Origin of the sequence: Azorhizobium sp. AG788 (genome assembly GCF_004364705.1) — a bacterium.
Taxonomy (GTDB): domain Bacteria; phylum Pseudomonadota; class Alphaproteobacteria; order Rhizobiales; family Xanthobacteraceae; genus Azorhizobium; species Azorhizobium caulinodans.
Map to the genome: position 1 here is coordinate 1 of NZ_SOBM01000002.1, position 227,578 is coordinate 227,578.

Sequence of the window (227,578 nt, forward strand, 5' to 3'; positions counted from 1 at the left end):
CCATCACCACAACGGTGGACACCGGCGCGAGCATCCGGGTGGACGGTACGGCGGGTGCAGGCGGACGTGCCGTGGTCTGGTCGGACGGGACGACCAGTTTTGCAGGCGCCATCAGCGCCACGGGCGCGGGGTACGCTTCGGGTGGCGATGCGGAAGTCTCGGGCAAGGTGCGGCTCGCCTTTGACGGTACGGCGGACCTCAGGAGCGAGAGCGGAGCTTTCGGCACGCTGCTGCTGGACCCTTACAACCTGACGATTTCGGCGGCGTCCGGCAGCGGCATGTCCGGCTTCAATGCGAATGCCAGTGACAGCGTGCTGAACGTCACGACCCTGACCAATGCCCTCGCCACAGCGAACGTGACCGTGACGACGGGTTCCGCCGGGGCGCAGGCCGGTAACATCACAGTAGCGACGCCCATCAACTGGAGCAGCGGATCAGCCCTGACGCTCTCGGCCTATGGCTCCATTGCTGTGAATGCGAGCATCACCGGCGGCACGGGCTCGTCCATCCTGCTGCGCGCGGACAACACCGGCACCGGAACCGGTACCGTGACGTTCGGGACCGGCGCGACGCTGAGCGCGGGAGGCGGCGTCTCGATTTTCTATAATCCGAGCAGCTTTGCGGCACCGACCGACTATTCCGCCCGCGTCGCCTCGGGAACGCTCACCGCCTACATGCTGGTGAACACGGTCCAGGATCTCCAGGACATGAACACCAACCTCAACGGCATCTACGCGCTGGGCCGGGACATTGACGCCAGCGCTACCACGGGTTGGAACGGCGGCGCGGGCTTTGCGCCGATCGGGAGCACCTCCAGCTATTTCTACGGGACCCTCGACGGACAGAACCACATCATTTCCGGACTGTTCATCAATCGCGGCGGCCAGATTGGCGTCGGCTTGTTCAGTGACCTCGGTCCCGGCGCAAAAGTCTTTAATCTGGGCCTGGTCGGCGGCAGCGTGACTGGCAATATCGCTGTGGGTAGCCTTGCCGGGGTCAATCACGGCACCCTGACGAATGTTTATGCGTCCACCACGGTGAGTGGCAGCGATCAGGTCGGTGGGCTTATTGGCGCCAATACCGCCACGATCACCGGTGCCTACGCCACCGGTGCAGTCAGCGGCGATACCAATGTCGGCGGGCTGGTCGGCATGAATGCACACGGAGCCGGCAACTGGACGATCTCGGATGCCTACGCCACAGGCGCCGTCAGCGGCAGCGCCTATGTGGGGGGGCTCGTGGGCAGCAACCAGGGCGTTCTCATCAGGGTCTATGCCACCGGTTCCGTCACCGCCAGCACAAGCACCAGCGTCGGCGGGCTGATCGGCGACAACCAATATGCCGATTCTGTCACCGCATCGTTCTACAACACGCAGACGACGGGGCGGGCCAATGGCGTCGGCAATGGTTCCGCCAGTGGCGTGACCGGCTTGACCACGGCACAGATGCGTGACGGCTCAACGGCATCCGGCGGCTTCTACGCCCTCGCCAGCGCCGCCGGCTGGGATTTCACGACGGTCTGGGCGCGTCCCAACGCCGTGACCAACCAGTCGAGCGATGGACAGCTTCACTACGCCGAACTCTATGCAGTCTCCGCCGTTGTCGGGGCCAATGCCACGGGGACCATGGTCTATGGCGATTCCAGCCCGACCTTGACCTACGCTTATTATGGCACCGGCAGCGGCTACGGCAATGCGGTCACGAGCAATCCCGTCTATGCTGGCGGCGTGACCTCTGCCAGCGATGTAGGGACCTATGCCGTTGCACTGTCCGGCGGCAGCGGCACGTCGTGGGGAGGACGCTCGACCCGCTTCGTCAGTTCGGGATCCGTGACCGTCACACCCGCCACGCTGACGGTGACGGCGGATGGCGGCAGCATGGTCTATGGCGACGCTGCGCCTGCGCTCGGCTACACGGCCTCCGGCTGGAAGAACGGGCAGGGCGACAGCCTGCTGTCTGGCGTCTCGGTAACGACCAACGCCACGTCTACGTCCAATGTGGGCACTTCCTACACCAGCAGTGCCAGCGGCGGCGCGCTGTCGGGCGCCGCATCGGGCAATTACACGCTGAGCTATGTGGACGGCAGCGTCTCCGTCACGCCTCGCGCCCTCACCGTCACCGCGAATGCCCAGTCCATGATCTATGGCGACAGCGTGCCCGGCCTGACCTATGCGTTGGGCGGGGCAGGTCTGGTGAATGGCGATACGCTCACCGGCGCGCTCGTTACATCCGCTTCGTCGACGGCCAGCGTGGGCAGCTACGCCATCACGCAGGGCACGCTGGCCGCGTCATCCAATTATTCAGTGGCCTATACGGGCGCCAACGTCTCCGTCACCGCCCGGCCTCTCACCATTACCGCCGACGCGCAGTCGATGGTCTATGGCGATGCCATACCTGGGCTCACCTATGCGCTGGGAGGCGCCGGCCTTGTGAATGGCGACACCCTCAGCGGAGCGGCGGCGACGGGTGCCTCTTCCGCCTCTGGCGTCGGCTCCTATGCCATCACGCAAGGCACCTTGGCCGCTTCGTCCAACTATGCCCTCAGTTATGTGGGGGCGAACCTCTCCGTCACCCCCCGGCCGCTCACCATCACGGCGGACCCCAAGTCCATGACCTATGGCGACAGCCTGCCGGGGCTCACTTATGGGATCGGCGGGGCAGGTCTCGTGAACGGTGACACTCTGAGCGGAGCCCTCGCCACATCCGCTTCGTCCTCGGCCAACGTGGGCACCTACGCCGTCACGCAAGGCACCCTGGCCGCGTCGTCCAATTATGCCGTCACCTATGCGGGCGCCAATCTCTCCATCACCCCGCGGGTGCTCACGATTGCCGCCGACGCCCAGTCCATGATCTATGGCGACAGCGTGCCGGTCCTGACCTATACGCTGGGTGGAGCAGGTCTGGTGAATGGCGACACGCTCACCGGCGTGCAGGCCACGTCCGCGTCGTCCATGACCGGCGTCGGCACCTATGCCATCACGCAAGGCACCCTGGCCGCTTCGTCCAACTATGCCGTGACCTATACGGGCGCCAATCTGGCCGTCACGCAGCGCGCGCTCACCATCGCGGCTGACGCCCAGTCCATGATCTACGGCGACAGCGTGCCGGTCCTGACCTATACGCTCGGCGGAGCAGGTCTGGTGAATGGCGACACGCTCTCGGGTGCGCAGGCCACGTCCGCTTCGTCCATGACCGGCGTCGGCACCTATGCCATCACGCAGGGCACCTTGGCCGCTTCGTCCAACTATGCCGTGACCTATATGGGCGCCAATCTGGCCGTCACGCCGCGCACGCTCACCCTGACCGCCGCCGCCCAGTCCATGGTCTATGGCGATGGCGCCCCGACGCTCACCTATACGCTCGGCGGGGCAGGGCTGGTGAATGGCGATACGCTCACCGGCGTGCAGGCCACTTCGGCCACGTCCACGTCCGGCGTCGGCACCTACGCCATCACGCAAGGCACCCTGGCGGCCTCGTCCAATTACGCGGTCACCTATTCCGGGGCCGGCCTTTCGGTGACGCCGCGCCCGCTCACGGTTACGGCCGACGCGACGTCCATGACCTATGGCGATGGCCTGCCGCTCCTCACCTATGCGATCGGCGGCGCAGGCCTCGTGAATGGCGACACGCTCTCCGGGGGGCTCGCCACCTCCGCCACGTCGTCTTCCATCGTGGGCACCTATGCCATCGGGCGGGGAACGCTCTCGGCGTCTCCCAATTATGCGCTCACTTATGTGGGCGGCGCCCTGTTGGTCATTCCACGGCCCCTTACCATAACGGCCGATGACCAGACGCGCGCGACGGGCACGCCCAATCCCGCTCTCACCTACCGGGTCGGGGGGCGTGGGCTGGTGAACGGGGACATGCTCTCCGGGACGCTCGCAACCTCCGCTGGCCCTCTGTCGATGGTGGGCAGTTACCCGATCACCCAGGGCAGCCTGTCCGCCGGCGCGAACTATGCCTTGACCTACAGTCCGGGGACGCTAACCGTGGTGGGATCGACGCAGACTCCCGCCTTCGTCGAGACGCGGGCCTCGGACGAGGTGGTCGTGACAGAGGCAACGGAAGGGCTTGTGACAGCCGTGGACCAGACGCCCCAGATCGTGCCTCCACCCACTGTCGTCTCGTGCGACGGCGGGGCCGGCGGCCCCTGCAGCCTGTTCCCGGTGCCGGAGAATCGACCCTCCGCCTCCTTTCTCAGCTTCCGGGGTCAGTGAGGGATGAGCGCTCCCCGTTCCCCGATCATGCGTACCGGCGCGCTGGCGCTGGGCGTTGTCCTTCTTCCCGCCACGACCGCCTTGGCGCAGGTGATCGCGCCGGTGGAACGCAACCTGCCGCCGGTGATCTCGGGGCAGGGGCGGCTCATCATCGGGCCGCAGGATCTGGCCGGCAGCCCGGACGACACGCCGCTCGGCGTGGCCCTGTCCGGCATCAGCCTCATCGGGCCGAAGGAGAGCGTGGCGAAACGGGCAGGGCGGGGCATCCGCATCGGCGCCGTGGGCGAGATCGACCGCGCGGCCCTCACGCAGGCGCTGACGCCCTTCCTCGGACAGCCGCTCTCGCGCAAGCGCATCGCCGACATCCAGGCGGCCATCGCCAAGGTCTATCGCTCCGCCGGCTATCCGTTCGTCTCCGTCACCTTGCCGCCGCAGGAAGTCACCGGCGGCGTCCTCACCTTGCGCGTGGTCGAGTTCCGCACCGGATCGGTGAAGATCTCGGGCGCGGAACCCGGCACCGAGGCTGCGCTCTCCGGCCGCGTGCGCGCCGTGCCCGGCCAGCGCATCGCCTCCGACGCGCTGGAGGAGGATCTGGCCTGGCTCAACCGCTCGCCCTATCACACGATCAACGGCGTTTTCGCGCCGGGGGATGAACTGGGGCTGAGCACTCTCACCCTGGAAGTGACGCCACAGAAGCCCTGGCAGGTGTTTGGCGGCTGGTCCAACACCGGCACCCACTCCACGGGCTTCGACCGCTACTTCGCGGGCTTCGGCGCCGCGCTGCCCGGTCTGCCGGAGAGCTATCTCTCCTATCAGATCACCGGCAGCCCGAATTTCTGGAGCGATCCGGCTGCGGTCGGCACCGGACCGGACCAGCCGAGCTATTACAGCCAGGCCGGGCGCCTCGTGATCTCCACCGGCGCCCGCCAGAGCCTCGAATTCGTGCCGAACTATGTGGCGACCCGCCAGAATGCGCAGGGCGCCACCTTCGCCTATGACAACCAGACGCTGGAAATCCCAGTGTACTACCGCACGGCGCTCTCCAATCTGGTGCCGGGCCTCTATGCGGGCGACCTCATCCTCGGCGCCACGGGCAAGACGGTCTCGCGCACGAGTTATTTCAGCGGGTCGGACATCGGCGGGGCGAATGCGGACCTGTTCGAACTGATCGCCGGCTGGTCGGTCTCGCGCTCGGATCCCTTCGGCACCACGAGCCTGGATCTCAAGCTCATCGGCAATCCGGGCGGGGTGATCGGCGGCAACAGCGCCGCGCAGTGGAGCCGCTACAGCGGCGGGCGGGTCACGGACGTGACCTATGTCTATGGCACCGGCGATCTCAACCGGGTGACGCGCCTGCCCGCGGGCTTCAACTGGGTCAGCGACCTGTCGGGCACGGCGGCGGGCCAGCCCCTGCCGGACACCGAACAACTGAGCCTCGGCGGTCTTTACGCCACGCGCGGCTACACGCTGGACGACGGCACGGTGGACACGGGCCTCGTGTGGCGCAACGAACTGCGCACGCCCACCTTCGCGCTGCTCTCGAGCCTCGGAGTTGCGGGTGTGACCGATCAGGTGTCTCCCTACGCCTTCCTCGACCTCGCCTGGGGCCGGGCCTATGGCTATCAGGGCGTGCTGGGGGCGGTGCCGCACAACGACACGTCGCTGGCCGGCCTCGGCCTCGGCCTCGACTACACCCTCAACCGCAACCTCACCGCAACGCTCGTCGGCGGGGTCGCCCTCACGGACGCCACCTACACCAAGGCCGGCGACTTCACCCTCCAGGCGCGGGTGTATGTGAGCTATTGAGGGCTGGCGAGGTGCTGGCGGCTGAGATCGGCCGGTTCACCTGCCGAGAGGTGATGTGAACTGGCGGACGATCGTCCCATAAGCGCTGATTGGTTCCGGATGGCTTCCCAGCAGCATCCGGCCGCTTCATCCATATCATTCGCTAGTCAGCGCAAGACTGGTAGCATGCCTGCGGGCCGTCGCAGGAGAAACGCGTGCATCCCATCGCTCGCCGTTGCCCAACGCGATCCCATACCCGGCCAGACGATGAAAAAGGAAGTGCAGTGGCGCGCCCTAGGGGAAACGGCGGCCGGACGGCCAAGTCTCTGATATGATTGGCTTATAGCAAGCTGCAACGTAGCATGAATGTAGCAGTTTGGCGTGCCAACGCCAACACATCACGTACGCGACGCTCTTCGCTTCACATACTCTGATTTGGTGTTTGCTCTGGAACGAGCATTGCCTCTTGCGGTGTAGGGGGCAGCCCTCAGCGTTTGAAGGGTCGCGTTGTCTCCTAGACGAGAGCTTTTGCGAAGGCGGCGATGGCGCGTTCAATGGCGGCATCGTCGATCTCGCGATGCGTGACGCAACGTAATTTTTGTTTTCCCCACGGCCGGGTGAGGAGGCCGATGCCTTCCAGACGCTGGACCCACGCCCCGCTGTCGCGGCCGGATCGCGACACGTCGATCTGGATGATGTTCGTCTGTGGGTTGCTCGCCGAAATCGCGCCGGCCAGCGCATTGACGCCCTCGCTGAGGCGCCGGGCCCGGCGATGGTCCTCGGCGAGGCGCGGTCCCATGGTGCGCACGGCTTCAAGCCCGGCCGCGGCCATGATGCCAATCTGCCGCTGTGCGCCGCCGAGCATCCGCCGCAGGGGCCGGCACTTCGCGATGGTGTCCTTCGGGCCGGCGAGGACGGCCCCCACCGGTGCAGACAGGCCCTTGGACAGGCACAGCGACACGGTGTCGGCGAACTGCGCGATCTCCGCCGGGCGCACATCCAGCGCCACGGCGGCGTTGAACAGACGCGCGCCGTCGAGGTGCACGCGCGCGCCACGGGCATGGGCGAGGTCGTGGACGGTGCGCATGTGCGCGAGCGGGAGCACGGCGCCGCCGGCATTGTTGTGGGAGGTTTCCATGCCCACAAGCGCGGTGCGCAGGCGATGGCCGGTGGCGGTGAGCGCGTCTTCAAGCGCGTTGACATCCATCGCGCCGGCCGTGCCGGGAACCGGGAGATAGAACAGCCCGGTCAAGGTGCCCGATCCCCGTTCAGAGGTGTAGATGTGGGCGGAGCTTTCCAGCACCACCTGCTCGCCACGCTCCGCCTGCGCGAGAATTGCAAGGAGATTGGCCATGGTGCAGCTCGGCACGAACAGGCCCGCCTCCTTGCCCAAGGTCTGGGCCGTATAGGCCTCCAGCTCGCGGGCCGTGGGGTCGCCGTCGAGGCCATCATCACCCACTTCGGCAGCCATCATCCGCTCATACATGGCGGCGGTGGGACGGGTCACGGTGTCGCTGCGCAGATCCACGGGCGCCTGATCTGCGGACGGCCGCGCCAGCGTTCCCGCGACATTCTCTTGGACCGACATCGTGGCACCCTACTGCTTGAGAATCTTGGAAAGGAACAGTCGGGTCCGCTCGTGCCGCGCCTCGACATGGTCGAAGAATTCGCTCTTGGGGCAGTCCTCAATGATCCGGCCGGCATCCATGAAGATGACACGGTCGGCGACGTGCCGGGCAAAGCCCATCTCGTGCGTCACCACCATCATGGTCATGCCCTCGCGGGCGAGGTCGGTCATGACCTCGAGCACTTCCGTCACCATTTCCGGATCGAGCGCCGAGGTGGGCTCATCGAACAGCATGGCGAGCGGATCCATCGACAGGGCGCGGGCGATCGCCACGCGCTGCTGCTGTCCGCCCGAGAGCGTGCCGGGAAACGCGCTCGCGTGGGCGACGAGGCCGACCCGTTCGAGCAGCGCAAGGCCACGCGCCCGCGCATCCGTCCGGCTGCGCTTGAGCACCTGCATCTGGCCGAGACAGAGATTGTCGATGACGCTGAGGTGCGGAAAGAGTTCGAAGTGCTGAAACACCATGCCGGTGGTGGCCCGCAGGCGCGGCAGGTTCGTGCGACGGTCGCCCACCGATATCCCGTTGACGATGATCTCGCCCTGCTGGAAATCCTCCAGCGCGTTGACCGTCTTAATGAGGGTCGATTTCCCCGATCCCGACGGGCCGCACACCACCACAACTTCGCCCTTGGCGACCTGCGTGGAGCACGCGTTCAGCACCTGATGCGGGCCGTACCACTTGCTGACATTCCTGATTTCGATCATCGGGCTGCTTTCAGGAGCGGAGATCATCGAGCCACCTTCCAGCGCAGTTCCAGGCGCTTCACCAGTCGAGAGGCGGCGAAACAGATGACGAGATAGACGACGGCCACGAAGACGTAGAACTCTGTCAGGCGGCCGTCCCGCGCGCCAACTTTCGACGCCGCGCCGAGAAAGTCGGTGAGACCGACGACGTAAACGAGGGATGTGTCCTGGAAGAGCACGATGAGCCGCGTCAGGAGCGACGGCGTCATGTTGCGGATGGCCTGCGGCAGGACGACCTTGAGGAAGGTCTGCCGGCGGGTCAGCCCAAGCGCCAAGCCGGCGGAGATCTGGCCGCGCCGGATGGACTGGATGCCGCCACGTATGATCTCGCAGAAATAGGCCGCCTCGAACAAAGTGAAGCTGACCAAGGCGGAGCGGAAGGCACCCACCTGGATGGGCCGGCTCGACCCCACGAGCCATGCGCCGATGTAAGGCACGAGGAAGTAGAACCAGAAGATGATCAGCACCAGCGGCACCGACCGCACGAGATTGACATACAGCGTCGCCGGTACGGACAGCAGCCTGAGCGGCGAGAGGCGCAGAACGGCGAGCAGGATGCCGAGACCGAATCCCATGGCGCCCGCAAGCACCGTGAGGCCGAAGGTGAGACCGAGCCCGTCGCCGAGCAGGTAGGGCAGGGCGGCCGCGATGGCGCCGAAGTCGAAGTACCCGTTCATGACTGCGCCACCCGCGCCGGACTGCTGGCCGCAGCACCGATGAGGCCGGGCACGGCGAGGCGGCGTTCGAGCCAGCGCATGGCCAGCACGATGCAGCCGTTGATCACCAGATAACCCACGGTCGCGGCGCTGAAGGCCTCGAAGATATGGAAGCTCGCTTCCTGCATCGCGCGCGCCTGGCCGGTCAGCTCCAGCAGGCCGATGGTCATGGCGACGGAGGAATATTTCACGATCGCCATGAACTCGGAGGTGAGCGGCGGGATCATGAGGCGGAAGGCTTCGGGCAGGACCACATGCCGATAGGCCTTTACCGGCGTCAGCCCCAGCGCCAGCGCCGCCTGAAGCTGGCCGCGCGGCAACGACTGGATCCCTGAGCGCATTTGTTCCCCGATCCGGGCCGACCCGTAGAAGGTGAGGCACAGCAAGGCGGGGACGAAGGCGTTCCAGGGAGCCGGCATCCCTTTGATGGCCTGACCGATCGCCTTGGGCAGCACCTCGGGCAGCACGAAGTACCAAAGGAACATCTGCACCAGCAGCGGGATGTTGCGGAAGATCTCCACATAGGTGGCGCCGATGGCATTCAGCACCGGCGCCCGGGTGGTGCGGAAGACGCCCAGAATGGAGCCGAACACAAGGGCCCCCGCCGCCGTCGCGCCGGTGAGGCCCAGTGTCCACAACACACCAAGGCCGAGGTTATAGAGATAGCTGTGAACGCCATCCGACGAGAGGTCGAGAAAGACGCTCCAGCTCCAGTCATACTTCATCGCCCGGATCCGCCAGATGCCGCTCGGGGTGTGGAGCGCGGACCGCGCTCACTGATAGTCGGCCGGATCTCCGGAATCCGTCGGCTTGGCAAGGGCCCGCTTCAGGGCATCGCTCATGGGATACTTCAGGTTGATGCCGCGCGGCGGGATGGGCGCGTTGAAGTACTTGTCATAAAGCGCGGCGACCGTTCCGTCCTTGATCAGCTTCAGGACCGCATCGTCCACCAGCTTCTTGAACTCCGGATCATCCTTCGGCTCCATGATGCCGTAAGGCGCGATCTCAAGGCTCTTCGTGCCGATGATGAAGGCGTCGGGTGTCTTGGAAGAGGCGACCTGGCCATAAGCCAGCCCGTCGTCATTGGCGGTGCCGGCGGCGCGGCCGGTCTCCACCATCAGGAAGGCCTCGCCCGTGTCCTTGGCGCCAGCGACGGTGATGCCGTAATTGCCCTTCGCATTGATCTGGGAAATGACCTTGAAGGTCTGTCCGCCGGCCTGCGCGGCAATGGTTTTGCCCCGGAAGGACGCCGGGTTATTCACGTCGACGCCACCGTCCTTGCGCGCCATCAGAACCACCTGCGCCACGAAGGTCGTGGGCGCGAAGGCGACCAGCTTGTGCCGCTCCACATTATTGGTGGTGTTGCCGCATTCCAGATCGATCGTGCCGTTGGCCAGCAGCGGAATGCGCGTGGCGGAGGTGGTCGGGTTGTAGCGGATGTCGAGCTTGGGGAGATTGAGCGCGGATTTGATCTCGCCGGCGATCTTCTCGCAGATCTCCACCGTGTAGCCGACGGGCTTCTGGTTGCCGTCGAGATAAGCGAACGGCACCGACGTCTCGGGATGGCCGAGCGTGATGGTGCCCGTCTGGCGGATCGCGTCGACCCGGCTATCGGCAAGAACAGGTCCCGCAAGTGCGACCCACGACACGGCGACGGCGATACCGGCAAGCGCTTTCATAAGTGTCCCCACTGGCATGGCGGTGTTACCGCTCGTTCTTCATGGCAAGGAATATGACAAGCCTCCATCATGAGGCATAATTCTAATTGATAGGCATTCCATACGGATCTGATATGGCACGACGGCGCATGGGGCTGCAGCATATCGAGGCGTTTCGCGCGGTGATCCAGACCGGATCCATGACCGAGGCGGCGCGCCGGATGCACACCTCCCAACCGCAGATCAGTCGCCTGGTGGCTCAACTGGAGCAGATCGCCCAGTTTGCGCTGTTCGACCGGAGCGGGAGCCGCGTCTTTCCAACCGCCGAGGGCACGCGCTTCTTTCAGGAGGTGGAGAAGGCCTTCACGGGCCTGACCACCTTGGAGGCGGCCGCGCAAGGCATCCGTTCGTTCCGGGCCGATCGCCTGCGGGTCACGGCGATGCCGCGGCTTGCCAGCGGGCTTCTCACCCGCATCGCCGCCAACTTCATGATGGACTATCCCGAAGCTATGGTTTCCATCCGCTCGGGAACCGCGACCACCGTCCATGAATGGGTTTCGTCAGGATTGTGCGACGTCGGGCTGGCGATGCTCTATCAGGAGACATCGGGTGTCGAAGTGGAGCCGCTCTTCACCGGCCAGTGCGTCGCCGTCCTGCCGACGGGCCACCCGCTTGCCGCGCGTGATGTCCTGACGCCGACGGATCTGGCCGAACAGCCCTTCATCGCCTCGCCCAGCGGCGGGCAATTGGCGGAGCGGATCGATCAGGTCTTCAATGCGGCCAACGCGCGCCGCCGCATCGTCGCGGAGACGGATCTCGGCGCCTCCGTCTGCACGTTGGTGGGCGCGGGCCTCGGGGTCAGTGTCATCAATCCGCTCGCCGCGCATGAGGAGCGGGAAAACGCGGGCTTGCTGATCCGTCCCTTCCAGCCGGCGATCGCGACCACCGTCGCGCTCATCTACCCGCCCTATGTCGCCCGCAGCCGGTTGGTCAGCGTGTTCAGCGATTATGCGCGCAGGCGGGTTCAGCAAGAGTTGACCTTGATGGCTTAAGGGCAGCCGTCGGGCAGGGAGACGCCCTTCGGTAAAGGCGAGCACCCCCAGAACATTTGCATAAGCCGCTTATCTTACTGGCGGAGTTCGCTGCGACCGATTCCCAGTGGGGCCGTCGTGTCGGACGCGCTCGCATTTTGCCGAACACCCGTTTTCGGAGCGCGGCCGCGTTTCAAAAGACGTGGAGTTTCAGTGGCTTGTTGACAAGTGTGTGGTATTATGATATTGCTACGGCGGCGCTAGGCGCCTCTTCACACACAGCGAGATCATCATGAGCCGCAAGCCTGCAAAGCTGGCGACGACGACGCACGTCGCCCTCTTCACCACCACGGAGCCCTTCGGCGCTGCCATCGCCACGGGCGTCGATGCCGAGACGGCGTACGCTCTGGCGCACTCCTTCGCCTGCGTCGCCGTCGCCCTCGACGACCGTCTGCCCGAGGGCATGCTCGGGCGCCTCAAGAGCGTGGCCCTTTCGCCGGATGCCGAGGCCTTGTCCCTGCCAGAGATCGAGGTCGACGTGATCGAGGCGCTGACAGAGCTGGCCGTCGAACAGGGCCATATCAAGCGGCCGCCGGAGACGGCCGTGGGCGGCGATCAGGCCGTCGCGGCATCTGATCTGGCCGAAAGCGAGAACGCCGCTGGGGCGACTCGTGAAGCCAAGGAAACGGCATCTGCCGCGCTTGAGGCTGATGGCACGGCCATATTGTCTGATGCGGCGGCGGGGGACTTATGGGCCCGCATCGCGGTCGGCCATGTGGTGCTGGCCCCGGATTATGACGATGGCGCCTTCTGCGGCTTCTGGCTGGCACAGGTCAGGGCGATGCGAGGAGACATGCTCACCCTGGAATGGACGGGCGAGTATGCCGATCAGCCCTCTTTCGAGCGCCATGTGAGCGCGCTTGGATTGATGCATCCGGGGTGTGGCGTGCAGCAATGAGAGAACAAAACAGGAACTGAGTGTTGGAGGGCGGCCTTGGCTGCCCTCCTCGTTTCCATCGGGCAGACAGGGCGCCTTGGCGTGTCGCCGGCCTGCCCCAGCCTCTTAGGGCTCATCATGCAAGATCATCGTTTCAAGGGCTGCGTGCAGCGTGCGCGCAGAAGGATGGCCTGCGTCTTTTTCTTGGCCGTCATGGCTTATGGACCGGCATCGGGCGTCGATGCCGCAGAGCGGAACTATCCGGACCGGATCTTCCGGCAGACCTATGTGCTGCCGGAGGGCCTCAAGGCCGACGACCTGTCTGGCCTTCAGATGACCTTGGGCCTGACGCTCTCGGCCCAGGCGCCGGGTCTCCAGCCTTTCAATGCCGAACTGACACAGGCGATGGGAGGCCAGTGCGCCGCCGTCTTTGCGGGGCGCACCGGGCGTTATGTGCCGGCAACGCCAGCGCAGTTCGCCATTGCCGAGAAAGCGGCGGCAATGCCGGCTTCGCCGCCGACACCGGCGGACAGCGTCGCCTTTGCCTGTGCGGCACAGTCGATGCTGTTCCAGCTGGCACAGATCGACGCCAGGGTCTCGGACGCGCAACTGGCCGATCTCGCACGCGAGATCCAGCGCCGGTTTGCGGCCGATTGGCTGTCGCTCGATCTGTTGCGGCAGCCCGGCCTCGCCGAGGCGGCCCAGCGCTATGTGGCCCTGTTCCGGCGGGTGAGCCTGCTACGGCGGGTCGGCGGCGCGGTGCCGGCCGATCTGCCGGCCTGGCTGCTGGAGGGGCAGGTGCGGCAGGGCCTGCTCGCCCTTCAAGATGCGAAGACCTTCGGGGCGCTCGACCAGACGGTCACGGCCAGCGAAAGCCATTGGCTCGCGGCCCAGCCGCGGAGGGCGAAATGACCGTTCGGCTGATCGATCCCCGCACTGGCGCTTTCATGGATATCAAGGTCGGCTTCAGCTGGAGCCTGCTGCTCTTTGCAAGCTGCCTCGGCATTCCGTTGTGGCTGCGGCGCCTCACCCCGTGGGCAGGGCTGACCTGTGGCATGCTGCTGATGAACTGGTTCATCCTCAGCCAGGGCGGCCGTGCGCCTTCCAACACGCAGGCCTATGCGCTCATGTCCATTCAGGTGTCGCTGGCCATCCTCAATGGGGTCATGGCGGTGCGGGGCAATGAACTGACCGCGAAGGGGCTCCTGGAGCGGGGATGGGTGTTTGCGCACCCTGCCTCGCCCGAGGCCACCGTTGCCCGGCACAGATGGCGCATCGCCGATATCGCCCTGACGCAGGAAGGGGAGATCGAGCGCGAGATTCGCTCGGCCGTCAGCCAGCAGTTCCGAGGCTGATGACGCGGCCGGGCCGGCCTCAACTCACCCGGCGCGGCCGTCCCCCACGCAAGGGAGCCGGAGGCGTTTCGCCTTCGGCCGGCAACGCCAGCAAGGCCGCCAGATCGACGTGCAGCGTCGTTGCCAGCCGATCGAGCAGGTCGATGGTCGGGTTCTCCGTCTGGCGCTCGATGCCGCCCACATAGGCGCGGTCAATCCCGGCATCGGCGGCCAGCCGCTCCTGGGAGAGGCCTTGGGCCACCCGGAGGGCTCTGAGGTTCCAGGCGAGGCGTTCACGGGCGTTCATGGGCATAGGGGAGCATTATGGCGTCCATAAACCCACTGGCAATAGACATCATATTTGATATGTTCACATGACGAAGTTCACGGCCAGAGGCGAGGCGATGACGGGGCAGGTGGATCGGCAACCATCGGAAGAGAATAGACAGGCAGTCGCCGAACGCACAGACAGTGACCTCGTCGAGGCCTGCGTGGCCCTGGCGCAGGCGCTTGCGGCCTTCAAGGGCGGCTTTGATGCTGATCCCGACGATGACAGCGCATACGCCTTCGCCCTCGGCGCACCGTTTCAGGTGCAGGCGAAAGAGCTACTGGCGCGCCTGACCGTGCGGCCCGCGACGCAGGCCATCGAACTGGCTGCCAAGGCGCGCCTCGTGCCGCTCGTGCTCACGGGCAACGGCACGATATCCGACGAGGTCCAGGCCTTCGTGCTGCGCTTTGCCGACGATGTACTGGCGCTGGCTGAAGGACCGTCGGAACGGATCGATGCCGTCAAGCGGTCAACGTGAGCGGCCGCCAACCATCGATCAGAAACTCAAGCGCTCATGAGGATAGACATGCCCGCACTGCAGATCGACGGAATCAAAATAGCGACGATCTCCACCGAACTCGCCGTGCGCCTTCGGGAAGCACTCGATGTGCCTTACGTTCAGGCCGTCAGGTTCGACCTCGGTGAAGCGCAGGTGATGAGCAAGCCGATACCTGCAGTCCAGGGCACGGTAATGACCGCATCATCAGTGCGTATGACTGTGACGCTGACCATCGAGGCATTCTCCGGGATCTCGGTCGCTCAAGCGGCAAAGTAAGTTAGGGCAAGTTGGCCTGCTGCCGGTTCTGTGGACACGAGGTTAAGCTAATTTAGCTCGCTCCTCGAACTCGACGGGGCTGAGATAGCCCAGTGTCGAGTGCCTGCGTCGGCGATTATAGAAGCGTTCGATGTAGTCGAACACGTCCGCTCTCGCGTCATCCCTCGTCCTGTAGACCTTGCGGGCTGTCCGCTCGGTTTTGAGCGACGAGAAGAAGCTCTCCATCGCGGCATTGTCCCAGACGTTGCCCGACCGGCTCATCGAACAGGTGATGCCATGGTCGGCCATCAGTCGCTGGAACTGCTCGCTGGTATATTGACTGCCCTGGTCGCTGTGATGCAGCAGGCTGTCCGCCTTGCCGCGGCGCCAGATCGCCATGATGAGAGCGTCGGTAACGAGTTGTGCCGTCATCTCCGCCTTCATTGCCCAGCCGACGACGCGTCGTGAGAAAAGGTCGACGACGGCCGCAACGTAGAGCCAGCCCTCCGCGGTCCAAATGTAGGTGAAGTCCGCCACCCATTTCTGATTTGGGGCCGAGGCCTCGAAGACGCGATCCAGCAGATTGTCCGACGCGGCGGCCCGCACGCCGACATCCTTCGGCAACCCACGACGGCGCGGCCGGGCTCGCAATCCATGCTCCCGCATTATCCGTTCGACCCGATGCAGCCCGCAGGAGAGCCCTTCCGCCAGCACATCGTGCCAGACGCGTCGTGCGCCGTAGGTTCGATCGCTGCTCTTGAAGCTCCTGTCGATCGCCGTCGCGAGCACGTCATCCTGCCGGGCATGCTCACTGGGGCTGCGGTTGAGCCAGGCATAAAAGCCCGACCGTGAGACATCCAGAGCGTCGCATAGCCATGCCACCGGCCAGATGCTCCGGTGCTTCGCGATGAAGGCGAACCTCATGTCGCTTCCCTCGCGAAGAAGGCTGCGGCCTTTTTTAGGATATCGCGCTCCGCCTTCAGCTTGGCCACTTCCCTGCGCAGCCGGTCAATCTCGAGCTGCTCGGGCTTCATCTGACCCTGCCCGGGAAAAGCATGCTGAGGATCCGCCTTTGCCTCCCGGACCCATTTACGCAGCACGTTCTCGTGGACATCAAGGTCGCGGGCAGCCTGCGCAACGGCAACGCCCCGATCCCTCACCAACCTCACAGCCTCAAGCTTGAACTCGCGGCTAAACCTCCGTCGTTGCATTCCCGCCCTCCAGTCCCGTTGAACACCTTATCTCGGTGTCCACGAAACCGGCAGCAGGCCAAGTTTACGATCCTTACGCCATCCTAGGCTGATCATACGCCAGAGCGAGCTTGCAATGGGCTACTTTCCGGCCTCAAAGGGAGCGCATCGCCACAGTGTAATGCGTCCTAGATTTAGCACTTATGGCCACATCCTTGTGCAGCTCACATGCGAGATGTCATAAAGAACGACGCTGGGAATACGCAAGTCTTTGGCTTTGGTGGACCCGCGTCCGATCTTCATAAGCGCGGGCGTCGCGATAACCGTAACGAAAGGGGCGCCGACGGTCGTGGACGCGCTGCACAGTGGTCCGCATTTATCGAGCCGGCACCTAGGATAATCAAATTAGCTTGACGTAGGGGATTAAAATTGGAGAGCGCTCATATGAGTGCGCCAAGTTGTCGCCTAACTATAGGTAATGTTACCCAACGAGAGTTGCAAACTAATGCCGCCGCACATCTGGAGCGACATTAAATCTGAGTTGCATGGCACGCTGTTAATGCATTTATTTGGTGCCGCGGCAGTTATTTACACGATAATGTGTAGTTCGTGGAACTTCCCCCTCCTTCCTTGCGCCTGCATAACCTGACTCGGGGTGGGGGAATGGGAATGGACGCTGAGTCTGATGTAGGGGATACGTCGGGGCTGGCCTGCCTCGTTCTTATGCTGCGGCTTCAGGGGATCGCAGTTGAGCTTGATCAGGTGCGCCACCAAATGGGCGGTACCAAGGTCGGCATCACCCAGATCCTTCGTGCGGCGAAGTCCTTCGGCCTGAAGGCCCGCTCAATTGAGTCTTCCTGGCGCCATCTGGCGCGCACGCCGCTTCCTGGCATCGTCGAGCGGCAGGACGGGTCCTTCGTTATCCTCGCTAAGGTGGCGGATGAAACGGTACTCGTTCACGATCCCGTATCTGGCAGGCCCTCCGAGGTAGTTCGCGCCGAATTCGAGGCCGACTGGACCGGCCGGTTGGTCCTGATGGTCCGCCGCGCAGCTCTCACAGATCTTACCCGCCGCTTCGATATTGGCTGGTTTCTCCAGGCCATGGCGAAGTATCGCGGCGTCCTCACCGAGGTGCTGGTCGCATCGTTCTTCCTTCAGGTGTTCGCTCTAATTACGCCTCTGTTCTTCCAGGTCGTGGTGGACAAGGTGCTAGTGCATCGCGGCCTCACCACGCTCGATGTGCTGGTAATTGGTCTCGTCACCGTCTCGCTTTTCGAAAGCGTACTCTCCTCGCTCAGAACTCATGTGTTCGCGCACACCACCAACCGTATCGACGTAGAGCTGGGCGCACGGCTCTATCGCCACCTCCTCTGCCTGCCGGTCGCGTATTTCGAGGCGCGCCGCGCTGGGGATAGCGTCGCGCGGGTGCGCGAACTCGAGAATATCCGCAATTTCCTGACAAGTTCCTCGCTCACTCTGGTAGTCGACCTCGTATTCACCGCGGTTTTCCTGGCGGTGATGTTCGCCTATGCCCCACTTCTGACTTGGATCGTGATCGGCTCCTTCCCATTCTATATCGGACTGTCCATCAGCGTGACGCCGCTGTTCCGCCGCCGCCTGGATGAAAAGTTCAACCGTGGAGCTGAGAACCAGGCTTTCCTGGTGGAGAGCGTCACCGGAGTCGAGACGCTGAAAGCCATGGCGGTGGAGCCGCAGATGCAGCGTCGGTGGGAAGATCAGCTGGCTGGCTATGTGCGGGCCAGTTTCTCGGTGACGAGCCTCGGCAATTGGGCGAGCCAGAGTGTCCAGCTCATCAGCAAGGTGGTGACGGCCGCGACGCTCTATTTCGGTGCCCGCATGGTGATCGACGGCAGCCTCACCGTGGGCGAGCTTGTGGCCTTCAACATGCTGGCGGGGCGGGTTGCCCAGCCGGTGCTCCGTCTCGCCCAGGTCTGGCAGGATTTCCACCAGGCGCGGATCTCCATCGACCGCCTCGGCGACATCCTCAACACGACGCCGGAGCCGGCCTATGTGCCTGGCCGCGCCGCGTTGCCGCCAATCCGCGGCGCGGTCACCTTCGAGCATGTAACGTTCCGCTACCGCCTGGACGGCGCCACCGTCCTGAACGACGTCAGCCTGGAAATCCCGGCCGGCCAGATGGTGGGCATTGTGGGGCCGTCAGGTTCGGGCAAATCCACGCTGACCAAGCTGGTCCAGAGGCTCTATGTGCCGGAGAGCGGCCGGGTGTTGGTGGACGGCGTCGACCTCGCAATGGTCGATGTGGCCTGGCTGCGCCGGCAGGTGGGCGTGGTGCTCCAGGAGAATGTCCTCTTCAACCGCACCGTGCGCGAGAACATTGCGCTGGCCGATCCCGGCCTGCCCATGGACAAGGTCATCGCGGCGGCGCAACTGGCGGGCGCCCACGATTTCATCCTGGAGCTGCCCCACGGCTACGATACCATGGTGGGAGAACGCGGCAGCAGCCTCTCCGGTGGACAACGTCAGCGCATCGCCATCGCCCGGGCGCTGATCGGCGACCCCCGCGTCCTGATCCTGGATGAGGCGACGAGCGCGCTCGACTATGAGAGCGAGCGGGCGATCCAGCAGAACATGCGCCGGATCGCGGAAGGACGAACGGTGATCGTGATCGCCCACCGTCTCTCTACCGTGCGCCACGCGGACCGGCTGCTCACGCTGGAGCGCGGCCGCTTGGTGGAAGACGGCAGCCACGACGAACTGATCAACACTGGCGGGCGCTATGCCAGCCTCCACCGCTTGCAGGCAGGGCTCCATGAAGTCGGCTGATGCGGCATCCGGCACCCTCCTCCCGCTGCCGCGGCGCGTGGACCGGCCGGGCCCGACCGAGCGGGAATTCCTGCCGGCGGCGTTGGAGATCATCGAGACGCCGGCCTCCCCCGTCGGGCGCGCCATCGGGGCGACCATCATCGCCTTCTTCGTCGTCGCTATCGCCTGGAGTACCTTCGGCAAGATCGACATCATCGCCACGGCGCCAGGCCGCATCGTGCCCACGGGGCGGACCAAGAGCATCCAGCCGTTCGAGACCGGCGTGGTGCGGGAGATCAAGGTTGCGGACGGATCGGTCGTGAAGGCTGGCGACGTCCTGGTGGAGATCGACCCCACGGCGAACGCCGCCGATGAGCGCCGCCTGATACGCGACCTCGCCCAGGACAAGCTCGACATCGCGCGCCTCACGGCCTTGCTCTCCGGCGACACCGCCGCCTTCGTGCCGCCTGCGGGCGTGGAGGTGAGCCTCGTGGCGCTGGAGCGGCGCGAGATGGAGGAGCAGTCGACAGAGCACGCGGCCAAGCTCACCGCGCTCGACCGGCAGATCGCCCAGAAGGAGGCCGAGGCCGAGGAGGCCAAGGCCACCATCGAGAAGGGCGAGGCGGCATTGCCCATGCTCAAGGGGCAGTTCGAAATCCGCGATGAACTGGTGCAGAAGGGCTTCGGCACCAAGCTACAATATTTCCAGGCGCAGCAGCAGATGGTGGAGCAGGAGCACCAGATCCTGGTGGACACCCATCGCCGCGACGAGGCCGAGCACGCACTCGCCGCGCTCAAGCACCAGCGCGCCGAGACCGAAGCGGAATACCGCAAGGGCCTCCTGTCTGACTTGGCCAAGGCGCAGACCCAGGCGAGCGAGCACGAGCAGGATGCGGTCAAGGCGGCCCAGCGGCGCACCTTGCAGACCCTCACGGCACCGGTGGACGGTACGGTGCAGCAGCTCTCCATCCACACCGTCGGCGGGGTGGTGACGCCGGCGCAGACGCTGATGATGCTGGTGCCCAAGGACAGCCGGCTGGAGATCGAGGCGAACCTCGCCAACCGGGACGTGGGCTTCGTGCATGCGGGGCAGGATGTGGAGATCAAGGTGGAGACCTTCACCTTCACCCGCTATGGCCTGCTCCACGGCACGGTGGAGAGCGTGAGCCGTGACGCGGTGGCGCCCGACAACCCGGCGCCCAATGCCCGGCAGCGGGAGGCGGACGCCCCCGCCGACGAGACCGCTCGCCAGGCGCAGCAGCCGGCTTACGTGGCGCATATCGCGATCAGGGAAACCGGTCTCGACACGGAAGAGGGCTTCGCCCAGCTTGAGCCGGGCATGGCGGTGACGGCAGAGATCAAGACCGGTCAGCGACGGGTGATCGAGTTCCTGCTCTCGCCGCTCTTGCGCTACAGGCATGACTTCGGAGGGGAGAGATGAAAGAAGAATACAGAAGCAAATACATGATTGTGGGGTCGGTCACAGCCACGGTAATTGCGATAATTACAACACTTACAATGTCAGATGCGGCGCGCCAACATCTGAATTCCATAGTTGGACTTGGATTAATTATTATTGTCATAATTCCAGCCGTGATATACAGCAACAGAAGAATGTAAAAATATACACACCTATAGCGAAATAAATACAGTGGAGTATATAAAATGTCCGGAGCCGATGCCCTCATTAATCTTTCAAGTGTCGCCATCAGTTCTGCGACAAAATTTGCGGAGACCAACGGCCAAACGTCAGTGGCGAATATGTTGCAAAGCATCGGATGGGCTGCCGACGGCATGTCAAAAGCTGCACAAGATCATCCCGAATATGCCGTGGCAGGAGTCGTTGTAGGTATCGGGGTAGCAATGGCTGCGCTTCCGCTTACTACAAGTACGATCGCTGCCGCGACAGCTTACTTCAGTTTATCTGGTGCGGAATTAGCTGCATTCGAGTTTGGCGCGTCAATGTCATTTGATTACTATATACAGAATGGAATATCTTCAATTACAAAGAACGCACTTACTCTTATCGAAGACATACTTGGTACCACGGATATCTCAGGTTATTTCTCGGCATACGGCGATTCCGAACTGGAAAGCGCGCAAATTCAGCTACAGCAAACCAATGCGTTGACTTCTTCGGCTGGCTCGGCATTGAACAATGTGGGAGAAAGTCTATACAATTACATGATTTCAATTGGATCAACATTATCTGGCATTTACACAACTCAAAATTCGGACGGAACCGAGAGTATAAATATAGATGGAGTTAATTCCGGAAAATTCAATAATATATCGACAACCATTGATGGACAAGGTCGAGTTACTATCGGAAGACTTGAACAAATCGATGGAACTTCTGCAACTGAGGACTCCGCCTCGGGCTTGAATCAGATAAATAATTGGACAGGCCCGGACGGTACAGGCTCTCTCTCATCGGTCACTGCGTTTACTGGTGCCACCGTTAGCGCCAATAATGCTGTTATATATATCGCAAACGGATCTGCCGTCACCGTTCTCGGCTCCGGTAACACCATTTATACCTCCGGCGGCGACGACGTCTACGTGAGCGGCGGCGGCAATACGATCAATGCCAACGGGGCTGGCGACAAGATCGCGGTCGGCAACACCTTTGGTAACATGGACACGATCAACGCATCCGGCGACACCTCCGGAAGCTGGGCTGCGGACGGCCAGCAGGCCGGCATCTACATCTCGGACGGCACGCAGGCTAATATTACGGGCTGGAACGATTTCGTTGTCGCGGGCAATGCCGTCAACGTGAACCTCATCGGCGGCGATAACAGCATGTCGATTGGTTCCAATGCCCTCGCTGGCATCAGCGGCACGGCTGGCAGCCCGGATAGCATCTACTCCAATGGAAACGGTGCCGGCGGCTTGACCGCCATGGGCAATGCCGCCGGCCTTTGGCTATCGGACGGAGCCCAGGCCAACCTGTCCGGGGGCGACAACCGGGTCTGGGTGAACAATTACGCCACCCTGAATGCCGATGGGGCGAACAACGCCATCGTCATGGGAACCAATGCATTGGTTGGTATCAGTGGCACCCAGGGGTTCGCGGACACTGTCACGTCGAACTGGAATACGACGGGTGGCTTCACTGCTCTCAATCAGGCTGCGGGCATCTGGGTCGGGGATGGCGCCCAGGCCAATCTGGAGGGCGGCAATAATCAACTCTGGGCGGGCAATTACGCCACTCTTAACGCCAACGGACCCAGCAATATCGTCTCCATGGGGATGAATGATCTATTTGGCGCCAACGGTACCAATGGTGGATATGACACCGTTTATGCCAATTGGGATACGTCCGGCGGTTTCACGGCTCTCGGGCAGTCTGCTGGCGTCTGGGTCGGATCCGGCGCCCAGGTGAATCTCAACGGTAGCAATGATCAACTATGGCAGAACAGCTTCGCCAACCTAAATGCCGCTGGCGCTAATAATGTGATCTCAATGGGGAATAATGCTCTGCTCGGTCTGAGCGGCACCGCGGGCGGCTATGACACTGTCCAGGCCAACTGGGACACGGTCGGCGGGATGACCTCTATGGGCAATCCCGCAGGGATCTGGCTGGCTCCAAGCGCGCAGGCAAATATCAATGGCGAGCATAATCAGGTTTGGGCAAACGGTTCGGATTCGGCGAATGTCTTCGGCGCTGCCAACAGGATCAACGCAACCGCTGGAGATCGCATTTGGCTGAGCCAAACCGGTAGCAACGCCGATGCGGTATTCTCCAATTCAGCCAACTTCCAATCTTCAACTGGTGATGGGCTTCCATCTGGAATCTATCTGGATGGAGCAACTTATGCGGTCCTCAACGGGAACTCGAATGGGCTCAGGCTGAGTAATAATGATTACCTTGCAATTTTTGGCAGTGGCAACAACGTGGTTGGTGGTATTGCAAACGCCCTTTCGGTTTATGGAAATTATAACACATCTAGTCTGAGTAGCAGTATTGAGAATATCTACGATGGTTCTTATAACAATTTTACCGGATCTACCGTGCAGTTTGGAAATGACGGTGGATATAATTATTATAACGGAACGCTATATGGAAACAGGGTTGATAATTATGACGACGGGGATGACCCCTCGCAGCTGTTTGAGTGGGCTCAATATGCTGATGAGCCCTGGGAGGACGGTGAAGGTGATGGTACTTTTACGCTAGACGCCGTGGAGCGGGAAAATCTTGCCGGATTGGCATCTGGAGAAGATAGGCTTGAGAAGCTCGCGCTGGGCAATGGTCAAAGGTCGGAGGCCGATGCGTCAGCTATGCAACCTATCGCTTCCGTGCCGCCGCAACCGTTAGCGTCGGATACCCAGAGCGCGCGCCTGATCGAGGCTATGGCTGCCTTCTCGCCTTCCTCCACTTCGTCTGCCACATTTCCCGTCAGTACAGATGATGTGGCGCATCCCGTCCAGCTCGCTGCCGCGCACCCTTAGACCTCTATATGAACGTAGCCGGCCTTCCTTGGGTTGCCGGCCACACGTCTTTTACTCCCCCTCTCTCGCCCCTCGCGGGCAGGTCAATCGCATTTGGCTGTTTGCGGATTTGAGGGCCGGGGATTCGATTGGTGGGCCACGCGAAGAAGGCGCCGCCGATGGCCTGTTCGCTCTCTATTTTAGAGGACATCACCGACCCACGGGCCGGTGATGCGCATCACCGTCTGGCGGACATCCTCCTCCTGGCAGCGGCCTCGGCGCTGTGAGGCGGGAGACCTGCGTGGACTTCGCGCAGTTCGCGCGATCCAAGCCCGCGGTGATGGTGCAACTGATCGGCGCCTATCATCCGCCAAGCCGCGACACTATTGGCCGTGTCCTTCCGCTGCTGGATCCGCCGCCCCCCCCTTTTTTTTCTCAGAGTGGGTTCGCGCGGTCGAGGACACGCTCAGGTCCCGCCGCGACCTTGTCCCGGCCTATCTTCCCCTCGCCAATCGCCGGGCCTTCAACGTCGCCGACCAGATGGACTGCCCCAAGCCCCCCCCCCCAATCCGCGGGCGTTTCAAGCGATGCGCTTGGGAAGACGACCGCTCATCCGAGCCCTCGCCCAAATGCGATAGCCTTGCCCGCAGGGGGGGGGGGCTTTTAATGACGGTCTAGCTCATCGATGTCTGTACCCACTGCGTCTGCCTCCGCCAACGAGGCCGCGCGGCAGGCTCAGCAGCCGGCGGATAATCTGTTTCGCGACGCTGGAGCGGCCAGGTGACCTCTTCTCCAAAAGGGACTTCGGTCGCGAGGCGCACCAATCACGATTCATAAAGAAAGGGAGCAGATAAACGCTCTCTTCCAATAGATCTCTTAAATTAAAATATTTGAGACACGCATGCGCGCCTTATAAATCAGCGACTTGCATGTCTCACATAATAGTCTCATAATCTCATCGCTATGATGATTGGCTATGCACGTGTTTCGACTGACGGTCAGACTTTAGATAGTCAGATTGAAATCCTCAGAACTGCAGGCTGCGAGAGGATATTCTCCGAGACGGCCAGTGGTGCCAAAACCGAGCGCCGTGAACTTCGAAAATGCATCGCGGCTCTGAAGCCTTCAGACGTGCTGGTAGTGGCTCGGCTCGACAGGCTGGCACGCTCGACCCGAGACCTGCTCAACGTGCTGGCCGAAGTGAGTGAGCGTGGTGCGGCATTTCGGTCTCTCGCCGACGCTTGGGCAGATACCACCACGGCTCACGGTCGGCTGATGCTGACCATTCTCGGCGGCTTGGCAGAGTTCGAGCGGGATCTCATACGCACACGCACCAGCGAGGGCCGAACGCGAGCCAAGACGCGCGGGGTGAAATTCGGCCGCAAGCCGAAGCTGACCGTCGAGCAGCAGGCATACATTGCCAAGCTGCGCGCCGATGGCGAAGGGGTGCGGCAGATCGCCCGCATCATGGGTGTGAGCAGCGCCACGATCGGGCGGATTCCGGCGGCTGAGTAAGGGCGACATGCGCCAGCACCGGACCATTCCCTATGGACATCCGAAGGTCCAGTATGGGGCCGGTGGCAGACTGTCCGCTATTAGGGGTTTCAAAGGAGAAGCGGACATATCGCGCCGATGAATTGCCGAGACCAAACCTGACCAAAGGCGACCGTCGAAATCTCCGCTTCGAAATCCGTGTCGAATTGCTGGGTGCCTACTGTCAGCCGAGGATGCGATCCAACTCCGTTCGCAGGCCTGGGAATTACACGTCTGACCCGTCCGTGATCCCCGCATCGATCCAGGCGCGTGTCTGCTCCAGGATCTCGTCCGAAAGAGCGGGGTCATCAATGGCGCGGGCGAGGATGACGGCGCCCACCATCGCCGCCCAGCTTCCGATCGCGGTGCGGCGCCGGTCTTCCGGAGGCACCTCCGGGAGCGCGGTCTCGATACGGGCGATCTGCGAGCGAAGCCCTTCCGTCATCGCCGCGCGCGCCGCCGGGGTCTGGTGGCGTATGGCGGCGGCGAGGCCCGCCGTGGGGCAACCCGCGGCCGGATTGTCGCGATGGCGCGGCGATAGATAGGCGCTCAGATAATGACTGAGATCGCCATTTCCGCCTGAGTCCGCCGCGAGGGCATGGGCCAATGTCTGCGCGACCAGATCATCCTTTGAACTGAAATGCCCATAGAAGCCGCCATGGGTGAGCCCGGCGGCCTTCATCACCTCGGCCACGCTGACCGCGTCGAATCCCCGGTCGCGAAACAGCAAGCTGGCGGCGTCGAGGATGCGGCGGCGGTTCTCCGCCATCTGCTCGCGGCTGACCTTCATTTCAGATTCCTCCGCCCCCGTCATTGACAGTTACATGATGGTCATCATATTTAGGATCAAACATGATGACCATCATGTATATGACTACGAATTGAAGAGAGAGCAACCCATGGCCGCACACCCCTCCGTTCTCGTCACCGGCGCCTCGACCGGTATCGGCGCGGCTTATGCCGAGCGGTTCGCCCGCCGTGGGCATGATCTGGTGCTGGTTGCCCGCAACACGGCGCGCATGGAGGCGCTGGCGGCTCGCCTGCGTGAAGAGACCGGCGTGGCGATCGAGATCGTCACGGCCGATCTGACCCAACCCGCCGACCTCGCGGCCGTCGAGGCCCGCCTGCGCGAAGACGTCCGTATCGGCATCCTCGTCAACAATGCCGGAACGGCCATTGGCGGCAGCTTCATCGAGCAGAGCACCGAGGACGTCGCGCGTCTGCTCGCCCTCAACACCACCGCCGTCCTGCGGCTGGCCAGTGCCATCGCGCCGCGTCTGGCACAGGCCGGCGAAGGTGCGATCGTGAATATCGGCTCGGTGGTCGGGATCGCGCCGGAATTCGGCATGACCGTCTATGGGGCGACGAAGGCCTTCGTGCTGTTCCTGTCGCAGGGGCTCAGCCTCGAGCTCGGCCCGAAGGGCGTCTATGTTCAGGCCGTGCTCCCCGCCGCCACGCGTACCGAGATTTGGGGTCACGTCGGCGCGGACGTCGACGCCATGGCCGGGGTGATGGACGTCAATGAGCTGGTCGACGCGGCCATGATCGGGTTCGACCGCCGCGAGGCCGTCACGATCCCGCCGCTGCCCGATGTGGAGCAGTGGAACGCCTTCCAGGCCGCACGTCAGGCCATGCTGCCGAACACCCGCCAGGAACACGCCGCCGCGCGCTACCGGACGGCCGACTGAGCCTTTGCCCGCCACGGTCCGGCGCGCCGGCACCAGTCCCGTCCTTCCGACCGGCGGCGGGCAATCCGCAGGAAACCAGAGAGCACACCATCATGAAGGCCTTCATCCTCGACAGGTACAAGAAGAGCGGCATCCTGCGCTTTGGCGAAAGGCCGGAGCCCTCATTGGGTGATGAGGATGTCCTGGTCGAGATTCACGCCGCCGGGCTCAACCCTCTGGATTCCAAGATCCGGGATGGCGCCTTCAAGCCCCTTCTTCCGTATCGCCCGCCTTTCGTGCTGGGACACGACATGGCGGGACGGGTCGCGCGGGTTGGCGCGAAGGTCAGCCGCTTCAAGGCGGGGGACGAGGTCTATGCCCGCCCGCGCGATAGCCGGATCGGAACCTTCGCGGAGCGGATTTCCATCCATGAGGATGATCTCGCGCTGAAGCCGAAGAATCTGACCATGGAGGAGGCGGCGTCCATCCCCCTGGTCGGGCTGACGGCCTGGCAGGCCCTGGTCGACCGCGCCGATTTGCGCAAGGGACAGAAGGTCCTCATCCACGCGGGTTCGGGCGGCGTTGGGACATTCGCCATTCAACTGGCCAAGCATCTCGGCGCGACGGTCGCGACGACCACCAGCACCGCCAATGTCGATCTGGTTCGAAGCCTCGGCGCCGATGTCGTGATCGACTATAAGACGCAGAACTTCGAGAAAGTCCTGACAGGCTACGATGTCGTCCTGAACAGCCTGGACGGCGACACGCTCATGAAGTCCCTGAGCGTGCTGAAGCCCGGCGGGAAGCTGATTTCGATCTCCGGCCCACCGGACGCCGAATTCGCGCGGCAGCAGGGGCTGAACTGGATGCTGAGTCAGCTCATGCGCCTTCTGAGCTTCGGCATCCGCAGGAAGGCCAAAGCCCGTGGTGTCCGCTACTCCTTCCTGTTCATGCGGGCGGATGGCGGGCAACTGAGCCAGGTCACGGCTCTGATCGAGGCGGGGATCATCCACCCGATCATGGACCGGGTTTTCCCGTTCGAAGCGACCAACGAAGCCTTGGCCTATCTCGACACCGGACGGTCCAAAGGCAAGGTTGTCCTTAGGCTGAAGTGACGGCTGCATCGCCTCACCCTGACGCATGGCCGGCCCTACGACGCCGGCCGGCGGTGACTAATTGGGCCGCGATGGCGGACCCGTTCCCTCGTCCGCAAACCGGATCAGCAGCTATGTCCTCACTCTCTCCGAAAACCGCTCTTGTGACGGGAGCGTCGTCCGGCATCGGCCGGGCGAGCGCCGAAGCCCTGGCGCGGGCCGGCTTCACCGTCTTCGGCACCAGCCGCAAACCGGGCGGAACCGCCCCGAGCCAAGTCACGATGCTGGCCTGCGACGTGACGGATGACGATTCCGTGGCCGCCCTGGTGTCGGAGGTGCTTGCGCGCACCGGGCGCATTGATGTTCTCGTCAATAATGCCGGCGTCGGAATGTTCGGAGGCGCCGAGGAATCCTCGGCCGCGCAGGTTCAGCGCCTTTACGACGTCAATCTGTTCGGCGTTGTCCGGGTCATCAACGCTGTCCTGCCGTCGATGCGGGCGCGCGGGCAGGGCCGCATCATCAATCTCAGCAGCGCACTCGGGTTCATCCCTGCGCCATATTCGGCCCATTATGCCGGAAGCAAGTTCGCTGTTGAGGGCTATTCAGAGTCGCTCGATCACGAAGTCCGCGCCTTCAATGTCCGTGTCTCCCTGATCGAGCCCGGAACGGTGACCGGCAATTTCGACCAGAGCGCGCTGGAGCCCGACGCCAAGAAGGCGGAGTATGATGGCGGTCGTGCCTGGGTGCATGACTTCATCAGGAAGTCGTTGCCGCAGGCGGTCACGCCGGAAGAAGTGGCGCAGGCGGTGCTTCGGGCCGCCACGGCTTCGCGCCACAGGCTGCGTTACCCGGTCGGCAAGGTGGCGAAACAAATCAGCTTGCTACGTCGCCTCATGCCCGCGCGGTTGTTCGACAAGGTGCTGCGCCAGCAATTCGGCCTGCCAAATTGAGGACGCTACACCCTCGCGCTTGCTTCGTAATTACTTGCCACGTCTCGCTCATGTCCGCTTTTGGACCGCGACCGTTCCCAGATCAGTGACCACAATGGGGGCGCAAAGCGGACATCGCTGAAAGGGCAGTCGAAACAGCTATGGGGCAGCTCACGCCTCCGGCGGCGTTGCTCTCTGCGACAATCAGCGCTGCCCAGTTGACGCGATGTGCCGCCCGTGGTGCACAGGCAGTGCCGTGGAAGGAGAATCGCCTTGTCCGAGCTGAAGAATGCGCTTTTCGTCGAACTGACCGCGCAGGTCGTCGCCGACTACGTTGGCAACAACTCTGTTGCGGCGGCCGATTTGCCGCAGCTCATTCAAAACGTCTACAGCACGTTCAACGGATTGAATGGCCAGCCGGCACTGGAAATCGTCACTGAGCTAACGCCGGCCGTGCCAGTGAAAAAGTCGGTCACGCCGGACTTCATCGTCTGCCTCGAAGACGGCAAAAAGTTCAAATCGCTGCGGCGCCATCTGAAGGCGTCCTACGATCTCACACCCGAGGCCTACAGGGCGAAGTGGGGCCTGCCGCCCACGTATCCGATGGTCGCGCAGAACTACGCGAATGCGCGCTCCGCATTGGCGAAGCAGCTAGGCCTCGGCCGCAAGCCTGCACCTGATCCGGAACCCCTGCCTCGGCCGAAACAGGCGACGCGCCGAAAGAAGGCTCCCGCGTAGGTCTGACGTTTCCAGCTGAGAAATTTGCTCGGGCGTTAGCACTTCAGCGGTCAAGTGCTAACGCCAAGCAAGGAATGAGTCTGCGCCGACATCGCAGTGCCGCTCCGCTGCAGCCGTGTTTAAAACGGCGCTCCGACAAAACCTGCATATGAGACAGCAACAAACGCACGCCCGTTAGCACTTGTTCCGGGATATAGAAGTGCTAACGAGGGTGGCAGTTTGCGTAGCAAATTCACGAACGTCTCTGCCGTTTGATATTTTGCAGTTTTACGGCATTTTTCTCTCAAAAAGGCCTGTTCTAGGCTCTACGGGGCTCTTAGAAGCATATTTTGCGAATTTTAACTCAATTCGTGATACAAACTGCGCCTCGGCCAAGTCTCGGCCGCAGGCCATGCAATGGCACATGCGCGTAGGTATCTTTTATTGATCAGTCGTTTCCTCTGCTTTAGCGCCTAGATCGAGGGGAAGCCCCCTCGATCGTGTCTCTGGGGCGAAGAATTATGGGCTTCTAGCCCCTTTTGTTAGAGGGTTTCGCCAGAGGCTTCCTTTTTTGGCTTCGCCTTAGGCTCGATTACTGTCTTTTCCTTCTTCGGCGCTGTCTCTGGGCGGATGCCTGTGGCAGACGGCTCAAGGGCAGCACGTAGAAGCACCCCCGTGGATTGCGGAAGCCTCCCACTTGGATCTGGGTAACGTTCCTTCCGTCGTGGCCAAGAACGAGCGTCCCCTCTGCTGCCAGGAGTTCAACGACCGCCTTTGCGTGACGCTTAGGCTCAACGAGCTGCTCGATCCTTGCCGGGCAGATCGCCAAGCTCATCTCGCCGTTCATGTCACGTCGAAAGCCATAAGCCTTGTCTTTGAGGTCTTCCCGGAGAGATTCGCCCTTCTTGATCCTCGGGAAGCGGGTGCTTCGAGCCTTCTTCGCCAGCGTTTTAAGGAAGGCGACCTTGGCCTGTTCAGCCGTTCGCGCTTCTGTACGTGCTTTGCGGTACAGGCGGCGGATGCGCTCCTTGGCGTGCGTGGCTGTGAAGGGAAAGACGCCGAACTCTATGCCCAGGGCCGCTGCTGCGTACACAACGGCGAATTTCCCAGCCAGACGCTGCTGCCAGCTGTTGCCGTGTGGGCAGAAGGACGCCAAGAAGCCGTCGAAGTACGCCTTGGCCTTTGCGGTGTTACCTGCGTGATCAGCCACGAACTGCTCGAGGAAGGCCTCTGTGGCGACGCCGTAATTAGCCTGGATGCAGGCTTCGGCCGCTTGCATGATAGCCTTCGGGTCATCCTCCTCCTCATCGAGGCGGTCCAACACGCCGTGGGCATACGGGTCGGGCACGGGGATGTCGATGAAGCGCGGGATTTCGCCCATCTCACGCTCGCCATATGAAGCCAGTGGCAGCTCGCCGGTCGACAAGCCCACGATCCGGAAGTGGACGTTGTCGAGGGTATCGCTGACGCTCTTGCTTCGCACGCGCCCTTTGCCGGACGCCAGCGCGTAAGGAAGGTGGGAAATATGCTCGCGCTTCTTGGCTTGGGAGCCATGAACGCGCTGCGTCTCGTCGATCACGAGCAGGCCATCGTTGGCAGCCGACGCCCGCTCTTCGAGCGCTCGCCCCGTGACGTCGTGCGTGAGCAGCGTGTCCAGTGTCGCTCGCCCGGCTGCGGATTGAGCGACCAACGCCGCTGTGGTTTTGCCGGTGGAGCTTTTGCCGGTGAACTGGAAGATGACACCCTCCTGCATTTCGAGCGGCTTGAGCAACGCCGCAGCGCACGACAAGGCGGTCGCGAAGGTGATGTAGCTCGACGCGCCGCAACCAGCTTTCAGCCCTGATTTCCAGGCTTCCAGGGTTCCGGCCCGCAAGTGAGCTGCTGGGGCCGGCCGAAAGAAGCGGGGGCCGCTTGAGCCTCCCAGCGTCCGATGTAGGAGGACAAAGCTCTCGCCGTGCCAGCCGGCGCGTGTACTGACATCCAGGACCGTGGAAGTTACGGCGGTCACGGCATCACCGATACATTTCAGGTCAGCGCCTTTGCCGCTTTGCGTCTGATAACCTTCGCGAAGCAGCGCACGGAGAACTGCCCGATGGTCGGCGCAGACCTGGCTAGGAAGCACAATATTTCCGCGTCCAGTTCCGACGGTTTCAAAGTCCATTTCTACAAAATGTTCGCCGGTGTTCACGTCCTTAAGGGTATTGAGCAGGCGCACGGGGGCGATCGGATCCGATGCCATTTGGCAACTCCGTTGTTCAATTGCGTATTACTGGTGACAAATGTGCACGCGGGCGCAACCCGCGTACGGTGGCAGCCTCCCGCGAGGGGGTGCTAAGTCGTTACGAGATAGTGGCCGTTACGCTTGAAGCCGACGAGCGCCACAAAGTCCTTGGGGCGGTATTCTGCAGTCCAACTGGCGAATTCCGCTTGCAAATGAGAACGTAGACGCTGCTTGCGCCGCTGCTTGCGACCGTTTTTTGCTGTGTATTCTGGCCTGAGAATATCTCCTCTCTTTGTGCAATAGCCGATTGTCCGAGCGACCTCTCCTAAGGTTATCGGTTGGACCATGGTGGGTCGATACACCTCGCTGTGGGCGAAAGCATCGCGCATGCTGTCACGCAGCTCTGCTGCGTTGATGCCGGCCACCACACAATGCACGTGGGGCGCCCAGAATTTGTTGTCATCGGCGCCTAAGTCAAAACAGGCTTCGACGCCGCAGATCGCACGTGCGTTTTGACTCGTTTGGCGAAGGCAATCCTTTATGCGCCGGAGAATCCTTGCTGGTGAAACGGTATGCAGCTTACCCACCGGTCTTCGCATCGTGGAATCGATGGCCGTCAGAAGGTGCGCCTGTCCCGCTGCCTCGATCAGCGGCGTCGCGCTGAGGATGCACTCTGCCCGGTAGAGGCGTTTCGCGAGATGGGAGGCGCCTGAATCGAATGGAAGAGCGTCAAAGTCCTCGCATTCTTCGCGACGTAGCGCGTGCAGCAGCTGACTTGGAATCGAACCGGCAGCCTCCATGAGGGCGTTGTCCCGGATCTGGCGCTTGCGGCAATCCTCGACAGTCTCAAAATGAGGTAAGCCAGCGCGAGCGAGTTCCTTGTGGAGCTTCTGATCATTCAGATTGGCGACATTCCGGATGAGAGTTGCCGCTTGACCGGCTTTGGCTTCAGGGACGTGGCGGCTGTCCTCTCCTTCAGTGCGGACATGAGGCTCAGGACAAAAGACGTGTGTAACATTCACCGTCGTCCGGGAGGGCGATGATGGGGGGTTGGCGCGTGATGAACGGTTGCGTAATGTAGGCATAAGAGGCCTCGCGATTGCGGAGGCCCAATACTTACGACGGCAGAGGCCGGGCTTGGGGGAGGTGGAAATGCGAGCCCAAGGTGCGCATTTCCCTCTCTAGGATTTGTTATTTCGTATCAGGAACTTGGAGCGACTAACCGCTGCGTCGAGGATTGATTTGACGGTTTTCTTGTCAATATGAACGTAGTGGTCTCTGGCCGTATCTATAATCTTCTGTACAGCTGGTGTCCTTGCGCCCTGCGTATATTCGTGAGGAATGACGCAGAATGCAAGTATTAATTTAAGTAATGAGTCTAAATGTTTGGCATTGTCTATCTGACTTTTCCGTAAACGACGATATTTTCGTTCGAAGCGAGCCTTTCGGCGCTCATTCAATCGTATATTGCTTCTTATTTCTTTGCTAAATTCGAATCCGAACTGCTTTAAGTGATAAATTATATCTGGGGGAAATGGTGTGTTTCCTCCGTCGACGAAACGCCGCACCGCCCGCTCGACGTCCCGAAAAATGGCCTTCTCTTCGTCCGAGCAGCGGTCGATAAGTTTGGCGTCATCGGGGTCGAAGCCAATCGCGAGGAAAGCAGCCTCTTCGGCGGACCACACTTCCAGTTTGCACCAATACTCAATGCGAATATCTCGCTTTGAGCCGATTTTATAATCTTTTGCATTGTTCAATATATATTCAAATTTACGATTTAGATCGTCATTTAATGATTCTACGCACGCTCTGATTAACGCAGTTTCACTGATCCCCGGTTCTGATTTTTCTGCATCCGAACGATATTCCGATATCGCAAGTGATATGATCTGGTTTTCATCCATTTTGGGGCTCGTCGTTGGCGGATTGTGATTTCTGTGCAGCGATGAAAATGTCGAATTTGACCTTGCTGAGTTCCACATGGAGCCTGGCCATGGAGATGCCCCTGTCTAGGCTGCCGTCCTCCCGCCGCTCTCGGCCATAGCTGCGGCCAACGCCGCCGCCGGAATGACCGGTCAGGGCGTGGTGGACCTCTTCGCTCAGGCCGGCCTCGCGGCAGGCGCGTTTGAAGGTGTGCCGGAACGAATGGAATGTCTTGGCAGGATCATCGACGACATGAATGCCGAGATAGCGGCCGAACCATTTGGACCAGGCCTTGGCGCGCGTCGCGATCGGAGGGATGAAGGCGCTCCAGAGTGGCGCATCGGCTGGATGCCGTGTGAGGCGGGCGGCGTGATGCGCCAGCAGGCCGAGCCGTACCAATTCGGGGTGCACGGGGACTGAGCGCATGGACGAGCTGTTCTTCAGGCTCTGGCCTTCGCCCTGGTCGTTGAAGTCGAAGAACCAGAGACCCTCGGAGCTTTGGCGAAGGTCGCAGAGGCGCAATTGGGCGATTTCCGTGCGGCGGGCCCCGGAATAGAGGGCGACGACGGGAAACCAATAGGCAGCCTCGGCGCTGCCGCCGCGCGGGCGCTGCCCTCGGGCGAAGACGGGCGAGTTGAACAGCTTGGCCAATTCGACTGTGCTGAACGGCTCGTACGGTTCCTTGTCCTTGGTGGCGATCTCGAAGGCGACGTGAAAGGGGTTCGTCCATCCACCGAGAGCATCGAAATGACCGTCGCGCTCTGCGCGCGTCAGGATGCCGCCCAGCAGGGCTAGCGTCTTGTTCACCGTCTGGGCGCTGCGCGCCGGATATTTCGAGAGATCCCTCTTCAGGAGTTCCGGCAGAGGGAGCTGAATGAGCTTGTGGGGGAGGGATTTGGGCAAGGCCGCCAGCGCGTCGCGGAAGGCGCGGCCTTGGGCTTTGCTGATATCGGCGATCGGCATGTCCCCGTGCATCTCGACGAAGCGCTGGACGGCCCGGCTGGCCTCGAAAACAGAGTCTTCACGAGGCTTCTTGGCGCCACGTCCTCCGCCGCCCTTCCAGTGTTCGAGAGCCGCGTTGATCGTGAGGCCTTTGGTCGTCACTGCCTCGGGTGTTGCGGGTGGAGGAGGGGGAGACGGCACGTCTTCGCCGTTCAGCCGGGCTTTGATCCCATCGAAGGCGCGGCGCTGGGCTCGCAGGAAGGCCAACTCAAGCTGGCGCCATGCGGGATCATCGGGATGCAGGACGAGGCCGGCCTCGCGGATGGCCTTGTTGACCTGCATCGAGATGTCCTCGCCGGGCCGCATACGCGCGAGTTCCCCGCGGCGCTCCTGGTCGAGGAATTTGATCGCGAAGGCATAGAGGTCGAGATCGACATCACTCATGCCGCCATCGTGCTGAGGGCGGCGGTGGAAGGTCGGGTCGAAGCCGAGACCTTTCTCGCGAAACGCTTCGTCTCCCCGCAGGATGCGGCTCTCGTGGGCGATCGCCAACGCCTCGATCTGTGTGGGGGCGATCGAGGCGGCAGGCCCTTCCTTCACGAAGGCACGCGCGGCGTCGACCAAGGCGTGGGTGGCAGCGATCTCGGCCAGCGCCTTGCGCTCGGCCATGGCGGCCTCGTTCGTCTTCAGCGAGCGGACGAGTTCTCGCTTGAAGCACTTCGTGGCCGTGTTGATGAGGGGCTGCAGCGAAGCGGGGGCGCCGAAGGGCGCGGCTTTTCCCGCGAGATCATCCGGCAATGGGAAGCGAAATTCATAGCGGCCGGCACGCCGCTGAACGTACTTCATTCTGCGCATCCGAAAAGGCCATTCGTAGCATGCAAGTGTAGCACTCGCAGCCCGTCAAACCGTTATCAGATCAAGAAACTTTGCCGCACAAGGCCTCGCGAAGCGAGTGGCGCGCCCTAGGGGAGTCGAACCCCTCTCTCCACCGTGAAAGGGTGGCGTCCTAACCGATAGACGAAGGGCGCAGCGCGCGAGGGCCCTTATAGGGGGGGGATCGGTGCGCCGCAAGTGCCTGTCGCACCGCTATCCCTCTCCTGTGGGTATGTTCAGAGAAAATCCTTGGCTGGCAACGTATCGCGGTCGTTTCCTGCCGCAATCGGCCGGCAGGCAGGACCATCACGGGGTGCCCGTCGGCGAACGGCAGGGGAAGGTCACGCTCTCGAGGATATCTGGGCTTGAGGAGGCGCGTTCGCCAGACGGGAGCGGCCGGTCTCCGGGACGGCGCTGCCGGTGCGCACTGCGACAACTCGCAGACAGCCGCAACGGATGTGCCGATTGCGAGCATGCCGGCTGCGAGGATGCCGGCCGGTAGCCACCACCCAACAGCCTCACAGGCGCGACAGATGGAGTGACGGGCTCCGGCGGCCGAGGCCTGCCGGAGCCCGTCCCGTTCAGTGGTGAATGCTCACCACTTGCCGGTGTTCGGCAGGGAGGCCCAGGGCTCCTCGGGGGCACGGGCGCCGCCCTTCTGGAGCAGTTCGACGGAGATGTTGTCGGGCGAGCGCACGAAGGCCATGTAGCCGTCGCGGGGCGGGCGGTTGATGGTCACGCCCGCTGCCTGCAGCCTGGCGCAGGTGGCGTAGATGTCGTCCACCTCGAAGGCGAGATGGCCGAAGTTGCGGCCCTCGCCATAGGCTTCCGGGTCCCAATTGTAGGTGAGCTCCACCTCGGCGACGCCCGCCTGTCCGGGGGCGGCGAGGAAGACCAGCGTGTAGCGCCCGGCTGGCACCTCCTTGCGGCGGACTTCGACGAGCCCCAGCTTGTTGCAGTAGAAATCCAGCGAGGCGTCGAGATCCGTGACGCGGACCATGGTGTGGAGATAGCGCATGGCTGATCCTTGGCGGGGAGGGAAAACCTGGCGGGGCGCCGGCGGGGCAAAGGTATGATTTTCGAAGCCGATCTCAAGACCGCCCAGCGTGAACTGGCGGACTTTCTCACCGCCGCCGACCGGGCGGTCGCCTTTACCGGGGCTGGGCTCTTCACCGAATGCGGCATTCCCGATTTCCGGTCCCCCGGGGGCCTGTGGAGCCGGAACAAGCCCATCGCCTTCGGCGACTTCCGCGCCCATCCGGCGGCCCGAAACGAGGCCTGGCGGCGCAAGTTCGTGATGGACGCATCCTTTGCGGGCGCGCAGCCGGGGCGGGGGCACAGGGCGCTTGCGAACCTGCTGGCGCAGGGGCGGCTCTCGGGGATCATCACCCAGAACATCGATGGGCTGCACCAGGCCTCTGGCGTGCCGGACATGGATCTGGTCGAACTGCACGGCAACGGCACCTATGCCACCTGCCTCGACTGCGGGCAGCGTTATGAGCTGGGATGGGTGAAGACCCGCTTCGAGGCGGCGGGTGGCATCGCGCCCGATTGCGAGGCTTGCGGCGGGCCGATCAAGTCGGCCACCATTTCGTTCGGCCAGGCCATGCCGGAGCGGGAGATGGCCCGCGCGGCGGCGCTCACCGATACGTGCGACCTCTTCATCGTGCTGGGATCGTCGCTGGTGGTCTATCCTGCTGCCGGGTTTCCGCTCATGGCCCGGCGCAACGGCGCGCGGCTCGTCATCGTCAACCGCCAGCCCACCGACTTCGACGAGATGGCGGATCTGGTGGTGCGGGACGATATCGGGGATGTGCTGGAGCCCTTCCTCTAGCGCGCCGGCGGTCCCGCAGGTGCCGCAGCGGACGCGCGAGGGGAAGGGGCGGGGGGCCGAAAATGTCGCGTCGCGCTGCAACGAAAGGGTGTGCGTCGCTGCGGTAACTTGCTATCCTTGAGGTTCCTCTCGGTTCGCGCATGCGCGGTTGTCGGGGTTGTCATGGGGTCTGACGCACTGGGTCTCGGGCCGCAGTTCACCAGTCCTTCGGAAGATCCGGCGGAACGGCCCGTCGATCTCTTGGAGGTGTCAGGGGCCGTCAAGTGGTTCGATGCCGCCAAGGGCTACGGCTTCATCGTGCCCGATGACGGAGGGCCGGATGTGCTCGTGCACGTCACCTGTCTGCGCCGGGACGGCTTCACCACCGCCATGGAAGGGGCCCGCATCGTCTGCGAGGCCGTGCGCCGCTCCAAGGGTCTTCAGGCCTTTCGCGTGCTGTCGCTGGACCTGTCCACCGCCGTCCAGCCCGTGCCCCAGCCCACCCGCAGCCGTGTCCATGTCGCCCCGTCCGGCGGGTTCGAGCGGGCCACGGTGAAATGGTTCAACCGCATGCGCGGCTTCGGCTTCCTTTCGAAGGGCGAGGGAACGCCGGACATCTTCGTGCATATGGAAACGCTCCGGCAGCAGGGCCTGACCGAACTGCGGCCGGGCCAGAGCGTGCTGGTGCGCTATGGCGACGGCCCGAAGGGCCTCATGGCCACCGAGGTGAAGGCGGAGGACGCGCCCGCCGGCGCCCATTGACGCTGCGGCGCCCCGAATGGCCGGGCTCGGAGGACTTGCCAAGCCGCGCCCTTCGGCCCACACCAGCGCCAGCACTCCTCTCCAAGGGATCCCGATGATCGGTCCGGCTTTCCTGTCCCGCATGCCCTCCGGGCGTTCGGCGTGCCACCTTCTGAGCCGTCTGGCGGCGGCCTGCGTTGCGCTCTGCCTGCTGGCGTTTGGCGCCGGTTCTGCCGTCCACGCCGCGAGCCTTGAGCCGGTGGAGATCGTCACCCGCAAAGGCGTGGTCATGATCGAGGTGGAGGTGGCGCGTACGCAGGAACAGCGGGCCACCGGCCTCATGTACCGCAAGAGCCTGCCCGAGCGCCAAGGCATGCTGTTCGATTTCAAGAGCGACCAGCCGGTCTATATGTGGATGAAGAACACCTTCATTCCGCTCGACATGCTCTTCATCCGCGCGGATGGCTCCATCGCCCGCATTGCGGAGAATACGACGCCCTTTTCCGAGGCCACCATCTCCTCCGGCGAGCCGGTGCGGGCGGTGATCGAGATCGGCGGCGGGGAAGCCCGCAAGCTGGGCATCGCCACCGGTGACAAGGTGGGCACCCAGCTCTTCAGCGGGAACTGATCCCGGCCTTCACGTCCGTCGGCATCACCGCAGGCGGCGTGGAGAGGCGGAAGGTCAGGCCCTCGGGCGCATAGTCGGCGGCCGCCGTGCCATTGAACGCACCCGCCAGCGCCTGAAGCAGGAACGTACCGAACCCGGTACGGTTCGGCGGCTGCACCGGTGGGCCGCCGCGCTCCATCCAGTTCAAGGCGAACCCGTCGAGCGCTGGCGGATGATCGGCGCTCCATTGCACGCTGACGTGTCCGTCCGGCGTGGACAGGGCGCCGTGCTTCAGGGCATTGGCAGCCAGTTCGTTGATGGCGAGGGAGAGTGTCAGGCCCTTCTGGGGCGGGATGTCGAGCGCCGGACCTTCCAGCGTGATCTGGTTGCCGGCCGACTGATAGGGCGACAGGCTCTTGCGCAGCAAAAGTTCGATCGGCGTGCTCGCCCAGTTGGACTGCGTCAGCGCTGAATGGGCATTGCCGAGCGCCGCGAGGCGCGCATTGAACATGTCGCGCGCCTCCGTCAGCGAACCCGCGAAGCGGAAAGTCTGGTGGGCAATGCCGCCGACGATGGCCAGCGTGTTGCGGATGCGGTGCTCCAGCTCGCCATTGATGAGCTTGACGTCCCGCAGTGCAGCCATCTTGCCTGTGGTCTCGATGACCGTATCCAGCATGCCGGCGACGTTGCCGTCGTCATCGAGAAGCGGGCTGTAGCAGAAGGTGAAATAGGCGTGCTCGGGTTGCCCGTTACGCTCGATCACGAGCGGGAAATCCTCGATGAAGGTGGCTTCTCCCGCGAAGGCCTTCCGCTGGATGGCCTCCACCTGCGGCCACACCTCGCTCCAGATCTCGTTGAACGGGCGGCCGAGCGGCGCCGGCTTGCTGCCGAGGATGGGCAGGAACGCGTCGTTATAGAGGGTCGTCAGCGACGGGCCCCAGATTACCGCCTTGGGAAAGTGCGAGGCCAGCATGAGGCCGACGGCACTGCGCAAGGAGACGGGCCAGCTTGAGATCGGGCCGAGCGGGGTCGTGGACCAGTCGAAAGCGCGGATCGCCCCCGGCATCTGTCCCGGTGCTCTGAGAAAAGCATACTCGACGTCGCTACCGGCAGAGGCCCGCATCGTTTCTTCAATCCGGCGTGCGCGAGAAGACCCCGGACACTGTGAAGACAGCTATGGCACCGCTGGGGCCGGAGGCGCAAGGGCGAAGCCGGCAGGCACACGTGGCGAGGCTTCGCTCACCACAGGGTGGCGGCTGCCGCTCCCACCATCTGGATGCATGTTCCCGCCGCAAGGCAACAGAAGCCGATGGTGGCGGCATGGGTCTGGTTCATCAGGGCATGAACCATGGTCATTTCCGGAGACTCCCCGTTTTCGCGGACCGTGCCGTCGGCATTGCGGGCTTTCGCCGGATAATCGAAGCCCATGAAGGCGGATTTTCCGACGATGAGTGCACCGAAACAGGCAATGAAGAGCCCGACCACGACGATAGCGGCAGGAATATCCAGCACGATACAGCTCCGCGCCCGTTTTATGACCGGTATCATCATCCCATTGCTAGCTGTCGTGAAGCTGGCTTTCCTCTAGACCGGTTCAGCTTAGTCGCCCGACCGGCTCCTTTTTTGGTCGGAAGCTTTCGGCGCGCCCGTCGTAATCGGGAACAACACAAAGGCGGCTTTAGCGGTCAGGCCACTGATGACAAGATGCTCATTTTCTGGCGTTCGCCCGGTTTGCCGTCTGCCCGAACGGCGATCGTCTGCATACGGACGAGGGCATCACCTGTGCATGACGTGTGTGTTCGTGGCCGGGTGGGGCTCGCGCCGGTCGCCTTCGTTGCCACCGGATCGCCGGGTGCTCTAGAGTGCCGCAGCTTCAGGCTGGCGTGAGATGCGGCTCCTTCTTGTCGAAGATAATCTTGAACTCGCCGACTGGCTGGCGAAGATCCTGCGGCGGGACAATTTCGTCGTGGACGTGCTGCATGACGGCGAGGCGGCCGATCACGCGCTGAGCCTCGAAACCTATGATCTCGTCATCCTCGATCTGACGTTGCCGGGCATGAACGGCATTCAGCTCCTGCGGCGGCTGCGCGGGCGCGACGATACTGTGCCGGTCATCATCCTCACCGCCAATGCCAGCCTCGACGGGCGCGTCGCCGGGCTCGACGAGGGCGCCGACGATTACCTGGCTAAGCCCTTCGACATGGCCGAGCTCGAGGCCCGTATCCGGGTGCAACTGCGCCGCTCTGCCCGGCGGGCCGATCCGATCATAACCTGCGGTGGGCTGGCCTTCGACACCAAGACCCGCCAGTTCCGCCTGGGGGAGGCGCCGCTCAGCCTCACACCGCGCGAGCATGCGGTGCTGGAGGCGCTGCTGGTGAAGACCGGCCAGACGGTGAGCAAGGCGCAGCTGTCCCAGACCATCTTCGGGCTCGATGATCTCGCCGATCCCAGCGCCATCGAAATCTATGTGCACCGGCTGCGCCGCAAGCTGGAGGGCAGTGACGTCTCCATCGTCACCTTGCGTGGCCTCGGCTACCTGCTGCGCCATGCGCATTAAGAGCCTGCGCCTCCAGCTTCTGTGCTGGCTCCTGCTGCCGCTCGCGGGGCTCATGGCGCTCAATGTCTGGACGAGCTTCCGGCAGGCGCGGAGCACCGCCGATCTCGTCACCGACCGCACGCTGGACGCTGCCGCGCGCGCCATCGCCGAGGATGTGCGGGTGGACCGCGGTGTCATCGACGCGGTGGTGCCGCCGGTGGCGCTGGAGATGTTCGACACGGGCCATCGGGACCGCGTCTATTACCGGGTGGATACCGACGCCGGGCGTCTTCTCGTGGGCTATCCGGATCTGCCCGTCACGTCCGAACGCCTGAAGGACGGCATCCCCGCGCATTTTGCCGACACCTATCGCGGCGAGCCGCTGCGCCTCGCGGCCCTGCGCTACCCCGTGGTGGGCGCCGGCGACGGCGAGCGCATCGTGGTGGTGGTGGGCGTCACGCTTGCCGGCCACGGCGCCATGGTGCGGGAACTGTGGGTGGGCGGCATGGTTCGGCAACTGCTGCTGCTGGTGGCGGCGGCGTTTCTCGTTCTGCTTGGCCTGCGGCGGGGCCTCGCCCCTCTGATGCGCCTGCGCGACGCGGTGCGCGACCGTGACCGGAACGACCTCACGCCCATCTCGGACACTGCCGTGCAGAGCGAGCTGCGTCCGCTGGTCGAAGCCCTCAACGCCTATATGGGCCGCGTGGAGGGGCAGATGGCGGCCCAGCGGCGTTTCGTGGCCAATGCGGCGCATCAGTTGCGCACGCCGTTGGCCCTGCTGGCGACGCAGGCCACCTTCGCCCGCCGCTCCGGCAATGGCGTGGAACGGGACCAGGCGCTGGCGGGCGTCGAGGAATCCACCCGTCGCCTCGCCCGCCTCGCGGCGCAACTCCTCACCTTGTCGCGGGCCGAGCCCGGCGGCCGGCGGCCGCGGGACGAGGTGATCGACCTCGCCGATTCCACCCGGCGGGTGATGGAAGGCCTCGCGGATTTTGCCATCGAGCGCGGCATTGATCTCGGGCTCGACGTGCTCTCAGAAGCAACGGCCGCAGGGGACGGCGCCATGCTGCGCGAGGCGATCGTGAACCTCGTGGACAATGCACTGCGCTACACGCCGACGGGAGGCACCGTGACAGTCACCGTCTCGGGCGGCGCCGACGGTGCGGTGCTGGTGGTGGAGGATTCGGGGCCAGGCATCCCGCCGGAAGAGCGGGAGCGGGTATTCGAGCGCTTCTATCGCCTCCCGGGCACGCCCGGGGATGGGTCCGGCATCGGTCTTTCCATCGTGCGAGAGGTGGTGGAGGGGGCAGGCGGCCACCTTGTGCTCGGCACCTCGGTGGCGGGCGGCCTGAGGGTGGAGATGCATCTGCCGGAAGCCGCGCCCCATTGAGCGTGCGGTCTCGCAGACGAAAATGGCCGGGGAGGCCCCCGGCCATGGATGACGCGATACGGGAGAGGGCTTGCCTCAGTTCTGCTCGTGGAACGGAACGGGACGCCACTTCACGAGGCGGTTCTCCACCAGCGTGATGAGGAATTCCATCACCAGCGCCAGCACGGCGAGGATGATCATGGCCGCGAACACGCCATTGGCGTTGAAGGCGCCCTGCGCTGTGGCGATGAGGAGACCGACGCCCTGCTTGGCGCCGAGGAATTCGCCCACCACCGCGCCCACCAAAGCGAAGCCGAAGGAGACGTGCAGAGAGGCGAGGATCCAGCTCATGGCCGAGGGAATGATGACCGTCGTCGTGATCTGGAGCGGCGACGCGCCGAGGATCTGCGCGTTGGCGATCATCGCCCGGTCCGCCTCGCGCACGCCCTGGAAGGCGTTGGCGAAGACCACGAAGAACACCATCACCACGGCGAGTGCCACCTTGGAGGGCATGCCGAGGCCGAGCGCGATGATGAAGATGGAGCCGAGCACCACGCGCGGAATGGAATTGGCGATCTTGATGTAGATGGAGAAGACGTCCGCCAGCAGCTTGTTGCGGCCGAGCAGGATGCCGCACACGACGCCGCCCACGGCGCCGATGATGAAGCCGAGGACGGTTTCCTCCAGCGTCACCACGATCTGCGTCCACAGCGGGCCCTGCGAGGTGCCCTCGGTGATCCAGATCCAGATCTGGTCGGCAATGCCCGAGGGGCTGGCGAAGAAGAAGGGATCGATGAAGCCGGTCTCGGCGCCGATCTCCCAGAAGCCGAGCACGGCCACGAGAATGGCGATGCGCAGGGTGATGACGAGCGTGCGCCGGGCCTTGATGCGGGCGCGGGCCTTGGCCTCGATCTCCGCCTCGGAGGGAATGGCGCGGGGCGCGGGCGCGGCGGTAGCCACGGGCTGGGCGGTCATGGTCATGGAGGGCTCCCGTTCGCTCAGTGGCCGGTCTTGAGGGTGCGCTGCTGGCCGATCTGCACTTCCTCGCGCAGGTCGTTCCAAATGATGCGGCACTTCTCGACGAAGGCGGCGTCGTAGCGGATCTCCTCCATCACGCGCGGCCGGGGCAGGTCGATGTGATAGACGCTCTTCACCGTGGCGGGGCCGGCGGTCAGCACATAGACCTTGTCGGCCAGCGCCACCGCCTCCTCCAGATCGTGGGTCACGAACACCACCGAGGCGCCAGAGCCCGACCACAGGCTCAGAAGTTCGTCCTGCATCAGCGTGCGGGTCTGCACGTCGAGGGCCGAGAAGGGCTCGTCCATGAGCAGGATCTTCGGCTCGTTGATGAAGGTCTGGGCGAGGGCGACGCGCTTGCGCATGCCGCCCGAGAGCTGGTGCGGATAGTGCTTCTCGAAGCGCGCGAGGCCGACGCGGGCGATCCAGTCGCGCGCCTTCTCATAGGCCTGTGCCTTCGGCATGCCGCGATAGATGGGGCCGGCGGCCACATTGTCGAGCACCGAGCGCCAGGGAAAGAGCGCGTCCGCCTGGAAGACGAAGCCGACGTCCTTGTGGATGCCGGTGACCGGGCCGCCCATGACGCGGACTTCGCCCGCGCTCGGCTTGGCAAGGCCGGTGACGAGATTGAGCGTCGTGGACTTGCCGCAGCCGGTGGGCCCGACCACGCAGGCGAACTCGCCGCGATCCACCGTCATGGTGAAATCGTGCAGCGCCGTCATGGACTTGCCGTCCGGCGTCAGGAACCGGCGGGTGACATTCTCAAGCTCTATGGCCGGGCTCAATGCGGCAGCCGGCACGATCGGCGGGCGGGTCGCCTCAAGGGTCTGAAGAGACATGCGTTTCCTCCCCTCGCCGGCGTGACGCACGGCGAGCCTCTGGTTTGGAATTTTCTGGCTGGACGGCGCCGGCGGTCTCTGGCGGAGCGGCCGGCGCCGAGGAGGGCTTAAGGCCTCAGTTGCCGAGGGCCTTGGCCGCGTTGTCCACGAAGCTCGTGGTGTAGGTCTTGGACAGGTCGATCTGCTTGCCCTGCACATTCTTGGCAAAGGCCTGCAGCACCTTCAGCACCGTCTCCGGGCCGTCCTTCGGCATGCGGCCGTCGGGGGTGAACTGCGCCTTCCCCGCGGCGAGACCCTGAATGTAGAGGTCCTTGTCGCCGACGTAATAATCCTTGGGCATCTTGTCGGCGATCTCCGCCGCCGAATGGCTGGCGATGAAGCGCATGGTCTTCACGAAGGCATTGGCGAGTTTTTGCGCCTCGTCCGGATGGGCGTCGAGCCAGGACTGCTGCACGTAGAAGGAGGCCGCCGGATAAGGCCCGCCGAGCGCCGCCGCCGTCATTTCCGGCGTCCGCATGTCGACGAGGATCTTCGCCTGCCCGGTCTTGAGCAACTGACCGATGGTCGGTTCCGTCGTCATGCCGGACTGGATCTGGTCCTGCTTCATGGCGGCAATGAAGGTGTTGCCGGCACCCACCGGCAGCAGCGTGTAATCGCCGGCTTTCAGCCCGCCGCGCGAGGCGAGATAGCGGGTGAGGAAGTCGGTGGAGGAGCCGAGGCCGGTCACGCCCAGCGTCCGGCCCTTGAAGTCCGCCGGAGACTTGATCTCATCGGCATACTTCGTGGAGACGAGCTGCACCTCGCCGGGCGCCTGGCTGAACTGTACGATGGATTTCAGGAACTTGCCCTTGGCCTGAAGGTCGATGGTGTGGTCATAGAAGCCCACCACGCCATGCACGGCGCCCGCGAGCAGCTCATTCTCCGCTTCGACGCCGGCGCGGGAATTGATCAGCTCGACATCGAGCCCTTCATCCTTGAAATAGCCAAGCTCGCGGGTGAGGGCGGCGGGCAGGTAGATCTGCTTCTCCATGCCGCCGACGATGATGGTGAGCTTTTCGGCGAAGGCGCCGGACGAGGCCATAAGGCCCGTGGCGAGAGCGAGGGTGCCGACAAACGCCTTGAGGCGCGATCCCGCCTTGCGGGATGCACGGAATGTGGACATGGCTGGGCCTTCCCTTGGGGGGCGATATTCGCCCGCGTTTCCTCAAATGATCGTGCCTTGCGGCATTCTTCTCTTGGTTCGGCTTTCTGCCGTATGAACCTTTTACGCCAAGGAAGCTTTCAGTCGGCTTTCAGTCGCGGGCCGCAGGTGGAATGAGCAGGGAGTACGGGAGAATGCCGATGGACCTCGATCTGTTGCTGCGCAATGCCCGCCTGTCGGATGGGCGGCGCGTCGTCATCGGCATCGCCGATGGGCGCATCGCGTTGTTCGAGGAAGAGGGCGCTCCCGTCCCTCCGGCGCGGGAGAGCCTCGATCTTGCGAACGCGGTGGTGCTGCCGGGATTCACCGATGGCCATCTGCATCTCGACAAGACGCTGCTCGGCCTGCCCTGGCGGCCCCATGACGCCGCGCCGTCCGTCCGGGCCCGGATCGAGGCGGAGAAGGCGTTCCGGCGCGGCGAGACCTCCACGCTGGCTGAACGCGGCGCCGAGAAGCTGCTGGAACTGGCGCTGCGCCACGGCACTACCTGCCTGCGCACCCATGTGGACATCGACGACGTGACGCGGCTCGATTATCTGGCACAGGTCCTGGAGATCAGGGAGCGCTGGCGCGGGAGGGTGGACATCCAGATCGTCGCCTTTCCCCAGAGCGGCATCCTCTCCTGCCCGCCGGTGGCTGATCTGCTGGAGGAGGCGCTGCGCATGGGCACCGATCTTGTGGGCGGCCTCGACCCGCTGGGCCATGACGGCGATCTCCACGCGCCGCTCGATGTGGTCTTCGGGCTCGCCGAGCGCCACGGACGGGGCATCGACATCCATCTGCATGATGGGGGCGAAGCCGGCCTGTCCGAGATCATGGAGATTGCCCATCGCACGAAGGCGACGGGCCTCGGAGGCACCGTCACCATCAGCCATGCCTTCTCGCTGGCGGATGCCGATGCACGCGCCTTCGACGCGGTGGCGAGCCTGCTGCGGGAGGCGGGCGTTGCCATCCTCTCCAGCATTCCCGGCGGGGACCGCTGTCCGCCGCTCCTGCGGCTGCGGGAGGCTGGCGTCAGCGTCTTCTTCGGCTCGGACAATGTGCGCGACTGCTGGAATCCGGCGAGCGTCATCGGCATGGCCGACCGCATGATGCTTGCCACCTACCGCTTTGGCCTGCGGACGGACGCGGACATCGCCGGCCTCATCGATCACGTCACCCGCATTCCCCATGCCGTGACGGGCCTTGGGCCGGGGACGCTGGCTCCCGGCGCGCCGGCGGACTTGCTCGCCTTCGACGTGGAGACCGTGCCCCAGTTCGTGGTGGAGCGCCGCCTGCCTACGCTGGTGATGAAGGGCGGTGTCCGGCAGGTGTGAGGCCCGCTCACGCCATGGCCACGCACTCGATCTCGATGTCGAAGGGCTGGGACCATGGCTTGATGGCGGCCGAGGTGCGCGCGGGAAAGCCGGAAGCGAAGCGGGCCGCATAGATCCGGTTGACCGGGCCCATCAGAGCCGGGTCGGTGACGAAGACGGTGGCCTTCACCACGCGGTTCAGCGAGGAGCCAGCGTGGGCGAGGGCAAAGGCGAGCGCGTCCAGCGAACATTCCGCCTGAACCTCGATGGGACCGCTTACGATGGCGCCGGTGGCGAGGTCGAGGGGCGGCATGCCGCAGGTGAAGAGGAGGCCGCCCGCGCGCACCAGCGCGGACGTCGGGGCGCCGAGGCGACGGATCGCCTCGGACACCACGGGCACCTCGATGATTTCGGGGGTGGACATGGTTCGTCTCACGCGGCGCGCGCGAGCACGGCCTGAAGCAGCACGTTCACACCAGGCTCAATATCGGCGAGGGTCACATTCTCCAGTTCGTTATGGGAGAGGCCGCCCTCGCAGGGGGTGAAGATCATCGCCGTGGGCAGGTGGTTGGCCACGTGCATGGCGTCGTGACCGGCCTCTGTCAGCATGTCCATGTGCGTATAGCCCAGGGCTTCGGCCGCGCCGCGCACGAGGCCGACGCGGTCCTTGTCGAAGGCCATGCCGCCATAGGACCAGCCCTCATGGATGCGGATCTTGCAGCGGGACTTCGCCTCAAGCTCGGGGAGCCGCGCGATGAAACGCTCCAGCGCCTGCGAGACCACCGCATTGTCCGGATGGCGCATGTCGCAGGTCATCTCCACCCGGTCGGGCAGGATGCCGAGCAGGTTCGGTTCGGCTACGAGCCGCATGGTGGTGGACTTGCCGCCTGTGGGATGAAGCTCCCAGCCGATCTCCTCGATGGCAAGCGTCACATGGGCTGCGCCCACCAGCGCGTTGTGCCGGTCAGGCATGGGCGTGGGGCCGACGTGGCCGGTCTCGCCGATCACCTCCACCACGAAGCCGCGCACCGCGAAGGCGCCGGTGACGACGCCGAGCTGGATCTTCGCCGCATCCAGACGCGGTCCCTGCTCGATATGCAGCTCGAACAGGCTGTCGCATTGGTCCGGCCGCAGGCCGCCGGTGCCGCGGAAGGAGATAGCATCGAGGGCGGCCCCGAGGGTGATGCCGTCCTTGTCGGTGCGCGAGAGCGCGAAATCGAGGCTCTTGTCGCCAGTGAAGATGGCCGAGCCGATCATGGGCGGCTCGAAACGGGCGCCTTCCTCATTGGTCCAGTTCACCACCGCCACGGGCAGGCGGGTCTCGATGCCGTGGTCGTTCAGGGTGCGGATCACTTCGAGGCCGGCCAGAACGCCGAGGATGCCGTCGAAGCGGCCGCCCTTGATCTGGGTGTCGAGATGACTGCCCACCAGCACCACCTTGCCGTCAGCTTCCTGCCCCGGCCGCACCGCGAACATGTTGCCGATGCCATCGACGGTGAGCTGGCAGCCCGCTTCCTCGCACCAGCGCTGAAAGACGCGGCGCACCTCGCCATCCTCGGCCGTGAGTGCGAGGCGGCGCAGCCCGCCGCGCGCTGTCGTGCCGATCTCGGCCGAGCGCGCGAGCGTGGACCAGAGCCGATCCATGTTGGGACGCAGGTTGGCGTGGCGGTGCATCTGTCGGACCTTGCTGCCTGTGAGGGAACGGCGGTGCCGGCCGGCCACGCCGCGATGACATCTGTTCTAGAGCGGCTCTGCGACTGCGGAAAATAGAAACCGGCAATGCAGACCATATCGAATATCGATTGGCGTGCCGCGGCGACTTCAACGACAGTACCCCGCAGGGCCGGCACAACGACCGGCCAAGGTTCCGGTCACATCCGAAGATGCTGGCCACGGCGCGCGCCGTGGTCTCGATGGATGCTGCCCGGTCGGACCCAACAATCACCAGAGGCGGACCCGATGAACGACCATGTCCCCGTGCGCGCCACCGCGGCCCGCGCGCCCCAGCCGCGCAGCATGCGCAAGATTGCCTTCGCAAGCGTCATCGGCACCACCGTCGAGTGGTACGATCTGTTCGTCTTCGGCACGGCATCGGCGCTCGTGTTCAACAAGGTATTCTTTCCGAGCTTCGATCCGCTCGCCGGCACGCTGCTGGCGTTCGGCACCTTCGCTTCGGCCTATCTCGCGCGCATCGTCGGTGCGGCGCTCTTCGGCCACTTCGGCGACAGGCTCGGCCGCAAGTCCATGCTGCTGACCTCATTGCTCATCATGGGTCTCGCCACCTTCGCCATCGGCCTCCTACCGAACTATTCGGTCATCGGCATCTGGGCTCCGATCCTCCTTCTGACGCTCCGGCTCATTCAGGGTCTTGCGCTGGGCGGCGAATGGGGCGGCGCGGTGCTCATGGCGGTGGAACATGCGCCGGACAACCGCCGGGGCCTCTATGGCTCCTGGGTGCAGATCGGCGTGCCCGCCGGCACGCTGCTCGCCAATTTCGCCTTCCTCATCGCCAATGCGCTCATGTCCACGGAGGCGCTCGTCTCCTGGGGCTGGCGCATTCCATTCCTGGTCAGCATCCTGCTGGTGGCGGTCGGGCTTTACGTGCGGCTCAACACGGCCGAGACGCCGTCCTTCCAGAAGGTGAAGACGGCGGGCGCGCAGGCGAGCGTTCCCTTCGTCGCGCTGATGGCGAAGAACTGGAAGCGGGTGGTTCTGGGCGGTGTCGCCACCATGTCCACCGGCACCTCCTTCAATCTCATCGTCGCCTTTGGCCTCACCTATGGCACGCAGACGCTGGGTTTCTCGCGCAATGAGATGCTCTCCATCGCGCTCCTGTCCTGCGGCGCCTGCCTGCTGCTGCTTCCGGCCTTCGGCCTCCTCTCCGACGTGATCGGCCGCAAGCCGGTGATCGTCGGCGGCATCATCGCGGAGGCCATCGTTGCCTTCCCGCTGTTCTGGCTCATGGACACCCAGGTCTTCGGCCTCGCGCTGGTCGGCTATCTGCTGATGATGACGGCGTTCGCCGCCAATTACGGGCCGATCGCCACCTTCCTCGCGGAGCTGTTCGGCACCAAGGTGCGTTATTCGGGCCTGTCCATCAGCTACATGCTCTCCGGCGTGCTGGGCAGCGCGGCGACGCCCATCGTCACCACGGCACTGCTTCAGGCGACCGGCACGGGATCGTCGGTCGCCTGGTACATGATCGGCTCGGCTGCCATCTCGACCATCGCGCTGCTGATGCTGGTGGAGACGCTGAAGGCCGATCTCGCCGAAGCGCACTGACGTGCGGGCGGGAGCGGCCGGCTCCCGCGATCACTCACGGCCCGACCGGTGCCTCTATGTCGGCGTTCGCATCCTTGAACGCCGACATTTCCTCCATGAAGGCCTGCTCCGCGGGACTGTAGCGGAGCGCCGGATTGGACAGGAAATAGACGTCCGCGCCCAGCGCATCGAGGCCGGGGAGGGGGAGGGGCCACAGTGCGCCTTCCGCCACATCCCGCGCCGCCGCTTCCAGCGGTAGCGTGCCGATGCCGACGCCGGCGGTGACGAAGCGCCGGACCTCGAACAGGTCGGGGCTCGTCGCCACCACCCGGCGGGCGATATCGGCGCCGAGGCGCAGGGTCAGCATCGGCTCCAGCGAGTTGGACACCTCGGCGCAGGCGAACGAGACCCAGGGTTCGTTGCGGATGGCGTCGAAGTCGATGGCTTCCACGCCGAACAGGCGATGGCCGCGCCCACAGAAGACGCCGAACCGCTCGCGGAACAGGAACTGGCAAGAGAGCGTGGGAAGGGGTTTGGCCAGAAGGCAGATGCCGAAGGGCGTGAGCTGCTGCGAGACGGCCCGCACGATGCCGTAGCTGCTGGACACTTCCACATTGTAGGAAATGCCGGGGTGCTTGGCGTTGAGCCGCCGCACAACCGCATCAAGCCCGCCATTCACCAGATGGGTCACGATCTCGATCCGCACCAGCCCGGTCAGGCTGCTGGAAGAGGGGGCGATGCCGGGATCGAGAGTGAGGATGGCGCGATAGAGTTCGCGGCACTGCTGGTAGAGCGCCTCGCCCTGCGGCGTGAGACGCATGGGCCGGCAGCCCCGCTCGAAGAGCCGGCACTCGCAGGTCTCTTCCAACCGCTTCAAAGCGGCGCTGACGCTCGGCTGCTGGAGCAGCAGGCGCTCGGCGGCGCGCGTTACGCTCCGCTCTTCGGCGATCACGAGGAACGTGCGCAGCAGGTTCCAGTCGAGCCCGTGCGTCCAGTGGCGGGATGGCGGCATTTTCGGCCCTTGTGATGCCTGTCCACCCTACCCCTGCCGGATGCGTGAGGGCCAGCCCGGTGGCTGGCCCGATCCACTGCGGAAGGGCACCGGTCCTCCGGTGCCCTTTGCCGGTCAGCTGCCCTTGCGGCTGGCAAGCTGGGGAATGAACAGATCGCTCCAGGCCTTCGGCTTGACCTTGATGGAGCCGGCAGCGTGCATGAAGTCTGCGAACTGCATGATGCCGTCCGGCGTCGTGGAGAAGCGCGTATCCTTGTCGTTCAGCATTTCAAGGATCTCCTCCACGGAGGTCTTCACCTTGGCGTTCCGCACGTAGATCTCGGCCGCGGCCTGCTTGTTGCCGGCGATGAAGGCGTCCGCCTCATCCAGCGCGTCGAGGAAGGCCTGCGTGACCTTCGGATTGGCATCCACGAACTTCTTCGGCGCAAACGTCACGTCGAGGGTGATGGGGCCGATGACATCGACGGAATTTGCCACCCGATGCACCTTTGGGTCCTTCAGCTCCAGATAGGAGAAGGGCGGCGAAGTGAAGTGGGCGTTGATCTCGGTCTTGCCGCCGACGAGGGCCGCGAGCGCCTCGGGGTGGGGCAGGCTCACCGTGAGCGGGTCGAGCTTGGCATAGTTCTCGCGGCCGAATTCGTGCGCCGCCATCATCTGTAGCACCACGGCCGAGAGCGAGGTCTTGATGCCGGGAAGGGCGATCTTGTCGCCCGCCTTGAAGTCCTTGAGCGAATTGATGTTCGGGCTGTTGGTGTTCATCCACAGCGCGGTGGCGCTGAGGCCGCTGATGCCGACGACCTCGACGTTGGGGATGCCCTTCGCCTTGGCCCAGAGCGTGATGAAGCCGGGCGCGCCGGTGCCGGCGAAATCGAGCGAGCCGGCCATCATGGCGTCATTGATGACATTGCCGCCATCGAGCATCAGCCACGTGACCTTGAGCGGGCCGAGGCCGGCCTTCTCGGCCTGCTTCTCCAACAGCTTCTGGTCTTCCATGACGATGAGCGGCAGATAGAGGATGCCGTAGCCCTTGGAGATGCGGACTTCCTTCACCTCGGCCCACGCTGCGGGGACGGCGGCAACGAGAGCGGCCGCGGCGAGCGTGAGCGCCCGCAGGGTTTTCAGAATGGTCATGTGGTCTCCTCCCATGTGCCTTGTCGGCTGTTGTTCGCGGCTATGGATCGGGCTCGTGCCTGGCTGTCACGGGCGGCCGGCCGGCACGCCGGCCGCCCACCCGCATTCAGTGCTGCATGCCCCAGCGGCGCACGGTCTTGCGCTCGATGGTGGCGAAGCCGACGTTCTCCACGACGAGGCCGATCAGGATCACCGTCAGGAGGCCGGCGAAGACGTTGGAGGTCTCGAGCTGGTTGCGGTTCTCGAAGATGAACCAGCCGAGGCCCCCGGAGCCGGAGGATACGCCGAACACCAGCTCTGCGGCGATCAGCGTGCGCCAGGCGAAGGCCCAACCCACCTTGAGGCCGGTGAGGATGGCCGGGAAGGCGGCGGGGATCAGGATGAGGCGCACCAGCTTGAGGCCCCGCAACCCGTAATTCATGCCGACCATCCGCATGGTGTTGGAGACCGAGCGGAAGCCGGAATGCGTGTTGAGCGCAATGGCCCACAGCACGGAATGGACGAGCACGAAGATGACGCTGCCCTGACCGAGGCCAAACCAGATGAGCGCCAGCGGGAGCAGCGCGATGGCGGGCAGCGGGTTGAACATGGAGGTCAGCGCCTCCAGAAGGTCGGCACCGAGGCGGGAGCCGATGGCCAGCGTCGTCAGGATGGCGGCGAGCACGATGCCGATGCCGTAGCCGATGAGCAACGTCTGCAACGACACCATCACGCGCTGGGGGATCACCCCGTTGGCGATGTTGTCGATGAGGGCGGTCAGCGTCTCGGTGAAGGTGGGGAACAGCAGGGGATTGCCGAGCCAGCGGCCATAGGCTTCCCAGAGCCCCGCCAGCACCAGCAGGATGAAGGCCTTGCGCACGGCACCGATGCCGTAGATGCGCTCGAACCAGGAGAGGCTCGCCTCCACCTGCACGTCGCCGGCGGTGGTGTCGGGCTTGATGATCTCGGGGCGCAGGAGAAGGGTCTCGCTCATGATCGTCTCCTCAGTGCCCGAACAGCATGTCGTTGATGCGGGTTTCTAGCTGCACCGCCGCCGGCGTGCCCATGGCCTCGGCCGGCACGCTGTTCAGCTCCGCGCGCACACGGCCGGGATGGGGCGACAGCAGGAGGATGCGGGTGCCGATCTTGATGGCCTCCTCGATGGAGTGCGTCACGAACAGCACGGTGAAGCGCGTGTCCTCCCAGAGCTGGAGCAACTCATCCTGCATCTTGCGCCGGGTGAGCGCATCGAGCGCCGCGAACGGCTCGTCCATGAGCAGCACGTCCGGCTCCATGGCCATGCCGCGCGCAATGGCGACACGCTGCTTCATGCCGCCCGAGAGCATGTGCGGATAGCTGTCGATGAACTTGGTGAGGCCCACCTTATCGATATAAGCGGCGGCCCGTTCCTGTGCCTCCGCACCCTTGAGGCGGCCGCTGGCGGTGAGGGCGAAGACCACATTCTCCCGAACGGTCTTCCAGGGCAGGAGCTGGTCGAACTCCTGGAACACCATCATGCGGTCGGGGCCGGGCTCCTTCACCTCGTGGCCCTTGAGGCGGATCTTGCCTTCGGTCGGCCGGATATAGCCGCCAATAGCCTTTAGCAGGGTGGACTTGCCGCAGCCCGACGGCCCGAGCAGCACGAAGCGATCGCTGTCATAGACGTCGAAATCGACACGATAGGTGGCCGTAACCAGCGAGCCCGGCGTCTTGTACTGGAGCGTGACACCTTCGACCGAAAGCAAAGGCGCGCCGATAGATTGCGGCTGATGCGCGTTCATCCGTCCTCCCTGCCGCCACCGGGCTCTGCGCCGTGGCGAATTTTGTTTGGTGCACTCTGGCAGCCTTGGTAAGAACGATACGGGCATTCACTGACACGAAACTGACTCCAGCCGACGAAGAGCCATGCGCATCCTGCTGGTCGAGGACACCGAAGAGATCGGCCGCGCCATCGCGAAGCGGTTCGAGCGCATTGGTTATGCGGTGGACTGGGAGCGCGACGGGCGCACCGCGGCCGAGCTTCTGGAAGTGCAAAGCTATGATCTCGTAGTGCTGGACGTGATGCTGCCTCGGCAGGATGGGTTTAGCGTTCTCAAGGGGTTGCGCGGGCGTGGGGTGCGCACGCCGGTGCTGGTGCTCACCGCCCGGTCCGCCGTCGACGACCGCATCAGCGCCCTCGATCTCGGCGCCGATGACTATCTGATCAAGCCCTTCGATTATCGCGAGCTGGAAGCACGCGCCCGGGCGCTGCTGCGCCGGGCGGCGGGCCAGTCGGACAATCTGTTGCGGCTTGGCCCGTTGACCATCGACCGGGCCGGCCGCACCGCAAGCGTCGAGGGCAAGGCGCTCGACCTGACCCGGCGCGAGCTGACCGTTCTGGAAATCCTCGCGTCCCGCCCCGGCCGGTTCGTGCCGAAGGAAGAATTGGTGGAGCAGCTCTTCAGCTTCGATCAGGACCCGAGCCCCAATGCCGTGGAGCAGTTCGTGGCGCGCCTGCGCCGCAAGCTTGCCGCGACGCCAGTCGAGATCCGGACAGAGCGCGGCCTTGGCTATCAGCTCGCGACTTGAAAGTCTGCGCACCTCGCTGCGCGCGCGCATCCTCGCCCTCGTCGGCATCATGCTGGCGCTGGGCGCGCTGCTGCTGAGCTTCGCGGCGTGGGAATATGCCAAGGTCGCGGCGCGCGATGCCTATGACAAGCTGCTTATCGGCGGCGCGGTGCAGATTGCGGAAAACGTCTACGTGCAGGGTGGCGTTGTGGCGCTGGACCCCCCGGCCGCCGCCTTCTCCACGCTCTCGGCCTATGACCTCGTCTTCTATCGCGTCACCGACCCGCGCGGGGTCGTGGTGGCGGGCTATGACGATCTGGCGAAGGGGGTCGGCGGTGCCGCGCTCCACCGCGGCGTCGTCCTGCGCGACGGCACCTATCAGGGGCAGCCGGTGCGTATCGCGGCCCTCGGCAAGCAACTGGAGGACGCGGGCGGCGGCTGGGCGGAGATCGTGCTTGCCCAGACCATGCGGGCCCGGGAAGCCCTGGCCTGGGATCTGACCACCAAGGCCGTGGCGCTCATCGCCGTGATGAGCCTGCTCGGCCTTCTGGCGACGGCCCTCTCCCTGGGCCTCGCGTTTTCGCCTCTGACGCGGCTTGAGGGCGAGATCGCCGGCCGACGGCCCGATGACCTGCGTCCCATCCAGGTCTCGCCCCCACGGGAGGTGCGGGCGCTGGTGGGCGCCATCGACGGTTTCATGCGCCGGCTGGAGGAGCGGATCGTCATGATGCAGCGCTTCATTGCCGATGCTGCCCACCAGATCCGCACGCCGCTCGCTGCCATCGATGCCGAAGCGGAACTCTTGAGCGACGAACTGGACGATCCGGCACGGATGGACCCGCTGCGGAACCGCATTGCGGATGTGGGGCGCCTCGCCAGCCAGTTGCTCGATCACGCCATGGTGCTGCACCGGATGGAGACGGCGCGGCTGCAGCCGGTGGAACTCAATGCGCTGGCCAAGTCGGTTCTGGCGCAGACGGTGCCCCTGAGCCTTGAGCGGGAGGTGAGCATCACCTTCGTGCCGGCGCCCGGCGAGGTGACGATTGCCGGAGACCCCATCAGCCTGCGGGAGGCCATCGCCAACCTCATCCACAATGCGGTCGTCCACGGGGCGAGAGCTCGGCTCGCAGTCGAGGTTGGCGGAGACGAAGCCCATGCGGTGGTCACGGTAGGTGACGATGGCCCGGGCATTCCCGATGGCGAGCGCGAGCGCCTCTGCGCGCCGTTCCAGCGCGGTGAGGGTTCCCATGGATCGGGTCTCGGGCTCGCCATCGCGGCCGAGGTGGCGCGGGCGCATGGCGGGGGCATCCGCTTTGAGACGCGCGAAGGCCTGTTTCGCGTGAGCCTGGTGCTTGCCGTGGCGCCAGCCCGCGAGGCCTGAGCCAACCGGCCGGGCCGGGTGGCACTGCGGCGCGATCAGGCAGTGAAGGTGACTTCCGCTGCGCCGAGGCTGGAGAAGGATGCGACGCAGGTGTCGCCGGGCTTCAGAAACAGCATGCCCGACCAGCTTCCGGTCGCGACCGACTGACCAGCCTTCACGCCGCCGGCGCTGCGCATCATGTTGACCAGCGCCACCGTGATGCCCAGCGGGTCGTCGGTAGGATGGCCGCCGGTGCGCTGAAGCACCGTCTCGCCATTGATCGTGAGCGTCACGTCGAGGCGGGGCAGGTCCAGGTGCGACCAGTTCTTTGTTTCTGCGCCGAGCACAAGCCCGCCGTTGATCATGCAATCGGCAAGCTGCTCCAGTTCCGGCCGTGTGCGCGGCGAGCGGAAACGGCTGGACAGCACCTCGATGGCGGGCAGAACGGACGTGGCCGCTGCCACCTCTTCGCGCGTATAGGGCGTCTCGCGCGGCGGCAGGTCGCGCAGGAAGCGGAAGGCTACCTCAGCCTCCACGCCGCAGTGCGGAACCTCGACGGCGGGCATGGCCGCCGGGCTTTGGCGCACCATGCCCGCCGGGATCAGGCCGCGCTTCTCCGGCGCGCCCACGGGCGTGGACGCCTTGTAGGCGCCGATTTCGAGTCCGAGCCGCGCGAAAACGGCGTCCTGGATCGCATGGGCCTCGTCCGTGGAGGCGGGCGCCCGCGCCAGGCCGTCGATCTGCGTGTTCGAGCGACGGGCTTCGGCCAGCGCATTCACGCTGGCTTCCAGATGAGACGCGACCATCAGCATTCCTCGGGGGCTATGTGGGCTCTGCTCACGCCGCCCCGGCGAAATGCGGGACGGCGGCGAGCAGGGTGCGGGTGTAATCGCTTTCCGGCGCCTCGAACAGTCGCCGGCTCTCGCCCTGTTCCACCACCCGCCCGTTCTGCAACACAATGGTGCGCGCGCACATCATGCGCACCACGTTGAGATCGTGGCTGACGAACAGGAATGCGAGATCATCCTCCCGCCGCAGCCGCTCCAGCAATTGAAGCGTGACCGCCTGCACCGACACGTCGAGCGCGGCGGTGGGTTCGTCCAGCACCAGCAGGCGCGGGCGCACCGAGATGGCGCGGGCGATGCCGACGCGCGCCTTCTGGCCGCCGGAGAGCTGGTGCGGGAACCGCTCCAGCAGATGCGCCGGCAGCCCTACCTTCTCCGCGCAGTCCAGCACCCGGTCGCGCAGCGCCTTGCCGGATATGTTGTCGAGCCGGCGCAGGGGATGGGCGATGGCGTCAAAAGCGGAGAAGCGCGGGTTGAGGCTGTCGTGCGGATCCTGAAACACGATCTGGATCTGCCGCCGGAATTCCGAGCGGTGGAACTCCCGTGCCGGAATGCCGCCGATGGAACGGCCATCAAAGACGATCTCGCCTTCGGTCTGGTCGATGAGGCGGCAGATCATGCGCGAGATGGTGCTCTTGCCCGAGCCGCTCTCACCCACGAGGCCGACGCTTTCACCCGCCCCGAGGCTGAAGGATACGCCACCCACGGCGGTGATGCCGCCGTCATAACGCTTCACGAGGTTCTGCACCTCCAGCAGCGGCGGGGTGCCGGCCGCCGGCTTCACGCGCACGGGTTCGGCCGGCAGGGGCACATGGTGCTCCGGATCCGCCACCAGATCCTCCACGCGGGAGGTAGGCGTGGGCGAGGCGGCGACGAGGCGGCGGGTGTAGGCGTGCTGCGGCGCGCGGAACAGCATCTCGGGTGGGGCGCGCTCCACGATGCGACCCTGCTCCATCACCACCACGTCCTGGCAATATTGCGCGGCAAGGCCGAGGTCGTGGGTGATCAGGATCACCGCCATCTGCCGCTCGCGGGTGATGCGGGCGATGAGGTCCATCACCGTCTTCTGCGTGGTGACATCAAGGCCAGTGGTGGGCTCGTCGGCGATCAGCAAGGCGGGCTCGCAGGCGATGGCCATGGCGATCATCACCCGCTGGCACATGCCGCCGGAGAGTTCATGCGGATAGGCGTCGAGCCGCTTTTCCGGCTCGCGGATGAGCACGGTCTTCAGCAGCTCCAGCGCCTTTTCTCGGGCCTCCTTGTCCGAGAGGGTGCGATGGGCGCGCAATGCATCGGCGAGCTGGAGACCCACGGTGCGGATGGGATTCAGCGCCGCGCGCGGGTTCTGGAAGATCATCGAAATGGCGGCGCCGTGGATGGCCTGCAGCGTCTTGTGCGAGGCACGGCTGATGTCCTCGCCCCGGAACACCACGCGGCCACGGGTGATGCGGCCGGCGGCGTCCAGTAGCCGCGTCACGGCAAAGGCCGTCACCGACTTGCCCGAGCCGCTCTCGCCCACGATGCCGAGCGTCTGGCCGGGGGCAAGGTCAAGGTCGATACCCTTCACCGCCTCCACTGGCCCGCGCCGGGTGGAGAAGGTGACGGCGAGATCCTCAATGCGCAGGAGGGATTGGGTCATGTGCGCATCCTCGGGTCCAGAATGTCGCGCAGGCCGTCGCCCAGCAGGTTGAAGCACAGCACGCACAGCATCAGCGCGAGGCCGGGAAAGGCGACCAGCCACCACTTGCCGGTGGAGATGAAGCGTGCTCCTTCGGCCACCATGATCCCCCATTCCGGCGTCGGCGGCTTCACGCCGAGGCCGATGAAGGAGAGGCCGGCGGCATTGAGGATCGCCCAGCCGAGGTTGAGCGAGATCTGCACCGCCATGGCCGGCAGGATGTTGGGCAGGAGGAAGCGCAGCACCACGGAGAGATGGCTGTCGCCGCAGGCGCGCGCGGCCTCCACCCAGCCGGCGGTGCGGCGCACATTCACCTCGGCCCGCGCAAAGCGGATGTAGAAGGGCAGGTTGATGATCGCCGTGGCGATGACGATGTTCTCCACCCGGTTGCCCAGCGCGGCTACCATGGCCATGGCGAGCACGAACAGCGGGAAGGCCATCAGCACGTCCACGAAGCGGCCGACGGCTCGGTCGAGCCGCCCGCCCGCATAACCGCAGATGCTGCCGATCACGGCACCGAGCGCGAAGGAGAGCACCACCGCCGAAGCGGCGATGGCGAGATCCAGCCGCGCCGCCACGACGAGGCGGCTGAAGACGTCGCGACCCAATTGGTCCGTGCCCGCCCAGTGGGTGGCGCTCGGCGCCTCAAGCGCATGGGCAACGTCCGAGGCGACGGGATCATAAGGCACCAGCATCGGGCCGAAGAGGGCGACGAGCACGAGCAGGCCCGTCGCGAAGGCGGCGATGGCGGTGAGCGGATTGCCGCGCAGCACGAAGGCGGCATGGCGCAAGGTTGCGGTGCTCATTCGACCGAAATCCGGGGGTCGGCGATGCCGTAGAGAATGTCGATCACCAGGTTCACGAGGACGAAGATGAAGGCCATCAGCAGCACGAAGCCCTGCACCGGCGCATAGTCCGAAGCGAGCAGCGCATCGAGCGCGTAAGAGGCCACGCCCGGCCAGGAGAAGACCTTCTCCACCAGCACATTGGCCCCGAGCATGGTGGAGAAGACGATGCCGGTGATGGTGAGCACGGGCAGGATGGCATTGCGCAGTGCATAGACCACGATGATCCGCCAGCGCGACAGGCCGATGGAGCGGGCCGTGCGCACGAAATCGCTGCCGAGCGAGGAGAGCATGGCGGCACGGGTGATGCGGGCCAGCGGCGCCACCACGAAGAGCGCCATGGTGAAGGCGGGCAGGATGAGCTGGCTCGCGGCGGCCCGCCAGCCCTCGAAATCACCGGCAAGGGCGAAATCGATCAGCAGGAAGCCGGTGGCGCGGGGCGGCAGGCTGGTGAAGATGTCCACCCGTCCGGTCGGGTCCGGTGCATAGCCAAGCAGATAATAGAAGACATAGATCAGCAGCAGGCCCGAGACGAAGGTGGGCACGCAGACGCCGAGCGCGCAGAGCAGGCGCACGCCGTGATCGACCACCGAACCGGGTCGCAGCGCCGCTGCGATGCCGAGCGGCACCGCCGAGAGCAGGGCGATGAAGAGAGCGGCAAACGTCAGTTCCAGCGAGGCCGGCAGACGCTCCTTAAGGTCTGCCGACACTGGCTGGCCGGTTGTGAGCGAACGCCCGAGATTGCCCTGCGCCACATCCACGAGATAGCGCCCGAGCTGCTCCGGCATGGGCTTGTCAAGGCCCATCTGCTTGCGGATGGTCTCGATCTCCTCCTTGCCGGCGGTGGGGCCGGAGGCGAAGAACACCGCCGGATCGCCGGGCAGAACGCGCATCAGAAGGAAGGTGAAGACGAGCACGCCGAGGAGGGCCGGTAGGGACGACAGAAACCGTCGTCCCGCCCGCCGCGCCGTGAGGGCGACCTGGCTCATTTGCGGCTCAGGTCGCGATAGTCCACCTGCCGGTGGAACTGGTAGGTGTACCCCTCGATGGAGGGGGCCATTACCGCATCCTGAGAGGCCTGCCAGATCGGGATCTGCGGCATGATCTCGAAGTTGAGGGTATTGAGCTCGCGGCCCATGGCCTCATACTTCGCCTTGTCCTGCTCGAAGCGCGCGGCCTGCGCGATCTCGGTGATCTGCGGATTGTCCAGAGAGGAGTAATTCCAGCGGATATTGCCGATGTAGAAGTTGCGGTAGAAATAATCCATCGACGGCAGCCAGGCGACGATGTTCTCGGTGAAGAAGGGCAGCTTCTTCTCGTTGATCAGCGTGGACATCTGGGCGTCGGGGAGCTTCTGGATCTCCACCTTGATGCCGATCTTGGCCAGCGACTCCTTCAGCAGCGCCGCCATGGGCTCGGCCACGTTCGCCTGCCCCACATTGAAGGAGAAGGTGGTGGAGAAACCGTCCGGCATTCCGGCGGCGGCGAGATATTCCTTGGCCTTGGCAAGGTCCAGCTTCACCGGCTGGGGAATGGGGAAGCCGCCCGAGGGCGCCTTGCCGTCCGTCCAGGTGGCGCCATAGAGCGGGAAGCCGCGTCCGAACAGGGCGGCCTTGAACATGTCGTCATAGGGCAGCGCATAAGCGATGGCCTTGCGCACGTTCACATTGTCGAACGGCGGGATCTTGTTGTTGAACGAGATGAAGGAGATCGCATTGTACTGCGGGGTGGAGATCACCTTCAGCTTGCCCTTGGCTTCCAGCGCGGCGGCATCCGTGGGCTGAAGGTCGATGACGATGTCGGCGTCGCCGCGCTCCACCAGATTGGCGCGGGTAGAGGCTTCCGGCACGGTCTGCACGATGAGGCGCTTGAACGCGGCCTGGCTGTTGGCGGGGCCGCGGTTCCACGCATCGTTGCGCTTGAGGATCACCTGCTCGGCGGGCTTGAAGGTCTCGATGACGAAGGCGCCGGAGCCGGCGGTATTCTCCTTCAGCCAGTTCTGCGCCCACGGGTCGTCCGCCGTGGCATGGGCTTTGGCGACCTTGGAATTGAAGATCACCGGATAGACGGTGGCAAGGTTCGGCAGCGCCAGCTTGTCAGGCTTGGGCAGCGTCACCTCGAAGGTGTAGGGATCGATCACCTTGAACTGGTCGGGGCTGGTGAGCGAGCCGGTGAGCAACTGCGCCTTGGCGAGCGAATTGGCCGTCACCGCGCGGTCCAGCGACCACTTCACGTCCTCCGCCGTCACCGGCGTGCCGTCCTGGAACTTGGCGTCCTTGCGCAGGTGGAAGGTGATCTTCAGCCCGTCCGGGCTCACGTCATAGCTCTCGGCCAGCTCTCCACGCACGGTGTCGAGATCGAACACCCATTTGCCGTTGAGCTGCTTGCGGCCGAAGGAGACCAGCCGGTCGTAGGTGCTGAGACTCACCGCGAATGCTTCGCGCGTGGAGCCGGGCATGGTTGGGTCGAGCGTGTTCACCACCGCGCCCGTGACATAGCGCAGGGTCTCCGCGCGGCTCTGGGCGTGGGCGGCGGGCGCCGTCAGGCTCACTGCAACGAGGGCCGTTGCGCCCATGAGCCACTGGCGGCGTGTGGGTTTCAGGAACACGTCGATCATCGGCAAGCTCTCCTCGAAGGGGAACACGGGCGGTGCGGCGCTGGAGTACGCCGCCACCGATGTATGCAATTGGTATGCCGTTGGCGTTCAGGCCTCCAGCTGGCGCACCACGGCCTGCGGAACGTCGTAGGCCTGGAAGTCGGCCCAGAACTGGTCGAGGTCGTCCTGGAACAGGTCGCGGGTGATGCCGTGGACCAGCTTCGGAATGGCCGTCGTCATGGCGTTGATGGACGATCCGGAGGCACCAAAGCTCATGGTGGAGGCAATGGAGAAGAGGTGGATGTCGCTCACCCACGGCGTCTCGCCGGCCGTCTTCTCCTCGAAGGCATAATCCTCCGCGAGATATGGGAATTTCGAGAGGCGGGCTTCCTTCTCATGGTCCGGTGGCGTGTAGCGATCGCCCCAGGTGGCGATATTATGGGCAAAGCGCTTCAACTCGGGGCGCGCACCGAAATCCATGCCGATGCCGGTGCAGGCGATCACATAATCCGCCGTGAAAGTCCCGGCCTGCGTGGAGACCACGGCGCGACCGTCCTGCTCGTAAGCGTCGATGAGGCCGGCGCCGGTGGTCAGGTGGAAATTGGCGTGGCGGGCGCAGCGGTCGTAAGTGGCTTGGGGGAAGGCTTCCCGCAGGCGCAGGGCGCGGCTCATGAAGCGCCAGCGCCATTCGTCGGTGAGTTCGCTCAGGTGGCGCATGAAGCCACGGAAGGTGAACCACAGATAGGGCTGCACCAGCTGCGGCTCGAAGCGGCGGCAGAGCTGCATCACCTCGCCGACGCCGGCCTCCAGCGCGGTCGCTGCATTGTCGAAGGCCGAGGCGCCGGCGCCGATCACGATGACCGTCTTGCCCTTCAGCGCCAAGAAGTCGATGATGTCGGAGGAGCGGGCCCGCAGATGCTCCGGCAGGCGCTCCAGCTCGGCGGGGAGAGTCCAGTTGCCCATGCCTTCCTGGCCGGTGGCGAGCACCACCTTGCGGGCGTAGATGGTCTCGACGCCGTCCGGCGTGTTCACGGTGAGGGCCAGCAGGCCATCGGAGGGGCCGATGTCCGTCACCTGGCAGAGATTGCGCACCGGCAGGTCCAGCACGTCGCGGTACCACAGCAGATAATCGGCCCACAGGTCCTTGGGGATGAGCTTCAGCTCAGCCCAGGACTCCTTGCCGTACCGCGCCTCGTGCCAGGCCTGATAGGTCAGGCTGGGAATGTCCATGTCCGGGCCGGTGAAGTCCTTGGGGCTGCGCAGGGTGAGCATGCGCGAATAGGTCCGCCACGGGCCTTCCAGATCGCGCGGCGCCTGATCCAGCACGAGGATGTTGTCCACCTTGGAGCGCTGCAGGCAGAAGGCGGTCCCAAGGCCGCACTGGCCGCCGCCGACGATCACCACGTCATAGGCAGGCTTGCCGCCGGGCCCGCTCCGAGGCTTGACCCAGGGAGCCTTGGGGTGGGCGATCCGCGCCAGATCATCCCGAACCTGCTGTTCCAGCGCCCGCAGGCCAGCCGTGCTTCCGATTGTCGTCGTCATGATGCAAGCCATCCGCCGTCGACCGCGAGGGTCGTACCTGTGATGAAGGAAGAGGCATCGCTCGCCAGATAGAGCGCGGCCTGTGCAATCTCGTCCGCGGTCCCGAACCGGCCGAGCGCGTGGCGTTGGCGGGAGGCCTCGCGCGCGGCGTCTGGGTCCGCCTGCCGGCCGAAGCCACGGGCGAGCATGGGGGTCTCCACCGCGCCGGGCGCGATGGCGTTGACGCGGATGTTGTCCGCGGCGAAATCAAGGGCCATGGTGCGCGTGAGGCTGAGGATGGCACCCTTGGCGGCCACATAGGCGCTGTTGCCGCGCCCGCCGGCCAGCGCCAACTGGGACGAGAAGGTGACGATGGCGCCGCCGCCCCGCTCGCGCATGGACGGGATGACCGCCCGCGCCCAGAGCCACGTGCCGCCCACATTGGCGCGGAACACCGCGTCCCAATCTTCGGGCCTCGTGGTGAGCACCGTGCCGCCCACCGACATGCCGGCCGCCGCGACGAGGATGTCGATGCCGCCATAGGTCCCGCGCACCTGAGCGGCGGCGGCCTCCACCGCCTCCGGAGCGCCCACGTCGCCGGGCAGCACCAGCGCCTGTCCGCCCGCCTGCGTGATCGCGTCGGCGGTGGCGGCAAGCCCCTCCGCGTCCCGGTCCACCAGCGCCACGGCGGCTCCCGCGTCAGCAAGGTGGGCAGCGGTGGCGCGGCCGATCCCGGAAGCGGCGCCGGTGATGACGGCGATGCGGCCTTGAAGCGTCATGCGATGGCCTCGTTCTGGAGCGTGCGCGCCCAATGGGCGAGATGGCTGGCGCTGTCGGCGCAGCCGAAGCGCGCGTTCCAGCCGATGTCGGCGGCAAGGCGATGGACCGCCAGCGGCGGCCGGTCGGTGGCGGAGTGCAGGTCGATTGTCGGCGTCTCGCCCGCCTCCGCGAGACGGCAAGTGAAGCCGGGCATGTGAGCGGCGAGCGCGCGGCCCCAGTCCAGGGCGCTCCAGCGTGTGCCGGTCGAGATGTTGTAGACGGGCGCGGTCCAATGCGGCGCGGTGGCGAGCGCCAGCACTGCCTCCGCAACGTCGGGCGCATAGATCCAGTCTCGCAGGCCGGGGCGGGCGAGCAAGGCGGGCTGCCCGTTGCGTGCCGCATCCAGCATCTGCGCCTGCGGGCTCAGCGTGTCCCGCACGCCCGTCGCCCGCTCCCAGGGGCCGAAGACGGCACTGAGGCGGACGCTGACCGCTTCCAGCCCCCAGAGTTCCGCGAGCCGCGCCGTCACCCGCTCGGAGGCAAACTTAGTGATGCTGTAGAGCCCATTCGGATCGCAGGCGAGGGCCTCATCCATAACGTCCGCCACCGATGCGGCGGCCCCGTAGGCGGCGGCGGAGCTGAGATTGATGATGCGTCGGGCGCCGGCTGCACGCGCGGCGTCCATAAGGCCCGGCAGGGCGCCGAGATTGACGGAGAGAATGGTGTCCGGCTCGCGCGCCTCGCGCTCCACCCCGGCGGTGATGGCGGCGCCAAGGATCAGCAGATCCGTGCCGGCGGGCATGGCGCGGGCCGCCGCCTGCGGGTCGCGCACATCGCCCTGCTCAAAGCGGATGGGGAGGGTGAACAGCGGCGGCGGCGCCGAACGGTCGAACAGAACGACCTCATGGCCGGCGCCATGGAAGGCGGCCGCGATGTTCAAGCCGACGAAGCCGGTTCCGCCCGCCACCACAACCCGCACTGTCTACCCCCCGAGGTCAGCCCGCCCGAAAGGCAAGTCTTCGAGAGGGAGGGTCGGTCAGCGGGACTACTGGGTCAATGACAGGCGATTAATATAATTATTCGCTGCGTTATTATAATCGATATGGATGAAGACGCAGGCACTATTATGGGTCGCAAGCTCGGCTTTGGAGCCTTTTGGAGCAGTTCGTGCTGTCCGGTGCCTGAGATTGATGCAGGATGGGCAGGGCCGATCACCGGTCTTTGAACGGAAACGGCCCTCCCTCAGACGCGAGGGAGGGCCGCTCGAGATTCCGGGATGAGACGTGTCAGACAGCCGTCTGACGCGCAAACGCGATGTAGAGTTCGCGCAGGCGCTTGGTGAGGGGGCCGGGCGTTCCGGTTCCGATGGGCTTGTCGTCAATGGCCACCACGGCCTGCACGAAGCTGGAGGCGGAGGCTATGAAGGCCTCCTTGGCGGCGAGCGCCTCGTCCAGCGTGAACAGGCGCTCTTCCACCGTGATAGTGCCCTCGGCGGCCAGCGCCAGCAGGGCGCGGCGGGTGCATCCGGGCAGGACGGCGGTGGAGTTCGGGCGCGTTACCACCACGTCATTGGCGGTGATGATGAAGGCGGACGAAGAACCACCCTCGGTGATGAAGCCGTCCTCGATCATCCAGGCTTCCTGGCAGCCCGCCTCGGCGGCGGCCTGCTTTGCGAGCACCTGGGCCAGCAGGGCCACGCTCTTGATGTCACGGCGCGCCCAACGCAGGTCCGGCACCGACTTCACGCGGATGCCCGTCTCCGCCGTCTTCGAGGCGAGGATAGTCTTCTCCTGCGTGAACATGAAAAGGGTGGGCTTGGCATCCTTCGGGAAGGTGAAGTCCCGGTCGGCCACGCCGCGCGTCACCTGCATGTAGACGACGCCCTCGGTGAGGGTGTTGCGGCGGACCAGCTCGCGCTCCAGTTCCACCAGTTCCTCAAGGGTCACGGGCAAATCGAGGGCGATCTCGCCCACGGAGCGCTTCAGGCGGGCGAGGTGGCTGTCATTGTCCACCAGCTTGCCGTCGAGCACCGCCGAGACCTCATAGATGCCGTCGGCGAAGAGGAAGCCGCGATCGAGGGGGGAGATGCGGGCCTCGGCGAGGGGCACGAAGTCCCCGTTGACATAGGCGATACGGTCCATGACAGAACTCCAGGGGTAGCGCGCGGCGGGCACAACCCGTCTCGCGAGAGATAAAGCCGAGCTTGTGCCGGCCATGAACGAAGCGGGCGCGCGCGTCAACCCGAAGGCGGCGCGCGGAACTGTCGCCGCAATTCCTCGATGAAGCTATGCACGAGGCGCGAGCGCGGCACGCCCTTGCGCAGCAGCAGCACCACGGAAATCTCACAGGGCGGGCTGAACGGACGCTGGACCAGCTCCGGCGAATGGTGAAATTCCGCCGTATAGGGATCGACGACGGCAATCCCGAGCCCGGCCTGCGCCAGCACGGCGGCCGTTGAGCAGTAACGCACCTCCACCCGTGGATCGTAGGTGGCGTGGTCGCGGTCGAAGGCCGAGCGCAGGATCTGGCCGAGGCGCGATGCCGCTTCCAGCCCCACGAAGCGATGCCCCGCCACGTCGCTGGCGGTGACTTCGGACCGGTTTGCCAGAGCTGAGCCTGCCGGAACAAGCGCCACCATGTGGGTGCGGTGGAGCACCTCCACATTCACGTCGAGGTCCTGGTCGATGGCGAGCGCAATGCCCACATCGGCCGAACCTTCCTTGAGCGCGGCGAGAATGTCCGAGAGGCGGCGCACGTCATAGGAAACGGAGACCTCCGGCCGCTCCTCCAGCAAGGCCCGCAGCGCCCTCGGCGCGGCGGTGTGGCCGATGGGCGGGGTGGCGACGATGCGGATGCGTCCGGATTTGCCCTGCCGGATGTCCCGTGCCCTTAGCGAAAAGCTGCGCAGGACGCCGAACAGGGGCCTGATTTCCTCGTAGAGCGAGAGCGCCTCGGCGGTGGGCTCCAGCCGCCGGTGCGCCCGCTCGAACAGGGTAATGCCCAGTTCCCGCTCCAGCTGGCGCAGGCCGTTGGAGACTGCCGGCTGGGAGATGCCCAACTGCTCGGCCGCCTCCACCGTGGTCTGGCAACGCATCATCGCGCCGAAGATCTCCAGCAGGGACAAGGAGACCTGTGGTTCATCGCCCTCGCGCATCAGCCGCCCACGAGCACCCGGCCGAGGGCCTGCGCCACGGCGGCCTGCGTGGCGTCCACCACTGGAATGCCCAGTGCCTCTTCCAGAATGCCGCGCTGGGGCGACATGCCGGCGCAGCCGAGGATGATGGCGCCAGCGCCCATTTGCTTGAGCTTCGTGCCCGCCTCCCGCAGCAGATCGAAGCTCGCAGCCGGATCGCCGCTTTCGGCCACCGTCAGCGCGCGCGCGGGGGCGACCTCGCCGGCCAGCCGGCTCATGACGCCCATGCGTGCGAGATTGGCAAGGTGGCGCGGAATGGAGCCTTCCGCCACCGCGATGACGCCGAAGCGATCGGCAAGGCCCATGGCCGCCAGGACGCCGGCATCCTGCATGCCGACCACCGGGCGACGGGTCTCCGTGCGCAGCAGGTCGAGGCCGGGCTGCGAGTAGCAGGCAATCACGATGGCAGAGGCATCCAGGCGCGCCTTGGCGAGATCGGCCGTGCGCAGCGCGGCTTCATAGACGTCGCGCTGGGTCATGATGCCCAGCGGGCTCTCGGCGATGGTGAGGCATTCAATGGCCGGCCCGCCGCCGAGCCGGAAGGGCTCGACCGCACGGGACAGGGCCTCGGTGACGGCGACATCGCTGTTGGGATTGATGACGAGGATGGGGCCTTTGGTGGTCATGGCGCGATCCTCCGGCTCAGGGGGCGATGTCCGCGCCGAAATTGCGCGCGGGATCGAGTTCGGGGGCGCGATAGCCGGGACGGCCGGTGAGGTCCACCGTCGCGCGGGCGACGAAGCGGCCGCGACCGCGCGTGGCGACGAGTTCGCGCTCTTCCACCACCACTTCGCCCCGGTTCAGCACCGTGCGCGGCCAGCCGGTGACGGTGAGACCCTCGAAGGGGGTGTAGTCCATATTGTCGTGCTGGTCGTCCAGCGACACCACGCGGGTCTCGTTCGGATCCCAGATGGCGATGTCGGCGTCGAAGCCGGGCGCGATCGAGCCCTTGCGCGTCATGCCGAACACCTTGGCCGCGTTGGTGGACGTGAGCGCGACGAACTGGTTGGCGCTGATGCGGCCCTTCACGACGCCTTCCGAGAACAGCCAGGGCAGCCGCATGGCGATGCCGGGCATGCCGTTGGCGATCTTGGGGTAGGGCACGTCCGCGCCGTTGAAGAGCTTGCCGCTCTCGTCATAGCGATAGGGCGCGTGGTCGGACGACACGCTCATGAAGGTGCCGGCCTGAATGTGCCGCCACAGGGCCTCCTGCGTCCGCGCATCACGCACGGGGGGCGAGCACATGAACTTCGCGCCCTCCATGCCGGGACGGTCGAGATCCTCGCGGGTGAGGGCGAGATACTGCGGGCAGGTCTCGGCGAACAGCTTCACGCCCGCCTGCGTCTCGCGCCGGATGATGGCCGCGCCCGCTTCCGTTGACACGTGCACCACGAACAGCGGCGCATCGACCAGCTTGGCCAGTGTCACGGCGCGGTTGATGGCCTCCTCCTCGGCCAGCTCGGGTCGCGAGATGGCATGATACTTCGGCGCCGTCAGCCCCTTGGCGGCGAGGCGCTTGTTCATCCACTTCACCATGTCGTTGTTCTCGGCATGGACCATGGTGAGCGCGCCATGGGTCTTGGCGACGGTGAGCACGTCCAGCATGCCGCCATCGCCGAGGTTCAGCAGGTCGTAGGTCATGAAGACCTTGAAGGAGGTGATGCCCCGCGCAAAGGCGCGTGGCAGCTGCTCCTCCAGCACCTCCGGCGAGGGGTCTGAGACGATGAGATGGTAGGAATAATCGATGACGGAATTTGGCGCCGCCCGCTCGTCATAGATCGCGACCACATCATCCAGAGACTGGCCGCGATGCTGGGCGGCGAACGGGATGAAGGAGGAATTGCCGCCGAAGGCCGCCGAGACCGAGCCGGTGTAATAATCGTCGGCGGTCATGATCTTGGTGGAGCTTTCCTGTGCGATATGGGCATGGCCCTCAATGCCGCCCGGCATCACCAGCCGGCCCGTGGCATCGATCCGCTTGGTGCCGCCCGCAAGGCTTTCCGCGACGGCGGCGATGCGTCCGTCGCGGATGCCAATGTCCGCCTTGTAGGTGTCGGTGGCGGTGACGATGGTGCCGCCGTGGATGACCGTATCGAACGCGAAATCAGACATGGGAGAAACCTTGGGCAGGGGCGTTGCCGCGAGGGGCGGGACGGAAGGGGCGGTGCGAACTGGACGGTGGGCCGTTCAGCCCGGGCGCGCCTGATGCCAGCCGACCGGGAGGTCCGACGACGGCGGGCTTCCGGCTAGGGGACAGGTCGGCAGCGCTGGAGAGGGTAAGCGGCACGGCGGCAGGGTTCCGAACGCGGTGGCACATCGTAGCCGGCTTTGAACGATCATCCTCATAATGATACGACTTGTATTATAATTTCCGATTATACATTTCCCCGCTCGGGCAAAGGCCTCGCCATTGATCCCAGCCGGCGCCGTCCCGCCGCGCGGACTTCGCTGCTTTCGATCCGGGCGGCGGCGCAATAATCGGCGAAGAGGCCGCCGGTGCGGGCCACGTGGCGGGCCATGAGCATGCGTGTCATCTCCCCGTCGCGCCGGCGGAGCGCGGCGAGGATCTGCCGATGTTCCTCGATGGATTCTTCGACCCGCCCGAGCGACGACAGGCCGATGTTGCGCGCCCGCTGGAGGCGTCCGATGAGCCGGGCGTGCACCTCGGAGAGCGCCGGATTGCCGGAGCCCGCGACGATGAGCAGGTGGATCTTCCGATTGATGCGGATATAGGACACCCGGTCGCCAGCTGCGTGCCGCTCCTCCATCTCGCTCTGGTAGCGGGCGAGGCGGTCGAAATCGGCCTCGGCCATGCGGGTCGCGGCGAGGCTCGCGGCAAAGCTCTCCAATGCCACTTCCACCTCGAACAGGTGCCGCAGTTCGTCCGGATCGAGCGGCGCCACCATGGCGGGGCGGTTGGGCCGGAGCAGGACGAGCCCTTCGGCGGAGAGCTGCTTCAGGGCCTCGCGGATGGGCGTGCGCGAGGCGCCGAGCGCCTCCACCAGACGCCGCTCGCTGAGCACGGCACCGGGCGCGAGATCCAGGAAGACGATCATGTCCCGCAGCCTGTCTACCGCCTGATCGGCCAGCGAGGCGGGTGTGTCGCGGCGGGTAGGTGGCCGGGGGCTCATGACAATCCCTCGCCGGCAGGGCGGCCCGAAGACGCGGGGGACGCGATGACCGAAGGGAATGAAACCGCTACCATGGGGTCTCTTCCTTTACGGTGATGCGGGGTCAAAGGCATGGCGCAAGCGGGCGGAATCTCCATCCATGGGGTCGATATCGCGCAGGGCGTCGCCGCGCGGGGCCTGCATGTGAAGGTCTATGCCCTTGATCCGGAGCGGCGGCTGATCACCGAAGGCGTTCTCGGCGCCAATGGCGTGTTCGACGATCCCATCATCACCGGTGCCGGCATCACGGCGGGCACCTATGAGGTGGAGTTTGCGCTGGGCGCCTGGCTCAAGGCGAATGGCTATGGCGCGCGGGAAGCCGCCTTCCTCGACATCGTGCCGTTCCGCTTCGTCGTCACGCGGGTGGAGGAGCATTACCATCTGCCGTTCAAGTTCACGCCCTGGGGCATCCAGCTGTTTCGCGGCGTCTGATCAGGCAAGGCGCCGCGACAGGCCGGTGAAGCGCTCCATCACCATGATGAGGGCGACGGTGAAGACGATGAGCACGCCGGAGAGGGCGGCGATGGTCACGTCGAGCTTGCCTTCCAGATCCTGCCACATGCGGATGGGCAGCATGTCGGTGGCGGCATCGCGCAGGAACAGCGACACCGGCACATTGTCGAAGGACGACATGAAGGCGATGAACCCGCCGGCGAGGATGCCCGGCCGGATCAGCGGCAGGGTGATGCGGCGGAAGGTATAGACCTTTCCCGCCCCGAGGCTGGAGGAGCATTCCAGCAGTGTCGGATCAAGCTGGGAGAGCGCCGCCACCGTATTGCGCACCACATAGGGCACGCACACCACCGTGTGGCCGATGATGAGGGTGAAGGGCGAGACGGGAAGCCCGAGCGCCGAGAAGAACATCAGCGACGACAGGCCGAAGGCGAGCGCCGGCAGGATGAGGGGCGACATGAACAGCCCGTCCATCAGCTTGGCGGACAGGCGCGTCGAGCGCGAGATGCCAAGCCCCGCAGCAGTGCCGAAGAGGATGGAGAGCCCCGTCGCCCAGGCGGCCACCTTCAGGCTGTTCATGGCGGCGAACTGGAGCTGCCAGGCGTCCCACAGCGCCGCATACCAGCGCAGCGAATAGCCCGGCGGAGGAAAGCGCAGGGAGAAGCCGCTGGTGAAGGAGACGATGAGCACGATCGCCGTCGGGGCCACCAGCAGGATCAGCGCCAGCACCGCGATGAGGCCGATGACGAGGTGGAAGGAGAAGGTTTCCCAGTCGCGCCGCATGGCTGGTCTCCTCAGGCGCTGGCATAGCCGCGCGACAGGCGGCCGAGCAGGTTGAACACCATCACCACCGCCAGAACGGCGACGAGGAAGATGATGGAAATAGCGGCCGCGAACGGCCAGTTCTGGAGCGTGGAGGCCTGCTGATAGATGTACATGGGCATGAACAGCATCTGCCCGCCGCCCACGAGGCTTTGGGTGATGAAGGCGGTGATGGCCGCCGCATAGGTGAGCATGGAGCCGGCGATGATGCCCGGCAGCGAGAGGGGCAGCGTCACCCGCAGGAAGGTGCGCCAGGCGCCGGAGCCCAGCGAGAGCGAGGCGTCCGTGAGGTTCGGGTCGATACGCCCGATGGCCGTGATGAGCGGCAGCACCATGAGCGGCATCTGCACTTGCGCCAGTGCCACCACGAGGCCGAGGTCCGTGTAGATGAGGCGCAGCGGCGTCGAGATGATTCCCATGGACATGAGGGCGGAATTGACGATGCCCTGCCGCCCCAGAATGACGATCCAGGCAAAGGTACGCACCACCACGGAGGTGAGGAGCGGCATCAGCACGATGAGGATGATGAGGCTCTTCAGTCGCGGCCCGACGCGCGTATAGGCATAGGCCACGGGATAGCCCATGAGTAGGCACAGCGCCGTGACCTTGAGGCCCAGCAGCAGCGTGTTGCCCAACACGCCGAGGCTGAAGGCATCGCCGAGGAACTGGCCATACTGGTGGAGGCCATAGGCCGTTCCCTTGGGGTCCGCCTGAAAGCTCAGCACCAGCAGCACCGCCAGCGGCGCGAGGAAGAAGACGGCGAGAAACGCGCCTAAAGGGAAGGCGAGTTTCACGTCATAGGCGGTGGGCGCGGTGGTCGCCATGGCAAGGGGCCTTGGTTGGGCATTGGTCTGGATGTGCCCGCCGGCCAAAGCCGGCGGAGAAAAAGGTGTGCTTATCGTCAGACGGTGCTGATCGTTCGCGCACCCTCTCAGTTCGTCATGGCCGGGTTTGATCCGGCCATCCAAGGCGCTGTGGCGGGCGCGCCGCGGAGATGTGGGCGGACAACACCTGACGTCTCAGGAGCGCGCGGGCGGCGCGGCGTGGATGCCCAGGACGAGCCGGGGCATCACGTGGCACAGGCTCAGATCTTGATTTCGCGGTTGAACCGCTCGATCCAGGCGGAGCGCTGGGTGTTGATGGTCTTCCAGTCCTGGAAGACGAACTTCTTCTTCATCTCGTCCGCATCCTTCGCGAGCACCTTCGCGATCTCGCCGGTCATGGGCACCTTGCTGTTGGTGGGCACCACCAGATAGGGCGCGGCCATGAGCTTGGCCTGCACCTCGGGCGAGAGCGCCGCTTCGATGAGCTTGAAGGCCAGCTCCTGATTGGGCGAGTTCTTCACGATGTGCATGGTGGTCTTGAAGGCGATGGCGCCTTCCTTTGGCGCCACGAATTCCACCGGCACGCCCTGCGCCTTCAGGATCTGGATGGCGTTGAAATTGCCGGGGGAGATGTCCACCTGCCCCTGCTGGAAGAGGCTCGCCAGCGCGCCCGGATTGGCCGCCACCGCCGCCAGATTGGGCTTCAGCTTTTCAAGCGCCGCGAACCCCGGGTCCACATTGGCCTCGGAGCCGCCGTGCATCTTGGCGATTTCCACCAGGAAGCCCGTCCCGAGGGTGGAGTTGAGGTTGGTGATACCGACCCGGCCCTTGAACTCCGGCTTCCAGAGGTCCGCCCAGGAGGTGGGCGGGGTCTTCACCGTCTCGGGATTGTAGGTGAGGCCCACCACCTGGAAGAAGGGGGCGGGGCCGGTGTCCACCTGCGCCTCGGAGATGAGGTCCTTGTAATAGGCGCTCTTGGCCACCGGATAGGGCTCCACCAGCCCCTCGCCGATGGCGATCAGCGCCGGGCCGGGATCGTGCAGCATCACGTCGATGGGCGGGTTGGCGGCGGCCGCCTTCACCTTGGCGATCTGATCCACCGAGAGCATCGGATCGAGCACAATGGGGGCGTTGTCCGTCATCTTGCGGAAGGCGGGCACGAGGACCGCCTTGTGCGCCTCCTCCCAACTGCCGGTGAAGGTCGCGAAGACAAGCGGGCGCGCCTGTGCGTAAGAGATGCCGGGGAAGACCTGCATGGCGCCGAGGGCCAGCGCGGTCTTGAACAGGGAGCGGCGGTTGAGGTCCATCAGGGTCTTCTCCTCGAAAGGCTCAGGCGGCGGGATAAGCGGTGGCAAGGTCGGCGGAGAGGGGGCGCACGCGCACGGGCGTGCCGGTGGCCAGCAGCGCCGTTCCGGCGCGGCGGGGCTCGGACACCTTGATGCCGGCGCCATCCGCACCGCGCACCTCGTGAACAACCGTGGGGCCGAGCGGCAGGCCCATTTCCACCACGGCGGCAAAGCCCGACGGGTCGTCGGCGATTTCCAGATGCTCGGGCCGCAGGCACACGGTGCAGCGCTGTCCGGCGACCAGGGGACTGGAGGGGGTGCGGGCATGGAGTTCCGCGCCCGCATCGAGGCGGATGATGGCGCCGCCCGTCTCGGCGGAGAGAACCTGACCGGCGAGTTGGTTGGCGCTGCCGACGAAGGTGTTCACGAACAGGCTTTCCGGCCGGTCATAGATGTCGGTGGGCGAGGCGAACTGTTCGAGGCGTCCCTGGCTCAGAACCGCCACGCGGTCGGCCATGGAGAGAGCTTCTTCCTGATCGTGCGTAACCATCACCGTGGTGATGCCGGAGAGGCGCTGGAGGCGCTTGATCTCGATCTGCATGTCGAGGCGCAAATTCTTGTCGAGCGCCGCGAAGGGCTCGTCCAGCAGCAGGATACGCGGCTTGATGGCGAGCGCGCGGGCGAGTGCCACGCGCTGCTGCTGCCCGCCGGAGAGCTGGCGCGGCAGGCGGTCGGCGAGATGCCCGAGCTTCACCAGATCGAGCAGGCGTTTCGTCTCCGCCTCGCGCTCGGCCTTGGATACGCCCTGCGCGGCCGGGCCATAGGCGACATTCTCGGCGATCGAGAAGTGGGGAAAGAGGGCATAGTTCTGGAACACGATGCCGATGCGGCGGCGGTTCGGCCCCAGATCATCCACCACCTCGTCGCCGAGGATGATGCGGCCTTCCGTCTGGCGGATGAAGCCGGCGATGATGCGCAGCAAGGTGGTCTTGCCGCAGCCGGAGGGGCCGAGCAGAGCCACCAGCTCGCCGGAGCGGATGTCGAGATTGATGTTCTCCACCGCGGTGCTCGACCCGTAGCGATGGGTGACGCCATCCACCACCAGCGCGCGGCCGCCCTCGGATTGGGTCCCTGTCTGCATCATTCCATCCGGCATCCATCTTGCGTGCTCTCCTCTCAGCAAGTGGTATGCCAAAAGCTGAAAATGTATTTTCAGTCAGGACTTTGTGAATTTCGCTTTGATGCTGACGATGGGGCATGCGCCTTGTGAACAGGCAGATCTGGAGAAGGATGGCGTGAAAAGTATCACTGCGGCCGGACAGAGCCTTCCGACATGGGCGAGCGCCGCGGACCTCGCACGCCGCATCGCGACCCGTGCCTGCACGGCCAGCGCGGCGGTGGAAGAGCATCTGGCGCGGATCGCGGCGCTCGAACCGCACCTGAAGGCCTTCATCACGGTCGATGCGGATGGCGCGCGGCGACGCGCGCGCGAACTTGATGCCAGCCCGCAACGGCAGGGGCCGCTGCATGGCCTGCCGGTCGCCATCAAGGACCTCACGCGTACGAGGGGCCTGCGCACCACGCTCGGCTCGCGCGCCTTTGCCGGCGAGGTGCCCGAGGCCGACGATCCCGTGGTGGCGCGGCTACGGCGGTCAGGCGCCGTCATTATCGGCAAGACGAATACGCCGGAATTCGGCTTCGGCGCCGTCTGCGTCAATGATCTGCAAGGGCCGACCGCAAATCCCTATGACCCCGTGCTCACCTCCGGCGGATCGTCGGGCGGCTCCGCGGTGGCGGTGGCAACGGGTATGTCGGCGCTCGCGCATGGCACGGACTTCGGCGGATCGGTGCGCACGCCCGCGAGCTTCTGCGGCGTGGTGTCGATCCGCCCTGCTATCGGCGTCATCGCCGATCCAGACCGTGAACTGGGCTGGACCGGCCTTGCCACCCATGGCGCCATGGGCCGTTCGGTCGAGGATGCGGCGCTGCTGCTTCAGGCTATGGCCGCGCCCAACGCCTATGATCCGCTCTCGACCGCTCTGGCCGCCGGTCCGGATGCCCCGCCCAGACGGGTCGCCGTGACGCCGGATTTCGCCGTCGCGCCCGTCTGCAAAGCGGTGCGCCGGCGCTTTGCACGTGCGGTGGACGAGATGCGTGCCGTTGTGGGCGAGGTCGTAGAGGCAACGCCCGATTGCGCGGGTGCACCGCTGGCGTTCCGCACCTTGCGGGCGGCGCAGATCGCGCGAACCTATGGTGCATTCGTTGACGGAAACGTGCCGGTGTCACCCACCGTGCGCTGGAATGTGGAGGCGGCCCGCAGCCTCACGGCGCAGGACTATCTGGCGGCGGAAGCCGCGCGGACAGTGCTCTGGCGCCGTTTCACCCGCTTCTTCGAGCAATATGATGTGCTGGTGACGCCGGCCGCCTCTGTCCTGCCCTGGCCGAATGCCGAGGGAGAACGCATGGAGATGGACGGGCGACCGCTGGCCGACATCCTTGATTATCTGACGATCACTTTCATCGTCTCGCTGGTGGGCTTTCCGGTCGTCACGCTTCCGGCGCCCTGCGGGCCCGGAGAGGTTCCCTTCGGCCTCCAGCTCATCGGGCGACCCGGCGCGGAGGCCGGACTCATTGCGTTCGCGGCACGTCTGGAAGGCGAGGCGGGGTTTTGTTGGTCACCCCCGCCATCTGTCAGCATGTTGTAAGTCCTGCGCGGCTGTCCAGGGGGGCGTCACAGGGCGAGGTCGAGCACCTTGCCCTCGAACAGGCGGTCGTAGGAGCCTTGGATGTGGCGCCTCATGGCGTCGCGCGCCTCTTCCGCCTTGTGGTCTCGAATGGCGGCGAAGATGGAGGCGTGCTCCTCGAGGACGGCGGCGAGATCGCCGGACGGGCCGAGCAGGGAGAGGCCATGCAGTTTCATCCCCACCGTGATGTGCTCCTTGAGCGCCTGCATGGAGGAGAGGAAGAAATAATTGTTCGACGCCTCCGCGATGGAGATGTGGAAGGCGTAGTCCGCATCCTCCCGATGGCGGTGGGCATAGGTGGTGTCCCGCAGCAGATCGAGCGCACGCTCGATGGTGTCGAGGGCTGCGCGATTGTTGCGCTGTGCCGCATAGAAGGCGTTCGCCGGTTCGACCTCGAGGCGGAATTCGTAGCAGCGCTGCACATCCGCGATGGTTCCGACGGGCGCATAGGCGAGGGCCTTGCCGCTCTCCGGTTCCGGACCCCGCACGAATGTGCCGGCGCCCTGCCGGGAGAAGACCAGCCCGTCTTCCCGCAGGCGGCGCAGGGCCTCGCGCACCACAGGCCGCGACACGCCGAACAGGGCCGAGAGGTCGTGCTCCCCCGGCAGCCGTGAGTGCGGCGGATATTCGCCGGACGTGATGCGCGCCCGCAATTGGTGATGCACCCGCTGCACCAGCGGGGAAGGGGGCTGAGGTAACGGTTGGGAAGCTGATCCGGCCATGAACTATCCATTACAACTCATGACATGTTCGTCAAGGTGCCTTGTCTTCCTGCTCAACCTGGGTTTGGCGGCTTCGTGTTGTGTCTGGGTTATTACAACATGTTGACATGATCTGTGTCCTGCTGTTCACTTTCCGGAAAGGCCCGACAGAGGCCGTGGGCAGGAGACGTTGAGAGGGTGCCGCAGAATGCGGCGCGTCCGCCGATGTCTCTCGCCCGCCGAGCAACAGACATGGGTGGACAATGCACAAGGTTTGGCTTGACGCTTTGCGTCCCGTGGCCGGGCGCGTGCCCGCACATGGACGGGTCCGATGAGCGGCCCGGTCCTGCGCCTGCGGGCCGATGATCCGGGCGCCGGCGTCCCGCCGTCTCCCGTCTCCCGCGCAAGCCTCGCGACGCCGCTTGCGCTGCAGCGCCCACGGGTGGTCGAGTTCGGTGCCGGAACGGCGCCCATCGCCGGCCGCTGGGCCGCCGCGCAAGGCTTCTCGCGCATACTGGTCGTGGCCGACGCCTTCAACGCCGCCCGCATCTATGTGCTGGAACTGAATGGCGCAGTGACCGTCTTCGGCACGGTGAAGCCGGAACCGGATGTTCCCAATCTTGAAGCCGCCCTTGCCCTCGCCGAGGCGACCAAGCCGGATCTCGTGATCGGCTTCGGCGGCGGCAGTGCCATGGATCTCGCCAAGCTGGTGGCGGTGCTGCCGGGAAGCGGGCAGACGCTGGCCGAGGTCGTGGGTCCGGAGAAGGTGAGAGCCAAGGGCCCGGCGCTCATGCAGGTGCCGACCACCTCCGGCACAGGCAGCGAGGCGGGAACGCGCGCGCTGATCACCGATCCGCAGACGCAGAACAAGCTCGCGGTTCAGAGCCTCCATATGCTGGCGGACATCGCCATCATCGATCCGGCGCTGACCCTGACCGTGCCGCCCGCTGTGACGGCGGCGACGGGTGTGGATGCCCTCGCCCATTGCGTCGAGGCCTACACCAGCCGCAAAGCCAATCCGCTCATCGACATGTATGCGCTCGAGGGCGTGCGGCTTGTTGGCGCCTTTCTCGCTCGCGCCGTGGCGGATGGCAGCGATGTCGAGGCGCGGGCGGGTCTATCTCTCGCCTCGCTCTATGGCGGTTTCTGCCTCGGGCCGGTGAACACGACGGCGGGCCACGCTGTGGCCTATCCGCTGGGCACCCGTCATCACATCGCCCATGGCGCCGCCAATGCGCTGATCTTTCCGCACACGCTGGCCTTCAACGCCCCGGCCATGCCGGAGAAGACTGCCGCCGTCATCGCGGCGCTGGGCCTCGGCGCGGCGTCGCGGCAGGCGGACGTGTTCGAGGCCGCCCATCGCTATTGCGCCGGCCTCGGCTGCGAGATGCGTCTGTCCGCGCTTGATGTGCCACGCGACGACCTGCCTGTCATGGCGAGCGAGGCCCATGCCATTCGCCGCCTGCTCGACAACAACCCGCGCGACATGAGTCGCGAGGACATTCTTGCGATCTATGAGAAGGCTTATTGAGATGGGCAGCCATCCCACCGCCATCGAGCCCGCTGGCCTGACGGAGCGCACCGGAATCCTCCATCCGCGCGAGGGGGATCCGGCGCGCACCGAGGCTTATCTGCCCTCGCCCTGTGTCCAGAACCATGCCGCGAACATCGCTGTGCTCGGCAATGGTGATCTGGCGACCGTCTGGTTTGGCGGGACACAGGAAGGCATTCCCGACATATCGGTCTATTTCTCGCGCCTCGCGAAGGGCTCGGACCGCTGGACGGTGCCGCAGAAGCTCTCGGACGACGGCACGCGTTCCGAGCAGAACCCGATCCTGTTCCCGACGCCAAGCGGCGATCTCTGGCTCATCTGGACGGCGCAGATTTCCGGCAACCAGGACACCTCCATGGTGCGCAAGCGCGTCTCGCGCGACCATGGCGTGACCTGGGGACCCATCGAGACGCTGTTCGAGGCGCCGGAGGGCTTCGGCCTTTTCGTGCGCCAGCCGCCCGTGTTGCTGGATGACGGCGCCTGGGTCATCCCAGTGTTCCATTGCGTGAGCGTGCCGGGCGCCAAGTGGGTGGGTGATCGCGACATCAGCGCCGTGCGGGTCTCTGCGGATCAGGGGCGGACATGGAGCGAGCATGTGGTGCCCCATTCCCTCGGCTGCGTGCATATGAACGTGCTGAAGACGAAGGAGGGCCTCGTGGCGCTCTACCGCAGCCGCTGGGCCGATTTCATCTATCTCAGCCGCTCTGCGGACGGCCGCATCTGGTCCGCGCCCGAGCCGACGGTTCTGCCCAACAACAATTCCTCCATTCAGGCGACCGTGCTGGCGGACGGGCGCATCGCGCTGGTGTTCAACAATTCCAGCCACAAGGACGCCACCGACCGCCGCACCGGGCTTTATGACGACATCGAGGATGACAGCGCGCCGACAGCTTTCGCAGCGTCTTCCGCACCGCCCGAGCCGGCCGGCCGCACCGCCTTCTGGGGGGCGCCGCGGGCGCCGTTGACGCTGGCTCTCTCCGCCGATGGCGGCAGCTCCTGGCCGGTCCTGCGCAACCTTGAGGTTGGCGACGGCTACTGCATGACCAACAATTCCAAGGACGGCCTCAACCGCGAATTCTCCTATCCGTCCATCACGCAGACGCCGGATGGCATGCTGCAGATCGCCTTCACCTACTATCGCCGCGCCATCAAGCACGTCCGCGTTGCGCCCGACTGGGCGCAGGCGGACTGATCGCCGCCAGAACAGAGAAAGGGAGACGCCCATGGCTGCCATCGCGCAAGCCCATCCGATGGATCCCGCCGCCGGCTCGGCGCGCGATCTCATCCGCATCCGCAATCTTGAGAAGACCTATTCGGACGGCGCGGTGCACGCGCTGTCCAATATCAATCTCGATATCAGGGAAGGCGAGTTCGTCTGCGTGGTCGGCCCCTCCGGCTGCGGAAAGTCCACACTGCTGCGCATTCTTGCGGGTCTCGATGATTATGACACCGGCACCGCGGCCCTCGACGGCAAGGCGATCACCGGCCCCTCCCGCGACGTGGGCGTGGTGTTCCAGGCTGCGAACCTGCTGCCGTGGCTGACGGTGCGCGAGAATGTGGCTCTGCCGCTGCGCGTCGGCGGCAGGCAGACCGGCGAGGTGGAGAACATCGACCGCCTGCTCGACGTGGCGGGCCTCAAGGATTTCGGCCACCGCTATCCCTATGAGCTGTCCGGCGGCATGCAGCAGCGGGCCGGCATCTGCCGGGCACTGGTGCGCAGCCCCCGCGTGCTGCTCATGGACGAGCCCTTCGGCGCCCTCGATGCCTTGACGCGCGAGCGCATGAACCTCGAACTCCAGCGCATCTGGCAGGCGAGCCGGAAGACGGTGATGCTCATCACCCACTCCATCTCGGAAGCCATTTTCCTCGCCGACCGTGTGGTGGTCATGTCCGCGCGTCCCGGCCGGGTGATCCGCGAGCTGGAGGTGCCGATCCAGCGTCCGCGCAGCAACGACAGCATCATAAGCCATCCGGCCTATCCGGCTCTCGCCAAGGAGATCCGCGGCCTGCTCAACGCCCAGGGAGACGAGTGATGAGCGAGGCAAAGAGCACCATCGTGCCCACCTCCGTCGGCATCGAGACGGTACAGAGCAATCCGGTCGTGCATCCGGGCGGGCGCAAGAAGAAGGCGAGCCGGGGCGTCAACGGCACCGCCATCATGCTGGTGGGCCTCGTCCTGCTGTTCACCGGCTGGGCGCTGGCGGTGAAATATATGGAGATTCCGTCTTACATCCTGCCCTCGCCGGCGGCGGTGTGGAACGCGCTCTGGTCGGGCCTCGCCGTGAGCCCCGCGAGCCCGCTCGGCTATTATCTGCCGCTCTGGGGCACGCTGAAGAATGCGGCCATCGGCCTCGCCATCGGCTCCGGTCTCGGCCTCCTGCTCGGCTCGCTCATGGCCGAGAGCCGGGTGATCGAAAAGCTGCTCATGCCCTATGCCTTCGCGCTGCAGAGCCTGCCCAAGGTCGCCATCGCCCCTCTGGTGGTGATCTGGTTCGGCTTCGGCGATGGCTCCAAGATTGCCATCTCCGCGCTGCTGGCCTTCTTTCCCATGCTCATCAACAGCTTCACCGGCCTGCGCGCGGTGGAGCCGGAGCGCATCGACCTCATGCGTTCGCTCTCCGCCTCGCGCTTCGAGACCTATCGCATCGTGAAGCTGCCGAATGCGGCGCCCTACATCTTCGCCGGGCTCGACATGGCGGTGGTCTATGCACTGCTCGGCACCATTGTCGCGGAGTTCCTCGGGGCTCAGCAGGGGATGGGCGTGGTCATCACGCAGGCGCAGGCCGTCACCGACGTGGCCGGCGTCTTCGCGGCCCTCGTCATTCTCGGCGCCATGGGCATCCTGCTCCACGGCATCGTGCGCGGCCTCGAGGCGCGCGTGGTGCACTGGGCGGATCGCGGCCGCAAATAACGACAAAAGAAACGATAAATTCCGGGAGAGACGAACATGATCACACGCAGACAGTGGCTCCAGGCGAGCGGGGCGTTTGCCGCGGCGCTGGCGCTCGGCCCGCGCGCCCTCGTGGCGCAGCCGATGAAGACGGTTAAGGTCGGCGTCGGCCTCAAGTCCATCAACGCCAGCGTCATCAACCTGCTGATCGGCGAGGCGCTCGGCTACAATGCCGAGGAGGGCTTCAAGGTTCAGGGCATGGCGCTTGGCGGCAATGCCAACGTGCAGGTGGCCACCAACAAGGGCGACGTCGACGTGGGCATCGGCGTGCCGTCCTATGCCCTGCCTATCCTGGCGAAGGGCGAATGGGGCAACGCGCTCTGGTTCTACCAGTACACCTATCCCTACAAGTGGGACGTGGCGGTGAAGCCGGGCTCGACCATCAAGAGCTACACCGACCTCAAGGGCAAGAATATCGGCGTCTCCGACTTCGGCGGTACGGAATATCCGGTCACCCGCAACGTGCTGAAGCAGCTCGGCATCGATCCGGACAAGGATGTGAAATGGACGGCGGTGGGCGCGGGCGTGCCTGCCGGTGTCGCGCTCCAGAGGGGCGCCATCGACGCGCTGGCTTATTATGACACGGGCTTCGGCATCATCGACGGTGCCGGCATTCCCATGGAGCTGGTGCAGCGGCCGAACAATCTGCCGATGATCGGCGGCCAGTTCCTTATGGGCCTGCGCGAGCGCATCAAGGCCGAGCGCGAACTCTTCGTCGGCTTCGGTCGCTCCACGGCCAAGGCATCCTACTTCATTCTGGAGAATCCGGCGGCAGGGGCGAAGGCCTTCCTGAAGCTCTATCCCGAAACCGCGCCGCGCGGCTCCAGTGAGGAGCAGGCCGTGAAGTCGGTGCTGGAGGCCATCAGCCGCCGCATCAAGCTGTATCTCCCGCCCTATCCGGGAGCCAAGATGGGAAGCATCCGGGAGGATGAGTTCGTCACCGAGGCCAAGATGAACGACCTCGCTATCTCCGACTTCTCGAAGATCTATACCAACGATCTCATCAACGACATCAACAACTTCGACGTGGAGAAGATCCGCGCGCAGGCGCGATCCTACGGCCAATGAGTGCTGTCTCGTCTGAAGGTGGCGGGCGCGTGCCACACGCGCTCGTCACCGGCGTGAGCTCCGGCATCGGCGCGGAGATCGCGAGCCAACTGCTGGCGCTTGGATGGCGTGTGACCGGCTTCAGCCGCGGACAGCCCGGGCAGGAACATCCGGCGCTCACGCATGTCCCGGTGGACATCTCCGAGCGCGGCGCGCTGGCGGAGGCCCTGCTGGATCTGGCGCCGCTCGACGCCCTCATCCATGCCGCCGGCATATTGCGCGTTGGGACGCTGGGAGCGTTGGACCCGGAGAACGGCAAGGCCATGTGGCGCCTCCATGTGGATGCGGCCGAGCAGATGATCGAAGGCACGGTGGCCGCGATGCCCGAGGGCGCGCGCATCGTCCTGATCGGTAGCCGCACGGCGGCCGGCTCGGCCGGGCGGGCTCAGTATGCGGCGACCAAGGCGGCGCTGGTCGGCATGGCTCGCTCGTTCGCCATCGAACTCGCCCCGCGTCGGATCACCGTGAACGTGATCGCGCCCGGTGCCACCGACACGCCCATGCTTCAGGACCCCAGCCGCGCGTCCGTGACGCCGAAGATGCCGCCGATGGGCCGTCTCGTGCAGCCGAAGGAAGTGGCCTCATTGGCAGCCTTCCTGCTTTCGGACGGAGCCGCGAGCATCACCGGCCAGCAGATCGTCGTCTGCGGCGGCGCATCACTCTAAGGACAGGGCGCGAGATTCCGCGTCCTGTCTCTCGGTCGCTGCCGGCTGCCATCGGCGATTGCCTGTCCTTCTGCCGCAGGCACCGCGGGGAGTTGCCGACGCTGGGCTCTCCCGCCGCTCATGTGCAAAGCCTTCGCCGGTGGCAAGGCGCGCGGTCGCACACCCTCCCTCCAGCGCCCGTCGCATCGTCCGTCCGTGCATCAGCGGCCCGGACTTTGTGCGCGATGCGAGGCAGAGATAGTGACCAATAGAATAATAAGGCGCCTCGACATGTCAGTAATAATGCGCTTCGGCTTCGCATTGTCCGATAAATGACGGTATCATAAAACCTCATGAATTGGACTATATTAAAGCCGCATGGCATCCGCGCGGCTGCGTATCGGTGGGGGAGGGCGCAAAACTTGGCCGCATAAAATCATGCGCAATGCGGGTTGAATTAGCCGCAATCCGCAGCCTGGGGCGGAAGATGTCCGCCCCTGATTTATTCTTACCACTTTAGCGAAAAGTGCCGTATTAAGGGGCTGTTCCGGAATCACGCCGCTTGCGGGGCATACGGGGGAGCGCGGCGTCAGACAATCAAACCGACAACGGGAGAGCCTGTTGAGCCTAGACCCCCAGAATAGCGCCACGCTTGAGCTGGTTGCTGATATCGTCACCGCCTATGTGGGCAACAACACTGTCGCACAGAGCGATCTGTCCGACCTGATCGTAAAAGTCCACGCCGCGCTGCGCGGGCTGAGCGGAAATACTGCGGAAGCCGCGCCCGTCGAAGAGCTGAAGCCCGCCGTGCCCGTGAAGAAGTCCGTAACCCCGGACTATATCATCTGTCTGGAAGACGGTCGTCAGTTCAAGTCGCTGAAGCGTCACCTTCAGTCTGCTTACGGCCTCACGCCGGATGCGTATCGCGCCAAGTGGAACCTTCCGCGCGACTATCCGATGGTGGCTCCCAATTATGCGGCGGCTCGCTCCGAACTCGCCCGGAGCCTCGGACTTGGCCGCAAGCCGGCGCCCGAGCCGGCCAAGAAGGCCGCTCCCGCCCGTCGCAAGAAGGCCTGAGTTCGCGCGACGCCGGCGTGCCTCACTTGGAGGCGCGCTCGGCCCGAGCAGCTCTCATGGAATCACCCGGCAGGTCCGCCGACCTGTCGGGTGTTCGCGTTTTGGCGGACAATGGACGCCGCTGATTCGGCTGGCGTGTCCTCTTCGTGTTCAGCCGATGGGGAGGGGCATCGCCTCGCGCTCCGCAACCACATGGCAGGCGACGAGGCTTGCCCCTGCGGGAAGCGCACGCGGCACCTCCGCACGGCAGCGCGCCTCCACCAGCGGACAGCGCGGATGGAACGTGCAGCCCGAGGGGGGCGACATGGGGTTGGGGATTTCGCCCGTCACCGCCTGTCGCGGCCGCCCGAAGGCGGAGAGGTCCGGGATCGCCTCCAGCAACATCCGGCTATAGGGATGGCGGGGCCGGGCAAACAGCTCCCGCGCTGGTGCCGTTTCTCCGAGCCGGCCGAGATAGAGCACGCCCACGTCGTCGGCCATATGCTTCACCACCGCGAGATTGTGGGTGATGAGCAGATAGGTGAGGCCGAACTGATCCTGAAGGTCCCGCATCAGGTTCAGCACCTGCGCCTGCACGGAGACATCGAGTGCCGATGTCGGCTCGTCGCAGATGATGAAGTCGGGATTGGCCGCCAACGCGCGCGCAATGGCGATGCGCTGGCGCTGGCCGCCGGAGAATTCGTGCGGGAATTTCCGGCCCACCGACGGGTCCAGCTTCACCAGCCGCAGCAGCTCAGCAACCCGCCCCTCCACCGTGGCGCGGTCGGTGGCGAGGCCGAAGGCGGTGAGCGGCTCGGCGATGATGGCATCCACGCGGAAGCGCGGGTTGAGGCTCGCATAAGGATCCTGGAACACCATCTGGAAGCGCCGGCGCAGACGCTTCACTTCGGCGGCGTTGGCCGGGTTCGAGATGTCCGTGCCGTCGAACAGGATCTGCCCCCGGCTCGGCGGAATGAGGCCGGCGATCATCCGGGCGATGGTGGACTTGCCCGAACCGCTCTCGCCCACCAGCGCGAAGGTCTCGCCCTTGCGGATGGAGAAGGAGACACCGTCCACCGCCCGCACCAGCCGGCGCGGCTCGCGCTCGATCACCCGGTTGAGCCAGGGTTTGGACACATCGAACACGCGATAGAGATCGCGCACCTCCACCAGTGGAGGAGAGGATGTGGGGGCTCTCATCGCGCCGCCTCCAGCGCTTCGGGCCGGTGTGCCGGGTCGAGCAGGAAGCAGGCAGCGGAGGTCCCGTCGGCGGCATAAAGAGGCGGTCGTTCCGCCGCGCAGCGGGCGAAGGCGTGCGCGCAGCGCGGATGGAAGGCGCAGCCGCCGGGAATGGCAGAAAGCTGCGGCATGGAGCCGGGGATCTGCACGAGGCGCTCCTCCTCCGCGTCGAGCCGGGGAATGGCGCCCATGAGGCCGCGCGTATAGGGATGGCGGGGCGCTGCGATGACATCGCGCACCGGGCCGATCTCGGCGAGTCGCCCGGCATACATCACCGCCACACGGTCGGCGGTCTCGGCGATGACGCCCATGTCGTGGGTGATGAGGATCACCGCCGTGCCCTTCTCGCGGCACAGCCGCTTGATGACGCCGATGATCTGGGCCTGCACGGAGACATCGAGGGCGGTCGTCGGCTCGTCGGCGATGACGATCTCCGGATCGCAGGCGAGCGCGAGTGCGATCACTACGCGCTGGCGCATGCCGCCGGAGAACTGGTGCGGGTAATGGTCGATGCGCTGGCGCGCCGCGGGAATGCCCACCTCTTCGAGAAGGCCGATGGCCCGTTCCCGTGCGCCCTTGGCGTCGAGCGGCAGGTGGGTGCGGATGGTCTCGGTGAGCTGGTCACCAATGCGCAGCAGCGGGTTCAGCGAGGTGAGGGGGTCCTGGAAGATCATGCCGATGCGGCGCCCGCGGATGTGACGCAGGCCCTCCGGCGGCAGGTTATCGATGCGCTCGCCCTTGAGGCGCACCTCGCCGGCCGCGATCCGGCCCGGCGGCGTCAGGAGGCCGATGAGCGCCGAGCCGGTGAGCGACTTGCCGGCGCCGCTCTCGCCCACGAGGCCGAGCACCTCGCCGGGGGCGAGATCGAAGGAGACGTCGTCCACGGCCGTGAGCGTGCCGCGCCGGGTGCGGAACTCGACCCGCAGGTCCTTGACGGAGAGAAGGGGCGTCTCGCTCATCCGCGCAGCCTCGGGTTCAGCGCATCGCGCAGCCAGTCGCCCAGCAGGTTCACCGAGAGGGCGATGGCGAGCAGCGTGATCGCCGGAAAGAACAGGATCCACCATTCACCGGAGGCGATATATTCCTGCCCGATCCGGATCAGCGTGCCGAGCGAGGGCTGGGTCGGCGGCGCGCCGACGCCGAGAAAGGAGAGCGTCGCCTCGGTGATGATGGCGAGCGACAGGCCGAGCGTGGCGATGACCAACACGGGGCCGATGACGTTGGGCAGGATATGCCTGCGCATGATGGTGGCCTGCGGCAGGCCCACCACGCGGGCGGCCGCCACATAGTCCTTGCCACGCTCCACCAGCGTCAGGCCGCGCACGGTGCGGGCATATTGCGGCCATTTCGACACGCCGATGGAGAGGATGAGCACCGGAATGGCGATGCTCTCCTGCGCCGTAACCGGCACTGCTCCGCGCGCCACGCCGAAGATCAGCATGGCGACGAGGATGTCCGGAAAGGTGAGCTGGATGTCCGCCACGCGCATGATGAGGCTGTCCAGCCAGCCGCCGCGATAGCCAGCCAGCAGGCCGAGGCCGACGCCCAGCCCGATGGACACCGCCACCGAGGCGAGCCCCACCAGCAGCGACATCCGCGCGCCATAGAGGATGGCGGAGAAGACATCGCGCCCCTGGTCATCGGTGCCCAGCAAAAATTCGTTGCCAGTGAAGGCGCTGGGCGTCAGCGGCGGGGTCTTGCCGTCCATCAGGTTCAGGGAAGCGGGATCGAACGGGTCCGTGGGCGCGATCCAGGGTGCGAACAGGGCGGCAAGCGCGATCACCAGCACCACGAAAGCAGCCAGCATGGTGACGGGCGAGGTGCGGAAGGAATGACCGATGTCCGAATCCCAGGCGCGGGCGAACCAGTTAGGCGTGCGCTCGGGCGAAGCGGTGGTGAGCGCCATGTCAGTGCCCTCCCGAGCCGCGCAGGCGCGGATCGACGGCGAAATACAGGAGATCGACGATGAGGTTCACCGCCACGAAGAAGCCGGCGACGAACAGCAGATAGGTGGCCATCACCGGAATATCGACCGCCTGCACGGACGAGATGAAGAGCGAGCCGATGCCCGGCCACTGGAACACCGTTTCCGTGATGATGGAGAAGGCGACAATGGAGCCGAGCTGGAGGCCCATCACCGTGATGACCGGCACCAGCGTGTTCTTCAGCGCATGGCGGAAATGGACCGCTCGGTCGGTGAGTCCACGGGCGCGGGCGAAGCGGATGTAATCCTGCCGCAGCACCTCCAGCATCTCTGCGCGCACCAGGCGCATGATGAGCGTCATCTGGAACAGGCCCAGCGTGATGGCCGGAAGGACGAGGGAGGCAAGGCCCGAGCGGGTGAGGAAGCCGGTGGTCCAGCCGCCGATGCGCACCACATCGCCGCGCCCGAAGCTCGGCAGCCACCGCAATTCCACCGCGAAGAGATAGATGAGGCCGATGCCGATCAGGAAGGTCGGCAGCGACACGCCGATGAGCGAGATGGCCATGATGGCGCGTGAGACGAGGCCGGAACGCCGCAGTGCCGTGTAGACGCCGAAGCCGAGACCGAAGGCGAGGGCAAAGAGGCCGGAGACGAAGGCGAGTTCCAGGGTTGCGGGCAGCCGTTCGCCAATGAGGTCGATCACCGGACGGCCGACGCGGAAGGAGACGCCGAAATTGCCCTGCGAGATGTCCTCGATGAAATGGCCGAACTGGATGGGGAAGGGCCGGTCGAGACCGAGGCGTTCGCGCATGGCCTGACGGTCGGCCATGGTGGCATCGGGGCCCATCATATTGGCGACCGGGTCGCCCATGAAGCGGAACATCGAGAAGGCGATGAAGGCGACGACGACCATCACCACCACGGCCTCGAAGATCCGCCGCAGAAGAAACGCGAGCATGCTGTCACGGCTCTGTACGGGAGAGCGGGCCGGCCGCCCTGAGAGCGGCCGGAAGGCAGGCAGGCCGGATCCCACGCGGGCCCGGCATTCGGCGCGGCCGATCAGGAGGTCCTGATCAGCCGCGTTTCCGGTCAGTCGATCTTGACGTACTTCACGAACAGCTGGTTCTCGGGCTGCACCTTCACGTCGATGTTCTTCTTCATGCCCCAGGCCAGAAGCTGGTTGTGGATGGGGATGAAGTAGGCCTCGTCCTTCACCTGCGCGAGAACCTCCGCCAGCAGCGCGTTGCGCTTGGCGGTGTCCACTTCGGTGGCGAGGGCCTCGATCTTCTTGTCGAGCTCTGGATTGACGACGCGGGTGGCGTTATAGGCGCCATAGACCTTGTCGCGGCTGTGGTAGATGCTGTCGAGCGTATAAGCGGCGTCGAACGAGGCAACGCCCCAGCCCAGCATGTAGAAGTCCGTCTCGTCCTTCAGGATGGTGGGCGTGTGCTGGGCCATGGGGCGGGCATCCAGCGTCGCCTTGATGCCGATCTGGCCGAGGAAGCCGACAGTGGCCTGGCAGATCTTCTCGTCATTGATGTAGCGGTTGTTCGGGCAGTTCATCTTCACGGTGAAGCCGTTCGGATAACCCGCTTCCGCCATCAGCGCCTTGGCCTTGGCGATGTCCCACTTCGGATAGGCGTCGAGCGCCTTGGAATAGCCGTTCACGCCGGGCGGGATGAGGGTGCCGGAGGGGGCGGACTGGCCGCCCATCACCACCTTCTGGATCGCCTCGCGGTTGATGGCGATCTCGATGGCCTGGCGCACGCGCTTGTCGGCCAGCGGGTTCTTGCCCTTCACGTCGGAGGAGGGCAGTTCCGGCGAACCGCCGTTGAGGCCGAAGAAGATGGAGCGGACTTCGGCGCCCGTATTCACCTTGAGGCCCGGCGTCTGGGCCACGCGGTCAATGTCCTGCACCGGCATGTCCTGCACGAAGTCCACCTCGCCCGAGAGCAAGGCGGCGACGCGGGTGGGGCCGGAGGCGATGACGCTATAGACGACGTCCGTGGCCTGGAGCGGGAACTGGCCCTTGCCCCAATAGGCGTCGTTCAGCTTCATCACCGTGCGGGAGTCCGGCTCGCGGCTGGTGACGATATAGGGACCGGTGCCGTTCTCGTTGCGGACGGCGAAGGTCTCTTCCTTGTTCTTGAAGTCCTGCGGGCGGGCGACGTTGTTCGCCTCGGCCCACTTCTTGTCCATCATGAAGACATTGGTGATCTGGTTCACCAGCAGCGGCATGGGGGCCGCCGTCTTCACCTCGATGGTGAGGTCGTCCACCTTGGTCACGTCGGTGACGCCGGCGAGCGTGGTGCGCAGGCCCGCCAGCGGGTCCATGGCGCGCTTCAGGGAGAAGACGGCGTCGTCGGCGGTGAACTTGTCGCCATTGTGGAAGGTGACGTTGGGCCGCAGCTTGAACACCCAGACGGTCGGGTCGCTCGGCTTCAGTTCCCAGCTGAGCGCGAGGCACGGCACGAGCTGGCCGGTCTCGTCGCGCTGCACGAGGGGTTCGTAGAACTGGTGCAGCAGGCCGAAGACCTGGTTCGAATTCTCGGTGTGAGGATCGAGGGTGGGTGCGTCCTGGCCGCGCGCCCAGCGGAAGGTCTTGGCATCGGCGGCGGCGCCGAGGCACAGGCCCACCATCACGGTGGCGAGAAGGGTCGAAAAGTGCCGACGCATTCAGCTATTCTCCAGCGGAAGGTTCTGGTTTTATCGTTGGCGCAGGATGCTAGACCGGCTTTCCCTCGGGCTACAATTCCTCCAAGGGTGGTTTTGCGCAATTTTTATTCAGTTGCCCGCCGTGCCCAAGTGTGCGGCAGGATGGCTTGACGGCGCGCGCCCGCTTGGCTTTGGTTGGGCTCTTCCGGCGCTCGTGCGCGCCCCGCGGAGTTCTCCTTCATGCCCGTCGTCAACCGGATCGCCGACCTCGCCGATGAAATCACGGCCTGGCGGCGGGATCTGCATGCCCATCCCGAGCTGCTCTACGATCTGCCCCGCACCTCGGCGCTGGTGGCTGAACGGCTGACGGCGTTCGGCTGCGATGAGGTGGTGCGCGGCATGGGCGGCAGCGGTGTCGTTGGCCTCATCCGGGGCAAGGGGCCCGGTCGCACCATCGCGCTGCGGGCCGACATGGACGCGCTGCCGCTGACCGAGATCACCGGCGCGCCCTATGCCTCTACGACCCCCGGCAAGATGCACGCCTGCGGCCATGACGGACACACCGCCATGCTGCTCGGGGCCGCCAAGATCCTCGCCGAGACGCGCAATTTCTCCGGCACTGTCGCCCTCGTGTTCCAGCCCGCCGAAGAGGGTGGGGCGGGTGCCAAGGCGATGATCGATGATGGCCTTTTCGAGCGCTTCGGCATCGAGGAGATCTACGGCATGCACAACATGCCCGGCATCGCGCTCGGCGCCTTCGGCATGTGCCACGGGCCGATCATGGCCGCCGCCGACGTGATCCATATCGACATCGAGGGGCGCGGTGCCCACGCCGCCCAGCCCCATGACGGCGTGGATCCGGTGCTGGTCGGCAGCCACATCGTGCTCGCCGCCCAGTCGCTGGTTTCCCGCACCATCGATCCGTTGAAGTCGGCGGTGGTGTCCATCACCCAGTTCAATGCCGGCACCACGGACAACATCATTCCGCAGACGGCCTATCTGTGCGGCACCGTGCGCACCTACGATCCGGAGGTGCGCGACCTGATCGAAAGCCGGCTCGCCCAGATCGCGGAGACCACCGCCGCCGTCTTCGGCGCCAAGGCGACGCTGCGCTACGTGCGCGGCTATCCGGCCACCCGCAACCACCCCGCCCAGACGGATTTCGCCGCGCGGGTGGCGTGCGACGTGGCGGGGCCGGCGGCGGTGGACACGGCCATGACGCCGCGTATGGGGGCGGAGGATTTCTCCTTCTTCCTGGAGCAGCGCCCCGGCGCCTTCGTCTTCATCGGCAATGGCGACACGGCCGGCCTGCACAATCCCGCCTATGACTTCGATGACCGGGCCATCGCCAATGGCACCAGCTATTGGGTGCGGCTGGTGGAGATGGGCCTGCCGGCCTGAGGCTCGCCCGGATCGGGCGGTCCCTCACGCGGCATCCGCCCCCAGCGCCCGCCGCAGGATGTCGTCCCGCCCGATGGACGACAGCCAGTGGCGGGCAATGGCATCGCGACGGGCGAACCACACGCCCGGCTTTGACGCCACATGGGCGAGGAAGCGCTCCAGCCCGCCGATGCGCCCCGGCCGGCCGATGATGCGCAGGTGCAGGCCCACCGACATCATGCGCGGCGCGTGGGCGCCTTCCTCATAGAGCCGGTCGAAGGCCTCGATGCAGTAGCGGGCGAAGTCGTCCGCGAAGATGAAGCCGCCGCCCGGCTGGAAACGCATGTCGTTGGTGTCGAAGGCATAAGGCAGGATCAGGCAATCCTCGCCTGCCTCGCGCACCAGATAGGGCACGTCGTCATTGTAGGCGTTGGAATCATAGAGAAAGCCGCCATGCTCCAAGAGCAGCCGGCGGGTGTTGACCGAGGTGGCCGAGCGGGTATGCCAGCCGCGCGGCGGGCTGCCGGCGGTGGCGGTGATGGCGGCAACCGTGCGGGCGATGGCCTCGCGCTCGCGGGCCTCGTCCATCAGCGCATGCCGCTCCCAGCGCCAGCCATGGGCTGCCACCTCATGGCCGTCGGCGACGCCCTCGCGGGCGATCCAGGGAGAGAGTGCCAGCGCCCGGCCGTTGGCATTGAGGGTGGCGGCGACCCCATAGCGGGCGAGCAAAGTGCGGATGCGCGGCCATCCGGCCCGCGGGCCATATTCGAAATGGCTTTCCATGCACAGGTCGCGGGCACCGACGATCTCGTCGATGGTCTCGTAGACGCTTTCGTTGCGCTCGTCGCCGGCGCCGATGGAGAGCTCGGCGCCTTCCTCGACATTCACCACGATGGACAGGGCGAGGCGCGCGCCATTTGGCCAGCGCACCTGCGGCGGGCGGCCGGCATAGCCGCGAAAGTCGCGGTCGCTCGTCACGTTCGCCGGCATCACAGGTCCGCCATCCGGCGCAGGCCCACCATCCGGTCCCCGGCGACGAGGACGAGCATGGCGAGCAGGATGAGGAGGGTGGAGATGGCCGCGATCATCGGATCGGGGCTCTCTTCCACATATTGCAGCATCTGGATGGGCAAGGTCTTGGTCCAGGCGTTCGTGAAGAAGATGGAGATGGGGTAATTGTCCATGGAGGCGAGGAAGGCGAACATGCCGGAGGTGACGAAGGCGGGCGCGAGGCCCGGCACCAGCACCTTGGAGATGGCCTTCGGATAGGACAGGCCGAGGGTTCGCGCGGCGTCGATGAGCGTGAAATCGAACAGGCTCAAGGCGCCATAGACGGTGCGCACCACATAGGGCAGCGTGATCACCACATGAGCGACGAGAAGGCTCGGCCACACCGCCCGCAGGCCGGCAGCGCGAAAACCCTCCAGCATGGCGATGCCGAGCACGAGCCCCGGCAGCATCAGCGGCGAAACGAGGAAGGTGACGACGCTTTCGCGCCCGGGAAAGCGTCCGCGCAGCAGGCCGATGGCCGCCAGCGTGCCGAGCACCAGCGCAATGAGCGTCGAGAGCGCGGCGAGCTGTAGCGAGGTGGCAACCGCGCCCCAGAGATCCCGCGAGCGACCCATGGCCTCGTACCAGCGCAGCGAAAAGGCGGGCGCCGGCAGGGTGAAGACGGCACTGGAGCCGAAGGAGACGGCCACCGTCACCACCAGCGGCGTCAGCAGGAAGATGACGGTGAAGGCCGCGATGACCCAGACGAGGACGGAGGCGATGCGCTCGGTGAGGGTCACGACGCGCCTCCGAACCGGCGGGAGAGCGCCGCGCTCGCCACCACTACGGCGACGGAGAGGATGAGCAGCACGACGGCGGTGGTGGAACCCAGTTGCTCGTTGCGCATGAAGAGGAAGGAGCGGCCGGTCAGGGTTGCCAGCGTCTGAAAGCGGTCGCCGATGAGCAGGCTCGGCACCACATACATGGAGGTCGCCATGGAGAAGACGAAGGCGATGCCCGTGACGATGCCCGGCAGGGAGAGCGGCAGGGCCACGTGGAAGAAGCGATAGAGCGGCGATGCGCCGAGCGTCGCGGCGGCCTCGGTGAGGCGCGGGTCCACCAGCTTCAGCACCGAATAGATGGGCAGGATCATGAAGGGCACGAACACGTTCGCCGCGCCCACCACCAGCCCGGTCTCGGTGAACAGCAGGCGCTGCGGCGCGTCCCACAGTCCAAGGCCAACGAGAAGCTGCGAGATCACCCCGTCCCGCCGCAGCACGATCTGCCACGCGAAGGCCTTCACCACCACACCCACGGAGAGGGGAAGGATGATGGCCACCAGAATGAGCGCCTGCGCCGCCCCTTTGGCGCGGGCGAGCGCCAGCGCGGTCGGGTAGCCGATGAAGAGGCACAGCAGGGTCACGCCGGCCGCCACCCGCAGCGTGTTGCCGATCACCGTCCAACTGAAGGGATCGGACAGGAAGCGGGTGTAGGAGGCGAGGGAGAGCGTGCCCTCCACCATCAGCGAACGGGCCAGCAGGCCGACCAGCGGCAGGCCATAGACGAGGCCGAGATAGGCCACGGCGGGCAGCGCCAGAAGCGTCACGGGATCGAGTTTGCCAAGGCGCGTCATGCCGCCTCCTCGACCGCGTGGTCCAGTTCCGGCGCGGGATAGACCAGCGTGTCCTCCACCGCGAAGGAGAGGGCGCAGGGCACGCCCGGCTCGGCGCCTTCGGGGAGATGTGCGGCTTCCACGAGCACCTGCGACCCGCGGGGAGCCGCGAAATGCAGTTGCACCCGTGCGCCCTGGAACACCGCATCAAGCAGAGGCGCCGCGATCTGGTTCGCGCCGCCCGATCCCAGGCGGATGCGTTCCGGCCGGACGCCCACGAGCACCGGGCTGCCGGGCAGGAAATTGGCCTTGGCCCGCACCGGCCCCAGCGCCGTGTCGACCACCACATGTCCGTCGCCCGCGGAGGCGACACGCCCCTGAAGGCGGGTGGAGAGGCCAACGAAGCCAAAGGCAAAGGCGGTGGCCGGGCGGTGGTAGATCTCCTCGGGCGTGCCCAGTTGCTCGATGCGACCGCCGGACATGACAGCGATGCGGTCGGACATGGCGAGCGCCTCGTCCTGGTCGTGGGTCACGAAGATGGCGGTGGTGCCCACCTCCCGCAGGATGCGCTTGAGATCGATCTGCATCGCCTCGCGCAGCTTGCGGTCGAGCGCGGAGAAGGGCTCGTCCAGCAGGAGGAGCTTCGGCTCCACCACCAGCGCGCGGGCCACCGCCACGCGCTGCTGCTGGCCGCCGGAGAGCGCCTTCACGGAGCGATCGGCAAAGGCGCCCATGCGCACGAGATCGAGCAGCCGCGTGACGGCGGGCGCGATGCCCGCCGCCGGCGCTCCCCGCGCCTTGAGGCCGAAGGCGACGTTCGCCTTCACGTCGAGGTGCGGAAACAGAGCGTAGTTCTGGAACACCACGCCCACGTCCCGCTTGTGCGGCGGGCGCCGGGTGATGTCCTCGCCGTCCAGCACCACCTTGCCGCGATCCGGCGTCATGAGGCCCGCCACGATGCGCAGCAGCGTGGTCTTGCCGCAGCCGGAAGGGCCGAGCAGCGAGATGAACTCGCCGCGCGCGACGGAGAGGTCCACCCCGTCGAGCACGCGCGCCGGGCCGAAGGTCTTCTCCGCCGCCGCAATGTCGAGAAAGCCGGGTGCGCCGGCGGAGAATTCAGCCATGGTTCAGAGCGCCATGTCCCGGTCCCAGCGGGACACCCAGTTGTTGCGCTCGGCGGCGACGTTCGCCCAGTCGATCTGGATCACCTTGAGGTCGGCGGGCAGGCCGGCCGGCTTGGGCGTGAGCTTGTTGGCGCCAAGCGAGGCGGTGGGGCCGACGAGCTTCTCCTGAAGCGGCGCGCTCAGCAGTTCGTTCACATAAGCGAAGGCGAGGTCCTGTTGGGGGGCGCCCTTCACCACCGCGATGCCGGAGGGCATGGCGAACACGCCTTCCTTGGGCGCGATGAGGTCGATGGGGGCGCCGGCCGCCTTGCGCTCGCTCACATAGGAGGACATGGCCGGGCCGATCATCAGCGCCTCGCCCTGTTCCAGCAGGTTAAAGGCCTGCGGCATCTGGGTGTAGATGGTGAGCAGGTTGGGCTTGAGACTGGCGAGCTTCTTGAAGCCGGCATCGGCCTCCTTCTGCGCCGCTTCCAGCGAGGATCCGGTGGCAAGGCTCGCTGCGGCGAAGATGAGCGGCAGGCCTTCCGTATTCTGCGGCGAGGGGATGATGATCCGGCCCTTGTACTTGGGGTCGAACAGGTCGGCCCAGGAGGTGGGCGGGGTCTTCACGGCATTGGTGTTGATGGCGATGCCGAGCCAGGGCTGGAGATAGTTCGCCCACATGCCGTCCATGTGCACGGCGCCCGATACGAGGTCGGCGAGGTTCGGCACCTTGGCGGCGGTCAGTGGATCGAGCAGGCCTTCCTTGACCGCGAGGATCATCACCGGATCGTCCATCTGGACCACGGAGAGATACTGCGAGCCCTTGTTTTTCTGCATCTTCTCCAGGTTCACCAGCGACTTGGTGCCCTCGAAGATGACCTTGCAGTTGTACTTCTTCTCGAAGGCCGGAATGACGATGCCTTCCACCCACGGCTTGTGGCTGGCGGCGCCGCCCACCACCAGTTCCTTGGTCTGCGCCCGCAGCACCGAAGGGGCGGCGACGAGGCCGGCGAGGGCGGCGCCGGCTTGCAGCACGGCGCGGCGGGTGGGGGCGCTCTTGGTCGGGATGGACATGAGGAAGACCTCTCGGGCGACACAGGTGGGCAGGGTTTCCGCATCCCCATCTCGCAACCATCGTGCCAACCGCCTCTGTCCTCCTGTCCAGAGGTGAAGATAGTTTCGTTGTAAGCCTTTCCTCGTTTTCATCCGGCAGGTCAATTGTGGAAAATCGTGCCCGATGGGCTCAAAATTGTGCACAATTGGCGTCATTTTATGCACCGCTTGCTCGTCCGCGCTCTGGACGGCGGCGCCCGCGATCGCCGATGCTGAGGGTGGAAGCGCGCGACGCCGCGCCGGTCATGTTGCGTGTCATGGACGAAGAGACGATCCACGCCATCCTGTCCCGTGTTCTGCTCGCCGGCCGGCTGCCGGGCGGCACGAAGCTCGGCGAGCACCGGCTCGCGGAAATCTTCGATGTGAGCCGCGAGCGCATCCGCAAGGTGCTGCATCGGCTCGGGCATGAACGCCTGATCGAGGTGGTGAAGAATCGCGGCGCCTTCACGCTGGCACCCGATCCCAACGAGATCCGCGTGATCTTCGAGGCCCGGCGCATTCTGGAGGGCGGCATCGTCGCCCATCTCGCTGATACGCTCTCGCCCGATCAGGTGGAGGCGCTGCGCGACCATGTGGAGCGGGAGACCGAGGCGCTGAAGACCGGCGACCGGCAGACGTGGCTCAAGCTCTCCGCCGAGTTCCATTTCCTGCTGGCGTCCATGACCGGCAATCCGCTCATCATCCAGCAGGCACGCGAACTCGTGGGGCGCACCACCATGCTGGTCGCCTTCTATGAGAATTCCGCCGCCGCCCAGTGCGGCTGCGCCGAGCATCGCACCATCTTCCGGGCGCTCGCTTCCGGGGAACGGGCCAAGGCGAGCCGGATGATGACCACCCACCTCGCCATGATCGAGACGCGATTGCGCCCGATGGCCTGCGTGGACGCCGGTCCGACGCTCGAAAGCGTCATCGCGGAATTCATGGGCGATGTGATGGGCGGCGCGACCTTGCGTGCCGCCGCGCCGCAGGTGGCCTGATCAGGCGCGCGCCGGCTTTCCGCGCTTCAGGAGGTGCCAGCCGAGGACGAGCAGCACCGCCAGCAGGGGGATCATGGCGACGGTCAGCGTGCCGTCCGGATAATCGAAGGCCATCAGCACCAGCACGCCGGCGAGGAAGGCCAGCGACAGCCATGTGGTGAAGGGCGCGCCCGGCATGCGGAAGGAGACGGGCTGCGCCTCGCCGCGCTTCACGGCCTGCCGGAGCTTGAGTTGGCACACGAGGATGAAGGCCCAGGTGCTGAGGATGCCGAGCGAGGCCACGTTCAACACGATCTCGAACACGCGCGTCGGCACGAGATAATTCAGCACGACGCCCACCGCATAGAAGCTCACGGTAATCATGATGCCCGCGAAGGGCACCGAATGGCGGTTGAGGCGCGCCAGCAGGGGCGGCGCCGAGCCGCCCATGGAGAGCGAGCGAAGCACGCGCCCGGTGGAATAGAGACCGGAATTGAGGCTCGACAGGGCAGCGGTCAGCACCACGACATTCATGATCGAGCCGTTGCCGGGCGAGCCGATGGCGGTGAAGAAGGTGACGAAGGGGCTCTCCCCGGCGCTGTACACGTTCCATGGGAGCAGGCAGACCAGCAGCACCACCGAGCCCACATAGAAGAGGGCGATGCGCCAGATGACGCCGTTGATCGCCGCCGGCAGCACCTTGCGCGCATCCTTGCACTCGCCCGAGGTGATGCCGACGAGTTCGATGCCCGCATATGCGAAGACGACACCCTGCACCAGCACCAGCGCCGGCAGGACGCCATGGGGGAAGAAGCCGCCGTTCTCGGTGATGAGGTGGAGGCCCGTGGTATGGCCGGCCACCGGATAGCCCATCACCAGCACCACGACGCCGACGACGAGGAAGATCACCAGCGCCGCCACCTTCACCAGCGCGAACCAGAACTCCATCTCGCCGAACCATTTGACGTTGATGAGGTTCAGCGAGGTGACCACGCACAGGGCGCCGAGGGCGAACACCCATTGCGGCACATCCTGGAAGACCATCCAGAACTTGAAGTAGAGCGCGACCGCCGTGATATCAACGATGCCCGTCATCGCCCAGTTGAGGAAATAGAGCCAGCCCGCGACGAAGGAGGCCTTCTCGCCGAGGAATTCGCGCGCATAAGAGACGAAGCTGCCGCTGCTCGGCCGGTGCAGCACCAGTTCCCCGAGCGCCCGCAGGATCAGGAAGGCGAAGACGCCGCACACCAGATAGACGAGGGCGAGCGACGGCCCGGCCGCCTGGAGGCGGGAGCCGGCCCCGAGGAAAAGGCCGGTCCCGATGGCGCCGCCGATGGCGATCATCTGGATGTGGCGGTTGCCGAGGCCCTGATGGTAGCCCTCCTCGTGCGAGGCGAGCCAGGCGGCCTTGTCCTGTGGGGACGGCGCCTCAGTCTGGTTTTCTGAAGTCGCCATCGTCATGCCCGCCACCCAAACGCTGATGCCCTGCGCGGCAACCTAGCCGTAGTCGGTATCAGTGTGCGGGTAACGGGGTATGGGGTGTACTTTTTATCGGCTTCATCACCCTGTCATCGCTGCAGGATCGCCCTCAACGCAGCAGCACCGCCGCCTTCTGGAGGGTGACCCACATGCCCCAGGCAAGCGGTAGACCGACCGCGAGCCACGTGAGCAGGACGAGCCCGCCCGGCCGCGCCGCGCTTGCCTGCACCGTCCGGGCGGGCGGGGGGGCCGCTGCATCCGACTGGGGCGTCAGCGTCACGGCGCGCATATAGAGTCGCTCCGCCACGGGGCGGACCAGCAGGTTGCACAGGAGCCCCAGCGCCAGAAGGCCGGCAAGGATGTACATGGTCTGGTCATAGGCGGCGGACTGAGGGATGCCGGCGGCGATCTGATATTCCCGCAGATAGTTGATGAGCACCGGCCCCAGGATGCCGGCCGCCGCCCAGGCAGTGAGCAGCCGGCCGTGGATCGCCCCCACCATGCGGGTGCCGAAGATGTCCGCGAGATAGGCCGGAATGGTGGCAAAGCCGCCGCCATACATGGACAGGATCACGCAGAAGATCAGCACGAACAGCACGCTCGATCCCTGATGGGCCGACCACGGCACGGCCGCATACAGCACGATGCCGAGCAGGAAGAAGATGGCGAAGGTCATCTTGCGGCCCAGCCGGTCGGAGGCGGACGCCCAGAAGAAGCGGCCGAGGATGTTGCAGAGGCTGAGGAGGCCGGTGAAGCCCGCCGCAATGGCGGCGATCTGGCCCTTCTGCGCGGCGGAGAGATCGGCGAAGCTGACATCGATGCCGATCAGCCGCCCGCCGAACACCTCCTGCAGCATGGGCGAGGCCATGCCGAGGACGCCGATCCCCGCCGAGACATTGAGGCACAGCACCGCCCACAGCAGCCAGAACTGCGGGGTCTTCCAGGCGATGTCGAGATGCACGTCATGGGGGGTGACCATGCGGTTGCGGCTCACCGTCGGGCCGCGCCAGCCGGCCGGTTTCCAGCCCTCGGCGGGCACGCGATAGCCGAGCGCACCGCAGACCATGAAGACGAAATAGATGCCCGCCATGGCCAGAAACGTCTGCCACACGCCCACCGAGCCGGGGCCGGCGAAGGTGCGCATGAGGATGTCCGCCAGCGGCGCGCCGATCATGGCGCCGCCGCCAAAGCCCATGATGGCCATGCCGGTCGCCATGCCGCGCCGGTCCGGGAACCATTTGATGAGGGTGGAGACCGGCGAGATATAGCCGAGCCCGAGGCCGATGCCTCCGACGACGCCTGAGCCCAGCCACAGCATCCAGATCTGGTGCAGATAGACGCCGAGCGCCGAGATCACGAGCCCGCCGCACCAGCAGGCGGCGGAGACGAGCCCGGCCTTGCGCGGACCCGCATGCTCCAGCCAGCCGCCGAAGAGCGCCGCCGAACAGCCCAGCAGCACGAAAAAGAGCGTGTACATCCAGCCGAGCAGGCTGATGGGCCAGTCGCACTGGGTGGCGACGAGGCGGGCCGCAAAGCCCATGTCCGCCGGGCAGGCGAGGGGCTGCGTGATGCCCACGGCGCGCGAGAGCGGCAGCCAGAAGACACTGAAGCCGTAGGCCATGCCGATGCACAGATGGATCGCCAGCGCCGCCGGCGGCACCAGCCAGCGGTTGAAGTCGGGACCGGCGATGGTCCGCTCCCGGCTGAGGAACGGGGCGGCGGCGGGAGTGGCGGTGGCGACGGACATGATGTCTTGGCCTATCGAAGAATGCGGCAGGAACGGCGGAGAGCCCGCTGAGCGGGGGACCCGGTGACCGGGGCCAGCATCCGTCTGGGCCACCGCGTCACGCATTCGTGAGCCCCGCCGGACGATGCGGCCTCTAGCCGCTCCCGCCCGCATCGCCAAGCGCGCCCCACGCAATGCTGCCATTCGCTCGCACGGAGCCGGCGAATGGCCGATTGACGCTCGCGATTTCCGCCCTAGCGTCGGCGCCTAACAACAGCGCGGCCCCGACAACGGCAACGGCCGCGACGCAAGGGAGACGATGATGAGGATCTGCCCGCCGGCGGCCCACCCGCATGTTGAACGCAAGGCCCGTCTGGATCTGGCGCAGGGAGCGGTCTGACATGGCCTTCCCCGCAGATGTGCGCATTGTCGAGGTTGGCCCGCGCGACGGGCTGCAGAATGAAGCCACGCTGGTTCCCGAGGCGGTGAAGGTCGACCTCATCGCCCGCCTTGCGGCGGCGGGCCTCAGGACCATCGAGGCCGGCAGCTTCGTGGCGCCCAAATGGGTGCCGCAGATGGCCGGAAGCGCCGAGGTCCTGAAAGCCGCGCCGCGGCGGCCGGGCGTCTCCTATCCAGTGCTGGTGCCGAACATGAAGGGATTCGAGGCGGCGCTGGCGGCGGGCGCGCAGGAGGTGGCGGTTTTCGCCGCGGCCTCCGAGGCCTTCTCGCAGAAGAACATCAACTGCTCCATCACCGAGAGCCTGGCGCGCTTTGCGCCGGTGATGGAGGCCGCGCGCGCCGCCGGAGTGCGGGTGCGGGGCTATGTGTCCTGCGTGCTCGGATGCCCCTATCAGGGGGAGGTGCCGCTGGCCGCGGTGGTGGACGTGGCGGAGCGCCTCTCTCAGATGGGCTGCTACGAAATCTCGCTTGGCGACACCATCGGCGTCGGCACGCCGCGGAAGGCCGTCGCGATGCTCGATGCGGTGCTGGGAGCGCTGCCGGTGGAGCAGGTGGCCCTACATTTCCACGACACCTACGGGCAGGCGCTCGCCAACATCTATGCCTGCCTCGATCGTGGGGTGGCCGTGCTCGATGCCTCCGTGGGCGGGCTCGGCGGGTGCCCCTATGCGGCGGGAGCGAGCGGCAATGTGGCCACGGAGGATCTCGTCTACATGCTGGAAGGCATGGGCATCCGTACCGGGGTCGATCTCGAGGCGCTGGTGGAAACCGCCGCCTTCATCTCGGCGGCCATCGGCCGCGCGCCCGCCTCCCATCTCGCCAAGGCTCGCGGCTATTAGCCGGCGGGGCCTGACGTTGCTGTGCACCGGGAGGATTGTTTATAAAGAGGATCAAGTCTGGCGTGATCGGCGGTAATAATTTCCCGTCAGAAACAATCCGCCGGACGCCCTCCTCGGAGCCTCTGCATGGATCAGCTTGCCGCGATGCGGTGCTTCATCGGCGTGGTGGAGGCCGGCACCTTCAGCCGCGCGTCCACCGTGCTTCGGGTGCCTAAGGCGACCCTCACCAAGAATGTGCAGGCGCTCGAAGCCCATCTGCGCACCAAGCTCCTGCACCGCACCACCCGCCGCGTGACCGTAACGCCGGATGGCGAGGCCTATTACGAGCGCGCGGTGCGTCTGCTGGCGGACCTAGAAGACCTGGACAGCACGATGGCGGTGTCGCAGGCCAATCCGCAGGGGCGCCTGCGCGTCGATATCTCCGCCGCCCTTGCCACAATGCTGTTGATCCCCGCGCTGCCGGAGTTTCACGCCCGCTATCCCGATATCCAGATCGACCTCGGGGTGACGGACGATGTCGTGGACCTGCTGGGCGAGAATGTGGACTGCGTGATCCGGGCCGGCCAGCTCGCCGATCAGTCTCTGGTGGCCCGCCGAATCGGCGAGATGCACTCGGTTCTGGTCGCCGCGCCCGGCTATCTCGAGGCCCATGGCACGCCTGCCCATCCGCTGGACCTTGAGACCTCCCACCGGGCGGTCGGCTATTTCAAGCCCCGCATGGGGCGCTCCCTCTCGCTCACCCTGAGCAAGGATGCCGACGAGGCCGTCGAGGTGAACGGGCGCTATATGCTCGCGGTGAGCGACAGCAACGCCTACATCACCGCCGCCATGGCGGGGATCGGGATTGCCATGATGCCGGTGTTTATGGCGCGGCCGCATATCGAGAGCGGGGCGCTGGTGCCGGTTCTTAGCGAGTGGCGGGCGCCGGCAAAGCCCATCTACGCGGTCTTCCCGCCCTCCCGGCACCTGAGCAACCGGCTCCGCGTGTTCGTGGACTGGGTCGCGGCGCTCGTGGCGCGCACCGATTTCGGCATGCGGGATGCTCCCGCCAAGCCGCGCGAGGCGGCGGTGACGTCGCCCCGCATCTCGGTCGTGAAATAAGGGACGCTCAGGCCGCGCGGTTGCCGAGGCCGAGGCGCATCACCGTGCGCCGCAGCGGCCCCACGCGGTCGAGCAGATAAAGGCCGAAGCCGCGCACGCTCTGCACCGGCACGAGGTCGGAGAGGAGCGAGCGGTTGAGCATGTCCACCGCCGTCATGCGGCCGTGGATGTCGCGGTCGCGGGCGCCCGCATAGCGCTTCAGCATCTCCGCTCCGCCGAGGTCGAGGCCGGGCTCCGCCGCGAGATCCACCAGCGCAACCGCGTCCCGGAGCCCAAGGTTCAGGCCCTGCGCCCCGATGGGCGGCATCACATGGGCCGCTTCCGCCATCAGGGCGACGCGGGGCGCCGTGATCTCGCGGGCGGTTTCGGCCACCAGCGGGAAGGCCGCGCGGCCTTCCTCGACCTCGAACGGCCCCAGGATGGAATGGGCCCGCCGCTCGAATTCCCGCGCCAGTGCCGGCAGGTCGAGGCCGAGGAGGCGCACCGCCTCGCGGTCATCCACCACGCAGACGATGCTGGAACGGTCGCCGGGCAGGGGCACCAGGGTAAAGGGACCGGTTTCGGTGTGGAATTCGGTGGAGATGTCCCAGTGGGGACGGGTGTGGCGTACCGTGGCGGTGACCGCCACCTGCGGATATTCGCGCCGCTTCACGCCGATGCCGCAGGCCTCGCGGACGCGGGAGTTGCGCCCGTCCGCCGCCGCCACGAGGGCGGCGCGCACAGAGCGACCGTCATCGAGGCTGAGCGTCACTCCGTCCGCGTCCGTGCGCAGATCGGTGAGGGAGGCGCGGGCGAGACTGAGGCCGTTCGTCTCCTCGGCGGCGGCCCCCAACTCCCGGCGCAGGGGCTCGTTCTCGATATTGTAGCCGAAGGCTTCGAGGCCGATCTCGCTGGCCTTGAAGGTCACTTCCGGCGCGCGGACGAGGCGGCGCGTGCCGTCCACGATGCGCATGTCCCGCAGCGGCGCGGTGTGAGGGGCGATGCGGTTCCAGACGCCGAACCGCTCGAGGATCGGGATCGAGGTGCCGAGCAGGGCGGTGGTGCGGTGGTCGATCCCGCGTTCCGGACCGGTGATGAGCACGGTGGTCCGGCCCGATGCCGCAAAGCCGATGGCGGTCGCGAGGCCGGCCGGCCCGGCACCGACCACCGCCACTTCGGCTTCGATCCCCGGTGCATTGCTGACGGGCTGCGACATGGACGCCTCCTTCGGACAAACGATGGAGGCGGTACGCCTCCGGAAATTGCGCGGATCATATCGGCAACGCGCGAGGGCGTCTTGCGGGCGCATCGTCTCAGCACGTCGCCTGTGCACAGGGCTTTGGCAGGCGCCTTGCCCGGAACTTCAACGCCCCTATGATCGCGGGCGTTTCAAGCGCGGGAGGCGGAAATGGTCGGGGCGATCCGAATTCATCACACGGGCGGGCCGGAGGTGATGAAGTTCGAGCAGGTGGACCTGCCGCCGCCCGGTCCCGGCGAGGTGCGCATCCGCCACACCGCCATCGGCCTCAATTACATCGACACCTATTTCCGCTCCGGCCTCTACAAGGCGCCGGCGCTGCCCTTCACCCCCGGCAATGAGGGGGCGGGCGAGGTCGAGGCGGTGGGGCCGCACGTCGAGGGTTTCCACGCCGGGGACCGCGTTGCCTATGCGACGTCGCTCGGCTCCTATGCGGAAGCGCGCAACGTGCCCGCCAACGTTCTCGTGCATGTGCCCGCCGCCATCGACGACCGCACCGCCGCCGCCATGATGCTGAAGGGTATGACGGCGCAATATCTGGTGAAGCACACCCATGCGGTGAAGCCGGGGGATGTCATCCTCGTGCAGGCGGCGGCCGGCGGCGTCGGGCTTTTGCTCTGCCAGTGGGCCCATGCGCTGGGTGCCACCGTGATCGGCACCGTCGGATCGAAGGCGAAGGCGGAACTCGCCCTCGCCAATGGCGCGGACCATGTAATCCTCTACAAGGACGAGGATTTCGTGCACCGGGTGAAGGAGATCACCTCCGGCAAGATGTGCGACGTGGTCTATGACGGCGTCGGGCAGGCAACCTATCCTGCGTCGCTCGACTGCCTGAAGCCCTTCGGCCTGTGGGTGAGCTTCGGCAACGCCTCGGGCGCGATCACCAATTTCGATTTGCTGAGCCTGTCCCAGAAGGGCTCGCTCTATGCCACGCGGCCGACCCTCTTCACCCACACCAGCACCCGCGAGAAGCTCGTGGCAACGGCCAACGATCTCTTCGAGGCGGTCCTGACCGGCGCGCTCAAGATTCCCGTGCATCAGACCTATGCGCTGAAGGATGCCGCCAAGGCCCACAAGGACCTCGAAAGCCGCGCCACCACGGGCTCAACACTTCTTCTACCCTGATTGCAGGTGGTGCGAGGCATTCGCAAAAAAGTCATCTGCGACTTGCGCCAAGGTGGCGCCTGCATGATATGAGCCGGGCTTGACTAATCACGGCGGCCCGCCCGGGTCCGCCCGTGCTGCGACGGACCGTGCCGGCCATGATGCGCCAATACGAGCTGGTCGAGCGCGTTCGACGGTACAATCCCCAGACCGACGAGGCGCTTCTCGACCGCGCCTATGTCTATGCCATGCGCGCCCACGGCGCGCAGGTGCGCGCGTCCGGCGACCCGTACTTCTCGCATCCGCTCGAAGTGGCCGCCATCCTCACCGACCTGAAGCTGGACGACGCCACCATCGTGGCGGCGCTGCTCCACGACACGATCGAGGATACTGACGCCACCAAGGCGGAGATCGAACGCCTGTTCGGCAAGCAGATCGCCGATCTGGTGGAGGGGCTCACCAAGATCAAGAAGCTGGACCTCGTGTCCAAGCAGGCCAAGCAGGCGGAAAACCTGCGCAAGCTGCTGCTGGCCATCGCCGACGACGTGCGCGTGCTGCTGGTCAAGCTCGCCGACCGCCTCCACAACATGCGCACGCTGAAATACGTGCCGCCGGAGAAGCGGGACCGTGTCGCGCAGGAAACCCTCGACATCTACGCGCCGCTCGCTGCCCGCATGGGCATGCACGACATGCGCGAGGAGCTGGAGGATCTCGCCTTCCGCCAGCTCATGCCGGAGGCCTATGAGAGCATCACCTCCCGCGTTGAGGAATTGCGGGAGCGCAACGGCCCGCTCGTGCAGGAGATCGAGCGCGAGCTGAAGGAGGAGCTGGAGCGGCGGGGCATGAAGGCCGAGGTGAAGGGCCGCGAGAAGAAGCCGCACTCCATCTGGGGCAAGATGGAACGCAAGGCCATCGCCTTCGAGCAGCTTTCCGACCTCTATGGCTTCCGCGTCATCGTGGACGGGGTGGAAGACTGCTACCGCACGCTGGGCATCGTCCACACCAAGTGGCCGCTCGTGCCGGGCCGCTTCAAGGACTACATCTCGACGCCGAAGCCGAACGACTATCGTTCGCTGCACACAACGGTCATCGGCCCGCGCCGCCAGCGCGTGGAGCTTCAGGTCCGCACCCGCGACATGGACGAGATCGCCGAATACGGCATCGCGGCCCATGCGCTCTACAAGGATGCCAGCGGCGCGCCGGGGGCCATGCTCTCCACCGAGAGCAGCGCCTATGCCTGGCTGCGCAAGACCATCGAGAACCTGTCGCAGGGCCTGTCGCCGGAGGAGTTCCTGGAGCACACGAAGCTCGAGCTCTTCCACGATCAGGTCTTCTGCTTCACCCCCAAGGGCAGGCTCATTGCCCTGCCGCGCAAGGCGACGCCCATCGATTTCGCCTATGCGGTCCACACCGATGTCGGCAATACGGCGGTGGGCTGCAAGATCAACGGCAATATCGCCCCGCTGGTCTCCGAGCTGAAGAATGGCGACGAGGTGGAGATCATCACCTCCAAGGCCCAGACGCCCCCCGGCGCCTGGGAGACCATCGCCGTTACCGGCAAGGCGCGCGCCGCCGTGCGCCGCGCCACGCGGGCAGCGGTGCGGGCGCAATATGCCGGCCTCGGCCGCAAGATCGCCGAGCGGGCCTTCGCCCGCGCCGGCAAGGCCTTCTCCGACGAGGTGGTGACCAAGGGCATGTCGCGCCTTGCCCGCACAGCGGTGGAAGACGTGTTCGCGGCGGTCGGGCGCGGCGAGATCAAAACCGACGATCTCATCCGCGCCGTCTATCCGGACTGGACCGCCCCGCGCCCCGAGGACCGGCTCGCCGCCAACCGCGCTCCGCAGGGCGAGGGCTGGTTCGAGCTCAAGAAGGGGCACAACCTCAAGTTCAAGATCCCCGAGGGGGGCGAGGAGGCTTTCGTGGCCGCCCTGCCCATCCGGGGCATCAATTCCGATTTGCCCGTGCGCTTCTCGCCGCAGGGCGGCGCGGTGCCGGGCGACCGCATCGTGGGCATCCTCACCCCGGGCGAGGGCATCACCATCTATCCCATCCAGTCGAAGGCGCTCCAGCACTTCGAGGACGCGCCCGAGCGCTGGCTCGACGTGCGCTGGGACGTGGATGAGCTCAGCACCGGCCGCTTCCCCGCCCGCATCCGTGTGACCGCCATCAATGAGCCGGGCACGCTCGGGCAGGTGGCGACCATCATCGGCGAGCGCAACGGCAATATCGAGGGACTGGAGATGCGCTCGCGCTCGCCAGACTTCACCGAGATGCTGATCGATCTCGACGTGTTCGACCTCCGGCACCTGAACGGCATCCTCACCGATCTGCGCGGGCGCCCCGTTGTGTCGAGCGCCGAGCGCGTCAATGGGTGACGGCCCGGCCCCGAGGCCTTAAATCCTCCGGCCGGTGTTCTCCGGCATCATCCTTCAGGAGCTGACACGATGACCGCCCCCATCCGGCTCGGATTGAACGTGGACCACGTGGCCACCGTGCGGAACGCCCGCGGTGGCCTCAATCCTGACCCGGTGCGTGCGGCCCTGCTTGCCGCCGAGGCGGGCGTCGACGGCATCACGGCGCACCTGCGCGAGGATCGCCGCCACATCCGCGACGCGGACATCGCCCGCATCCGCTCCGAAGTCGCGCTGCCGCTGAACTTCGAGATGGCGGCCACCGACGAGATGATCGCCATCGCCCTCTCCGTCAAGCCGCATGCCTGCTGCCTCGTGCCGGAGCGCCGCGAGGAGCGCACCACCGAGGGCGGACTGGATGTTGCCGGGCAGGCGGCGGACCTCAGGCCCAGGATAGCGGCCTTGAACGCCGCCGGCATCCGCGTGTCTCTCTTCATCGCTGCCGATCCGGTGCAGATCGCCGCTGCCCGTGCGCTTCAGGCCTCCGTCATCGAACTGCATACGGGCGCATGGTGCGAGGCGCTGGCGGCCGGGCATCTGGCCGAGGCGTCCGCCGAGTTCGAGCGCCTGCGCACCGGCGCCCGCGAGGCGGCAGCGCTGGGCCTTGAGGTCCACGCCGGCCATGGGCTCGATTATGAAACCGCCGAGCAGATCGCCGCGTTGCCTGAGATCGCGGAACTGAACATCGGTCATTTCATGATTGGCGAAGCCATTTTCGAGGGTCTGCCAGGGGTGGTCAGCCTCATGCGGGAAGCCATGGCCCGCGGCCAAGACCGCCGGGAGCTTGCCGCATGATTCTCGGCATCGGCTCCGATTTCTGCGACGCCCGACGTATCGAGAAGTCCATCGAGCGGTTCGGCGCCCGCTTCACCGAGCGCGTCTTCACGCCGCTGGAAAGGGCGAAGGCCGAACGCCGGCCGCGTCCTGCCGAGACCTATGCGAAGCGCTTCGCCGCCAAGGAGGCCTGCGCCAAGGCGCTCGGCACTGGCATCGCCCGCGGCGTATTCTGGCGCGACATGGGCGTCGTCAACCTGCCATCGGGCCAGCCGACGCTGGAACTGACCGGCGGCGCGGCGGCGCGGCTGAAGGAAATGGTGCCAGAGGGCTATGAGCCCCGGATCGCCCTCTCCCTCACCGACGAGGGGCCGCTGTCGGCGGCTTATGTCATCATCAGCGCGGAGCTGATCGGCACGCCGCGCTGAGGCTCCGAGGGCTTCTTCCCGAGAGGCAGCACACGCAAATGCGTCCGGACTGGAACGGCCCGGCACGGCGCCGCGTTGCCGCCTGAGCGCGAAACGGTTATAGCAGCCAAATCCGTGCGTGCGCATGGCATTGCCGCTGGGTCAAGACTTTCGACCCGTTTTCGGCACAGTTTGCTGCACACTGGCGCGGACTTTATTGCACCGGATCCTCAATGACTGCGACCAGTGATTCCAAGAAGGACGGCGGATTTCTCGAGACCGTCCGCGTCATCGTCCATGCGCTCCTGATCGCATTGGTGATCCGCACCCTGCTGTTCCAGCCCTTCAACATCCCTTCGGGGTCCATGAAGGATACGCTGCTGATTGGCGACTATCTGTTCGTCTCCAAGTACAGCTACGGCTATTCGCGCTTCTCCCTGCCGCTCTCCCCGCCGCTCTTCACCGGCCGCATCTGGGGCAAGGAGCCGACCCGCGGCGACGTGGTGGTGTTCAAGTTGCCGAAGGACGGCGAGACGGACTATATCAAGCGCCTCGTCGGCATGCCGGGCGACGACATCCAGATGATCGACGGCGTGCTGCACATCAATGGCGTGCCGGTGAAGCGCGAGCGCCTGTCCGACGTGATGGAGGATGACGGCACCGGCCGTCAGGCGCCGGTGAAGCGCTGGCGCGAAACGCTGCCGAACGGCGTCTCCTACGAGACGCTCGATATCGTGGACAACGGCTTCTACGACAACACGCCCGTCTATCACGTGCCGGCCGGCCATTTCTTCATGATGGGCGATAACCGGGACAATTCCGCCGACAGCCGCGTGCTGAGCCAGGTGGGCTATGTGCCGTTCGAGAATCTGGTGGGGAAGGCGCAGATGATCTTCTTCTCCATCGACGAGCACACCCCGGCCTGGCAAGTGTGGAACTGGCCCTGGACCGTGCGTTGGACCCGCATCTTCAGCATGGTGCGATGAGCGAGACGCAGGATTTTGCCGCGCTGGAGGCGCGGCTGGGGCACAGCTTCACCGATCGCAGCCATCTCGCGCTCGCGCTGACCCACATCAGCTCCGTCAAGGGGCAGTCGGTGCGCGTGCGCTCCTACCAGCGGCTGGAATTCCTCGGCGACCACGTGCTTGGCAGCGTGGTTTCGCATATGCTTTACGCTGCGTTCCCGAAAGCGGAGGAGGGCGAACTCTCCCGCCGCCTCGCGGAACTGGTGCGCGAGGAAGCCTGTGCCGAGGTGGCGCAGGACATGGGCCTTGGTCCCTATCTGCGGCTCGGTCCCGGCGAGGCCCAATCCGGCGCCCGCCAGCGCCGCGCCATCCTCGCGGATGTGGCCGAGGCGGTGGTGGCGGCGGTCTATCTGGACGGCGGCTATGAGGCTGCCAACGCGCTGGTGGAGCGCTTCTGGCGCGGCCGGCTCGAGGCGCCCCGGCGCCCCCTGCGCGACCCGAAGACGGTGTTGCAGGAATGGGCACAGGGCCGCGGCCTGCCGCCGCCGGTCTATCGGGACGTGGAGCGCTCCGGCCCCGACCATGCGCCGCGCTTCCGTGTGGCTGTGGACCTGCCGGGGCTTGATCCCGCGGAGGCCGAGGGCGGATCGAAACAGACAGCGCAGAAGGCTGCGGCCTCTGCATTTCTTGCCCGTGAGGGCGTCGTGACGGAGAGTGGTGAATGAACGGATTGGACCGGGCGGAAGCGGAGGGCGCGGAGCCGACGCGGTGCGGTTTCGTGGCCTTGCTGGGCGCCCCCAATGCGGGCAAGTCCACCCTCACCAACCAGTTGGTCGGTACCAAGGTCTCCATCGTCTCGCACAAGGTGCAGACGACGCGCGCGATCGTGCGCGGCATCGCGCTGGAAGGCCCGTCTCAGGTCATTCTCGTGGACACCCCCGGCATCTTTTCGCCCAAGCGGCGGCTGGAGCGGGCCATGGTGAACACCGCCTGGACCAGCGCCTCCGACGCCGACGTGGTGGCCCTGCTCGTGGATGCCAACCGGGGCATCGACGAGAATGTGGAATCGATCCTGAAGCCGCTGGCCGAGGTGAAGCGCCCGCGCGCGCTCATCCTCAACAAGATCGACATGATCCGCCGGGACACGCTGCTGGAACTGGCGCAGAAGCTCACCGAGCGCCTGTCCTTCGAACGCGTGTTCATGGTCTCCGCCCTCAAGGGCGATGGCGTGGACGATGTGCGCACGTGGTTTGCGGAGAAGGTGCCTTTCGGCCCCTGGCTCTATCCCGAGGACCAGATCTCGGATGCGCCCATGCGCATGCTGGCGGCGGAGATCACCCGCGAGAAGCTGTTCCTGCGCCTGCACGACGAACTCCCCTACCGCTCCACGGTCGAGACCGAATCGTGGAAGGAATTGCGCGACAAGTCTGTGCGTATCGAGCAGACCATCTTCGTGGAGCGGGAAAGCCAGCGGAAGATCGTGCTCGGCAAGGCGGGGGCGACCATCAAGGCCATCTCGTCCGAATCGCGGGCGGAGATTTCCGAAATCATTGAGGCCCCGGTGCATCTCTTCCTGTTCGTGAAGGTGCGGGAGAACTGGGCCGATGATCCGGAGCGCTATCGCGAGATGGGGCTCGAATTCCCGCACGGAGACTGACGCCGCCGTGGAATGGACCGACGCGGGCATCGTTCTTAGCGTGCGTCGCCACGGGGAAACGAGTGCCATCGTCGATCTGATGACGCGGGAGCGGGGCCGTCACGCCGGCCTCGTGCGCGGCGGGGGCTCCCGCCGCCTCGCCGCCTTGCTCCAGCCGGGCAATACGCTCCACGCCACATGGCGGGCCCGCCTTGAAGGCCAACTCGGCCTCATGACCGTGGAGCCGCTGACGCTGCGCTCCGATGCGATCATGCGCAGCGCCCACGGCAGCTTTGGCGTGACCCATCTCGTGAGCCTGATGCGCCTGTTGCCCGAGCGCGATCCGCATCCCGGCCTTTTCGCCAGCCTCGACGCCATTCTGGACGCCTTCGACGAGCCCGCCCATGCGGGTGAGCTTCTGGCGCGCTTCGAGATGGCATTGCTGGGGGAATTGGGCTTTGGACTCGATCTCGCCACCTGCGCGGCCACCGGCGGCAACAACGATCTCGCCTATGTCTCACCGCGCAGCGGCCGCGCTGTGTCCCGCAGCGCAGGCGAGCCCTATGCGGACAAGCTGTTCGGCCTGCCCACCTTCCTCATCGGCGGCATCGTGCCGCCGAGCCTGCCGGACATGGAGGAAGCCCTGCGCATGACGGGCTTCTTCCTCTCGACCCGCGTTCTGGAGCCGCGCGGCCTCGCGCTGGGCGAGGCGCGCGCCTCATTTCTCGCGGCACTGCGCCGCGCGCTTCACCAGCCCCGGCCGTAGCCATAGCCCCAGGCGGGCGGGGGAGGCGGGGGCGGGGCACCGTAGAAGCCGGGACGGGGGCCATAGCCGCCACCGCCCCAACCGCCGCCGCCCCAGCCGCGATCGACCCACACCTGCCGGCAACGCTCCACATAAGTGGGACGGCCGTAATACCAGCGGGGCACGGACCGGCAGACGGTGCGCCATCCGACGTTCTCCACCGGCGCGGCCGATTCGCCCTGGGCGAGGCCCAGTGGCGCAGCATTCGTGAGCGGCATCGCGTTAGCCCCGGAGGAGAACGCCGTCAGCCCAAGCAACGCTGCGCCGCACACGCCAAGAAGAATCCGTTTCATCTGAACGTCTCCTTTGAACGTCTTCGTGCGTATTTGCACTGTCCTCAAAGGATAGTGATCACGATGTCGCTATTATGTTGGGCGGAGGCGGGGCGGGTTAAATTTGTTTAACGCGCGGCGGTAATTAAATAGGGTCGAACTAAACCCCTGTTCACCTAGCTGAACGCCTTGGCCTCGGCCGTTCATTCTTGGGACGGGCCGGAGGCAGCGTCACGACAAAGCTGTGCGGATATGTGTCCGGCTTGTTTCGCGCGGGCGGGCGCGCTAGTCGGAAGCCATGGCCACAAAAACCTTGCCCCCCGGCGGCGGCTCCGTCGAGCCGGTCGATCTGAAAGCAGCGCTCGAGGAGCGCTATCTGGCCTATGCCCTCTCGACCATCATGCACCGGGCGCTGCCCGATGCGCGGGACGGGCTGAAGCCGGTGCACCGCCGCATCCTCCACGCCATGCGGCAGCTCAAGCTCGATCCGGGGTCCGGCTTCAAGAAATGCGCCCGCGTGGTGGGCGACGTCATCGGTAAGTTCCATCCGCACGGCGATCAGGCGGTCTATGACGCCTTGGTGCGTCTCGCGCAGGATTTCGCGCAGCGCTACCCGCTGGTGGACGGGCAGGGCAATTTCGGCAATGTGGACGGCGATAACGCCGCCGCCATGCGATACACCGAAGCCCGCCTCACCGAGACGGCGCGCCTGCTGCTGGACGGCATCGACGATGATGCGGTGGACTTCCGGCCGACCTATGACGGCTCCGAGGAGGAGCCGGTGGTGCTTCCCGCCGCCTTCCCGAACCTGCTGGCCAACGGCTCGCAGGGCATCGCGGTGGGCATGGCGACGTCCATCCCGCCGCACAACGCCGCCGAACTGCTGGACGCCTCGCTTCATTTGCTGGAGCACCCGAACGCGCCGGCCTCCGACCTGCTTCAGTTCGTGCCCGGCCCCGATTTCCCCACCGGCGGCATCCTTGTGGAAGACCCGGTCGGCACGGCGGAAGCCTATGCCACGGGGCGCGGCGCTTTCCGCGTGCGTGCCCGCTGGCACAAGGAAGAGACCGGGCGCGGCACCTATGTGGTGGTGGTGACGGAGATCCCCTACGGCGTGCCGAAGTCGCGCCTCGTGGAGAAGATCGCCGAGCTCCTCACCGACAAGAAGCTGCCGCTGCTGGCGGACGTGCGTGACGAGAGCGCCGAGGACATCCGCCTCGTTCTGGAGCCCCGCGCCCGCACGGTGGATGCTGAAGTGCTCATGGAGAGCCTGTTCAAGCTCACCGAGCTTGAGTCCCGCGTCTCCCTGAACATGAACGTGCTGGTGCGCGGTCAGGTGCCCAAGGTGCTCTCGCTGGCCGATGCGCTGCGCGAGTGGCTGGACCACCGCCGCGAGGTGCTGCTGCGCCGCTCGCGCAACCGGCTCAGCCAGATCGCTCACCGGCTGGAAGTGCTGGGCGGCTATCTGATCGCCTATCTCAACCTTGACGAGGTGATCCGCATCATCCGCGAGGAGGACGAGCCGAAGGTCGAGCTGATGCGGACCTTCGAGCTGACCGACCTTCAGGCCGAATCCATCCTCAACATGCGCCTGCGGTCCTTGCGGCGCCTCGAGGAAATGGAGCTGCGCAAGGAGCATGCGGGGCTCACCAAGGAGCAGGAACAGCTGAACAAGCTGGTCGCTTCCGAGGCCGCCCAGTGGAAGGCCATCGGCAAGGAGATCCGCGAGACCCGCAAGACCTACGGGCCGGACACCGAGATCGGCCGCCGCCGTACCGATTTCGCCGTGCCTCCGGATGTGCACGAGAGCGCCTTCACCGAGGCGCTGGTGGAGCGCGAGCCCATCACCATCGTCATGTCCGCCAAGGGCTGGATCCGCGCCCTGAAGGGCCATGTGGCGGACGTGACCGGCGTGCCCTTCAAGGGCGACGACACGCTCGCCCACGCCTTCTATGCGGAGACCACCTCCAAGATCATGGTGCTCTCCTCCAACGGACGCTTCTTCACGCTGGATGCGGCCAAGCTCCCCGGCGGGCGCGGCCATGGCGAGCCCGTGCGCCTGATGATCGAGCTGGAGCAGGAAGCGGAGATTGTCTCCGTCTTCGCGCACCGGCCGGGCGGCAAGCTCATTGTCGCCTCCAGGGAGGGACGTGGCTTCGTGGTGGCGGAGGACGACTGCCTCGCCAACACCCGCAAGGGCAAGCAGGTGCTGGGCGTGGACGCGCCCGATGCCGCCGTGCTGGCGGTGCCGGCGGATGGCGATACGGTTGCCGTGATCGGCGACAACCGCAAGCTGCTCCTCTTCCCCATCGCGCAGGTGCCGGAAATGACCCGCGGCCGCGGTGTCCGTCTCCAGCGCTACAAGGAAGGCGGCCTCTCGGACCTCAAGGTGTTCAACCGCGCGGACGGCCTCACCTGGGAGGATTCCTCCGGGCGCACCTGGACGGTGACGGAGCTGCTGGACTGGCAGGGCGAGCGGGCCTCCTCCGGCCGCCTGCCGCCCAAGGGGTTCCCGCGCAACAACAAGTTCGCCTGACCCCATGAGCGCGGGCGTCGAGGCGACGGGGACCGAGGCCGCCTCGACGCGCGGCTTCGCCCAGCGCCTGCGGACGCTGGCGCGTGGGCGCGAGACCTCGCTGGTGGTGCTCGCCGCCCTGATCGGCGTTCTCGCCGGCCTGTCCGTCACTCTCATCAGCCGGGGGGCGGAACTGCTGCACAGCGTGCTGTTCGGCGCCGCCCGCATCAGCTCCATTCCCCGGCTGCCCCTCCATGTGCTGCTCTGGCCGGCGATCGGCGGCCTCATCATGGGCGGCGTCATCCTGGCGATGAAGCGCTGGCGGCCCCATTCCATCGTGGATCCCATCGAGGCGAATGCGCTGCATGGCGGACGCATGTCGCTGCCTGACAGCATCATCCTGTCCCTCCAGACCATGCTGGCGAACGGCTTCGGCGCGTCGGTGGGCATGGAGGCGGGCTATACGCAGTCGGGGTCGGGCCTTGCGTCCGTCATTGGCCAGTGGCTGCGCCTGCGTCGCATGGACCTGCGCATTCTGGTCGGCTGCGGCGCTGCGGGCGGCATTGCGGCGGCCTTCCAGGCGCCGCTGACGGGGGCTTTCTACGGCTTCGAGCTCATCATCGGCGTCTATGCCATTCCCGCCGCCGCGCCGGTGATGACCTCGGCCCTCATCGCCTATCTTACCGCCCGGCAGCTCGGGGCGGCCTCGACGCCCATCTATGTGCCCGAGATCGGCCCGCTCGAACCTTCCGCCTATCTGCCATTCCTGCTGCTTGGGCTGATCGCCGGGGGCGTCGCCATCGGCATCATGCGGCTGGTGACGCTGGTGGAGCGTGGCTTTGCGCGCAGCGGCCTGCCGCTCTGGTTGCGGCCCGCGGTCGGCGGCCTCGGCGTTGGCGCTCTCGCCTATGTCTCGCCGCAGGTGCTCTCCAGCGGCGAGGGGGCATTGCGCATCCAGGTGGGGACAGGGATCACCAGTGCCGTGGCGCTGATCCTTCTGCTGAAGGTCTGCGCCTCATCGCTGTCGCTGGGCTCCGGTTTTCGCGGGGGGCTGTTCTTCTCCTCGCTCTTCATGGGCTCGCTGCTCGGCAAGCTCTTCGCGGGTCTTGCCGGGAGCGTGGTGCCGTGGCTCGCGCTCGATCCGGTCATCGCCGCCGTGGTGGGCATGAGCGCGCTGGCGGTGGGCGTGGTCGGCGGCCCCTTCACCATGACCTTCCTGACGCTGGAGATCACCGGCGACCTGCATATTGCGGGCCTCGTGCTCACCGCCTCCATCGGCTGCTCGCTGCTGGTGCGCGAGACCTTCGGCTACTCCTTCTCCACCTGGCGCATGCATCTGCGGGGGGAAACCATCCGCAGCGCGCTGGATGTGGGGTGGCTCAGGGCGCTCACCGTGGAGCGGATGATGCGTACCGACGTCTCCGTGTTCGGTGCCGGCGCGGATCTTGCCGCCTTCCGTGCGGCCTTCCCTCTGGGCTCGGTGAAGACCGTGGCGCTGCAGGACGGGGAGGGGCGCTATGTGGGCCTCGTGCCCGTGGCGGTCGCCCATTCGGACGCCCATCCCCCGACGGAGCGGATCGAGGCACTGGCCTGCAACGGCGACGACATCCTGCTGGCGGACATGAATGTGAAGCAGGCCGCCGCCGTGTTCGACCGTGCCCAGATCGACGAACTGGTGGTCGTGGATCATGCCGAGGGCCGGCGTATCATCGGCCTGCTCAGCGAGGCCTTCCTGCTGCGCCGCTATGCGGACGAACTGGACAAGGCGCGCCGGGGGGTGGCCGGCGACGCCTGACGACCAGTTCGATCGCCCCTCAGGTGCGGTAGGCGGGCTCTTCGCGGTCGAGGATGCGCTTCATGCTTTCGAGGTGCAGGCGGGCGGATTCCGCATCTCCCTCGCGCATCTGCCTGGCCGCGGCTTCGGCAATTTCGGTCTTCACCGGCAGAACGGGGCGGCCGGTGGCCATGGCGAGGCACTGCACCTCGCAGGCCCGTTCCAGATAATAGAGATCGTCCCACGCCTCCGCGATGGTGCGGCCGAGCACCATGACGCCATGGTGCTTCATGAAGACGATGTCCGCATCCCCGACGGAGGCAGCGATGCGGTCGCCTTCCGTGCTGTCGAGGGCGAGGCCGTTATAATCGTGGTCCACCACCGTGCGGCCGTAGAACTTCAACGCCGTCTGGCCGGCGAAGACGAGCGGCTCGCCCTCCACCATGGAGAGCGCGGTGGCATAGGGCATGTGGGTGTGGAAGGCGACGCGGGCGCGCGGCACGTTGAGGTGCATGCGGGCATGGATGAAGAAGGCAGTCGCTTCCGGCACGCCGCTGCCCGAAAGCACGTTGCCGTGGAAATCGCACACCAGCAGATGGGACGCGGTGATCTCGCTGAACGCGTAGCCGTAGGGATTGACCAGGAAGAGGTCATCATGGCCCGGCACGACGGCGGAGAAGTGGTTGCAGATGCCCTCGTGCATGCCGAGACGGGCGGCGAAGCGGAAACAGGCGGCGAGCTCCACGCGGGCGTTCCACACCTCCTCCCTATCGAGCGCCGGGCGGTTGGACGCGGCCGCTCCGGCTTGCGGAGCGGTTTCGCGGGTGAAGGCATGGGCCATGGACTTCTCTCCTGCATCGGAGCCGGAGCGATGCTCGATCGCGGTCGGCTTCCTGAAAGACCGGCGTCCGAAGGGCTCGGGCACCACGACATGCACGGGCTGATCGCGCAATCATTCCGGGGCCGGATGCGGCCTCTGGAGAGACTACAAGGCGTCGGATGCCGGAAACAATCCCACGATGCCGATGGTGGACTGCGAGCCCCCAGATTGATGCCGGGCGCGCGCACGGGCGCCCGAAATGTTATGGATTACCCATGGGATGCCGTTCATGCCCCGGCGGCGGGACAGGTGTGAGGAGCTGGACATGTTTCGCGTATTTGATGCCGCGCAGATCCATGCGGCGCTGGAGTATCGGGCGCTGATCGAGGCCCTGCGCGCGGCCTTTGCCGAGGCGGCGACAGAGACGCCGGTGCGCCAGAGCTACGAGGTCGGCCTGCCGGGCGCCCCCGCCCACCTCCTGACCATGCCCGCATGGCGGCGCGGCAACGTGCTGGGCGTGAAGCTGGTGAACGTGTTTCCCGGCAACTCGGCCCTCGGCCTCGGGGCGGTGAATGGCCTCTATGTGCTGTTCGACGGCGCGACGGGCGTGCCGAAGGCCATCATGGACAGTGACGCATTGACCAACCGGCGCACCGCCGCAGCCTCTGCGCTCGCCTCCGGCTTCCTCTCGCGGCCGGACAGCCGCACGCTGCTGGTGGTAGGCACAGGGCACCTCTCCGCGCATCTGGCCGCCGCCCACTGTGCCGTGCGGCCCATCTCGCGCGTGCTGGTCTGGGGCCGGTCGCCGGACAAGGCGGAGAAGGCGGCCGCCAAGCTCACGGCACAGGGCCAGCCGGCCGAGCCCGTCACCGATCTTGCGGCAGCGACCGCCGAGGCGGACATCATCACCAGCGCCACCACCTCAACCGTGCCGCTGATCGCCGGCCGGAACGTGCGGCCGGGTACCCATGTGGACCTTGTGGGCGCCTTCACCCCCGCCATGCGCGAGAGCGATGATGACCTGATCGCCGGCGCCAGCGTCTATGTGGACACGCGCGCGGGTGCGCTCGCCGAGGCCGGTGACCTGTTGCAGCCCGTCGCCGCCGGCGTGTTTGCGAAGGATCGGGTGAAGGGGGATCTCTACGAATTGTGCGGCGGTCGGGCCGCCGGGCGCAGCTCGGACAGCGAGATCACCGTGTTCAAGTCCGTGGGCGCAGCCATCGAGGATCTGGTGGCGGCGCAGATGGTGTCTGGCCAAGGCTGACGCCATTGGAAGAACGGCTGATCCGGCGGCGCGCCGGATCAGCCTGTCACGTTAATGCGATGCGGCCGTCAGCGGATTTTCGGCATCCGGGCGGTCATTCAGGTGGCAGGCGGCCCAGTGCTCGTTGTCACCGAGCCGCAGTTCCGGCTCTTCCTTTGCGCAGCGCTCGAAGGCATAGGGGCAGCGGGTATGGAAGCGGCAGCCCTTGGGCGGGTTCACCGGGCTCGGCACGTCGCCTTTCAGGATGATGCGTTCCCGCTTGGCGCCGGGCTCGGGCTGCGGTACGGCGGAGAGCAGGGCCTGCGTATAGGGATGGCGCGGGCGGCCGAACAATTCCCGCTTGGGCGCCACCTCCACCAGCTTGCCCAGATACATCACCGCCACGCGGTGGGTCATGTGCTCCACCACCGCCAGATCGTGGCTGATGAACAGAAGCGCCAGCCCGAGCTCGCGCTGGATGTCCTGCAAGAGATTGACGATCTGTGCCTTGACCGAGACGTCGAGGGCCGAGACCGCCTCGTCGCAGACGATGAGTTCAGGCTCAGCGGCGAGCGCGCGGGCGATGCAGATGCGCTGGCGCTGGCCGCCAGAGAATTCGTGCGGGAAGCGCTTCACCGCCTCGCGGGGCAGGCCCACGAGATCCATCAGCTTGCCCACCCGCGCATCCACATCGGCGGAGGACGAGGCGAGGCCGAAGTTGTGGATGGGCTCTGCGAGGATGTCCCTCACCTTCATGCGTGGATTGAGGCTGGAGAAGGGGTCCTGGAACACCACCTGCACCCGGCGGCGGAAGGCGCGCAGGGCGTCCTTGGAGGCATCGTCCATGCGCTGGCCGTCCAGCACCACCTGGCCGGACGTGATGTCGAACAGGCGCAGCACCGCGCGCCCCACCGTGGATTTGCCGCAGCCGCTCTCGCCCACCAGAGAGAGCGTCTCGCCACGATCCACAGTGAAGGAGACGCCATCCACCGCATAGACGAAGGAGGGCTTGCCGCCGAACAGTCCGCCCGCGATGCGGTAATGCTTCTTGAGGTCGTTCACCTCCAAAAGAGGGGGCTTCATGCGGCGGCAGCCTCCTTCGGGGCATAGTGGCAGGCGGCGGCGTGGCGCGGGGCCTTCCATTCCAGAGCCGGCGCCCATGTGCGGCACACGTCCGTAGCGATGGCGCAGCGGCCGGCGAAGACGCAGCCCTGAATGGGCTTGGTGAGGCTCGGCACCTGACCGGGGATTTCCGCAAGGCGCGAGGTCTCGCCCTGAAGCGAGGAGCCGAGCTTCGGCACAGCGCCCAAAAGGCCGCGCGTATAGGGATGGCGCGGATTGGCGAAGAGCTCGCGCACCGGCGCCTCTTCCACCTTGCGGCCCGCATACATGACCATGACCCGCTCGGCCACCTCGGCCACCACGCCGAGATCATGGGTGATGAGCACGATGGCCGCGCCGACGCGGGACTTGAGATCCCGCATCAGATCGAGGATCTGCGCCTGAATGGTCACGTCGAGCGCGGTCGTGGGCTCGTCCGCGATCAGCAGGCGCGGATTGCAGGCCAGCGCGATGGCGATCATCACCCGCTGGCGCATCCCGCCCGAGAGCTGGTGGGGATATTCCTTCACCCGCCGCTCGGGCGCGGGAATGCCCACGAGACTCAGCATCTCCACCGCCTTGGCCTCGGCGGCAGCGGCGTCGAGCCCCTGATGCAGGCGCAGCGTCTCGCCGATCTGGCGGCCCACGGTGAGCACCGGATTAAGGCTCGTCATGGGCTCCTGGAAGATCATGGAGATCTCGTTGCCCCGGATAGCCCGCATCTCCTTGTCGGAGAGCTTCAGCAGGTCGCGGCCGGCGAAGCGCACGGCCCCCGCAATCTTGCCCGGCGGCTCGGGAATGAGCCGCAGCATGGACATGGAGGTGACGGACTTGCCGCAGCCGCTTTCGCCCACGATGGCCAGCGTCTCGCCTTCCTCCACATGGAAGGACACGCCATTGACCGCGCGATTGACGCCGCCCGGCGTGCGGAAATGGACCTGGAGGTTCTCGACTTCGAGCAGGGCCATGGTCACACCCCCTTCGCCTGACGTGGGTCGAGCATGTCGCGCAGGCCGTCGCCCATCAGATTCACGGCAAGCACGGTCACGGACAGGAACGCGGCGGGGAAGAAGACGATGAACGGCTTCACCTGCCACAGCGCCCGGCCCTCGGCCATGATGTTGCCCCAGGAGGGGATGTTGGGCGGCGTGCCGGCGCCGATGAAGGAGAGGATGGCCTCCACGATCATGGCGCTGCCGCAGATATAGGTGGCCTGCACGGTCATGGGCGCCAGCGTGTTGGGCAGGATGTGGCGCAGGATGATCATGGGCGTGCGCGTGCCCGAGGCAATGGCTCCGTCCACATAAGGCTGCTCGCGGAGCGAGAGCACGACGCCGCGCACGAGGCGCGACACGCGCGGGATTTCCGCCACCGTGATGGCGAGAATGACGTTGCCCACGCTGCCGCGCGTGATGGCCATGAGCGAGACGGCCAGCAGGATGGGCGGAATGGACATGAGGCTGTCCATCACCCGCATCACGAGGCTGTCCAGCCAGCGCACATAGCCGGCGATGAGGCCGATGGCGAGCCCCCCGAGCGAGGCGAAGAAGGCCACCGCGAAGCCGACGATCAGCGAGACGCGGGTGCCGTAGAGGACGCGGGAATAGATGTCGCGCCCCAGCATGTCGGTGCCGAACCAGTATTGCGCGGATGGCGCGCGGGTGCGGCGGGCGGGCGAGAGCGCACTCGGGTCCACCGTGCCGAGATAGGGCGCGAAGATCGCGATGAGGATAAGCAGCAGCAGCAGCGCGCCGCCGATGGCGATGGTGGGATGGCGGCGCAGGAAGCCGATGAACCCCGTGCGCGGCTTGCGCGCCTTGAGGATGTCCGGCAGTTCGGTGGCGATGGCGAGCCCTTCCGGCGGGGCCGCGCCCGGATGATCATTGGCGAGGGTCAATAGCGGATCCTCGGATCAAGGAAGGTGTAGAGGATGTCGATGATCAGGTTCACGAGGACGTAGACGAAGCTGAACAGCAGCACGACGCCCTGGATGACCGGATAATCGCGGCGCAGGATGGCATCCACCGTGAGGCGCCCGAGGCCCGGGATGGCGAAGACGCTCTCCGTCACCACCGCGCCGCCGATGAGGAGCGCGATGCCGATGCCGATGACGGTGACGATGGGCACCGCCGCATTCTTGAGCGCGTGGATGAATAGCACGCCGCCCTGTCCGAGGCCCTTGGCTTTGGCCGTGCGCACATAATCCTGCGCCAGAACCTCCAGCATGGAGGCGCGGGTGATGCGGGCGATGAGGGCGATATAGACACAGCCGAGCGAGATGGCCGGCAGCACCAGATTGGAGAGCCACGGCCCGATGCCCTCCGCGATGGGCGTGTAGCCCTGCACGGGAAACCAGTCGAGCTGGAGCGCGAAGGTGTAGGCCAGCACATAGCCGATGACGAAGACGGGCACGGAGAAGCCGAGCACCGCAAAGGTCATGATCGCCCGGTCCACCCACGTGCCCGCCTTCCAAGCCGCCACGACCCCCATGGGGACGGCGATGATGATGGCGAAGATGAGCGTCACCAGCATCAGCGAGACCGTGGGCTCGATGCGCTGGCCGATCATCTGCGTGACAGGCAGGTTGGTGAAGATGGAGGTTCCGAGGTCCGCATGCAGCGTGCGCCACGCCCATTCGCCGAACTGCACGAGGAAGGGCCGGTCGAGACCGAGGTTGGCGCGGATGCGGGCGATGTCCGCCGGCGACGCCTGGTCGCCGGCGATCACCGCGGCGGGATCGCCGGGTGCGATGTAGAGCAGGCTGAACACGAACAGCCCGACCATCGCCATGACGGGGATGGTCGAGAGCGTGCGCCGCAGGATGTAACCGAGCATGCGTTCCCTTACCCGTCAGGCGGACTTTGCGACGCCCCAGAAGGTCGGGATCGGGCCCTTGGTCACGCCCGTTACCTTCTTGTTCCACGCCGTGTAGGTGAGAAAGAAGCCGGTGGGCGCATAGGTCACGTTTTCCAGCGCGGCCTTGTTCAGGCGGCCGATGGCGGCCTTCTCCTCATTGAGGTCCTTGGCGTCGAACCACGACACCACCTCGGCCTCCACCGCCGGGCTTTCCGGCCAGCCGAACCACGCCTTGTCGCCATTGGCGCGGATGGCGGGATAGGCGGCGGGGTTCACGCAGTCCGAGCCCGCATGCCAGGTGTGGAACATGCTCCAGCCGCCCTGCGTCGGCGGGGTCTTGAGCGCGCGGCGGGAGCCGACCGTGCCCCAGTCGGTGGCGACGAAGTCCACATTCATGCCGAGCTTCTTCAGAAGATCGACGGTCACGTCGCCCTGCGCCTTGGTGATGGGCTGGTCCTGCGCCACCACGCACACCACCGGCTCGCCCTTGTAGCCGCTCTCGGCCAGCAGCTTCTTGGCGGCGTCGAGGTCGCGCTTGCCCTTCAGGATCTCGCCGCCTTCCTCCGTGTAGAGGGGCGTGCCGGGGGTGAAGAAGCCGGGCAGGGTCTTCCACAGCGCCTCATCGTCGCCGACGACCGCGCGCATGTAGTCTTCCTGGCTCAAGGCCATGAGCACGGCGCGGCGCACCTTCGGATTATCGAAGGGCGGCTGGATGTGGTTCATGCGGAACGAGCCGACATTGCCCAGCGGGTCGCCGATGTCGACGTTGAGGTTCTTGTTCTTCTTGAGAAGCGGGACGAGGTCGGAGAGCGGCTGCTCCCACCAGTCCACCTCGCCGTTCTGAAGGGCGGCGGCGGCGGTCGCCGGGTCGGGCATCACCACCCACTCGATGCGGTCCACCAGCATCTTCTTGCCGCCGGAAATCCACGAGGCGGGCTCATTGCGCGGCACATAATCGGCGAAGCGCTCGAACACCGCCTTGGCGCCCGGCACCCATTCGTTCTTCAGGAACTTGGTGGGCCCGGAGCCCACATATTCGGTGATCTGCTTGAAGGGGTCGGTCTGCGCGATCCGCTCCGGCATGATGAAGGCAATGGGGGCGTTGGTCTTGCCGAGCGCCAGCAGCATCTTCGGGTAGGGCTTGGAAAGCACCCAGCGGAAGGTGTTGTCGTCGACCGCCACCAGTTCCTTCTGGATATTCTTGAGCATGATGCCCATGGGATCGCGCGCGGACCAGCGGGTGAGGCTCGCCACCACGTCCTTGGCCAGCACCTTCTCGCCGTCATGGAACTTCAGGCCGGGGCGCAGCTTGAAGGTCCAAGTCAGGCCGTCGGCGGAGACTTCCTCGCTCTCCACCATCTGGCGTTGGGGCTTCTGGTTGGCATCGAGGCCGTAAAGCGTGTCCCACACCAGCACGGAGGCGTTGCGCACCACATATTGCGTGCCCCAGATGGGGTCGAAATTGGCAAGGTTCGCCTGCGGCACGAAGCGCAGCGTCTTGGCGGCGCCCTGGGCGAGCGCGGGCATTGCGAACCCGCCGCTCATCGCCAGCGAACCGGCACCGGCGGCGCCCTTCAAGAATGTCCTGCGGTCCATGTCATTCCCCTCGGTTGCCTGTTGTTTCAGCAGTTCTGGTGATGCCGCCGGCGGCGCTGGAAGGTGACGGCCGGCGGAGACAAAGGCGGGATGGCGCTACGGCAGGGACTGGCCGCGGCCTTGCGGCTCATCTGGCAAGCCCCGTGCCACGCGGGCGGCCGGCGAGCCGGCCGCCGCTCAGGAGGCGACCTGCTTCTTGAAGCGCTGCGAGCGCTTGGGGTGCCACCACTTGCCGGCGAGGACGACGCCTTCGGAGGCGATCTTCCTGTCGCCGATCAGGTGCTCGCCCACCACGTCCACATAATCGAACCGACCCTCGCGCACCTTCAGGATGGTGGCATCGCCCGCGCTGCCGGCCTTCAGCGAGCCGAGTTCCGGCCGCTTCAGCGCCATTGCGGCGTTGACGGTGGAGCGGGCGATGACCTCCTGAAGCGGCATGCCCAGCATCAGGAACTTCGACATGGTGGTGACCTGGTCGAACGCCGGCCCCTCGATGCACAGAGCATGCACGTCGGAGGAGATGGTGTCTGGCGGGAAGCCGTTGGCCAGCATCGCGCGGGCGGTCTTGAAGGCGAAGGAGCCCTTGCCGTGGCCGATGTCGAAGATGACGCCGCGCTCGCGGGCGCGCAGCACGCAGGGCTTCACCGTGCCCTGCGCGGTGGCCGGGGAATTGGGGAAGGGGCGGAAGCAGTGGGTGAGCACGTCGCCACCGCGCAGGCGCTCCACCACCTCCTCATAGCTCGGCGGCGGGTGGTCGATGTGGGCCATGAGCGGCAGCCCGGTCTCTTCCGCCACCTGAAGCGCGATGTCGAGGGGCGCGATGCCCGAAGTGCCGGAGGCGTGGGCGCCGACGCGCACCTTGATGCCCACGATCACGTCGCGGTTGGCATCGGCCACCTTCACCGCGTCGATGGGGTTCATGAGACGCATCTCCTCGCTTTCGCCCACCATCACGCGCTGGGAGAAACCGTAGATGCCGGCATGCGAGACGTGCAGATAGGCGAGGATGCGTACCTGGCTCGGCTCGATCACATGCTTGCGGAAGCCGGCGAAGTTGCCGGGGCCCGCGCTGCCCGTATCGACCGCCGTGGTGACGCCGGAGAGGCGGCAGAACTCTTCCGCATCGATGCCGAGCGACGTACCGCCCCAATAGACATGGGTATGCAGGTCAATGAGGCCCGGCGAGACGATATAGCCGGAAACGTCGCGCACGTCCGTGGTGGCCGTGGCCTTCAGGTTCTTGCCGACCTTCGCCACCTTGCCGTCGGTGAAGGCCACATCCATCACCGCGTCGATATTCTGCGAGGGGTCGATCACATGGCCGCCGCGCAGGATCAGATCAAAAGCCATCTACCAGTCTCCAGACGGAAAATTCAAAGGGCAGCGGACGCTCATTCGGGCGCGATGGCGCCCGTCTGCTCGACGATCAGCCGATAGGCCTCCGGCTGCCGGTGCTTGGCGAAATTGAAGGTGGTCTCCTTGTAGGAGGCGCACATGTCGAGGTCGCAGCGGGCGAGCACCAGTTCATCGTCCTGCGTTAGCGCCTGCGCCACGATCTGGCCGGACGGGGCAATGATCGAGGAGGCGCCGATCATCTCGCAGCCTTCCTCCACGCCGCATTTGGCCGCGCCCACCACCCACGTGCCGTTCTGATAGGCGCCGGCCTGCATGGAGAGCTGGTTGTGAAACTCGGAGAGCCGGTCGTGGTCGGGGGCGGGCGGATTGTGGCGCGGCGTGTTGTAGCCGATGAGCACCATCTCAACGCCCTTGAGGCCCATCACGCGATAGGTCTCGGGCCAGCGCCGGTCGTTGCAGATGGCCATGCCGAGCACGCCGCCCATGATGCGGCGGACCGGCCAATTCAGATTCCCAACCTCGAAATAGCGCTTCTCCAGATGCTGGAAGGCGCGCCAAGGTTCGTGGTCGGCATGGCCGGGCAGATGAATCTTGCGATACTTGAGAACGATCTCGCCCGACTTGTCGACGATGACCGAGGTGTTGAAGCGTCGCAGCCGGCCGCCTTCCTCCACCAGTTCCGCATAGCCGAGGCAGAAGCCCACCTTCAGCGCACCGGCGAGCGCAAAGAGGGGAGCCGTCTCGGCCGAAGGAAGTGCCGTTTCGAAGAAGGCGTCGATCTCGGTCTGGTCTTCCGTATACCAGCGCGGAAAGAAGGTGGTGAGCGCAAGTTCCGGGAAGACCACGAGATCGCAGCCATGCCCGGCGGCCTGCCGCAGCAGGTCGCAGAGGCGCCGCACGACGGAAGCGCGCGTATCCGCACGCTGGATAGGACCCAACTGGGCGGCAGCGACGGTCAGGATACGGGACACGGGCCAGCCTTAGGCAAGTGAGCGACGTGCAAAGGAACTCCCCGCGTCTTCGACTTCGTGAGGAAGCCATCCTGCTCACGCTTCGCAAGAGGCGTGCCACATGGTCGGATCTGTGTGCCGCTGGTATGCCACTTGAAGCGCAAGCACTGTTCCTCTCATGCGGGGACGCCGGGGATGCCGCAGGAAGGGGCGTTTGAACAATATATGGGCAAAACATCGGGTCAACAAAGACTGATCCGATGATGCCAAGTCTAATTGTCGCGCAGCTCTGTGCAGTTGCGGAATTATCCGTGTGCACCTGCGTGAATACTTGTGCGATGCACTTGTTCGCGCGAGCCGACACGCGCCGTGACCGTTTCGAGCCGACTAATGCCGCCCGATGCCAGAAGGACGGCCGCTGTTTCCAAATCCTGGGCGCGTGCTCAACGTCTGGCGGAGGGGACGCTTGCCCGCGGAGATGGGCCATCTGTCCGCGTGACCTTCACGTCACCTTCGCGTCCGCCGACGTCCCACGATGCTGATGGCGCTGGGGTGGCGGCCACGACGACGTTGCTTGCGCGCATGGTTGCGTCATGCTACCGCAAGACCTGCATCAAGAGTCGGGCCGGCGCCCGGCACCAACCTGCTCCCGGGCAAGGTGGTGCCTCCGTCACAGGAGGGATGTGGCCTGACCGGCAACAAACGGGAAAAGCCACGCGCGTCGTTCCGTCTTGGTGACAGGCCAGGATCAGAGAGGAAGACCCGCCGTGAGCCAGGACCGCCAGAGCGTCGAGCAGCAGCAAAGCCAGCCCCAGCAATTCGCCAGCGACAATTATGCCGGCATCTGTCCGGAGGCGTGGGCGGCCATGGCCGAGGCCAATGAGGGGTCCGCCGTCGCCTATGGCGACGACGACTGGACCCATCGCGCATCCGATGCCTTCCGAGCCCTGTTCCAGACCAATTGCGAGGTGTTCTTCGCCTTCAACGGCACAGCGGCCAATTCGCTGGCGCTGGCCTCGCTCTGTCAGTCGTATCACAGTGTCATCTGCGCGGCCTCGGCCCATGTGGAGACGGACGAATGCGGCGCGCCCGAATTCTTCTCCAACGGCTCCAAGCTGCTGGTGGCGACCACCGACGGTGGCAAGCTGACGCCGGATGCGGTGCGTGCGCTCGCCACGGGCCGCTCGGACATCCATTATCCAAAGCCCCGCGCCGTCACCATCACCCAGCCCACCGAGACTGGCCAAGTCTATACGCTGGATGAGATCGCGGCCCTTTCCGCCGTCTGCCGCGACCTCGGCCTGCGTCTGCACATGGACGGTGCGCGGTTTGCCAATGCCTGCGCCGCGCTCGGCTGCTCGCCGGCGGAGATGACCTGGAAGGTGGGCGTTGACGTGCTGTGCTTCGGTGGCACCAAGAATGGCATGGCGGTGGGCGAGGCGATCCTGTTCTTCGATCGCGCGCTGGCCCTCGATTTCGACTATCGCTGCAAGCAGGCGGGCCAGCTCGCCTCCAAGATGCGCTTCCTCTCCGCCCCCTGGGTCGGCGTTCTGGAGAGCGGGGCGTGGCTGCGCAATGCCGCCCACGGCAATGCCTGCGCCCGGCGTCTCGCCGCCGCCATCGCGGATGTGTCCGGTGTCGAGCCCATGTTCCCGGTGGAGGCGAATGCCGTCTTCCTGCGCGCGCCGGAGGCGGTGCTCGCGGCACTTCGGGAGAAGGGATGGCGCTTCTATACCTTCATCGGCGGCGGCGCGCGCTTCATGTTCGCCTGGGACGCGGATCTCGCGCGGGTCGATCAACTGGCCGCCGACATCCGGGCGATCGCGGCCTGAGACATTGTGGGCGGGCGGGAGGCTCAGGCCTCCCGCAGCGCCATCTGCCGCAACTGCTGATAGAGGTCCGGCGATTCCGCCGTGCAAACACAGACGATGCGGGCCGGATCCTCGCCCGCGTTGAGATAAGCGTGGCCCATGGAACTGTCGATATAGAGGCTGTCGCCGGTCTCCAGGATCTCGGGCGCATAATATTCCGTATGCACCTCCACCCGGCCGGCGGTCACATAGACATATTCCTCGCCCGGATGGCGGATGAGCGGGCCGAATTCCGCCAGCGTGCGGGCGCGCAGTTCTCCGGTGATGGGCACCATCGCCTTCGACATGAGGTCGGTGCATTTATAGGCATAGGAATAGGTGCGCGTGTCGATGACGTCGCCGTCCTTCGCGCGGCTGATGCTGCGGCGCGCGGTCACCATCTGGGCTGCGGGCGGGCCCCTGTCTGCCGCCGAGTGAAACAGCTCAGCGATGGCGATGCCGAGCCCGTTGGTCAGTTGCAACAGCTTGTCATAGGTGAGCGACATCTGGTGGTTCTCGACCTTTGAGAGGGTCGAAAGGGAGAGCCCCGTCCGCTCCGCCACCTGCTTCAGCGTGAGCTTGCGCGCCTGCCGCGCCGCCTTGAGACACTCGCCGAGCTGGGTCGAGACCGTGTCCGCCCCGTTCTGTCGCCCGGTCATAGGTCCTCCTTCATTCCGCGTCCGCGAGTTGTGCCGCAGCTTCCGTCCCTATTTAGGTGGGCGGTCCTCGCACGCGCAATATGCGGTTGGCTGAAGATTTCATCATCATCTGCACGCAGATTAAGCGGCGCATGATTTGCCGATTTAGAAAAAATTCGTACGATACGAAAAATCACCATCGGACCGCCGCGATGACCGAACTCTGCGACCTGACCGCCCTCGAACTGCGCGACGCCATTGCTTACCGGCGCCTCTCGCCGGTGGAGGTTCTGGAGGCCTGTCTCGACCGCATCGAAGCGGTCAATCCCGCCGTCAACGCCATGGTCACGCTGGACGTGGACGGCGCGCGCAAGGCGGCGGTCGAGGCCGAGGCGGCGGTGATGCGCGGCGATGCGCTGGGTCCGCTCCACGGGCTTCCGCTGGCGGTGAAGGACACGCAGGATGTGGGCGGGATGCGCACCACTTACGGCAGTCCGCTCTTCGCCGAGCACGTTCCGGCGGCGGATGCGGGCAGCGTGGCGCGCCTGCGGGCGGCCGGCGCCATCATCGTCGGCAAGACCAACACGCCGGAATGGGCGGCCGGGGCCAATACCCGCAATCCCGTCTATGGCGCCACCGGCAACCCGTTCGATCGGCTCAAATCCTGCGCCGGCTCGTCCGGCGGCGCGGCGGTGGCGCTCGCCTGTGGCATGACCCCCCTCGCCACCGGCTCCGACACCGGCGGCAGCCTGCGCAATCCGGCGGGCTTTTGCGGCATTGTCGGCATGCGCCCGTCCTATGGTCTCGTGGCCAGCGAACGGCGCCTGCACGGCTGGTCGAGCCTGTCCACTGACGGCCCGATGGCCCGCAACGTCTCCGACACCGCGCTGATGCTCTCGGTCATGGCGAGCGACGATGGCCGCGACCCGCTGGCCTATACGCTGCCGGGAGAACCCGTGCGAGGACGGCCGGAGCGCTGGTCAGTGCCTGAGGTCGACCTGCAGGGCCTACGGCTCGCCTTCACGGAGGACTTCGGCTTCGCGCCGACGGAGCAGCAGATCCGCCGCGTCTTCCGTTCGCGGGTCGCTGCTTTGGCGCCGCATTTTGCCACCGCTGAAGAGGCAGGGCCCGACTGTACGGGCGCCGACGACGCCTTCGCGGTGCTGCGGGCCTCCATGTTCCTCTCCATGTTCGAGAAGATCCATGTCGAAAAGCCCCACATGCTGGGGCCGAATGTGACGGCGAACGTGAAGGAGGGCCTCGCCTACAGCCTCTCCGATTATGCCCGCGCCGCCGCCACGCAGACGCGGATCTACCGCGCCTATCAGAGCTTCTTCGCCACCCACGACGTGCTCATTTCCCCGACCATCACGCTGAGCCCGCGCCCGTGGTCGGAACCTCATCCGGCCGACATCGACGGCGTGCCGACCCGCTCCTATTTCCATTGGCTCGCGCTGGCCTATGCGGTGACGCTCGCCGGCCATCCGGCCATCAGCCTGCCGCTGGGCGTGGACGAGGCGGGCATGCCGTTCGGCCTCCAGATCGTCGGTCCCCGCGGGGGCGATGCGCTGGTGCTCGGCGTCGCGAAGGCGCTCGAGACGGTCTGCGCGAGCGAAGCCGGGCTTTGCCGTCCGGTGCCGGACCTCGCCGCCCTTAAGGGGGCCCGTCCGCTGCGCGAGACCCCAGGCTTCATGACCTGGGAATGATCCGGGCGCGGATCTGACACCCATCAAGCAGACGCCGCAAAGGCGCGCTCAAGAGCCATAACAAACCTTCCGAGGCTTCCATGTTGAAAAAGATTGCCGGCAACAAGGCCGCCATCGTCGGCTTCGCGCTGCTCTATCTGGCATTCTGCATCTCCTATATCGACCGGGCGGCCATGTCGCTGGCGCTGACCCATGTGGGCAAGGAGTTCAGTCTCAAGCCCGACGAACTCGGCGCCGTGCTGAGCATCTTCTTCCTGGGCTATGCCATCATGCAGATTCCCGGCGGCTGGCTGGCCGACCGGTTCGGGTCGAAATATGTGGTGATCGTTACGATCGCGGCATGGTCGGTCTTCACCATCCTCACCAGCCAGGCCTGGTCGCTGGTGTCGCTGCTGGCGATCCGCTTCATCTTCGGTCTTGCGGAAGGTGGCTTCCCGGCGGCCAGCATCAAGGGCGTGTCGGAACTGGTGAAGAAGGGCAACCGGCCGAAGTTCACCGCGCTGCTCACCTCCTCCAATTATCTCGGCAGCATGGTGGCGCCGCTCATCATGGCGCCGCTCATCATCTCCTTCGGCTGGCGCCACGCCTTCGAGATCGTCGGCATTGCCGGCGTGGTCTTCGCGGTGGCCTATTTCCTGGCCGTGCCCTATCGCCGTCCGGCGCCGCGCGCGGCGTCCGTGAACGGCAAGGCCCGCACACCGGTGCGCGACCTCATGAAGAACCCGCTCATGTGGCAACTGCTCGTGGTGTGGTTCGGCCTCTCGTGCGTGAACAAGGGCCTCGATTCCTGGATGCCGACCTACCTGCTCCAGCAGCGCGGCCTTGACCTCAAGGCGGTGGGCCTGCTCACCCCCGTGCCCTTCCTCATGGCCACCATCTCCACCGCCATGGGCGGCTGGGTGATGACGCGCTTCTTCGCCCAGCGGGAGAAGTATCTGCTCATGGCCAGCGCGACCCTGACCGGCATCTTTCTCTATGCCATGTACAAGGCGGAGACGGTGGCGGGCGTCATCTTCTTCCAGTCGCTGGTCTATTTCTTCAAATCCTTCGTGCTGGCGACGGTCATCGCCCTGCCCACGAAAGTGCTGGCGGACGATCAGATCGGCACCGGCATCGGCATCGTGAATGTGGGCGGGCAGGGCGCCGGCTCGGTCGCGCCCTATGTGATGGGCGTGCTGGTGGCGAGCTTCGGTGTCTATGACGCTGCCTTCAACTTCCTGCTGGTGATGACCGCCATGTCGGTCGTGGTCGCGGCCACCATTCGCACGCCCGCGCCGGAAGCAGCCGCGCAGGCGGCCTGAGCCGTTCTTTTCCTTGTCAGAGGTGATCCATGTCCAAGCCCGCTCTGCCGTTCTCCCCCTGCCGCGAAGTCGGCGACATGCTCTATCTGTCGGGCGAGGTGCCGTTCGCCGATGACGGAACGATCCCGGAGGGAATCGAGGCGCAGACCGATCTGGTGCTGGCGCGCATCTCCCGTACGCTGGCCACCAAGGGCCTGACGCTGGATGACGTTGTTTCGGCAACCGTCTATCTGACCGACAAGTCCGACTTCGGCCCCTTCAACATCGCCTATGCCAGGCACTTTTCCGATCCGCTGCCGGTGCGCACCACGCTGATTGCCGATCTGGTCATCCCGGCCCGGCTGGAAATCACCGTCATCGCCAAGCTGCGGAACTGAGGACAGGACATGAAGACCGTCATCGTTCTTGGCGGCGGCATGGTGGGTGTCTCCACCGCGCTGCATCTGCGCCGCCGCAACTGGGATGTGGTTCTGGTGGACCGCCGCGCGCCGGGGCTCGAGACGAGCTACGGCAATGCCGGCATCATCCAGAGCGAGGCGGTCGAGCCCTTCGCCATGCCGCGCGATCTGCGGTCGCTGTTCGACATCGCGACGGGCCGGACCAACGACGTGCATTTCCATTGGGGCTCGCTGCCCCAGCACGTCGGTCCCCTCCTGCGGTACTGGTGGAATTCGGAAGGCGGACGCCACCGGCGCATTGCGGCCGGCTGGGCCGCCCTCATCGCGCAGGCGACCGCCTCCCATCAGGGCTTCATCGGAGAAATCGGCGCCGAGGCCGACGCGCTGGTCCGCCGGCAAGGCTACCGCACCTTCTACCGCAACCCGGCCGCCTTTGCCGACGCGGTCGCAACGGCCGAGCGCCTGCGCGCGGAATATGGGGTGACGTTCGCGGCCATGACGCCAGCGCAACTGGCGTCTGCCGAACCGGCGCTCCGGCAGACGGGCGCCGGCGCGATCCATTGGCTGGCGCCGTGGAGCGTGCGCGATCCCGGTGCCCTCGTCAGCGCGTATGCCAAGCTGTTCAGCCCGAATGGCGGCGCCTGCCGCGTGGGTTCGGCGGAGACGCTTGCCCGCACCGCGCAGGGCTGGCGGGTCGAGACGGCCGACGGTCCGCTGGAGGCGGAGCATGTGGTGCTGGCGCTGGGGCCCTGGTCGCCCGCGCTGCTCGCACGCTACGGCCTCACGTTCCCCATGGTCCGCAAGCGCGGCTACCACCGGCACTATGAGGGCGCGGCCCTCGACCTGCCGCTGATGGATACGGACAACGGCTATGTCATGGCCCCCATGGCCAAGGGCCTGCGCATCACCACGGGCGCAGAACTCACGGCGCCGGACGCGCCGCTGACGCCCGTGCAGCTCGGCCGCGCCGAGACGGCGGCGCGCGGGCTCATGGACTTCGGACAGGGCGTGGAGGACGAGCCTTGGACGGGCGTGCGCCCCTGCATGCCGGACATGCTGCCGGTGATAGGGGCGGCTCCCGGCCAGAAGGGGCTGTGGCTGAATTTCGGGCACGGCCACCAGGGCTTCACTCTCGGGCCCGTGAGCGGCCAGTTGCTGGCGCAGATGATGTCCGGCGAGGCCACCTGCGCCGATCCGGCACCGTTCAGCCCGAGCCGCTGGACCGGCGCCCGCGCGGCGGCCTGATGCCGGCGGGCTGCCCTCAGAACTCGGCCACCTTGCCCCAGGCCCCCTTGCTGAAGCGGGCCGGGCTATAGGGCCTGGGGTCGACGATGGGAGCGGTCCCCGTGACGAGATCGGCGATCAGGTGCCCGGCGCCGGTGCCGATGCCGAATCCGTGCCCGCTGAAGCCCGCGGCAAGGATGAAGCCGGGCAGGCTGTCCACCTCGCCAATGGCCGGGACGCCGTCCGGCGTGCTGTCGATATAGCTCGCCCATTGGGCGGTCACCGGCCGGTTGCGCAGGGCCGGCAGCAGATGAACGGCGCGGGCGTGGGTTTCGCTGATCTGGCGCGCGTTCGGCACCGGGTCGAGGATACGGCAGGCTTCCATGGGCGTCGGCGCATCGAGGCGCCAGCGGGCCAGCGTCTCGTGGCCCGAGCGCCAGCCTTCGAGCCCGCCCGGCGCGAGGCTGCGCCAGCGCTTGGCGAACATCGGCAGGAATTCCCGCCAGTAGCGGAACTGCTGCGGCGTCGGGTCGAGCCGGGCGCCGCCACTGATGGCGAGCGTATACCTGCCGTCGCTCCGCCGGGTCACCGAGACGGCCTTGGTGTGAAGTGCGGCCGGCAGCTCTTCGGGGCCGGGGCCGACGGAGAGGATCGAGGCCCGGATCGAAGCCTGGGGAAAGCTGATGCCATACTGCCGGCAGAAGGACGAGGCCCACGCTCCGCCCGCCAGAACGACCGTCCTGGTGCGGATGGTGCCCTTCTCCGTCACCACGGCGCTGACGCGGCCGCCCTGCGTCTCCAGCCCGCGCGCCGCGCACATCTGATGAACGCTGCCGCCCGCCGCCAGGATGCCGCGGGCGGCGATGGGCACGGCCCGCCCGGGGTCGGCCGTCCCGTCGGTCGGCGAAAAGACGCCGCCCTTCCATGACCGGCCGCTCGCCGCGCCCCGTGCCGTCGCTTCGCGGGCATCCAGCATGTGGGTGGTCACGCCGACGCTGCGGGCGAATTCGCCCCATTTCGCCCAGCCGGCGATCTCCACCTCATCGTTGGAGAGATAGAGCAGGCCGCAGCGGCGGAAGCCGGCATCCTCGCCGGTCTCGGCCGCAAGGCGCTCCCACAGATCAAGACTTTTGGTGGCCAGCGGCAGTTCGCGGGCGTCCCGGTTCTGCTGGCGGCACCAGCCCCAGTTCCGGCTGGACTGTTCGGCGGCGATCCGGCCTTTCTCCACCAGCGCCACCTTCACCCCGCGCCGGGCGAGATAATAGGCGCTGAACACGCCCACCACTCCGCCCCCGATGACCACCACATCGGCCTCTGTCGGCAGTTCGGGGCTGGTTTCGATCGAGAGAAGCTGAATGGGCATGCGGCGGACCGTTCCGTGAATCGTCCTGCCGATGTTAGCGGGCGGCACCAGCGGGCCGGCACCGCAAACGGCCCGCACGCAGCATTTCCTTCTGCGGGGCCCGACGCGTGCCGCATGTTCGCCCGACCGCGCCGTCTGTCAGTCGGTCGGGCGGAACAGGCTTGTGAGGGGCATGTGGGTCTTCACGATCGGCGACTTCAGCACCACGAAGCTGAAGTATTTGTCGATCCCGATATCCTGATCGATCAGGCGTTCCATGGTTTCCTGATAATCGGCGATGCCGCGCGTCACGAATTTCACGAGGTAGTCATAGCCGCCGGAGATCAGGTGGCACTCCATCACACTGTCGAGCTTGTCCACGGCCGCCACGAAGCGGGCGAAATCGATCTGCCTGTGGTTCTTCAAGGTGACTTCCGTAAAGACGGTGAGAGTCTGCCCGAGCTTGCCCACGTTGATGCGGGCCGAATAGCCGGTGATGTAGCCCTCGGACTGGAGCTTCTTCATCCGCATCAGGCAGGGACTGGGAGACAGGTTGACCAGCCCGGCCAGCTCCACATTGGTGATGCGGCCGTTCTTCTGCAGCTCGGAGAGGATCTTGACGTCGATCTGGTCGAGTTTCATGTGCTGACCATGCCCGCCGCTCTGGCCCAAGGCAACGCCCGCGCTCCCGCCGGCCTCATCGCTTCGACAGCGCCGCCACGAGCGCGGGATCGCGCTCCAGGCCATCGAGCCAGCGCGGGTCGAGCTTGGGCACCGAGGAGAACAGGAGACGCGTGTAGGGGTGATGCTCGACGGTGCCGATGCGGGACCGGGGCATCTCTTCGATCTTCTCGCCCGCATACATCACGGCCACGTCGTCACAGATGGCCTCCACCGTGGGCAGGTCGTGGCTGATGAAGATGTAGCTCAACCCGAGTTCCGCCTGAAGTTCACGCAGCAGGTCGAGGATCGCTGCCGCCACCACGGTATCGAGGGCAGACGTGATCTCGTCGCACAGGATGAGGCGTGGTTCGGCGGCGAGCGCACGGGCGAGGTTGACGCGTTGCTTCTGGCCGCCGGAGAGTTCCGGCGGACGGCGATGCTTCAGCGCGCGCGGCAGGTGGACCATGTCCAGCAGGCGGTCGATCCGCGCCTCGCGCTCCTGAGCCTTCATTGCGAAATAGAAGACCAGCGGCCGGGCGAGAATCTCCCCCACCGACTTGGCAGGATTGAGGGCCGTATCGGCGGACTGGAACACGATCTGGATCTTGCGCAGCTCTTCGCGGGAGCGTTTTTTCGCCGAGCGGGAGAGCTGACGATCCTCGAACACGATGTCGCCGCCCGCCGGGGGCAGGATGCCGGCGATGGCGCGGGCGAGCGTGGACTTGCCGCAGCCGGACTCTCCGATGATGCCGAGGTTGCGGCCGGCCTCCAGTTTCAGGCTGACGGATTTCACCACCTGGATGGCGGGCAGGCCCGACCCGAGAATGGGGCCGTAGCCCGCCACGATGTTGCTGAGTTCGAGCAGGGGCTTGGGGGTCTCGTCCGCCTTCGTCCGCGGAAAGGGGTCGGCCCCCACCGGCCGGAAGGCCGCCAGAAGCTCGCGGGTGTAAGGATGCTGCGGCGTCGACAGGATCGCGTCGGTCATCCCGATTTCCTGCACCTCGCCGCCGCGCAGGACGACGATGCGCTGGGCGATCTGGGCGACCACGGCGAGATCGTGGGACACATAGACGCCCGCAATGTTCCGCTTCTGCATCACCGCCTTGAAGGCGCGCAGCACCTCGATCTGCGTGGTCACATCGAGGGCGGTGGTGGGCTCGTCGAAGATAACCAGTTCGGGATCGCCGATGAGCGCCATGGCTGCGGACAGGCGCTGCAACTGGCCGCCTGAAACCTGATGAGGGTAACGGTCGCCGATGTTATCCGGATCGGGCAGGGAGAGTGCGCGGAAGAGGGCGACGGCGCGCGTGCGCGCCTCCGCATCGCTCATCAGGTGGTGGATGCGCGCCACCTCGATCACCTGATCCATGATGCGCTGCGCCGGATTGAACGCTGCCGCCGCACTCTGCGGCACATAGGCGACCTTGGTCCCGCGGATGGCGGCCCGCTCGCGCTCGGAGAGCCGCGTCATGTCGGTGCCGCAGACGCGCACGCTGCCGCCGGTGATCCGGCAGCCGGCGCGGGCATAGCCCATGAGGGTGAGCGCGATGGTGGTCTTGCCTGAGCCGCTTTCTCCGATGAGCGCGACGATCTCGCCGGGCGCGATCTCGAAGCTCACCCCCTTGATGATCTCGACGCGGCGGCCCGCATCGGTTGTGGCCTCGACTTTCAGATCGCGGATTTCGACAAGGTTCGTCATCACGCGCTCCGGTCCCGGATCTTGCGGGGCAGGTTGTCGATCAGCAGGTTGACGCTGATGGTGAGGCTGGCGATGGCGAGCGAGGGGAAGATCACGGCCGGGGCGCCGAAGGCGAGGCCCGAGATGTTCTCGCGGACCAGCGCACCCCAGTCCGCATTGGGTGGCTGCACGCCGAGGCCGAGGAAGGAAAGGCCGGAGAGCAGCAGCACGATGAAGACGAAGCGCAGGCCCACGTCCGCAAACACCGGCCCCACGATGTTGGGCAGGATTTCCGAGCCGATGAGGTAGGCAACGCCCTCGCCGCGGGTGCGGGCGACGGTGACGAAATCCATCGTGTTGATGTTCACGGCCAGCGCACGCGCGAAGCGGTAGGAGCCGGGCGTGTAGATGATGGCCAGTGTCCCGATCAGCACCGGGATGGATGAGCCGATGCCTGCGACAACCACGAGCCCGAAGAGCTTGCTTGGAATGGAGCTCAAGGCGTCCAAGAAGCGGCTCAGAATGCTGTCGAACCAGCCGCCGATCACGGCGGCGGTCATGCCGAGCGTCACGCCGGTGCAGCAGGCGATGGCGACTGCCGCAAGCGACAGGCCGACCGTATAGCGCGACCCTGCGATGATGCGGGAGAACATGTCGCGCCCGAGATAATCCGTGCCCATCCAGAATTTGGCGCTGACCGGGCCGAAATAGTCGAAATCGACGATATCGCCGATGGCGTACGGCGTCAGGCGGGGGGCGAAGATGGCCACCACCAGCCAGAACAGGATCACAAGGAATGCGCCGATACCGACGGGGCTGATCTGGTAGCCCACGCGGGGCAGGGTGAGGAGGCGCGTGCTCATCGGCGCAGCCTCGGGTTGGACAGGATGGCGATCATGTCCGCGAGGGTGATCAGGGCGAGATAGACCACGCAGAAGATCATCGCACAGCTCTGGATCAGAGGCAGGTCGCGGGTGGAGACGGCGTCCACCATCAGCTTGGCGATGCCCGGATAGTTGAAGATGGTCTCCACGATGATGACACCGCCCAGCAGATAGGAGAGGGAGAGGGCTACGGCATTGGCGATGGGCCCGATGGCGTTGGGCAAGGCGTGGCGCAGCACCATGCGGGGGCGAGAGGCACCCTTCAGCAGCGCCATCTCCACATAGGGCGTGTTCAGCGTCTCGATCACCGCCGCGCGCGTCATGCGGATCATCTGCGCGGAGATCACGCAGCTCAGGGTGATGATGGGCATGGCGAGGGCCCGGAGCAGCTGGAGAAACGTCAGGCTGTCGCTAGTGAAGGACAGGGCCGGCAGCCATTTCAGATAGACGGCGAAGATCAGGACGGCGGATGTCGCCACCATGAACTCCGGGACGGAAATGACGGCGATGGTGAGGACCGTCACCGTGCGGTCGAACAGCGAGCCGCGCCACATGGCCGAGAGGATGCCGAGCGTCAGCGCCACCGGCACGGAGAACAGCGTGGTGGCGCCGGCGAGCTTCAGGGAGCTGAGCAGGCGCGTGCCGATCAGGTCCTTTACGGGCATGTTGTTGGCGTAGGATCGGCCAAGATCGCCCGTCAGCAGGCCCGCGAGCCAGTGGAGAAAGCGCAGGATCGCCGGGTCATTGAGATGCATGGCAGCGCGCAGGCCCGCTACGGCTTCCGGCGTCGCCGACTGCCCGAGCAGCACCTCCGCCACGTCGCCGGGCAGAACCTCCGTGGCCGCGAACACCGTGAAGGCCACGATGAGGAGCGTGACCGCGGCGATCAGCAGGCGGCCGCCCAGAAGGGACAGGACATAGCTGTTCATTGGCGCTCCCGCGCGAGGATGACGGATCACCGGGCGGCACCGGCGAGGCCGGAAGCGGCCTGTCGGCATTGCGGTCAGGAGGCGAGCCAGACGTACTCGGCGAAGGCGTAGCCCATCATGCCACCCAGCGGATTGGGCTCGAGGCCCTTCAGCTTGGAGGAATGGGCGTCCACATTGGAGATGAAGACCGGGATGGCCGTGCCCGCCTCCTCCGCAATCATCACCTGCATTTCGCCATAGATCTGCTTGCGCCTGGCCTGATCGAGCGAGCCGCGCGCCTCAAGCAGCAGCCGGTCGAACTTCTCCGACTTGTACTGGCTCTCGTTCCACGGGGCGCTTGAGGCATAGAGCAGCGAGAAGAGGATGTCGGGCGTGGGGCGCGGATTGATGTTGCCGAAGTGCATGGGCGCCTTCAGCCAGTAGTTGGACCAGTAGCCGTCCGACGGCACGCGCTTGATGTCGAAATTCATGCCGATGCCCTGGCCGGCCTGCTGCAGCACCATGGCCATGTCGATGGCCGAGTTCGCCGCTTCGGACGTCACCACGGGAATGGGCTGGCCGAGCACGCCGGCCTTCTGGAACAGCGCCTTCGCCTTCTGCGGATCGAAGGGCTTCGGTTTCAGTTCGGCATTGTAATACATGTTGGAGGGGGGGATCGGCTGGTCGTTGGCGATTTCCGCCAGGCCCCGCAGGGCGGACTTCTGGATCTGCTCGCGATTGAGCAGATATTTCACGCCCTCCACGAAGTCCTTCTTGTCGCCGGGCGACATGTCGAGGCGCATATTGAGGTCGGTGTAGTTGCCGGACGTGGTGCGCGACAGCAGCACGCCGGGCTGGCTTTCCACCAGGCGCATGGAGCGCGGATTGATCGCGGCGGCGAGCTGGATGTCGCCGGACAGCAGCGCATTCACGCGCGCGGCATCGTCCGAAATGGCAAAGAACTCGAAGGAATCGAGGTGCGGATAGCCGCTCTTCCAGTAGTTCCTGTTCTTCAGTCCGATGGAGCGCACGCCGGGCTCGAAGGTCTCGCAGACGAAGGCGCCGGTGCCGTTGGCCTTGGCGAAGGTGGTGGTGCCGTCGGCAATGATCATGAAATGATGCATGCCGAGGATGGTGGGCAGGTCGCCATTGGGATTGGCGAGGGTGATCTCCACCGTGGACGGGTCCACGGCCTTGATCTCGCTCATCTGCTTGGCGATGGAATTCACCTTCGAGCCGACCGCCGGATCGAGGTGGCGCTTCAGTGAATAGACCACGTCGGCCGAGGTCAGCGTCTTGCCGTCGTGGAACGTGACGCCCTTGCGCAGCTTGACGGTCCAGACCTTGGCGTCGCCGCTCTCGACGCTCTCGGCCAGTTCCATGCGCACGGCGCCGCCTTTGTCGATGAAGGTCAGGCGGTTGTAGAAGGCGCAGCAGCGCACATAGTCGGTCGACAGCGAGGCTTTCGCCGGATCGAGCGTGTCGGCCGTGGAGGCGGACCAGCCGGCAGCCTTGAGATTGCCGCCGGAGACCGGCGTCTGCGCCACGGCATCCGTGGCACGGGCAATGAGGCCAGAGCCGAAAGCGGTGGAGGCGATGCCGCCGGCCAGCAGCATGCGCATGAGATCGCGGCGCGAAGCGCCCCGGCGGATGGCGCTCTCAACCATGGCGTCGTCGGCACGGGTCCAGTTGGAAACGGTCTTGTCGGTCACGAGGATCCCCTTTTTTGTCTCTCGTTGACAGGCCCGGCGGGGAGGGAAGGTCAGCTCCCCGGCCGTCTTCTCGAACGCACCCGTTACGCTGCGTGCCGCGCCTCCACCGCGTCCGCGAGTTCGGCCATGGACGTGAAGTGGTAGTCCGGCGTGGTGAATTGCGACGGCGCGATGGTGCCGCCATAGCCCGGCTGGGCGTGGCGGCGCTGGATCCAGCAATTGGTCAGGCCAAGCTGCCGGGAGACACCGATGTCGTGATACTGGCTCTGGGCCACGTGAAGGATGTCGTCCTTCGCGCCGCCATCGGCTTCCACGAACGAGAACACCTGTTCGAAGAAGGCCGGGTCAGGCTTTTCCGTCCCCGTGTCGTCCGTCGTGAAGGCGGAATAGAACGGGTTGCCCAGTGCGTTGGAAAAATGCTCGTAGGCCCAGCGCTGCGCATTGGTCATCGCAATCAGCTTATAGCGCTTTGCGAGCCGCGCCAGCGCTTCCGCGCTATCGGGAAAGGCCGTCCAGCCCGGTACGGCGGCGCGCAGGCGGGCGCCGTAGGGCGCATCCGACGGCAGGCCGAGCTTCGGCGCGATCACGCCATAGACGCGCGTCAGGTCGTCCGGGAAGCGCAGCGCGTCGGGCATGTAGCGGGCTTCCCGGTAGAGCGCGAGCGCTGCTTCCGGATCGAAGGGCACGCCATGCTCCGCGGCGATGGCCGCCAACGGCGCCGTAAGGCCGGCCTCGAAGTCGATCAGCGTGCCGACCACGTCGAAGGTGAGATATTTGAAGGTGGATAAGCTCCTGGCCACAGACCTGTCCCCTCTGGGCGCCCGCCGGCGCATTGACGATGTCGCGGCCGAGGCCGGTTCCGAACGGTGCCGAGGCTGCTTTCGCCTCGTGGATGGGTGTCAGCCTTCAGTGTTGCCAAGTGTGCAGCGCGGGATCGGCTGAAACGCGGGCGGCGGGCGGCAGAATCTTCTGAAATCAGCCGCCCGCCGGAATGTGGGTCCCCGCTCAGGCCATGGCGGCGCGGACGTCCGGGTCTTCCAGGGTCTGGTCCAGCGTCATGCGGGTGCGCTCGATGATGCCGTCGATGTCGGCGTCGGTGCAGCAGAGCGGCGGCGCATAACCGAGGATGCCGGTGGCGAAGGCACGGATGACAAGGCCATTGTCCCACGCGCGGTCGAAGATGCGGTGAGAGGGGTCGGCGGCCGCCGGCAGCGGTGTCTTGCGGGCCTTGTCGGTGACGAGCTCGATGGCGGCCAGCATGCCGCGCCCGCGCACGTCGCCCACCAGCGGATGGTCGGAGAGGCTCCGGAGCCCGGCCATCAGTCGCGCGCCGGCCCTGCGGCCGTTCTCCAGCAGCCCCGCCTCGTAGAGCCGCAGCACCTCGAGACCGACCGCCGCGCTGACCGGATGGGCGGAATAGGTGTAGCCGTGGCCGACGGCTGCCTCCCCAGCGCCGTCGGCGATGGTGTTGTAGACGTGATCGGACAGGAACACCGCGCCCATGGGCACATAACCCGAGGTGAGCCCCTTGGCGGTGGTCATGAGGTCGGGAACGATCCCCTCGTCCGTGCAGGCGAACAGGGGGCCGGTGCGCCCGAAGCCGGTGATGACCTCGTCGGCCACGAATAGAATGTCGAGTTCGCGGCAGACCTCCCGCATGGCCTTCATCCAGCCGTCCGGGGGCACGAGAACACCGCCGGAGCCCTGGATGGGCTCGGCATAGAAGGCGGCGACGCGATCCGGCCCGATCTCCTCCACCTTCGCTCGAAGCGCGGCCACTGAAGCGGCGATGATCGCTGCGGGGTCGCTCCCTACCGGATTACGATAGGCATAGTGGGACGGAATTTTATGCTGCCAGTCGAAGGGCAGGCCGAAGCCGGCGTGGAACAGCGGCAGAGCGGTGAGGCCGGCGCCTACGGTCGAGGAGCCGTGATAGCCGCTCGCCAGCGACATGAACTGGTCCTTCTGCGGCGTGCCGCGCGCGTGCTGATAATAGCGGATGAAGCGGACGGTGGAATCCACGGCGTCCGAGCCGCCGAGCGTGAAATAGACGTGGTTGAGATCGCCCGGCGCGCGGTCCGCCAGTTCCGCCGCGAGGCGAATGGCACTTTCCGATCCGAGGCTGAAATAGCCGGTGGCATAGGGCAGCTCACGCATCTGCTTGGCCGCCGCCTCGACAATGCTCTCGATGCCGTAGCCCGCATTCACGCACCACAGACCGGCGAAGCCGTCGATCATGCTGTGGCCGGTGGCGTCGGTGACGGTCGCGCCCTTGGCGGATTTGAGCACCCGGACGCCCGCCCGCTCGTGGCCGCGATACGAGGCGACCGGATGCACCAGATGGGCGCGGTCGAGTTCAACGAGGGAATTGCTGGTCATCAGGCTTCTCCTTCAGCCAAGGGCCTGGCTGGCGAGGGCAAACGTGCGGGCGCCATCGTCCGGCGCCGCCGAGCGGGCATTGCGGATCATCGGCGTGCCGCCGCCGACACGGGCCAGGCCATGGCGAGCGAGAAAGGCGCCGATGCCCTCCACATCCGGGGTATCCACCCGCAGGAAGCGACCCGGTCGGGTGGCCATGAGGAAGGCGATCAACTGTTCGGCCTCGGTGCGGCTCGGCGCCACGACCGGGCCGGCCACATCGCCCCAGCCGAAGGGGCGGAGGACGGCAAAGCCACGCGGCCCATCGGCACCGCGCAGCACGGCGACTTCGCCGATCGCGGCAAGGGCATGGAGGAGTTGCGTCCGGTCCATTCCGCAGGCGGCGCGGTCGAGCGCGATCAGGGCATCGATCTCGTCCGGGCTGGCCCAGGTCACGGCCGCGGGCGCGGGCGGCAGGCGATCGGCAAGAACCCCCTGGTGCTGGGCGATCTCACCGACGGCCCGGAAGCCGAGCTTCTCATAAAGCGGCAGGCCCTCCAGCGTCGCCACAAGCCGGCACTCGCGCGCTCCGGCGCTATCGAGCGCGGCATCCATGAGCCGCCGCCCGAGGCCGCGCCCCCGCATGCGGGCGGAGACGATCACCATGTTGATGGTCGCCGCGTCCGCGCCATAGGGCGTCATCAGGGCCGTGCCGACGAGATCACCATCTTCGACCGCCGCAAAGCCACGGCTGAGCGCGAGCATGAAGGCCCAGTCTTCCCGCCGGTGCGGCCAGGCGGTCTCGCGGGAGAGGGCGGTGGCGCCATCGAGGTGCGCGGGTGACAGGTTGGTGAGGGCAAGGGTCGATGAAGCCATGTCTGGTCCGGGAATGGGGTTCCGGTGTCCCCAGAGCCTAGCGCGCCCAGTTCAGGCGGTTCCGCTCCACTGATGCCGATGGGCGACACGATCCGCCGTCGCTCGCCATGCCCGCCGCATCTTATGCCGCGGCCGGCGAGGAGGGGCTGGGAGATGGGGCGCCGGCCGGCCCTCCTGCGCCCCGGTCGCGCAACTCTCTACCGGGCACCCGGCGAGATACGGAACATTCTGCTTCGCCGGCTTGCGGATTGCGGTGAAGCGGCTGGCGGGGCGCTCCTATGCTGGCTGTGTCTTCAGCCCACCGGGCACCTTTCAAGGACGAAACCGGCATGACCCGCTTCCGGCCCAAATACGTGACCTTCGACTGCTACGGCACTCTCACCCACTTCCAGATGGCCGAGGCCGCGCGGGACATCTACGGGGCGCAGCTCGACGAGCCGCGCATGGCGCAGTTCGTAAAGAATTTCGCGGCCTACCGGCTCGATGAGATCCTCGGCGACTGGAAGCCCTATGATGAGGTGATCCATAATTCAGTGGAGCGCACCTGCAAGAAGAACGGCGTCGCGTTCCGGCCCGAGGATGCGCTGGCGATCTACAACCGGGTGCCCTCCTGGGGCCCGCATCCGGATGTACCCGAGGGGCTGGCCAAGGTGGCGAAGGAGATCCCGCTCGTCATCCTCTCCAATGCCATGGATGTGCAGATCCCTTCCAACGTGGCCAAGCTCGGCGCGCCTTTCCACGCGGTCTATACGGCGCAGCAGGCCAAGGCCTACAAGCCCCGCTTCCAGGCCTTCGAATATATGTTCGACATGCTGGGCTGCGGGCCGGAGGATGTGCTGCATTGCTCCTCCTCCTTCCGCTATGACCTCATGTCCGCCTATGATCTCGGCATCAAGAACAAGGTGTGGGTGAACCGCGGCCACGAGCCGGCCAACCCCTATTATGAATATACCGAGATCAAGGATATCCGCGGCTTGCCCGGCGTCCTGGGCCTCTGAGAAACGGCGGCCCGTCATGCGCTTCACATCCTATTGGGCCGACACCGCGCCGGCCTTCACGGGCGGGACGCCCGGCTCCGTTGAAGGCGCCTATGACGTCGCCATCGTGGGCGGCGGCTTCACCGGCCTTGAAGCCGCCCGCACGCTCGCCAAGGCAGGCGCCAGAGTGGTGGTGCTGGAGGGCGGGAGCATCGGCTCCGGCGCCTCCGGCCGCAACGGGGGGCACCTGAACAACGGGCTTGCGCATTCCTATCTCGCGGCGAAATCGCACCTCGGAGCGGAGCGGGCGGCCACGCTCTACCGGGCCTTCGACGCCGCGGTGGATCACATCGAGCGGACCGTCGCCGAAGAGCAGATCCAGTGCAGTTTCAAGCGCGTGGGCAAGCTGAAGCTGGCCTCGAAGCCCGCTCATTACGAGGGGCTGGCCCGCAATTTCGAGGCTCTGCATCGCGAGGTTGATCCAGATACGGCCATGCTCGACCGGTCGGCCATCGCGGAGGAGTTGCGGTCGCAGGCGTTCCACGGCGGCATGCTGTCGCGCAAGAGCGCGGTGATGCACATGGGGCGCTACGCGGCAGGTCTCGCGGATGCCGCCGTGCGCCACGGGGCGACCATCTTCGAGAATGCGGCGGTGACGGCGCGCTGTCGGGAGGGCGCTCTCCATGTGCTCGAAACCACGCGGGGGCAGGTCTCGGCGCGGGAGGTTCTGGTGGCCACCGGCGCCTATACGTCAGGCCCCTTCTCGTGGTTCCGACGGCGGATCGTGGCCGTCGGCAGCTTCATCGTTGCCACACGCCCGCTCAGCAGAGCGGAGATCGCCTCCGTCATCGTGCGCGAGCGCACCTTCGTGACCTCGCTGAACATCGGCAACTATTTCCGTCTGTCGCCCGACGACCGCCTGATCTTCGGAGGCCGCGCCCGCTTTTCCGCGGTCTCGGATCAGCGCTCCGATGCCAGGAGCGGCGAGATCCTGAAGGCGAACCTCGTCGGGCTCTTCCCGCAAATGTCCGGCGTGCCGCTCGATTATTGCTGGGGCGGTCTCGTGGACATGACGCAGGACCGCTATCCCCGCGCCGGGCGAACAGAAGACGGCCTGTGGTACGCCATGGGCTATTCCGGCCACGGGGCCCAGATGTCCAACCTGATGGGGCGCGTGATGGCCGAAGCCATGCTCGGCCGGGAGGACCGCAATCCGGTGAAGGGCCTCGACTGGCCGGCTGTACCCGGCCATCTCGGCACGCCCTGGTTCCTGCCGCTGGTCGGCTTCTATTACAAGATGCTCGATCGTTTCCAGTAAGCTTCCGACACACGCATGGGACAGGGCGGGCCTCGAGACCCGCCCTTTCTACGTCAGGCCAGCCCGCCGATGTGGAAGCTCTTCGTCTCCAGATATTCCTCGATGCCGACTTGCGCGCCCTCGCGGCCGAGGCCGGACTGCTTCACGCCGCCGAACGGCGCGACCTCGGTGGAGATGGTGCCGGTGTTGAGGCCCACCATGCCGAACTCCAGGGCCTCGGCCACCCGCCAGGAGCGCTTCAGGCTCTCGGTGAAGAAATAGGCCGCAAGGCCGAATGGAGTCCCGTTGGCAATGGCGATGGCCTCCTGCTCCGTATCGAAGCGGAAAAGGGGTGCGACGGGCCCGAACGTCTCCTCGCTCGCGAGCAGCATGTCGGTCGTGGCCTCGCCGAGCACGAGTGGCGCCGTGAACTGGCGTCCCGCCGGCAGTGCCGGCCGCCGCGAGAGCAGGCGGGCACCCTTGGCCATCGCGTCCTCGACGTGCCGCTCGATCTTCTCGATGGCGGCGTGGTTAATCATGGGGCCGATCTGGACGCCCTCGACCGTACCGGGGCCAACCTTCATGGCCGAGACGCGGGCGGACAGCTTCTCCGCAAAGGCGTCATAGATATCAGCCTGCACCAGGATGCGGTTCGCGCAAACGCAGGTCTGGCCGCCATTGCGGAACTTGGAGGCGATGGCGGCCTCCACCGCGAGATCGATGTCCGCATCGTCAAAGATGATGAAGGGAGCATTCCCGCCGAGTTCGAGGCTGAGCCGCTTCACGCTGTCGGAGGCCTGCCGCATCAACAGCGCGCCGACGCGGGTGGAGCCGGTGAAGGAAATCTTGCGGACCGTCAGGTTGGACGTGAGCTCCGTTCCGATGGCCGTGGGCATCCCGGTGACGATATTGATGACGCCGGCAGGAATGCCCGCCCGCTCGGCCAGAACGCCGAGCGCGAGGGCGGAGAAGGGCGTGAGCTCCGATGGCTTGATGACCACGGTGCAGCCGGCGGCAAGGGCGGGGGCCACCTTGCGGGTGATCATCGCATTGGGGAAATTCCAGGGCGTGACGATGCCGCAGACGCCCACCGGCTCCTTCAGCACGACGATGCGGCGGTCTGGCGTCGGCGAGGGGATCGTCGCGCCGCCGACGCGGCGGGCCTCTTCCGCGAACCACTTCACGAACGAGGACCCATAGCGGATCTCCGCCCGCGCCTCGGCCAGCGGCTTGCCCTGCTCCTTGGTGAGCAGTTGAGCGAGGTCCTCAAGATGCGCGATCATGAGGTCGTACCAGGATTCCAGAAGCTGGGCGCGCTCGGCATGGGTGCGTGCGCGCCACGGCATGAAGGCACGGGCGGCGGCATCGATGGCGGCGCGTGTCTCGGCCGCGCCGCAGTCGGGCACGATGCCGATCACGGCGCCCGTGGCCGGGTCAGTCACCTCGATCTGACCGCCGTCGGCGGCGTCCTGCCATTGACCGTCGATGAGGCATTGCTGGCGCAAGAGGCCCTGGGTGTCGAGCATGGGTGTTCCTCGCCTGAGTTTGGAAGAGGGGCGTGCCGGCGTCAGAGGCCGATCAGCACGCTTTTCGCCTTGCGGTTGGCCATGAAGGCCTCCCGGCCGAGATCCTTGCCGATGCCGGAGCCCTTGTAGCCACCGGTGGGCAGGATGTGGTCGCGGGAACGGCCGTAGCGGTTCACCCAGATGGTGCCGGCCTGCAACTGCCGGGTGACCCGCACCGCCCGCGAAAGGTCCCGTGTGTAGAGGCCGGCACAGAGGCCGTAGCTCGGATGGTCTGCGAGCGCGACCGCTTCCGCTTCGTCGCTGAAGGTCTGGGTCGTGAGCACGGGACCGAAGATCTCCTCGATCACGGCCGGCGAGCCGGGCGCCACGTGATCGAGGATGGTGGGCGCGTAGAAGAAACCGGGCCGCTCCAGCCGCCGCCCTCCGGCCCGAACCTGTGCGCCCGCCGACAAAGCGGCACCGACCAGGCTTTCGATGCGCCCGATCTGCCGCTCGGAAATGATGGGCGCATAGGCGGTTTCCGTCTCCCATGTGGGCCCCGGCCGGATACAGGCGAGGCGCGCCGCAATCTTTTCCAGCAGCGGCTCGGCGATCTCGCGGGCGACGATGAGGCGGGTTCCGGCAACGCAGGCCTGTCCTGCATTGGCCAGAATGCTGGTGGCGATGCAGCTTGCCGCGAGGCCGAGATCGGCGTCGGCAAACACCACCTGCGGGCTCTTGCCTCCCAGTTCCAGCGCCATGGGCTTGATGCCGGTGCGGGCGATATTGGCCATGATGGCCGCGCCCGCCGCCGTCGATCCCGTGAAGCTCACCTTCGATACGTGCGGATGGCCCGTGAGGGCGTTGCCCGTGATGGCCCCGTCGCCCAGCACGATATTGATGAGGCCGGCGGGGATGCCCGCTTCCACCGACAGTTCCGCCATGCGCAGCGTCGCGAAGGGCGTCATCTCGGAGGGTTTCAGCACCACCGCATTGCCGGCCGCAAGCGCGGGCGCCAGCTTCCACGCAGCCATGGAGAGGGGGAAGTTCCAGGGCGTGATGGCGCCGACGACCCCATAGGGCTCGGTCATGATGAGGCCGAGGCTGTCGTCGGCGGTGGGAACGAGATCGCCGCCCTCCTTGTCCGCGAATTCCGCGAAGAAGCGGATCTGCTCGATGGTGACGGGCAGGTCGCCCGCCATCAGGTCGCGGATCGGCCGCGTTGATGCCACCGCCTCCAGCCGTCCCAGTTCTTCCGCATGGGCCTCCATCAGATCCGCCCAGCGGTGCAGCGCCCGCACCCGGTCGCGCGGGCGAGTGCCGCCCCAGCCGCTGTCCTTCAGCGCCTTGCGAGCGCTCTCGACCGCCGCATCCACCATGTCCGGGCCGGCAATGGGGCAGGCGGCGAAGGCGACACCGTCCGAGGGGCGATGGAGGTCGATCTCCCCCGCAGCCGGCACCAGCCGGCCACCGATGAAATGGCCGCAGGGCAGGGTGACGGAGGCTGGATCGAAGCCGAGGCCCATGGCGTCAGCCCACCACCACGTAAATCTTGCGCACCGTCTCGATGGTGCGCCAGACGCCCACATAGCCGGGCTTCATCACGAAGCTGTCGCCGGCCCTGTAGATGACCGGCGTGCCGCCCTCCTCGGTGAGTTCAACGACGCCTTCGAGGATGTAGCAGAACTCGAACGTGTCGCCCTTGATGGAACGGGACGTGCCGGGCGTCGCCTCCCAGATGCCGGTGCGCACCGGCTCACTGCGTGAGGAGTCCTGCGCCCAGGTGCGAAAGACGGGATCGCCGGCGATCAGGCGGTCCGCATCGGGCTTCTTCTCCACGGGTTCGAAGCTGGGAGCAGTGTCGATGGTCTTGAGCAGGGACATGGATGGGCCCTTCTGGTTCGAGAGGGATCAGTAGCCGCGCGCGCGGTCCACGAGGCCGATGGGATCGAGCCCCGCCTCGTGGCGGCGGATATTCTCCAGCACCACTTCGGCGGCCGTGTCCGGCCGCGTCACGCTGGCGATGTGGGGGGTAATCATCACGTTCGGATGGGCCCAGAGCGGCGAGGTTGCCGGCAGGGGCTCGGGATCGGTGACATCGAGAACGGCCCCGGACACATGCCCGTCCTCGAGTGCGGCAAGCAAGGCCGCGCCGTCGAGCTGCGGCCCGCGCCCCACATGCACGAGGCCCGCTCCCGGCCGCAGGCGGCGGAGGCGCTCGCCGTTGAGGAAGCCGCGCGTTTCTTGAGTCAACGGCAGAAGGCAGACGAGGATGTCCGTGCGGGCGAGAAAGGCATCGAGCCCATCCGGCCCATGGCCGTGAAAGCAGGTGACGCCGGGCAGGTCGTGGGTGGAGCGGCTCCAGCCCGCGAGCGGAAAGCCGAATGGCGCAAGACGTTCAAGCACAGCCTTGCCGAGCATGCCGAGGCCGAGCACGCCGACGCTTCGCTCGTGCGCCCGCACGACCGCACGCGGCGTCCATTCGGCGCGGGCCTGCTGCGCGCGATAACCGAATATGTCGCGGTGCAGGGTAAGAACGCCGAGCGTCACATATTCCTGCATCATGCGCACGATGCCGTCTTCCATCATGCGCACCACCTTTACGTGCGGCGGCAAGGTATCGATGGGCATGTGGTCAACACCCGCGCCGACGCAGTACAGCACCTCCAACCGCGTATAGGCGGCAAGGTTCTGCGGGACGGTCCAGGAGATGATGTAGCGCACCCGTGCCGGATCGGCCTCCGCGGGCGAAAGGAAGAAGGGGATGTCCGGGCGGGCGCTGGCGAAGGCCGCCTTGAAGATGCGCCCGCGCCCGGCATCGGAATTGAACAGGAAGGCCAAGGCATGCTCCGGAGCCCGACGATGGACCCGCCGAGGGTGCCCGGCTGATTGCCGCAGATTCCATCAAAGGGCGGCGGGCGGACGATACATCCCGCCGAAAATCCGGCCCGCGGCAGTAAGGCCGGTCGGCGGAGGTCGGTCGATTACAATTCAGTCGAATGTGCTGCAAGGAGCGTGGCGCACAGGCGGATTCTGTTGTCGTCCGGCGTTACAACCGAAAGTGGGAGAGAAGCGCCGGGACAGGACGGGCAACCATGAACAGGGCAGATAGCCGGCTAGCGCTTCAATCGTTTGATACGCGCCTCACGGACATCAATGACGTCGACGTGGCGCATCTCCATGCCTTGTCGATCTCCGTCCGCTGGCCGCACAGGGCCGAAGACTGGGAGATGCTGCGCCAGTATGGCCATGGCGTTGCCGCCCTTGACGAGATCGGACGGGTGCTCGCGACCGCGATGTGGTTTCCCCATGATGCGGACTTCGCTACCGTGGGCATGATGATCACGGCCCCCCGCCTCCAGACGTACGGCGCCGGGCGCTGGACGCTGGAGCATGTGATCGGGCAGACGCACCCGCGCTTCCTTGGACTCAATGCCACGCGGGCGGGGCGGCGCCTCTATGCGTCGCTGGGTTTCGTTGCCGAGCGCACGGTCTTCCAGTGCCAAGGCGAGGCCGTGTTCATCGCAGACGATACGGATGGCGGTGAGGCGCGCGTCTTAAGAGCAGATGACCTGCCGCAGATCCTCGCCCTCGACCGGGCCGCCTTCGGTGCGGACCGCTCGAGGCTCTACGAGGCGCTGCTGTCCACGGCCCGCGCCGTGGTGCTCGAACGCGCCGGGCGGATCGTGGCGCATGGCCTCTGCCGTCGCTTCGGCCGGGGCCATGTGATCGGGCCGGTGGTCGCGTCCGATCCGCGCGACGCCATCGCGGTCTGCCTGCCGCACGTGCGCGACCATGCGGGGCAGTTCCTGCGCGTTGACACGCGCGAGGCGGAGGGCGTCTTTCCGGAATTCCTCATGCGTGCGGGGCTGGGGGTGTTCGACACGGTGACGACCATGTCGCTTGGTCGCCCCTTCCTGCCGCGCATCCCGGCGGACGGCCCGCGGGTCTTCGCCCTCGCGAGCCACGCGCTCGGCTGAGAGGCGCCGCGCCGTGGCGCGACACCGTGGGATCAGGCGAACTCGACCGCGATCCGGTCGGCGACCATGGCAAAGGCGGCTTCGGCGCCTGCAACGGCGCGGGCTTCATCCGCCTCCGAGAGGGGAACGGCGTCGAGCGCCGCCGTGAAAGTGCGCCAGTGCAGGCCGCGGCCCGCGGGATGGCCGGCGAGATGCCGCGCCCCGAAATCCTCATTGAGATTGAGCTTGGCGGCCGCCTTCAGCAGAAAGGCGGCGCCGAGGTTCGAGCCCTCCACCACATAGAGCCAGCCGAGAGCGGAGGCGACATCGGCCGGGGCGTCCGACGCTGCCGGCAGCTCGGGGAGGCTGACGCCGAGGTCGGCGGCGTCCTGTTCCACGAGGTCCAGCCGTCGGCGGCCCGCCAGATCCGGGATAAGCGCGGCGAGGGCCGGGCTGCGGAACAGCGGGTCGACAGCGTGGTGAATGCGGTACTGCAGGCGGACGAAGCGGCCGAAATTCTCGCGCGAGGCGAAGGGATCAGCGGCCATGATCTGGCGGTCGATCCGTTCGTGGGCCGCCTGGGTGGCCGCTTTCATGCGCTTCGCGCGGCTTTCCTCGCGCAACGGCGCGCGTTCCAGCTCAAGAACGTCCATGAAACCCGCTCCTTCAACTTAAAATGCTTCCAATTCCTATGTACTCATTTCCGGTTAATGGCTGAAAATGGGTACCTGAACTGACCATATAACGTCTTTCTCCGCGCTGAGAACTGTCCCGTTTGCCTCTGTCATACGAAAAATGCGGCTTGGCTCCATTCCGGGAGGTGCTGCGCGGGTCCTCGAAGGTCACAACCCATCAGGCCGGAAGGAGTTCGTTTTCCTCTTCCGGTTTGGCTACGGCGAAGCGGCGCGGCCCGAGTTCACGGAACATGGCGTGCATCTCCGCGATGAATTCCGTGAGGAAGCGCGGTTTGCGATCGCCATAGGGGTCGATCACGATCAGGTTCGGCGGCGGCAGGGGATCGGCGATGGGGCGGCGGCAGAGATCGGGCGTGTCCGCCGCGACCCGGGTCATGGGGCGCAGGTTCAGGATGGTGAGGCCGAAACCCGCCTCCACCGCCGCGCGCACGGTGTCATAGGATCGGGTGCGGAAGCTGATGCGCCGCCCCAGGCCCGACATGTCCACGATGGAGGTGAGATAGGCGCCGGTCTGCGGCAAATCGAGCAGGATGTGCGGGCGCTCCGCAAGAGCTGCCAGCGGCACCGCGTCGAGCCGCGCCAGCGGATCGTCCGCGCGCATCAGCACATGCGCCGGCACCTTGCAGATCCGCGTGATCTCGCCGGCAAAGGGCGGCCCCATCTCGTATGTGACGGCGGCATCGATATGACCGGTGTCGAGCCAGTCGCGCAGTTGCAGTTGGTCGGCTTCCATCACGCTGATGTCGATGGAGCCCGTGCGGGCCACCAGGCGGCGTAGCACCTCCGGCATGAACAGCGGCCCAAAGGGCAGGAAGCAACCGATGCGGATCAGGCGGGGCGGGCGATCCGCCAGCGAGCCGATCTCCCGCACGAACTCCGTTTCCGCGGCCAGCAGGCCCCGCGCTGCGGCGATGAAACGTTCGCCAGCCGGCGTGGTGCGCATGCCCTGGGACGGGCGTCGCATGAACATGCGCGCTCCGATGTCGGCCTCCGCGAGATCGATGGCGGCGAGGATGGAGGACTGCGAAATGGAGAGTTCGCGGGATGCCGCCTGGATGGAGCCGAGGCGCGCGACTTCGACCACATAGCGCACCTGTCGGAGGGAGAGGCTCATCCAATCATCCAGAAAATAAAAGAATGTTCTCCGAATAATACATTTTGTGGGAGGCCTCGGGAAGGTCATTCTGCCTTTCAAAGGTGCAGCGGAAATTTTGCTGCATTTGCGAGCAGGGGTTGCGTATGGCCGGGCTTTCTTCGTTTCTCGCCAAGGATGAAGGACCGCAGGTGGCGGCCCTCACGCAGGCTTTTGCGCGCCGCACACTGTCGCCCGTGGAAGTGACGGAGGCCGCCCTCGCGCGCGCCGAAGAGATCAGCCCGGCGCTCAATGCGTTCCTGTCCATCGATCATGAGCGCGCGCTTGCCGCTGCGCGGGCGGCGGAAGCGCGCTGGGCCAACGGGACGGCGCTCTCGCCCATCGACGGCATTCCGACGACCCTCAAGGACATCGTGTGGGTGAAGGACTGGTCGGTCCGCTACGGCAGCGGCACGACGCCCGCCCAGCCCTATGCCGAGGATGCGCCCTCCGTTCGGCGCCTGCGCAGCGCCGGCGCGGTCTTCATCGGCCTTACCACCTCGCCTGAGTTCGGCTGGAAGGCGGTGACGGATAGCCCCGCCTTCGGCATCACGCGCAATCCCCATGATCCCAGCCGCACGCCGGGCGGGTCCTCCGGCGGTGCGGCGGTCGCGGCCGCTGCGGGAGCGGGCGTGCTCCATCTCGGCACCGACGGAGGCGGCTCGATCCGTGTTCCCTCGGCCTTTTCAGGCATCGCCGGCTTGAAGCCGACCTTCGGCCGCGTTCCCGCTTTCCCGGCGAGCGCCTTTGGCACGGTGGCCCATATCGGTCCCATGGCTCGCCACGCCGCAGACCTCGCCCCCATGCTGGCGGCAATGTCGGGCCGTGATCTTGCAGACTGGGCGCAGGGAGCGGGCGCGCTGGCGCCGCTGGGCATGCGCCTTCATCCGGATTTTCCGAAGGGAGCGCGCATCGGCGTCTGGTCCACGCCGCCATGCGGCGCCGTCGAAGCCCCGGTGGCCGTGGCCTTCCAGGCCGCGCTGAAGGTGCTGGAGGCGCAGGGGGCGATTCTGGAGCCCATCGACCTGCCGCGGGCCGATCGGGTGACCGGCGTGTTCGAGGCCCATTGGTACGGCGGGGCCGCGGCCCGCCTTGCGGCCATTCCAGAGGACGATCGTAGCGGCATCGACCCCGGATTCCTGGAGATCGCGGCGGAGGGCGCGCGTCAGTCGGCGATCGATCTGATGCGGGCACAGGCGGAGCGCGGGGCCTTCGGTGCCGCCATGGATGCCCTGCTCGAGTCCTACGACTTCATCGTCTCGCCGGGCGTCGCGGTGCTTCCGTTCACCGCCGGGGCGCTGGTGCCGGAGGGAAGCGGATTGAAGCGCTGGCATCTCTGGGCCGGCTTCAGCTTCCCCATCAATCTCAGCCAGCAGCCGGCCGCGGTCGTGCCGCTGGCGTCCACGGCGGAGGGACTTCCGCGTTCCTTCCAGATCGTTGGCGCCCGTGGCGCGGACGGAGCGGTGCTGGCTGCAGCCGAGGCGCTGGAGCCGCTGCTCAAGGATGCCGGGCGATGAGCGGCCTCAGCCTTTCGATTCTTCGCTCTCGCGGGCGGCAAGGAGCTTGACCACATGCGCGCGCGCCACACCGACATGATGGTCGATGGCCGCGCACCAGCGCTCGCCGTCGCGCGAGAGAAGCGCGTCGAGCACGGGATCGTGGGTGCGGGCGATCACGTCCGCATCGTCGTAGAGATGGCCGATGACCGTGATGCCGAAACGCATCTCGTCGGTGAGTTCGTCATAGACACGCAGCAGCCGGGCATTGCCGGAGAGCGCGCAGATCAGGCGGTGGAAGGCGAAGTCCTCTTCTACCTGCCGGCCGGGATCGCTGCGGGTTTCGTGGATGCGCGCGGCCTGCGTCCTGAGGGCCGCCGCCATTTCGGGGGTGAGCGTCGCGCAGACCGCACGTCCCGCATGGCGTTCAAGGCACAGGCGCAGGTCGTAGGCATCATCGAGCGCGGCGGCGGTGAGATCGCGCACGAAGAAGCCCCGGCGCGGCTGGGAAACCACCAGCCCGCGGTTTTCCAGCAGGCGCGCCGCCTCGCGCAGCGGCGCACGGGAGACGCCGATTTCGGCGGCCAGATGCACCTCGTTGAGCCGGGCGCCGGGGGCAAAGCGCCCGCCGATGATGGCTTCGGACAGGGCCGTAGCGATGCGGCTGACCAGATCCTCGGGAGCCAGCGCACCGAGCGCTCCGCTCTCCACCTCATGCTTTGCGCGCGGCACGTTCACCCTCGTTTGGTCGCAGGCAGAGCCTGCTTAAATTTTCCACACCGTCGATTGTCGACAGTTTCAAATCTATGTGCCTACGATGAAGCCCGTCAAATGTCGCGTGGCGCGGCACCGATGCGCAAGGGAGGGTGAGATGGGCGCTCATGTGAGCCTGGGTTCGGAACAGTTGGCAGCCAGCGCGCGGACGGATCTCGCGGCCGCCTACCGGTTGCTCGCCCATTTCAAGATGGACGACAGCATCTTCACCCACATCTCCGCCAAGGCCGGCGTGGGTGAGCAGTTTCTCATCAACTCCTACGGTACGCGCTTCGACGAGGTGAAGGCATCCGAGCTCGTCACCATCGACATTGACGGCACCGTGCTCGACGATCCGCGCGGCCACGGCATCAATGCTGCGGGCTTCGTCATCCACTCCGCCATCCATGGCGCCCGGCCGGAGATCGGCTGCGTGCTGCACACGCATACTGTGGCCGGTGTGGCCGTTGCGTGCATGGAGGAGGGGCTTCTGCCCATGAACCAGTGGTCGCTCCAGTTCCACGACCGCATCGCCTACCATGATTTCGAGGGCATCGCCGTCAATCTGGAGGAACGCGCGCGTCTGGTGGCGGACCTTGGGACGCACAAGGCGATGATCCTGCGCAACCACGGCCTTCTCACCTGCGGCCGGACCGTAGGCGAAGCCTTTGTCCTCATGCACAATCTGGAGCGCGCCTGCCAGGCGCAGGTGGCGGCGCTGGGCACCGGCCGGCCGATCCGGCTGCCGCCGCGCGAGATCGCCGATCTCACCGCCCGCCAGTATGAGACCTGGGACGACCTGCACGCCGCCTCCGGCGCGGTCGATCCCGAGTGGGCCGCCTTCCTGCGGCTCACCCGCGCCGTGGCGCCCGATTTCGAACACTGAAGGCTCAATCAACAATCCTTCCAGGGGAACAAGCCGTCATGAAAGCGAAATTGCTCGGTACACTTGCGGCGTCCGTCGCGCTTTCCGTCCTCGCCGCGGGCGGCGCATTCGCCCAGCAGGGCACGCCCAAGGAGGGCGGCCGCGCCAATGTGGTGATCCAGCCGGAGCCGCCGGGGCTCATGGTCGGCATCCTTCAGAATGCCCCGACCCAGATGGTGGCCGGCAACATCTACGAGGGCCTGCTGCGCTATGACGAGAAGCTGCAGCCGAAGCCCCAGCTTGCCAAGTCCTGGACCATTTCCGAGGACGGGAAGACTTACACCTTCAAGCTCCAGCCCGGCGTGAAGTGGCATGACGGCAAGCCCTTCACGGCGGCCGACGTGGTGTTCTCCGCCGACGTCTTCCTGCGCAAGACCAATCCGCGCACGCGCGCCTCGCTCGCTTATGTGGAGAGCATTACCGCGCCGGACGACGAGACGGTGGTGTTCCAGCTGAAGCAGCCCTTCGGCCCCTTCATCCGTATGTTCGAGGTCGGCACCATGCCCATGGTGCCCAAGCACATCTATGAGGGCACCGACTTCCTCACCAATCCGGCGAACAATACGCCCATCGGCACCGGTCCCTTCAAGTTCGGAGAATGGGTGAAGGGCTCCTATATCAAGCTCGTCAAGAACCCGGACTATTACGAGAAGGGCAAGCCCCATCTCGACGAGATCTACTGGCACATCATCCCGGATGCCGCGGCCCGCGCGGTCGCCTTCGAGACCGGCAAGGTGGACATCCTGCCTGGCGGGTCGGTGGAGAATTTCGACATTCCCCGCCTCGCCAAGACGAAGAATGCCTGCATCACCGACAAGGGCTGGGAGTTCTTCGCGCCACAGTCCTGGCTCTGGTTCAACCATCGCGGCGGTCTGACGGCGGACCCTCGCTTCCGCAAGGCGGTGTCCTACGCCATCGACCGCAACTTCGCGCTCGACGTGCTGTGGAACGGTATGGGCGCGGTATCCGACGGTCCCTTCGCCCAGTCCACGTCCTTCCGCGATGACAAGGCGGTGGTGAAGTATCCCTACGATCCCGCCAAGGCCAAGGCACTGCTCAAGGAGATGGGCTACAAGGGCGAGCCGGTGCGCTTCACGCCCATGCCCTATGGCGAGACCTGGCTGCGCTGGGCCGAGGCCATCAAGCAAAATCTGGAAGATGTCGGCATCAAGGTCGAGATGGTGAACACCGACGTCGCGGGCTGGAACAAGAAGCTCGGCGACTGGGATTTCGATATCTCCATCACCTTCCTCTACCAGTATGGCGACCCGGCGCTGGGCGTTTCCCGCGCCTATATCTCCTCTAACATTGCCAAGGGCTCGCCCTTCAACAATGTGGGCGGCTATTCCAACCCCGAGGTGGACAAGCTGTTTGCCGAGGGCGCCGTCGGCTTCCCCGACAGCGAGCGCCAGAAGGCCTATTCCGCCGTCCAGAAGAAGCTGACGGAGGATGCGGTCTATGACTGGCTCATCGACCTCAAGTTCCCGACGCTGACCCATTGCAACGTCAAGAACCTCATCACCACCGGCATCGGTGTGAATGACGGCTTCAAGGACGCCTGGATCGAGTGATCCGCCAGCCCCGAAACGGGCTTCGCGCAGCGCACCCGGGCGGCGGTTCCCCCGCCGCCGCCCCGTCGTTTCCGCCGACGAGATCCGCCCTACATGCAGACCCTGCAGTTTCTCCTTTGGCGGCTGGCCAAGGGCATCCTTGTGGTGCTCGCCATCGTCATTCTTGATTTCTTTCTCATCCACATGGCGCCGGGCGATCCGGCTTCCGTGATGGCCGGCGAGTCCGGCGCCACCGACGAGGCCTTCGTCCAGCAATTGCGGGTGAAGTTCGGGCTGGATCAGCCGCTCACCACGCAGCTCGGCCTCTATCTGTGGGGCGTCGTGCGGCTTGATCTCGGCTTCTCGCACCGCCAGCAGATGCCGGTGCTGGATCTGGTGCTCGACCGCCTGCCGGCGACCCTGCTGCTCACCGGCGCGGCCTTCGTCTTCTCGCTCACGCTCGGCGTCGTCCTCGGCGCGTGGGCGGCGGCCCACAAGGGGCGTCCCCTGGATCGCATCATCACCACCGTTTCGCTGGTGTTCTATGCCGCGCCGCTATTCTGGATGGCGCTCATGGCCGTGCTCATCTTCTCCGTCTGGCTCGACTGGCTGCCGGCCTTCGGCATCCGTGATGTGGGTGGCGACGCCGGCCTGCTCGACCGGACGCTCGACGTGGCGCGCCATCTGGTGCTGCCGGCGGTGACGCTCGGCCTCTTCTTCACTGCGGTCTATGTGCGCATAACGCGGGCCTCCATGATCGAGGTGGCGCGGCAGGATTTCGTGAAGACCTGCCGGGCCAAGGGCCTGCCTGAGCGCGTGATCCTGCGCCGGCACGTGCTGCGCAATGCGGTGCTCCCCGTCGTCACCCTCGCCGGTCTTCAGGCCGGACAGATGGTGGGCGGCGCGGTGATGACAGAGACGGTGTTCGCCTGGCCGGGCATCGGCCGCCTCATGTACGAGGCGCTGATCCAGCGCGACTACAACCTGCTGCTCGGCGTCTTCGTGGTCTCCGCCGCCATGGTGGTGGTGTTCAACATCCTGACCGATCTCGTCTACCGCATGGTGGACCCGCGCATCGAGGTGTCGCGATGAAGGGCTTCTGGTCCCGCTTCTGCCGGCACAAGGCTGCCGTCGCCGGGCTTGTCGTGGTGGTGCTGCTGGTCGCCGTCGCGCTCGCCGCGCCCTATCTCTATCCCGCTTCGCCCTGGAAGATGGTCCAGCGGCCCTTCCTCGCGCCCTTCGTGAATGCCGCCGTGCCCCTGGGCACGGATACGCTCGGCCGCAATGTGGCGAGCGGCCTCGTGCATGGGGCGCGCGTCTCGCTGCTCATCGGCACGGTCTCGACGCTGGTGGCCCTCGTGATCGGCGTGCCGATCGGCGCCATCGCCGGCTATTTCGGCGGGATCGTGGATGACCTGCTGATGCGCGTCACCGAATTCTTCCAGACGGTGCCGAGCTTTGCGCTGGCCATCGTCCTTGTGGCGATCTTCCAGCCGAGCCTCGTTTCCATCGTCACTGCCATCGGCATCGTCGGCTGGCCGCCGGTGGCGCGGCTGGTGCGCGGCGAGGTGCTGGCCCAGCGCAAGCGCGAATATGTGGAAGCGGCCATCCTCTGCGGACAGTCGCATTTCACCATCATCACCCGCCAGATCCTGCCCAACGTGGTGTCGCCCATCGTGGTGCTGGCCTCGCTGATGGTGGCGACCGCGATCCTGCTGGAAAGCTCGCTCTCCTTCCTCGGCCTCGGCGACCCGTCCGTCATGTCGTGGGGTTACATGGTGGGCGCGGCGCGCACGGTGGTGCGGCAGGCCTGGTGGCTCTCCGTCCTGCCGGGCCTCGCCATCGTGATCGCCGTGCTCGCTATCAATCTGGTGGGCGAGGGGCTGTCGGAAGCGCTCGACCCGCGCTCGGCCCGCGACCATGCGTGAGGAGCGTGCCATGAGCGAACAGCCCATCCTCTCCGTCTCCGGCCTTGCCATCCAGTTGCCGGCGGGCGCCGACCGGCTCTACGCGGTGGAGCATGTCAGCTTCGACATCCATCGCGGCGAGACGCTCGCCATCGTGGGTGAAAGCGGCTCGGGCAAATCCATGTCCGCCAATGCGGTGATGGGCCTGCTGCCGCCCGGCACCCGCGTGGCGCAGGGGCAGGCGCTGCTCGAGGGCGAGGATGTGCTTCGCCTCGATCCGGCCGCCATGCGGGCCATCCGGGGCCGGCGCATCGGCATGATCTTCCAGGAGCCGATGACTGCCCTTGATCCGCTCATGCGCGTGGGCGAGCAGATCGCCGAAGTGTTCGAGGCCCACGGTCTCTATTCGACGGCGGAGCGGCGGGCGCGGGCGCTCGCGCTGCTCACCGAGGTGGGCATTCCCGAGCCCGAGCGGGCGATCCACGCCTATCCCTTCCAGCTCTCCGGCGGCCAGCGCCAGCGCGTCATGATCGCCATGGCGCTGGCGCTCGATCCGGTGCTGCTGATCGCCGACGAGCCGACCACGGCGCTGGACGTGACGACGCAGGCGCAGATCCTGAAGCTGATCCGCGAACTGCAGGAGAAGCATGGGACCGCGGTGATGTTCATCACCCACGACTTCGGCGTGGTGGCGGACATTGCCGACCGTGTGGTGGTGATGCGGCAGGGGCGCGTGGTCGAAACCGGCACGGCAGTGGACGTGCTCGGCAACCCTCAGCACGAGTACACGCAGGCGCTCATTGCCGCCATTCCGACCGGGCGCGCGACCGGTGCGCCGGCAGCAAAGGCCGAGCGTCAGGTGGTGCTGGAGGTGAAGGGCCTCACCAAGACCTATACGAGCCCCACCGGCTTCCTGAAGCCGCCCCGCGTGGTCCATGCGGTGCGCGATGTGAGCTTCACCCTTGCGCGCGGCGAGACGCTGGGCGTCGTGGGCGAGAGCGGCTCGGGCAAGTCCTCGCTTGGCCGCTGCCTCGTGCGGCTGATCGAGCCGGACGGCGGTTCGATCAGGGTGGATGGGCAGGAGACCATGGGCCAGTCGGCGGGCGAGATGCGCCTGTGGCGCCGGCGCATGCAGATGGTGTTTCAGGATCCCTACGGCTCGCTCAATCCGCGCACCCGTGTGGGCCGGATCATCGCTGAAGGGCCCATCGCCGCCGGCGTGCCGGTGAAGGAGGCGCTTCAGAAGGCGGGCGATCTCCTGAAGCTGGTGGGCCTCGATCCCTCCGCCCTCGATCGTTTCCCGCATGAGTTTTCCGGCGGGCAGCGCCAGCGCATCGGCATTGCCCGCGCGCTGGCGCTTGATCCCGAGATCATCATTGCCGACGAGGCGGTGTCGGCCCTCGACGTGTCCATTCAGGCGCAGGTGCTGCGCCTTCTGGCGGACCTGAAGGTCCGGCTCAACCTCGCGCTCGTCTTCATCACCCATGATCTCAGGGTGGCCGCCACCATCTGCGACACGGTGGCGGTGATGCGCAAGGGCGAGGTGGTGGAGATGGGCCCGGCCGCCGATATCTTCGGCGCGCCGAAGCACGAATATACCCGCCGCCTCATCGAGGCGATCCCGGGCCGCAGCGAGGGCGATGCCTTCGCGGGCCGGGCGGCGGTCTGACCTGCGTTCCCGCGCGCCACGGCGGCGGGCGGGAGCCTTGCGCACGGTGGCAGAGTTCGCCCCGTGCGGTGAGAGCACGAGGACTGTGATGAAGTTCATTTTCGATCCGCGCCAGCTGCTGCATGACCCGGAACTCTATTTCCGCCGTGGCGCCTTCATTCCCCATCCCGAACAGCCCCAGCGCGCCATTCTCGTGCGCGATGCGCTGCTTGCGGCCGGCCATGAGATGGAGGCGCCGCGCGACCACGGCATCGCACCGGTGAAGGCGGTGCATGACGAGGGCTATGTGGACTTCCTGCTCACCGGCTGGCCGGAATGGGTGAAGGCCACCGGCACCACCGTGCCCGCCGTGCCGAACTATCACACGGACCGGCGCACCTGGCGCGTGCCGAAGGGCGTCATCGGAAAGCTCGGTTATTATTCGACCGACACGTCCTGCCCGCTCGTGGAGGGCACGGCCACGGCCATCTACTGGTCGGCGCAGACGGCCATCGAGGCGGCCGAGCGGGTGCGCACGGGCGCGACGGACCACATCTATGCCCTGTGCCGTCCGCCCGGCCACCATGCGGTGCAGGACGCGAGCTGGGGCTTCTGCTTCTTCAACAATGCGGCGGTGGCGGCCCAGCATCTGCGCGGGCGCTTCGGCAAGGTGGCGATCCTCGACGTGGATACGCACGCCGGCAACGGCACGCAGGACATCTTCTATGAGCGTGGCGACGTGCTCTATGTCTCCATTCACACTGATCCCAGCGACTATACCCCCTTCTTCCTCGGCTATGAGGATGAGACCGGGCGCGGGGAGGGCGCGGGCGCGACCCGCAATCTCGTGCTCCCGGTTGGGGCGGGCGTGGAGGACATTCTCGCGCGCTATGACGCGGCGGTGGAGATCATCCGCGCGTCCGGCGCCGAGGCGCTGGTGCTCTCCCTCGGCCTTGACATGTCGAAGGACGATCCGCTCTCCCTCGTGGGCATGACCACGGAGGGCTTCCGCATCGGCGCGACGAAGCTCGCAGCGCTCGGCCTGCCGACGGTTATCGTCCAGGAGGGCGGCTATCTCGGGCCGTCCCTGTCGGACAATGCCGTCGCCTTCCTCGGCGCCTTCGAGGCGGCGCGGACGTAGCGGTCGATGAAAGCTCCCCGACGCAAGTTTGGCGCGCCGGGGAGTCGAACGTCAGCCGCGCGCGGCACCGCGCAGGGTGGGCAGGCCGATGCCGGCCGCCTCGAAGCCGCCATCCACCGCCAGAACCTGGCCCGTGATGTAGCTCGACTTGTCCGAGCACAGGAAATAGATGGCTTCCGCCAGCTCTTCCTCGCGGCCGTAGCGGTTGAGCGGTATGGCGTCATGATAGTCGGCGCGGATCGCCGGCGAATGCACCGCTTTCGCCATGGCCGTGTCCACGGGGCCGGGCGCCACCGCATTGACGCGGATCCCCATTTCACCCAGCTCCACCGCCAGTTGCTTCGTCAGGTGCGCGAGGCCGGCCTTGCTGGTGCCGTAGGCGCTGCGCAGGGTGGACGCCCGAAGGCCCGAGATGGAGGTGATGTTCACGATCGCCCCGCCGCCCTCGCGGGCCATGATGGGCGCGGCCGCCGTCGTGCAGAGGAAGGGGCCGGTGAGGTTCACGGCCAGCACCCGCTCCCATTCGTCGTCCGCCGTTTCCAGGAGCGGCTTGAAGACCGCAACGCCGGCATTGTTCACCAGCGCGTCGATGCGACCGAACTTGGCGACCAGTTCCTCCATGGCCGCGGCCACGCCGGCGCGGCCGGAGACGTCGCATTCGATGGCGAGCGTGCGGTGATCCTCCCCCAGTTCGGTCACCACGGCGCGGAGCGCGGGACCATCGATGTCCAGGAGGCCGACGCGCCAGCCTTCGTCGAGGAAGCGGCGGGCGGCGGCAAGGCCGATGCCACGCGCGGCGCCCGTCACGAGGGCGACTTTATCGATGGAAGCGTTCATGTTCTTATCCATTGTTGGCGTTGCATATTTCCTAGTCCGCGCGCGAGGGCGAGGAAAGCAATAAAGCTTCCATCCGCACCGGGAATTTCTTCGGTTCCATGATGCGGACCTGGATGCGATCTCTGGTGGTTGCCCGTGTCTCACGGGGTGATCTGTGGTGGTGTGATGGAGCGTCTGACCTGTGACCGCATGTTCGTGGCCGTGCTGGACACCGGCAGCTTCTCCGCGGCTGCCGAAAGGCTCGGAACCAGCAGCGGGCAGGCCTCCAAGCTTGTCTCGCGTCTGGAGACGGAGCTTGGCGTGCAACTGCTCAAGCGCACCACGCGGGCGCTCTCCCCCACGGAAGTGGGGCAGGCTTATTATGAGCGCATCAAGCCGCTGCTCGATGAATTCGACGCCCTCGATGCCTCGGTACGCAATGCCTCCGGCGCGCCGGCGGGGCGGCTGCGTCTCAGCGCGCCCATGTCGTTCGGGCACATCCAGCTCATGCCGCTGCTGCTCGATTTTGCCCGTGCCTTTCCGCAGATCCAGCTCGACGTGAGCTTTTCCGACCGGCTGGTGAACGTGGTGGATGAAGGTTTTGACGCCGCCATCCGTATCGGATCACCGAGGGATTCGAGCCTGATCGCGCGCAAGCTGTGCGACTCGCAGATCATGTGGCTGGCCTCGCCCGCGTATCTCGCCGCCCATGGAACACCGCAGACACCGCAGGACCTGGTCCGGCACGCCTGCATCATCGACGACAATTTCCCCGAGCCGCTGGTCTGGCGGTTCCAGACACCCGATGGCGCCGGCGATGCGGTCACGGTCTCCGGCCGCATGCGCTTTTCCAGCGGCGAAGCGTGCCTCGCCGCAGCCGAGGCCGGGCTCGGCATCGCCCGCATGCCCACCTTCATCGCCGGGCCGAAGCTCAAGGCCGGGACGGTGGTGCCGCTCTTTCGCGATTTGATGCCACCGGCGCGGGGCGTCTATGCGCTCTATCCGCCGGGGCGCCATCTCGCCGTGAAGGTGCGCGCGCTCGTCGATTTCCTCGCCAATTGCTATCGGGGCCAGCCCGAGTGGGACCGTGGCTGGTAGGTCGATCTCTTCCATTATGGAAGGAAACTGTCCCGTCTCGCCCGCTTAATCGCTCCGCTTCGGAAGAGGATAGTCCTCTCATCTTCACTTCCAGCGGATTTCATCCATGTCCGACAGCCGTACCGCCCCTTACGCCGCCTTGCTTCTGCGCCTCGCGCTCGGCATCCTGTTTCTCGCCCATGCGGGCCTGAAGATCTTCGTCTTCACCCCCGCGGGCACTGCCGCCTTCTTCGGCTCCCTGGGCCTGCCCGGCTGGTTTGCCTATGTGACCATCTGCTGGGAAGTCCTGGGCGCCGCCGCGCTCATCCTCGGCATCTTCCCCCGGCTCGTCGCCATTCTCATGATCCCGGTGCTGGCGGGCGCCATTGCGACCGTGCATGGTCCGGCCGGCTTCTTCTTCACGAACCCCAAGGGCGGCTGGGAATTTCTGGCGCTGTGGATCGCAGGCCTTCTGGCTCTGGCGCTCATCGGTGACGGTGCCTTTGCCCTGAAGTCCACGCCGGTCGGCGCGCGCCGGTGAGGCGCAACAGGAGGACGGACCATGACCGCAACCCTCGCCCCCTCTGCTCACGCGCCTGCAAGCGGCTTGTCGCTCGCCATGGGCCGGGTGGTGCTGACCGTGCACGACCTCGCCGGCGTCGCCGCCTTCTATGAGCGTGCGGTCGGCCTTCACCGGCTGCGGGGGGATGGGGAACATGTCGAACTCGGCGTGCGCGGTACCGTCCTCCTGGAACTGCGGCGGGACGCGGCTGCGCGCCGCTCCACCGCCCGCGAGGCGGGCCTGTTCCATACGGCCTTCCTGCTGCCCAGCCGGGTGGATCTTGCCCGCTGGACGCATCACGCCATGGCCGACCGGGTGCCGGTGGTCGGCGCCTCCGATCATGCGGTGAGCGAAGCCATCTATCTCACCGACCCGGAAGGCAACGGCGTGGAGATCTATGCCGACCGCCCCGCCAGCGCGTGGCGCTGGGACAATGGCTCGATCCATATGGTCACAGAGGCCCTGCGCTTCGACACGCTCATGGCCGAGCCCGGCGCCGACACGCCCTGGCAGGGTTTTCCGGAAGGCGCGGTGGTCGGTCACGTGCATCTGCAGGTGGGCGCGGTGCCGACCGCGGAGGCCTTCTATGCCGGCGTGCTGGGCTTCGACATCACGACCCATTATCCCGGCGCGGCCTTCTATGCCGCCAATGGCTATCATCACCATCTGGCGACAAACATCTGGAACAGCCGGGGCGCGGCGGTTCGCACCTATCCGTCCACGGGCCTTTCGGAATTCGCGCTTGTGGCGGGGCCGGACCGGATGGAGGGCATCCGGGCCCGTACGGGGGAAACGGGGCCGGCCTTCACGGTGACCGATCCCTGGGGGACAGTCGTGCGGATGATCGAGGACGGCGGCGCGCACTGACCGCGCAGCGGCACGAAAGGGCGAGGGACCGAACATGCTCGTGGATGGAAAATGGACCGCCGACTGGCAGCCGGTTCAAGCGACCGACGCCAAGGGCGGTTTTGTCCGGCAGGTTTCCGGCTTCCGCAGCTTCGTCACGCCGGATGGTGCGCCCGGACCGACGGGCGAGGGCGGCTTTCCCGCCGAGGCGGGCCGCTACCACCTCTATGTGGCCCTCATCTGTCCTTGGGCCTCGCGCACCCTCATCGCTCGCAAGCTCAAGGGGCTGGAGGATGCGATCTCGGTCAGCGTGGTGGAGCCGGCGCTGACGGAGGAAGGGTGGCGCTTCGGCGATTATCCGGGTGCCGATCGCGACACGCTGAACGGAGCCACCTTCCTGCACGAGCTCTATTCCCGCGCCGATGCCCATTATACGGGTCGGGCGACCGTGCCGGTGCTGTGGGACAAGGTACGCGGCACCATCGTCAACAATGAGTCCGCCGACATCCTGCGGATGCTCAATTCCGGCTTCGGTGCGCTCGCCCGGTCCGACCTCGACCTTTATCCCGCCGACTTGAGGGAGAGGATCGACGAACTGAACGCGCGCATCTATCCGCGCCTCAACAACGGCGTTTATCGCGCGGGTTTTGCGACCACGCAGGGCGCCTATGAGGAGGCGTTCGCGGACGTCTTCGGAATGCTCGACGAGCTGGATGTGCGCCTTGCGGCTGGCGGCCCCTATCTCTTCGCGGATCGCTTCACCGAGGCGGACATCCGTCTCTTCGTGACGCTGGTGCGTTTCGACGCCGCCTATCACGGCCTCTTCAAGTGCAACCAGCGCATGCTGAAGGACTATCCCGCGCTCTCGGACTATCTGCGTCGGGTGCTCGACCTGCCCGGGGTACGGGAGACGGTGAACATCGACCATATCAAGCGCGGCTATTATTCGATCCGCGCCCTCAACCCCACGGGCATCGTACCCGTCGGGCCGGACCTCTCGGCGCTGGGACTGTGAGAGTCTGAGCGATCAGGCGCTGCGGCCGATACGCAGCACTGGAAGCAGCGCCGTGAGGGCTGCCTGAGCCACCCGCAGGTCCCCATCCGCATGTGCGGCGGTGATGGTGCCAAGTCTGGCCGCTGCACCATCGGGGTCACGCCGCAGGTCCGCCAGTGCTTCGAGGGCGTCCGTCAGCGCGGCCTGTTCCGGGGCGGCGGCTGACGCGAGTCTCAGGCGCAGGCGGGCGATGGTCTCGCCGAGCGCGAGGGCCGAGAGCAGGCTCCAGCGCCGTTCCGCGCCCCGGCGCGAGCCCCGTTCCAGATGGATGCTGAGCCGCATCATGCCCCGCCGCACCTGTTCCGCATCGCTGGTGCCACGCGTCTCCGGGCGGGCAAGGCGGGCGAGATCATCGGCGAGCGCTTGCGCCAGCCGCCGCGCCGTTCCGATCCGATTGCGTGGCAAAAGGCGCACGACGGTGGTCGCCAGACCTGCGGCCAGGATGAGGGCAAAGCCGCCGCTCAGGATGTCGCGCGCATCCGTCACCGCAGGCAGCACGGCCTGACTCGCCAGCAGGAAGCACATGTTGGCATCAATGGCGGGAATGGCGGTGCGTCGGCTCAGCCGGGCGAAGGCGCCGAGCATCAGGAACGGGGCGAGTGACAGCACCAGTTCCAACGGCGTTGCGATGTGCGGCTGGATGCCGAAACGGTAGAGCGTGGCAATCGCCACGCCTGCGAGCACGCCGCAGAACATCAGCGGCGCCATGCGGCGCGGCGCCGGCAGCACGCCCATCACCATGCCGAAGATGCAGACGCCGAGCGCCAGAAGCTCGCCCGCATTCGACGCCAACAGGAAGGCGATGGTGGCCGCAAGGGTTGTTGAAATGCCGGTGAAGATCCCGAGTAGCAGCGCCTTGCGCCGGTCGGCCAGCGGAGAGAACAGGACCGTGCGCAACGTGCTGTGGCCTTCCCCCGCCGCCTCGGCTTCGGCGCCGAGCGCCGCATGGCTTTCCATCATCCGCCGGAGCGCGGCGCGCACATCGGTGTCCTGCACCCGGTCCGTCGCGGGTGCGAGGGCGTCGAGGCGGCCATCTTGCAACACCCGCTGGGCCACGGCGCGGGCGCTCGCTTCCTCAAGGGCGGGATGCCCGCTCGGCGCGGCGAAGGCGTGCCGCTGCAACTGGGCGAGAAGGCCGAGGGTCGCGACGATGAAGGCATCGATCCGGCGCAGCCGGCGGTAGCCACTCATGGAGCCGGCAGTGACCTGGGCGGCGGCGGCCTGGAGATCGGCGATCTCCTTCAGCAGCCGCCGTTCGTCGGAGCCGCGCAGCGGGGCCTGCATGGTCAGGGCTGTGACCAGCACGTCCTCGGCCAGGGCGGCGAGCCGGGTCCGGAACTCCTCGACGGACGAGCGTGGCGTCCACAAGGCCGTGACGAGCGTGACCACCAGCACGCCGATCAGCGTGCATTCCACGCGGGCGAGGGCGAGAGCCGGGCCGTGAGCGGGATGGAGGAGCGAGGGCAGCAGCACCACGGCGGCCGTCATGCCCGCGAGCATGGCGCCATAGCTGTGAACGCCACGCATGAGGTGCAGGACGGCGGTCCAGCCGGCGATCCAGAGGCCGAGGCAGGCGAGGACGACGGCGGGACCGGGATCGAGCCACATAAGCGCGAAGCCGAAGGCGGCCCCCACCAGCGTGCCCACCACGCGGAAGACGGCACGTCCGATCAGCAGGCCCCGCGCCGGCTGCGACACCACCCAGACGGGCATCACCGCCCAATAGGCGCTCTCGATATGCAGGAAGGTCGCGATGGCGAAGGCGAGCCAGGCGGCGCAACCGACGCGCACCGCCTCCCAGAAGGTGCGCCGATCCAGCCCCAGCGTCCGGCCGAGCGTTTGAAACATCCCCATTCCCCCGTGCCGGCCGGAGACCTGAGGTCCGGCGGCGGTTCCATCCGGCGCGGCGGTGGTGCCGCCGCGCCGGGCCGGCTCACTTCAGTTCGGTGGCGTAATCGGCCAGCGGCAGCTCCTTGGTGATGAGCTTGCTGTCCAGCATGAACTTGGCGAAGGCCGTGTAGCGCGCGGCATCCAGCGGCCGGGGATCGCGGGCGAAAAAGGGCAGGGTGTCCTTCCAGGCCGTCTTGTTCAGCGAATTGTTGAGGTCCGGATAGGTCTTGGCGAAGGCAGTCCAGGTCTCGTCCGGGTGGGCGAGCAGATAGTCCGTGCCCTTCTTCAGCGCCGCCAGGAACTTGGCGATCTTCGGATCGTTCGCCTTGTCCTTGCGGGCGAGGACGATCAGTTCGTCATACATGGGCACGCCGTGGTCCTCGACATTGAAGATCAGCGGCTTGCCGCCGACTTCGCGGATCTCGGTAGCCTCGAAGTTGCGGAAGCCGCCCACCACGCCGTCCACCTGGCCGGACATGAGCGCGCTGACGAGCTGGAAGTTCACGTTGATGAGCGTCACGTCGTCAATCGAGACGCCGGCGGTCTTCAGCATGGCGGTCAGGGTCGCCGTCTCGACGCCGCTCACGGAATAGCCGATCTTCTTGCCCTTGAAGTCCTTCAGGCTCTTGATGCCCTTGCCCTCCAGCGCCGCGAGGGTGTTCAGCGGCTTGTCGATGAGTGTGCCGACGCGCACCACCGGCAGGTTCTCCTCCGCCAGCAGATAGAGCTGCGGCTGGTAGGAGAGGGCGATGTCCGCCTGTCCCGCCGCCAGCAGGCGGGGCGGCATGGAGGGATCGGCGGGCGGCACGATCTCAACCTCAAGCCCGGCCTCCTTGAAGGCGCCGATGGAGTCGGCGACCAGGATCGGGGCGTGGTCGGGATTGACGAACCAGTCCAGCAGCACCGTCACCTTGTCCGCCGCAAAGGCGGGGCTGAGGCCGAACAGGGCGAGCGCCGCGCCGAGAACCATCTTCCTGAGCATTCCACGTCCTTTCAGTCGGGGCCGCGTCTGGCGGCGGCCGCATCGGGTACCCAGTACAGGATGCGCCGGAGAAGCACATCGACCAATTGCCACAAGGCCACGGCCATCACCGCGAGGATGAAAAGGGCGGCGAAGCAGAGGGCCGTCTGCATGCGGGCGTTGGCGTTCAGCATCACATAGCCGAGTCCCCCCGCCGCCCCCACCCATTCGCCGATGACCGCCCCGATGGGCGCGACCGCCGCTGCGACCCGCAGCCCGGAGCCGAGCGCCGGCAGCGCCGCCATCAGGCGGATGTGGCGCAATTCGGCCGCGCGGCTGGCCCGCATGGTGCGGGCAAGGTCCAGCCAGCCGGGCTCCGTTCGCCGCAGCCCGTCATGGAAGGTGGCGGCGACGGGAAAGAAGATGATGAGCACCGCCATCATGACCTTGGATGCGAGCCCGAAACCCAGCCACAGCACGAGGATGGGCGCCAGCGCAAAGACCGGGATGGCCTGGCTCACGACGATGAGCGGCGTCAGCCACCGCTGCACGACGGGCGAGGCCGCCATGGCGAGGGCGACCGATGCCCCCATGAGCACGCCGAAGAACAGGCCGAGGCCGATCTCGAGTGCCGTCGTCGCCGCGTGGCCGGCGAGATAGAAGCGCCCGTTCCAGAGCGCCTGAGCCACAAGCGGGGGCGTCGGTAGGATGTAGGGCGGCAGCGCGAAGGCGACCGCGATGAGCCACCACAGGCCGATCAGACCGACTGTCGTCAGGAGGCCGCGCCCCCATCCCGCGAACCGGCGTGTCATGCGGCCTCCGCTATGAGGCGGCGCAGGAGGGCACCCTGGGCTTCCAGCACGGCCGCAGCGTCCGCGGGACGGGGGACGGCGCCCGGCACGGTCATCGGAGAGCCGAGCCGGGCCGGCAGGCCCGAAAGCACACGCATCTCGTGCCCCAGCCGGCAGGCTTCCAGCGGATCGTGCGTGATGAGCAGCACCGTGCGGCCAGCCAGCAGTTCGGCGGCGAGGTCCTGGATCCGGGCGCGGGTGATAGCGTCCAGGGCGGAGAAGGGCTCGTCCATGAGGACGAAGGGCTGGCGCTCATAGAGCGTGCGGGCGATGGCGGCCCGCTGCCGCATGCCGCCGGAAAGGGTCCGGGGCAGGGCCTTGGCGACATCCGCCAGACCTACGCGATTCAGCAGGTCGTGGGCGAAGTCCCGGTCCGCGACCTCCCCACGCAGCCGCGCGCCGAGGGTCACGTTGTCGAGCACGCAGAGCCAGGGCAGCAGGAGATCCTGTTGCGCCATATAGGCCACCCGGTCCGTCACCGGCCGCCCGTCCGAGGCCGTGATCCGGCCCGCATGCGCCGGCACCAGCCCGGCGATGGCCTTCAGCAGGCTGCTCTTGCCCACCCCGCTTGGGCCGAGAAGCGCGGTGGTGCGCCCGCCCGGCAACGTCACGGAGAGGTCGGCGCAGAGGACCTGCGTACCGTACCGTAGGGACAGTCGCTCTATGATGAGGTCCGGCGGTTCGTCCGGCAGGGTGGGGGAAGGCGGGGTCATGAGAACTCGCTCGGGTTCATCGAGGGCGCCCTTCGCACATACACGCGCCATGACGCCGCCGACGGAATGCTCTCGCTCTCATATCCCGTTGAAACATCATAGCGCGAGAGGCGCGGCGCGGTTCCCGACGGCCCGCCGATGCCCTAAATGTGCCGTAGGGGAATACGGCGTGCCATCTTTGCGCAAGCCTCGGCGCGCATACCGTTGAGCAATATATAGGCACGATGAAACCGTTAGGATTGAGTCCCGGTCGGGCGCCGCCCATGAGGAACGAAGGCATGCAACAGGAGGCGGTCGTTCGTCCATCCATCACTTTCAGGCTGCCGACCGACGCGGATTTTCCGGTTCTCGCGGAGATCCGCCGCGACTCGCACATGCAGGCCATGCTGATGGCCATTCCCGACCGTACCGATGACGCCGCCGTGCGGCAGTGGATCGAGCGCCGTGTCAGTGAGCCGAACGGCCTCTTCCGGGTCATCTGTGAAACGCAGGCGCAGGAAGCGCTGGGTTTCATCCAGATCAGCCAGGTCAATACCCGCGATCTTCATGGCTATGGCGCCGTTGCCTTGTCCCGCCGCTGCACCTTTCCCGGTGCGGCCCTGCTGGCCATGCGCGAGCTGATGCGGGCGGCCCGCGCCGATCTCGGCCTGCGCAAGCTCATGGCTGAGATCCGCAGCGACAATGTGGACGCCATCCGCATGAACGAGCTGTGCGGCTACAAGGTCGTCGGCACGCTGGAAAGCCACTTTGCCGATGCCGACAACAAGAGGCACGATGTCCTGCTGCTGCAACGGGTTCTCGTCAGCCAGCGGACGAACTGAACATTGATGCGGTGATTGCGAGGCCGCGCGGGGGGAAAGATGGACATTCAGGAAAAGGTTTTCGCCTCGTTCAAGGAAGCGTTCGATGTGGACGACACCATCGACCGTACGCTCCTTGTCTATCGCGAGCTGCCCGAGTGGAACTCGATCGGCCATATGACCCTCGTCGCAGCGCTCGAAACCGAGTTCGATGCGATGCTGGAGGCGGACGACATCCTCGCCATGAGCAGCTTCGACAAGGCGGTCGAGATCATGTCCAAATATCATTCCCATTGATCTGCCATGCGCATTGAGCTGACAGGGCGCGTCGCCCTCGTGACCGGCGCCTCCCGTGGCATCGGACTTGCCATCGCGCGCCGTCTGGCCGATGCGGGCGCCACCGTCGTGGTCAATGCGCGCCAGTTGGATGAGAGGTTGCTTGAGGGGTGGCCGCAGGATGTGCGGGAGCGCATCATCCTGGAGGCGGGAGACGTGAGCGACCCGGAGGTCGCCCGGCGTATCGTCCGTGGCCTGTTCTCGCGCTTCAAGCGGCTCGACATTCTGGTCAACAACGCCGGCATCATGCGCGCCGCCATGATCGGCATGATCCCGGACGCGGACGTGCGTGCCACGCTCGACGTCAATCTCGGCAGCGCGATCCACATGACGCAGGCCGCTGCACGGCTGATGGCGCGCAGCGGCGGTGCCATCGTGAACGTGGCCTCCATCGTCGGGCTTGAGGGCGCCTCCGGCCAGTTGGCCTATGCGGCGTCCAAGGCCGGCGTTGTGGGCGCCACACGCGCCGCCGCCAAGGAACTGGCCCCGAAGGGCGTGAGGGTCAATGCGGTGGCACCGGGCTATATCGAAACGGACATGACCGCCAACCTCGGCGCGGAGGTGAAGGCGCAGACCCTGAAGACCATCGGTCTCGGCCGCACCGGCACGCCGGAGGATGTGGCCGATGTGGTGCTGTTCCTGTGCTCGGACCTCTCCCGCTACGTGACGGGACAGGTGCTGCGCGTGGACGGCGGCATGGTCATCTGATCGCGGGGCTCAGTCATGACGGATCCCACATGCGCCGGACTGTTTCCCGAGCCGGACGGCACGTCGGATCGCCCGCTGGTGTGGGACGACCGCAGTGGCGTGTGGCGGACTGCCGATGACATCCGCGGCCTCAGCCTGCGCCTTGCCCAGCGGATTGAACGGCCGGGCAAGCAACTCGTCTTTCTCCTCGCCACCAATGCGCCGGAGACGCTGGTCGGACTGCTGGCAGCGGCAGCGGCCGGGCATGCGGTCGCCCTGATCGACCCCACCCTGTCGCCCGACAGGCTGGACGATCTGGTGCGGGACTATCGGCCGGAACTGGTGATCGGCACCGGAGCGGGTGCGCTCTGTCAGCCGGGAAATTGGAATGTCGCGCCGTCCGATGGGGTCTTCCCGGAGATCGCCGCGCGGATCGGGGCTACAGGCCCATCGGACATCCAGCCGGATCTCGGGCTTCTGCTGCTAACCTCCGGCACCACGGGAAGCTCCAAATTCGTGCGCCTGTCCTGGGCTGCGATGACGGCCAATGCCCGGCAGATTGCCGCGAGCCTTGCGATCACTCGCGAGAGCGTCGCGATCGCCCATCTGCCGTTCCATTACTCCTACGGCCTCTCCGTCATCACGTCCCATCTCGCTATGGGCGCGCGCATCGCCTTCATCGACGACGCGCTCACCTCCCCGACCTTCTGGGACAAGGTGGCGGACTGCGGCGGCAGCCATTTTCCGGGTGTGCCGTTCCATTATCGCGTCCTGACCCGGCTCGGCCTTGATCGCGCGCCGTCCTGCGTCACCTGCTTCACGCAGGCGGGCGGTCATCTCGAAGCGCTGACCCAGACGGCGATGATCGCTGCCTGTGAGAAGCGCGGGGCCCGTTTCTACGTGATGTACGGCCAGACGGAGGCGTCCCCGCGCATGTCCTGCGTGCCCAGTGACCGGCTGCTGGAGAAGCTCGGCTCCGTCGGGCTGGCAATGCCGGGGGGGCGTCTCAGCATCATCGATGGCGAGGGACGCCCACTGCCGGCGGGCGAGACCGGCGGCGTTGTCTATGAGGGCCCCAATGTGATGATGGGCTATGCCACCTGCCGCACGGATCTTTCCCTTGGCGATACCACGGGCGGACGCATCGAGACGGGTGACCTCGGTCGTCTGGACGCGGAGGGCTTCCTGTTCCTGTCCGGACGGGCGGCGCGCTTCGCCAAGATCGCCGGATTGCGCCTCAGTCTCGATGACATGGAGCGGCAACTGGCCGCGCTCGGCACGGTCGCCTGCCTTGATCTCGGGGAGCGGATCGCGGTGGTGTTCGAGGGCGATGTCCCGGAGGGCGCCAAGGAGCAGGCAAGAACCCTCGCGCTGGCCTGCAAGATTCCCGCAGCGACCTTCCAGCTCCGGGCCTTGCCCGAGATCCCGCGCAAGACGAGCGGGAAGATGGATTATGCCCGTGCGAAGGAGGCGCTGAATGTTTGAGCCGCTCCTTCAGGCGTCGCCCTATTCGCTGCGGCAGGCGGAGAAGGAGGCGCGGCTGCTGCCAGGCCTCAATGAGCTGACGCGCTTCCACTATGAGCACTGCGCCCCCTATGCCCACATCATCGATGCGGCCTGGGGCGGGCTCAAGGAGGCGCGGAGCATTGCCGACGTTCCGTTCCTGCCCGTGCAGATCTTCAAGCAGCACGAACTGTCCTCCACGGCGGCTCCCACGATTACGCTGCAATCGAGCGGCACGAGCGGGCAGACGCCGAGCCGCATCGTGGTGGACGCGGAAACGGCGGACCGGCAGTCGCGCGCGCTGGTGGCCACCTTCCGGCCCATTCTGGGGGACAGCCGGCTGCCCTTCCTCGCCATCGACACCAAGGACGTCATCAAGCCGAACAATCTGACGGCGCGGGGCGCTGGCGTGCTCGGCATGATGAAGTTCGGCGCCAAGGCGACCTTCGCGCTCGCGCCCGATCTCGAAGTGGACGACGCCGTCATCCGCCGCTTCGTGGAGGCGAACCGGGGGCGTCCGTTCCTGATCTTCGGCTTTACTTTCCTCGTGTGGACGAAGCTGTTCGACCATTATGCCGACGGTGAACTGGATCTCTCCGATGCCATTCTCGTCCATTCCGGCGGCTGGAAGAAACTCGAGGAAAAGAGGGTCTCCAACGCCGTCTTCCGTGCGTCTCTGAAGCGGCGTTTCAACGTCGAAAAGATCTACAATTTCTATGGTTTCGTGGAGCAGATCGGCTCCATGTTCGTGGAAGGCCCCGGTGGGCTGCTCTACCCGCCCAACTTCACCGATGCGATCGTCCGCCGTCCCGGCAGTTGGGATGTGGCGCCGGAGGGGGAGGAGGGCGTTCTCCAGGTGGTGTCGCTTCTGCCCAAATCCTATCCCGGCCACAGCGTGTTGACCGAGGATCGGGGAATGGTGGTCGCCACCGATGCCGGGCAGGATGGCCACTACGGCAAGGCGATCGTGGTGGCCGGCCGTGTTGCCAAGGCCGAGCTGCGCGGATGCAGCGACATCATCGCGGCCGAGGCGCGCTAGGCCATGGACAGGGCACAGAAGATCATTACGCAGTTCGGCCCCAACGGGCGCCGGTCCACGCTGGATGCGCAGGAACTCTGTGCGCGCCTCGACGCTGCGCGCCAGACGCTGCCGCATCCCTTCGAGGCGGAGCGGGTCCGGATCGTGGCTTCCGTGGCCGACGCGATCAGCCGGCACAAGGGCGAGCTGTCACCTGCCATCCGGTATCTCGGTTTCTGGACACGGGCGGCGGCGCTGAAGCAGCTGGAGCGCAGCTTCGCGGCCACCATCCCGCCCCACACGCTGCGCCGGCCGCGGGGAATGACTTTCCACCTGCCGCCGCGCAACGTCGAGACCATCTTCCTTTATTCGTGGATCCTGTCCTTCCTCGCCGGAAACGCCAACATCGTGCGCCTGCCGCAGGAGGTGAGCGGCACGGTCGGATGGGTTCTGGACCTGTTCCTTGCGGCGCTCGATGCGTCCAGCGAGCGGTCGCAGCTCTTCGTGCATTATCCGCTCGATACGGACCTCAGCGCGCTCATCTCCGCCCATAGCGATGCCAGGATGGTCTGGGGCGGTGATGCCAAGGTGGGGGCCTTCGAGCGCCTGCCGCTTAGGAACGGCGGCAAGTCGCTGTGGTTCGGCGACCGCTCGTCGCTCTGTCTTCTGGACGGCGCGGCGGTGGGTGCGCTTGGTCCAGCGGAGCGCGAGGCGCTGGCGCAGAAATTCTTCAACGACGTTTTCGTTTTCGACCAGATGGCCTGCTCCTCCCCGCAGGCGCTTTATGTGGTCGGCACGCCGACGGCGCATCTGGAAGGCGTCCGCGACCTGCTGGCGGCCATCGGCCACGTCGCGGCGGCCAAGGGCGCCATCGGCGCGGCCGGGCACCAGATCGCCAAGATGACGGCGGCCTTTTCGGCTGCGGCGTCCGGGGACGTGATCGACTTGTCCTGGCGGGGTACGGAGCTCACCACCGTCGTCTCCGGCGTGGCCGAGCGTGTGGACCGGCGGATCGGCGGCGGCTTCCTCTCCGTGGTGTTCCTCCCCGATCTCGATGCCCTCAACGGCGTGCTGCGGGAGCGGGACCAGACCATCACGCATTTCGGTTTCTCGGAAGACGCCATCCGTCTGGCGGCCGAGCGCAATCTCGGCCCTGGCGTGTCGCGCTGGACGCCCGTGGGCTCAGCGCTTGATTTCGACAGCGTGTGGGACGGGTACGACATCCTGTCCGAACTGACCCGCGCCTGCCGTGTCGGTTGAGGTCGCGAGGAACGAGTCCCTGCGCAGGACGGACGGTCTCTCAAACGGCTTCGCGTTTCGTGCGTGGCCTCGAACGGAGTTGTGATATCAGCATTAAAATCCGCTGTTTCGTGCAGTGAATGCGCGGAAATGCGGATGATCCTGCCGTAAACTCTGCACTGCAAAACGGCGCGGATGATGCCATGAACGATTATCGGGCGAAAACCATGCTTGCGGATGGCGGCTGTGGTGTCCTCACCATCGATCTCGGTGCCCTCGCGCGCAATTATCGCAAGCTGAAGGAGACTGCCGCGCCTGCAGCCGTCGCTGCCGTGGTGAAGGCCGATGCCTACGGGCTTGGGGCTGGGCTCGTCAGCGAGCGCCTCTATGCGGAAGGCTGCCGGCACTTCTTCGTCGCCCATTTCGTCGAGGCTGTGCGCCTGCGCCCGACCCTGCCGGTGGAAGCGACCCTTCTCGTCCTTAACGGCCTGATGCCGGGCGAGGAGGAGCACGCGGCGGACCTGGGCGTGACGCCGGTCATCAATTGCCTTGAGCAGGCGGTCGCCTGGGCGACAGAGGCGAAGGTCCGTGGAACACGCCTCAAGGCCGCGATCCAGATTGATACCGGCATGTCTCGCCTCGGTCTGTCGGAGGCGGATGTCGCGTACTTGCGGGCAGACAGCCTGTTCGCCGAAGCGGTCGAGCCCATCCTTCTCATGAGCCATCTCGCCTGTGCCGACACGCCGGCCGCTCCGGCGAGCGACGGCCAGCTGGCCGTCATGCAGCGTGTTGCAGCACACTTCCCCGGGCTGCCGGTGTCGCTCGCCAATTCCGGCGGCGTCTTCCTTGGCGGCGCCTTCCATTTCGCCCTCGCGCGGCCGGGCATTGCCGTTTATGGCGGCGCGCCCGTGAGCGACGTTGCCAATCCCATGGAGCCGGTGGTCCGCATCGACATCCCGGTCATCCAGGCGCGAACCGTGCCGGCGGGCACGGCGGTGGGCTATGGCGGCACCTTCGTCACCACCGGCAAGACGCGGCTCGCGACGCTGAGCGGCGGCTATGCGGACGGCATTCCACGTCATCTCAGCTCCAGGGGCGCCCTCTACTATCAGGGCGTGCGATTGCCCATCGCCGGGCGCGTCTCCATGGACAGCCTCACGGTGGATGCCTCGGCGCTGCCGGAAGGGGCCCTCCGGCTCGGCACCATGGTCGAATTCGTCGGCCCCAGCCAATCGCTGGAACAGGTGGCCGCCGACGCCTGCACCATCTCCTACGAGATCCTGACCCGCCTCGGCCGTCGCTATCGCCGGGTCTACATCTGACTATTCCAACAAGAACAAGACCATACAGAGGGTGACATGCGGATCATCGTTCTGGGCGCCGGCGTCATCGGCGTTACCTCCGCCTATTTCCTGGCGAAGGCCGGCCATGAGGTGACGGTGCTCGACCGGCAGGCAGGACCGGCGCTGGAAACGAGCTATGCCAATGCCGGCGAAGTGTCGCCGGGCTATTCCTCGCCCTGGGCAGCGCCAGGAATTCCCATGAAGGCCGCCAAGTGGCTGTTCATGAAGCACGCCCCGCTCATCGTCCGCCCGACGCTCGATCCGGTGACCTGGCGCTGGATGCTCCAGATGCTCGCCAACTGCACCTCGGCCCGCTATGCGGTGAACAAGGGCCGCATGGTGCGCATCGCCGAATACAGCCGCGATGTGCTCATGCAACTGCGGGCCGATACGGGCATCCGCTATGACGAGCGCATGCAGGGCACGCTGGAAGTGTTCCGCAGCCAGAAGCAGCTCGACGGCATCGCCAAGGACATCGCCGTCCTGAAGGCGGACGGCGTGCCGTTCGAGGTTCTGGACCGCGAAGGCTGCGTGCAGGTGGAGCCGGGCCTCAAGCCCGCCGCCCACAAGATCGTCGGCGGCCTGCGCCTGCCGGGCGACGAGACCGGCGACTGCTTCCTCTTCACCAATGCCTTGGCCAAGCTCGCTGAGGGCCTGGGCGTGCGCTTCGTCTACAATGTGGACCTGAAGCGCCTGCGCCGGGATGGCGACCGCATCGCGGCCGTCGAGACCGCGCAGGGCGATTACATCGCAGACAGCTATGTGGCGGCGCTCGGCAGCTACATGCCGGGCTTCCTCGCCCCGCTCGGCCTCGACCTGCCCATCTATCCCGTGAAGGGCTATTCCATCACCGTGCCGATCCTCGACGAGGCCAAGGCCCCCGTCTCCACCGTGATGGACGAATATTACAAGATCGCCATCACCCGCCTCGGCTCGCGCATCCGCGTCGGCGGCATGGCGGAGATCGCCCGCTTCAACAAGGATCTGCCGCCCGCCCGCCAGGCGACGCTCACCCTCTCGGTGGAAGACCTGTTCGGCGGCGCCGGCGACCAGAAGAAGGCGGAGTTCTGGTGCGGCCTGCGCCCCATGACGCCGGATGGCACGCCCATCATCGGCAAGACGAAGTTCGGCAACCTGTTCCTGAACGGTGGCCACGGCACGCTCGGCTGGACCATGTCCTGCGGGTCCGCCCGTCTCCTGTCCGACATCATCTCCGGTGCCAAACCCGAAATCTCCACCGAAGGGCTGGATCTCTCCCGCTATCGCTGAGCCGACGCCCGGGGGGCGTTTTCCGCGCGCCGCGGTTTGGCGTAAGAGGCAGGGCCGGCATTGTCCGGCCCTGTCCTGTTCTGACGATGCGACACGGCTGAAGCCCATGCACGAGATTGACGCGATCGACCGGAAGATCATCCGCCAGCTGCGGCTCGATGCCCGCATCTCCAATGTGGATCTCGGCAAGGTGGTGGGGCTGTCCCCGTCCGCCTGTCACCGCCGCATTGCGCTGATGGAGAAGGCCGGCATCATCACCGGCTATACGGCGCTCACCGACATGACAGCCGGCGCCCCGTCCATCGCCGTCATCATCCAGATCACGCTGGAGCGGCAGACGGAGGAATATCTGAACCGCTTCGAGCTTGCGGTGCGCAAGTTTCCTGAAATCCGCGAATGCCTGCTGATGACCGGCCTCTCGGACTATGTGCTGCGGGTGGACGTGGAGAATGCGCTGGAGTTCGAGCGCATTCACAAGGAAATCCTGTCTGTTCTTCCCGGTGTGCTGCGCATCAATTCCAACTTCGCCATCCGCAACGTGCTCGCCGACCGGCGGGTTGCGGCGCGGCCGGAGGATTAGCCCCGGCGTTCCAGCGCGAGGCGCAGGCCGAAGGCCACCAGCACGCATCCGGTGACGGCGTCGAGCGCCCGGCGTACGGTGGGGCTCTGGAGCACGCGGGCGAAGGGACGTGTTGCGCCGACCAGCAGCGCGAACCAGCTCATGCCCATCGCCACATGGATGGCAGCGAGGCCAAAGCTGAAGGCCACCACCGGCATGTCCGGCGGCACGAACTGGGGCAGGAACGTCACGTAGAAGAGGCCGACCTTCGGGTTCAGCAGATTGGTCATCAGGCCGCGCCAGAACCAGTTGCCGGCTGAGGCGTTACGGGGTGCGACCACCGTCGCTCTGGCACCACCGCCGGGGCGCAGTGCTGCCAGAAGCATGCGGCCGCCGAGCCACAGCAGATACAGGCTGCCGACGACCTTGAGCACCATATAGGCGGTTTCCGACACCGCCAGCAGCGCCCCGAGGCCCAGCGAGGCGATCAGCCCCCAGAGCAGCACGCCTGCCGAGACGCCCGCACCCGCCTGCAAGGCCGGGCGCGGCCCTTCCACGGCAGCGGTGCGGAGCACGAGCGCCGTGTCGAGGCCGGGCGTGATGACCAGCAGTGCGGCCGCGAGGGAAAAGGCGATCACCGCCGAAACCGGGTCCATGGCGCCTCCGCGCGGGGCGACGCGAAGACCTCCGGCCGCCCCCTGTTCCTCCGGCCGCTTCGGGCCATTCGGATCTGAATAGCCGCCGGGCACGTGGATCGCCAGTGGGCTCAGCGCTCCAGCGCGTCCTGCAGGCGATACCAGGAGATGGCCGCCGAGGCGTAGAGTGGATGCAGGTCATGCACCGGCATGGGCCGGATGGGCGAGACGGTGAGCGGAAGGGGAGAGGTCTCGTCCAGCAGGTGGGCGCCGATGGCGGTGCCGAGGGCACTCGCCATGGCGACGCCTCGCCCGTTGTAGCCGAGCGCCGCGATGAGGCTAGGTGCGGGTTTGTGGACATGGGGCAGATGGTCCGGCGTCATGGCCACGCGCCCGGTCCAGTGGAAGTCGAGCGTCATGGTGCGCGTCTGCGGGAAGAAGTGATGGAGGGCCCCGATGATGCGGTGATAGTCGCCCGGCCCCGTCGGTTCGCGGAAGGTGCCGCGCCCACCCATCATCAGCCGGTTGCCGGGGCCGATGCGGAAATAATTGCCGATGCGCCGGGTATCGGAGACCACAGGTCCGTCCGGCAGGATGCGGGCCAGCATCTCGGGCGGCAGCGGCGCGGTGGCCACCTGGAAGCTGCTTGCGGGCACCATCGTCGCCCGGAGGCCGGGCCAGAGCCGATCCGTATAGCCGTTGGTGGCGAGCAGCACCGTCTGCGCCGCGACCGTCGCGCCATTGGCCGTGGTCGCCTGCCACTGCGTGCCATTGCGCGCAAGGCGGGTCACGGGGCTCTCGCCATGGACGCGAACGCCAGCGGCCAAGGCGGCGCGGGCCAGCCCGAGGGCGTAGTTGAGAGGGTGCAGCGCGCCAGCGCGCCGGTCGATCCAGCCGCCGGCGAAGCCCTCACTGCCGATGGCGCGGGCCATGGCGGGCGCATCGAGCCACTGGACCGGCGCGCCGCGCTTCGCCCATTGGCCCATGCGCTTTTCGATCGCCGGCAGGTGGCTGGTCTTCACGCTGGCCTGGATCCAGCCAGAGCGCCGGGCCTCGCAGGCGATCGCGTATTTTTCGATTAGCGCGAAGACCTGATCGGCGGCCTTGCCCACGAAATCCGTGGTCGCCTCGCCGAACAGGGTGTCGAGCGTATCGGGATCGTATTTCAGGCCGGGAATGATCTGCCCGCCATTGCGCCCGCTGGCGCCAAAACCGGGCGCCACCGCATCGAGCACCACCACCGAGGCGCCGCCTTCCGCGAGCCGCAAGGCGGCGGAGAGGCCGGTGAAGCCCGCGCCCACCACCAGCACGTCGCAGCGCGCCGCGCCCGTGAGGGGCGGCGTATCCGGTGCAGGGGCGGCGGTGGCGGCCCAGATGGAGGCGGCAGAGGTTGTCATGGGCATATGTCCGAAGCGGCCGGGTCAGACCGGATGGGTGACGCGGCGCAGGAAATCCTGCGTGCGCTCGTGGCGGGGGTGGTGCAGCACCTCGCGGGCGGGGCCTTCCTCGACGATGCGGCCGCCATCGAGGAACAGCACCCGGTCCGCCACCTCGCGGGCGAACTGAATCTCGTGCGTGACCACCAGCATGGTCATGTGCTCCTCGGCAAGTGCGCGCATGACCTGGAGCACCTCGCCCACCATCTCGGGATCGAGCGCCGAGGTGGGCTCGTCGAACAGGATGGCCTGCGGGCGCATAGCGAGCGCACGGGCGATGGCCACGCGCTGCTGCTGGCCGCCGGACAAAGAGGCGGGATAGGCATCGGTCTTGGCGCTGAGGCCCACACGGGCGAGCAATCCCTCGGCCCGCTCACGCACCTCCCGCTTATCCTCGCCCAGAACGAAGACGGGACCTTCCATCACGTTTTCCAGCGCGGTGCGGTTGGGAAACAGGTTGAAGCGCTGGAACACCATGGACACGCGGGTGCGGATGGCATGGATGCTGGAGGCGCGGGCATGCACCACCGTCGTGTCGACGGTGATGCGGCCCTTCTGATAGGTCTCGAGCCCGTTCACGCAGCGCAGCAGGGTGGATTTGCCGGAGCCTGACGGACCGATGAGGCAGACCACCTGCCCCTTGCCCACCTCCGCATCGATGCCCTTCAGAACCTCATGGTTCCCGAAGGACTTGTGCACGTCCTCGAAGCGGATCATCGGGCTTTCCCCAGGCGCAGTTCGAGCTGGCGCATCACGATGTTCAGCGGCACCGTGAGGCACAGATAGAGCAGGGCCACAAGCGTGAAGATGGTCATGTTGTTGAAGGTGGAGGACGCCAGCATCTTGCCCTGCATGGTCAGCTCGGCCACCGAGATCACCGAGACCTGCGAGGAATCCTTCAGCAGCATGACGATGTTGTTGCCATAGGGCGGCAGCACGATCTTGAAGGCCTGCGGCAGGATCACCCGGCGCATCATGAGCGGGCGCTTCATGCCGATGGACTTGGCCGCTTCCACTTGCCCCCGGTCCACCGCCTCGATGCCCGCGCGGAAGGTTTCGCCGATGTAGCAGGAATAGGTGAGGGCGAGACCGATGACGCCGGCCTGGAAGGCGGAAAGATCGATGCCGAAGTCCGGCATGACGAAATAGATGTAGAACAGGATCACGAGGATCGGTACGCCGCGCACCAGTTCCACGAACACCCGCGTGGGGGCGGCAAGCATCGGCACGCCGGAGGTGCGCAGCAGCGCCCAGACGAGACCGAGGGCGGTGGACAGGCACAGCGCCAGCGCCGTGACGGCGATGGTCAGCCACAGCCCCTTGATGAGGATGGGCAGATATTCAGAGGATTGGGCGAGAAAGGCGGACATGCGTGCCCCATGGCGGGCCAACGGATGCGACGGCGGGCCGTCGCGGCACCTGTGCTTGCCGGCGTGGTGGGCCGGGGACGGACGGCGCGGCGCGCCGCCCGCGTTGTCGATCAGAGGCCGTAGGCGGCGAAGATCTTGTCCAGCTCGCCGCTCGCCTTGAGCTTGAGGATGGCGGCATTGACCTTGGTCAGCAGGGCCGGATTGTCCTTGGCGATGGCGAGGGCGACCTGACCTTCCTTGAGCGGCTTGTAGCCCTTCACGAGCCGCACGCCGAGGCCGGGGTTCTTGGCGATCTGGTAGGCGATGATCGGCTGATCGCCAAAGCCCGCCTTGATGCGGCCGAGCTTCACGTCGCGCATGATGTCGGCAATGCTCTCGTAGAGCTTCACTTCGCTGAAGATGTTCAGGGCCTTCAGGCTGTCGGCGAAGGTGGTGCCCACCTGCGCGCCCACCACCTGGCCCTTGAGGTCGTCGAGCGTGACATCCTTGGCGTCGGCGGCCACGAACATGGCGTCGCCATAGGTATAGACCGGTTCGCTGAAATCCACGACCTTGCGGCGCTCGTCGGTGGCGAGCATGCCGGCGGAGATGACGTCGATCTTGTGGGTGCTGAGCGAGGGCACCAGCGCCGAGAAGGCGGTCAGCTCGAAGGTGGGCTTCAGGCCGACTTCGGTCGCGATCGCCTTGGCGAGGTCCACCATGGCGCCGGTGGGCTGCTGGGTGGTGGTGTCCACGAAGGTGAAGGGAACGCCCGTGGTGGTGACGCCCACCTTGAAGCTCTCCTGCGCCATCACGGGTGCGGAGAAGCCCACTGCGATGCCGACCGCCAGAGCGGCGAGAGATTTCAGAAACATGCTGTCTCCTGTTCCGCGCTCTGGCATCCGGGCGCGCGCAAGCGCTCGCCGTCCGGCGCGTGTTGGTTCCGCCTCGAAGGATCGGCAGCGCGGGATGGCTGCCTTGGCCGGCCCGCTTCGGCACCGGCGCATCCACTATAAGCCAACGATGCACCTCGGCAATGCCCGTGACGCGCAAAATTTCACTTTTATGAAAATGGGAACTGTGCGACGTCTTTCGTAATTCGATGAACTCTGTGATGGGCCATCGGAAATCGTTTCATTCAGGGATCGTTTTCACGATGGTGAAGGGGCGGGCCGAAGTGGCGTCAACCGAGGACGAGGCGGCGAGCGAGCATGATCGTGCCTTCGGGTCCAGCATCCGCGAGGCGCGGCTCGCGCGCGGGCTGTCGCTCCAGCGCGTGGCGGATGCGGCCGGTCTGTCGGTGGGGTTGCTCAGCCAGGTGGAGCGCGGGATTTCCTCGCCCTCCGTGCGCGTGCTGCGGGCGATCTGCGGTGCCCTTGGAGTCACCGTGCAATCGCTGTTCGGGGAGGACGGGGCTCCGCTTTCGGAAAGCCGTCATGTGATGCGGCCCTACCAGCGTCGAAGGCTCGATCTCGGGGCCAAGGGCATCGTGAAGGAGTTCCTCAGCCGGAGCGACCTCAGCACGCTGCAGATCATGGAAATCATCCTCGCGCCCGGCGGCAGCTCCGGCGAGGAGGCCTATAACCACATCGGCGAGGAAGGCGGCGTGGTGGTGGAAGGCGCGATGGAACTCGTCATTGACGGCACCGTGCACCGCCTCATGCAGGGGGATTCCTTCGCCTTCGAGAGCGCCCTGCCGCACAAGTTCCGCAACCTCTCGGAGGGCGTCACACGCGTGCTCTGGATCACCACGCCGCCGGTGTGGTGAGGCCGGCGGCGCCCGCTCAGGACAGGCGGGCCATCAGGCCAGCGATGAGGCGGCCCCGCTCGGCCAAGGTGTCGATGCGGATGTGCTCGTTGAGCGTGTGATAGTCGCCGCCGCAGGGCCCGAGGCTGTCCAGCGTCGGGATGCCGAGCGCGCCGGTGAAATTGCCGTCCGAGCCGCCGGGCGAGGAGCGGTGGGGCAGATCGAAGCCGAGTTCTCCGGCGATGGATTTCGCAAGCGCGTGGAGCGCCAGGGAGCCCGCGTTCGGCTCCCACACGGGGCGCACCACGCTGGTCTTCACCTCAAAGCCCGTACCGTCCTCCCGCCGCTCGTTGAGCGCTAGGATGCGGGTGGTGCCGTGGTCGAGGTCTTCCTGCCGCTTGGCCATGCTCAGCGCTTCTCCGCTGCAGGTCGTGGCAACGCAGTTCACCCACTGCCCGCCATGGACGACGCCGACCGAAAAGGTGCAGTCGTCCGAGGTCATATCCTCGATCTCGGGAATGCGTCGCGCCATCTCCCGGATGGCGGAACGCCCTTCCTTCAGCGTCGCGCCGGCATGGCTCGCCCGGCCGTAAGCGGTGAGCTTGTATCGGGCGATGGCATAGCGTCCCGTGGTCACGCCCTTGTCGGCAAGGCCGGGCTCGGGCACCAGCACATATTTGTGCGTCTTCGCTTCCTCTTCGATGAGGGCGCGGGTGCCGGGGCTGCCGATCTCCTCGTCGCTGGTGAAGAGGAAGGTGATGGGCAGCGGCGTCTCGATGCCCGCGCGGGTGAGCTGGATCAGCGCTTCCAGCGCCGTGAAGGTGCCGCCCTTCATGTCCAGCAGGCCCGGCCCCCAGCACAGGTTGCCCTCCTGCCGGAAGGGGAGCTTTTCCAGCGTGCCGATGGGATGCACGGTGTCGAAATGGCCCATCACAAGGATGCCGGGCGTACCGGCATCCTTGTGCGGAAAGCGTATGCGGGCGCAGTCCCCGAGCCCGTCCGGCCCGGGGATATGGTCGACCTGTCCGCCTGCCGCCGCCGCGTCGCGCGCGGCCAGCGCCACGGCGCGCGAGACGGCCGCCGGGTCATAGGTCGGGCTCTCGCACTCGATCCAGGGGCGCAGGCGCGCCAGCATGGACGTCGTGTCGAACGGCAGGGCAGAGAGGTCCATGGCGTGCCTCAGGCCGCCGCGAGGCGGTCGGTGGCCACCGTCGCCAGCAGGCTGGAGCCGATGGGCAGGATGGCCTCGTCCAGGACGAAGCCGGGATTGTGCACCGGAACGTCGCCGCCGTGGCCGACCCAGAAATAGGCGCCGGGGACAGCCCGCAGCATGTCGGCGAAGTCCTCGCTGCCCATGATCGGGACCATATCGGTGAGGACGTGCTCGGCACCCACAATCTTGGCGATGCTCTTGGCGGCGGCGTCGCTCTGGGCCTCGTGATTCACCAGCACGTCGAAGATGGAGCGGATCTCCACGTCGATCTCCATCTCGAAGGTGGCGGCGATGCCGGCGGCGACGGTGCGCATGCGCTGACGCATGAGTTCGCCGGTGGCCGCATCGAAGAAGCGGGTGGTGCCGCCGAGCGTCGCTTCCTGCGGAATGACGTTATAGGCCGAACCGGAATGGATCTTGGTCACCGACAGCACGGCGGCGTGCTGGGGATCGGCATTGCGGCTGACGATGGATTGCAGCGCCTGCACCAAAGCGGTCGCGGCGATCACCGGGTCGCGGGAGACCTCCGGGCGCGCGCCATGGGAGCCGCGGCCCGTGATCTTGATGTCGAAGAAGTCGGCCCCGGCCTGGGCCGGGCCGGCGAAGATGCGCACCTTGCCGGCCTCGATGTTCGGCGCATTGTGCAGGCCATAGACTTCATCACAGGGGAAGCGCTCGAACAGCTTGTCCGCCAGCATGGCGCGGGCGCCGCCGAGCCCTTCCTCGGCCGGCTGGAAGATGAAATGGACAGTGCCGGCAAAGTCGTTGTTGCTGGCGAGATAGCGGGCTGCGCCCAGCAGCATGGTGGTGTGGCCGTCATGGCCGCAGCCGTGGAACTTGCCGGGATATTTGGAGGAGAAGGACAGGTTGGTCGCCTCGTCCATGGGCAAAGCGTCCATGTCGGCGCGCAGGCCGATGCGACGGCCGGGGCCCTTGGCGCCGTGAAGCACGCCGACGACGCCGGTCTTGCCGATGCCGCGATGCACCTCGACGCCCCAGGAGGCAAGCTTCTCGGCCACCAGCGCGGAGGTGCGCACTTCCTCGAAGCCGATTTCCGGATGGGCATGGATGTCGCGGCGGATGGCGACGAGATCGTCAGCGAAGGCTTCGATTTCGGGCAATGCAGGCATGGGTCCGTCTCAGGTCAGCTTTGGGGGGAGAAGGTCAGGCGAAGGCCGGGCCGTTGGGTTCGAGCCGCACGCCGGGGCGCAGATGCTTCCATGGCAGGCTGGCGGGGGAAAGGGGCATGGCACCGGGCGCGGTGCAGACCAGAATGGTTTCCGCAATCGGCGTGAAATCGGCCCGGAAATGCACGGAGCTCTTGTTCACGAGGATCGCCTGCTCGGTCGGCTCGATGCCCACGTAGCGGAACATGGCCTGATCGGCGAGCTGCGCCTTGCGCGAGGCGACCACCACCCGCACGCCGCCGATGCGCAGGCAGGCAGAGCGACCGAGGAACATCGGCCCCTTGCCGAAATACGGGCCGGTGGCATTGAAGGTGCCATCGGAGAGCGCGTCCACGGTGAAGGTGCCCTCGAACGGGGCATCCCCCGGAAGGCCGGACTTACCGCCGAGCGCGAGCGTCACTTGCGCCCCCACGCCCGCCGTATGGGCTGCGTCTGCCGCCTGCGGGTCCACCATCAGGCCGAGCGCCGCCCGCTCGGCACCGCAGGCGAGCAGCGCGCGCAGCATGCCCGTGGTGTCGGAGGTGCCACCGGCGCCGGGATTGTCCTGCGTGTCGGAGATCACCACCGGCTTTTTCGCCGTGGCGGCGATGGCCATCGCTTCCCGCACGCCCGCCTCGGGGGAGAAGGCGCTGCCGGCGAAGGCGTCCTCCTGCGCGAGTATGAGGGCGGTCATCGCGTCCGCGCCCGCATCGGCCTTCGCCTGCGTGTCCGCATAGGCGACCACGCTGCCGCCGCAGTCCGGAAAATCGGCCGCCGGGAAGCCGGGCAGGAAGGAGAGGTGGACGAGCCCCATCTCACGCTCGATCTGTGCCAGCTGCTGATAGAGCGTGCGGCAGGGCTCCATCTCCGTGCACTGCCAGGCGATGGGCATGAGGAAGGGGATCTGCCGGAAGGCCTTGGCGAAGGGCTTGCCCGCCATGCGGGCGGCCAGCACATCCGCCGCGCGCCGGCCGGTGTCGGCCATATCCACGTGCGGATAGGTGCGATAGGCCACCAGCGCATCAGCCTCGTCCACCATGCGGCGCGAGACATTGCCGTGCAGGTCGAGGCTCACCACCAGTGGCACGTCGGGACCGATGAGGTCGCGCACGCGGGCCTCCGTCTCGCCCTCGCCGTCGTCGTAATGGGTGGTCACCATGGCGCCGTGGAGGTCGAGATAGACGCCGTCCACAGGGCCGAAGGCGGCCAGACGCTCCAGCATCTCGGCCATGATGCGCTCAAAGGCGTCCTCGGTCACATGGGCGGAGGGGGCAGCGGCGCACCAGAGCGTCGGCAGCACCTCCCAGCCCTTTTCGGCCGCGGCGGCGATGAAGCCGGAGAGGCCGGTGTTCTTCCCCGGCATCCGCTCGAAGATTTCCGCGCCCCGGCTGATGGGCGGGAAGCCGCCGCCATGCTCGAAGGCGGCGTAGGGCGCCTGTGCGGGCGCAAAGGTGTTCGTCTCGTGCATGAAGCCGCCGACGGCGATGCGGGTCATGGATCTGTCCTTGCTTATCTCACGCGCCGGCGGTGGCGGGCTCCAGCGGCCGGAAATTGGCGAAGTCCCAATGGCGGCCGGGGGCGGCGGCCAGGAGGTCGCGGGTGTAGTCCGCCTTCGGGGTGGCGAGAACTTCCTCGGCCGTACCGTATTCCACAATGCGGCCCTTGTGCATCACCACCACATCGTCGCAGATCTGGGCTGCCACCCGCAGGTCGTGGGTGATGAACAGGATGGCGATCCCGAGTCGGGTCTGGAGGTCGGCCAGAAGGTCCAGCACCTGCGCCTGCACGGACACATCGAGGGCGGAGACGGCCTCGTCCGCCACCAGCACGTCCGGCTCCATGGCGAGCGCCCGCGCGATGGCGATGCGCTGGCGCTGGCCGCCCGAGAACTGGTGCGGAAACCGCTCCACCGCATCCTCCGGCAGGCCGACGAGCGGCATCAGCTCGCGGGCGCGCTTCAGCGCCACGGCGGCGGGCACGCCGAAATTGCGCGGGCCTTCGGCAATGCTCTCGCCCACGGTGATGCGGGGATTGAGAGAGCGGTAGGGATCCTGAAAGATCATCTGGATGCGCTTGCGATAGGGGCGCAACACGCTGGGCGAGAGGTCAGAGACTTCCTGCGCGCCGAGGCGGATCGAGCCCGAAGTCGGGTCGATGAGGCGCATCACGCAGCGCGCCACCGTGGACTTGCCCGAGCCGCTCTCGCCCACGATGCCGAGCGTGCGGCCGCGCTGAAGGCGGAAGGAGACGTCCTTGGCCGCCACCGTCTCGCGCGGCGCACGGAAGAGAGCGCGAGCGGCGTAGGTCTTTTCCAGTTCGCTCACCGAGAGCACGGTCTCCGGCGAGGTTTCCGGACGCGGCGGGCGGGGCGTGAGGCTCGGCACCGCGCCCAGCAGGCGACGGGTGTAGTCCTCCTGCGGCGCGCGCAGGATGGTGTCGATGGGGCCAGTTTCCACCACCTTGCCGTGGTGCATCACGCATACCCGGTCCGCAATGTCCGCCACCACGCCCATGTCATGGGTGATGAACAGGACGGACGTGCCCATTCGTCCCTGCAGCTCCTTGATGAGCTTCAGGATCTGCTTCTGGGTGGTGACGTCCAGCGCCGTGGTGGGCTCATCCGCGATCAGCAGCTTGGGATCGAGGATCAGCGCCATGGCGATCATGATGCGCTGGCGCTGGCCGCCGGAGAGTTGGTGCGGATAGGAGGCATAGACGCGCTCGATATTGGGCAGGTGCACCTGCTCCATCATCGCCAGCACCTTCTCCCGACGCTCGCGACCGGAGAGATGCAGGTGGGTCTTCAGAACCTCCTCGATCTGGCGGCCCACCGGGATCACCGGATTGAGCGCCGTCATCGGCTCCTGGAAAATCATGGCCATGCGGCTGGCCCGAAGCGCCCGCAGGCGGGCATCGCTTGCGCCCACCAGTTCCTCGCCCTCAAGCTTGATGCTGCCGCCTGAGAGGCCGAGCACCTTCTTGGGCAGCAGGCCCATGGTGGCGAGCGAGGTGACGGATTTGCCCGAACCGCTCTCACCCACGAGACACAGGGTCTCGCCGGGCGCGATGGAGAGGGAGATGCCGTCAAGAACCCGCCGCTTGAGCGCGACGATGTCGACACACAGATTGTCGATGGTCAGGATGGGGGAAGGGGTGCCGCTCATGCGCCGGTCCTCTTCTTGAGCCGCGGGTCGAGCACGTCTCGGGCGGCATCGCCGATCAGGTTCACGGACAGGATGCACAGCGAGAGCAGCAGGCCCGGCCAGAAGATGAGCATGGGCTTCAGCTGGAAGTACATGCGCCCCTCCGAGATCATGTTGCCCCAGGAGGGAGTCTCGGTGCCGATGCCGGCGCCGAGGAAGGAAAGGATGGCTTCCGTCACGATGGCCGAGGCGCAGATATAGGTGCCCTGCACGATCAGCGGCGCATAGGTGTTGGGCATCAGGTGCCGATAGAGCAGGGCCGGCAGGCGCGTGCCCATGGCGATGGCCGCCTCCACATAAGGCTCGTTGCGCGCGGAAAGCACCACCGAGCGTACGAGGCGCACCACGCGGGGCACCTCGGGAATGGTGATGGCGATCATCACCGTTGTCAGCGACGAGCCGGAGAGCGACACCACGGCGATGGCGAGCAGTACGCTCGGAATGGCCATGAGGCCGTCCATCACCCGCATGAGGATGGCATCCAGCGTGCGGAAATAGCCCGACAGCAGGCCGAGCGGCAGGCCGATGGCGATGGAGATAACCATCACGCCGAGCCCGACGATGAGCGAAACCCGCGCGCCATAGATGAGCCGCGAGAGCAGGTCGCGACCGTAGGAATCCGTGCCGAGCAGATACATGGGGCTCGGCGGCTTCAGCCGCTGGGTCGGCAGCATGGTGATGGGATCATGCGGCGCCAGCAGCGGCGCGAGGAGCGCCATGGCGGCGATCAGCACAAGGCAGATGGCGGCGATGGTCGGCGCGAAGCGCAGCCGCGACAGGTTCGGCAGATAGCGCGGCCGGCTGACGGGCAGGGCGCCCGCATCACTGGGAGAGGAGGCGGCCATCAGTAGCGGATCCTCGGGTCCAGCAGGGAATAAGAGAGATCGACCATCAGGTTGATGAACACATAGATGCCGGAGGTGAGAAGGATCAGCCCCTGTATGACCGGATAGTCGCGGGCCAGAACCGCATCGACAATGAGCCGTCCGAGGCCGGGAATGTTGAACACGCTCTCGGTCACCACCACGCCCGAGATGAGCAGGGCAAAGCCGGTGCCGATGACGGTGAGGATGGGCACGGCGCTGTTGCGCAAAGCGTGGCGGAACAGGACGATGCGTTCACCCACCCCCTTCGCGCGGGCGGTCCGGATGTAGTCTTCCCCCAGCACGTCCAGCAGGCTCGCCCGCGTCATGCGGGCGATCAGCGCCACATAGATGGAGGCGAGCGTGAAGGCGGGCAGGGTGGCGCGCTGGGCGAAGGGGCCGATGCCGTTGGCGATCGTGCTGAAGCCCTGAACCGGGAACCAGCGCAGGTTGATGGCGAACACCTGGATCAGCACATAGCCGATGACGAAGACCGGCACGGAGAAGCCAAGCACGCATAGCGCCATCACGAGATTGTCGATGAGCGTGCCGTGCTTCCAGGCCGCCAGCACTCCCATGGGCACGGCGATGAGGATCGAAAGCACCATGGTGACGAGCGCGAGGTTGAGCGTCGGCCCGAGGCGCTGGCCGATCAGCGTCGTCACCGGCGTCTTGGAGATGAGCGAGGTGCCGAGATCGCCATGCGCGAGCTGGCTGATCCAGGTGAGGAACTGGACGGGTATGGGCTTGTCGAGCCCGAGGCTGGTGCGGATGGCCTCCAGCTGTGCCGGTGTCGCCGTGTCGCCGGCGATGATGGCGGCGGGGTCGCCGGGCGTGAGGCGCAGCAGCAGGAAGACGAACAGCGCGACCACGCCCATGACGGGGATGGCGGCGAGCACGCGCCGGAGAACATAAGCGAGCATGGATCGCCCTCGCTGGGAAACGGGGCTGCGCCCGGCCGGTGCGGGCCGGGCGCAGCGGCGTCAGTTGGCTTTCTTGATGTTCCAGAACAGCGGCGCCGGTCCCTGGATCAGCCCGGAAAGCGAGGTGCGGTAGAGGGCCGGAATGTAGTAGCTGCCGAGCGGCACATAAGCGGCATCGTCATAGGCGCGCTGCTGGATCTTCGCGGCGAGCGCCTTCTGCTCGTCGAGCGTCTTGGCCCCCGCGAACTCGTCGCGCATCTTGATGATTTCCGGATCGTCCAGCCAGCCGAAGAAGCCGCCCTTCTTGCCACGCGTGTTGAGCATGGGGTTGACGAGGGGCGTCCAGACTTCGGCGCCGATCCAGTTGGTGAAGAACAGGCTCCATCCGCCTTCGGCCAGCGGGGCCTGGCTGGCGCGTCGGGTCACCAGGGTCTGCCAGTCCATGGGCTGGAGCGTGACCTTGAAGCCAGCATTGCGCAGGGCCTGAGCCGCCACCACCGGCTGGGGAGCGACCGTGATGACGTCGGTGGGCTGGAGGATGACGACGGGGGTGCCGTCATAGCCCGCCTCCTTCAGCAGCGCCTGCGCGGCCTTGATGTCGCCCGTGGCGAAGGTCTTGGGAGCGCCCGCATCGGTGGAGAGCGGGACGCCGCAGCCATACATGGACGGGCAGGCCGCGAAATATTCGGGATTGCCGATGAGGGCGGCGAGCACGTCGTTCTGCCCGAGCGCCAGCATAGCGGCGCGGCGGATCTTCACATTGTCGAAGGGCGGATAAAGGACGTTCATCTGCCCCATGGTCTGGGTATTGAGGGGCGTCCAGCGGAATTTCTTGATGTCCGGGTTGGCTTCCGCGAGCGGCAGGAGGTCCACCGGCGGGGCCTCCATATAATCGATCTCGCCATTGTTGATGGCGTTCAGCGCCGTCTGCGCGTCGGGCATGTTCACCCATTCTACGCGGTCCACATAGGCGACCTTGCCGCCGGCGGTCCAGCTCGGGGGCTCCTTGCGGGGCACGTATTTGTCGAACTTCTCGTAGACCACTTTCACGCCGGGCTGGAACTCCGCCTTCACGAACTTGAAGGGGCCGGAGCCGATCTGGTCGGTGATGCTCTCGCTGGCGGGGGTCTCCGCGATGCGCTTCGGCATCATGAAGGGCACGACCGACGAGGGCTTGGCCAGCATCTCGAGCGTCGGGCCGAAGGGCTTCTTGAGCTTCAGAACAATGGTCTTGGCATCGGCGGCGGTGAGGCTCTCGGCGTAGTCCATGAGCATCTGGCCGCCGGTATCGCGCTGCGCCCAGCGCTTCAGGGAGGCGACGCAATCCTCGGCGGTCACCGGCGTGCCGTCGTGCCACAGCAGGCCGTCGCGCAGGGTGAGCGTGTAGGTCAGGCCGTCGTCGGAGACCTTGTACTCCGCCATCTGCGGCTGCGGCTTGTAATTGGCATCCATGGACAGCAGCGTGTCATAGATCATGTAGCCGTGATTGCGGGTGATGTGCGCGGTGGTGATGATCGGGTCCAGCACGCGCAGGCCCGAGTGCATCACCGCCCGGATGGTGGTGCCGGCCGCGTGGGCGGCGGGGGCGAGGGAGGACAGGCCAAGGGCAAGCACGGACGCCATGGTGAGCGTCTTCAGGGCCTTGCGCCGCGGGCCGGACACCTCGGTCTTGAACCAATTCATGCAACAGTCCCCTCGGATCGGAATGGTCGGATGGTCAGGAAGGTGAGAGCGCCGGTCTTGTGTCTTGTCTGGCCTCTTGCCGTGCGACGTGTGCCCGCCACGGGGCGGCGCGGTGGCCGGCCCGTGCGATAAAGGTCGCCCCGTCCGTTCTGGGCCTGAGAGATTCACCGCTCACGCGGCTTGCTCCTTCGGCGGACCGGCAGGGCCGGTCACTCTCCGGACGTCTTCTGGCAGGCACCGGTCCTTCTACCTGAGAGTTTCCGGGGCGGTTGCTCCTTCGGTGCCGGATCGATCCGGTCTCTCCCGGTGCTGCCATTCACGTGAAGGAGCCTAGCGCTCTCAACGAAATGCACAATAACTACGCGTGGTGAAAAAATAGCCGGTATACCGCAGGCCGACCGCTCCCCCGCCCAATGCGCAGGCAAACGGGCATCCTGCCATCATTCGGTGTGGTTGGGTGGGGCGCAATTTGAAGATGTTTTGCCGTTCAAATGCGAGGCGAGCGAGGGCTTCACCGGTGCGACATTTCCGGCGCGGCGGCCGGTCGTTTGTTGGGATAGGCCGATGAGGGGATGCCTCCCCTTTGGGCGGGAGCGGGGCGTGGGGAAGCCGTCACGCCAGCGTCATCACGCCGCGCGCGACCACATAGATGCCGACCATCGCGACGATCAGGGCGAACAACCGCGACAACTGCCCCTTGCGCCCCGCAAGATGGCGCGCCAACCGCTGTCCAAGGAGGCCGCCGATGACGCCTCCGCCGATGAACACAGCCACCATTCGCCAGTCGATGAAGCCTGAAACGGCGTAGCTCACCGCCGTCGTCACGCCGAAGGCGGTGACGGCCACCAGAGAAGAGCCGATGGCGAAGATGAGCGGCATGCGCGTCGCTGCCAAAAGGCCGGGCACCACGAGGAAGCCGCCACCGATGCCGAAAAAGCCTGAGAGAGTCCCGACCGCGATGCCCATGCCGACCAGACGGGGCAACAACACGGGGGCGGACGTGCTCGATAACCGCACGGCAGGATCTTCACCGGCGCCGGTGCGGCGGAACATGGCCAGTGCAATGGCGATCATCAGGGCGCCGAAAAGCAGGAGAAGTTTCTGTCCATCCATCGCCTTGCCGAGCGTGGAGCCGAAGGTCGCGCCGAGAACGCCAGCGAACGTGAAGACAATGGCACATGGCCATTTCACGTGCCCCGCCCTTGCGTGCCCGGCAAGATTCGCAGCCGCACTGACGGCCACCGCCACCGCGCTTGTCCCGATGGCGAGGTGGGGGGAGGAGACGCCGACGAGATAGACCAGAAGGGGGACTGCCAGCACGGAGCCGCCGCCCCCGATGAGACCGAGAACCAGCCCGACGAGGGTCCCCGAAAAGAGCGTCAGGCCATCGGTGAGGAGGGAGGCGGGCACGGCGGGCTCCAGCCGGAACGGAGAAAAGCCGCCCCGATCGCGCAGGGGCTACACGGATCGGCGCAGTGGGGTCACAGGCCGTTGATCGGCACCTTGAGGAACCGCTTTCCCGTCTCGTCGGGCGGGGGTAGTTCGCCGGCGCGGATGTTTACCTGGATGGAGGGGATGATGAGGCGCGGCATGTCGAGGGTTGCGTCGCGGGCTGTGCGCATGGCGACGAACTCCTCTTCGCTCACCCCGTCGCGCACGTGGATGTTGTGCGCCCGTTCATCGGCCACCGTGGTCTCCCAGCGGATGTCGCGGCCGTTGGGGCCGTAGTCGTGACACATGAACAGGCGGGTCTCGGGCGGCAGGGCCAAAACGCGCTTGATCGAACGGTAGAGCACGTGCGCGTCGCCGCCCGGAAAGTCGGCCCGCGCCGTGCCGCCGTCAGGCATGAACAGCGTGTCGCCGACAAAGGCGGCATCGCCGATCACGTGGGTCATGCAGGCGGGCGTATGGCCGGGCGTGTGCATGGCGAAGGCCGTCATGCTGCCGATCCGGTAGGTATCGCCGTCCTTGAACAGCCGGTCGAACTGGCTGCCGTCGCGCTGGAATTCCGTGCCTTCGTTGAAGATCTTGCCGAAGGTCTCCTGAACGATGGTGATGTTTTCACCGATACCCATCTGTCCGCCGAGGGTCCGCTGGATATAGGGCGCGGCGGAAAGATGATCGGCATGCGCGTGGGTCTCGATGAGCCATTCCAGCCGAAGTCCGTGGTCCTGGATGAACGCGATGATCGCGTCTGCGGACTGGAAGGCGATGCGGCCGGCCGCGTAATCGATGTCCATGACGCTGTCGATGACGGCACAGGCGTTCGACTGCGGGTCCTTCACCACATAGCTCACCGTGTTGGTGGGGGCGTCGAAGAAGGCGGTCACCTCCGGTTTGACGGACAGATCAACGGCGTGCGGGATCGGGAGCATGGAGGCGTCTCCGTTTGATTCAGGGGCGGGTCTTCAGGGCATCGGTGCCCTGGGCCGTGGAGGGATGGCTCCGCCCGGCGAGCCAGCGGGCGAGGGCCATGCCGGCGAACATGGCGGGCACGAAGACGAGAACGCCCGGTGCCCCCAGTGTCAGGCTGGTCAGCGCCGGCCCGGGGCAGATACCCGACAGGCCCCAGCCGATGCCGAAGATGGCCGGACCGAAAATGACGCGGGCATCGATCTGCCGCGCCGTGGGCATATGGAAACGCGGCGCCACCCAGGGGTGGGGCTGACGGAGAGCCCGCCGGAAGCCGATGGTGGCGACGATGACAGCGCCGCCCATGACGAAGGCAAGGCTCGGGTCCCATGTCCCGGCGACGTCCAGGAAATTGAGCACCTTCGCCGGATCGGCCATACCAGAGACCACAAGGCCGAGGCCGAAGAGGAGGCCCGACAGGAGGGGGAGGAGCAGGGCCATGTCAGCCTCCGAAACCGTGGCGGACGAGGAACACTGTCAGTCCGGCCGTCGCCATGAAGGTGAGGGTCGCGACCAGGGAGCGCAGCGAGAAGCGGGAAAGTCCGCATACGCCGTGGCCGCTGGTGCAGCCATGGCCCCAGACGGAGCCGAAGCCCACGAGGAGCCCTGCCCCCGCCATGAGCAGCAGGTTGCCCGAGACCGTTTGCGCGATGGGGCGGCCGGTCACGAGGATCATGGCCACCGGCGCGGCCACGAGGCCCGCGATGAAGGCGAGGCGCCAGTCGAGGCCGTCGTCCTCATAAGGTGGCAGGAGGCGGGAGGCGATGCCGCTGATGCCGGCGATGCGCCCTGACGCTGCCATGAGCAGCACGGCTGCGAGCCCGATGAGGGCGCCACCCGCCAGAGAGGTCCATGGGGTGAAGGTGGTGGTCATGGGGTGTCGGCCGTGTCACTTCTTCGGCTGCGCCAGCGGGCAGGTGCGCAGGCCGACCAGCATATAGGCCGGGCAGAAGCCGAGAATGCCGGTCGCGATGAGGACGAGGCCCGCTGCCGCGGCCACCCAGAGCCACGGTCCGAGGCTCGCCAGCGACGCCGCGGGAATGAACGGGAGGACGAGGAGTGCGATGCCGACTGCCACGCGGATGGCGCGATCCAGGGAACCGACGTTGACCATGGGACTCTCCATGTGTAAATTAGAAAATACGAATATTAGGTTATTCTAAAATGTCAACGAGCAAAAATGCCGCGCCGTCGACTCCGGGCGTCGTGGCGCTGGAAGCCAAAGCGGAGGAAGTGGCGGCGCTGCTGTCCTCCATGGCCAATGCCAAGCGTCTGCTGGTGCTGTGCCAGCTTGTGGAGGGCGAGCGTTCGGTGGGCGACCTTGCCGAGGTGGTGGGTCTCAGCCAGTCGGCGCTCTCGCAGCATCTCGCGAAGATGCGCCTGCAAGGGCTCGTGGAGACCCGGCGGGAAGCGCAGACGGTCTATTACCGGCTGGCCAGCGGCGAGGTGCGGCAACTCCTCGAAACGCTCCACGGCATTTTTTGCGGCGACCTTGCGCCCGCTTGAACCGCCATGGGGCGGCTGGCCGGCATGGCCCTTTGGCGGGGGTTGCGCTCGCGCGAAAAAAGGTGAATTAAGCTGACCTAATCGCCGCAGTATTCTGTCAGCTAACGCAACGTTAGGCAGCGGATCACTCGCTCACGTTGCGTCGCCTCACAGTTATTCCCTGCTGCCGGTCGGTATTCCGGGTGCGTGTTTTCACCGCGTCGCTGTTGGGCGGCCGGTGCGGCAGCAGCGCCCCAACGGGGCCGCAGACGCCTCGGGATCAGCGGGAGCGAAGGGTGCCGGACGGGCGTCACGCCCGTGCGGCCGCGTGGCTTGAAGGCATGCGAACCCAGGATCTCCCGGACGATATCTGGCGCGAGGGAGACGATATGAAACGTCGTACCGATGAAGACTTCCGCCCCGTCGGGGATGGGTATGACACCAAGGACACGGTGCGCCGTGTCAAGGCGATCCTGGTCGGATCGACCGGCAACCTGATCGAGTGGTACGACGTCTACGTCTTCGCCGCTTTCCAGCTTTACTTTGCTCCGTCCTTCTTTGCTGACCAGTCTCCGGCCCGTCAGCAGATCTTTGCTTCCATCGTCTTCGCGCTCGGCTTTCTCGCGCGCCCGTTCGGCAGCCTCCTGTTCGGCGCCATCGCGGACCGCTACGGCCGCCGCATCTCGCTTACCGCGTCCGTGCTGCTGATGTGCTTCGGCTCGCTCATCATCGCCTGCACGCCCTCTGCGACCCAGATCGGCATCGCCGCGCCCATCCTGCTCACGGTCGCCCGCCTCCTGCAGGGCCTGAGCCAGGGCGGCGAATACGGCGCCAGCGCCACCTATCTCTCGGAGATGTCGCACCCCAACCGCCGCGGCTTCTATTCCGGCGTCTGGTACGTGACGCTGATCGGCGGCCAGCTGATGGCGGTGTTCACCCTGCTCATCATGCAGAAGCTGTTCCTCTCGGAGGACCAGATCCGGGCCTGGGGCTGGCGCATTCCCTTCTTCATCGGCGCGGCGCTGGCGGTTTATTCCTTTACCATGCGGCGGGACATGCCGGAGACCGACCTGTTCAATAAGGCGAAGTCGGTCGCCAAGGAGCGCGCGCCCCTCGCCGATCTCATGCGGCACTGGAAGTCGCTGCTGCTCGTGGTGGGCGTGACCATCGGCGGCACCTCCGCCTTCTACACCTACACCACCTACATGCAGAAGTTCCTGAAGCAGTCGGTGGGCCTCACGGCGGACCAGACCACCATGGTCACGGTCGGCACGCTCATCGTCGCTTTGATCATGCAGCCCCTCTACGGCTCGATCTCCGACAAGATCGGCCGCAAGCCGCTTCTGATCTACTTCGGCGTGATGGGTACGCTGTTCACCTATCCGCTGCTGAACACCATCCAGACCACCAAGGACCCTTGGATGGCCTTCCTGCTGATCTGCGGCGGCTGGGCCATCGTCAGCGGCTATACGTCCATCACGGCCATCATCAAGGCGGAGCTGTTCCCCACCTCCGTGCGTGCCATGGGCGTGGGCTTCCCCTATGCCGTCACGGTCGCCGTGTTTGGCGGCACGGTGGACAGCGTGGCCCAGATCTTCAAGTTCGAGCTCCATTGGGAGCAGGGCTTCTACTGGTACGCCACCGCCTGCATCTTCGTGTCGCTGCTGGTCTATATCGGCCTCAAGGACACGAAGAAGACCTCGCGGATGGACGAGGCCCACTGATCGGGCGCTCTTCCGCCTTCACCTGAAAGAAAGCCGCGCGGCGCTCATCGCTCCGCGCGGCTTTTTCATGTCGGGACGAGCGTCAGGCGCCGAGCAGGGCGCGGGCGTCCGCCACAAGCTTCAGCGCCATTTCGTCGGCCGGAAGACGAGGCGCGAGCCGGGCGGCCTGGCCCGACCAGAGATTGGTGAAATCGTCTCGCCCGTCGGCCTCGGCGCGGGCTTTGAGTGGCGCCAGCGCAGCGCCCGCAAGCGGAAAGGCGGGGGCATCGGGCGAGAGCGGGCCGATCTCGCGCATGATGCGGTTCATGACCCCGCGTGCCGGCCGACCGGTGAAGAGGTTGGTGAGCGCCGTTGTGTTGTCCTCCGCGCGCTCCAGCGCGGCGCGGTGGAGCGGTGCCACGCCTGCTTCTGGCGAAAACAGGAAGGCCGTCCCCACCTGAACCGCATCGGCGCCGAGCGCAAAGGCAGCGGCGACGCCGCGGCCGTCCGAAATGCCACCCGCGGCAATTACCGGCACAGAGACGGCATCGCGCACCTGAGGCACCAGTGCGAAAGTGCCCACCTGCCGTGACATGTCGAGATCGAGGAAGGCGCCGCGATGCCCGCCTGCCTCAAGCCCCATGGCGATGATGGCATCGCAGCCCTTTTCTTCGAGCCATCTTGCCTCGGCAACCGTCGTCGCCGACGAGATCACCTTGGCTCCCGTGGCTTTCACGCGCTCCAGCAGAGAGGGCTCCGGCAGGCCGAAGTGGAAGCTCACCACCTCCGGCCGGCGGGTTTCGACGAGCACACAGAACTTCTCGTCGAAGGGCGCCCGGCCGCCGCCGGATGGCACCGTGGCCGGATCGATGCCGGCTTCGGCGAAATAGGGAGCAAGTCGCGCGCGCCAGTTCGCCTCGCGCGCGGCATCCGGCACCGGCGGTGTATGGGCAAAGAAATTCAGATTGAGCGGTCGGCCGGGCAGTGCCTCCCGCACTTCAGCGATGACGGCATCAAGCTGCTCGGGCGTGTATTGCGCGGCGGGGAGGGCGGCCAGACCTCCGGCCGCGCCGACGGCGATGGCGAGCTTCGGTGTTCCGGACCCTGCCATGGGCGCCAGCAGCAGCGGTAGATCGATGCGGAAGAGGTCAAGGATGCGGCGGTTCGGCCAGGCTTGGGACATGGGACACACTCGCGTCTGCGCACCGGGCCGGTGCGCAGCTATTATGCATGGGCGCGCGCGAGCGGATATGCGAGGTGGGAATGGCTGTCCATCAGGCGATGCGGTCGGCCAGGGTGTCCGCAAGGGCCGCGGTCTGGCGCCGGATGTCCGGGACGGCGACGATTTCCCAGAACTGCCCCTTGCTCACAGGTCCGATGCCGAAGAGGCGCGAATGTGCGGTGCCATCCGCCGCGATGATGGCATGGTGGGGCGTGATGTCGAGCCCCTGCCCGAGCGGGTCGGGACGCGCCACACCCTCGCGCAGGAGCGATGCCACGAGCGGATCCTGCACCCGGCGATAATCCGATTGGGGTCCGGAGCAGTTGATGAGGTAGGTCGCCTCCCGCCACTCCAGCCGGCTTGAACCGCGGGGCCGGACGCCGAGGGCAAGGCCAGCGTCGCGGGCATCCAGCCGCACGCCACGCGCCGCCTCCACCACGAGGCGTCCGCTGGCGAGATGGTGCGCAATGCGCGCGGCGATCTCCGGCGACATGCGATGGCGGTGAATGTCCCACCAGGGCCGGACATGACGCAGGAAGCGCCGCCGCTCGACAGCATCGAAGCCCTGCCAGATGGCCTGCGTCGCCGGGCGCAGCGCATCGATCACGTCCCGCCAGCCGGCGCCGCTCGCCTCGGCGCGCTCCACTTCGGACCGCACCCGCCGCATCAGGGCTGCCACGGTTGGCGGGGGCGCCTCCGGATCGATGAAGGACGGCCAGGGCGCCGTTTCCCGGTGCTGCTGCGGAATGAGGCCGCGCCGGGAGACGACACGGATCGGCCCACGGTGGCCGCGCGCATCGAGCCGGATCACAAGATCCACCATCGTCAGGCCGGACCCGAGGATGATGACCGGCGCATCGGGCGCTATGCGGGCAAGCGCCGCCTCGTCCCAGGGATTGCGGATGATGAGTGAGGCGTCGCAGGCCGCGCAGCCCTCCGTGACCGGCAGTTCCGGCGGGAAGTTTCCGACCGCGAGCGCCGCCGCGTCCACATCCAGAGGGGCGGCGCCGGCGGGATGGAGGCACACGCGCTCCGCATGGATCTCGAGGGACCGGATGTCGAGCGGCAGGCGCCGGACAGTGCGGCCGGGCGCTGCCTGCGCCTCGACCGCAGCCAGCGTCTCGCTCAGATAACGCCCGTAAAGGCCGCGCGGCGCAAAGGCGTGGCCGGAGGCCGGGACGGTGGCTCCGAGGCCCTGATTCGCAGCATGTGCCTGGAGCCAGCGCACGAAATGGCCCGGATCGTCAGCCAGCGCCGACATGTTGGAGGCACGGACATTCAGCAGATGGTTGGGGTCGCCCGAACTGTAGGCGAGGCCCGGCCCGAACAGCCCGCTGCGCTCCAGCAGCAGGACTTCGACTCCAACCGGACCTCGCCGGAGCAGTTCGATGGTCAGCGAAGTACCGGAAAAGCCGGCCCCGACGATGGCGATGCGCATGAACGAATTAGCGCTGTGGAATGCGACCGGATCAAGAAGTCCGGTCTGAGCGCGTGAAATCCCCCACAGGAAAGGCCGAAACGTAAGGTTTTCGCCCTGGCCGTCGACCCATCAGTCGCCAGATGCCACCACGAGCCGACAGCCGGCCTCCGCCATACGGGTCGCGAGACGGTCGGGGGGGGCGGCATCGGTGATGAGGGTCGAGACGGCCTCAAACTCGGCCACCCGCACGACGGCGGAGCGGGCAAACTTCGTGGCGTCGGCCACCAGAAGGGTTCGCCGGGCGCGGGCGATCATGGCCTTCTTGGTGGCCACCTTGAGCGGATCGAAATCCATGATGGCGCCGTCCTCGTCATCGAAGCCGGAGCAGCCGATCACCGCGAAGTCCGTGCGCAGGCCGTTCAACGTCGCAATCGCCTGCTCGCCCACAAGCGAGCCGTCCGCGCCGCGCATCAGGCCGCCCGTCACCACAACGTCGCCCACCGGCGCGCCCGCGAGGATCGCAGCGGCACCGACGCTGGTCGTGACCACATGCAGGCTGCGATGGTCCAGAAGCGCGCGCGCGACCGCTTCCACCGTCGTGCCCACATCGAGACAGACGGAGGCGCCGTCTGGGATCATCCGCGCGCACGCCTCGGCAATGGCGCGCTTGGCATCTGTGGAGATGGTGCGCTTCTGGCTGTAGGCGGGGCGGGCGGTGTTCTCCCGCTGGCCCGCGCCGCCATGGAAGCGCTGGATGAGGCCGGCTTCATCGAGACGAATGATGTCGCGCCGCACCGTCTGGGTGGAGACGTCGAACAGTCGGGCGAGGGTCTCGATGGTGACATAGCCCTGCTCTCGTACCCGTTCCACGATCGCCTGCTGGCGGCCGGAGACATCGGGAGATGCGGCGTCCGCGCCGGAGACGATAGGCGCGGCGGCAGGGGAGGGGGCTTCGGTCTCGGGCGCAGCGCGTCGGGGCATGGGAACTCGATCAGGGATGGCGCTTGGCGTTTTTCGTCGGCTATGTAAGAAAACTTACATCGCATTAGCGTATGCCAATGCGGAACGTCCGTCGAGCCGTGTTCAGGAGCCGCCCGCCATGTCTTCCCTCGCTCCCGCTTCCATCCCCTCTCTGCTCTGGTCCGAAGGCGGCGTCCTGCTGCGGGACGGCGCCCGCTTCGATCCCTGGGCGCTCACCTGGGTCGCCCTGGACGAGTCGGTGAAGGGGGAGGCGCATGGGGTCACGCCGTGCGAGGCGCTGACGCGGCTGAACGCCGAGGGGCAGATGCGCAAGGTGCCGGTCGGCATCATCGGTCCGAAGAATGCCAATCCGGAGCAGGAGACGGTGGCAGAGGCGCTGGGGCGGGCATTCGCCAAGCTCGGCCTGACATTACTCACGGGCGGGCGCATGGGGGTAATGCAGGCCGCGAGCCGCGGCGCTTTTTCCGCCGGCGGGCTCACCATCGGCATCATTCCGGATGGGGAATGGGACACCGCCAATCCCTATGTGACGGTCCCCCTTGCCACCGGCCTCGGGCCAGCGCGCAATGCGATCGTGGCCCGCGCCTGCGAGGCGCTGGTGGCGGTCGGCGGCGAATATGGAACGCTAAGCGAAATGGCCTTCGGCATGCATTTCGACCGGCTGGTGCTGTCCATGCTCAACGCTCCCGTGGTGAATGGCGTGGTGGCCTGCGCCACCATTGAGGAGGTGACCGAGCGGGTGGCGCTGCGCGTCCTGCGGCTGGATCGTCCGCTCGGTGGTTGATCGAAATCTTCCACGTATGTCATAAAAGTATCATCGGATCGGGCGCAGAAGATGCCCGACCATATGGGGGAAGACCGGCGCCGTGCTCGCCACCTGTCTCTATCTGCTGTTCCTGTTCGCGCCCATCGCCTTGCTGGTGATGGGATCGCTCGGGGAAAGCTGGACCAACACCCTGCTGCCGAGCGGCCTTACCGGCCGCTGGTATGCGGAGCTCGCCGCCGATCCGAGCTTCCAGCGCGCCTTCCTCACCAGCCTCAAGGTGGTGACTGCGACCTGCATCCTCGACATGCTGATCGCCGTGCCTCTGGCCTATGCGCTGCATTCCACCGCGCGGCGAGGCGTTCAGGCGGCGGCGCGGGTGGTGACGCTGCTGCCCATCGCCACGCCCGAACTGGTGCTGGGCTTCGGCTTCATCCTCGTCTTCTCCTCCGATGCCTTGCCGTTCATCGGCAGCATCTGGCTGCTCATTGCCGCCCATGTGGTGGTGACGCTGCCCTATCTCCTCAACATCCTTCTGTCGGACATGACCCAGCTCAAGCTCGGCGACCTGGAGCGGGTGGCGGCTACCCTCGGCGCTCCCTTCATGAGCCGCTTCTTCGATATCGTGCTGCCGCTGGTGCGTCACAGCCTGTTCGCCGGCCTGATCACCGTCTCCGCCATCTCCATTGGCGAGTTCCAGATTTCGAACCTCATCGCCGGCTTCCTCACACGCACCTATCCCATCACGCTGTTGCAGGCCTTCTACGGCGCCACGGGTTTTGCCTGCGCCGCGACCGTCGTCCTGCTGGTGCTGGCGGTGACGGCCTCCGCGGCCGGTGCGCTGACGGCCCGCGCCGCACGGACGGGTTGAACCATGAGCGTGCGTTTCGAGAACGTCTCCTTCCGCTATCCCGGCACGACCACCGGCGTCTTCGACATCGATCTGGAGATCGCGACCGGCGAGCTTCTGGCGGTGATCGGGCCGTCCGGCTCCGGCAAGAGCACGCTGCTGAAGCTGCTGTCCGGCTTTGCCGTGCCTGACACGGGCCGCATCCTCGTGGACGGCAAGGACGTGACGCATCTGCCGCCCCACGAGCGGGCGTTGGGCGTCGTCTTCCAGTCCTATGCGCTGTTCCCGCACATGAGCCTCTGGCGCAATGTCGCCTATCCGCTGAAGGTGCGGGGCATCCCGAAGACCGAGCGCCAGGAGCGGGCGCGCGACGCGCTCGCCCGCGTCGGCCTCGGCGATTTTGCCGAGCGGGCACCGACAAGCCTGTCGGGCGGGCAGCAGCAGCGCGTGGCGCTGGCCCGTGCGCTCGTCTTCTCGCCTCGTGCACTCCTGCTGGACGAACCGCTCTCGGCGCTGGACGCGGCGCTGCGCCATGGCATGCGGGATGAGATCATGCGGGTGCAACGCAAGGCGGGCATCGCCACGCTGCATGTGACGCATGACCAGGAAGAGGCGCTCTCCATGGGCGACCGGGTGGCGGTGATGTCCGCCGGCCGGCTCGAACAGGTGGCGACGCCCCGCGACCTCTATGACCGGCCCGCCAGTCGGAGGGTCGCCGCCTTCGTCGGTCACGCCAATCTGTGGGAAGGCATGGTTGTTGCGCCCGGCCTCGTCTCCACGCGGCTCGGGGAAGTGGTGTGCGACACCGCCGGCTTCGCCACCGGCGCGGACGTGATCGCGCTGGTGCGTCCCGAGCACGTGGTGCCGCTGCTGGAACTGCCCTCCGGCCCGCGCCCCAATGTCTTCTTCGGCCATATGGCCGAGGACCGCTTCCTCGGTGCGGTGCGCCGCTGCGACCTTGAGGTCGGCGGCGGCACGGTGCGCATCGAGACCAGCATCCGCGCCGCCATCGCGGCGGTCGCGGTGCCGCCGGACGCGATCCGGCTGCTGCCTCCCGAGAGCCCGTCCCCAACCCGGCCTGCCCACACAGGAAACCCGTCATGACGCATTGGCTGATCAAGGCCGCCACCGCGGTCGCTCTGGCGCTGCCCGCCGCAGCGCTGCCCACCCTCGCCATGGCCCTCGACGGGCCGGAGCTATTCCCCGGCGAGGCCGCGCTCTATGAGGCGGCGAAGAAGGAGGGGATGGTCGTCTCCTTCGACACCGGCCCCACCTGGGCCAATTGGGGCGAGCAGTTCAAGGCGTTCCAGAAGCGCTATCCGGGTGTCGAGATCGTCTATAATGACATCGGCTCAGCCCAGACGGTGGTGGCGCTCGACAAGTCGCGCAATCGCCCTCAGGCGGACACCGCCTATTATTTCGCGGGCTCCGCGCTGGACGCCGCCGCGAAGGACGTGGTGGCGCCGTTCCAGCCGGTGAACTTCGACAAGCTGGTGCCGGAGTTCAAGCAGGCGGATGGCAAGTGGTTCACCATCCACACGCTGAGCCCTGCCTTCCTCGTGAACAAGAACCTCGTGAAGACACCACCCAAGAGCTGGGCCGATCTCCTGAAGGCCGATTACAAGAACACGGTGGTCTATCTCGACCCCCGGTCCACCGGGCAGGGGCAGGTGGTGGCGATTGCCGCTGCTTATGCCAATGGCGGCAGCATCGACAATGTGAAGCCGGGCATCGACTATCTCGAAAAGCTGCATAAGGCCGGCAACGTGCTGCGCACGGTCGGCACCACGCCTTACGCGCAGTTCCTCAAGGGCGAGATCCCGATCCTCATCGGCTATGAGAACGATGGCCTGAAGGCCAAGTACAAGGACGGCATGGGTGATGCCGTGGAGGTGGTGATCCCCTCCGAGGGCACCGTTGCCGCGCCTTATGCCATCAGCCTCGTGAAAGGCGGGCCGAACCCCAACGCCGGCAAGCTGTGGCTGAATTTCATCATGAGCGCCGACGGTCAGGCCCGTTTTGCGGAAGGCTATGTGCGTCCCGCCGTGCCCGGTATCGAACTGCCGGCCTCGGTGGCCGCCCAGATGCCCGCCATCAAGGCGACGCCGCTCGATGTGGCCAAGGCCAGCGCCAAGAAGGCCGAGATCGACCAGCTCTGGGCCAAGCAGGTGCTCGGCCAGTGAGGTGAGCCGAAGGGCCGGCGTCGCGCCGGCCCTTCTCCCGTTTTCGACAGATGGCGCCGCACGAAGGCACGAGATCCATGGCACAGCGCGCAAAACCCGGCCGCTCCATTCCCATCGCCGGGCGGGGCGTGCGGCTGGCCTTCGCGCTGCCGGGTTTTCTGGTGCTGGCGCTGTTCTTCGTCCTGCCGCTCGGCAGCATTGCGCGCGAGGCCTTCAGCGAGGGCGGATCGGCCTTCGCTCGTGTGCTGGCTGATCCGGTCTTCTGGGGTGGCGTGCGCGGCTCGCTCATCCTCGGCACGCTGGCGCCGGGCTTCTCGGTGGTGGTGGGCTTCCTCGTGGCGCTGCATCTCGCCACCTTGTCCGAACGGACGCGGGGTCTGGCCCTGTTCGCCATTTCCCTGCCGCTGACCTTCTCCGGCCTCGTGATCGCCTATGGCTTCATTCTGGTGTTCGGACGCTCGGGTTTCGTGACCCTGCTGCTGGCGCGGCTCGGCGCCGATCCGGCCGTTGTGGGCGGCTTCATCTTCACGCCGGTGGGGCTGGGCCTTGCCTATTCCTATTATCTAATCCCACGCGTGGTGCTGGTGATGCTGCCGGTGCTGACGAATTTCGACCGCAGCCAGATCGCCGCCGCCCGCTCGCTGGGGGCCACCGGCTTCACCGCGCATCTGGACATTCTGGTGCCGCAGGTGATGCCGGCGCTGATCACGGCCTTCTGCCTCACCTCCGCGGTCGCCATCGGAGCCTATGGCACGGCGCTGGCGCTGGTGGGCACGCAGGTGAACATCCTGCCGCTGGTGCTCTACAGCAAGGTCTCGGACGCTGGTTCGGACTTCCCGGCGGCGGCCGCCATCTCGCTGCTGCTCATGGGCCTTTGCTGCGCGGTCATCGGCCTCGCCGAACTGGTTCGCCGCGCCCGTCCCGCCTCCTGAACGCTTCCCACCCAAAAGGAAAGGCCGGGCATCTCGCGACGCCCGGCCTTCTTCATGTACCCCCCGGGTCGGCTCAGAATTTGACCGTCAGCGCGCCGTTGAGGCCGTTGGCGGTCGCTGTACCGGAATACTGTCCGGTGTAGTTCACCGACAGCAGCGTGTTCGTGGTCACCCGATAGTCGAGCCCCGCGCCGAGCAGCGCAGCGTCGCGGGCGAGAGGCGTGCCCGTCACCTGGAAGGGCACGAGCGCGCCGGCGAAGGTCTGGGTGGCGGTCGGGCTCACGTCGCCGAAGGCGTGCAGCCAGGCCACCGTGGCGGTGGGGGTGACAACGGCGCCGGGCGCCAGCGTCAGGTCGGCCCGCAGGCGGGCGCCGAGGGTGGAAAAGAGCGTGTCTTCGTTGGACGTGTTGCCGGCGAGCGCCGAGGTGCTGCCGTTTTCCGTATAGCCGTCGGTGGAGAGGTGCACGTAGGCGAGGCCGGCGTAGGGCGAGATCACCGCCGGGGACAGCGCCACGTCATAGGACACCTCGCCGAACAGCTGCGTCGTGCCCGCATTGAAGCCGGCACTGTTGCCGCCGACATAGCCGGGGAAGACGACCGAGCGGCTCATGGAGCCGTCGTGCCAGGTGTAGGTGAGACCGCCGCGCAGGCCGATGGCGCCATACTGGCCGCCCGCATAGAGGCCGAGGTCGTAATTGTCGATGCTGCCGGAGGAATTGCGGGCATCCACCTGGAAGGTGGACTGGCTGTAGCCGCCCACGAGACCCACGCGCCAGTTGTCGCTCACCGCCACGTCGGCACCGGCGAAGACGCCGCCGATGTCGCTGCTCACGCTGGCGGTGTTGAGGTTGCCGCTGTTGTTGCCCCAGGAGCCGAAGCCCTGCAGCCACAGCGTGGGGGTGAGGCCGGGGGCGAGCGCCGCCGTGGCCGGGCCGCCGGGGGCGGTGCCGGTCGCCTGACGCAGGCGGCTGCCCACCGCGTCCCGCAGGAAGATGGACTGTTCCTGCATCACCGTATTGGCGGAGGCATAGGCCTCGCCCGAGAGGGCGTCGAAGCCGGGGGCGAGAACCGCGCCCGTCTGCGAGCTGGCGAGCAGCGCATAGACCGGGTTCGACCAGCCCGCCTGATCAAGGCCCGTGGCGGTGGCCGTCTCATTGGCGGTGATCGCCTGACTGGCGAAGGCGACGCCGTTGCGCTGCAACTGCATCGTCCCGCCGGTGCCCGAGAAGGTGAGCGAGGGCGACAGGAAGAGGAAGTTGGAGCTGGCGTTGGCGAAGCTGCCGCTGACGCCGCCGCCGGCCGTGAAGATGCTGTAGGTGGTGGTGGGCGAGTAGGTGCCGCTCGCCGCGATCACCTGCAGGTTGGCGCCGTTCACAGCGATGGCGCCGGTGGCGGCCACGCGGTCGGACTGGCCGGCGGAGTTGATCTCCACCTGATAGGTCGAGCCCGATTGGAAGGTGGCGTTGCCCGCCACATTCAGCGTGCCGATGGAATTGCCGGGGGCGACGGTGCCGCCGCGCTGGGCGGTGAAGCCGCCGACCGTGCCGTTGCCGCCCAGGAGGCCGCCGGAGCCGACGGTCACGGCGCCGGTGATGGTGCCGTTGGCATAGAGCGCGCCGGTGTTGCCGACGGTCACGTCGCGGGTGAGGCGATCGCTGGTGGCCATCTTCAGCGTGCCGGTGACATTGTCGAAATAGCCGACCGCCGAATAGAGGTCGATGCGGGTCCAGTAGCTGAGCGTCGTGCCGTAGAAGGCCGCCAGCGCCTGACCCTCGGTGTTCACGAGGATCTGGTTGATCGTGCCGGTGGCGAGATTGCCGTAGATGCCGCCGTTGGGGGCGAGCGTCTGGGCGGCGCTGGTGCTGCCGCCATAGACGGTGGCGAGCAGGATGGAGGCATCCGCCGCGCCGGCCGGAGCCTGCTCGCGCGGGGCCTGATCATAGCTCAGCGTCGGCAGGCCGTAGGTCAGGCGCGACTGGTAGAAGGCCTGATTGGCGGCGGAGGGCACATAGGGATCGTTCGCGGTGTTGGCCGTGCTGGTGGCGCAGGTGGCGACCGAGGCGCCGCACTGAGCGGAGAGGTAGCCTTGCATCTGCGCGTAGGCCGCCGTGAACAGGCTCGGCATGTTGAGCGCCGAGCCGGTCATGGTGGCGTTGTTGAGGTAGGCCGGATTGCTCAGCGCCTGCGCGAGGTCATAGCTCGCCAGCGCACGGCCGCCGATGATGTCGAGCGGATAGTGCACGCCGAGCACGATGCGGCTGTCCCCATACTCCGCCGCCCGCACCATCATGCTCTGGTAGAGCTGCGGGGCGAGCATGCCGAGCAGGATGGAGTCCGTGAAGGCATAGGTGGTGTGCCCGCTCGGGAAGGACGGGTTGGTGGCGATGCCGTTGAGCGAGGTCGGGTCGAACTGGTTGATGCGGCCGGGCGCCACCTGCACCGGGCGCGAGCTGCCATAGACGTCCTGCCCCGGCTGCGTGCTCTTAACACCATAGGCGAGGTCATAGACGCTGTCCGTGGTGTTCGGCAGGCCGTTATAGGCCGGCACGGAGAAGCCAGCGGGCGCGACGGCCGGCACCGCCACATAGTTGGCCGGCGTGGTGGAGGGGTTGGTGGCGGCGCCGTTGGCAAAATAGTTCTTGGCCACGCCGAGGTCGCTGCCGGTGTAGGAATAGGCCGTGCCCAGCAGGGTCACAACGCTGCCCAGCGCCCCGCTGGTGCCCCCGGCAACGCCGGTCTGGTAGATGGGGCCGAGGACGGACCCATAGCCGCCGACCGGCTGCTGCGGCGTGATGCCGTTGATCGGCGTCTGGGCCGGCAGGCCGCCCGCGAGGTTTGCTGCAATGCCATAGGTGCCGAGGCCGACGGACGACAGGTTGTTGGAGACCGAGCCCAGCAGGTTCTTGTCGCTGATGGCGAGCGACTGGCGTGCGGTGTTGGCGCCGTTGTTGAGAACCACCACCTGATTGAGATTGCTGGTCAGTGTCTGCTGGCCGACCGCCGTGGCGTTCAGGCTCAGGAACGGCGACAGCAGATTGAGGATTGTGGCGCTGGAGCCGGAGATGTTGGCGGTCTGCGCGAGTGCAGTGCCGGAACTGACGGAGGCGACGAGAATTGCAAGCGTCGAGACGCTGGCCAGGTTGCGCATGATCCCACCCCTATACGCATGTTAGCCCTGGGTCGGGACGCTAATGCCTCACCTGTTCGGCTGCATTGTCATAGTGTGTCACAAAAGAGATCGTGGAACATTGTTGCGGAAAATCATCACATCTGATTTTTTGTAAATACTCACGACGTTACGTTAGATGAAACGACGTATGGTTATTTGCCGAACGCAACTTTTTTTATTTATCGCATCTTCGATGCCGATGCTCGGAGGTCGCCGCGCCGTCCGGCGCCAGCCGCAAACGAAAACGGCTCCGGCAAGGTGCCGGAGCCGCAGGTTGCAAGCGTCAGAAGGGATGAGACTCAGCCGCCGCCCATCTCGAGGCGCTTGTTGAGGCGAAGGGCCAGCAACGTGCACACACAACCCGAGAGCAGGTAGGCACCGGCAGCGACGAGACCGAAGTGGCTCGAAAGCAGCAGGGCCGCGAGCGGCGCGAAGCCGGCACCGAACAGCCAGGCGAAGTCGTTCGTGATGGCGGATGCCGTGTAGCGGTAGCGGTTGGCGAAGCGGGACGCCACCGCACCCGACGACTGGCCGAACGAAATGCCGAGCAACGCGAAGCCGAGCACCATGAAGGTGAGCTCACCGGCAATGCCGCCATTCAGCAGTTGCGGTGCAAAACCGCTGAAGACGGCGATGGCGGCGGCGGAAGCACCGAGCAGCGTACGGCGGCCCACCTTGTCCGCGATTCGCCCCGAGGCCACGATGGCGATGATGCCCACCATGGCGCCGATGGTCTCCACCACGAGGAAGCGCGTCGCGCCCTCCGAGGTGAAGAGATAGACCCAGGAGAGGGGGAACACGGTCACCATGTGGAACAGGGCGAAGGTCGCGAGCGGGGCAAAGGTGCCGACTGCGATGCCCGAGCCTTCCTCCCGCACCGTTTCAAGCACGGGCGCCGGCTGGAGGTCGCCGCGCTCGAAGAGCTGCTCATACTCCGGCGTCACCGCCATGCGCAGCCGGGCGAAGAGGGCGACCACGTTGATGGCGAAGGCCACGAAGAAGGGATAGCGCCACCCCCAAGAGTAGAAGTCCTCCGTCGAGAGGCTTCCGGCGAAATAAGCGAACAGGATGCTCGCCACGATAAGGCCGAGCGGCGCCCCGAGCTGGGGCAGCATGGCGTACCAGCCGCGGCGGCCCTCCGGCGCGTTCATGGCCAGCAGCGGCGCCAGCCCGTCCCACGCGCCGCCCCAAGCCAGGCCCTGGGCGATGCGGGCCGAGGCCAGAAGCCAGACCGCCGAGACGCCGATCACGTCCCGCGCGGGCAGGAAGGCGATGGCGACCGTGCTGGTGCCGAGCAGGAAGAGGGCGATGGTGAGCTTGGCGCCACGGCCCCAGGTGCGGTCCACGGCGAGGAAGAGGGCCGTGCCGAAGGGGCGGGCGATGAAGGCGAGGGCGAAGAGGCCGAAGGAGTAGAGCGTGCCGGTGAGCGGATCGGCTTCGGGAAAGAGCAGGCGGGGAAAGACGATGACGGACGCGATCGCATAGACGAAGAAGTCGAAGAACTCCGACGTCCGGCCGATGATGACCCCGATCGCGATATCTCCTGGGTCGACCCGTCCCCCGTGGCTGTGAAGGACGACGGCGTCGTGCTCCATGGTCGATGCGGTAAGCGCCATGACACAAACCCTCCTGCAACGAGAGTTTCAACCCTAAGGGAACCTCACTGTTCCGGTTCTGGCGCCGATCAAGTGACGTTCCCTATCAGGAGATTACGGACGGCTTGGGCAAATTGTCCAATGTCCCTTGTGCTGCACCGCAGCTAACCGGTCTGGCACCATGCGATCTTTCTAGGCAGGTGCTCCCGTGAGCCGGTTCCGTCTCCTTGCCGTCATGCCGCTTCTGGCGGTCCTGTGCGGCTGCAACTTCGTCGTTCTGGACCCCTCCGGCGATATCGCCGTCCAGCAGCGTGACCTCATCCTGATCTCCACCGGGCTGATGCTCCTCATCATCATTCCGGTGATGGTGCTGACGGCGCTGTTCGCCTGGCGCTACCGGCAGTCGAACACGGCGGCCAAATATGATCCGGAATGGCATCATTCGACCAAGCTGGAGCTGGTGATCTGGTCGGCGCCGCTGGCCATCATCATCTGCCTCGGCGCCATCACCTGGATGGCGACCCATCTGCTCGATCCCTACCGTCCGCTCTCGCGCATCGCGTCGGACCGCCCGCTGCCGGCGAACGTCAAGCCGCTCGAGGTCCAGGTCGTGGCGCTCGACTGGAAGTGGCTGTTCATCTACCCGGAATTCGGGATCGCCACCGTGAACGAGATGGCTGCGCCGGTTGATCGCCCGGTGACGTTCAGCCTCACCTCGTCCTCGGTGATGAACTCCTTCTTCGTCCCCGCGCTGGCCGGCCAGATCTACACGATGCCTGGCATGGAGACGAAGCTGCACGCCGTCATCAATGCCCCCGGCAACTTCCGCGGCTTCTCGGCCAATTACAGCGGCGCCGGCTTCACCTACATGCAGTTCGCCTTCAAGGGCCTCTCCCACGACGACTTCGACAAGTGGGTCGCCGGCGTGAAGGCGGGCAAGGACGGCGAACTCAGCCGCGCGGCCTATCTCGAACTGGAGCGTCCGAGCGAGAAGGTGCCGGTCCGCTACTATCCGAGCGTCGATCCCAAGCTCTTCAACGCCATCGTCAACATGTGCGTCGAGGCCAACAAGATGTGCATGGCCGACATGATGGCCATCGACGCCAAGGGCGGCCAGGGCCTCGAAAGCGCGCGCGCCGTGCTCCCGAGCTACGACAAGTATGCCCGCCGCGGCACCGTTCTCGGCGGCGAGGCCACCTACGTGGTTGGCGTGTGCTCGCCCGAGGATCTCTCCGCTCAGGCCGGTTCCGACCGCGCTCCGGTGGCCGTCGGCCAGCGCCGCGTGATCGGCGGCCCCTCCGCTCCCGTATTCACCCCCATCAGCGCACCCTCGGCGGTTCCCCTGCCGAGCCTGCGCACCCTTTCCAATTCCTGACGCGAGGCGTCATGTCTGCAGCCATCTCAACCCCCGTAAATCCCATCTTCGGGCGGCTCACGCTGGAGAGCCTCCCGCTGCATGAGCCGATCGTCGTCATGACGTTCTGCGTCGTGGCGCTGGGCGGCATCGCCGTCCTCGGTGCCCTGACGTACTTCCGCCTCTGGGGCTATCTCTGGAAGGAGTGGTTCACGAGCGTGGACCACAAGAAGATCGGCATCATGTACATGGTGCTCGGCATCATCATGCTGCTGCGCGGTTTTGCCGACGCCATCATGATGCGCCTCCAGCAGGCCATCGCCTTCGGCGGGTCCGAGGGCTATCTGCCGGCGCACCATTACGACCAGGTCTTCACGGCCCATGGCGTGATCATGATCTTCTTCGTGGCCATGCCGCTGGTCACGGGCTTCATGAACTTTGTGGTGCCGCTGCAGATCGGCGCCCGCGACGTGTCCTTCCCCTTCCTGAACAACTTCAGCTTCTGGATGACGGTGGGCGGCGCGGTGCTGATCATGGCCTCGCTGTTCATCGGCGAGTTCGCCAAGACCGGCTGGCTGGCCTATCCCCCGCTCTCGGGCATCGGATACAGTCCGGATGTCGGTGTCGATTATTATATCTGGGGCCTACAGGTCGCAGGTGTCGGCACAACATTGTCAGGCGTCAACCTGATCTGCACCATCATCAAGATGCGTGCCCCGGGCATGAGCCTGATGAAGATGCCGGTCTTCACCTGGACCGCCCTCTGCACCAACGTGCTGATTGTCGCCAGCTTCCCGGTCCTGACTGCCTGCCTCGCGCTGCTGTCGCTGGACCGCTATGTCGGCACGAACTTCTTCACCAACGACTTCGGCGGCAGCCCGATGCTGTACGTGAACCTGATCTGGATCTGGGGTCACCCCGAGGTCTACATCCTGGTTCTCCCGGTGTTCGGCATCTTCTCGGAGGTCACCTCGACCTTCGCGGGCAAGCGCCTGTTCGGCTACACCTCGATGGTCTACGCCACGGTGGCGATCACCATCCTGTCCTACCTCGTGTGGCTGCACCACTTCTTCACCATGGGCTCGGGCGCCAGCGTGAACTCGTTCTTCGGGATCACGACCATGATCATCTCCATCCCCACGGGAGCGAAGATGTTCAACTGGCTCTTCACCATGTACCGCGGCCGCATCCGCTTTGAAGTCCCGATGATGTACACGGTGGCTTTCATGCTCACCTTCGTCATCGGCGGCATGACGGGCGTGATGCTCGCCGTGCCCCCGGCGGACTTCGTGCTGCACAACAGCCTGTTCCTCATCGCCCACTTCCACAACGTCATCATCGGCGGCGTGGTGTTCGGCATCTTCGCCGGCATCGCCTTCTGGTTCCCGAAGGCCTTCGGCTTCAAGCTTGATCCCTTCTGGGGCAAGTGCTCGTTCTGGTTCTGGGTGGTGGGCTTCTACTTTGCCTTCATGCCGCTCTACGTGCTGGGCTTCATGGGTGTCACCCGCCGCATGCGCGTGTTCGAGGACCCGTCCCTCCAGATCTGGTTCGTCGTCGCTGCCTTCGGTGCCGCGCTCATCGCGCTCGGCATCCTGTGCTTCCTCATCCAGCTCGGCGTCAGCATCCTGCGCCGCGACAAGCTGCGGGACACCACGGGTGACCCGTGGAACGCCCGCACGCTGGAGTGGGCGACGTCTTCTCCGCCGCCCGCCTACAACTTCGCCTTCACCCCCGTCGTGCACGACCATGATGCCTGGTACGACATGAAGGCGCGCGGCTACGAGCGTCCGCTCACCGGCTTCAAGCCGATCCACATGCCGCAGAACACCGGCGCCGGCGTGCTCCTCGCCGCCTGCAGCACGGCTATGGGCTTCGGTCTCATCTGGTACATGTGGTGGCTGGTTGCGGCGAGCTTCATCGCTCTCCTCGCCATCGCCATCGGCCACACCTTCAACTACCACCGCGACTTCTACATCTCCGCCGAGGAGGTGACGCGGACCGAGGATGAGCGGACCCGCCTCATCGCTGCGCAGGTGAAAGCATGAGCTCTGCCGCCACCCCCCAGACCGGCGCGCCCGTCTTCTACGAAGTAGACGAGCACGCGCACCCCGAGGGCCACAGCACGGCCCTCGGCTTCTGGATCTACCTGATGAGCGACTGCCTCATCTTCGCGATGCTGTTCGCCACGTTCGGCGTGTTGGGCGGCAATTACGCGGCGGGTCCGGGACCGAAGGATCTGTTCGACCTCAAGCTCGTGGCGGTGAATACCGCCATGCTTCTGTTCTCCTCCATCACCTATGGCTTCGCCATGCTGGCGATGGAGAAGGGCCGCCAGTCGCAGGTCCAGCTCTGGCTGGCGATCACCGCCCTGTTCGGTCTCGCCTTCCTCTCGATCGAACTCTACGAGTTCCATCACATGATCCACGAAGGCGCCGGCCCGCAGCGCAGCGCCTTCCTGTCGGCCTTCTTCACGCTGGTCGGCACCCACGGCGTCCACGTCACCTTCGGCCTCATCTGGCTGGTGACGATGATGGTTCAGGTCGGCCGCTTCGGCCTCATCACCGCCAACCGTCGCCGCCTGATGTGCCTGTCCATGTTCTGGCACTTCCTGGACGTGATCTGGATCGGCGTCTTCACCTTCGTCTATCTCATGGGAATGCTGCGATGAGCGCTAACGGCCACGCACACTCGGGCGCCGCCCACGGCCATGACGCGCACGGCGCTCATGGCGAAGATCACGGCCACGGTTCTTTCAAGAGCTACATGACCGGCTTCATCCTGTCGGTCATCCTCACCGCCATCCCGTTCTGGCTGGTGATGACGAATGCGCTCGGCAACAACCAGCTGACGGCCATCGTCATCATGGCCTTCGCCGTGGTGCAGATCGTCGTGCACATGATTTACTTCCTGCACATGACCGGTAAGGTCGAAGGCGGCTGGAGCATGCTGGCGCTCATCTTCACCGTCATTGTGGTGGTGATCGCGCTGAGCGGCTCTCTGTGGGTCATGTACCATCTGAACGCCAACATGATGCCGTCCCACGACATGCGGATCGCTCCGTGAGTGAGGACCGGCCGGAGGCCGCGGGCTCTGCCAGCGGCACCGACAATCCGACGGACGGGGCCAAAAGCCCCGTCCGTGCTGTTTGGGCCATCGGTTTCCTGCTGGTCCTTGCGGTCGTCTTCTTCTCGCTCGGCACGTGGCAGGTCTATCGGCGGGCCTGGAAACTCGATCTGATCCAGCGGGTGGAGACCCGCATCCATGCCGCCCCTTCGGCGCCACCAGGCCCCAACGCCTGGCCGGGTGTGACAGCAGCCTCTGATGAATATCGCCACGTGACTGTGACCGGCCGCTTCATTCCGGACCGGGAAGCCCTGTCGCTGGCCGTGACCGAGCTCGGCGGCGGGTTCTGGGTCATGGCGCCGTTCCGGACCGATGCGGGCTATGTGGTGCTCGTGAACCGGGGCTATGTCCCGCCGGAGAAGAAGGACCCCGCCAGCCGCGGCGCGGCGCTGACCGAGGCGGAAACCCGTGTCACCGGCCTTCTGCGCATCAGCGAACCCAAGGGCGGCTTCCTGCGCTCGAATGATCCTGCCGCCGGTCGCTGGTATTCCCGCGACGTGGCCGAGATGGCGAAGACCTTCGGCCTGTCCGACGTCGCGCCCTATTTCATCGACGCCGAAGCGGGCGCGCCGAACACCTATCCCGTCGGCGGCCTCACCGTGGTGCGCTTCCCGAACAGCCATCTGGTCTATGCGCTGACGTGGTTTTCCCTTTGCGCTATGGCTCTGGGTGCGGCGGTTCTGGTGTGGAGGCGCCGCGTTCGATAGGAGCGCGCCGCCATGCCCGTCGCCCAGCAAGACACCAGCGGGAACAAGAACCTCTTCCTGCTGATCCAGCTCCGCTGGCTGGCCGTGGCGGGGCAGGTCTTCACCATCCTCGTGGTGGATGTCTGGCTTCACATCCGCCTGCCGCTCCAGGAGATGATCTCCGTCCTGCTGCTGCTGGTCGGCCTCAATCTCGTGGCTCTCTGGCGCCACCGCAGCGAGGCGGAGGTCACCAATGTCGAGCTGCTCGGCGAACTGATCCTCGACGTCGCGGCGCTGACGGCCCAGCTCTATCTCAGCGGCGGCGCCACAAACCCTTTCATCTCGCTCTATCTGCTCCAGGTGGGGCTGGGAGCGGTGCTGCTCCAGCCCTGGTCGGCCTGGGTGCTGGTGGTGCTGACCAGCGCCTGCTTCGTCTGGCTGATCGGTCAGTTTCGCCCGCTGCCGCTGCCCCACGACGACCATTCCACGCTGTTCAACCTGCATATCGGGGGCATGTTCGTCTGCTTCCTGCTGGCGGCGAGCCTGCTGGTGCAGTTCATCAGCCGCATCAGCGCGAACGTCCATGAGCGGGAGCAGAGGCTGGCGGAACTGCGTCGCAAGTCGGCGGAGGAGGACCTCATCGTCCGCATGGGCCTGCTCGCCTCGGGCGCGGCTCATGAACTTGGAACGCCGCTCGCGACGCTCTCGGTGATCCTCAACGACTGGCAGCACATGGAGGCGGTGGAGGAGGACCCCGAACTGATGGAGGACCTCTACGAGATGCAGGCGCAGGTCGCGCGCTGCAAGATGATCGTTTCTGGCATCCTGATGTCGTCGGGGCAGGCGCGCGGGGAGGGGACGCTGCGCACCACGGCCGACGTCTTCTTCGACGAACTGGTGGACGAGTGGCAGGAGAGCCGCTCGCCGGCTGCGCTCGAATTCGTGAACGACCTGCCGCCGGATCTGCCCATCATCTCCGACGTCGCTCTGAAACAGGTGATTTTGAACGTCTTCGATAATGCGCTAGAAGCCTCTCCGGCGTGGGTCGCCGTCAGCGTCACCCGTGCCGCAGACGCCATTGTGCTCGAGGTCCGCGACCATGGTCCGGGATTCGCCCCGGACATCCTTGCCGAGTTCGGCAAGCCCTACGGCTCCACTAAGGGGCGGCCGGGTGGCGGACTTGGTCTCTTCCTCGTGGTCAATGTGGTCCGCAAGCTTGGAGGCACCGTAACAGCGCAGAACGAGGCTGACGGAGCGTCCGTCATCCTGGATTTGCCGCTGCATGCTCTCTCACCCGATGTCGATGACGGAGACCACCACACCCCGCCTGCTGATCGTCGAGGATGACGCGTCCTTCGCGCGCGCCCTGCGCCGCTCCTTCGAACGGCGCGGCTACGAAGTCCGGCTGACCAGCAGTCTCGAAGGCGTGCAGTCCGTGCTCTCCGAAGTGACGCCGGCCTATGCGGTAGTGGACCTGAAGCTCGCTGGCGGTTCCGGCCTTGAGTGCGTGAAGGAACTGCATGGCCGCGACGGCGACATGCGCATTGTCGTCCTCACCGGTTTTGCCAGCATCGCGACCGCCGTGGAGGCCATCAAGCTCGGCGCTTGCCACTATCTCGCCAAGCCGGCGAACACGGATGACATCGAGGCAGCCTTCGGCAAGGGGGGCGGCGACCCGACCATCGCGGTCACGGCCCGTCCCACGTCGCTGAAAACGCTGGAGTGGGAACGCATCCACGAAACGCTGCTGGAAACCGACTTCAACATTTCCGAGACCGCCCGCCGTCTCGGCATGCATCGCCGCACGCTCGCCCGCAAGCTCGAGAAGAAGCGGGTTCCCTGAGGCCGTCCTGTCCCGGCGGAGCCGTCAGGCGACGGCGGCGCCCGCCGCCGCTCCGGCAAGGCGTCCCAGCACCACGGCGGTGAGCAGGCCATTCCCTGACAGATAGCCGGACGCCTGCGAACCCGAGACGCCGCATGCTGCCCCGCCCGCGGCGTAGAGGTTGGGCAGGGATGTGCCGTCGGGCCGCAGCACACGCGCGTGCTCGTCCACCACGAGGCCGCCCTGGGTGTGGAACAGCGCGCCGGTCACACGCACCGCATGGAATGGCGCCGAGAGCTGCTGGTCGGCACGGAAGGCGCGGCCGAAGGTATCGGTGGCGCCGTCCAACTTCAGCCGCTCCACGTCGGACAGGGTCGAGATGAGCGCCTCCGCCGGCAGACCGGTGCGCGCGGCGAGCGCCTGCGGCGTGTCGGCCGTAACGATTGCGCCTATGGCCTCGGCCTGCCGGAAATCCTCGAATTGCCGGGCGATGCCGGCGATGCGGGCGTCGAAGATTGTCCAGGCCATCCGGTTCGGCTGTCGCAACACCTCGGCGGCCTGCTCGGAATAGCCATGCATCTCATTGCTGAAGCGCCGCCCTTCCGCATTCACCTGCACGCCGCCTTCCGTGATGGTGGCCCAGGTGATGAGGATGCCGGCGGGATGCGCCACCGAGCCGTGGCCCTGATGGCCGGACAGATGCCGGGTGGCCGCGCCCAGCGCCTCGCCCCACAGCAGGGCATCGCCCTGATTGCCCGTGTGGCCGAAATAGAGCGCGTCGGCGAGCGTCGGGATGTGGGCGCGCACCAGATCGGCATTGCCGCCATAGCCGTTGCAGGCGAGCACGAGCTGGCAGAGGGCAACCTCCTCCGTCGAGCCGTCCGGCCGCTCCAGCGTGACGCCCAGCAGGCGGTCATTTTCGTCGGCATGAAGCCGCGTGACGCGGGCGTCGCAGAGGATCTCGATGCCGCGAGCCTCGGCGGCGCCGCGCAGGGCGTCCACCAGTTCCTCGCCGGAGCGCGACGGCAGGCCGTGCATCCGCCGGGCGCTGTGGCCGGGATAGCTGAAGTCGGAGATCACCGAAAAGGGCAGGCCGTGGGTGTCGGCCAGCCACTCCACGGCCGGGCCGGCTTCCGCCGCGATGCGTGCCACGAGGGTAGCGTCCGGCTCGCCATGGGCCTTGGCCATGATGTCGGCGGCGAACTGCGCGGCCGAATCGGCGATGCCCGCCTCCGTCTGCCAGCGTGTGCCGGCGGCAGGGATGAGACCGGCGGACAGCGCCGTCGAGCCGCGCGGCACCGGATCGCGCTCCAGCACCAGCACCTCGGCCCCTGCCTCCTGCGCCGCCAGTGCCGCCACGAGGCCCGCTGCCCCGGCGCCGATGATGACCACGGGCACATGGAAGCCGAAGGTTTTTCCGGACTGGCGGACAATGGGGCTCACGGCGGCCTCGCGCGTCTCAGGTTATGTCTCGGCGCAGGACAGTAAGCTGTACTAGATATAAAACAAGTATTGCCTCTCGCGCCGGAACGGGCCTACCCTTTGGCACAGCATTTCCGGAGGCGACGCAATGGCGGCGAAGACCGCGCGAACCCTGTTCGACAAGGTGTGGGACGCGCATGTGGTGGTGCAGCGGGAGGACGGCCAGAGCCTGCTCTGGATCGACCGTCACTTCCTGCACGAGGGTTCTTTCCATGCCTTCGACAAGGTGGCTGGCCGTGGCGCTTCGCTGGCGCGGCCGGACCTCACCTTTGGCGTCGAGGACCATTATGTGCCCACCCGCGTGCGGCAGCTGGACCTGATCGATCCCGCCATCCGCCGCATGATGGAGCAACTGCGCGCCAACACGCTGCGCCACAAGGTGCGCCTGTTCGATGTGGATGATCCGGCGCAGGGCATTGTGCATGTGGTGGGGCCGGAGCAGGGGCTGACGCTGCCGGGCCTCTCCATCGTCTGCGGCGACAGCCACACGGCAACCCATGGCGCGTTCGGCGCGCTTGCCTTCGGCATCGGTGCCTCCGAGGTTGCCCATGTGCTGATGACGCAGACCCTCTGGCAGAACCGCCCGAAGCGCCTGCGCATCCGCGTGGAGGGGACGCTGGCGCCGGGCATCGTCGCAAAGGACGTGGCGCTCTCCATCATCGCCGCCATCGGTGCGGATGGCGCGGCGGGCCACGCCATCGAATATGCAGGGTCGGTCGTGCGCGGCCTCTCCATGGAAGGGCGGCTCACGCTCTGCAATCTCTCCATCGAGGCCGGCGGGCGCTGCGGCATGATCGCTCCTGACGCCACGACTCTCGATTATGTGCGCGGCCGGCCCTATGCGCCTGAAGGCGTGCTGTTCGATGCGGCGGCGGAGGTGTGGCTGGCGCTCGCCAGCGACACCGATGCGGAATTCGACCGCGAGGTGGTGCTGGGTGGCGATGCCATCGCTCCCATCGTCACCTGGGGTACGAGCCCCGAGGATGCGCTGCCCATCACCGCCACCGTGCCCGATCCCGAGCGGGTGGACGACGCGGCGAAGGCCGCCCACATCCGCGACGCGGTCTCCTACATGGACCTGCGGCCGGGCCAGCGGCTCAGCGACATTGCGGTGGACCGCGTCTTCATTGGCTCCTGCACCAACAGCCGGATCGAGGATCTGCGCGCCGCCGCCGCCGTTCTGGCCGGGCGTTCCGCCAAGGTGCCGGGGCTCGTGTCGCCCGGTTCCGCGCTGGTGAAGCGGCAGGCAGAGGAAGAAGGGCTCGACGCCATCTTCCGCGCCGCCGGCCTCGAATGGGTGGAAGCCGGCTGCTCCATGTGCGTCGGCATGAATGGCGATCTCGTGCCGGCCGGTGAGCGCTGCGCCTCCACCACCAATCGCAATTTCAAGGGCCGGCAGGGGCCCGGCGCCCGCACGCACCTCATGTCTCCCGCCATGGTGGCTGCGGCGGCCGTGACTGGCCATCTCACCGACATGCGCCCGCTGCTTGAGGGGAGGAACTGATGCAGCCCTTCATCCGGCTCGAATCCATCGGCTGCCCGCTCCCGCTCACGGGCGTTGACACCGACCAGCTTATCCCCGCGCGCTTCATGAAGCGCTCGCGGGCGGAAGGCTATGGCGGCTATCTGCTGCATGACCTGCGGTTCGAGGGGGAGGGCGCGCCCCTTGCCGACTTCCCCCTTAACCAGCCGCTCTATCAGGGCGCGGAAGTGCTGGTGGCCCGGCGCAATTTCGGCAGCGGCTCGTCCCGTGAGGCGGCGGTCTATGCGCTGGCGGACTTCGGCTTTCGCTGCGTGGTGGCACCCAGTTTCGGCGACATCTTCGCCTCCAATGCCGTGAACAACGGCCTGCTGCCGGCGCGCGTTTCGGAGGCTGATTGCGAGGCGTTGCTGGCAGGCCTCGCCACGCACAATCGCGTTGTGGTGGACCTTGAGGCCTGCACCATCGTCTGCGGTAATCTGAGCGTCCCCTTCGAGGTGGACCCCGTCTGGCGCACCAAGCTGCTCAACGGCTGGGACGATATCGACCTCACCTTGAGCCGGCAGACGGAAATCGCCGCCTTCACGGCGGCCGATGCCGGTCTGCGACCATGGATGGCGCCGCGCCGTCCGGAATGATGCGCAAAGCTCCACCTCAGCGCTTGACAGCAGCAAGGTGGAGCGGTCTCTTAAGACAGAAACCTGTCTTATATTAAAGACAGATCAAGGATGCCCATGTCGAGCGTCGAACCGCTGAAGGCCCGCCGGCTCTACTTGCTCTTGCGCGACCGCATTCTCAGCGGCGAGGCGAGCCCGGAGAGCCGTCTGCCCAGCGAGCCGGCGCTGGCCTCCACCTACGGCGTGTCCCGGGTCACCGTGCGGCGGGCGTTGGACGAACTGGCCCGCGAGGGCCTCATCGAGCGCCGGCCCGGCTCCGGCACCTTCGTCAGTGGCAACGCCGCTTCCGCGCCTATGGTGGCGGACTTCTCCAACGTGCTCACGCACCTCGTTGAGATGGGCCGTCGGACCGGGGTGAAGCTGCTCTCCTTCGGCTATCTCGCGCCCACGCCCGCGCTGGCGGATGAGCTGAAGCTGGAAGCTGGCGAGCGGGTTCAGCGCTCGGTGCGCGTGCGCCTCATCGATGGCCAGCCCTTCTCCTATCTTGTCACCCACGTTCCAGAGCGCATCGGCATTTCCTATTCGGAGGCGGATCTGGCCTCCACGCCCCTGCTGGAACTGCTGGAACGCTCCGGCCTCGCCGCCGAACGGGCGAGCCAGACCATCGGCGCGGCGCTCGCCGGCCCCGAGGTGGCGCAGGCGCTGGACCTTGAGATCGGCGCGGCGCTGCTGTCCATGACGCGCGTGGTCTATGAGCCGTCCGGGCGAGGCATCGAGCACCTGCAGGCGCTCTACCGGCCAGACCGCTATTCCTTCCATCTCGATCTTGTCCGCACCGGCGATGTGGGCGAGCGGCGCTGGGCGCCGGTCGCCGTTCCGCGCGGTCTCGAAACCAAGGCCGCAGCCAAAGCGCCGGCCAATCAGAAAAGACGCCCGAAAAGGGCCGATCCTCAGAGGAGAACTGCGAGATGACCATCTGGACGACGCCTTTCGGCCGTCGTGCGGTCCTGAAGGGCAGCACGGCAGCGCTTGCGACCCTCGCCATGCCCGCCATCGTGCGCGGTGCTGAGCCCGCGCCCATCAAGGTGGGCGTGCTCCAGCCGGTCACCGGAGCGCTCGCCATGGACGGCGAGTTCGGCCGCACCGGCGCGGAATTCGCCATCGCCGCCGTGAATGCGGCGGGCGGCATCAAGTCGCTCGGCGGCGCCAAGCTGGAGATGGTGTTCGGCGATGCGCGCTCGAACCCGGAAGCCGGCACGCAGGAAGTCGAGCGCATGCAGGGCGAGGGCGTGGTCGCCGTGGTCGGCGGCTTCGCCAGCGGCATCTGCCTTGCCGCCAGCCAGACCGCTGCGCGCTATGACCTGCCCTATCTCGTGGACGTGGGCGTCTCCGACCAGATCGTCCAGCGCGGCCTCAAGAACACCTTCCGCTTCGGCCCCGGCTTCGGCGTCTGTACCCGCTCGGCCCTCGATAATCTCGCCCGCATCAACGAGGCCGCCGGCAAGCCGGCCAAGACCGTCGTGCTGGTGCACGAGGATGGCTTGTTCGGCAGTGGCCTCGCCAAGGTGATGCAGGCGGAACTGCCGAAGCTCGGCTTCGAGATCCTCGACACCATTCCGGTGCCGACCCCCTCGCGCGATCTGTCCAACGTGGTGCTGCGCCTGCGCTCGCTGAACCCGGACATCGTGATGCCGAGCACCTACTACGGCGAGACGGTGCTGCTCGCCCGCACCATGCAGCAGCAGCGCGTGCGGCCGAAGGCGGTCTATGGCGTGCTGAACGGCGCGGCCTCCAACATGCGCTTCGTGAAGGAATTCCCGGAAGCCGCCGACAAGATCATGGACTGCAATCACTGGTACGACCCGCGCAAGGCAGGCGCCCAGGCGCTGCTGAAGGCGGTGGCGGATGCCGGCAAGGGCTGGAACTACAACCTGCCCATGAACTATTCCTGCGTCGGCCTGCTGGCGGACGCGCTGGAGCGCGCCGGCTCCACCGACCGCGCCAAGGTGATCGACGCGCTCGCTGCCTCCACCTGGGCAGACCATGTGATGCCCTACGGCCCGACTAAGTTCGTGGACGGTCAGAACCAGGGCGCGGCTCCGGTCTCGCTCCAGGTGCAGAACGGCGCCATCCGCGTCGTCTATCCGGAAGCCTTCTCCGACGCCAAGGCCATCTTCCCGGTCCGGTCCTGATCCCCGTGGCGCCGGAGCGATCCGGCGCCGTCCCCTCGATGCACCGGCCCATGGGCCGGTCAGCGAGCGCTGGATGATTTGATGTATTCGCTCCCCATCCTTCTGGAAGCCACGGTGAACGGGCTGCTCACCGGCGCGATCTACGCGCTGGTGGCGCTCGGTCTCACCCTTGTCTATGGCGTCCTGCACATCATCAATTTCGCCCATGGCGCGTTCCTGACGCTGGCCATGTTCGCGGTGTGGATCGCCTTCAGCGTCTTCGGCCTCGACCCCTATCTGGCCATTCCCGTGCTGGCGCTGCTGTTCTTCGCCGTCGGCTATGGCACGCAGCGCTATGTGATCGGCCCGGCGAGCCATGGGGATGACGGCAATATCCTGCTGGTGACACTCGGCCTCTCCATCGTGCTGGAGAACGTGCTACTGGCGCTGTTCCGCGCCGATACGCGCACCATCGCCACCGACTATGCCTTCGACGTGTTCGAGGTGGGCCCGATGCTCATCTCCCGCGCGCGGCTCTATGGCTTTCTCGCCGCCATGGTGGTTGCG

206 protein-coding genes, 1 tRNA gene, 1 pseudogene and 2 riboswitches (1 of these 210 cut by a window edge) are annotated in these 227,578 nt (G+C 66.3%); of the genes and pseudogenes, 98 read left to right on the forward strand and 110 right to left on the reverse strand.

Annotation, left to right across the window (positions count from 1 at the left end; genetic code table 11):
• Together DFO45_RS24885 and DFO45_RS04020 are read left to right on the forward strand one after the other, a co-directional pair.
• Positions 1-4,217: MBG domain-containing protein (locus tag DFO45_RS24885; protein ID WP_280960275.1), on the forward strand; the 4,217-nt coding region annotated here is incomplete at its 5' end.
• A gap of 3 nt (positions 4,218-4,220) precedes the next feature.
• Entirely contained in the window at positions 4,221-6,023 is a 1,803-nt protein-coding gene (locus tag DFO45_RS04020) for a ShlB/FhaC/HecB family hemolysin secretion/activation protein (RefSeq protein ID WP_133863871.1), read from the forward strand.
• A gap of 493 nt (positions 6,024-6,516) precedes the next feature.
• Here the strand turns inward: DFO45_RS04020 and DFO45_RS04025 are convergent, their stop codons facing one another.
• From DFO45_RS04025 to DFO45_RS04045, 5 genes are read right to left on the reverse strand one after another with little or no spacing between them, the layout of a single operon-like run.
• The gene (locus DFO45_RS04025) at positions 6,517-7,590 is read right to left on the reverse strand and encodes a GntG family PLP-dependent aldolase (protein ID WP_133863872.1); all 1,074 of its coding nucleotides are present in this window, start codon (positions 7,588-7,590) and stop codon (positions 6,517-6,519) included.
• Between the two features lie 9 nt (positions 7,591-7,599).
• Complete coding sequence (locus tag DFO45_RS04030; protein ID WP_043879170.1) at positions 7,600-8,334, reverse strand: amino acid ABC transporter ATP-binding protein; 735 nt, start codon at positions 8,332-8,334, stop codon at positions 7,600-7,602.
• Between the two features lie 23 nt (positions 8,335-8,357).
• Positions 8,358-9,050, reverse strand: coding sequence for an amino acid ABC transporter permease (locus tag DFO45_RS04035; RefSeq protein WP_133863873.1), 693 nt, complete (start codon positions 9,048-9,050; stop codon positions 8,358-8,360).
• A complete protein-coding gene (locus tag DFO45_RS04040; RefSeq protein ID WP_133863874.1) occupies positions 9,047-9,814 on the reverse strand; it encodes an amino acid ABC transporter permease in 768 nt (255 codons plus the stop codon). Before DFO45_RS04040 ends, DFO45_RS04035 begins: the two co-directional genes overlap by 4 nt.
• A gap of 48 nt (positions 9,815-9,862) precedes the next feature.
• The gene (locus DFO45_RS04045) at positions 9,863-10,768 is read right to left on the reverse strand and encodes an amino acid ABC transporter substrate-binding protein (protein WP_043879171.1); all 906 of its coding nucleotides are present in this window, start codon (positions 10,766-10,768) and stop codon (positions 9,863-9,865) included.
• A gap of 128 nt (positions 10,769-10,896) precedes the next feature.
• On the opposite strand from DFO45_RS04045, the gene DFO45_RS04050 reads away from it, so the two are divergent.
• The 4 genes from DFO45_RS04050 to DFO45_RS04065 all read left to right on the forward strand — a co-directional run bounded on the left by DFO45_RS04050 (position 10,897) and on the right by DFO45_RS04065 (position 14,070).
• Positions 10,897-11,799, forward strand: coding sequence for a LysR substrate-binding domain-containing protein (locus DFO45_RS04050; protein WP_133863875.1), 903 nt, complete (start codon positions 10,897-10,899; stop codon positions 11,797-11,799).
• Between the two features lie 271 nt (positions 11,800-12,070).
• Positions 12,071-12,736 carry a hypothetical protein gene (locus DFO45_RS04055; protein ID WP_133863876.1) on the forward strand — a complete coding sequence of 222 codons (666 nt, stop codon included), beginning with the start codon at positions 12,071-12,073 and terminating at the stop codon, positions 12,734-12,736.
• Positions 12,737-12,928: 192 nt separating this feature from the next.
• A complete protein-coding gene (locus DFO45_RS04060) occupies positions 12,929-13,627 on the forward strand; it encodes a hypothetical protein (RefSeq protein WP_133863877.1) in 699 nt (232 codons plus the stop codon).
• Positions 13,624-14,070, forward strand: coding sequence for a hypothetical protein (locus DFO45_RS04065; protein ID WP_133863878.1), 447 nt, complete (start codon positions 13,624-13,626; stop codon positions 14,068-14,070). Before DFO45_RS04060 ends, DFO45_RS04065 begins: the two co-directional genes overlap by 4 nt.
• A gap of 28 nt (positions 14,071-14,098) precedes the next feature.
• Here DFO45_RS04065 and DFO45_RS04070 read toward each other — a convergent pair.
• Positions 14,099-14,356, reverse strand: a pseudogene (locus tag DFO45_RS04070) (helix-turn-helix transcriptional regulator); the annotation flags it as partial.
• Between the two features lie 67 nt (positions 14,357-14,423).
• On the opposite strand from DFO45_RS04070, the gene DFO45_RS04075 reads away from it, so the two are divergent.
• Entirely contained in the window at positions 14,424-14,855 is a 432-nt protein-coding gene (locus tag DFO45_RS04075; RefSeq protein ID WP_133863880.1) for a hypothetical protein, read from the forward strand.
• A gap of 48 nt (positions 14,856-14,903) precedes the next feature.
• On the forward strand, positions 14,904-15,152 hold the full coding sequence (locus tag DFO45_RS04080; protein ID WP_133863881.1) for a hypothetical protein: 249 nt from the start codon (positions 14,904-14,906) through the stop codon (positions 15,150-15,152).
• Positions 15,153-15,194: 42 nt separating this feature from the next.
• Here DFO45_RS04080 and DFO45_RS04085 read toward each other — a convergent pair.
• Positions 15,195-16,342 (reverse strand): IS3 family transposase gene (locus tag DFO45_RS04085; protein WP_133863882.1). Its coding sequence is split into 2 segments (ribosomal slippage): positions 15,195-16,093 and positions 16,093-16,342, totalling 1,149 coding nucleotides; the frame shifts between segments, so codons are not numbered across the junction.
• A gap of 648 nt (positions 16,343-16,990) precedes the next feature.
• Between DFO45_RS04085 and DFO45_RS04090 the strand changes: the two genes are divergently transcribed.
• The 5 genes from DFO45_RS04090 (at position 16,991) to DFO45_RS04105 (ending at position 25,057) form a co-directional block, all read left to right on the forward strand.
• A complete protein-coding gene (locus DFO45_RS04090) occupies positions 16,991-19,126 on the forward strand; it encodes a type I secretion system permease/ATPase (protein WP_166657043.1) in 2,136 nt (711 codons plus the stop codon).
• The gene (locus tag DFO45_RS04095) at positions 19,113-20,546 is read left to right on the forward strand and encodes an HlyD family type I secretion periplasmic adaptor subunit (RefSeq protein WP_166657044.1); all 1,434 of its coding nucleotides are present in this window, start codon (positions 19,113-19,115) and stop codon (positions 20,544-20,546) included. The genes DFO45_RS04090 and DFO45_RS04095 overlap by 14 nt, the downstream gene beginning before the upstream one ends.
• A gap of 224 nt (positions 20,547-20,770) precedes the next feature.
• On the forward strand, positions 20,771-23,563 hold the full coding sequence (locus DFO45_RS04100; protein WP_133863885.1) for a hypothetical protein: 2,793 nt from the start codon (positions 20,771-20,773) through the stop codon (positions 23,561-23,563).
• Between the two features lie 131 nt (positions 23,564-23,694).
• Entirely contained in the window at positions 23,695-23,829 is a 135-nt protein-coding gene (locus DFO45_RS25400; protein ID WP_280960276.1) for a hypothetical protein, read from the forward strand.
• A 676-nt stretch (positions 23,830-24,505) separates the two neighbouring features.
• Positions 24,506-25,057, forward strand: coding sequence for a recombinase family protein (locus DFO45_RS04105; protein WP_133863886.1), 552 nt, complete (start codon positions 24,506-24,508; stop codon positions 25,055-25,057).
• Between the two features lie 244 nt (positions 25,058-25,301).
• Here the strand turns inward: DFO45_RS04105 and DFO45_RS04110 are convergent, their stop codons facing one another.
• Positions 25,302-25,865 carry a TetR/AcrR family transcriptional regulator gene (locus DFO45_RS04110; RefSeq protein WP_133863887.1) on the reverse strand — a complete coding sequence of 188 codons (564 nt, stop codon included), beginning with the start codon at positions 25,863-25,865 and terminating at the stop codon, positions 25,302-25,304.
• A 109-nt stretch (positions 25,866-25,974) separates the two neighbouring features.
• Between DFO45_RS04110 and DFO45_RS04115 the strand changes: the two genes are divergently transcribed.
• From DFO45_RS04115 to DFO45_RS04130, 4 genes are all read left to right on the forward strand, one after another.
• Entirely contained in the window at positions 25,975-26,763 is a 789-nt protein-coding gene (locus DFO45_RS04115) for an SDR family oxidoreductase (RefSeq protein WP_133863888.1), read from the forward strand.
• A gap of 92 nt (positions 26,764-26,855) precedes the next feature.
• On the forward strand, positions 26,856-27,857 hold the full coding sequence (locus DFO45_RS04120; RefSeq protein ID WP_133863889.1) for an NADP-dependent oxidoreductase: 1,002 nt from the start codon (positions 26,856-26,858) through the stop codon (positions 27,855-27,857).
• A 113-nt stretch (positions 27,858-27,970) separates the two neighbouring features.
• A complete protein-coding gene (locus DFO45_RS04125) occupies positions 27,971-28,786 on the forward strand; it encodes an oxidoreductase (protein ID WP_208299741.1) in 816 nt (271 codons plus the stop codon).
• A gap of 252 nt (positions 28,787-29,038) precedes the next feature.
• Positions 29,039-29,503 (forward strand): MucR family transcriptional regulator, encoded by a 465-nt coding sequence (locus tag DFO45_RS04130; protein ID WP_133863890.1) that lies wholly within the window; start codon positions 29,039-29,041, stop codon positions 29,501-29,503.
• Between the two features lie 571 nt (positions 29,504-30,074).
• Here the strand turns inward: DFO45_RS04130 and DFO45_RS04135 are convergent.
• The 6 genes from DFO45_RS04135 to DFO45_RS04160 form a co-directional block, all read right to left on the reverse strand.
• Positions 30,075-31,721, reverse strand: coding sequence for a DUF927 domain-containing protein (locus DFO45_RS04135; RefSeq protein ID WP_133863891.1), 1,647 nt, complete (start codon positions 31,719-31,721; stop codon positions 30,075-30,077).
• A gap of 92 nt (positions 31,722-31,813) precedes the next feature.
• Positions 31,814-32,725, reverse strand: coding sequence for a hypothetical protein (locus tag DFO45_RS04140; protein WP_133863892.1), 912 nt, complete (start codon positions 32,723-32,725; stop codon positions 31,814-31,816).
• Between the two features lie 159 nt (positions 32,726-32,884).
• Complete coding sequence (locus DFO45_RS04145) at positions 32,885-33,607, reverse strand: hypothetical protein (protein ID WP_133863893.1); 723 nt, start codon at positions 33,605-33,607, stop codon at positions 32,885-32,887.
• The gene (locus DFO45_RS04150) at positions 33,600-35,414 is read right to left on the reverse strand and encodes a site-specific integrase (protein WP_133863894.1); all 1,815 of its coding nucleotides are present in this window, start codon (positions 35,412-35,414) and stop codon (positions 33,600-33,602) included. The genes DFO45_RS04145 and DFO45_RS04150 overlap by 8 nt, the downstream gene beginning before the upstream one ends.
• 107 nt (positions 35,415-35,521) lie before the next feature.
• Positions 35,522-35,596: transfer RNA gene (locus DFO45_RS04155), tRNA-Glu, on the reverse strand.
• A gap of 440 nt (positions 35,597-36,036) precedes the next feature.
• Positions 36,037-36,459, reverse strand: coding sequence for a VOC family protein (locus DFO45_RS04160; protein WP_012170461.1), 423 nt, complete (start codon positions 36,457-36,459; stop codon positions 36,037-36,039).
• 54 nt (positions 36,460-36,513) lie between these two features.
• Between DFO45_RS04160 and DFO45_RS04165 the strand changes: the two genes are divergently transcribed.
• The 3 genes from DFO45_RS04165 (at position 36,514) to DFO45_RS04175 (ending at position 38,623) form a co-directional block, all read left to right on the forward strand.
• A complete protein-coding gene (locus DFO45_RS04165) occupies positions 36,514-37,275 on the forward strand; it encodes a Sir2 family NAD-dependent protein deacetylase (protein ID WP_133863895.1) in 762 nt (253 codons plus the stop codon).
• Positions 37,276-37,437: 162 nt separating this feature from the next.
• On the forward strand, positions 37,438-38,016 hold the full coding sequence (locus DFO45_RS04170; protein WP_012170463.1) for a cold-shock protein: 579 nt from the start codon (positions 37,438-37,440) through the stop codon (positions 38,014-38,016).
• 94 nt (positions 38,017-38,110) lie between these two features.
• On the forward strand, positions 38,111-38,623 hold the full coding sequence (locus tag DFO45_RS04175; protein WP_245517948.1) for a DUF192 domain-containing protein: 513 nt from the start codon (positions 38,111-38,113) through the stop codon (positions 38,621-38,623).
• Here the strand turns inward: DFO45_RS04175 and DFO45_RS04180 are convergent.
• Both DFO45_RS04180 and DFO45_RS04185 read right to left on the reverse strand, forming a co-directional pair.
• Complete coding sequence (locus DFO45_RS04180; protein WP_166657045.1) at positions 38,610-39,668, reverse strand: PAS domain-containing sensor histidine kinase; 1,059 nt, start codon at positions 39,666-39,668, stop codon at positions 38,610-38,612. The genes DFO45_RS04175 and DFO45_RS04180 overlap by 14 nt on opposite strands.
• 173 nt (positions 39,669-39,841) lie before the next feature.
• Positions 39,842-40,114, reverse strand: coding sequence for a hypothetical protein (locus DFO45_RS04185; protein WP_133863897.1), 273 nt, complete (start codon positions 40,112-40,114; stop codon positions 39,842-39,844).
• A 376-nt stretch (positions 40,115-40,490) separates the two neighbouring features.
• Here DFO45_RS04185 and DFO45_RS04190 point away from each other — a divergent pair, with 376 nt between their 5' ends.
• Positions 40,491-41,159, forward strand: coding sequence for a response regulator (locus tag DFO45_RS04190; protein WP_133863898.1), 669 nt, complete (start codon positions 40,491-40,493; stop codon positions 41,157-41,159).
• Positions 41,149-42,528: a sensor histidine kinase gene (locus DFO45_RS04195; protein WP_133863899.1), complete on the forward strand. Its 1,380-nt coding sequence runs from the start codon at positions 41,149-41,151 to the stop codon at positions 42,526-42,528. Before DFO45_RS04190 ends, DFO45_RS04195 begins: the two co-directional genes overlap by 11 nt.
• Positions 42,529-42,603: 75 nt before the next feature.
• Here DFO45_RS04195 and DFO45_RS04200 read toward each other — a convergent pair whose 3' ends face one another.
• The 3 genes from DFO45_RS04200 to DFO45_RS04210 all read right to left on the reverse strand — a co-directional run bounded on the left by DFO45_RS04200 (position 42,604) and on the right by DFO45_RS04210 (position 45,525).
• On the reverse strand, positions 42,604-43,482 hold the full coding sequence (locus DFO45_RS04200; protein ID WP_133864400.1) for an ABC transporter permease: 879 nt from the start codon (positions 43,480-43,482) through the stop codon (positions 42,604-42,606).
• 23 nt (positions 43,483-43,505) lie between these two features.
• Positions 43,506-44,363, reverse strand: coding sequence for an ABC transporter ATP-binding protein (locus DFO45_RS04205; protein ID WP_166657046.1), 858 nt, complete (start codon positions 44,361-44,363; stop codon positions 43,506-43,508).
• Positions 44,364-44,478: 115 nt separating this feature from the next.
• Positions 44,479-45,525: an ABC transporter substrate-binding protein gene (locus DFO45_RS04210; protein ID WP_133863900.1), complete on the reverse strand. Its 1,047-nt coding sequence runs from the start codon at positions 45,523-45,525 to the stop codon at positions 44,479-44,481.
• A gap of 179 nt (positions 45,526-45,704) precedes the next feature.
• Here DFO45_RS04210 and DFO45_RS04215 point away from each other — a divergent pair, with 179 nt between their 5' ends.
• Positions 45,705-46,880, forward strand: coding sequence for an amidohydrolase (locus DFO45_RS04215; protein WP_245517949.1), 1,176 nt, complete (start codon positions 45,705-45,707; stop codon positions 46,878-46,880).
• A 7-nt stretch (positions 46,881-46,887) separates the two neighbouring features.
• On the opposite strand, the gene DFO45_RS04220 is transcribed toward DFO45_RS04215, so the two are convergent.
• Positions 46,888-47,283: a RidA family protein gene (locus tag DFO45_RS04220; protein ID WP_133863902.1), complete on the reverse strand. Its 396-nt coding sequence runs from the start codon at positions 47,281-47,283 to the stop codon at positions 46,888-46,890.
• 8 nt (positions 47,284-47,291) lie between these two features.
• The gene (locus tag DFO45_RS04225) at positions 47,292-48,533 is read right to left on the reverse strand and encodes a Zn-dependent hydrolase (protein ID WP_133863903.1); all 1,242 of its coding nucleotides are present in this window, start codon (positions 48,531-48,533) and stop codon (positions 47,292-47,294) included.
• A 285-nt stretch (positions 48,534-48,818) separates the two neighbouring features.
• Between DFO45_RS04225 and DFO45_RS04230 the strand changes: the two genes are divergently transcribed.
• Positions 48,819-50,141, forward strand: a complete 1,323-nt coding sequence (locus DFO45_RS04230) for an MFS transporter (RefSeq protein ID WP_133863904.1) — start codon at positions 48,819-48,821, stop codon at positions 50,139-50,141.
• Between the two features lie 34 nt (positions 50,142-50,175).
• Here the strand turns inward: DFO45_RS04230 and DFO45_RS04235 are convergent, their stop codons facing one another.
• The 4 genes from DFO45_RS04235 to DFO45_RS04250 form a co-directional block, all read right to left on the reverse strand.
• Complete coding sequence (locus DFO45_RS04235) at positions 50,176-51,132, reverse strand: LysR family transcriptional regulator (protein WP_133863905.1); 957 nt, start codon at positions 51,130-51,132, stop codon at positions 50,176-50,178.
• 114 nt (positions 51,133-51,246) lie between these two features.
• Positions 51,247-52,263: an ABC transporter substrate-binding protein gene (locus DFO45_RS04240; protein ID WP_133863906.1), complete on the reverse strand. Its 1,017-nt coding sequence runs from the start codon at positions 52,261-52,263 to the stop codon at positions 51,247-51,249.
• A 106-nt stretch (positions 52,264-52,369) separates the two neighbouring features.
• A complete protein-coding gene (locus DFO45_RS04245) occupies positions 52,370-53,236 on the reverse strand; it encodes an ABC transporter permease (protein WP_133863907.1) in 867 nt (288 codons plus the stop codon).
• A gap of 10 nt (positions 53,237-53,246) precedes the next feature.
• The gene (locus tag DFO45_RS04250) at positions 53,247-54,023 is read right to left on the reverse strand and encodes an ABC transporter ATP-binding protein (RefSeq protein ID WP_133863908.1); all 777 of its coding nucleotides are present in this window, start codon (positions 54,021-54,023) and stop codon (positions 53,247-53,249) included.
• A gap of 124 nt (positions 54,024-54,147) precedes the next feature.
• Here DFO45_RS04250 and DFO45_RS04255 point away from each other — a divergent pair, with 124 nt between their 5' ends.
• Together DFO45_RS04255 and DFO45_RS04260 are read left to right on the forward strand one after the other, a co-directional pair.
• Complete coding sequence (locus DFO45_RS04255) at positions 54,148-54,810, forward strand: response regulator transcription factor (protein WP_012170480.1); 663 nt, start codon at positions 54,148-54,150, stop codon at positions 54,808-54,810.
• A complete protein-coding gene (locus DFO45_RS04260) occupies positions 54,788-56,170 on the forward strand; it encodes a sensor histidine kinase (protein WP_133863909.1) in 1,383 nt (460 codons plus the stop codon). The genes DFO45_RS04255 and DFO45_RS04260 overlap by 23 nt, the downstream gene beginning before the upstream one ends.
• Positions 56,171-56,205: 35 nt before the next feature.
• Here DFO45_RS04260 and DFO45_RS04265 read toward each other — a convergent pair whose 3' ends face one another.
• From DFO45_RS04265 to DFO45_RS04325, 13 genes are all read right to left on the reverse strand, one after another.
• A complete protein-coding gene (locus tag DFO45_RS04265; protein WP_133863910.1) occupies positions 56,206-56,955 on the reverse strand; it encodes a fumarylacetoacetate hydrolase family protein in 750 nt (249 codons plus the stop codon).
• A gap of 31 nt (positions 56,956-56,986) precedes the next feature.
• Positions 56,987-58,633 (reverse strand): ABC transporter ATP-binding protein, encoded by a 1,647-nt coding sequence (locus tag DFO45_RS04270; RefSeq protein WP_133863911.1) that lies wholly within the window; start codon positions 58,631-58,633, stop codon positions 56,987-56,989.
• The gene (locus DFO45_RS04275) at positions 58,630-59,478 is read right to left on the reverse strand and encodes an ABC transporter permease (RefSeq protein ID WP_133863912.1); all 849 of its coding nucleotides are present in this window, start codon (positions 59,476-59,478) and stop codon (positions 58,630-58,632) included. The genes DFO45_RS04270 and DFO45_RS04275 overlap by 4 nt, the downstream gene beginning before the upstream one ends.
• Positions 59,475-60,506, reverse strand: coding sequence for an ABC transporter permease (locus DFO45_RS04280; RefSeq protein ID WP_133863913.1), 1,032 nt, complete (start codon positions 60,504-60,506; stop codon positions 59,475-59,477). Before DFO45_RS04280 ends, DFO45_RS04275 begins: the two co-directional genes overlap by 4 nt.
• Positions 60,503-62,134: an ABC transporter substrate-binding protein gene (locus DFO45_RS04285; RefSeq protein ID WP_012170486.1), complete on the reverse strand. Its 1,632-nt coding sequence runs from the start codon at positions 62,132-62,134 to the stop codon at positions 60,503-60,505. The genes DFO45_RS04280 and DFO45_RS04285 overlap by 4 nt, the downstream gene beginning before the upstream one ends.
• Positions 62,135-62,221: 87 nt before the next feature.
• On the reverse strand, positions 62,222-63,655 hold the full coding sequence (locus DFO45_RS04290) for an NAD(P)/FAD-dependent oxidoreductase (protein ID WP_133863914.1): 1,434 nt from the start codon (positions 63,653-63,655) through the stop codon (positions 62,222-62,224).
• Complete coding sequence (locus DFO45_RS04295) at positions 63,652-64,413, reverse strand: SDR family oxidoreductase (RefSeq protein WP_133863915.1); 762 nt, start codon at positions 64,411-64,413, stop codon at positions 63,652-63,654. The genes DFO45_RS04290 and DFO45_RS04295 overlap by 4 nt, the downstream gene beginning before the upstream one ends.
• Positions 64,410-65,372 (reverse strand): NAD(P)-dependent oxidoreductase, encoded by a 963-nt coding sequence (locus tag DFO45_RS04300; protein WP_133863916.1) that lies wholly within the window; start codon positions 65,370-65,372, stop codon positions 64,410-64,412. The genes DFO45_RS04295 and DFO45_RS04300 overlap by 4 nt, the downstream gene beginning before the upstream one ends.
• Before the next feature lie 307 nt (positions 65,373-65,679).
• A complete protein-coding gene (locus DFO45_RS04305) occupies positions 65,680-66,534 on the reverse strand; it encodes a D-amino-acid transaminase (protein WP_133863917.1) in 855 nt (284 codons plus the stop codon).
• 95 nt (positions 66,535-66,629) lie between these two features.
• Positions 66,630-67,547 carry a LysR family transcriptional regulator gene (locus DFO45_RS04310; RefSeq protein WP_133863918.1) on the reverse strand — a complete coding sequence of 306 codons (918 nt, stop codon included), beginning with the start codon at positions 67,545-67,547 and terminating at the stop codon, positions 66,630-66,632.
• Positions 67,547-68,212: an aspartate/glutamate racemase family protein gene (locus DFO45_RS04315; protein WP_133863919.1), complete on the reverse strand. Its 666-nt coding sequence runs from the start codon at positions 68,210-68,212 to the stop codon at positions 67,547-67,549. Before DFO45_RS04315 ends, DFO45_RS04310 begins: the two co-directional genes overlap by 1 nt.
• Positions 68,213-68,228: 16 nt before the next feature.
• Entirely contained in the window at positions 68,229-69,698 is a 1,470-nt protein-coding gene (hydA, locus tag DFO45_RS04320) for a dihydropyrimidinase (RefSeq protein WP_133863920.1), read from the reverse strand.
• Positions 69,699-69,961: 263 nt separating this feature from the next.
• A complete protein-coding gene (locus tag DFO45_RS04325; protein WP_133863921.1) occupies positions 69,962-70,717 on the reverse strand; it encodes a GntR family transcriptional regulator in 756 nt (251 codons plus the stop codon).
• A gap of 111 nt (positions 70,718-70,828) precedes the next feature.
• Here DFO45_RS04325 and DFO45_RS04330 point away from each other — a divergent pair, with 111 nt between their 5' ends.
• The gene (locus tag DFO45_RS04330) at positions 70,829-71,188 is read left to right on the forward strand and encodes a hydroxyisourate hydrolase (RefSeq protein WP_133863922.1); all 360 of its coding nucleotides are present in this window, start codon (positions 70,829-70,831) and stop codon (positions 71,186-71,188) included.
• On the opposite strand, the gene DFO45_RS04335 is transcribed toward DFO45_RS04330, so the two are convergent.
• The 4 genes from DFO45_RS04335 to DFO45_RS04350 form a co-directional block, all read right to left on the reverse strand.
• Positions 71,189-71,992, reverse strand: a complete 804-nt coding sequence (locus tag DFO45_RS04335; RefSeq protein WP_133863923.1) for an ABC transporter permease — start codon at positions 71,990-71,992, stop codon at positions 71,189-71,191.
• 11 nt (positions 71,993-72,003) lie between these two features.
• On the reverse strand, positions 72,004-72,855 hold the full coding sequence (locus DFO45_RS04340; RefSeq protein ID WP_133863924.1) for an ABC transporter permease: 852 nt from the start codon (positions 72,853-72,855) through the stop codon (positions 72,004-72,006).
• A gap of 260 nt (positions 72,856-73,115) precedes the next feature.
• The gene (locus DFO45_RS04345; RefSeq protein WP_133863925.1) at positions 73,116-74,162 is read right to left on the reverse strand and encodes an ABC transporter substrate-binding protein; all 1,047 of its coding nucleotides are present in this window, start codon (positions 74,160-74,162) and stop codon (positions 73,116-73,118) included.
• 22 nt (positions 74,163-74,184) lie between these two features.
• The gene (locus tag DFO45_RS04350; protein ID WP_133864403.1) at positions 74,185-75,282 is read right to left on the reverse strand and encodes an ABC transporter ATP-binding protein; all 1,098 of its coding nucleotides are present in this window, start codon (positions 75,280-75,282) and stop codon (positions 74,185-74,187) included.
• Positions 75,283-75,436: 154 nt separating this feature from the next.
• Here DFO45_RS04350 and DFO45_RS04355 point away from each other — a divergent pair, with 154 nt between their 5' ends.
• Positions 75,437-76,846 carry an amidase gene (locus DFO45_RS04355; RefSeq protein WP_245517950.1) on the forward strand — a complete coding sequence of 470 codons (1,410 nt, stop codon included), beginning with the start codon at positions 75,437-75,439 and terminating at the stop codon, positions 76,844-76,846.
• 26 nt (positions 76,847-76,872) lie between these two features.
• On the opposite strand, the gene DFO45_RS04360 is transcribed toward DFO45_RS04355, so the two are convergent.
• The gene (locus DFO45_RS04360) at positions 76,873-77,607 is read right to left on the reverse strand and encodes a FadR/GntR family transcriptional regulator (RefSeq protein WP_012170501.1); all 735 of its coding nucleotides are present in this window, start codon (positions 77,605-77,607) and stop codon (positions 76,873-76,875) included.
• Positions 77,608-77,917: 310 nt separating this feature from the next.
• Here DFO45_RS04360 and DFO45_RS04365 point away from each other — a divergent pair, with 310 nt between their 5' ends.
• The 7 genes from DFO45_RS04365 to DFO45_RS04395 all read left to right on the forward strand — a co-directional run bounded on the left by DFO45_RS04365 (position 77,918) and on the right by DFO45_RS04395 (position 84,916).
• Positions 77,918-79,117: an iron-containing alcohol dehydrogenase gene (locus DFO45_RS04365; RefSeq protein WP_133863927.1), complete on the forward strand. Its 1,200-nt coding sequence runs from the start codon at positions 77,918-77,920 to the stop codon at positions 79,115-79,117.
• 1 nt (position 79,118) lies between these two features.
• Positions 79,119-80,330, forward strand: coding sequence for an exo-alpha-sialidase (locus tag DFO45_RS04370; protein ID WP_133863928.1), 1,212 nt, complete (start codon positions 79,119-79,121; stop codon positions 80,328-80,330).
• Between the two features lie 31 nt (positions 80,331-80,361).
• Positions 80,362-81,171 (forward strand): ABC transporter ATP-binding protein, encoded by an 810-nt coding sequence (locus DFO45_RS04375; protein WP_133863929.1) that lies wholly within the window; start codon positions 80,362-80,364, stop codon positions 81,169-81,171.
• Positions 81,171-82,049 (forward strand): ABC transporter permease, encoded by an 879-nt coding sequence (locus DFO45_RS04380; protein ID WP_133863930.1) that lies wholly within the window; start codon positions 81,171-81,173, stop codon positions 82,047-82,049. Before DFO45_RS04375 ends, DFO45_RS04380 begins: the two co-directional genes overlap by 1 nt.
• Before the next feature lie 36 nt (positions 82,050-82,085).
• Positions 82,086-83,156 (forward strand): ABC transporter substrate-binding protein, encoded by a 1,071-nt coding sequence (locus DFO45_RS04385; protein ID WP_012170506.1) that lies wholly within the window; start codon positions 82,086-82,088, stop codon positions 83,154-83,156.
• A gap of 29 nt (positions 83,157-83,185) precedes the next feature.
• Positions 83,186-83,860, forward strand: a complete 675-nt coding sequence (locus DFO45_RS04390) for an SDR family oxidoreductase (RefSeq protein WP_348633839.1) — start codon at positions 83,186-83,188, stop codon at positions 83,858-83,860.
• A 600-nt stretch (positions 83,861-84,460) separates the two neighbouring features.
• On the forward strand, positions 84,461-84,916 hold the full coding sequence (locus DFO45_RS04395) for a MucR family transcriptional regulator (RefSeq protein ID WP_012170508.1): 456 nt from the start codon (positions 84,461-84,463) through the stop codon (positions 84,914-84,916).
• 150 nt (positions 84,917-85,066) lie between these two features.
• Here the strand turns inward: DFO45_RS04395 and DFO45_RS04400 are convergent, their stop codons facing one another.
• The 5 genes from DFO45_RS04400 to DFO45_RS04420 form a co-directional block, all read right to left on the reverse strand.
• The gene (locus DFO45_RS04400; protein ID WP_012170509.1) at positions 85,067-86,095 is read right to left on the reverse strand and encodes an oligopeptide/dipeptide ABC transporter ATP-binding protein; all 1,029 of its coding nucleotides are present in this window, start codon (positions 86,093-86,095) and stop codon (positions 85,067-85,069) included.
• Positions 86,092-87,093 carry an ABC transporter ATP-binding protein gene (locus tag DFO45_RS04405; protein WP_133863932.1) on the reverse strand — a complete coding sequence of 334 codons (1,002 nt, stop codon included), beginning with the start codon at positions 87,091-87,093 and terminating at the stop codon, positions 86,092-86,094. Before DFO45_RS04405 ends, DFO45_RS04400 begins: the two co-directional genes overlap by 4 nt.
• Entirely contained in the window at positions 87,090-88,040 is a 951-nt protein-coding gene (locus DFO45_RS04410) for an ABC transporter permease (protein WP_133863933.1), read from the reverse strand. Before DFO45_RS04410 ends, DFO45_RS04405 begins: the two co-directional genes overlap by 4 nt.
• 1 nt (position 88,041) lies before the next feature.
• Positions 88,042-89,016, reverse strand: a complete 975-nt coding sequence (locus tag DFO45_RS04415) for an ABC transporter permease (RefSeq protein WP_012170512.1) — start codon at positions 89,014-89,016, stop codon at positions 88,042-88,044.
• Positions 89,017-89,147: 131 nt separating this feature from the next.
• A complete protein-coding gene (locus DFO45_RS04420) occupies positions 89,148-90,734 on the reverse strand; it encodes an ABC transporter substrate-binding protein (RefSeq protein WP_133863934.1) in 1,587 nt (528 codons plus the stop codon).
• A gap of 219 nt (positions 90,735-90,953) precedes the next feature.
• Between DFO45_RS04420 and DFO45_RS04425 the strand changes: the two genes are divergently transcribed.
• Positions 90,954-92,114 carry a M20 aminoacylase family protein gene (locus DFO45_RS04425; RefSeq protein WP_133863935.1) on the forward strand — a complete coding sequence of 387 codons (1,161 nt, stop codon included), beginning with the start codon at positions 90,954-90,956 and terminating at the stop codon, positions 92,112-92,114.
• 24 nt (positions 92,115-92,138) lie between these two features.
• On the opposite strand, the gene DFO45_RS04430 is transcribed toward DFO45_RS04425, so the two are convergent.
• The 5 genes from DFO45_RS04430 to DFO45_RS04450 are packed head-to-tail and all read right to left on the reverse strand — an operon-like array spanning position 92,139 to position 96,875.
• Entirely contained in the window at positions 92,139-93,083 is a 945-nt protein-coding gene (locus DFO45_RS04430) for a polysaccharide deacetylase family protein (RefSeq protein WP_208299742.1), read from the reverse strand.
• Positions 93,083-93,883, reverse strand: coding sequence for an ABC transporter permease (locus tag DFO45_RS04435; protein ID WP_133863936.1), 801 nt, complete (start codon positions 93,881-93,883; stop codon positions 93,083-93,085). The genes DFO45_RS04430 and DFO45_RS04435 overlap by 1 nt, the downstream gene beginning before the upstream one ends.
• Entirely contained in the window at positions 93,880-94,716 is an 837-nt protein-coding gene (locus tag DFO45_RS04440; RefSeq protein ID WP_133863937.1) for an ABC transporter permease, read from the reverse strand. Before DFO45_RS04440 ends, DFO45_RS04435 begins: the two co-directional genes overlap by 4 nt.
• On the reverse strand, positions 94,713-95,819 hold the full coding sequence (locus DFO45_RS04445) for an ABC transporter ATP-binding protein (RefSeq protein ID WP_133863938.1): 1,107 nt from the start codon (positions 95,817-95,819) through the stop codon (positions 94,713-94,715). The genes DFO45_RS04440 and DFO45_RS04445 overlap by 4 nt, the downstream gene beginning before the upstream one ends.
• Before the next feature lie 3 nt (positions 95,820-95,822).
• Entirely contained in the window at positions 95,823-96,875 is a 1,053-nt protein-coding gene (locus tag DFO45_RS04450; protein WP_043879190.1) for an ABC transporter substrate-binding protein, read from the reverse strand.
• A 296-nt stretch (positions 96,876-97,171) separates the two neighbouring features.
• On the opposite strand from DFO45_RS04450, the gene DFO45_RS04455 reads away from it, so the two are divergent.
• A complete protein-coding gene (locus DFO45_RS04455) occupies positions 97,172-97,891 on the forward strand; it encodes a GntR family transcriptional regulator (RefSeq protein ID WP_166657047.1) in 720 nt (239 codons plus the stop codon).
• Here DFO45_RS04455 and ansP read toward each other — a convergent pair whose 3' ends face one another.
• Positions 97,892-99,331, reverse strand: coding sequence for an L-asparagine permease (ansP, locus tag DFO45_RS04460; protein ID WP_208299743.1), 1,440 nt, complete (start codon positions 99,329-99,331; stop codon positions 97,892-97,894). It lies immediately after the preceding gene.
• A gap of 127 nt (positions 99,332-99,458) precedes the next feature.
• Positions 99,459-101,096, reverse strand: a complete 1,638-nt coding sequence (locus tag DFO45_RS04465) for an OFA family MFS transporter (protein WP_133863941.1) — start codon at positions 101,094-101,096, stop codon at positions 99,459-99,461.
• A gap of 380 nt (positions 101,097-101,476) precedes the next feature.
• Here DFO45_RS04465 and DFO45_RS04470 point away from each other — a divergent pair, with 380 nt between their 5' ends.
• Together DFO45_RS04470 and DFO45_RS04475 are read left to right on the forward strand one after the other, a co-directional pair.
• Positions 101,477-102,373 carry a hydroxymethylglutaryl-CoA lyase gene (locus DFO45_RS04470; protein ID WP_133863942.1) on the forward strand — a complete coding sequence of 299 codons (897 nt, stop codon included), beginning with the start codon at positions 101,477-101,479 and terminating at the stop codon, positions 102,371-102,373.
• Positions 102,374-102,499: 126 nt separating this feature from the next.
• Positions 102,500-103,474, forward strand: a complete 975-nt coding sequence (locus DFO45_RS04475; protein WP_133863943.1) for a LysR family transcriptional regulator — start codon at positions 102,500-102,502, stop codon at positions 103,472-103,474.
• Positions 103,475-103,481: 7 nt separating this feature from the next.
• On the opposite strand, the gene DFO45_RS04480 is transcribed toward DFO45_RS04475, so the two are convergent.
• On the reverse strand, positions 103,482-104,669 hold the full coding sequence (locus DFO45_RS04480; RefSeq protein ID WP_133863944.1) for a UbiH/UbiF family hydroxylase: 1,188 nt from the start codon (positions 104,667-104,669) through the stop codon (positions 103,482-103,484).
• A gap of 192 nt (positions 104,670-104,861) precedes the next feature.
• Here DFO45_RS04480 and DFO45_RS04485 point away from each other — a divergent pair, with 192 nt between their 5' ends.
• The 8 genes from DFO45_RS04485 (at position 104,862) to recO (ending at position 112,774) form a co-directional block, all read left to right on the forward strand.
• Complete coding sequence (locus tag DFO45_RS04485) at positions 104,862-105,836, forward strand: quinone oxidoreductase (RefSeq protein ID WP_133863945.1); 975 nt, start codon at positions 104,862-104,864, stop codon at positions 105,834-105,836.
• Positions 105,837-105,973: 137 nt separating this feature from the next.
• Positions 105,974-108,190, forward strand: coding sequence for a bifunctional (p)ppGpp synthetase/guanosine-3',5'-bis(diphosphate) 3'-pyrophosphohydrolase (locus tag DFO45_RS04490; protein WP_043879194.1), 2,217 nt, complete (start codon positions 105,974-105,976; stop codon positions 108,188-108,190).
• 69 nt (positions 108,191-108,259) lie between these two features.
• Positions 108,260-109,021 (forward strand): pyridoxine 5'-phosphate synthase, encoded by a 762-nt coding sequence (locus DFO45_RS04495; RefSeq protein WP_133863946.1) that lies wholly within the window; start codon positions 108,260-108,262, stop codon positions 109,019-109,021.
• Entirely contained in the window at positions 109,018-109,428 is a 411-nt protein-coding gene (acpS, locus tag DFO45_RS04500) for a holo-ACP synthase (protein WP_133863947.1), read from the forward strand. The genes DFO45_RS04495 and acpS overlap by 4 nt, the downstream gene beginning before the upstream one ends.
• 212 nt (positions 109,429-109,640) lie before the next feature.
• Positions 109,641-110,393, forward strand: coding sequence for a signal peptidase I (lepB, locus tag DFO45_RS04505; protein WP_012170530.1), 753 nt, complete (start codon positions 109,641-109,643; stop codon positions 110,391-110,393).
• Complete coding sequence (gene rnc, locus DFO45_RS04510) at positions 110,390-111,097, forward strand: ribonuclease III (protein ID WP_133863948.1); 708 nt, start codon at positions 110,390-110,392, stop codon at positions 111,095-111,097. The genes lepB and rnc overlap by 4 nt, the downstream gene beginning before the upstream one ends.
• A complete protein-coding gene (gene era, locus DFO45_RS04515) occupies positions 111,094-112,029 on the forward strand; it encodes a GTPase Era (protein WP_133863949.1) in 936 nt (311 codons plus the stop codon). The genes rnc and era overlap by 4 nt, the downstream gene beginning before the upstream one ends.
• Positions 112,030-112,036: 7 nt before the next feature.
• Positions 112,037-112,774: a DNA repair protein RecO gene (gene recO / locus DFO45_RS04520; RefSeq protein WP_133863950.1), complete on the forward strand. Its 738-nt coding sequence runs from the start codon at positions 112,037-112,039 to the stop codon at positions 112,772-112,774.
• Here recO and DFO45_RS04525 read toward each other — a convergent pair.
• Positions 112,756-113,106 carry a hypothetical protein gene (locus DFO45_RS04525; protein ID WP_133863951.1) on the reverse strand — a complete coding sequence of 117 codons (351 nt, stop codon included), beginning with the start codon at positions 113,104-113,106 and terminating at the stop codon, positions 112,756-112,758. The two genes, recO and DFO45_RS04525, sit on opposite strands and share 19 nt — an antisense overlap.
• Positions 113,107-113,383: 277 nt before the next feature.
• Here DFO45_RS04525 and parC point away from each other — a divergent pair, with 277 nt between their 5' ends.
• Positions 113,384-115,621 (forward strand): DNA topoisomerase IV subunit A, encoded by a 2,238-nt coding sequence (parC, locus tag DFO45_RS04530; protein ID WP_133863952.1) that lies wholly within the window; start codon positions 113,384-113,386, stop codon positions 115,619-115,621.
• A gap of 4 nt (positions 115,622-115,625) precedes the next feature.
• Positions 115,626-117,395 (forward strand): chloride channel protein, encoded by a 1,770-nt coding sequence (locus DFO45_RS04535; RefSeq protein WP_133863953.1) that lies wholly within the window; start codon positions 115,626-115,628, stop codon positions 117,393-117,395.
• A gap of 19 nt (positions 117,396-117,414) precedes the next feature.
• Here the strand turns inward: DFO45_RS04535 and DFO45_RS04540 are convergent, their stop codons facing one another.
• Positions 117,415-118,215 (reverse strand): aldolase, encoded by an 801-nt coding sequence (locus DFO45_RS04540; protein ID WP_133863954.1) that lies wholly within the window; start codon positions 118,213-118,215, stop codon positions 117,415-117,417.
• A 304-nt stretch (positions 118,216-118,519) separates the two neighbouring features.
• On the opposite strand from DFO45_RS04540, the gene DFO45_RS04545 reads away from it, so the two are divergent.
• The gene (locus DFO45_RS04545) at positions 118,520-119,458 is read left to right on the forward strand and encodes an ornithine cyclodeaminase family protein (RefSeq protein ID WP_133863955.1); all 939 of its coding nucleotides are present in this window, start codon (positions 118,520-118,522) and stop codon (positions 119,456-119,458) included.
• Between the two features lie 51 nt (positions 119,459-119,509).
• Here the strand turns inward: DFO45_RS04545 and DFO45_RS04550 are convergent, their stop codons facing one another.
• The 7 genes from DFO45_RS04550 to DFO45_RS04580 form a co-directional block, all read right to left on the reverse strand.
• On the reverse strand, positions 119,510-120,520 hold the full coding sequence (locus DFO45_RS04550) for a dipeptide ABC transporter ATP-binding protein (RefSeq protein ID WP_133863956.1): 1,011 nt from the start codon (positions 120,518-120,520) through the stop codon (positions 119,510-119,512).
• A complete protein-coding gene (locus DFO45_RS04555) occupies positions 120,517-121,506 on the reverse strand; it encodes an ABC transporter ATP-binding protein (RefSeq protein ID WP_133863957.1) in 990 nt (329 codons plus the stop codon). Before DFO45_RS04555 ends, DFO45_RS04550 begins: the two co-directional genes overlap by 4 nt.
• A 2-nt stretch (positions 121,507-121,508) precedes the next feature.
• Positions 121,509-122,435 carry an ABC transporter permease gene (locus DFO45_RS04560; RefSeq protein ID WP_133863958.1) on the reverse strand — a complete coding sequence of 309 codons (927 nt, stop codon included), beginning with the start codon at positions 122,433-122,435 and terminating at the stop codon, positions 121,509-121,511.
• Positions 122,432-123,373 carry an ABC transporter permease gene (locus tag DFO45_RS04565; protein WP_012170541.1) on the reverse strand — a complete coding sequence of 314 codons (942 nt, stop codon included), beginning with the start codon at positions 123,371-123,373 and terminating at the stop codon, positions 122,432-122,434. Before DFO45_RS04565 ends, DFO45_RS04560 begins: the two co-directional genes overlap by 4 nt.
• A 15-nt stretch (positions 123,374-123,388) precedes the next feature.
• The gene (locus DFO45_RS04570) at positions 123,389-124,990 is read right to left on the reverse strand and encodes an ABC transporter substrate-binding protein (protein ID WP_012170542.1); all 1,602 of its coding nucleotides are present in this window, start codon (positions 124,988-124,990) and stop codon (positions 123,389-123,391) included.
• A gap of 177 nt (positions 124,991-125,167) precedes the next feature.
• Positions 125,168-126,340 carry an amidohydrolase/deacetylase family metallohydrolase gene (locus tag DFO45_RS04575; protein ID WP_012170543.1) on the reverse strand — a complete coding sequence of 391 codons (1,173 nt, stop codon included), beginning with the start codon at positions 126,338-126,340 and terminating at the stop codon, positions 125,168-125,170.
• Positions 126,341-126,381: 41 nt separating this feature from the next.
• Entirely contained in the window at positions 126,382-127,317 is a 936-nt protein-coding gene (locus tag DFO45_RS04580; protein ID WP_133863959.1) for an N-carbamoyl-D-amino-acid hydrolase, read from the reverse strand.
• 584 nt (positions 127,318-127,901) lie between these two features.
• A riboswitch (SAM-I-IV-variant riboswitch) is annotated at positions 127,902-128,009 on the forward strand.
• A gap of 54 nt (positions 128,010-128,063) precedes the next feature.
• Between DFO45_RS04580 and DFO45_RS04585 the strand changes: the two genes are divergently transcribed.
• On the forward strand, positions 128,064-129,128 hold the full coding sequence (locus DFO45_RS04585; RefSeq protein WP_133863960.1) for a low specificity L-threonine aldolase: 1,065 nt from the start codon (positions 128,064-128,066) through the stop codon (positions 129,126-129,128).
• A gap of 23 nt (positions 129,129-129,151) precedes the next feature.
• Here DFO45_RS04585 and DFO45_RS04590 read toward each other — a convergent pair whose 3' ends face one another.
• Positions 129,152-129,805 (reverse strand): XRE family transcriptional regulator, encoded by a 654-nt coding sequence (locus DFO45_RS04590; protein ID WP_133863961.1) that lies wholly within the window; start codon positions 129,803-129,805, stop codon positions 129,152-129,154.
• Positions 129,806-129,996: 191 nt separating this feature from the next.
• On the opposite strand from DFO45_RS04590, the gene DFO45_RS04595 reads away from it, so the two are divergent.
• The 4 genes from DFO45_RS04595 (at position 129,997) to DFO45_RS04610 (ending at position 134,434) form a co-directional block, all read left to right on the forward strand.
• Entirely contained in the window at positions 129,997-131,490 is a 1,494-nt protein-coding gene (locus DFO45_RS04595; RefSeq protein ID WP_133863962.1) for an amidase family protein, read from the forward strand.
• An 80-nt stretch (positions 131,491-131,570) separates the two neighbouring features.
• The gene (locus DFO45_RS04600) at positions 131,571-132,791 is read left to right on the forward strand and encodes an MFS transporter (protein WP_133863963.1); all 1,221 of its coding nucleotides are present in this window, start codon (positions 131,571-131,573) and stop codon (positions 132,789-132,791) included.
• A gap of 29 nt (positions 132,792-132,820) precedes the next feature.
• The gene (locus DFO45_RS04605) at positions 132,821-133,168 is read left to right on the forward strand and encodes a RidA family protein (RefSeq protein WP_133863964.1); all 348 of its coding nucleotides are present in this window, start codon (positions 132,821-132,823) and stop codon (positions 133,166-133,168) included.
• Between the two features lie 9 nt (positions 133,169-133,177).
• Positions 133,178-134,434 carry an FAD-binding oxidoreductase gene (locus DFO45_RS04610; protein ID WP_133863965.1) on the forward strand — a complete coding sequence of 419 codons (1,257 nt, stop codon included), beginning with the start codon at positions 133,178-133,180 and terminating at the stop codon, positions 134,432-134,434.
• 16 nt (positions 134,435-134,450) lie between these two features.
• On the opposite strand, the gene DFO45_RS04615 is transcribed toward DFO45_RS04610, so the two are convergent.
• From DFO45_RS04615 to DFO45_RS04655, 9 genes are all read right to left on the reverse strand, one after another.
• Positions 134,451-135,776, reverse strand: coding sequence for an FAD-binding oxidoreductase (locus DFO45_RS04615; protein WP_133863966.1), 1,326 nt, complete (start codon positions 135,774-135,776; stop codon positions 134,451-134,453).
• A gap of 138 nt (positions 135,777-135,914) precedes the next feature.
• Positions 135,915-136,397 carry an Lrp/AsnC family transcriptional regulator gene (locus DFO45_RS04620; protein ID WP_012170552.1) on the reverse strand — a complete coding sequence of 161 codons (483 nt, stop codon included), beginning with the start codon at positions 136,395-136,397 and terminating at the stop codon, positions 135,915-135,917.
• A gap of 55 nt (positions 136,398-136,452) precedes the next feature.
• On the reverse strand, positions 136,453-138,117 hold the full coding sequence (locus tag DFO45_RS04625) for an ABC transporter ATP-binding protein (RefSeq protein WP_133863967.1): 1,665 nt from the start codon (positions 138,115-138,117) through the stop codon (positions 136,453-136,455).
• Positions 138,117-138,959: an ABC transporter permease gene (locus tag DFO45_RS04630; protein WP_133863968.1), complete on the reverse strand. Its 843-nt coding sequence runs from the start codon at positions 138,957-138,959 to the stop codon at positions 138,117-138,119. The genes DFO45_RS04625 and DFO45_RS04630 overlap by 1 nt, the downstream gene beginning before the upstream one ends.
• Positions 138,956-139,909: an ABC transporter permease gene (locus tag DFO45_RS04635; protein ID WP_012170555.1), complete on the reverse strand. Its 954-nt coding sequence runs from the start codon at positions 139,907-139,909 to the stop codon at positions 138,956-138,958. Before DFO45_RS04635 ends, DFO45_RS04630 begins: the two co-directional genes overlap by 4 nt.
• A gap of 74 nt (positions 139,910-139,983) precedes the next feature.
• Complete coding sequence (locus DFO45_RS04640) at positions 139,984-141,600, reverse strand: ABC transporter substrate-binding protein (RefSeq protein WP_166657048.1); 1,617 nt, start codon at positions 141,598-141,600, stop codon at positions 139,984-139,986.
• 83 nt (positions 141,601-141,683) lie between these two features.
• Positions 141,684-142,400, reverse strand: coding sequence for an HAD-IA family hydrolase (locus tag DFO45_RS04645; RefSeq protein ID WP_133863969.1), 717 nt, complete (start codon positions 142,398-142,400; stop codon positions 141,684-141,686).
• A gap of 205 nt (positions 142,401-142,605) precedes the next feature.
• On the reverse strand, positions 142,606-143,979 hold the full coding sequence (locus DFO45_RS04650) for an aspartate aminotransferase family protein (RefSeq protein ID WP_133863970.1): 1,374 nt from the start codon (positions 143,977-143,979) through the stop codon (positions 142,606-142,608).
• Positions 143,980-143,991: 12 nt separating this feature from the next.
• Complete coding sequence (locus DFO45_RS04655) at positions 143,992-144,834, reverse strand: GNAT family N-acetyltransferase (protein ID WP_133863971.1); 843 nt, start codon at positions 144,832-144,834, stop codon at positions 143,992-143,994.
• A 329-nt stretch (positions 144,835-145,163) separates the two neighbouring features.
• Here DFO45_RS04655 and DFO45_RS04660 point away from each other — a divergent pair, with 329 nt between their 5' ends.
• On the forward strand, positions 145,164-145,832 hold the full coding sequence (locus tag DFO45_RS04660; RefSeq protein ID WP_133863972.1) for a haloacid dehalogenase type II: 669 nt from the start codon (positions 145,164-145,166) through the stop codon (positions 145,830-145,832).
• 16 nt (positions 145,833-145,848) lie between these two features.
• Positions 145,849-147,129: an FAD-binding oxidoreductase gene (locus tag DFO45_RS04665; protein ID WP_133863973.1), complete on the forward strand. Its 1,281-nt coding sequence runs from the start codon at positions 145,849-145,851 to the stop codon at positions 147,127-147,129.
• A gap of 53 nt (positions 147,130-147,182) precedes the next feature.
• On the opposite strand, the gene DFO45_RS04670 is transcribed toward DFO45_RS04665, so the two are convergent.
• The 4 genes from DFO45_RS04670 to DFO45_RS04685 are packed head-to-tail and all read right to left on the reverse strand — an operon-like array spanning position 147,183 to position 151,454.
• Positions 147,183-148,634 (reverse strand): NAD-dependent succinate-semialdehyde dehydrogenase, encoded by a 1,452-nt coding sequence (locus DFO45_RS04670; protein ID WP_133863974.1) that lies wholly within the window; start codon positions 148,632-148,634, stop codon positions 147,183-147,185.
• Positions 148,635-148,675: 41 nt separating this feature from the next.
• The gene (locus DFO45_RS04675) at positions 148,676-150,139 is read right to left on the reverse strand and encodes an aldehyde dehydrogenase family protein (protein WP_133863975.1); all 1,464 of its coding nucleotides are present in this window, start codon (positions 150,137-150,139) and stop codon (positions 148,676-148,678) included.
• A gap of 4 nt (positions 150,140-150,143) precedes the next feature.
• Positions 150,144-150,497 carry a cupin domain-containing protein gene (locus DFO45_RS04680; RefSeq protein ID WP_133863976.1) on the reverse strand — a complete coding sequence of 118 codons (354 nt, stop codon included), beginning with the start codon at positions 150,495-150,497 and terminating at the stop codon, positions 150,144-150,146.
• 27 nt (positions 150,498-150,524) lie between these two features.
• On the reverse strand, positions 150,525-151,454 hold the full coding sequence (locus DFO45_RS04685; protein WP_133863977.1) for a glyoxylate/hydroxypyruvate reductase A: 930 nt from the start codon (positions 151,452-151,454) through the stop codon (positions 150,525-150,527).
• A gap of 254 nt (positions 151,455-151,708) precedes the next feature.
• Here DFO45_RS04685 and DFO45_RS04690 point away from each other — a divergent pair, with 254 nt between their 5' ends.
• Complete coding sequence (locus DFO45_RS04690; RefSeq protein WP_133863978.1) at positions 151,709-152,593, forward strand: GNAT family N-acetyltransferase; 885 nt, start codon at positions 151,709-151,711, stop codon at positions 152,591-152,593.
• Between the two features lie 32 nt (positions 152,594-152,625).
• Here the strand turns inward: DFO45_RS04690 and DFO45_RS04695 are convergent, their stop codons facing one another.
• Positions 152,626-153,225, reverse strand: coding sequence for a biliverdin-producing heme oxygenase (locus tag DFO45_RS04695; protein WP_133863979.1), 600 nt, complete (start codon positions 153,223-153,225; stop codon positions 152,626-152,628).
• Positions 153,226-153,424: 199 nt separating this feature from the next.
• On the reverse strand, positions 153,425-154,381 hold the full coding sequence (locus tag DFO45_RS04700; RefSeq protein WP_133863980.1) for a LysR substrate-binding domain-containing protein: 957 nt from the start codon (positions 154,379-154,381) through the stop codon (positions 153,425-153,427).
• A gap of 125 nt (positions 154,382-154,506) precedes the next feature.
• Here DFO45_RS04700 and DFO45_RS04705 point away from each other — a divergent pair, with 125 nt between their 5' ends.
• The gene (locus DFO45_RS04705) at positions 154,507-155,916 is read left to right on the forward strand and encodes an amidase family protein (protein ID WP_133863981.1); all 1,410 of its coding nucleotides are present in this window, start codon (positions 154,507-154,509) and stop codon (positions 155,914-155,916) included.
• A 6-nt stretch (positions 155,917-155,922) separates the two neighbouring features.
• Here the strand turns inward: DFO45_RS04705 and DFO45_RS04710 are convergent, their stop codons facing one another.
• Positions 155,923-156,627 (reverse strand): GntR family transcriptional regulator, encoded by a 705-nt coding sequence (locus tag DFO45_RS04710; protein WP_245517951.1) that lies wholly within the window; start codon positions 156,625-156,627, stop codon positions 155,923-155,925.
• A 139-nt stretch (positions 156,628-156,766) separates the two neighbouring features.
• On the opposite strand from DFO45_RS04710, the gene DFO45_RS04715 reads away from it, so the two are divergent.
• From DFO45_RS04715 to DFO45_RS04740, 6 genes are all read left to right on the forward strand, one after another.
• Positions 156,767-157,534 (forward strand): class II aldolase/adducin family protein, encoded by a 768-nt coding sequence (locus tag DFO45_RS04715; RefSeq protein ID WP_012170571.1) that lies wholly within the window; start codon positions 156,767-156,769, stop codon positions 157,532-157,534.
• A 38-nt stretch (positions 157,535-157,572) separates the two neighbouring features.
• Positions 157,573-159,144 (forward strand): ABC transporter substrate-binding protein, encoded by a 1,572-nt coding sequence (locus DFO45_RS04720; protein WP_133863982.1) that lies wholly within the window; start codon positions 157,573-157,575, stop codon positions 159,142-159,144.
• Positions 159,145-159,237: 93 nt separating this feature from the next.
• Positions 159,238-160,215 carry an ABC transporter permease gene (locus DFO45_RS04725; RefSeq protein ID WP_133863983.1) on the forward strand — a complete coding sequence of 326 codons (978 nt, stop codon included), beginning with the start codon at positions 159,238-159,240 and terminating at the stop codon, positions 160,213-160,215.
• Entirely contained in the window at positions 160,212-161,051 is an 840-nt protein-coding gene (locus tag DFO45_RS04730) for an ABC transporter permease (protein WP_012170574.1), read from the forward strand. Before DFO45_RS04725 ends, DFO45_RS04730 begins: the two co-directional genes overlap by 4 nt.
• Positions 161,052-161,061: 10 nt before the next feature.
• A complete protein-coding gene (locus tag DFO45_RS04735) occupies positions 161,062-162,699 on the forward strand; it encodes an ABC transporter ATP-binding protein (protein WP_133863984.1) in 1,638 nt (545 codons plus the stop codon).
• An 88-nt stretch (positions 162,700-162,787) separates the two neighbouring features.
• Positions 162,788-163,819 (forward strand): histone deacetylase family protein, encoded by a 1,032-nt coding sequence (locus DFO45_RS04740; RefSeq protein WP_133863985.1) that lies wholly within the window; start codon positions 162,788-162,790, stop codon positions 163,817-163,819.
• Positions 163,820-163,870: 51 nt separating this feature from the next.
• On the opposite strand, the gene DFO45_RS04745 is transcribed toward DFO45_RS04740, so the two are convergent.
• Positions 163,871-164,656, reverse strand: coding sequence for an SDR family oxidoreductase (locus tag DFO45_RS04745; protein WP_133863986.1), 786 nt, complete (start codon positions 164,654-164,656; stop codon positions 163,871-163,873).
• A 165-nt stretch (positions 164,657-164,821) separates the two neighbouring features.
• On the opposite strand from DFO45_RS04745, the gene DFO45_RS04750 reads away from it, so the two are divergent.
• The 4 genes from DFO45_RS04750 (at position 164,822) to DFO45_RS04765 (ending at position 168,135) form a co-directional block, all read left to right on the forward strand.
• Positions 164,822-165,733 carry a LysR family transcriptional regulator gene (locus tag DFO45_RS04750; protein WP_133863987.1) on the forward strand — a complete coding sequence of 304 codons (912 nt, stop codon included), beginning with the start codon at positions 164,822-164,824 and terminating at the stop codon, positions 165,731-165,733.
• A 106-nt stretch (positions 165,734-165,839) separates the two neighbouring features.
• Positions 165,840-166,253: a DoxX family protein gene (locus DFO45_RS04755; protein WP_133863988.1), complete on the forward strand. Its 414-nt coding sequence runs from the start codon at positions 165,840-165,842 to the stop codon at positions 166,251-166,253.
• Between the two features lie 21 nt (positions 166,254-166,274).
• Positions 166,275-167,141: a VOC family protein gene (locus DFO45_RS04760; protein ID WP_245517952.1), complete on the forward strand. Its 867-nt coding sequence runs from the start codon at positions 166,275-166,277 to the stop codon at positions 167,139-167,141.
• Positions 167,142-167,175: 34 nt separating this feature from the next.
• Positions 167,176-168,135: a glutathione S-transferase family protein gene (locus DFO45_RS04765; protein WP_133863989.1), complete on the forward strand. Its 960-nt coding sequence runs from the start codon at positions 167,176-167,178 to the stop codon at positions 168,133-168,135.
• Positions 168,136-168,147: 12 nt separating this feature from the next.
• On the opposite strand, the gene DFO45_RS04770 is transcribed toward DFO45_RS04765, so the two are convergent.
• From DFO45_RS04770 to DFO45_RS04785, 4 genes are all read right to left on the reverse strand, one after another.
• The gene (locus tag DFO45_RS04770) at positions 168,148-170,022 is read right to left on the reverse strand and encodes an FUSC family protein (RefSeq protein ID WP_166657049.1); all 1,875 of its coding nucleotides are present in this window, start codon (positions 170,020-170,022) and stop codon (positions 168,148-168,150) included.
• Positions 170,023-170,107: 85 nt separating this feature from the next.
• Positions 170,108-171,046, reverse strand: a complete 939-nt coding sequence (locus DFO45_RS04775) for an ABC transporter substrate-binding protein (protein WP_133863991.1) — start codon at positions 171,044-171,046, stop codon at positions 170,108-170,110.
• A gap of 11 nt (positions 171,047-171,057) precedes the next feature.
• Entirely contained in the window at positions 171,058-171,837 is a 780-nt protein-coding gene (locus tag DFO45_RS04780; RefSeq protein ID WP_012170584.1) for an ABC transporter permease, read from the reverse strand.
• Positions 171,834-172,589 (reverse strand): ABC transporter ATP-binding protein, encoded by a 756-nt coding sequence (locus DFO45_RS04785; protein WP_133863992.1) that lies wholly within the window; start codon positions 172,587-172,589, stop codon positions 171,834-171,836. Before DFO45_RS04785 ends, DFO45_RS04780 begins: the two co-directional genes overlap by 4 nt.
• A gap of 278 nt (positions 172,590-172,867) precedes the next feature.
• Between DFO45_RS04785 and DFO45_RS04790 the strand changes: the two genes are divergently transcribed.
• The 9 genes from DFO45_RS04790 to DFO45_RS04830 all read left to right on the forward strand — a co-directional run bounded on the left by DFO45_RS04790 (position 172,868) and on the right by DFO45_RS04830 (position 181,364).
• The gene (locus tag DFO45_RS04790; protein WP_245517953.1) at positions 172,868-173,410 is read left to right on the forward strand and encodes a GNAT family protein; all 543 of its coding nucleotides are present in this window, start codon (positions 172,868-172,870) and stop codon (positions 173,408-173,410) included.
• Positions 173,411-173,449: 39 nt separating this feature from the next.
• Positions 173,450-173,686 (forward strand): acyl carrier protein, encoded by a 237-nt coding sequence (locus tag DFO45_RS04795; protein WP_133863994.1) that lies wholly within the window; start codon positions 173,450-173,452, stop codon positions 173,684-173,686.
• Positions 173,687-173,692: 6 nt separating this feature from the next.
• Positions 173,693-174,433 carry a glucose 1-dehydrogenase gene (locus DFO45_RS04800; RefSeq protein WP_133863995.1) on the forward strand — a complete coding sequence of 247 codons (741 nt, stop codon included), beginning with the start codon at positions 173,693-173,695 and terminating at the stop codon, positions 174,431-174,433.
• Positions 174,434-174,448: 15 nt separating this feature from the next.
• Entirely contained in the window at positions 174,449-175,897 is a 1,449-nt protein-coding gene (locus DFO45_RS04805) for an AMP-binding protein (protein ID WP_133863996.1), read from the forward strand.
• Positions 175,890-176,954, forward strand: a complete 1,065-nt coding sequence (locus DFO45_RS04810) for an acyl-protein synthetase (RefSeq protein ID WP_133863997.1) — start codon at positions 175,890-175,892, stop codon at positions 176,952-176,954. The genes DFO45_RS04805 and DFO45_RS04810 overlap by 8 nt, the downstream gene beginning before the upstream one ends.
• A gap of 3 nt (positions 176,955-176,957) precedes the next feature.
• Positions 176,958-178,193 carry an acyl-CoA reductase gene (locus tag DFO45_RS04815; protein ID WP_133863998.1) on the forward strand — a complete coding sequence of 412 codons (1,236 nt, stop codon included), beginning with the start codon at positions 176,958-176,960 and terminating at the stop codon, positions 178,191-178,193.
• Positions 178,194-178,375: 182 nt separating this feature from the next.
• Positions 178,376-179,494, forward strand: coding sequence for an alanine racemase (gene alr, locus DFO45_RS04820; RefSeq protein WP_133863999.1), 1,119 nt, complete (start codon positions 178,376-178,378; stop codon positions 179,492-179,494).
• A gap of 36 nt (positions 179,495-179,530) precedes the next feature.
• A complete protein-coding gene (locus DFO45_RS04825) occupies positions 179,531-180,784 on the forward strand; it encodes a D-amino acid dehydrogenase (protein ID WP_012170593.1) in 1,254 nt (417 codons plus the stop codon).
• Between the two features lie 106 nt (positions 180,785-180,890).
• Entirely contained in the window at positions 180,891-181,364 is a 474-nt protein-coding gene (locus tag DFO45_RS04830; RefSeq protein WP_012170594.1) for an Lrp/AsnC family transcriptional regulator, read from the forward strand.
• On the opposite strand, the gene DFO45_RS04835 is transcribed toward DFO45_RS04830, so the two are convergent.
• The 5 genes from DFO45_RS04835 to DFO45_RS04855 form a co-directional block, all read right to left on the reverse strand.
• Entirely contained in the window at positions 181,361-181,999 is a 639-nt protein-coding gene (locus tag DFO45_RS04835; protein WP_133864000.1) for a LysE family translocator, read from the reverse strand. The two genes, DFO45_RS04830 and DFO45_RS04835, sit on opposite strands and share 4 nt — an antisense overlap.
• Before the next feature lie 110 nt (positions 182,000-182,109).
• Positions 182,110-183,375 carry an FAD-binding oxidoreductase gene (locus tag DFO45_RS04840; RefSeq protein ID WP_245517954.1) on the reverse strand — a complete coding sequence of 422 codons (1,266 nt, stop codon included), beginning with the start codon at positions 183,373-183,375 and terminating at the stop codon, positions 182,110-182,112.
• A 24-nt stretch (positions 183,376-183,399) separates the two neighbouring features.
• Entirely contained in the window at positions 183,400-184,131 is a 732-nt protein-coding gene (locus tag DFO45_RS04845) for an amino acid ABC transporter ATP-binding protein (RefSeq protein ID WP_133864002.1), read from the reverse strand.
• On the reverse strand, positions 184,128-184,784 hold the full coding sequence (locus tag DFO45_RS04850; RefSeq protein WP_133864003.1) for an amino acid ABC transporter permease: 657 nt from the start codon (positions 184,782-184,784) through the stop codon (positions 184,128-184,130). Before DFO45_RS04850 ends, DFO45_RS04845 begins: the two co-directional genes overlap by 4 nt.
• A gap of 110 nt (positions 184,785-184,894) precedes the next feature.
• The gene (locus DFO45_RS04855; protein WP_043879211.1) at positions 184,895-185,638 is read right to left on the reverse strand and encodes an ABC transporter substrate-binding protein; all 744 of its coding nucleotides are present in this window, start codon (positions 185,636-185,638) and stop codon (positions 184,895-184,897) included.
• 281 nt (positions 185,639-185,919) lie between these two features.
• Between DFO45_RS04855 and DFO45_RS04860 the strand changes: the two genes are divergently transcribed.
• A complete protein-coding gene (locus tag DFO45_RS04860; protein WP_043879212.1) occupies positions 185,920-186,531 on the forward strand; it encodes a cupin domain-containing protein in 612 nt (203 codons plus the stop codon).
• 16 nt (positions 186,532-186,547) lie between these two features.
• On the opposite strand, the gene DFO45_RS04865 is transcribed toward DFO45_RS04860, so the two are convergent.
• The 12 genes from DFO45_RS04865 to DFO45_RS04920 form a co-directional block, all read right to left on the reverse strand.
• Positions 186,548-187,681, reverse strand: coding sequence for a M20/M25/M40 family metallo-hydrolase (locus DFO45_RS04865; RefSeq protein WP_133864004.1), 1,134 nt, complete (start codon positions 187,679-187,681; stop codon positions 186,548-186,550).
• Positions 187,682-187,689: 8 nt separating this feature from the next.
• Entirely contained in the window at positions 187,690-188,853 is a 1,164-nt protein-coding gene (locus DFO45_RS04870) for a M20 aminoacylase family protein (protein WP_133864005.1), read from the reverse strand.
• 34 nt (positions 188,854-188,887) lie between these two features.
• On the reverse strand, positions 188,888-190,384 hold the full coding sequence (locus DFO45_RS04875; protein WP_133864006.1) for a M81 family metallopeptidase: 1,497 nt from the start codon (positions 190,382-190,384) through the stop codon (positions 188,888-188,890).
• 19 nt (positions 190,385-190,403) lie between these two features.
• Positions 190,404-192,053: an ABC transporter ATP-binding protein gene (locus DFO45_RS04880; RefSeq protein WP_133864007.1), complete on the reverse strand. Its 1,650-nt coding sequence runs from the start codon at positions 192,051-192,053 to the stop codon at positions 190,404-190,406.
• Entirely contained in the window at positions 192,050-192,937 is an 888-nt protein-coding gene (locus DFO45_RS04885) for an ABC transporter permease (RefSeq protein WP_133864008.1), read from the reverse strand. Before DFO45_RS04885 ends, DFO45_RS04880 begins: the two co-directional genes overlap by 4 nt.
• Positions 192,937-193,878 carry an ABC transporter permease gene (locus tag DFO45_RS04890; protein WP_133864009.1) on the reverse strand — a complete coding sequence of 314 codons (942 nt, stop codon included), beginning with the start codon at positions 193,876-193,878 and terminating at the stop codon, positions 192,937-192,939. Before DFO45_RS04890 ends, DFO45_RS04885 begins: the two co-directional genes overlap by 1 nt.
• Before the next feature lie 60 nt (positions 193,879-193,938).
• Entirely contained in the window at positions 193,939-195,561 is a 1,623-nt protein-coding gene (locus DFO45_RS04895; protein WP_133864010.1) for an ABC transporter substrate-binding protein, read from the reverse strand.
• A gap of 228 nt (positions 195,562-195,789) precedes the next feature.
• A riboswitch (glycine riboswitch) is annotated at positions 195,790-195,877 on the reverse strand.
• Between the two features lie 296 nt (positions 195,878-196,173).
• Positions 196,174-196,971, reverse strand: coding sequence for a sulfite exporter TauE/SafE family protein (locus tag DFO45_RS04900; RefSeq protein ID WP_133864011.1), 798 nt, complete (start codon positions 196,969-196,971; stop codon positions 196,174-196,176).
• A gap of 71 nt (positions 196,972-197,042) precedes the next feature.
• Positions 197,043-197,936 (reverse strand): MBL fold metallo-hydrolase, encoded by an 894-nt coding sequence (locus DFO45_RS04905; RefSeq protein ID WP_133864012.1) that lies wholly within the window; start codon positions 197,934-197,936, stop codon positions 197,043-197,045.
• A 19-nt stretch (positions 197,937-197,955) separates the two neighbouring features.
• The gene (locus DFO45_RS04910; RefSeq protein ID WP_133864013.1) at positions 197,956-198,414 is read right to left on the reverse strand and encodes a YeeE/YedE family protein; all 459 of its coding nucleotides are present in this window, start codon (positions 198,412-198,414) and stop codon (positions 197,956-197,958) included.
• Between the two features lies 1 nt (position 198,415).
• Positions 198,416-198,847 carry a YeeE/YedE thiosulfate transporter family protein gene (locus DFO45_RS04915; protein WP_012170611.1) on the reverse strand — a complete coding sequence of 144 codons (432 nt, stop codon included), beginning with the start codon at positions 198,845-198,847 and terminating at the stop codon, positions 198,416-198,418.
• A gap of 15 nt (positions 198,848-198,862) precedes the next feature.
• Complete coding sequence (locus tag DFO45_RS04920) at positions 198,863-199,087, reverse strand: DUF2892 domain-containing protein (protein WP_133864014.1); 225 nt, start codon at positions 199,085-199,087, stop codon at positions 198,863-198,865.
• A gap of 50 nt (positions 199,088-199,137) precedes the next feature.
• On the opposite strand from DFO45_RS04920, the gene DFO45_RS04925 reads away from it, so the two are divergent.
• Positions 199,138-199,479 (forward strand): metalloregulator ArsR/SmtB family transcription factor, encoded by a 342-nt coding sequence (locus DFO45_RS04925; RefSeq protein ID WP_012170613.1) that lies wholly within the window; start codon positions 199,138-199,140, stop codon positions 199,477-199,479.
• 368 nt (positions 199,480-199,847) lie between these two features.
• A complete protein-coding gene (locus tag DFO45_RS04930; RefSeq protein WP_043879215.1) occupies positions 199,848-201,182 on the forward strand; it encodes an MFS transporter in 1,335 nt (444 codons plus the stop codon).
• A gap of 82 nt (positions 201,183-201,264) precedes the next feature.
• Here DFO45_RS04930 and DFO45_RS04935 read toward each other — a convergent pair whose 3' ends face one another.
• From DFO45_RS04935 to DFO45_RS04945, 3 genes are all read right to left on the reverse strand, one after another.
• Positions 201,265-202,344 carry a nitronate monooxygenase family protein gene (locus DFO45_RS04935; protein ID WP_133864015.1) on the reverse strand — a complete coding sequence of 360 codons (1,080 nt, stop codon included), beginning with the start codon at positions 202,342-202,344 and terminating at the stop codon, positions 201,265-201,267.
• Positions 202,345-202,435: 91 nt separating this feature from the next.
• Positions 202,436-203,821, reverse strand: a complete 1,386-nt coding sequence (locus DFO45_RS04940; RefSeq protein ID WP_133864016.1) for an FAD/NAD(P)-binding protein — start codon at positions 203,819-203,821, stop codon at positions 202,436-202,438.
• 111 nt (positions 203,822-203,932) lie between these two features.
• On the reverse strand, positions 203,933-204,784 hold the full coding sequence (locus DFO45_RS04945; RefSeq protein WP_133864017.1) for a DeoR/GlpR family DNA-binding transcription regulator: 852 nt from the start codon (positions 204,782-204,784) through the stop codon (positions 203,933-203,935).
• A gap of 118 nt (positions 204,785-204,902) precedes the next feature.
• Here DFO45_RS04945 and DFO45_RS04950 point away from each other — a divergent pair, with 118 nt between their 5' ends.
• From DFO45_RS04950 to DFO45_RS04970, 5 genes are all read left to right on the forward strand, one after another.
• Positions 204,903-205,568 carry a TIGR00725 family protein gene (locus DFO45_RS04950; RefSeq protein ID WP_133864018.1) on the forward strand — a complete coding sequence of 222 codons (666 nt, stop codon included), beginning with the start codon at positions 204,903-204,905 and terminating at the stop codon, positions 205,566-205,568.
• Between the two features lie 82 nt (positions 205,569-205,650).
• Positions 205,651-206,418 carry an ABC transporter permease subunit gene (locus tag DFO45_RS04955; RefSeq protein ID WP_245517955.1) on the forward strand — a complete coding sequence of 256 codons (768 nt, stop codon included), beginning with the start codon at positions 205,651-205,653 and terminating at the stop codon, positions 206,416-206,418.
• A gap of 3 nt (positions 206,419-206,421) precedes the next feature.
• The gene (locus DFO45_RS04960) at positions 206,422-207,501 is read left to right on the forward strand and encodes an ABC transporter ATP-binding protein (RefSeq protein ID WP_133864019.1); all 1,080 of its coding nucleotides are present in this window, start codon (positions 206,422-206,424) and stop codon (positions 207,499-207,501) included.
• Positions 207,498-208,580, forward strand: a complete 1,083-nt coding sequence (locus DFO45_RS04965; RefSeq protein ID WP_133864020.1) for an extracellular solute-binding protein — start codon at positions 207,498-207,500, stop codon at positions 208,578-208,580. Before DFO45_RS04960 ends, DFO45_RS04965 begins: the two co-directional genes overlap by 4 nt.
• A 77-nt stretch (positions 208,581-208,657) precedes the next feature.
• Complete coding sequence (locus DFO45_RS04970) at positions 208,658-209,512, forward strand: ABC transporter permease subunit (protein WP_133864021.1); 855 nt, start codon at positions 208,658-208,660, stop codon at positions 209,510-209,512.
• A gap of 73 nt (positions 209,513-209,585) precedes the next feature.
• Here the strand turns inward: DFO45_RS04970 and DFO45_RS04975 are convergent, their stop codons facing one another.
• Together DFO45_RS04975 and DFO45_RS04980 are read right to left on the reverse strand one after the other, a co-directional pair.
• Positions 209,586-212,660, reverse strand: a complete 3,075-nt coding sequence (locus DFO45_RS04975) for an autotransporter domain-containing protein (protein ID WP_133864022.1) — start codon at positions 212,658-212,660, stop codon at positions 209,586-209,588.
• Between the two features lie 320 nt (positions 212,661-212,980).
• On the reverse strand, positions 212,981-214,276 hold the full coding sequence (locus DFO45_RS04980; RefSeq protein WP_043880223.1) for an MFS transporter: 1,296 nt from the start codon (positions 214,274-214,276) through the stop codon (positions 212,981-212,983).
• 208 nt (positions 214,277-214,484) lie between these two features.
• On the opposite strand from DFO45_RS04980, the gene cyoA reads away from it, so the two are divergent.
• From cyoA to DFO45_RS05015, 7 genes are all read left to right on the forward strand, one after another.
• The gene (cyoA, locus tag DFO45_RS04985) at positions 214,485-215,651 is read left to right on the forward strand and encodes a ubiquinol oxidase subunit II (RefSeq protein WP_133864023.1); all 1,167 of its coding nucleotides are present in this window, start codon (positions 214,485-214,487) and stop codon (positions 215,649-215,651) included.
• 11 nt (positions 215,652-215,662) lie between these two features.
• On the forward strand, positions 215,663-217,675 hold the full coding sequence (cyoB, locus tag DFO45_RS04990; RefSeq protein ID WP_012170626.1) for a cytochrome o ubiquinol oxidase subunit I: 2,013 nt from the start codon (positions 215,663-215,665) through the stop codon (positions 217,673-217,675).
• The gene (cyoC, locus tag DFO45_RS04995) at positions 217,672-218,298 is read left to right on the forward strand and encodes a cytochrome o ubiquinol oxidase subunit III (RefSeq protein ID WP_012170627.1); all 627 of its coding nucleotides are present in this window, start codon (positions 217,672-217,674) and stop codon (positions 218,296-218,298) included. The genes cyoB and cyoC overlap by 4 nt, the downstream gene beginning before the upstream one ends.
• Entirely contained in the window at positions 218,295-218,693 is a 399-nt protein-coding gene (gene cyoD, locus DFO45_RS05000; RefSeq protein ID WP_012170628.1) for a cytochrome o ubiquinol oxidase subunit IV, read from the forward strand. The genes cyoC and cyoD overlap by 4 nt, the downstream gene beginning before the upstream one ends.
• Positions 218,694-218,782: 89 nt before the next feature.
• Positions 218,783-219,460: an SURF1 family protein gene (locus DFO45_RS05005; protein ID WP_133864409.1), complete on the forward strand. Its 678-nt coding sequence runs from the start codon at positions 218,783-218,785 to the stop codon at positions 219,458-219,460.
• A 12-nt stretch (positions 219,461-219,472) separates the two neighbouring features.
• The gene (locus DFO45_RS05010; RefSeq protein WP_133864024.1) at positions 219,473-220,786 is read left to right on the forward strand and encodes an ATP-binding protein; all 1,314 of its coding nucleotides are present in this window, start codon (positions 219,473-219,475) and stop codon (positions 220,784-220,786) included.
• Positions 220,743-221,282, forward strand: coding sequence for a response regulator transcription factor (locus DFO45_RS05015; RefSeq protein WP_043879217.1), 540 nt, complete (start codon positions 220,743-220,745; stop codon positions 221,280-221,282). The genes DFO45_RS05010 and DFO45_RS05015 overlap by 44 nt, the downstream gene beginning before the upstream one ends.
• A 24-nt stretch (positions 221,283-221,306) precedes the next feature.
• Here the strand turns inward: DFO45_RS05015 and DFO45_RS05020 are convergent, their stop codons facing one another.
• Positions 221,307-222,695, reverse strand: a complete 1,389-nt coding sequence (locus tag DFO45_RS05020) for an FAD-dependent oxidoreductase (protein ID WP_133864410.1) — start codon at positions 222,693-222,695, stop codon at positions 221,307-221,309.
• Between the two features lie 136 nt (positions 222,696-222,831).
• Between DFO45_RS05020 and leuC the strand changes: the two genes are divergently transcribed.
• The 5 genes from leuC to DFO45_RS05045 form a co-directional block, all read left to right on the forward strand.
• Positions 222,832-224,247, forward strand: a complete 1,416-nt coding sequence (gene leuC / locus DFO45_RS05025; RefSeq protein WP_133864025.1) for a 3-isopropylmalate dehydratase large subunit — start codon at positions 222,832-222,834, stop codon at positions 224,245-224,247.
• Positions 224,247-224,861, forward strand: coding sequence for a 3-isopropylmalate dehydratase small subunit (leuD, locus tag DFO45_RS05030; RefSeq protein ID WP_133864026.1), 615 nt, complete (start codon positions 224,247-224,249; stop codon positions 224,859-224,861). Before leuC ends, leuD begins: the two co-directional genes overlap by 1 nt.
• A 96-nt stretch (positions 224,862-224,957) precedes the next feature.
• Positions 224,958-225,812 (forward strand): GntR family transcriptional regulator, encoded by an 855-nt coding sequence (locus DFO45_RS05035; RefSeq protein ID WP_133864027.1) that lies wholly within the window; start codon positions 224,958-224,960, stop codon positions 225,810-225,812.
• On the forward strand, positions 225,809-227,032 hold the full coding sequence (locus tag DFO45_RS05040; RefSeq protein ID WP_133864028.1) for an ABC transporter substrate-binding protein: 1,224 nt from the start codon (positions 225,809-225,811) through the stop codon (positions 227,030-227,032). The genes DFO45_RS05035 and DFO45_RS05040 overlap by 4 nt, the downstream gene beginning before the upstream one ends.
• Positions 227,033-227,113: 81 nt before the next feature.
• On the forward strand, positions 227,114-227,578 hold the 5' portion of the coding sequence (locus DFO45_RS05045) for a branched-chain amino acid ABC transporter permease (RefSeq protein WP_043879218.1). It continues 408 nt past the right edge of the window; the window shows 465 of its 873 coding nt (coding positions 1-465); it begins with the start codon at positions 227,114-227,116; its stop codon lies beyond the right edge, outside the window.

Bases quoted from the DNA above. Each gene is read 5' to 3' on its own strand.
- DFO45_RS04400 (WP_012170509.1), bottom strand. From the start codon at position 86,095: ATGAGAGCCCCCACATCCTCTCCTCCACTGGTGGAGGTGCGCGATCTC.
- DFO45_RS04315 (WP_133863919.1), bottom strand. From the start codon at position 68,212: ATGACCACCAAAGGCCCCATCCTCGTCATCAATCCCAACAGCGATGTC.
- DFO45_RS04405 (WP_133863932.1), bottom strand. From the start codon at position 87,093: ATGAGCGAGACGCCCCTTCTCTCCGTCAAGGACCTGCGGGTCGAGTTC.
- DFO45_RS04885 (WP_133864008.1), bottom strand. From the start codon at position 192,937: ATGGCCGCCTCCTCTCCCAGTGATGCGGGCGCCCTGCCCGTCAGCCGG.
- DFO45_RS04030 (WP_043879170.1), bottom strand. From the start codon at position 8,334: ATGATCGAAATCAGGAATGTCAGCAAGTGGTACGGCCCGCATCAGGTG.
- DFO45_RS04280 (WP_133863913.1), bottom strand. From the start codon at position 60,506: ATGAGCCAGGTCGCCCTCACGGCGCGGCGGGCGGGACGACGGTTTCTG.
- DFO45_RS04670 (WP_133863974.1), bottom strand. From the start codon at position 148,634: ATGCTCGACACCCAGGGCCTCTTGCGCCAGCAATGCCTCATCGACGGT.
- DFO45_RS04945 (WP_133864017.1), bottom strand. From the start codon at position 204,784: ATGCCCCGACGCGCTGCGCCCGAGACCGAAGCCCCCTCCCCTGCCGCC.
- DFO45_RS04630 (WP_133863968.1), bottom strand. From the start codon at position 138,959: ATGAGCACGCGCCTCCTCACCCTGCCCCGCGTGGGCTACCAGATCAGC.
- DFO45_RS04325 (WP_133863921.1), bottom strand. From the start codon at position 70,717: ATGAGCCCCCGGCCACCTACCCGCCGCGACACACCCGCCTCGCTGGCC.
- DFO45_RS04275 (WP_133863912.1), bottom strand. From the start codon at position 59,478: ATGAGCACCGCAACCTTGCGCCATGCCGCCTTCGTGCTGCGCGGCAAT.
- DFO45_RS04625 (WP_133863967.1), bottom strand. From the start codon at position 138,117: ATGACGAACCTTGTCGAAATCCGCGATCTGAAAGTCGAGGCCACAACC.
- DFO45_RS04825 (WP_012170593.1), top strand. From the start codon at position 179,531: ATGCGGATCATCGTTCTGGGCGCCGGCGTCATCGGCGTTACCTCCGCC.
- DFO45_RS04265 (WP_133863910.1), bottom strand. From the start codon at position 56,955: ATGGTCGCGTCTCATCTGGAAGCCAGCGTGAATGCGCTGGCCGAAGCC.
- cyoD (WP_012170628.1), top strand. From the start codon at position 218,295: ATGAGCGCTAACGGCCACGCACACTCGGGCGCCGCCCACGGCCATGAC.
- DFO45_RS04310 (WP_133863918.1), bottom strand. From the start codon at position 67,547: ATGCGCGAGGGCGATGAACCACAGGTCTCCTTGTCCCTGCTGGAGATC.
- DFO45_RS04495 (WP_133863946.1), top strand. From the start codon at position 108,260: ATGACCGCCCCCATCCGGCTCGGATTGAACGTGGACCACGTGGCCACC.
- DFO45_RS04980 (WP_043880223.1), bottom strand. From the start codon at position 214,276: ATGGAGCACGACGCCGTCGTCCTTCACAGCCACGGGGGACGGGTCGAC.
- DFO45_RS04040 (WP_133863874.1), bottom strand. From the start codon at position 9,814: ATGAAGTATGACTGGAGCTGGAGCGTCTTTCTCGACCTCTCGTCGGAT.
- DFO45_RS04940 (WP_133864016.1), bottom strand. From the start codon at position 203,821: ATGCGCATCGCCATCGTCGGGGCCGGCTTTTCCGGTACTTCGCTGACC.
- leuC (WP_133864025.1), top strand. From the start codon at position 222,832: ATGGCGGCGAAGACCGCGCGAACCCTGTTCGACAAGGTGTGGGACGCG.
- DFO45_RS04475 (WP_133863943.1), top strand. From the start codon at position 102,500: ATGGATCAGCTTGCCGCGATGCGGTGCTTCATCGGCGTGGTGGAGGCC.
- DFO45_RS04675 (WP_133863975.1), bottom strand. From the start codon at position 150,139: ATGGGCCTCGGCTTCGATCCAGCCTCCGTCACCCTGCCCTGCGGCCAT.
- DFO45_RS04050 (WP_133863875.1), top strand. From the start codon at position 10,897: ATGGGGCTGCAGCATATCGAGGCGTTTCGCGCGGTGATCCAGACCGGA.
- era (WP_133863949.1), top strand. From the start codon at position 111,094: ATGAACGGATTGGACCGGGCGGAAGCGGAGGGCGCGGAGCCGACGCGG.
- DFO45_RS04340 (WP_133863924.1), bottom strand. From the start codon at position 72,855: ATGGCGACCACCGCGCCCACCGCCTATGACGTGAAACTCGCCTTCCCT.
- DFO45_RS04975 (WP_133864022.1), bottom strand. From the start codon at position 212,660: ATGCGCAACCTGGCCAGCGTCTCGACGCTTGCAATTCTCGTCGCCTCC.
- DFO45_RS04790 (WP_245517953.1), top strand. From the start codon at position 172,868: ATGCAACAGGAGGCGGTCGTTCGTCCATCCATCACTTTCAGGCTGCCG.
- DFO45_RS04650 (WP_133863970.1), bottom strand. From the start codon at position 143,979: ATGACCAGCAATTCCCTCGTTGAACTCGACCGCGCCCATCTGGTGCAT.
- DFO45_RS04180 (WP_166657045.1), bottom strand. From the start codon at position 39,668: ATGCCGGGGGCGATCCGCGCTTTCGACTGGTCCACGACCCCGCTCGGC.
- DFO45_RS04655 (WP_133863971.1), bottom strand. From the start codon at position 144,834: ATGGCTTCATCGACCCTTGCCCTCACCAACCTGTCACCCGCGCACCTC.
- DFO45_RS04100 (WP_133863885.1), top strand. From the start codon at position 20,771: ATGTCCGGAGCCGATGCCCTCATTAATCTTTCAAGTGTCGCCATCAGT.
- DFO45_RS04830 (WP_012170594.1), top strand. From the start codon at position 180,891: ATGCACGAGATTGACGCGATCGACCGGAAGATCATCCGCCAGCTGCGG.
- DFO45_RS04385 (WP_012170506.1), top strand. From the start codon at position 82,086: ATGATCACACGCAGACAGTGGCTCCAGGCGAGCGGGGCGTTTGCCGCG.
- DFO45_RS04620 (WP_012170552.1), bottom strand. From the start codon at position 136,397: ATGAAACTCGACCAGATCGACGTCAAGATCCTCTCCGAGCTGCAGAAG.
- DFO45_RS04700 (WP_133863980.1), bottom strand. From the start codon at position 154,381: ATGAGCCTCTCCCTCCGACAGGTGCGCTATGTGGTCGAAGTCGCGCGC.
- DFO45_RS04425 (WP_133863935.1), top strand. From the start codon at position 90,954: ATGCCCGTCGTCAACCGGATCGCCGACCTCGCCGATGAAATCACGGCC.
- DFO45_RS04795 (WP_133863994.1), top strand. From the start codon at position 173,450: ATGGACATTCAGGAAAAGGTTTTCGCCTCGTTCAAGGAAGCGTTCGAT.
- DFO45_RS04220 (WP_133863902.1), bottom strand. From the start codon at position 47,283: ATGTCCACCCCCGAAATCATCGAGGTGCCCGTGGTGTCCGAGGCGATC.
- ansP (WP_208299743.1), bottom strand. From the start codon at position 99,331: ATGACGATGGCGACTTCAGAAAACCAGACTGAGGCGCCGTCCCCACAG.
- DFO45_RS04045 (WP_043879171.1), bottom strand. From the start codon at position 10,768: ATGAAAGCGCTTGCCGGTATCGCCGTCGCCGTGTCGTGGGTCGCACTT.
- DFO45_RS04165 (WP_133863895.1), top strand. From the start codon at position 36,514: ATGATTTTCGAAGCCGATCTCAAGACCGCCCAGCGTGAACTGGCGGAC.
- DFO45_RS04465 (WP_133863941.1), bottom strand. From the start codon at position 101,096: ATGTCCGTCGCCACCGCCACTCCCGCCGCCGCCCCGTTCCTCAGCCGG.
- leuD (WP_133864026.1), top strand. From the start codon at position 224,247: ATGCAGCCCTTCATCCGGCTCGAATCCATCGGCTGCCCGCTCCCGCTC.
- DFO45_RS04230 (WP_133863904.1), top strand. From the start codon at position 48,819: ATGAACGACCATGTCCCCGTGCGCGCCACCGCGGCCCGCGCGCCCCAG.
- DFO45_RS04765 (WP_133863989.1), top strand. From the start codon at position 167,176: ATGCTCGTGGATGGAAAATGGACCGCCGACTGGCAGCCGGTTCAAGCG.
- DFO45_RS04410 (WP_133863933.1), bottom strand. From the start codon at position 88,040: ATGGCGCTCACCACCGCTTCGCCCGAGCGCACGCCTAACTGGTTCGCC.
- DFO45_RS04740 (WP_133863985.1), top strand. From the start codon at position 162,788: ATGAAGTTCATTTTCGATCCGCGCCAGCTGCTGCATGACCCGGAACTC.
- DFO45_RS04880 (WP_133864007.1), bottom strand. From the start codon at position 192,053: ATGAGCGGCACCCCTTCCCCCATCCTGACCATCGACAATCTGTGTGTC.
- DFO45_RS04960 (WP_133864019.1), top strand. From the start codon at position 206,422: ATGAGCGTGCGTTTCGAGAACGTCTCCTTCCGCTATCCCGGCACGACC.
- DFO45_RS04865 (WP_133864004.1), bottom strand. From the start codon at position 187,681: ATGGACCTCTCTGCCCTGCCGTTCGACACGACGTCCATGCTGGCGCGC.
- DFO45_RS04430 (WP_208299742.1), bottom strand. From the start codon at position 93,083: ATGCCGGCGAACGTGACGAGCGACCGCGACTTTCGCGGCTATGCCGGC.
- DFO45_RS04200 (WP_133864400.1), bottom strand. From the start codon at position 43,482: ATGACCGCCCAGCCCGTGGCTACCGCCGCGCCCGCGCCCCGCGCCATT.
- DFO45_RS04190 (WP_133863898.1), top strand. From the start codon at position 40,491: ATGCGGCTCCTTCTTGTCGAAGATAATCTTGAACTCGCCGACTGGCTG.
- DFO45_RS04750 (WP_133863987.1), top strand. From the start codon at position 164,822: ATGGAGCGTCTGACCTGTGACCGCATGTTCGTGGCCGTGCTGGACACC.
- DFO45_RS04840 (WP_245517954.1), bottom strand. From the start codon at position 183,375: ATGACAACCTCTGCCGCCTCCATCTGGGCCGCCACCGCCGCCCCTGCA.
- DFO45_RS04595 (WP_133863962.1), top strand. From the start codon at position 129,997: ATGACCGAACTCTGCGACCTGACCGCCCTCGAACTGCGCGACGCCATT.
- DFO45_RS04550 (WP_133863956.1), bottom strand. From the start codon at position 120,520: ATGAAGCCCCCTCTTTTGGAGGTGAACGACCTCAAGAAGCATTACCGC.
- DFO45_RS04845 (WP_133864002.1), bottom strand. From the start codon at position 184,131: ATGATCCGCTTCGAGGACGTGCACAAGTCCTTCGGGAACCATGAGGTT.
- DFO45_RS04420 (WP_133863934.1), bottom strand. From the start codon at position 90,734: ATGCGTCGGCACTTTTCGACCCTTCTCGCCACCGTGATGGTGGGCCTG.
- DFO45_RS04705 (WP_133863981.1), top strand. From the start codon at position 154,507: ATGGCCGGGCTTTCTTCGTTTCTCGCCAAGGATGAAGGACCGCAGGTG.
- DFO45_RS04525 (WP_133863951.1), bottom strand. From the start codon at position 113,106: ATGAAACGGATTCTTCTTGGCGTGTGCGGCGCAGCGTTGCTTGGGCTG.
- DFO45_RS04215 (WP_245517949.1), top strand. From the start codon at position 45,705: ATGGACCTCGATCTGTTGCTGCGCAATGCCCGCCTGTCGGATGGGCGG.
- DFO45_RS04145 (WP_133863893.1), bottom strand. From the start codon at position 33,607: ATGGATGAAAACCAGATCATATCACTTGCGATATCGGAATATCGTTCG.
- DFO45_RS04755 (WP_133863988.1), top strand. From the start codon at position 165,840: ATGTCCGACAGCCGTACCGCCCCTTACGCCGCCTTGCTTCTGCGCCTC.
- DFO45_RS05040 (WP_133864028.1), top strand. From the start codon at position 225,809: ATGACCATCTGGACGACGCCTTTCGGCCGTCGTGCGGTCCTGAAGGGC.
- DFO45_RS05015 (WP_043879217.1), top strand. From the start codon at position 220,743: ATGACGGAGACCACCACACCCCGCCTGCTGATCGTCGAGGATGACGCG.
- DFO45_RS04715 (WP_012170571.1), top strand. From the start codon at position 156,767: ATGGGCGCTCATGTGAGCCTGGGTTCGGAACAGTTGGCAGCCAGCGCG.
- DFO45_RS04335 (WP_133863923.1), bottom strand. From the start codon at position 71,992: ATGCGGCGCGACTGGGAAACCTTCTCCTTCCACCTCGTCATCGGCCTC.
- DFO45_RS04115 (WP_133863888.1), top strand. From the start codon at position 25,975: ATGGCCGCACACCCCTCCGTTCTCGTCACCGGCGCCTCGACCGGTATC.
- DFO45_RS04485 (WP_133863945.1), top strand. From the start codon at position 104,862: ATGGTCGGGGCGATCCGAATTCATCACACGGGCGGGCCGGAGGTGATG.
- rnc (WP_133863948.1), top strand. From the start codon at position 110,390: ATGAGCGAGACGCAGGATTTTGCCGCGCTGGAGGCGCGGCTGGGGCAC.
- DFO45_RS04090 (WP_166657043.1), top strand. From the start codon at position 16,991: ATGGACGCTGAGTCTGATGTAGGGGATACGTCGGGGCTGGCCTGCCTC.
- DFO45_RS05035 (WP_133864027.1), top strand. From the start codon at position 224,958: ATGTCGAGCGTCGAACCGCTGAAGGCCCGCCGGCTCTACTTGCTCTTG.
- DFO45_RS04370 (WP_133863928.1), top strand. From the start codon at position 79,119: ATGGGCAGCCATCCCACCGCCATCGAGCCCGCTGGCCTGACGGAGCGC.
- DFO45_RS04575 (WP_012170543.1), bottom strand. From the start codon at position 126,340: ATGGCTTTTGATCTGATCCTGCGCGGCGGCCATGTGATCGACCCCTCG.
- DFO45_RS04965 (WP_133864020.1), top strand. From the start codon at position 207,498: ATGACGCATTGGCTGATCAAGGCCGCCACCGCGGTCGCTCTGGCGCTG.
- DFO45_RS04835 (WP_133864000.1), bottom strand. From the start codon at position 181,999: ATGGACCCGGTTTCGGCGGTGATCGCCTTTTCCCTCGCGGCCGCACTG.
- DFO45_RS04440 (WP_133863937.1), bottom strand. From the start codon at position 94,716: ATGACGCGCCTTGGCAAACTCGATCCCGTGACGCTTCTGGCGCTGCCC.
- DFO45_RS04170 (WP_012170463.1), top strand. From the start codon at position 37,438: ATGGGGTCTGACGCACTGGGTCTCGGGCCGCAGTTCACCAGTCCTTCG.
- DFO45_RS04555 (WP_133863957.1), bottom strand. From the start codon at position 121,506: ATGGCCCTGCTCGAAGTCGAGAACCTCCAGGTCCATTTCCGCACGCCG.
- DFO45_RS04760 (WP_245517952.1), top strand. From the start codon at position 166,275: ATGACCGCAACCCTCGCCCCCTCTGCTCACGCGCCTGCAAGCGGCTTG.
- DFO45_RS04270 (WP_133863911.1), bottom strand. From the start codon at position 58,633: ATGACCCAATCCCTCCTGCGCATTGAGGATCTCGCCGTCACCTTCTCC.
- DFO45_RS04915 (WP_012170611.1), bottom strand. From the start codon at position 198,847: ATGACCACCACCTTCACCCCATGGACCTCTCTGGCGGGTGGCGCCCTC.
- DFO45_RS04120 (WP_133863889.1), top strand. From the start codon at position 26,856: ATGAAGGCCTTCATCCTCGACAGGTACAAGAAGAGCGGCATCCTGCGC.
- cyoC (WP_012170627.1), top strand. From the start codon at position 217,672: ATGAGCTCTGCCGCCACCCCCCAGACCGGCGCGCCCGTCTTCTACGAA.
- DFO45_RS04250 (WP_133863908.1), bottom strand. From the start codon at position 54,023: ATGAACGCGCATCAGCCGCAATCTATCGGCGCGCCTTTGCTTTCGGTC.
- DFO45_RS04470 (WP_133863942.1), top strand. From the start codon at position 101,477: ATGGCCTTCCCCGCAGATGTGCGCATTGTCGAGGTTGGCCCGCGCGAC.
- DFO45_RS04295 (WP_133863915.1), bottom strand. From the start codon at position 64,413: ATGACGCTTCAAGGCCGCATCGCCGTCATCACCGGCGCCGCTTCCGGG.
- DFO45_RS04175 (WP_245517948.1), top strand. From the start codon at position 38,111: ATGATCGGTCCGGCTTTCCTGTCCCGCATGCCCTCCGGGCGTTCGGCG.
- DFO45_RS04330 (WP_133863922.1), top strand. From the start codon at position 70,829: ATGGCGCAAGCGGGCGGAATCTCCATCCATGGGGTCGATATCGCGCAG.
- DFO45_RS04375 (WP_133863929.1), top strand. From the start codon at position 80,362: ATGGCTGCCATCGCGCAAGCCCATCCGATGGATCCCGCCGCCGGCTCG.
- DFO45_RS04890 (WP_133864009.1), bottom strand. From the start codon at position 193,878: ATGCTCGCTTATGTTCTCCGGCGCGTGCTCGCCGCCATCCCCGTCATG.
- DFO45_RS04135 (WP_133863891.1), bottom strand. From the start codon at position 31,721: ATGGCATCGGATCCGATCGCCCCCGTGCGCCTGCTCAATACCCTTAAG.
- DFO45_RS04925 (WP_012170613.1), top strand. From the start codon at position 199,138: ATGTCAACGAGCAAAAATGCCGCGCCGTCGACTCCGGGCGTCGTGGCG.
- DFO45_RS04910 (WP_133864013.1), bottom strand. From the start codon at position 198,414: ATGGCCCTGCTCCTCCCCCTCCTGTCGGGCCTCCTCTTCGGCCTCGGC.
- DFO45_RS04860 (WP_043879212.1), top strand. From the start codon at position 185,920: ATGGTGAAGGGGCGGGCCGAAGTGGCGTCAACCGAGGACGAGGCGGCG.
- DFO45_RS04055 (WP_133863876.1), top strand. From the start codon at position 12,071: ATGAGCCGCAAGCCTGCAAAGCTGGCGACGACGACGCACGTCGCCCTC.
- DFO45_RS04800 (WP_133863995.1), top strand. From the start codon at position 173,693: ATGCGCATTGAGCTGACAGGGCGCGTCGCCCTCGTGACCGGCGCCTCC.
- DFO45_RS04785 (WP_133863992.1), bottom strand. From the start codon at position 172,589: ATGACCCCGCCTTCCCCCACCCTGCCGGACGAACCGCCGGACCTCATC.
- DFO45_RS04810 (WP_133863997.1), top strand. From the start codon at position 175,890: ATGTTTGAGCCGCTCCTTCAGGCGTCGCCCTATTCGCTGCGGCAGGCG.
- DFO45_RS04805 (WP_133863996.1), top strand. From the start codon at position 174,449: ATGACGGATCCCACATGCGCCGGACTGTTTCCCGAGCCGGACGGCACG.
- DFO45_RS04870 (WP_133864005.1), bottom strand. From the start codon at position 188,853: ATGCCTGCATTGCCCGAAATCGAAGCCTTCGCTGACGATCTCGTCGCC.
- lepB (WP_012170530.1), top strand. From the start codon at position 109,641: ATGACTGCGACCAGTGATTCCAAGAAGGACGGCGGATTTCTCGAGACC.
- DFO45_RS04490 (WP_043879194.1), top strand. From the start codon at position 105,974: ATGATGCGCCAATACGAGCTGGTCGAGCGCGTTCGACGGTACAATCCC.
- DFO45_RS04035 (WP_133863873.1), bottom strand. From the start codon at position 9,050: ATGAACGGGTACTTCGACTTCGGCGCCATCGCGGCCGCCCTGCCCTAC.
- DFO45_RS04360 (WP_012170501.1), bottom strand. From the start codon at position 77,607: ATGGCCGGATCAGCTTCCCAACCGTTACCTCAGCCCCCTTCCCCGCTG.
- DFO45_RS05010 (WP_133864024.1), top strand. From the start codon at position 219,473: ATGCCCGTCGCCCAGCAAGACACCAGCGGGAACAAGAACCTCTTCCTG.
- DFO45_RS04920 (WP_133864014.1), bottom strand. From the start codon at position 199,087: ATGGTCAACGTCGGTTCCCTGGATCGCGCCATCCGCGTGGCAGTCGGC.
- DFO45_RS04025 (WP_133863872.1), bottom strand. From the start codon at position 7,590: ATGTCGGTCCAAGAGAATGTCGCGGGAACGCTGGCGCGGCCGTCCGCA.
- DFO45_RS04725 (WP_133863983.1), top strand. From the start codon at position 159,238: ATGCAGACCCTGCAGTTTCTCCTTTGGCGGCTGGCCAAGGGCATCCTT.
- DFO45_RS04105 (WP_133863886.1), top strand. From the start codon at position 24,506: ATGATGATTGGCTATGCACGTGTTTCGACTGACGGTCAGACTTTAGAT.
- DFO45_RS04950 (WP_133864018.1), top strand. From the start codon at position 204,903: ATGTCTTCCCTCGCTCCCGCTTCCATCCCCTCTCTGCTCTGGTCCGAA.
- DFO45_RS04540 (WP_133863954.1), bottom strand. From the start codon at position 118,215: ATGGCCCATGCCTTCACCCGCGAAACCGCTCCGCAAGCCGGAGCGGCC.
- DFO45_RS04225 (WP_133863903.1), bottom strand. From the start codon at position 48,533: ATGCACCGCCACGCCAACCTGCGTCCCAACATGGATCGGCTCTGGTCC.
- DFO45_RS04730 (WP_012170574.1), top strand. From the start codon at position 160,212: ATGAAGGGCTTCTGGTCCCGCTTCTGCCGGCACAAGGCTGCCGTCGCC.
- DFO45_RS04290 (WP_133863914.1), bottom strand. From the start codon at position 63,655: ATGACGACGACAATCGGAAGCACGGCTGGCCTGCGGGCGCTGGAACAG.
- DFO45_RS04060 (WP_133863877.1), top strand. From the start codon at position 12,929: ATGGCTTATGGACCGGCATCGGGCGTCGATGCCGCAGAGCGGAACTAT.
- DFO45_RS04600 (WP_133863963.1), top strand. From the start codon at position 131,571: ATGTTGAAAAAGATTGCCGGCAACAAGGCCGCCATCGTCGGCTTCGCG.
- DFO45_RS04850 (WP_133864003.1), bottom strand. From the start codon at position 184,784: ATGTCCGCCTTTCTCGCCCAATCCTCTGAATATCTGCCCATCCTCATC.
- DFO45_RS04455 (WP_166657047.1), top strand. From the start codon at position 97,172: ATGGACGAAGAGACGATCCACGCCATCCTGTCCCGTGTTCTGCTCGCC.
- acpS (WP_133863947.1), top strand. From the start codon at position 109,018: ATGATTCTCGGCATCGGCTCCGATTTCTGCGACGCCCGACGTATCGAG.
- DFO45_RS04240 (WP_133863906.1), bottom strand. From the start codon at position 52,263: ATGACCATTCTGAAAACCCTGCGGGCGCTCACGCTCGCCGCGGCCGCT.
- DFO45_RS04895 (WP_133864010.1), bottom strand. From the start codon at position 195,561: ATGAATTGGTTCAAGACCGAGGTGTCCGGCCCGCGGCGCAAGGCCCTG.
- DFO45_RS04285 (WP_012170486.1), bottom strand. From the start codon at position 62,134: ATGATCGACGTGTTCCTGAAACCCACACGCCGCCAGTGGCTCATGGGC.
- DFO45_RS04570 (WP_012170542.1), bottom strand. From the start codon at position 124,990: ATGGACCGCAGGACATTCTTGAAGGGCGCCGCCGGTGCCGGTTCGCTG.
- DFO45_RS04345 (WP_133863925.1), bottom strand. From the start codon at position 74,162: ATGGACCTCAACCGCCGCTCCCTGTTCAAGACCGCGCTGGCCCTCGGC.
- DFO45_RS04930 (WP_043879215.1), top strand. From the start codon at position 199,848: ATGAAACGTCGTACCGATGAAGACTTCCGCCCCGTCGGGGATGGGTAT.
- cyoB (WP_012170626.1), top strand. From the start codon at position 215,663: ATGTCTGCAGCCATCTCAACCCCCGTAAATCCCATCTTCGGGCGGCTC.
- DFO45_RS04735 (WP_133863984.1), top strand. From the start codon at position 161,062: ATGAGCGAACAGCCCATCCTCTCCGTCTCCGGCCTTGCCATCCAGTTG.
- DFO45_RS04565 (WP_012170541.1), bottom strand. From the start codon at position 123,373: ATGCTCGGTTACATCCTGCGGCGCACGCTCTCGACCATCCCCGTCATG.
- DFO45_RS04080 (WP_133863881.1), top strand. From the start codon at position 14,904: ATGCCCGCACTGCAGATCGACGGAATCAAAATAGCGACGATCTCCACC.
- DFO45_RS04195 (WP_133863899.1), top strand. From the start codon at position 41,149: ATGCGCATTAAGAGCCTGCGCCTCCAGCTTCTGTGCTGGCTCCTGCTG.
- DFO45_RS04365 (WP_133863927.1), top strand. From the start codon at position 77,918: ATGAGCGGCCCGGTCCTGCGCCTGCGGGCCGATGATCCGGGCGCCGGC.
- alr (WP_133863999.1), top strand. From the start codon at position 178,376: ATGAACGATTATCGGGCGAAAACCATGCTTGCGGATGGCGGCTGTGGT.
- DFO45_RS04590 (WP_133863961.1), bottom strand. From the start codon at position 129,805: ATGACCGGGCGACAGAACGGGGCGGACACGGTCTCGACCCAGCTCGGC.
- DFO45_RS04445 (WP_133863938.1), bottom strand. From the start codon at position 95,819: ATGGCTGAATTCTCCGCCGGCGCACCCGGCTTTCTCGACATTGCGGCG.
- DFO45_RS04450 (WP_043879190.1), bottom strand. From the start codon at position 96,875: ATGTCCATCCCGACCAAGAGCGCCCCCACCCGCCGCGCCGTGCTGCAA.
- DFO45_RS04150 (WP_133863894.1), bottom strand. From the start codon at position 35,414: ATGAAGTACGTTCAGCGGCGTGCCGGCCGCTATGAATTTCGCTTCCCA.
- DFO45_RS04095 (WP_166657044.1), top strand. From the start codon at position 19,113: ATGAAGTCGGCTGATGCGGCATCCGGCACCCTCCTCCCGCTGCCGCGG.
- DFO45_RS04720 (WP_133863982.1), top strand. From the start codon at position 157,573: ATGAAAGCGAAATTGCTCGGTACACTTGCGGCGTCCGTCGCGCTTTCC.
- DFO45_RS04935 (WP_133864015.1), bottom strand. From the start codon at position 202,344: ATGTCCCAAGCCTGGCCGAACCGCCGCATCCTTGACCTCTTCCGCATC.
- DFO45_RS04075 (WP_133863880.1), top strand. From the start codon at position 14,424: ATGACGAAGTTCACGGCCAGAGGCGAGGCGATGACGGGGCAGGTGGAT.
- DFO45_RS04245 (WP_133863907.1), bottom strand. From the start codon at position 53,236: ATGAGCGAGACCCTTCTCCTGCGCCCCGAGATCATCAAGCCCGACACC.
- DFO45_RS04770 (WP_166657049.1), bottom strand. From the start codon at position 170,022: ATGTTTCAAACGCTCGGCCGGACGCTGGGGCTGGATCGGCGCACCTTC.
- DFO45_RS04875 (WP_133864006.1), bottom strand. From the start codon at position 190,384: ATGACCCGCATCGCCGTCGGCGGCTTCATGCACGAGACGAACACCTTT.
- DFO45_RS04635 (WP_012170555.1), bottom strand. From the start codon at position 139,909: ATGAACAGCTATGTCCTGTCCCTTCTGGGCGGCCGCCTGCTGATCGCC.
- DFO45_RS04855 (WP_043879211.1), bottom strand. From the start codon at position 185,638: ATGTTTCTGAAATCTCTCGCCGCTCTGGCGGTCGGCATCGCAGTGGGC.
- parC (WP_133863952.1), top strand. From the start codon at position 113,384: ATGGCCACAAAAACCTTGCCCCCCGGCGGCGGCTCCGTCGAGCCGGTC.
- DFO45_RS04905 (WP_133864012.1), bottom strand. From the start codon at position 197,936: ATGCTCCCGATCCCGCACGCCGTTGATCTGTCCGTCAAACCGGAGGTG.
- DFO45_RS04255 (WP_012170480.1), top strand. From the start codon at position 54,148: ATGCGCATCCTGCTGGTCGAGGACACCGAAGAGATCGGCCGCGCCATC.
- DFO45_RS04775 (WP_133863991.1), bottom strand. From the start codon at position 171,046: ATGCTCAGGAAGATGGTTCTCGGCGCGGCGCTCGCCCTGTTCGGCCTC.
- DFO45_RS04480 (WP_133863944.1), bottom strand. From the start codon at position 104,669: ATGTCGCAGCCCGTCAGCAATGCACCGGGGATCGAAGCCGAAGTGGCG.
- DFO45_RS04665 (WP_133863973.1), top strand. From the start codon at position 145,849: ATGCGCTTCACATCCTATTGGGCCGACACCGCGCCGGCCTTCACGGGC.
- DFO45_RS04815 (WP_133863998.1), top strand. From the start codon at position 176,958: ATGGACAGGGCACAGAAGATCATTACGCAGTTCGGCCCCAACGGGCGC.
- DFO45_RS04745 (WP_133863986.1), bottom strand. From the start codon at position 164,656: ATGAACGCTTCCATCGATAAAGTCGCCCTCGTGACGGGCGCCGCGCGT.
- DFO45_RS04210 (WP_133863900.1), bottom strand. From the start codon at position 45,525: ATGTCCACATTCCGTGCATCCCGCAAGGCGGGATCGCGCCTCAAGGCG.
- DFO45_RS04110 (WP_133863887.1), bottom strand. From the start codon at position 25,865: ATGAAGGTCAGCCGCGAGCAGATGGCGGAGAACCGCCGCCGCATCCTC.
- DFO45_RS04380 (WP_133863930.1), top strand. From the start codon at position 81,171: ATGAGCGAGGCAAAGAGCACCATCGTGCCCACCTCCGTCGGCATCGAG.
- DFO45_RS04545 (WP_133863955.1), top strand. From the start codon at position 118,520: ATGTTTCGCGTATTTGATGCCGCGCAGATCCATGCGGCGCTGGAGTAT.
- DFO45_RS04615 (WP_133863966.1), bottom strand. From the start codon at position 135,776: ATGCCCATTCAGCTTCTCTCGATCGAAACCAGCCCCGAACTGCCGACA.
- DFO45_RS04780 (WP_012170584.1), bottom strand. From the start codon at position 171,837: ATGACACGCCGGTTCGCGGGATGGGGGCGCGGCCTCCTGACGACAGTC.
- DFO45_RS04305 (WP_133863917.1), bottom strand. From the start codon at position 66,534: ATGGACCGTATCGCCTATGTCAACGGGGACTTCGTGCCCCTCGCCGAG.
- DFO45_RS04160 (WP_012170461.1), bottom strand. From the start codon at position 36,459: ATGCGCTATCTCCACACCATGGTCCGCGTCACGGATCTCGACGCCTCG.
- DFO45_RS04695 (WP_133863979.1), bottom strand. From the start codon at position 153,225: ATGGACGTTCTTGAGCTGGAACGCGCGCCGTTGCGCGAGGAAAGCCGC.
- DFO45_RS04680 (WP_133863976.1), bottom strand. From the start codon at position 150,497: ATGTCCCTGCTCAAGACCATCGACACTGCTCCCAGCTTCGAACCCGTG.
- DFO45_RS04350 (WP_133864403.1), bottom strand. From the start codon at position 75,282: ATGCAGACAGGGACCCAATCCGAGGGCGGCCGCGCGCTGGTGGTGGAT.
- DFO45_RS04125 (WP_208299741.1), top strand. From the start codon at position 27,971: ATGTCCTCACTCTCTCCGAAAACCGCTCTTGTGACGGGAGCGTCGTCC.
- DFO45_RS04065 (WP_133863878.1), top strand. From the start codon at position 13,624: ATGACCGTTCGGCTGATCGATCCCCGCACTGGCGCTTTCATGGATATC.
- hydA (WP_133863920.1), bottom strand. From the start codon at position 69,698: ATGTCTGATTTCGCGTTCGATACGGTCATCCACGGCGGCACCATCGTC.
- DFO45_RS04605 (WP_133863964.1), top strand. From the start codon at position 132,821: ATGTCCAAGCCCGCTCTGCCGTTCTCCCCCTGCCGCGAAGTCGGCGAC.
- DFO45_RS04690 (WP_133863978.1), top strand. From the start codon at position 151,709: ATGAACAGGGCAGATAGCCGGCTAGCGCTTCAATCGTTTGATACGCGC.
- DFO45_RS04660 (WP_133863972.1), top strand. From the start codon at position 145,164: ATGACCCGCTTCCGGCCCAAATACGTGACCTTCGACTGCTACGGCACT.
- DFO45_RS04415 (WP_012170512.1), bottom strand. From the start codon at position 89,016: ATGCTCGCGTTTCTTCTGCGGCGGATCTTCGAGGCCGTGGTGGTGATG.
- DFO45_RS04235 (WP_133863905.1), bottom strand. From the start codon at position 51,132: ATGCCGCCATCCCGCCACTGGACGCACGGGCTCGACTGGAACCTGCTG.
- DFO45_RS04970 (WP_133864021.1), top strand. From the start codon at position 208,658: ATGGCACAGCGCGCAAAACCCGGCCGCTCCATTCCCATCGCCGGGCGG.
- DFO45_RS04205 (WP_166657046.1), bottom strand. From the start codon at position 44,363: ATGTCTCTTCAGACCCTTGAGGCGACCCGCCCGCCGATCGTGCCGGCT.
- DFO45_RS04020 (WP_133863871.1), top strand. From the start codon at position 4,221: ATGAGCGCTCCCCGTTCCCCGATCATGCGTACCGGCGCGCTGGCGCTG.
- DFO45_RS04535 (WP_133863953.1), top strand. From the start codon at position 115,626: ATGAGCGCGGGCGTCGAGGCGACGGGGACCGAGGCCGCCTCGACGCGC.
- DFO45_RS04610 (WP_133863965.1), top strand. From the start codon at position 133,178: ATGAAGACCGTCATCGTTCTTGGCGGCGGCATGGTGGGTGTCTCCACC.